This is a genomic window from Actinomadura oligospora ATCC 43269 (genome assembly GCF_000518265.1).
GTDB classification, from domain to species: Bacteria; Actinomycetota; Actinomycetes; order Streptosporangiales; family Streptosporangiaceae; genus Spirillospora; species Spirillospora oligospora.
Genome location: NZ_JADG01000003.1, coordinates 458056 through 687671 on the forward strand (window position 1 = coordinate 458056; position 229616 = coordinate 687671).

Below are 229616 nucleotides of genomic sequence, written 5' to 3' on the forward strand. Positions count from 1 at the left end.
CCGAACGCCACCGCTCCCGCCACCCGCTGTTCCAGGTCATGTTCGACTTCGCCCGCGCCGACGGCGTCGACCAGCCCGACTCTGGCTCGGGGCTCGCCGAGACGATCGACCCGCCGCACACGACCGCCAAGTTCGACATGGAGTTCGCGGTCGCCGACCTCGGCGCCACGGGCCTCGCCGGATCGGTCGAGTACAGCACCGAGCTGTTCGACGAGCCGACCGCCGCCCGCATGGCCGCCCACTTCACCGCCCTCCTGGACGCCGTCGCAGCCGACCCCGACCGCAGGCTCTCCACGATCGTCCTGCCGGGCGGGAACGAGCCCGCCGCCGACGCGCGCGAACTCGTCCTGGACGCCGGGCTGCGTCCCGTCCCGCCCGGCGTCGTCGGCGACCTGTTCATGCGGGCGGCCGAGACCGCGCAGTGGGAGTACGACCGCCCGGACGACGTCGCCGGACGTTTCGTCCCCGACCCGTTCACAGCGGACGGCACGCGCCTGTGCCGCACCGGCGACCGCGCCCGGATCCGTCCCGACGGCCGCATCGAGATCATCGCGCGGACCGCAGGGGGAGCGGCCGACGCCTCAGAGGACGGCCCCGACGGCCGCGTCCTCGTCGCCTACGCCGTCCCCGCCGATCAGGCGGCGGGCCTGCCGCCCGAGGACGAACTCCGCGCGCACCTGCGGACCGTCCTGCCGCGCCAGCTCGTCCCGGCGGCCGTGGTCGAACTGTCCGCGCTGCCCCTCACCCCGAACGGCAAGATCGACCGGGCCGCGCTGCCCGCACCCGGCCGCGCGTCCGGCGCCGACGCCCCGCGCACCCCGACCGAGGAGATCCTCGCCGGGATCTGGTCCGCCGTCCTCGGCACGGACCGGATCGGCGTCCAAGACGACTTCTTCGCGCTCGGCGGCCACTCGCTGCTCGCGACCCGGATCATGGCGCGCGTCCGCTCCGCCTTCGGCGCGGAGATCCCGCTCGCCGCGCTCTTCGAGCACCCGACCGTCGCCGGGCTCGCTCGCCTCGTGGACGCCGCCGCCCACGACGCGGCGGTCCCGCCCGTCGCCCCCGCCGACCGGGATCGTTCGCTGCCGCTCTCCTTCGGCCAGCAGCGGCTCTGGTTCCTTGACCGCCTCGACCCCGACTCCACCGAGTACAACGTGCCGCTGGCGCTGCGGCTGCGCGGCGACCTCAACGTCACGGCCCTCGGCGCGGCCGTGGACACGCTGGTCGCCCGGCACGAATCCCTGCGCACCCGGCTCGTCGCGGGCCCGGACGGCGTCCCAGCGCAGGTCGTCGACCCACCCCGCCAGGCCGTCCTCGCCGTCCTGGACGTCCCGGACGAGGCCCAAGCCCGAGCCTCCGCCGAAGCCCACGCCCGCACCCGGATCGACCTCGCCGAAGGCCCCCTGTTCCGCGCCCGCCTCCTGCGGATCGCCCCCGACGACCACGTCCTCGACCTCGTCGTCCACCACGCCGTCTCCGACGAATGGTCGGTCGCCATCCTCCAGCGCGAACTGTGGACGCTGTACCGGGCCTTCGCGGCGGACGAACCGTCACCGCTCGCGCCGTTGCCCGTCCAGTACGCCGACTTCGCGGTCTGGCAGCGCGAACGCCTGACCGGCGAGGCACTCGACGGTCAGCTCGCCTACTGGCGCGACCGCCTCGCCGGGGCCCCCGCCCTCGAACTGCCGACCGACCACCGCCGTCCGGCCGTCCGGTCCGCGGACGGCGGCGTCGTGGAGTTCGAGATCGGCGCGGACGTCGCCGCGGGCCTGCGCGACGTCGCCCGCGAGTCCGGCGCGACGATGTTCATGACGCTCCTCGCCGCGTTCGCCTCCCTCCTCGGCCGGTACGCGGGCCAGGACGACGTGGTCGTCGGAACACCCGTCGCCAACCGGGACCGCGCCGAGACCGAGGACGTCGTCGGCTTCTTCCTCAACACCCTCGCCCTCCGCGCCGACCTGTCCGGCGACCCGGCCTTCGGCGAACTCGTCGGACGCGTCCGCCGGACGGCCCTCGCCGCCTACGCCCACCAGGACCTCCCGTTCGAGCGCCTGGTCGAGGAGCTGCGCCCGGAACGCGACCGCTCCCGCCACCCCCTGTTCCAGGTCCTCGTCGACTACGCCGCCGCCGACCCGGCCGCCTCCGACTCCGACGAGACCGTCAGCGGCCTGACCGCGACGACGCTGGAGAGCGGCGGCGTCCAGGCCAAGTTCGACCTGCGCCTCATCGTCGCGGACGAGGGCGACCGGCTCGCCGTCGCCCTCGAATACAGCGCCGACCTGTTCGAACACAACACCGCCGCCCGGATGGCGGGCCACCTGTCCACGCTGCTCACAGCCGTGGCGGCGGACCCGTCCGCCCACCTCTCGGAACTGTCACCACTCAGCGCTTCCGAACGCCACCAACTGCTCGCGCAGGCCAACGACACGACCCGTCCGCTACCTGCAGCTCGCAGCACCCACGAACTCTTCGAGGACGCCCCGACCGACGCCCCCGCCGTCGTCCACGGCTCGACCACGCTCACCTTCGGCGAACTCCGCACACGCGCGAACCGCCTGGCGAACCACCTCCGCACTCTCGGCGTCGGCCCCGAAACCATGGTCGGCGTCTGCCTGCCGCACAGCGCCGACCTGGTGGTCGCTTTGCTCGCGGTATGGAAGGCGGGCGGCGCGTACCTGCCGCTCGACCCGGAGCACCCGGCCGAACGCCTCGGCCTCATGCTCACCGACAGCCGGGCCCGCCTGCTCATCACCGACACCACCACAGCGGACGACCTGCCCATCGGACGCGTCCCGCACCTCGTCCTGGACGACCCGGCGACGACCATCGCCCTCACGACATCGTCGCCGGACACCCCGACGACGCCCACGGCACACCCCGACCAGCTCGCCTACGTCATCTACACCTCGGGTTCGACCGGCCGTCCCAAGGGCGTCCAGGTCACCCACCGCGGCCTCCTCAACTACCTGACCTGGGCCGTCGGGGCCTACGGCCCAGCCCTGGGAAGCCCCCTGCACTCCTCCCCGGCGTTCGACCTGACCGTCACGAGCCTGTTCGTCCCCCTGGCCGCCGGAGCCCCGGCCACCATCGCGAACGCCCAGGACACCGGCATCGACGCGCTGGCCGACGTCCTCCGCGAGACCGGCGAATTCGGCCTGGTGAAGCTCACCCCCGGACACCTGTCCCTCCTCCTCGGCCTCCTCCCGCCCGAGAGAATCGCGACCGCCGCCCGACGCCTGGTCGTCGGCGGCGAGGCCCTCCCGGCCGCGACCGTCACCGAATGGCTGGAGCACGCGCCGGACGCCGTGATCGTGAACGAGTACGGCCCGACCGAGACCGTCGTCGGCTGCGTCGTCCAGGAGCTCCGCGCGGGCGACGACCCAGGAGACCCGGTCCCGATCGGCACCCCGATCGCCAACACCCGCGTCTACGTCGTGGACCGCAGCCTCAACCCCGTCCCGGTCGGCGTCCCAGGCGAACTACTCGTCGCCGGTGCCGGAGTCGCGCGCGGCTACGACAACCACCCCGACCTGACCGCCGAACGCTTCGTCCCCGACCCCTTCACCGCCGACGGCTCCCGCCTCTACCGCACAGGCGACCGCGTCCGCTGGCTCGCGTCCGGCCGCCTCGAGTTCCTCGGACGCGTCGACGACCAGGTCAAGGTCCGCGGCTACCGCATAGAACCCGCCGAAGTCGAGGCCGCCCTACTGGCCCTTCCCTCCATCGAGGCCGCCGCCGTGACCGTCCGCGGCGAACGCCTGATCGGCTACGTCGTCGGCACCCTGGACGCCAATACGCGGGCCGCCCTACAGCGCACGCTGCCCGACCACCTCGTCCCGTCCGTCCTGGTCGAACTGGATGACCTGCCCCTGACCCCGAACGGCAAGCTAGACCGCGCCGCCCTACCCGAACCCGCCCACCGCGACCTTCCGTCCGCCCCGACCGCGCCACGCACCCCCGACGAGGAACTGGTCGCACAAGTCTTCGCAGAGACCCTCGGCATCGAGCAGGTCGGCGCCCACGACGGCTTCTTCGAACTCGGCGGACACTCCCTCCTCGTAGCCCGAGCCGTCGCACTCCTCCAAACACGCGGCCGCGAACTGGGCGTGGACGAGTTCTTCGACCGCCCGACCGTAGCCGCAGTAGCCGCCCGCATGCGGCACACGTCCACCACCCCCACCTCCGTGGTCGAACTACGCGGCGGCGACACGAACTCACCCGCGATCTTCTGCGTCCACGCGAGCCTCGGCAGCGTCACCGAATTCGCCGAACTAGCCCGTTCCGTAGGCGAAGGCCACCGCTTCCTCGGCCTACAAGCCCGCGGCCTCGTCGACGATCGGGCCCCCCTGGAGACCATCGAGGAGATGGCAGCCGCCTACCTCGCCGACGCCCGAGCCGTCCAGCCGACCGGCCCCTACGTGTTCGCCGCCTGGTCGATGGGCTGCTACGTCGCCTTCGAAATGGCCCGCCAGGCCACCGCCGCGGGCCTGGACGTAGCGGGCGTCTTCATGGCCGGCCCGCCGAACCACGAGCCCGGACGCTCCGGACGCCGCCCGATCGACCGCGCGACCCGCCGCTTGCTGGACCAACTCGACCGAACCATCCACGCCGAACCCGGCACACCCCTCACGCCGTCCGCCGAAGCCCGCCTCCTGGACGCCTGGGACGCCGACGAACGCACCCTCGCTGCCCTCCGCACAGGTGACAAACAAGCCCTCCGCACCGGCCGCATCGGCCTCCTCAACCACCACGCCGCCCAGCACTACCGCGACACCGTCCTGCCACGTCCCAGCTACGAAGGCCGGGTCGTCCTGTTCCTCCCAGACAACGACCCCGACCCCCTCAACACCGAAGTCCTAGCCCAATGGCTCCCCGCCTTGGCTCGCGAACCCGAAATCCTCCGCGTCCCAGGCGAGCACAAATCCATAATCCGCACCCCCGGAGCCACCGCGATCGGCGCCCACCTAACCACCGAACTAACCCACCTGAAGCAGTAGCGCCACCTGAAGGACGTCAACGAGACCGAGGCGCTGTCGCGCCTGGGCGCCCTCCCGGACACGCTGCGCCCCCGCACGCTGAGAGAGGCATGGAACGCCTACTACTCCTTCGAAGATGGCTACCCGCAGTTCGCATTCGCGCTGAACCTTGGAGCCTGGACGGTGCTGTACGAGCCCGACGGGTGTCAAGGCTCGCTGCCCGAGCCGCTGAAGCTGCTGTCGCGGGGCCCAGGCCGTCGCGGTCCAGCGGAACGAATACGCCGACCACGACTTCCGCCACGCGATCGACGGCACACTCGTCACCGGGTTCGAACCCACCTGACCCCAGCGGCGCTGGGGCAGCGAGCCCGACCGACTCCTCGGGAAGATGCGCGCAGCAGGCCTTGACCCCGAGGCCGACGACGACGATTACCTCGTCCGCCCCTACATCCCGGCCTTCCTGTTGGCAGGACTGCTCACCGGCGTCGTCCCGCACCCGAACGCCCTGACCGGAGAAATCCTCTCCGCTCAGATCGAGCCGTGGTTCTGCGCCACTGCGCCCTCGTCGGCCCATGGCCCAACTGACCCGGCCATGAACGCGGCCCTCGAAGCCGCCCCACCGCATCTGCTCCGCGCGGTCATCGCGGGGGAGACGATGCGTCTAGCCGCCGTCCTCGACCTGACCGACACCCCGGGGCTAACTGAGGCGATCGCCCCGGCCGAGCGCGGGGAGCCGGTCATCGTTCTCCCAGCTCCGAACTCGGCACGCACGTCCGCACCTGGCTGGACCACTCCCGCCGGTCAGCCAGAGCACTCAACGACCGGTCCGCTCACTCCCGGCTGAGCGACCACGAAGACGAAACCGCCGCCATGCGCGGCTGGTTCGCCGAGGCGCTGAAAGCCGCACTGTGGCCCGACCCGCACGCCGCCGCCCGCGCCGTACTCCACCCGCTCACAGAAGGCCCAACAGCTTTCCGCGACCCCGCTCAGGAATCCGCCCTCCTGCGCACCCTCCACGACACCCCAAACCCAACCTGACCCCCCAGGAAGCTGCCGGTGGTGAAGCGGTACGAAGAAGCACCTTCTGCAGCTCACGGCCAACCAGGCCGAGGGCAGACCAGCCTCCGACGAGCCCACCGACGCGGCCGTGTTCCGGGGCGTGGCGAGCGGGAGTTGATCTTGTCTGCGCGGGTGTTTTGGCAGGTCAGTGGGTGGCGCGCCCAGAGGGACTCGAACCCCCGACCGGCAGATTAGAAGTCACCGCCGCCGCTCCCGTGGTGGCTGTGGCCGTGCCGCAACGTGTTGCCCTGTCCAGCGTTGCCCCGTTTTGTGTACCGCCCCGTGGCGCCTGTCACCACGCCGTACCAAAACCACCGAGCGACCATCGAGCGACCGTGGCGACCCGGCATGTGCCGCCCACCCCGTCGATGGGGGTTCGTGTCGGCGGGGGATCAATCCCCGCCCACCGTCGTCCTGTGCCCGACGATGTGCTCTTGGGGAGATGCTCCCTGAGCTGCGCGGCCTGGTCGCTCGGACTGGTAGCCCGACTGGTGGTTCAGCAAACCGATCGTGGCGTGTGGGTAGTGCGGTCGGCTTCCTGGAGATTGGCCGGGTTCGGACACGTTATTGATCTTGCGGGGGTGGTGGTGGTCTCTGAGATTCTGTCCTGCCGTCGCGCGCTCGTGCCGGTGGCGTCACCGTGCGCGGCCTGCAAGGAGACCTTCATGCGCGTGCGCCGCTTTGGCGTTGTTCTCACTGTCACTTCGGTCGGTGTGGGTTCGCTGGCATCCGGTACCGCCCTGGCCTCGCCGGCGCGGTCGGGTGTTGCGACGCAGATCGTGGAGACGGCGGTGAGCACCGACCATCTGGACTACGACCACCGGCAGGTCACGCTGTCGGGAAGGTTGATGCGGCGGCAGGCGGACGGGACGCTGGCGCCGTTGCCGGAGCACACGGTCCGCGTGTTCGCGGGTAACTACTCGCGGGACGAGGCGAGCACCGACGCCGACGGCCGCTTCACCGTCACCATGACCGATCCCGGCTACCGGGTGCTGACCGCCTGCAGCGACGACGACGACACCTACGCCGAGGGCTGCGCCGACTACCAGTTCACGATCACGCCGCGTCCAACACGGCTCAGCCTGAACCCGCTACCCGCAAGCTCCAAGTTGGGCAGTTGGGTGACGGTGTCCGGGCATGCCGAGGTGCTGACGTCCGCCGGATGGGAGCCGATTGCCGCTGTGGTCGGCGTGGCAGCGCTGAACTCGCCCCTCAACAACCTCGTCGCCATGCGGGTCGAGGCCGACGGCGGGTTCTCCGGCAAGATCCAGATTCGGGACGGCGCGAGCTGGGCGGCGACCCTGTACTCCGACGCGTTGGAGTACGACCAGCCGAACTCCACCTCGCCGACGCCGATCCAGGCCGTCCACCCGACGTCGATCTGGCTCGATGCGCCGCAGAGCCGTCCTGTTCCGGGACGGTCGTTCAACTTCCGGGTGTTCACCAATGTCCTGCGCTTCCCGAACGCGCAGTACGACCTCGTCATGCCGTTGTCTCTGCCCGACGAGCCGTTCAAGCTGTACTTCCGTCCCGACTCCGGTGGCCCGGTCCGGTTGATCACCTCCGGCCGGACCGGCCACGACGGTGACGTCTCGATCGCCCACACAGCGAAGGCGGGCGAACGCGGGACATGGTTCGCGCGGATCGACCCGAGCGGCGACCTGGCCGGCTCGGTGTCCGCCAACCTGCACCTGGACGTCCGGTACGCCACGAGGTTGCGGCTGTCCGCCAAACCCGACCCGGTGCGGAAGGGACGCCGACTCACCGCGCGTGGGACGCTGCTCGCGCCCGGCGCCAAGGCCCTCGGCAAGCGCACGGTGAAGATCTACTTCCAGGCGCGCGGATCGAAGAAGTGGGTCGGCATGGCCACCGTCCACACCGACGCCCACGGCGCCTTCACCCGAACCTTCACCGCCAAGCAGGACGGCACCTGGCACGCGGCCTTCGCCGGCGACACCCTCAACCTGCCCGTCAACGCCGCCGACTACATCGACGTCCGCTAACCCACCCGCAAGACGCCTGGATGCGCGCCCACGTGCTGGGCAGGCTCGCCAGGGCAGAAAGACGACGCTGGTACCTCCCTTGAGGGCCTCGGCTGCGTGGAGTGCCGCCTCGTCGAGCCGCCACCAGGCGACAGGGGCGGCGAGGTGGTGCAGGGGCAGCGGCCAGCCGTCGCGGCGAGCGCGACGGCTGGCCGACAATCCGGATGCCTACGTCTCCGGCGGACATGGAGTGTGCCTGGGCCAGACTCAGGAGGTGGGGGTGGTGGTCCACTGCTGGTACCGCCATCGGAGTGCTTCAGGAGCGGGTCGGTGGGGGAGCGCGGTGAGAGTGGGGGTGTGGATCCCCATGTCTTGGAGGGTGGGGCCGGCGGGGAGGGTTTCGATGGTGAGGGTGTCGGGGTTGATGGCGAACAGGCCGGCGTCGAAGGCGCGGTGTAGGGCGGCGTTGAGGACCAGGCCGTTACGCGGGTCGGACGAGCCGCCCTGGCTGTCGGGGATCAGGTGCGCGGCCTCCAGCATCTGGGGAACGGTCACCCCTGATAGCGGGCAGCGGGCGCCGTAGCGGCGCAGCACCTTGAACTTGAACGCCTGCTGGTCGGGCCGGTGCTGGACGGTGCGGCCGACTCGTCGGGAGCGGTTGCCGAACGCGGCGAATGGTTCGTCGTCGCTGTGGTCGTCCCACTGCACCCGGCTGGGGGCGGTCTCGGCGAAGGTGATCAGGAAGGCACGGTTGTCGTCGTCACCGTCGGTGATCCAACCGAGCCGTACCCGCCGCTGCGCCGAGGTGGGAGTGGGGGAGGTGATGACGAACAGCGGCAGTCCCAGCTCGCTGGCCGCCTTCATCGCCGCGATCTCTCGCGCGTCGCGGGCGGGGCCGCGTGCGGTATCGGGGTAGTGGTAGATGACGCCGGACTCGTCCAGGTCCTCGGCGTACCGGGCTCCGGTGTGCAGCACCGCCACCGCCACACCGTTTGGGTCGATCGATTTGGTCCGGTTTAGGTCGATCCAGATTCCCTGCGCGCCCCCATAGACACCCATCGCGCGCAGCGTGGCCGGGGTGAGCAGGCCGTCGACGCTTGTCGCCTGCAGGTGCCGCCAGAGCGCCAGCCGCCAGCGCAGTTCCCCTTCGACAGCGGTGGGCCTGCTGTCGAGGACGGAGAACCCGACGCGTTCCAGGGCCCGGTTGGCCCCGACCACTCCGCCCGAGAATCGGGTGTGCGGCAGCGGTCCGTGTCCTGGGTGCTGGAATCCGATGGCGATACCGGCCAGCGCCTTGGCTGGATACAGCCGGTCCTCGACAACCACCCAATACTGGTCAGGAGGCTTGAATCCGTACTCGGTGAGGAAATCGGCCAGACCGAGCTCGTCATGCCGGGCAGCCGCGGCCCGTACTGCCGCCGGATCGGTCAGCGCGCTCAGCGACAAGGAACGCCCCAGGGAGCTGTCCACAGGCTGCTGTGTCATGCCCGCAGTATCAACGAACCAACCGACAGAATCGCGAGCAGTCATGGGGGGTTCGTGTCGGTGGGGGGATCACTACCGCCCACACATGGCCCACGTGGTGCCCCATCGGCGAACCCCACCTAATCATGGTAGGCGGGTACTCGTGTCAATGGATGCACAGGTCTCCACCCGCTCATGCCAGATCCCCGCGCCACGCACGCACACGGTTGTGGGGAGCGGCGGGCAGCGCGCTTGTTCATTAGGCCAGCTCTACCGAATCCACCGAGTGATCAGATCGGTCCGTAGCTGTTCGCGGCTCCGTGTTCCTTCGGCCCTGCGCAAATGCACCTGTCGAGCTGAGAGCGCGGGGCGGGCGAACTTTGTCGGCCGGGTCGTGCAGGCTGCGCGGAACCGAGCCGTTGGTCGGGCGGGTCTCGCCGCCTAGATCGCGGTCGTTGGCGCAACTGTGCTGACCAGGTGTCGCACGAGCCACGGCCAGCGTTCGGGCGGCAACAGCTGGCCACCACCGCCACACTCTCCGCTGGCAGATCAACTACCGATTCCCCGCAGAACACGGCTGGTACTACCGACTCGCCACCCTCAACATCGCCTCCGGCCCAACCTCAGCCGAGATCTTCCTCCACCCACCCCTCCACCACATCGACGACCGAACACACCTCCTATGACCCCCGCCGCCCCTTCACAGCCATCGGGAAACGATCAGCCGCCCCCCACATCTCAGCAGGTCAAAGCACTCGTGAACACCCCACCAAGGTCAGAGGCCCCTTCCTCGCGTTGAGGAAGGGGCCTCACCCGTTTCTGGAGACGTTCTGCGGCGCCGCCCGGTCCTCGCCGAGAGAAGCTTGTCCGGACACCGGAACGGTCGACGCGACCGAAGTGGCGGCCCGAGCCTCGGCGCTGACTCCCGCCGTCGCCAGGCGCGCGTCCGCCCACTCCCGGAGCCTTCTGTCGGGCGATCATTTCGGACCCGCAGACCCTCTGTATAGGTTCTTACGTCCCATATCACATTTCTTGTGCGAGATATCAAATCATGCAAGGCTAGTGCGTCACGCATTGTCTCTAGACAATTGCATACTGTGACGATCCGTCGGGCGGTCATCGGCGATGACCGTGGGGGAAGGGGTTCGGCGATGTACGACAGGAACCTGGACCGGGTCTATGGCGACAGGACATATGTCAGCATCACGACGGTTCGTCATGAGGGGACCACGGTGGCGTTCGCGATGGACGCGGACCGGCGGATCTACTACAGCGTGCTGAACCTGGACCTGGAGGAACGAGCCAAGGGGCCGCTGGATGTGGCGTATTGGAACGCCGAGCCTGCGCTGTTGCCCTTCCCTGGCGAGATCCTGGAGATAAGACCTCTGAATGCGGGTGCGCCGACGCTGCCGCCGATGACGATGACGATGCCGGTGGTGAAGCGCGGGGGGACGGTCGAGACGATCCCCGACCTGCTGGCACCGGTCGATCGCGATCCGTTCATGTCCACCACCGCGCGGCTGACCGCGGCGGAGCCAATCCGGGTGATCTCGGAGGGCCGGTACATCCTGGTGTTCCGGCAGTCGATCGAGGCCGGGGATCCGAGCGCGGTGTTCCAGCTCGCGGACGGCACGCTGACCGGCGACCAGACCAAGATCACTGGTACGAGGGCGACGGTGGTCGACGGCTCGGTGCTGTGTGACCGGTTCGTGCTGGTGGGCTCGGAGCTCAAGCCGGTGATCGAGCCGCGCTACCGGCGCAGCCGGAGCAAGTTCGTCCCCGCGCCGGGTGGCGACACGCTGGGCACCACCGACATGGAGGGGCGATCGTTCTACGAGCCGACCCTGAAGCTGGGGTTCATGCCTCGGATGCGGCGCGGGGCGTACTGCGTGACGCTGCTGCCCACCGCCGTCTCGGGCGTGTCACGGTGGCAGTTCTTCGCCTACAACGCCGCCACCGACAGGGTCGAGTCCCTCAACCTGCCGGTCGGCGGGGACGGGCTGTTCAGCCTGGCGGGCAAGCAGCTCTACACCAGCCCGGAGCCGAAGTACCAGGCGTCGGTGCTGGAGCGTGAGCCGGGCATCGACTACAACACCAAGCTCCCGCTGATCCCCGTACGACCGACCACCGACCGGGCGGGTACGGCCCTGCGGTTCGACGCGACCAAGAGCAGTTATGTCTCCGGCCCTGCCCTGAGTCAGCCGCCCACACCGACCGGCCTCTACACCGTGGAGGCGTGGATCAGGCCGACCGCCCCGGGTGGCACGTTCGTCTGCTCCTCGGACCAGGCCGGCAACGGGTTCCAGCTGGGGTTGGACGGCCAGGGCAAACTGGTCGGCTCCCGGATCGGCACGCCCTGGTCGGTGATCTCCAACAGCACGATCCCGATGAACGCCTACTCCCACGTCGCGGCCACCTTCGACGGGAGGGGCGTGAACCTGTTCATCAACGGTGTCTCGGTGGGCGGGGGGCCGTCGTCGATCGTTCCGGACTCCTCGTGGGGGGTGACGGTCGGTGCGGGGCGGGACTCCGCAGGTGCGGCGGTTGGGTTCTTCACCGGTGACGTGGACGAGGTGCGCGTCTGGAACTTCGCGCGGTCCGGCTTCGCCGACCGCTCACGGCGGCTGACGGGGATCGAGCAGGGGCTAGCGGTCTACTACCGTTTCGACGACGGACCCGGCAGCACGGCACGTGACACGACCCGTAACGTACGGGATGCCACCTTCTCCGGCAGCCCGACCTGGGTGTCCTCGGACGCGCCGATCGGCGACGGACCGGGAATGGCGCGCGACACCTTCGGCATCACCCGCCAGCGGCTGACCGCCGGGCTGACCGCTGCCCTGTACTTCCAGCAGGAGCCACAGACCGGCGGCTACACCATCGAACCGGCCCTGCACAAGCGGCAGGCGCGACTGCTTCTGGCGTTCCCGGTCGCCGACACCTCCACGTCGGGCCAGCCGCCCCGCCCCAACATCGCCACACTCGACTTCGGCATCACCCGTCACGGACGGATCTCCCAGATCCCGTCGCAGATCAGCCTGACGACCCTCACGCTGCCGGCCCCGACCCCTGAGCAGCAGAAGATCATCGACGCCCAGAACGCCCTGGCCGCCGCCCGCGACGAGCTGAATGCCGACCGGGCGCTGGAAGCGCGTATCCCGGAAACGCAAGGGATGCGGAACGAGGCCGATCGCGAGCTCAACCGCAACAACCTTGTGGGCCTCAATCAAGCTTTCGGCGGCGTGCGTGGCTCACTGGTCGCCTACGAGAAGTGGTTGCGCACCGAGATCGCCTCCCGGGACGCCCAGTTGGCCACGATGCGCGCGGCGCAGCAGCGGCTCGGCAGGGATGAGGCGACGGTCGCTGCCGCGCAGGCGACGTTGGCCACGCTGACACGTGTGCAGCGCGGCGGCAACGAGGTGGTGCTGCCGATGCCACTGGTGAGCACCGACCGCTCGGGGCTGGGCGCCTACGGCGCGCTGCTCGGTTTCGCCTGGACGGCCGAGACCCCCTCGCTCCTGGACAGTTCGACCGGCGATGTCGTGCTGTACTTCCGCGGTGCCGACGGGCAGTTCTTCTCCGCCTACTACGCCACCTCGGTGTCGCGGGCAGTCAAGGGCGTCACCGTCGCCGATGGGAAGCTGGAGATCGTCGCTCGTGACACCTCGGCCGCCCTCGCCGACTTCTCGGTCACCGTCAGTCCCGGGGCCACCCCTGACCAGTGTCAGGTGCAGGTGACCCGCGGCACGGTCACCGAGACCTTCGCGGCGGTGCCGCGCACTGCGGGGACGTTCGCCGCGGTGCTGAACGGTTCCCCGCCCCTGGGCACGCTGCTGGGGACGGCGCTGCCGCCCACGGGGCTGACGGTGCCGCTCACCGCGCCGCTGACGGTCGCCCTCACGGCGGGTACGGCCATCTCGATCGGGGGAGTACGGTGCAGACTGGCCGCTGACGCCGCGTCAGGCTCCAGCACCCTCACTCTGATCGACGAGGGGCGGCCCGTCCCGGGCGGCGGCGAGGTCCGTACCCTCGTCTACGACTACGTCACAAAGGCCACCAGCAACGCCCCGGGAGTATCGCTGGAGAGCGGCTCGCTCATCGTCGGTGTGCGGACCGGAGGGGCCACCGCCCAGGTTTCCGACGGCACGGCCGCCGACGTGGCCCCAGCGCTGAGTCCTCGCTGGCGCGGCGGCAGCCCCGGCCGGGCGCTGTACTTCGACGGCAAGACCAATTACCTCACGCTACCCAGCGGGCTGGCCAACGCGGTCTCCACCGGGGATCTGACCGTGGAGGCATGGGCCAACCCGGCCTTCCTCTCCGAACGGTCCAGAGTCGTGCACGCCTCTCTTCGCGGAACGCAAACCCCCGCCGGGTCCGTTCCCCCGGTGTCGTACACCATGGGGATGGAGAGCGCGTTCCTGAACAGCGCACTGGAATTCAACAGCACCGGAGACAAGGGCGATTACGTCGACTGCGGCAACACCCTGTCGCTGACCGGCACCGACTTCACCATAGAGATGTGGGTCAGGCGCGTGCTCGCGGGCGACCGGCCCGACCCCCTGTTCTCCCAGGGAGACTCGACCAACTCTGGGATGAGCATGGGGTTCCGGGAGGATGGCACCATTGGCATCAACTGGGGCCAGGTAGGCGTCCGGAGCACCGATTCCTACAAGGACCGTGGCTGGCATCACTGGGCCGTTTCGTACGCGGTCAGCAACGGACAGGTCACGATATACCGGGACGGTGCCCAGATCGCTCAGGGCCCCACCGGTCCCTATCCGGTAACCGGCACGACCATCCTGGCAGCGCTCTGGAACCGAGGTGCCCCCGCCTCAGTCGACCTCGACGAGGTCCGGGTGTGGGGACGATGCCGCAGCGCCGAGGGCGTCAAGGCACTGATGAACACCCGGGTCAGCGGTGAGGAGCCTGGCCTGCTGGCCTACTGGAACTTCGAGAACGGCTCCGCGGCCGACCGCACCGGCAACCACCACGACGGCGTGCTGAAAGGCTCGCCTACGCCCATACAGTCCGGTCTGCTTGGCTATGCTCTGGTCGCCGGGGTGGGCGACCAGTTCGTCCGCAGCGCCGACACCTTCCCCGTCGGACAGTGGGGCCACGTCGCGATGTCCTTCCACCAGGACTGGGCCATGCAGCTGGACGGCACCGATTACCTGAGCGCAGGCGGACCTCAGGGCCTCGACCTCCTTGACGACCTGACCATCGAGGCGTTCGTCAAGCTCGACGCCCTCGGCCGGGTCCACGGGCTGGTCAGCAAGGGCGCGATCGGATCCGGCAAGGCGGGCACCGCCGTGCCCTACGCGCTGTACATCGAGGCAGACGGCCAGCTCGCCTTCGCCTGGGAGGAGGGCTCTGGCGGCGCGGGCACCCAGAAGGTCGTCAAGTCGGGCAGTAGTCGGGTCGAGGCCGGTGCGTTCACCAAGGTTGCGGTGATTCGCAAGGGTGCGGACGTCACTCTGCACATCTCGGACAAGAGCGTCGGCACCTCCCGGACCTCGGCCAAGCCGGTGGGCAATGACGATGGCTGCGAGATCGGCCGATATCGGGTGGGCAGCACCACCTTCGGCCTGCGCGGCGCCCTGTCCGAGGTGCGAATCTGGAACACGGCTCGTGAGGTCGGGCAGCTGGGCAAGGCGGTGCCCGTCAAAGCCACCGGGTTGGTCGCCTGGTGGACCTTCCCCGAAGCCCGGGGGGCCACCACCGCGGACCGCTGTGGCTCCTACCCGGCCACGGTGCACGGAGCCGTGCGCGTGCGTACCCCCGACCCCAAGGGCAATCGCATCACCCTCTACCAGAACGGCGCCGTCATCAAGGCAGCCGTTGTCGACAACGGCGATCCGCTGGTCAAGACCGACTACGGGAGCAACCAGTTGACCGTCGGCGGAATTACCAGCTCCAGTGGCATCCTCAACGAGGGCTTCACCGGCGTTTTGGACGAGATCCGGATCTGGCGCACCGAACGCACTCAGGAGCAGATCCTCGACAACCTGTTCTGCCGCCTGCGCGGTGAGCGCCCGGACCTGCTGGCCTACTACCCGCTCGACGCCGACTCCACGATCGCCGGCGCGACCGTCGCTGACCAGGGCCTGCGTGGCAACAACCTGACGCCGTCGGCCGCCAGCCCCGGCATCGTCGTCTCCGAGGCGCCGATCTCCGACGACAGCCCGCAGGTCCGCTCCGCGCTGACCACCGTGCGTACCCCCTTCAGCTCCCTGATCGGCAGCACCCCAACCGCTTCGGAGTACGCCGACATGCAGCGCGACTCCCAGGGCGTCACGATCGGCGTGATGAAGCGCTGCTACTCCTACCTGCGCGCGGGTTCCTGGGTACTGCGCACCGGCTTCAAGGTCGGCGACCTGACCACCACCTGGGTGGCCCAGGCCCAGTTCGCGCCTCAGCTCATCGGCTTCATCGAGGGTGCGCCGCCGGTGCCCTCGGAGAACCTGATCTACGGCACCGCGTCCGACTACAACGACAAGTCCAACATCAGCTTCGTCCAGGCCGACAACGTCACCAACACCCTGGCCGCCACCAGGGCCGAGAGCTTCGACATCTCGGTCAAGGGCAACTTCGAGTTCAATCTGATACAGAGAAAATACGCCGTCACGGCCCCCGGGGGCGTTGGCACCTCCGAACCTGTCAGCACGATGAAGGGTGGCTACAAGGCAGGTTTCGAGCTGAAGTACACCAACGGCTGGAGCAACGAGACCAATGTGTCCCAGGGGGCCGCCACCACCCGCACCAGCGCGGTGTCCCTCGGCGGTTACTGGGAGGACAGCGATCCTGCCAAGCAGGTCAACGCCACCGCCGGACGGCGCTGGGTGCCGACCAACAGCGGCTTCGCCATCGTCCAGTCCGAGACCGCCGACCTCTACGCGCTGAGGCTGGCCCACAGCGGTGCTCTCGTCGCCTACCGGATGACCCCCAACCCCGACATCCCGCCGGACTGGAACATCATCACGTTCAAGATCAACCCTGGTTACACCAAACAGGGCACGCTCGACGGGGTCGTCGGGTTCACCGGTGACAACAAGAACTTCGCCGACCCCGACTACCCCAACGCGGCCGACGGCACCAAGGGCGAGTTCTCCTACTACCGCCCCCGCGAGGCGTACGCTCTCAAGCGCCGCATCCAGCGCGAGGAACTCCAGCTCCAGGCGTTCTACGACTCCACTCTCACCGATCCCAACACCGCCAACCCGGTGACCGCGCAGGCCCAGAAGGTGCTGAACGGCATGTTCGGCGGAACCGGCGCCGGTGTACAGTCCGCCACCGACCGCGACACCACCGGCTCCGCCGACGCCCGTGCCGCCAGCAGATCCGGATCCCGCCGCAACCTGGTCAACACCTACGTCTGGACCGCTTCCGGCGGCCTGTTCTCCGAGACGGTCTCGACCACCGACCAGGTCACCCAGACGACCGCCGGGAACTCCTCCTTCTACGGCAGCTTCACCGTCGGCGGCCAGTTCGAGTACGAGCTGGCGGGCTTCTTCGGCATGAAAGGCGGAATCGACGTCACCTTCGGCGGCGGCTACACCCAGACCCGTACCAAGACCAAGCAGTCCGCCCGCACCTTCAGCCTCAACGTCAACTGCCAGCCCAACCGGGATCTCCAGCAGTACACCGGCGGCAACCCGCAGCTCGACGCCAGTGGCCGGCCCGTCCTGGTTCCCGGCAGGGTGGACGCCTACCGCTTCATGAGCTTCTACCTCGACACCAGCGCCGACAACTACGACGACTTCTTCGGCAAGGTCATCGACCCGCAGTGGCTGCAGAGCTCCGACCCCGGCGCCATCGCACTGCGCCAGGCCCGGCAGGCCGACCGCAAGCCCCCGTGCTGGCGGATCATGCACCGCGTCACCTTCGTCAGCCGGGTCCTGCCGCCTGTCTCCTCCGGACAGCCTTCCCGCCAGCAGGCGATGGCCTCGCTCAACATGGCCAGCGACCATGCCCTCGTCCAGCGCCTGCAGCCCTACCTTCGCGCCGTCTCGGCCACCACCACCGCCACCGACCTCGCCACCGCCACCAGCACGGCCCTCACCGCCAACTTCCCCACCCTCACCGCCTACACCGACGACATCACCGCCATCCTGGCCGCCTACTACGGCATCCCGCTCTGATCCCACCCGGTACCCGAAGACGGTCAACCCAGCGCGGACGCCTTGCGCAGCAGCACAGAGCGTTCGCGCTGGTTGACGCAGAGCCGGGCCGCCAGCTCCAGGCGGCGCGCCTCCGGCCGTCGGCCGAGGCGGGCCAGCAGCTCCCCGCGTACAGTCCCTCGGTGACGGGATGCGGCCGAGGCATGATGTGGCTATGGATGTCCTGGTTCTCGGCGGTACGTGGTTCCTGGGCCGAGAGGTTGTATCGGTGCTGGTGGCTGGCGGGCATCGGGTCTCGACGTTCAACCGTGGTCGGACCGACAGGGATGGCGACGGGGGCCGGGCTATTCGTGGGGACCGTAGGAGTCGATCGGCGCGGTGATCTCGACGAACAGGCCGAGCCGCCCGACCGAGGAACGGCCGAACAGCAGCGGCACGTAGGTGTCGGAGCCGACTTGTTCAAGGGTGTGGCCCAGGTACAGCTCGCCCGGTGTCAGGACCAGACCGCTCGGGCCGATCCGCAGGCACCGGGGTGGGTTGGGCTGGTGAGCGTCGATGACCGATCCGGTGTAGACCATGAGGGTGTCTCCGAGCCGGACGTTGTAGCTGTTGGGGTTGACCTGGGCTGCGGTGAACGGGGTTGATTCGCACCCGCCCGTCTGAGGCGGCGGCGGCGATCTCGGGTCCGGTGAGGATCACAGGACCGCTCCCTCGGCAGACCAGGGCAGCGGGTGACCGAGCAGGACATGCCTTAGCAGGTCGCGAACGTGCACGGGTGACTCGCGCGAGGGCGCGAGGCCGTTCACACCGATGCGGCGGGCCTCCTTCGGGTCGACGTTGTCGGTGTGGATGGGGTTGAGGTGGGTGGCGTTCAGGTACTCGGTGACGGTGGCCGTGTGGTCCGGGGGTGGGAGCGGTTGGGGACGGTAGGTGAGTGGCCCTGCCCGGCGGGTGAGGAGTGCCGCGATTGCCGGTGCGTCGTTGGTCGTCACGCGGGTCAGGGTGTTGCCGAAGGGCTCCCAGGTCAGCAGGTCCCCGGCATGCAGGTCGTGCGCAGCGGGGCTTCACGCAGGCTGGAGTGATTCAGCATCACCACCTGCGCGCCGGTGATGGCGAGCGCGACCGCGGCGAGCAGGTCTAGGACCTCGCGCCGGTCGGGCGTGCGGTCCGCGAAACGCCGATCGAGCGGTCCGAGCACCTCATTCAGCTGCTCCCGCAGCATTGCGGCGGTGGTGACGGCGCGGCTGACGCTCGTCGGTACTTCGCGCAGTAGACCGGTCGCTGTTGTGGGGAAACGCTCGACCGCGCAGCTCCAGCCGTGAGCGCCGGGGCGGGCGAGGGCATATCCGACGGCAAGCTCCGCGCCTCTGACCACCGCGCCGCCCGCCGTCCTGTCCGGGCCAGTGCGGGGATCGTGGCAGTGGCCGGCGAAGATGACGTCGGCGAATGGGCAGGCGTGGGCCAGCGCAAGGTCGTGGGCGAACCCCGCATGGCTGAGCACGATCCAGCAGTCGACCCGCCCCGACCAACGGCGATGCAGTCGCCGCAGCGCGACGGCAGGATCATCGATCTGATGGCCGATCCGGTCGGCGGGTGGTATCGAAGTGAACGCCTCGACACCGAGCACGGCGGTCACTGCGACCCTGCGCTCGCCGATCTCCGCCAGAACCAGCGGCGGCCAGATCGACTCCCCGTCCGGGCCGGTGACGTTGGAGCACACGGTGATCTCCCGCAGCTCCGGGCACCGAACGTGTTGGGCGTAGCCGTGGTTGCCCGGCGCGATCACGTCGTACAAGCCCGCCAGCAGCGCAGCCTCGATGGCGCCTCCCCCGAGCACGTAGTAGCCGCTGCCTTCGAAGAAGTCGCCGCAGTCACGCTGCTCACGCGCGACCACCACGGTGACGGTGGGGCGAAGGCAGGGTGAACGGCAGCCGACCGACGCGGGCGAATTGGGTGAAATGCCTGGTTGTTCACCTGTGGTCCGCCTTGTGGACGGCTCGATCTCGGCACACTGTCGCAGAACCAGCGCGGCGACCGCCGTGCCCTGACTCCGTATCGAACGAGGTCACACCATGTCCGAAGCATTTGTGGGCTCCCGCGTCGACCACGACGACCACAGTTCCAATCCGTCAGAGAACGAGGCGTTCCAGGACGTTCTTGAGCGGCGCCTGACCCGCCGGGGGATCCTGCGAAGCGGTGGCGTCGTCGCGGCCGCGGGCTTCTTCGGTACGGCGATGAACGGCACCGCCGACGCCGCCACCAAGGCCGCCGGCGCGGGAGGCGACCGGGCCGCCAGCGCGGGCAAGCACCGCTCGCTGCTCGGCTTCAAGGCGGTGCCGACCAGCACGGCCGACGCGGTGTCGGTGCCTGAGGGTTACACCGCCCAGGTGCTGATCCCGTGGGGCACACCGCTGCGCTCCGGCGGCCCGGCATGGAAGAAGGACGCCTCCAACACCGCCGCCGAGCAGGAACAGCAGATCGGCATGCACCACGACGGCATGCACTACTTCCCGCTCGGCCACGACGGCAACACCGGGCTGCTGGCCGTCAACCACGAATACGTGGACACCACACTGCTCTACCCCGACGGCAGCGCCACGATGACCCAGGCGAAGGTCGACAAGGGGATGGCCGCGCACGGCGTCAGCGTCATCAAGATCTCCAAGCACGGCGACCGCTGGCAGCCCGCCGACTCCAAGTACAACCGCCGCGTCACCGGCAACACCCCGGTGGACTTCTCCGGCCCGGTCAGGGCCGACCACCCCGCGCTGAAGGCCAAGGGCCCCGCCAAGGGCACCATCAACAACTGCTCCAGCGGCTACACCCCGTGGGGCACGTACGTCACCTGCGAAGAGAACTGGAACAACTACTTCGGCACCACCGACGCCTCCTGGACCCCGGACGCGGAGCAGAAGCGCTACGGCGTGGTGAAGGAGGGCGGCGGCTACAACTACCACCTGGCCGACCCGCGCTTCGACATCGCCGTCAACCCGAACGAGGCCAACCGGTTCGGCTGGGTCGTGGAGATCGACCCGTTCAACCCCAGGTCGACGCCGACGAAGCGCACCGCCCTCGGCCGCTTCAAGCACGAGAGCGCCACCGTCACCGAGTCGCGCGGCCGCGTGGTCGTCTACACCGGCGACGACCAGGACGGCGAGTACGTCTACAAGTACGTCAGCAGCGAGCCGTGGCGCAAGCTGAAGGCGCGCGGCAAGAGCCCCCTCGACCACGGCACGCTCTACGTCGCCAAGTTCAACGACGACGGCTCGGGCACCTGGCTGCCCCTGACCTTCGGCAAGGGCCCGCTCACCGCGGCGAACGGCTGGAAGGACCAGGCGGACGTCCTGCTCCGCACCCGCACCGCCGCCGACGCGCTGGGCGCCACCAAGCTCGACCGGGCCGAGTGGGCGGCGGTCAACCCGACCAACCAGGACGTCTACCTCTCCCTCACCAACGGCGTCGGCAACGGCGGCAAGATCAACCCGCGCAAGCCCAACCGGTACGGCCACATCATCCGCTGGCGCGAGAAGCACGGCGACAACACCGCGCTGACCTTCGACTGGGACATCTTCGTCCTCGCCGGCGACCCGGCCTACGACCCGCAGGTCAAGCTCGGCCCGGACAACATCTTCGGCTCCCCCGACGGCCTCGGCTTCGACAAGGCGGGCCGGCTCTGGATCGAGACCGACATCTCCAACTCCTCGCAGAACATGCCGAGCAAGGGCTACGACCACATCGCCAACTGCGCCCTGCTGGCCGCCGACCCCCGCACCGGCGACATCCGCCGCTTCCTCGTAGGACCCCGAGGCTGCGAGATCACCGGATTCACCATCACACCGGACCAGCGCACACTGTTCATCAACATCCAGCACCCCGGCGAGGCCAGCGCCAGCTGGGGCGCTCCGACCCCGGACAACCCCCGCGCGGTCAGTAACTGGCCCGATTTCGACCCGGCCGGCCGCGCCCGTTCCGCCACCATCGCGATCCGCCGTGAGGACGGCGGCGTCATCGGCACCTGATCCTTCACCGGTGACCGGGAGAACGCTCCCGGTCACCGGCAGTTCATCACGGCGAACGCGTCGAGGAACCCGATCTCAACCTCCCCACCCAGTGTCGACCTCGATGTCCTCGACACCGATCAGCACGACGAAGTCGGCCACCACGCACGTCACCGCCCGCACGGCCTGCACGTAGAGCAGGTGCGCGGAGACCGACGTGATCGGCCCACTGGTAGCCGAGGACTGCCGCATGGCCTGGCCGACCGCCACCAGGAGCCCATGCGACTCCAGCGCGTCCCCGCCACGGGGCCGTCCCATCCAGACGGCGCACCAGCCGGTGGTAGCCGGCCCCCGCGTCCGCTCTGGATCCTTGCTGCCGGCACGCACCCCACACCGCCTTGCGCGGGGCATAAGACGGTGGCGGCTCGGTGGCGAAGGCGCATCGCGTGCGCGCGCAAGTCTTGGACGCTGCCGCAGCCCGCAGAGCTGGGTCGAACACACCACTGATCTCGGTGGCGCGCACTGATGCCGCTGAGCCAGGCGAAGTGCACACGGAGTGACCAGGCCATCCGTGAACCCATTGGCCCGCCGTTTGGACATGACGTCCTGGCGGGGCGACGTGCGTTCATGTGGCCGGACGCGCGGGGCCGCGCGATTTCCGGCACGTCGGAGCCCGGATGACCCCTGCGGGCGCGTTGTGGCGCAGTGCGGCGTGTGGGATGGCGTGGGTCAAGCGGGTGCGGTGGATCGTGGGGTAGCTGCCGAGCGACCACCGAGCGACCACGGCGAACCGGAAATGCCGCCATCCGTCGATGGGGATCCGTGCCGGACGAATCGGGTAACCAGAATCGACCTTCTACCTGCAACTTCTTCCACACCTGAAGTTAGTAGCGCATTAGGCGAGTCCATCGAGCTGGGTGATGGTTCCGTCTCTGGTGGTGGTGACCAGTGTGGTGGGTGACGTCCAGCGGAGTGTGGTGGGGGCTTCGCCCGTGGGGTGGGTGGTGAGGGGGCGTTGGATTTTGCCGGGGAGGCCTCGGCCGGGGCGCCAGAGGGCGAGGGTGCCTTCGGTGCCGGTGGTGGCGAGAAGGCCGCCGGCGCCGGGGTGCCAGGCGATGCCGGTGATGGTGTCATGGGTGCGGAGCACGCGGGGGGTGGTGCCGGCGGGGCCTTTGCCCGCGAAGTCCCAGACGGTGATGTCCGGGGCGCCGTTGGCGGCGAGCCATCGGCCGGTGGGGTCGAAGGCGAGGTGGGTGACTTTCTCGGGGTAACCGTCCATGGTGAGTTCGTGGGCGTCTCGGGTGCGCCAGATGTGGATGCTGGCGTCCTGGTTGCCGGAGCAGATCCAGCGGCCGTTGGGGGTGAGGGCGATGGTGAGGTCGCCGCGGACGGTGCAGCAGATGCAGCCGTTGTTCATCTCGAAGATCTCTTCTTCGGCCTCCAGGACGAGGGCGTCGTCGATGCCGATCTCGCCGAACTCGTTCTCGATGACGGCGATGCGGCGGCCGTGTTCCTCGGTGAGGATCCGGTTGAGCAGGGTGGTCTTGCCCGAGCCGAGGAACCCGGTGAGCACGGTCACCGGTACGCGGGGATCGGTCATGCGGTGGTTCTCCTGAGCAGTAGAGAGATGGTGAACAGAGCGCCGGTGGCAAGGGTGATGGCGCCGCCGGCGGCGATGTCGTGGTGGGCGGACAGGGTGATTCCGGCGAGGCCGGATGCGGCGCCGAGGACGCAGGCAAGGCATGTCATGAGGGGAAGGCGGGCGGTCCAGAGGCGGGCGGTGGCGGCGGGGCCGACCAGGAGGGCGACGGCCAGAATGGTGCCGACGGCGGGGACGGCGATGAGGATGACGGCCTGGACGGCGGCGAGGAACAGCACGTCGGTGCGGGCGGCGCGGAATCCGGCTGCGGCGTACGCGTCGGGGTCGAACGCCTGAAAGGTCAGCTGCCGCCCGGCGGCGTCGGTCAGGACCAGCACCAGCGCGGCGACGAGGGCGGACGCGGTCAGGTCGCGGGAGTCGACGACGAGGATCTGGCCGACGGTGTAGGCCGACGGGTCTTTGGTGAACCCGTCGCGGGCCGACAGCAGGACGACGCCGAGGGCGAACCCGCCGGACAGGACGATCCCGATCGCGGTGCTGGAGTCGTGACCGGGCCTGCGGGTCAGCCAGGCGATCGCGAGGACGAGCAGGACGCCGAAGGCCGCGCCGCCGAGGTAGAGATCGGCTCCCAGCAGCGCGGCGAGGACGACACCGGGAAAGGTCGCGTGGGTCATGGCGAGGGTGAAGAACGCCAGCCGCCGCAGCAGCAGCTGGACGCTGATCAGCCCGCCCGCCGCGCCGACCAGGAGAGCCTCGACGGTGGCCCGCTGAAGCGCCGTCACGACGCCCGCACCGGAGCGCGGCGGCGAAGGGAACGTAGCGCGGGGACGGTCTTGGCGGTGACGAGCGCGACCGCGTAGAACGCGACGAGGGTGAGGACGACCGTTCCACCGGAGGCCAGCCGCAGCCCGTGGTGCAGTGAGGCGTCGTAGCTGATCGCCAGGCCGGCCCAGCCCGCGAGCGCGCCGAGGGCCGCGGCGACGGGGATGATGAGGGCGAGCCGGGCGGACAGGATCCGGGCGGCGGCGGCCGGGACGATCAGCAGTGCGATCACCAGGATCGTCCCGACCGCGCGGACGGACGCGACGACGACGAGCGCCACCAGCAGATTGACGACCAGGTCGAGGACGTCCACCCGGTATCCGGCGGCCCGTGCTCCCTCGGGGTCGAAGGTGGCCGCCAGCAGCGGGCGTCGCAGCACCGCCAGCGTTCCGATCACCAGGGCGGCGACCCAGCCGGTCTGGGCGAGCTGGGCGGGGGCGACGGTGAGGATCCGGCCGAACAGGAACGCCGTCAGGTCGGCGGTGTAGCCGGAGCGCCGGGAGACGATGACGACGCCGAGGGCGAAGAACGTGGTCAGCAGCACGGCCAGGGCGGTGTCGGAGGAGACCGCCCGGTGCCGGGTCAGCGCGGTGAGCAGCACCGCGGTGAGGGCGGCGGCGACCAGCGCGCCCCAGAAGATGCCGTCCTGTCCGGCGAGATCGAATCCGAGGACGACACCAGGGAAGACGGTGTGGGTGAGCGCGTCGGTCATGAACGCCATCCGCCGCAGCAGGACGAGGACCCCGACGGTCCCGGCGAGCGCGCCGAGGATCAGCAGCTCGATGAGCGCGCGCTGCATGAACGGCAGCGTGAACGGTTCGATCACGACGTCACGACCACCTGGTCGCCCCGCAGCTCCAGGGCGTGCCCGCCGTAGGTGGCGCGCAGATTGTCGGGTGTGAGAGTGGCGTCGGTGGGGCCGAAGCCGAACTGGCGCCGATTCAGAAGGCACACCTCATCGCAGGTCAGATGGGCCATGGCGAGGTCGTGGGTGGAGATCACCACGGCGGCGCCGTCGGACTTGAGGGCGGCGATGGCGTCGAGCAGGGCCTGCTCGCTGACGGCGTCGACCCCGTTGAACGGCTCGTCGAGCAGCAGCAGCCGGGGCTCGGCCGCGATGGCGCGGGCGAGCAGGACCCGCTGCCGCTGCCCACCCGACAGCGTCCCGAACCGATCGCGGGCGCGGTCGGCCAGGCCCACCCGCTCCAGCGCCTCCCGCGCGGCCGTCCGGTCGGCGGCCTTGGGGCGGCGCAGCCAGCCGATCCGCCGGTAGCGGCCCATCAGGACGACCTCGCCGACCGAGATGGGGAACTGCGGGTCAAGGGTGTCGGCCTGCGGAACGTAGGCGACGTCGCGGCGGGCCCTGGCGGGGGTGGCTCCGAGCACGGTGATCGTCCCGGCGGCGAGCGGGACGAGCTCGAGGATCGCGCGGATCAGTGTGGACTTCCCCGCGCCGTTGGGGCCGATCAACGCGACGGCCTCGCCCTCCTCCACCCGGCCGTCGATGTGCTCCAGAGCGGGCACGGCACCGTAGGCGACGCTGACCATGTCGAGTTCGAGGACACTCACCGCTCAGCCCTTCAGCGCGGTGACGATGACGGTGGTGTTGTGGCGTTCCATCTCCAGGTAGGTCGCCCCGGCAGAACCCTGCGGGCCGAGGGTGTCGCCGTACAGGGAGTCCTCGCCCGCCTCGACCTTCACCCCGGCCTGCCGCCCGATCGCCTGGGCGGTCTTGGGCGGCAGCGAGGACTCGGAGAAGATCGCCTTCACCCCGGTCTGCTTGATCTTCGCCACCAGGTCGGTGAGGGACCTGGCCGACAGTTCGGCGCTCGTGTCGAAGCTGGGAATGATCGAGCCGACGAAGGAGAGCCTGTACCGGTCGAGGTAGTAGCCGAACGCGTCGTGGTTGGTGACGAGCTTGCGGTCGGCGACCGGGATCGCGTCGATCTGCCCGGCGATCCAGGTGTCGAGCTTGTCCAGCTTGCCGGTGTAGGCGCTCAGGTTCGTCTCGAAGACGGCCCTGTCGGTGGGGTCGGCGGTCTCGAACGCGGTCGCGATGTCCTTCGTCATGATCTTCGCGTTCTGGGGGTTGTGCCAGATGTGCGGGTCGCCGCCCTTCTCCTCCTCGCCGTTGCCCGCCCGCAGCGTGACGCCCCGGCTGGCGTCGACGGTGGTGCCGTGGAACCCGGAGGAGGAGACGGCCTGGTCGAGCCACCGCTCCAGGCCGACTCCGCTCTTCACGACGACGTCCGCGGTCGCCAGGGCCTGGATGTCGGCGGGCGAGGGCTCGTAGTCGTGCGGGTCGACGTTCGGTTTGAGCAGCTGGGTCAGTTCGATCCTGTCGCCGCCGACGTTGCGGGCGAAGTCGGCGACCTGGGTGGTCGTCGCGACGACCTTCAGCTTCTTACCGCTGGACGTGGACGCCGTGGCGTCGTCGGCGCCTCCGCCGCAGGCAGAAGCGGCGAGTACGAGCGAGAGGGCGGCCGCGAGGGTCACGCGGGGGGTCATGAGGGCTCCTATGAGGATGAAAACCGAAATCATCTCCATGTCGGATCCTGGTGGAAATGAAAACGGTTGTCAATCTCGTCCGAGGGCGTTACGGTTCCGGCATGGGTGAGGAGGAGATCGCGGACCGGCTGCGTGCCGCCGGCCTCTCGCCCACCGCGCGCCGTCGGCGGGTGCTGACCGCCCTGGGCGATCGGCGCCGTGCGATCAGCGCGCTCGAACTGCACCGCGAGCTCGCCCCGCCTCGAGCGCACCACCGGGTTCCACCCCGACCCGCACGAGACCGAGGTCCACGGTGTCTGCGCGTCCTGCCTGACCGACTGAACGAACACCCAGGAGTTCTCCCGTGCCTGTTCACGGCTTTCTCGGCCGCGCCCTGGTCGAGCTGGTCCTGATCGGCGGCCTGTGCGGCGCGCTCGGCGTCCAGGTCGTCCTGCGCCGCCTCGCCTTCGGTGCCGAACTGGTCGGCCACGCCGCCTTCCCCGGCGTCGTCGCGGCCTCGGTCGGCGGCGTCGATCCTCGGCTCGGCGCGCTCGCGGGCGCGGCCACCGCCACGGCCCTGCCCACCGGACGCCGCCCGGCCCTCACCGGCGTCGCGATCAGCGCGGGACTCGCGCTCGGGGTCCTGCTCATCTCCGCACGGCCGGGGTTCAGCCGCGACCTGTCGGCGCTGATCGCCGGGTCGCCGCTGACCGTCACGCGGACCGATCTGGAGGTGGCGGCGGGGGTCGCCGCGACCGTGAGCGTCCTCCTGCTCGCACTGCACAAGGAACTGCTGCTCGGCGCGTTCGATCCGGAGGCGATCGCCGCCCAGGGCTACCCGCGCGCCGCCCTCGACCTGACGGTGCGGGCGGCGATCGCGCTGACCGTCGTCACCGCGCTCCCGGCCGTCGGCGTCCTCCTTCCACTGGCGCTGCTGGCCGGACCGGCCGGGGCCGCCGTGCTGTGGATCCGGCGTGTCGGCCCGGCCACGGTCGTCGCCGCCGTGCTGGGCGCGGTCTGTGGAGCGTCCGGACTGTGGGCCTCGACCCGATGGCACCTTGCGACCGCGGCGACCGTCGCCGTCCTGTCCGGTGGGCTGTTCCTCCTCGCCGCCGCCACCTCCGCCGCGGCGAGACGGCTCAGCGACCCCAACCGTTGAAGCGAGCTGGTCGGCCGGAGGTCCCCTCGCCGCTGGGCGGGGGACCTCCGGCCGGCAGTGTGTCAGCAGTCCACGAGCTCGGGGCTCTGGTTGAGTAGCTGCGCCCGTGGGCTGACGAAGCGCCGGTAGGCGTCACCGTCGCCGGTCGGGAAGACCGCGACGCGGTGGCAGTTCTGGAACGCCAACCGGACGCCGAAATGGCGTTCGAGCGCTCCCCTCATCGCGTCGCTGGCCAGGGCCCGCAGGAGCTGGCCGCGCGCGTTCTCATTCGGCGGCGGCACCTGGTTGTCGGCGAAACCGGACTCGGCATCTTGCGCCTCCTCGACCAGGCCGCTGATCAGCGTCCAGGCGTACGGCAGCGAGTCGCGGACGCAGGCGATGAACGCGGCGTCGTCGACCTCTCCGACATGCGCCTGCTCCAGCAGTTCCGGGGGGACGGTCAGGGACATCGTTCGAACTCCTCCAGCCGACGGTAACGACAACTGTTTTCATTCTCGCTTCTCGCGGATGGCAAACCACCGAAACATCCGGTTTCACACCGTGTCGGAGGGCTTGGCACGATGAGGCCTGTGACCGGCCGCCCCCCGGCGTCGAGCTCGACGAAACGCCGCCCCCGACCGATCTGTCCGATGACGAGTGGGCGCTGGTCGCTCCGCTGATCCCGGCCCCGAAAGCACGCGGTCGTCCGAACCCACCTCCGCCATCGCGGCAGAGAGGGGGCATCACACCCGGGCACCAACAGACCCAGGCCTGCCGACGCGGCGGACAGCATCGTGCTCACCGCGAAGGCGGTGCTGCACCTGGAGGCGGCGGCGCCACGGCGTGGCCGTGTGCCGTTGGTGTGCCGGAGCGTTGTGAGCGGGGCCCTGCGATACCGCACCTGCGGAAGCGTGGCAGCGCGGAGGGATCCGGCCTCGCTCACGTGGGGACGGCCAACGAGCTGCGCGAACGCGGTGTGAAGGTCGTGTCCCTGACTGAGAACTTCGACGCGTTCGATTCTCAACATCCGGCCAGAGCGAGGACGGCCCCACAGCGCCAAGATCATTCTCGCCCGATAACTACTGCTCCTGGATTCCCCGGCCCCGATTGTGGTCGCGGATGGAGCCGACGACCGCGGAGAACGTGGCCAGCATCGGTTGGATGCGACGCGGGGACCGCCTCGCGCGTCGTAATGAGTGTGGACGACAATGATCAGCCTGAGGGCTCGCAGGGGACTGAAGGTTCGCCTGGCCCGCACGGGGAGTCCAGGCATGGCGACGGGGGCCCACGGGGCGCGAACGCGGCGGGCCGCCGGCGGGGGCGACGCCGGTACCGGGTGAAGGTTCCCACGCGGGAAGAACTGGACGCGTTGCCGCCTGAGAAGCGGTTGGAGCTGATCAGTCAGGCACGGGTGGCGCGCCATCAGGTGTTCACCACTGCTGGGCTGGTGCTGACCGTGCTGCTGACGGCGATTGGCCTCTACATCACGCAGAAGACCTTGGTCAGTACCCAACAGGGGCAGATCACCGACCGCTACACCAAGGCCGTAGAGCAGTTGGGGTCGGACAAGCGCGAGGTCCGGGCCGCTGCGGTCTACGCCCTGGAGCGTGTCGCGCGCGACTCGGCGCGCGACCGGGCCGCCATCCGTGACGTGCTGGCGGCCTTCGTCCGCGAACACGACCTACCTCCCACGATCAAGGCGAGCGAGTGGATCGTCAATCCCGACATCGACGTCGACGCCGCCCTGACCGTCCTGGCCCGCCGACCCGCCGACCCCAAGGACGCTCCTCAGCTCAACCTGCGTGTCATCCGCGTCCCGGGCATGGTGTTCCCCCCAGGAGCACGTCTGGGGCTGGCGAACCTGGAGCTCGCGGACCTGCATGGCGCGCGCCTGAGCCATGCGGACCTGATCGGCGCGCACTTGATCGGAGCCTGGCTGTCCAACGCAGACCTGGACGAGGCGAACCTCTTTCACGCAAACGTGAGTGGCGCGAAACTGCGGGATGCCCGCATGTCCGGTGTGAACCTGGCCCGGGGAATCATGAGCTCAGCTGTGATGGACCACGTTTTCCTGCAAGAGGCGGACCTGCGCGAGGCGGATATGTGGCGCACGAGCCTCCGCGGGGCGGACTTGGTCCTGGCGGACCTGCGGAAGGCGAACCTGAGGGAAGTGGACCTGCGGGAGGCACGTCTGGGGGAGGCGAACCTTGAGGGTGTGGATCTGCGGGAGGCACGTCTGGAGAAAGCGAGCCTTTTGGGTGTGCACCTGCAAGGCGCTGACCTTCGGGGCGCTGACCTTCGGGGCGCTGACCTGAGAGGTATGAAAGGCGTCACTGCGGAGGTGGTGCGCCGAACGGCCCGGACGGATGCCTCCACGCTCTTCTGATCGAGATAGCGCACACCCGTGCGGGGCAGCGGCGTGTCCACGCGGACGAACGTGGTCATGGCAAGGGTGTGTCGAGAATGACCACCCGTTGGCCCCGACGCTCAACGTACCGGCCCGGGCCAGCGTGTGCTCACGCGCCCGAACTCGCGGGCACGGGCCCAGGGCTGCCGGACCTGCCGGACGGTCCTATGGGCGCGGTGTGGCGCGTCGGGCCACGTGGGGTGGTGCGGGTCGCAAATCCGGTGCGGTCGTTGGATGGCTCCCCGGCGGGCCATCGAGCGACCGTGGCAACCCAGCGTGTGCCGCCACCCTTCGGTGGAGTTTGAGTCGGTGGGGGATCAGGCCCGTTACCCCAACCCCGATCCCCCTACCCGCCGCCGTCCTGCCGTTCCCGACGACGTGACCCCAGCATCATGTGCGGGCGGTTCGTATCGCCGGGGTGTCACCACCGCCTACGCAGGGCCCCGTAGGTGCGTGACCGGCGATCTCAACGACCGCGCCTCCTCGATCGTCGTGACCGGACCGGCCAAGAAGAGCGCGGGAGAATCTGGCGGCCAGCTTGCGAACCGGCGTTGGAACGCGGCGATAGCGGGGGTTGTTGATTCGAGAGTCGGGGCGGCACCCTGGGAGCTCAGGCACGGGTGTGACGAACAAGACCAACACGGCCTCGGTGGCCGGGTCCGGGCCGGGCACACAAGCACAAACCGGCAGGAGAACGTCGGCGTGGCCTCACCTCTGGTGATCACGGCGTTGGTGTTTTGGATCTTTGCCGTCCCGGATGCCCAATCGCTGGCTGGAGCGGTCTTCTGAGCGAGTGGTGGGGATCGGGTGACCGTCTCGGGTCACCCAGCGTGAACAGCACACCGTCCAACCCGCACGATCGAGGCCGAGGCGGCCGCGTCGGACCTCAGGCTCGACGCATGGGTGCCGATGACCGTCTGGTTCCGTTCCGACACCACCGACACCTCGACTGGTACAGCTCAGACACGGGCCGGGGAGCGGCGTGCCCTTGGGCGCTGGTAGCACGGCCCCCGTGCCCGGGGCTTACGACATGGCGGCCGCTATCTGAAGATCGGTGGTCAGCTTTCTTCGGAGGGCTGAGGGGGATTCGCCGAGGTGGTGGCGGAGGGTTCGGGTGAGGTGGGCGTGGTCGGCGAATCCGTGTTCGGCGGCGAGTTCGGCGAGGTGGGCGCCGCGGCCTTGGGCGAGGTCTTCCAGTACCGCGCGCACCCGCAGGTCGTTGCGGTAGGCGGTGATCGTGCGGCCGGTGACGCTGCGGAAGACCCTGCTCAGGTGCTTGGGTGAGGAGCCGACCAGATCGGCGAGCTCCTCCAGGCCGGTCGACAGGTGGCCGGAGTTGAGCGCTTCCTGGACCCTCGACGCGAGGCGGCGGTGCTGTGAGCGCGTCGCCGCCGATCCCTTGGCGTCGCCGCTTCCCACGGGCGGCTGGGCCAGCAGGACGTCCAGCAGCATGTGGACGCGTTCTTCGATCTCCAGCCGGTCCCCACCCGCTCGGCATGCGCCGAGCAGTTCCCGGTGCCGCAGGCCGACGGCGGCGCTCACCGGGAACGCCCAGTCGCAGTCGCGTCTGCGGGCCAGGACGCCCGCGTGGTCGTCGAAGGCGTCCGGTGTGAAGGTGATCGCGGTGAAGACGTAGTTGTTGCCCAGCGGCGAGGCGAAGCGTTCCTGGGTTCCGGCGAGGTTGACGTAGCCGGTGGCGGGATCCAGGAATGACTGCCGCCCGATGGCCTCGCGCAGGAAGCCGCCCCGGTGGAACAGGATGATCCCGTCGATCTCGTCGATGGCGGGCTCGTCCCAACCCGACGGCTCATCGCCGCGGTTGACGACCTGGTCGAGTTTCAGGCCGCTGGAGGATGCCGGAAGCAGACATCTGATCATGGTGGCCACTATCGCCCGGCCCCGCCTCCGCAGGGAAGGCGCGAGCGCGAGCACGATGGGGGCTGACGACGACCTCGCCGGGCGGACGGATGTTGGTGGACACCTTGATCCGACGCCCGGTGAGGCCCCCTTGTCGCCCCGCCACCCCGCAACCTCATACCGGGTTATGCGCAGAACCCCGGAAGCGTGCTAGTTGCGGACTTCCTTGTACTCCACGTACTTGGAGTAGGGGGCGGTCAGCACGAAGCTCTTGTACTTGCCCGTCGCGCAGTTGCTCCAGGTGTAGTGGAGGTTCCCGTACGACTTGAGCTTGCGGAACCCGCGCGACACCACCAGGGTCCTGTGCGGCTTGACCGGAACGGTGTCGCTGACCGACCTGGTGATGCTGCTCTGCTTCTCCAGGCCGCCGCCGACCTTGATGTTCACCTCGGAGAACACCCACGCCTTGAAGGTCACCGAGCCCTCGACGTTGACGTTCCACTTGGTCTGCGCCTGCTTGGTGAGGCTGTAGGTGCGCTGCACGGTCCGGGACGTGCGGTTGATGAGCTCGTCCCGCTCGCCGGTCGACTGCTTGTACTTGACCTTCCGCTGGACCTTGACCGACCAGCCGGGGTCGCAGTGCGGGCCCGCCGCCTGGACGGTGCCGCCCGCCTCGCCGGGCACGGTGCCGGCGGACGCCGGGACGGCCGCGGTGAGGGCCGTCCCCACGCCCAGGGCGGCGGTGAGGACCGTTCTCGACAGGGTCGCTCGCATTGTTCTCCCTACCTCGGTGCGCGACCGGGTGCCGATCGCGTCCGGTTCAGGATGTCGGCGGGGCGTCGTCGGCGGCTTGAACTTTCGTGCTCAGTCCGATGCGCAGCGCGAACGGCCGGCAGGCGGCGGTGGGGCGGGTCAGTCCTGTAGCAGGGCGTCGCGGACGGGGATCCAGGCCAGGGCGGAGCGGATGCCGTCCTCCAGGGACAGTCTCGGGGTCCAGCCCAGGAGTTCGGCGGCGCGGTCGCTCTTGGTGTAGCCGCCCGCGACGTCACCAGGGCGGGGGTCGGTGTCGACGGTTTCCAGGGGTGTGTCGGCGACGCGGTTGAACGCCGCGCACAGCTCCCGGACGGTGGTGCCGGAGCCGCTGCCCAGGTTGATCGCGATCGAGCGGGTGGGGTTCCTGAGGATGGAGTCGAACCGTTCGATCGCCGCGACGTGGGCTGCGGCGAGGTCCCAGACGTGGACGTAGTCCCGGATGCCCGAGCCGTCGCGCGTGGGGTAGTTCGTCCCGGTGATCGGGAACGGACGGCCCTCCTGGTGTGCCTGGAGGATCATGCCCAGGGAGTGGCTGGGCCGCCTGAGCTGGAGGCCGGTGCGCATCTTCGGGTCGGCGCCGATGGGGTTGAAGTAGCGCAGTGACAGGACGCGCGGTCCGGTCACGGCGAGGTCGGCGAACATCTCCTCGCACACGGCCTTGGTGCGGGCGTAGGGGCTCTGCGGCGCCAGTGGCGAGTCCTCGTTGACGGGGGAGCCGTCCTGGGCCTGGTAGATGGAGGCCGAGCTGCTGAAGATGACGCGGTCGCAGCCGTTGCGGTGCAGGTGGCTGACGAAGGCCAGGCTCTTGGCCACGTTGGCCTCGTAGTAGCCGACGGGGTTCGTGACGGACTCGGATACCACGATCAGCGCGGCGCAGTGCACCACGGTGGAGATCTCGGGGTGTTCGGAGAAGATCCGGTCGATCAGGGGGCCGTCGGCGATGTCGCCCTCGTAGAAGGTGCGGCCCTTGGTGAACTCCCGGCGGCCCCGGACGAGGTTGTCGAGGATCACGGGTGTGATGCCCGCCTCCAGGCAGGCTGAGGCGACCGTGCTGCCGATGTAACCGGCTCCACCCGCGATAAGGACCTTCACCATGGCTTTCCCCCGGCCTTGTTCGAATCCCAGTTGGCGATCGACAGCAAGGCTAGCGGGCGACCAGGCAGGGAAGAACGAGGACCCAAGGCGGTCAGGAGTCGTGGACGACGACGGCGCAGTCGCCCACCGCCGGGTGGGCGCGGAGGGCGGCTTCGATCTCGCCCGGTTCGATGCGGACGCCTGAGATTTTCACCTGACGGTCGACGCGGCCGAGGTACTGGAGCGGACCGTCCGGGCCGAGGCGTCGCACCGCGTCGCCCGTCCGGTAGAGCCGTGAGCCGGCGGGGGAGAACGGGTCGCGGAAGAACGCCTCGCGAGTGCGGTCATGGCGGCCGAGGTAGCCGCGTCCGACGCAGGTCCCGCCGACGAACAGTTCGCCGACCTCGCCTGGCTCGGCCGCCCGCCAGCCACCGTCCCCAGCGACCAGGACGTACAGGGACGTGTTGGCCACCGGCGTGCCGATCGGGAGGTGGCGCAGCGCGAGGTCGCCGTGCGTGACGACGTGGTGGGTCACGTCGTCGGAGCACTCGGTCGGTCCGTAGGCGTTCAGGAGGGTGACGCCGGGCAGCTCGTCCAGACAGCGGCGGGCGAGGGCGATCGGAAGCTCCTCGCCGGTCGCGAGCAGGTGCCGCAGCGTGGGCGAGGACGGCTCCGGCGCGTCCAGCATCAGCCGCAGCATCGTCGGGACGAGTTCGAGGATCGTGACGCCCTCGCGCCGGACGAGTCCCGCGAGCGCGACGGCGTCCCGCGCCGTGTCATCGTCCACGACCAGCACCGATCCGCCCGTCAGCAGCGGCGCGAGCAGCTGCCACACCGAGATGTCGAAGCCGAGCGGGCCGGTCTGGGCGAGGACGTCGTCCGGGCCCATGTCCAGGTCGCGGACCTTGCTGAACAGGTGGTTCAGCATCCCGCGCGCCTCGACCACCGCGCCCTTCGGCGCGCCCGTCGAGCCTGAGGTGAACAGCACGTAGCGCGGGGCCGAGGGATCGGCTGGCGCGGCTCCGGACCATCCAGGACGATCCGCGTCGGCAGCGCGCAGCAGCGGCACCTCGGCGAGCGTCGAGCCTTCCACGATGGCGGGGGAGGAGGCCGGGGAGTCGTCCACGGTCAGCAGCGCGACGGCGTGCGTCTGTTCCAGCACGTCCGCGACGCGCCGCGCAGGCCAGGACGGGTCGCACGGCAGGTAGACGGCCCCGAGCAGCTCGATCGCGAGGAACGCCGCGACGACGGCCGCGTTCCGTGCGCCGCCGACCATGACGACCGTGCCCGGTCCGGCCCCGGCGTCCGCGAGCAGGGCGGCGACGCGGCGGGCCTCGGCGGCGAGGTCGGCGTAGGTCAGGGTCCGGTCGCGGTCGCGCACGGCGACCCGGCCGGGGTCCGCCGCGTCCTCGACCCACGCGAACACCGGACGGTCGAGCCGGACCGGCTCCTCACGCGCCATCCGCAGCAACCGGGCACGCCGGAGTTCCGCCTCGGAAATGTCCAGTGCGTCGAGCTGGCCGACGCCGAGCAACTGACTCTCGATTCCCGCGCCTTGGACCACGGTCCGGACGCTAGCCGCTCATTCGAACGGCGAACAGGGAAGGGCACACGCCGCCATTCCCGCCCCATCGGCACTCCATCCGACCGCCATTCACCCGCGCATCGGTGGCGCGGTGGTGGAGCCCCACTGGCGTGCGCTTGCCACCCTGCCCCGGGCCGCGCGAGCGTGGACGGCGAATCGTCTCCGGACAAGGGCGGGCACGATGCGCAGACCGACCCGGCTCGGCCACGTCGAGGTGCTGTCCACCTTTCCGGAGAAACCCGTCGAACGGGCCCCGGTCACCGAGACGACGCCGGTGATCATCCGTGGTTCGGGGACCCTCGGCAAGGTCGCCGGATGGACGCCCGAGCACCTTTCCGGGAAACTCGCCGGCCGTGATCTGGCGATCAGCGTCGCGGACGCCGACGGCGGCTTCCGCTACGACCCCGACACCCCGTCCGGGCTGAGGTACACCGACATCCCGGGCGCCGATCTGGCCCGCGAGTTCCGCGCCGACACGCGCAAGCTCTGCCTCCAGCAGGCGCCGATCGAGTCGGACCTGCCCGAGCTGCTCGACGAGCTGACCGTCCCGCCGTACGTGCCCGCGGACAAGATCAACGACATCAATCTGTGGATGGCCTCGTCGGCGTCCCGGACGCCGCTGCACTTCGACGACATGCACAACGTGTTCGCGCAGGTCGAGGGCCGCAAGCGGTTCCTGCTGTTCAACCCGGCGCAGTTCGACGTCCTCTACCCGGGGCCGATCAACACCCGCACCGAGAGCTTCAGCCGCGTCGACCTGTCCCGTCCCGACTTCCGCCGCTTCCCGAGGCTCGCGGGCGTCGAGTACTGGGAGGCCGTCGTCTGGCCGGGCGACATGCTGTTCATGCCCGCCTACTGGTGGCACCAGGTCTCCTCGCAGGACCTGTCGGTCTCGGTGAACTACTGGTGGCGTCCGGACGTCCGCGACGTCCTGTGCCCGGCGTTCCACCGGCAGCTGCACATGAACATCAACCTCGAGGACGTCCACTCCCTCTTCGAGGGGTTCGACCTGGACGGCCTCGGAGCGGGCGGCGGCACGCCCGCCCTGCTGGCCCTCGCCGACCTCGTCCTCGCGGACGGCGAGCCCGGCGCGGCCCTCCGCGTCTGCGGCGGCGTCGCCGTGGCCGCCCTCCGCGACCGCTGCCGCGCCCTCGGCCTCCCCTCGGACGGCCCGGCCGCCGGGCTGCTCGACGTCCTCGCCGAGAAGGAGGACGTGGCCGGGGAAGACGCCCTCCGGGTGTGCCTGACGCGCGCGCTGGCCGTCCGTCCCGGCCAGTCCGTCCCTGCCGCCGAGGCCGCCGGACTCATCGAACGCCTTCGCGCCGCGCTCTGACCAGGCGTTTCGCTCCTCCCTCGCGCGTTTCGCGATCACGTCGGGTGGAAACTCCGATATGCACATGCTAACTTTCCTTTGCATGTGCGGAGGAGGTGGCGTGACGACCGGGGATGAACTGCTCCGCGCGCTCGCGGCGCTCGACAACCCGCACCGGCTGCGGATCCTCGCCGTGCTCGCGGGCGAGCGCGACTACGTCAGCAACCTCGCGCGCGAGCTGGGCATCAGCCGCCCGCTGCTCCAGGTGCACCTGCGCAAGCTGGAGGCGGCGGGGCTGGTGACCGGCAACGTCGAGGTGTCGCCGGAGGGGAAGGCGATGAAGTTCTACGAGATCGCCCCGTTCCGGCTCGAGCTGACCCCCGAGGCCGTGCGGCGGGCGGTGCGGACGCTGTCCGCACCGGAGGACAGGAAGGTGGACGACTGATGGACGGTCACGATCTCGCGGAGGTGGCCGGCGCGATCGGCATCTTCGCCTTCATCACCACCGTGATCACGGTGATCATCGTGCAGGTGGGGGCGACGATACGGGCGCGCGCGGCGCTGGCCCGCGAGGCGGAGTTCCGCAAGATGGCGGAGACGGGCATCGAAACCCAGCAGCAGATCGAGAAGCAGCTCGCCGAGACGGCCCGGAGCCTGGGCGAGATGGAGAAGAGGATGAGCTCCCTGGAGAAGGTCCTGCTCACCGTCGAGTGAGCGGGCGGAGCACCGAACGGAGCCGGGTCGTCGAGCGGCCACTCGACGACCCGGCGTGAAGAGGCACCACAGCCCGCCCGGGAGACCGGGCGGGCTCTCACAGCAGCACGCCTTCACCCGAAAGGACAGCACTTCATGCTGCCTGAACGCAAACCGATCACCGAGCGCGTCGCGGGGTGGTCGGCACGGCACCGGACGCTCGCCATCACCGGATGGCTCATCCTGGTCGTCGTGGCGATCCTCGGCGCCGGGGCCCTCGGCCTCGACCAGAAGAACAGCACCGACCCCGGCGAGTCCGGCCGCGCCGACCGCGTCCTGGGCGTCGACTCCGGTTACATCCCCCCGCTGGAGAACGTCCTGGTCCAGCGCCGCGACGGCGGGACGGCCCGGTTCCCGGCCGACGCCGGACTCCGCGCCGCCACCCGCGAGCTGGTGACGGCGCTGCGCCCGCACGGGACCGTCCGGTCGCCGCTCGACAATCCCGCCCTGGTGTCGAAGGACGGACGGTCCGGCCTGGTCACCGTGCAGATCGCCGGGCCGCACGAGCAGTTCCGGGCGCACTACGACGGCGTCGTGAAGGCCGTCGCGGACGTGGCGGCGCGGCACCCGGACGTCCGCCTGGCGCAGGCGGGGGACAAGAGCCTCTCGGACGCGGTGACCAGCGGCATCAAGGACGACATGAAGCGGGCCGAGTACTTCTCGCTGCCGCTCACCGTCCTGATCCTGCTGACCGTGTTCGGCTCGCTGGTCGCCGCGGGGATCCCGCTGATCCTCGCGATCACCACGGTCGTCGGGACGTTCGGCCTGCTGCGGCTCGCCGGGCACTGGGTGCCGGTCAACAGCGCCGCGTCCTCGATCGTGCTGCTCGTCGGCATCGCCGTCGGCGTCGACTACTCGCTGTTCTACCTGCGCCGGACGCGCGAGGAGCGCGCGGCGGGACGGACCCCGGCCGAGGCGCTGCGCGTCGCGACCCGCACGTCCGGGCACGTCGTGGTCGTCTCCGGCCTGACCGTCATGCTCTGCCTCGCCGGGCTGCTGTTCACCGGCCTGGACAACTTCAAGGGCCTGACCGCCGGAACCGTCCTGGTCGTCGGCCTCGCCATGGTCGGCTCGGTCACCTTCCTGCCCGCGCTGCTCGCCGCGCTCGGCGCCCGCGTCGACGCCCTGCGCCTGCCGTGGATCGGCCGCCGCCGCACCGTCGCCGCCCCGTCCCGCTTCTGGACGGCCGTCGCCGAACGCGTCGTCCGGCGTCCGCTGGTCTGGGGCGGGCTGGCCACGCTCGCGCTGGTCCTGCTGACCGTGCCCGCGCTCGGCCTGCGCCTCCAGGACGCGGCGGTCACCGACAGCCTGCCCAAGTCCGTCCCCGTGGTGGACGCGGCGCTGCGCATGCAGTCGGCGTTCCCCGGCAGCCCGTCACCCGCGTCCGTCGTCCTGTGGGAGAAGAAGCCCGGCGCGCTGGACGACCCGTCCGTCGCGTCCGCCGTCAAGGGCCTGCGCCCGACCGTCACCGCCCGCGACGGGAACGTCCTGGTCGCGCGGGTTCCGCTCGCGCACTTCGGCACCGGGGCCGAGGCCAACCGCTCGCTTCTCGACCTGCGCCAGCGCAGCGACACCGCGTTCGGCCGCATGGACGGCGTCGGGCACGCCGTCGCGGGCAAGACCGCCTTCGCCTACGACTTCACGCGCGTCATCAAGGACCGGACGGCCGTCGTCGTCGGGGCCGTCCTGGCGCTGGCGTTCGTCCTGCTGGCCGTCGCGTTCCGCTCCCTGGCCGTCCCGCTGGTGTCGATCGCGCTCAACCTGCTGTCGATCGGCGCCGCGATCGGCGTGCTGGCCTGGGGCTTCCAGGACGGCCACCTCGGCGGCGCGCTCGGCTTCACCGCCTACGGCGGGGTGATCGGCTGGCTGCCGCTGTTCATGTTCGTGATCCTGTTCGGCCTCAGCATGGACTACCACATCTTCATCCTGAGCCGGATCCGCGAGCACCGCGCCGAGGGCCTCCCGGCCCGCGCCGCCGTCGTCGCCGGGGTCGGCGCGACCTCGGGCGTCGTCACCAGCGCCGCGGCCATCATGACCTGCGCGTTCAGCGTCTTCGCCGTGCTGACGGCGATCGAGTACAAGATGATGGGCGTCGGCCTGGCCGCCGCGATCCTCATCGACGCCACGCTCGTCCGCGGCGTCCTGCTCCCCGCCGCCCTCGCCGTCCTCGGCGACCGCCTCTGGAAGCCGCCGACGGAACCCGCAGGCCCGAAGGCAGCGGACAAGACGGCCTCCGCGATGCCATCCGTGTGACCTGACCAGCCAGAACTCCCGCCCGGCCCGGTGACGACAGCCGTCACCGGGCCGGGAACAGCAGCACCCGGCTGATCTCGAACCCCCTTCGTCGGCAAGACGACCTGGTGCGCGCCGCCCGTCGGCTCCGCCGCTCACGTCGTCGACACTGAGGGAGCGCCTCTCAGCCGGTGAGACATATGGACATTGTTCATAAATCTGTCACACTGACCCGATCGTGATCGGGAGGTCTGGGTGACGGACGACGCGCGGGCGGCGCTCGAGCTGGTACGGGATCCGGGGCAGTTCAAGTGGTACGTGATACCGCTGCTGCTGGTCGTCCTGTACGTCTACGCCGTGGAGGCCGAGCGGCGGAACTGGAACGTGCTGTTCGCCGGGCTGGCGCTCTGGGGCATGGACTGGTTCAACGAGATCTGGAACGCCCTGGTCTTCCACTTCACCGACCGGGCGCCGGTGTGGGGCGCGCGGGGCGCGACGGCCTACCAGATCCTCATCGGGCTGAACATCGAGATCTGCTTCATGTTCGCGGTCATGGGCGTGGCGGCGGCGAAACTGCTGCCGCCGCGCGAGACCCGCATCCTCGGGCTGCCGAACCGCCCGGTGCTGGTCGCGGTGAACTCGGCGCTGGCGGTCGGGGTGGAGGTCCTGCTCAACCGGGCGGGCGTGCTCACCTGGGACTGGTCCTGGTGGCGCGCCGGTTTCCCCGTGCTGATCCTCCTGGTCGGGTACGCGCCGTTCTTCGTCGCCTGCTTCGCCGTCCACGACATGGCGAAGGTGCGGACGAAGGCGCTCACGGTGGGCGCGATCCTCGGCGTCGACGCCCTCGCCCTCGCCGTCTTCGGCTCCCTGGGATGGCTGTGACGGAACGCCGCGCGGACCGGCCACGGGCTGGACGACCGGCGCTCGAGGCCCCTCAGTCCACGGGGAGCGGACGCCGCACCCTGCGACGAAGGACGCGGGTCAGCTCCCAGCCTCCCCTGGCGAGGAGGCCGAGCACGGCCACGACCATCGCGAGGCCGACGAACGCGCCGAGCGCCGCCACGAACCGGTTGCTGGTCGCGGAGTGGACGCTGGCGTTCGCCGGATCCCCGTCCTTGTAGTGGACGCGGATCCGGTCGCCGGTCTTTGCCCGTCCGACCTCGGAGAACACGTGGGGCGACCCGTCCGCCGAGGTGAAACGCACCTGGATCCGCTCGGTGCGCGCGTCCCGCGAGTCGTGCTCCTGCCAGTGCGCGACGACCGTCCCGTCCGCGCTCGACCGGAGCGACGAGGCGTTCGTCAGGTGGTCGACCCCGGCCGTGATGAGCCCGACCCCGAGGCCGAGTAGGAGGACGCAGAACGCGGCCAGGGCGATCCCGAACAGGACCTGGACGGCGAGGAGGGCCCGCGCTCCGATCCTCTGCCACGGCATCGCGCGTCCACCGGCTCCCATCCGCCCAGTGAAACACGCACGGACCCCCACAGACCAGACAACACGTGATCTCGGCCCGCTCTAGGGTTCGGCGTCCAGGTCGATGACGGTGTCGGCGGACGCGATGACCGCGGGGTCGTGTGTGGCGACCACGGTGACGCAGTCGTGGGCGCGGGTGCGGTCGGAGATGAGCGCGGCGATCGCGTCGGCCTGGGAACGGTCGACGGCGGCGGTCGGCTCGTCCACCAGGAGCAGCCTGGGGCTGAGGAACAGCGCGCGGGCCAGGGCGACGCGCTGGCGCTCTCCGCCCGACAGCTGGTCGGGCCGGTGCCTGAGGCGATCGCCCAAGCCGACCTCCTCCAGGGCCGTGACGGCCCGGGGCCGGTGCCGGCGGGTGCCCTCACCTGCGACGTAGGTCGCGGCCAGCAGTTGCTCGGTCGCCGTCAGAGCGCTGAGCAGGTTGCCCGTCTGGAACATGTAGCCGATCCGCTCGCGGCGGAGGCGGGTGCGTTCACCGTCGCTGAGCCGCGTGATGTCGGCGCCGTCCAGCTCGACGGCGCCGCTGTCGGGGGAGAGCAGGGCGCCCGCCACCGCCAGCAGCGTGGACTTGCCGGACCCGGACGGGCCGACCAGCGCGGTGACCTCGCCGGGGGCGAACGTCGCGGTGAAACCGCGGAGGACGGGGGTGCGGGTCTGACCGTGCCCGCGGGTGACGGTGACGGCCGAGAGAAACAGGCTCATCGCGCGGCTCCGAGCATCGTGAGCGGGTCGGGGGTGGTGACGCGCCGGAGCGTCAGGCAGGTACCCGCCAGGCCGACGAGCGCGACGGCGGCGAGCGTGGCGAGGAGCGTTCCGGCGGGGAGGCTGAACGGCACGGCCGCGCCGAGCAGGAGCCCGGTCGCCAGCGCGAGCGCGCCTCCGGCGACCGTCCCGGCGACGACGACCACGGCCGCCTGCATCACGGTGTACGACAGCAGGCGGCGGCGGGACGCGCCGATGGCGCGCAGCAGCGCCAGCTCGGGCGCGCGCTGGACGGTCCAGACCGCGAAGAACGCGCCGACGAGCAGCGGGGCGATCAAATACAGGAACACCTGGATCGACGACATGGTCACCCGCTCACCCTTGTAGCCGGGAGCCGCCTCCAGGACCTTCGACATGGGCAGCGTCGACGTGCCCAGGGCGCGGTCGGCGGCGGTCAGGTCGGCGCCCGCCTTGACGCGGAGTACCACACCGGACGCGTCCCTGGGCAGCCGGTCGGCCGCGGTCCGTGCGCCGGGCACGCCGAAGCGGATGTCGCGCCAGGTGTCCAGCGGCAGGTACGCCGCCGGGACGTGGCCGTAGGACAGGTCGTCGGTCACACCGGTGACCGGGAGCTTCAGGCCCAGCCGGTCGACCGTGACGGTGTCGCCGACGCGGACGCCGTCGGCGGCGAGCTTCCCGGACACGACCAGCCCAGGCCGGGCGGCGTCCAGGCCGGTTCCGCGCCGCACCGGGGGAGCCGGGAACGTCCCGGGCTCGACGCCGAACGCGGCCATGTCGATCTCCAGGCCGCGGTCGGTCGTCCCGCGCGTGATGGTGACGCCCAGCGGCGCGGCCTCCACGCCGGGGCGCTGCCGCCAGCCGGTGACCGTGGTCTCGTCCACGAGGCTGCGGTTGAACTGGTCGGATCTGGCGCCGGTCGCGAACGCGACGTGGGTCGCGGGGAGCGCGCGCAGGGCGGAGACGGTGTCGTTCCCGAGGCCGGTGGTGAAGCCCGACACGATCCCGACGAGCGCGGCGACCAGCATCACCACCAGGCCCATCAGCAGGAAGCGGCCACGTGCCGCGCGGATCTCGCGCAGGGCGAGGAACAACGGAACCTCCAAAGTTAGAGACGCTGTGTCGCTAACTTAGCGGATGGCGACAGGGTGTCCGCAAACCGGGGACTACGATGAGGACGTGCCGAAGATCTCCGCCGCCACGGTCGCCGACCACCGGGAACAGCAGCGCCGGGCGCTCGTCCAGGCGGCCCGGGAACTGCTGGGGGAGGGCGGCGACGCCGACCGGGTGACCTTCGGTGCGGTCGCCGAGCGCGCCGGGCTGGCCCGCAACAGCGTCTACCGCTACTTCCCCGACAGCGCCGCCCTGTTCGCCGCCGTCGTCGCCGACGCGACCCCACGCTGGACCGCCCACATCACGGCGCGGATGGCCGCCGCGGAGACCCCCGTCGACAGGATCGCGGCCCACGCGCTCGCCCAGCTGGAACTCGTCCGCGACGGCGAGCACCGCATCGCCCGCGCCCTGGCCGCCGGCCGCGACCGCGCCGCCCTCCGCAAGGACGCCGCCCAAGCCCACCAGGGAATCCTCGAACCCCTCGTCCTGGCCCTCACCGAACTGGGCGACAACGACCCAGCCCAAACCGCCGCCCTCCTCCAGGGCCTGGTCAACGCCGCCACCCTTGCCCTGGAGGACGGCGCCGACTTCGCCACCCTGAGCACCAGAACCCAATCCCTGATCAAAGCCTCCCTAACCGCCATCACCCCCGGCCGCCAGTAGGCGGGTCCGGGGGCGGCGGCATGGCTGCGGGGGTGGGTTAGATGTGGACCTCGGTGTGTTGGGGGAGGTCGGTGGAGGAGGGGCCGATCCAGATGGAGCGGTCGCCGGTGCCCAGCGTCCAGGCGTGGCGGGTGGTGTTCCAGTAGCTCAGCTGGCGGTCGTCCACGTCGATGCGGATCCGGCGTGACTCACCGGGGCGCAGGCCGACCTTCTCGTAGCCGCCGAGCGAACGGACTGCCTGGGGCGCGGAGACAGCGGCGGCGGGACCGACATAGAGCTGGGTGACGGCCTCACCGGCTCGGTGCCCGGTGTTGGTCACGGTGACGGTCGCCTGCAGGCCGCCCCGAACGCGCCGCACCTTCAGGTCCCGGTAGGAGAAGGTCGTGTACGACAGGCCGTATCCGAAGGGGAACAGCGGCTTGACGTTCTGCTTGTCGTACCAGCGGTAGCCGACGTAGATGCCCTCGCTGTAGTGCTCCTGCAGGTTCACGCCGGGGAAGCGGCGGGGATCTCCGGCGACCGGGGTCCGGGCCTCGGTGGCGGGGAAGGTCTGGCTCAGCTTCCCCGAGGGGTTCGCGTCGCCGAACAGCAGCCGCGTGGTCGCCTCGGCGCCCCTCTCGCCCGGGTAGTACATGTTCAGGACGGCGGCGGTGCGGTTCAGCCAGGGCATCGTGATGGACGAGCCCGTGTTGAGCACCACCACGGTGCGCGGGTTGGCCGCGGCCACCGCCGAGATCAGGGCGTTCTGGGACCCGGGCAGCGCCAGCGAGGACCGGTCGACGCCCTCGGTGCCCTCGTCGTGGGCGAAGACGACGGCCGTCCTGGCGCGCTTGGCGGCCCGCACCGCGGCGGCGATGTCGTCACGGACGAGCTTTGGGGTGGACCAGGCGAGCCGGACCCGCTGGGCCGCGTCCGCCGGTGCGGCGGCCTTGACGGTCAGGGTGTGCTTTCCGGCGGTCAGGCGGGTGGTGGCCGGCCAGTTGGTCAGTCCGTCGGTGGTCGGGATGACGCTCGCGCCGAAGAATCCGTCGGCGGTGACCAGCTCGGTGCCGTCGAGGGTGAGGGAGCCGGTGCCGCCGGAGATCTGCAGGCCGAGCCGGTAGTCGCCGGTCTCGGGGACGGTGAGGGTGCCGGTGTAGTCGAAGGTCTTCCCGGCGGACACCGTGGTGTCGACGGGGGTGGCGGGGCTGAGCGCCGAGGCCGGGACGGTGACGCCGTCGATGTTGGTGCCGACCGAGTAGCCGACCTTGGCACCGGCTCCGGCCCTGGCCCTGATGGCCTTGAGAGGCGCGGTCGCCGAGTCCGGGATCACGTGGGAGCTGCCGCCGCCGGTGATCAGCGGGACCCGGGCGGTCGGGCCGATCACCGCGATGTCGCGGCCCGCCTGACCGGTGAGGGGGAGCGCGCCGTGCTCGTTGCGCAGCAGCACGGCGCCGGACTCGGCGACCCGCTGGGCTGCGTCGGCACCGCCTGCGGCGTCCCTGGTCGGCCGGTGCCGCCGTCCGTCGAGCAGGCCGAAGCGCTGCATCTGGCCGAGGATCCTGGCCACCGAGTGATCGAGCGTGGCCATCGGGATCCGGCCGCTCGTCAGCGCGTCGCGCAGCGGCTTCTTGAAGTACGCCGGGAAGGTCGGGCCGAAGGAGTCACCGGGCATCTCCTGGTCCAGGCCCTTGGTGATCGCATTGGGGCCGTGGTTGGCGCCCCAGTCAGACATGACCCAGCCGCGGAAGCCCCAGCGCTCCCGCAGGACGGTGTTCAGCAACCGGTCGTTCTGGCAGGCGTAGGCGCCGTTGAGCCGGTTGTAGGAGCACATGACCGCGCCGGCGCCCGCATCGATGGCCGCGTGGAAGCCCTGCAGCTCGATCTCCTGGAGCGTCTGCTCGTCGACGTTGACGTTCACGCCCGGGCTGAAGATGCCGCGGTCGGTCTCCTGGTTGTTCGCCGCGAAGTGCTTGACGGTCGCGATGAGCCCCTGGGACTGGATCCCGCGCACCTCGGCGGCGACCATGCGGGAGGAGAGCAGCGGGTCTTCGCTGAACGTCTCGAAGTTGCGGCCCGCCTGGGGAACCCGGATGGTGTTGACCATGGGGCCCAGCAGGACGTCCTGGCCGAGCGCGCGCCCGTCCCGGCCGATGACCTGGCCGAACCTGCGGGCCAGCCGGTCGTCGAAGGACGAGGCCAGCGCCACCGGGGCGGGCATCGCGGTGGCGTGCTCGGCCACCCGGACCCCGGCCGGGCCGTCGGTCAGCCGCAGCTCGGGGATGCCCAGGCGGGGAACGCCCGGGATGTATCCGGCCTCGCCCCGGTCGTGCGGGTCGCTGGTGCCGCTCACGAAGCCCAGCTTCTCGTCCAGCGTCATCCTGCCGACGAGCGTCCGTACCCGGCCGGACGGGCCCGGTGGACTTTCGGCGACCGCCGTGCCTGAGGTGACCAGCGCGACCGTGGCGGCGAGCGCGCCGACGCGCAGGAATCTGTCAGGGAAACGCATGACAAGGACCTTTCGGAGGATGGGCGGAGATCAGTTCGCGTCCCAGAAGTCACACTGGTGCTGGGCTCGGTACGCGGCGAGGGAGATGGGCGTGCTCCGTCCGCCCGGACGCAGCGACAGCATCGCGCCGGACGGCAGGCCCGGCCATCGGGCCAGGTGGTGCCGCGACGCGTTGGGAGTGGTCCGGCGGACGAACGATCCCCAGTAGTGGCTCATGTCGTCGGCCAGCGTGCGCTGGGCGGCGGTGAAGTACGGGGTGATCGGGGTGCCGTTGTCGAAGCTCGGGAAGAGATACGGCAGCTCGCCCGCGTGCGGCGCGCCCCACTCGTACCCGGGCGGCGTGCCCGGGGTGAGACCGGGGAAGTGCCGGTCGTCGAACTGGTACATGTGGGCGCGGGTGGCGGCGGAGAGCCGCCGTGCCAGCTTGAGGGTCGGGCAGCCTCCGATGTCGGCGATCAGCCCCGAGTCCGTGAGGATCGCGGCGATCGCGTACGTGGGGGCGTAGGGGCCGCTGTAGTCGCTCAGCGGATAGCGCTTGAAGACCTCGGGGGCGCGTGCCCCGAACGTGTCGGTGACGAACTCCCGGTAGGAAGCCGGGGTGCGGTCCCAGTCGAGCGCGAAGGTCCGGCCCTCGTCATGGTTGACGCCGAAGATCATCGGTACCCGCTGGATGCGGCCGGCGGCGACGGCGTCGGCGGGGGCGGTCGGCAGCGGGCCCCCGCCGCTCACGAGACCGAAGTTCGTCTCCGCGCTCGCGTCCAGCAGTTCGGCTGCGGGCTTGGCCCGCAGGCAGGCGACCATGGTCGCCGGGTCAGCGCAGCCGACCGACCGGGCGAAGGCGGCACCGGCGGGCTCGGCCTGGGCCCGCGGGGTCGACGCGCAACTGCCGCTCTGCATGATCGCGGCGCGGAACAGCCCGGCCGAGCCGGGAGCGGCCAGATGCGCGCACACCGAGACGGCCCCGGCCGACTCGCCGCCGACGGTCACCGCGCGCGGGTCACCGCCGAACGCGGCCGCGTTGGCCCCTGTCCATCGCAACGCGGCCTGCTGGTCGAGCAGTGAGTAGTCGCCACCGAGCCCGCCCCTGCCGGAACCGCCGCCGGAACCGCCGCCGGGCCCGGCGAGGGCTAGCAGGCCGAAGGCGTTGAGCCGGTAGTTGGCGGTGACCACGACCACGTGGTTGTCGGCGGCCAGCTTGGCCCCGTCGTACTGCTGGGCTCCGCCGTTCTGCAGGCCACCGCCGTAGATGAAGAACAGCACCGGCAACCGGCCGCGCGCCCCGGCGGGCCGGAAGACATTGGCGTACAGACAGTCCTCGGCGTCCGACCGCGGACCGTTGCCGCTCGCGAGTTGTGCGCAGGCCGGGCCGTAGGACGTGGCCTGCCGGACGCCGTTCCACCGGCGCGCCGGGGCGGGCGCGGCGAAACGGCGGTCTCCCACCGGGGGCGCGGCGAACGGGACGCCGAGGAACTTGTCGACCCCGTCGACGGTGGAGCCTCGCACCACGCCGTGGTCGGTTCGGACGGTCGCGGCCGGGCTGGCGGCCTCGGCCTGTGCCGCGTGGACCACCGACGCCGGCAACGCCAGCGCGACGGCGGCAGCGAGCAGACGGTACCTGACCATGCGCATGCACCTCCTGGGCCGTCCTCGGTACCCCCGCCGGGACGCCGCCTTCTGTAAGCGAACGACAAAATCGGCCAATCGCTTGACCGGATTTCTCCGGTGACGGGACCGAAGCGAATCTGCCTGCGGAGCCTAAAATTCGCTAGTAGGCACGTCAATGAGAATAATGACGGCCTATTTATGAGCACTCTTTGACAAAAGTGACTTACGCAGGATCTGGACATAATGCGGTGGGCCGGGATAGATTCCGCCCGTGCCCGGCCCCACCGCTTCGCGACTGATCCTGGACGAACTCCGCGGCGAGGTACGGCTCACCCGTGCCGAGCTGATCGAGCGGACCGGCCTGTCCCGGTCGTCGGTGTCCGGCGCTGTTGGAGAGTTGCTGTCGGCCGGACTGGTGGCCGAGCACACCATCCAGCCCGCGCCCGACGGCCGCCGTCCCGGCCGTCCGGTGGCAGGGCTGTCGCTCACGCGAGCGGCGGGCCTGGTCGCCGCCGTGGAGTTCGGGCGCGACCACATGTCGGTCGCCGTCGCCGACATGGCGCTGCGAGTGCTGACCGAGCGCACCGTGTCCATCGACGCGGCTGGCGGCAAGGACGTGGCTGGCGGCCGGGACGGGACGGACGGCAGGGACGCAGCAGGTGGCCGGGACGCGGTGTTGCGGGCCGCCGAGGCGCAGATCCTGTCCGCGCTCACCGAGGTGCCCGAACCCCAGGCCCTGCTCGCCGTCGGGATGGGCCTGCCGGCGCCGATCCTGGCCGCGGACGGAAGCGTGGTGAGCGGCCCGGTCCTGCACGGCTGGGCGGGCAGCCGTCCGGCCGCCGAACTCGGCGACCGGCTCGGGCTGCCGGTCGCCATCGACAACGACGCGAACCTCGGCGCCCTGGCCGAGGCCCGGCTCGGCGCGGGCCGCGGTGCGCGGGACATGCTCTATCTCACGATCTCCTCCGGCGTCGGCGCCGGGCTCGTCCTCGACGGGCGCGTGCACCGCGGCAGGCACGGCGTCGCCGGAGAGATCGGCCACGTCCCGGTCGCGGGGGCCGCCGGAACCGGCCGGGCGTGCCGGTGCGGCGGGCTCCGCTGCCTGGAGACGCTGGCCTCGACCACCGCCATCCTGGAGGCGCTCGAGCCGTCCTTCGGACCCCTCACCGTGGCCCGGCTGGTGACCCTGGCGAGTTCGGAGTCGATCGTCCGCCGGGTCCTCACCGACGCCGGGCGGGCCATCGGCACCGTGGTCGGCGACCTCGCCAACACCCTCGACCCGGCCGTGATCGTCCTCGGCGGCCCGCTGACCGAAGCCGCCCGGCCGCTGCTGACCGGACTGCGGGAATCCCTGGACCGCCGTACTCAGCCGGGAGTCGGCGACGCCGTCCGCCTGGTCCCCGCCGCCTTGGGGGAGCGCGCCGGTGTCCTGGGCGCGCTCATCATCGCCGCCGAGACCGCCGCGGTCCTGGAATCCGGTGGAGAGGGAAACGCATGACGTCACATGACGAGCGAGTGCTGAGCCTCATCCCGTACGGCGACGCGACGACCATGAGCGACCTCGTGCGGGCCAGCGGGCTGAGCCGGCCCACGGTGGCCGGTGTCCTCGGACGGCTGCGCGCGGCCGGGTCGGTGGAGGAGGCGGTGGTGGCCACCGGGAGCCTCGGGCGTCCGGCGAAACGATGGCGGCGGCTACCGCAGCACGGGACGTTCGGGGTGATCGCGCTCTCCCGCGACGCCGTGCGGGTACGCGTCGTCGACGGCGATGACCGGAACGTCGCCGAACGGGAGCAGCCGCTCGACGTCAGCCTCGACGCGCAGGGGGCGCTGGCGCACGGCCACCGGTTCCTGCGCGACTGCCTGACCGAGCTGGGCGCTCCCGCCGACGGCCTGTCCAGGGTCGTCCTCGGCCTGCCCTGCCCTGTCGGCGGCCCGGAGGAGCATCCGCAGGTCCGCGGCATCCTCCCGGACTGGGTCGGGATCCGCCCGGCCGAGCGACTGCGCAGCCTGCTGCCCGGCACCGCGATCGTCGTGGAGAACGACGCCAACCTCGGCGCGCTCGGGGAACTCGCGCAGGGCGCCGGCCAGGGCGGGACGGACCTGGTCTACATCAAGCTGGCCCCGGGAGTCGGTGCGGCACTGATCCTCGGCCACCGGCTCTACCGCGGCGCCGCCGGGCTGGCAGGGGAGATCGGCCACGTCCAGATCAATCCCATGGGCCAGCCCTGCGCCTGCGGGGCGCGCGGATGCCTGGCGATCGAGCTCAACATCGCGGCCCGGCACGGAACCGAGTGGCGGCACAGCCTGCCGACGCCCGCCGAGCTGTTCCCGGCGGGCGAGACCAGCGACCCGGCCGCCGACCGCGTCCTCCACCGCATCGGCGCCCTGCTCGGGGAGCAACTCGGTGCGCTGGCCAACGTGCTCGACCCCGAACGTGTCATCGTCAGCACCGACACGATGCCGCCCCCTGCCGTCCTGCTGGACGGGATACGGGACGGTATCCACCGCACGGCACTGCCGGTCGTGAGCGATCTTCCGGTGGTCCCGTCACCGCTGGGCATCAGAGCCGAACTGATCGGCGGCATCGCCCTCGCCCGCTCAGGCGACGGGTAGTGCTGTATGCCCATGCCCGATTCCGCCCGTTCCGCGACCGTCAGGTTCCTCCGATGAATCTGGTGACGACGGCCGCGTACTCCTGCGGATGCGTCACCTGGGGGATGTGTCCCGCCCCTTCGAAGACCTGCCGCTGCGCCTGCGGCATGGCGGTGGCCACCCGGTCGAGCACGCCGGTGAACCACGGCGGGCTCTGCGTGCCGGAGCTGAGCAGCACGGGCGCCGTGCAGGCGGCGAGGCCGTCGAGGTCCACGACGGCCCAGTCCGGGTCGAGCTGTTCGTCCAGCCAGGTCTGGGCGTTGGCGACGAAGACCTCGCGCATGGGGGCGGGCAGCCGGTCCCACATGCCGGGTCCCAGGGCGATCTCTTCCACGAACAGCCGTGCGCCCGCTTCGTCCTCGCCCTTGCGGAGGCGGTCCATCACGGCGTCGATGGAGGTCATCGTCGGCTGAAGCCCTGCCATGAACGCCGGGTCGTCGGCCATCAAGCCCATGAGCGGAGGTTCGTGGACCACGATGCTGCGGAACAGCTCCGGCCGCCGCGCCGCCAGCCCCAAGGTGATCGACGCGCCGAAGGAGTTCCCGGCCACGTGCGCCGGGGCGATCCCGAGTTCGTCGATCAGCGCCGCCAGGTCGTCCTCGTCCTGGCGCCGGGTCCCCTGACCCGGTACCATCTCGCTCCCGCCGTGACCACGGCGGTCGTAGGCGAACACCTGGAAGGACCCGCGCAGATCGGCTTCGATCGCGAGCCGCCAGTTCGCGCGGTCGTTCCACGAGCCGTGCACGAGGACGAGCGGATCCCCGTCCCCGGCGGACTCGTAGGCGAGCCGCACACCGTTGGCGTTCACCTGGGACACGTCACGACTCCTTCGGTCCGGCCGGCGCGGGCCCTGCTGATCGCCCGCCGCAGTACTCCTACCAGCCGGTGCCGAGGCACGACACGAGCCACGCTGAAGCACGTCGCTCGTCCTAAAGGTGCTCGTCAGCGGGGTTGTCTGGCTTCGTCTTCGAGACGTCGGCGCGAGCCTGGAGACGAGGGCGGCCGTGACCCGGTTCGGGCCACGGCCGGTGACGTTCAACGGCTGGACCGCCGTAGAGGACCCTCCGCCTGAGGTGGTCAGGGGTGGGAGAGGAGCGGTTCGGCGTCTTCGGGGGTTCGCTCGGTCTCGGCGTCCTCGGGGACGGCCTGCTGCTGGGGACGCGGCGTGTTCATCAGGACGGCGATGATCAGCGCACCGGTCACGAGGATCCCCGCCGCCCAGGTGCCGGCCGTCACGAAGCCGTCCAGCATCGCCTGCCTGGCGAGGAGCGGGCTCCTGCCCTGCGAGGCGTGCGAGGCCAGGTAGTCCGCCGTCGCGCTGGTGGCGATGGTGTTGAGGAGCGCGGTTCCGATCGAGCTGCTGATCTGCTGCGAGGTGTTGACGCTGGCCGAGGCGACGCCCGCGTCGCGCGGGTCGATGCCGCGCGTGGCGTAGTTGAAGGCCACCGGCATGACCAGGCCCGCCCCGAGGCCGAGCAGGAGCCCCGAGACCAGCACGCCCTGGACGTAGGCGGTGCCGGTCTCCATGGTGCGCAGCCACAGCATGCCGGACGCGATGAGCAGCAGGCCCGGAATGATCAGCGTCCGTGGCGGGAGCTTGGGCAGCAGCCGGGTGGTGAGCGCACTGGCCGACACGAGCACCGCCACGGTCATCGGGAGGAACGCCACGCCCGTCCTGATCGGTGAGTATCCCTTGACGGCCTGCAGGTAGTAGGTCATGAAGAGGAACGCCCCGAACATTCCGATCGTGGCCAGTCCGACGCTCAGGTAGGCGCCGCCACGGGTGCGGTCGGCGATCAGGCGTGGCGGCAGCATGGGCTGCGACACCCGCTTCTCGACCATCGCGAACGCGGCGAGCAGCACCGCGCCCCCGACCAGCAGACCGACGACCTTCGCCGAGCCCCAGCCGTCGGACTCCGCCCGGCCCGTGCCGTACACGACCGCGACCAGCCCGCTGGTCACCAGCAGCACGCCGGGGACGTCCAGCCGGGCCTTCCCCTCACTCCGCGACTCGGTCAGCATCGCGTACCCGCCGATCACCGCGATCAGCGCGATCGGAACGCTGACGTACAGGCACCAGCGCCAGTCCAGGTAGTCGGTCAGCGCCCCGCCCGCGAGCAGCCCGATCGCGCCGCCCACGGCGGTGATCGCGCCCCAGATCCCGAACGCCTTGGCGCGCTCCTTGGGCTGGGTGAACGTCACCGTCAGCAATGACAGCGCGGACGGCCCGAGCAGCGCGGCGAATCCACCCTGCAAGGCACGCGCGCTCAGCAGCAGCTCGAAGGTGCTTGCCGCGCCGCCGAGGGCCGACGCGCCGGCGAAGCCGAGCAGTCCGATCAGGAAGGTCCGTTTGCGGCCGGTGTAGTCGGCGATCCGTCCGCCGAGCAGCAGGAGGCTGCCGAACGCCAGCGTGTAGGCGGTGATGATCCACTGCCGGTCGCCGTCGGAGATCCCCAGATCGCGCTGGAGCGACGGCAGCGCGATGTTCACGACCGTCCCGTCCAGGACGATCATGAGCTGGGCCAGCCCTATGAAGAACAGCGCGGCCCAGCGGCGCGAAGTGGCCGCCGGGGCCTGCGCCTTCGTGGTTGCCATGACTTCGTCCTCACTTGTGGTGGTGCGCGCCGCACGGACCGTTCGCGCGGCGTCCTGACGGCCACAAGACGACGGCGGCCCGACTCCTGTGACGGCGCGGTCGTATGACGTGGGTCACTGCACGCGGGTGTTACAAAGCGGTGGGAAGCGGCGTCTAGTGCGCGTGGCAGGACCAAGGACGAACGTGCAGGAGCCAGGCATGAGCCAGCGCAGCGAACGAACGACGGCCGCGGCCGGACGGCTCGATCGCGCCAAGAGCGTGGACACGGCCACCAAGGTGTTCGTCGAGCATCGCAATCTGCTTTTCACCGTCGCCTACGAGATGCTCGGGTCGGCCGCCGACGCCGAGGACGTCCTGCAGGAGACCTGGCTGCGCTGGGTGGACGTCGACCTGGCCACCGTCCGGGAGCAGCGCGCCTACCTGGTGCGGATCGTCACCCGGCAGGCCCTGGACCGGCTGCGTGCGCTGGGTCGGCGCCGCGAGTCCTACGTCGGGCCGTGGCTGCCCGAACCGCTGCTGACCACCCCTGACGTGGCCGAGGACGTCGAACTGGCCGACAGCGTGTCGATGGCGATGCTGCTGGTCCTGGAGACGCTCGCGCCGATCGAGCGGGCGGTGTTCGTGCTGCGCGAGGTGTTCGACCTGGACTACGACGAGATCGCCGAAGCCGTCGACAGGACCCCGTCGGCCGTCCGGCAGCTCGCGTACCGGGCACGGTCACACGTCGCCGCGCGCCGCCCCCGCGGCGTCGTCTCCCAGGCCGAGACCCGGGCCGCGCTCGGGGCCTTCCTCCTCGCGGTCCAGACCGGCGACCTGCAGCGCCTCCTCGACATCCTGGCGCCGGACGTCGTCGCTCTCAGCGACGGCGGCGGAATCAAGCACGCCCTGCCTCGTCCCATCGTGGGGGCCGACAAGGTGGCCCGCCTGATGTCGGTCGGCTGGTGGAAGCACGACGTCGAGCGGACGGTCGAGCTGGTCCAGATCAACGGCGGCCCGGGGCTGCTCGTCCGGGTCGGCGGGGAGATCGACGGCGTGGTCGCCGTCCGCGTCGAGAACGGCCACATCACCGGCGCGTACCACGTCCGCAACCCCGAGAAGCTCTCGCACATGGACCGAGAGACCACCGTGAGCCGCTGAACCCGTGAACCTCCCTGGGCCTCCGTCCTCGGGATGAGTGAGGACGAGGCGGCGTCCGCACCGGAGCGCGCGTCGGATGTCACAGCGGTGGCCTAGGGTGCACCGGCATGGATGATCATTTTCCCCCGGAGGAAGACCTCCTGGTCCTGCCGGAATCGCTGCGGCGCAACCTGACTCCGCGGCGTGGTGGTGCGCTGCCTTTGGCGACCAGTCTCACCGACAGGGCGGTGGGCGAGATCGCCCCAGGTGACATGGTCGACGCCGGTGCCGCCGACGTCCTCGCGGGGTTGCTTCAGGAGCACCGCGAGCACCTTGAGAAGGTGCTGTCGGCGGGCAAAAGCGATGCGGCGATGGTCGGTCACGCGCGCGCCTACCTCGACGGAGCGGACGACCCGGCCGGGGCGGCGGCGATCCTGCACCTCGCCGAAGGGGTGCACAAAGGGCCCGAGACTCCCCGAATCTTCACCGATGGCTGGGTCGTGGAACGTGGGCCGGCCTTCGCCGCCTGCGCCCTCGCGGAGCTGGCCGGAGTCTCCGGGGCGCCGGGCGCGCTGCGTCCCATCGACACGCTCCGGCAGGTCGACCCCGTGTCCCTCCGACGCGTCCGGGGGCTGCTGGCTTTCGCGGGCGAGGAGGAGTACGAGCAGGCGGTGGAAGGACTGTCGGCCCATCGTCGGACGCGGGCGCAGCGGATGGTTGCCTCGTACCTGGTCCCGACCCGGCACGAGTGGGTCGATGAGTGCTGTGCCGAACCGCCCGCAGACGAATGGGGGAGTCCCCGCGCCTACAGGGACCTGCTGTGGGCCTCGATCGGCACTCCGCGGCATCTGGACCTGCTCGGCGACTGGCGCTTGGAGGACTCCGACTTCGGACCGTTCTCGTTCGGCCTGCGCGCGACGATGGCCGACGGCGTCGGCCCGGCCATCGCGCCCGTCCTCGTCAGCGCATGGGACCGGATCAAGGTCTACAAGCTGTGGCTGGAGGGGCTGGTCGAACTGATCTCGCTGCTGCCCAGTGACGAGGCCTTCGAGCTGCTCCTGGAGCGGTACGACCGCGAGCATGCCGGCAAACACTTCCGCGCGGCGATGGAACGCTTCCCGCGTCGTGCCGTCCGGGTGCTGTCCAAGGTCGCCGCAAGCGACTCGAACCAGGCCCTCCTCGCCGCCGGACTGCTGCACCTGCACCTCCAGGCCCACCCCGAACTGGCGGGACCATCCACCCCGGCCCGCGTTCCGGACGCGCCTGCCGCAGAGATACCGGCCGTGTTGACCGGGCCGGGCAGAGCCGCACGGCTTCCCGACTACGCCGACCCTGACGCCCTGCCGCAGGTGCTGGTCCGGGGCGGTGGTCGCGCCCTGCCCGCCGCCGCGACCAAGCGGCTCGTCGCGCTGGCGAAGAAGCCGGACGAGCGGCTGGAGGCCGTCCGGGACGCCTGTGACCGACGGTCGCTGGCCGACTTCGGCTGGGCGCTGTTCCTGCACGGCGACGCGTGGGCCCTGCCCGCCCTCGGATGGCTCGGCGACGATCGGACGGCTCGCGACCTGGCCGCCCTGCTCCCCGGCTGGGCGGACCGGGGCACCCGCGCCCGCGCGGTGAAGGGGATCGACGCGATCGCGAGGATCGGCACGCCGGGGGCGCATGTACTGCTGACCGAACTCGCCGAGACGAGCCCGCACGACCCCGTCAGGAAGGCGGCCCTGCAGGGAGCGCGGAAACTCGCCCCCTGAGCCGTCCGACCGGTGTCTCAGACGCGGACCAGCGGGGTGTCGACCAGGTGTTCGGCCAGGAACCACGCCTGACGCTCCCCGGCCCTGATCACCTGGGAGACCAGGAGGTCGTTGGTGCCGTCGTCCCCGTTGGCGGCGGCCCGGGCCGCCGCGTCGTGAGCGTCGGCGAGGATGGTCTCGTGCGCCTGGAGGAGCCGCGACAGCATGGCCGGGACCTCCTCCACGCCGTTCGGGGGACGCTGGATCGAGGTGATCTCGGCGGCGTGCCGGACGTCTCCGACGGCGACGCCGCCCAGGGACTGGACGCGCTCGGCGAGCGCGTCGACGATCTCCAACTGCTCGCCCGCGTGCCGGTCCAGCACCAGGTGCAGCTGGTAGAAGGTCGCGCCGCGCATCAGCCAGTGGTGCTTCTTGTAGAGGCCGTGGAGGATCTGGGTGTCCGCGAGGACCTTGTTCAGGCGCTGGCAGGAGTACATCCGCGCCTCGAAGGACAGCGCGACCGGGAACTGCTTGACGGTTCCGAACTCCTGGATCACCTCTCCCTTCTGGTGAAGCCAGGGCTGACTGCCGTGCCGGGCCGGGGTGTCGCTGGTCATGATCCGCCTCCTGCGGTGCCGTGCTGTGCGTACCCCGGCGACGCTAGGCGTCCGGACCGGAGGGGAGTTGACGGGCCGTGCACGCGGTGGTGACCGTGGGCGCACTGTGAACGTCGCGTCATCGTCCTGACAGGACGGAGTGCAGCGCGGAGGCCGTGGCGTCGTCCTTGCGGGGAAGGTGCAGGTCACGGCGTGCGTGAGAAGCGGGCATCGGGTTCAGGCCGCGGCGGGCCGTACCGGACGACGGGGTCCTCCGGGCCGCGTCCTGAACGCCACGCCACTCGCGCGGCGTCATTCCGTAGGCGGCCCGGAACACCCGGCTGAAATGCGCGGCGCTGGCGAAGCCCCACCGGTGCGCCACGGCGGCGATCGTGGCGTTCCCGTGGAGCGCCAGGTCGCGGCGGCACTCCTCGAGGCGGCGCCGCTGGATCCAGCGGCTGACCGTGACGTCCTCGATCTCGAACAGCTTGTGCAGGTAGCGCAGCGAGATGTGATGGGTCTCGGCGATGGCCTGCGGGGTCAGGTCGGGGTCGGCGAGGTGCCGGTCGATGAACGCCTGGATCCGCAGCAGCAGGGCGCGGTTGCCGCCGGGGGACTCCTCCGCCACCCGGCCGAGGATCTCGTCGGTCAGCGTCCCGAGCAGGTCCACGATGTTGCGGGCCATCAGCTCGCCGGCGCGTGGCGAGAGGCCTCCGGCGCCGTCGACGATCCCGGCCACGAAGGGGGACAGCAGGGCGCCGAGGGAGCCCTCGGAGGCGAGCCTGCGGGCGGTGATGTGGGACACGTCGGATTCGCTGAGGCCCAGCACGGCCTTCGGCAGGACGAGGGACTTGGTCCGGAAGGGCTGGGGGAACGTCAGCCGGATGGGGCGCGCCAGGTCATAGACGAAGACGTCCCCGGGGCCCAGGACCGCCTCGCGGCCGTCCTGCTCGAGCCGGGCGACCCCCGCGTCCAGCATCTTGACGACGACGTAGTCGTCCTGGCCGTCCTGCGCGGCGAGGCGGCGCGTGCGCAGGGCGTCCTGGCAGTCGCCCGCCAGGGTGACGGCCCGGAGCCTGCCGATCGGCGCCGTGCGGATCGTCCCGGCGTACACCTCGTCGGGGACGGTGATGTTCACCGCGCCGAACGTCCGGGCCAGGGCTTCACGCCAGTACAACCGCCGGCGCGGCACGGGAAGAGAGTCGGGGATGTCGAAGCCTTCGTGGCCGCTTTCCGCCTGGACATCCGATGCCATGGTTCTCCGCCCTTCGGTTTCGTGTACAGCGACACGCTGCCATCGGGCGTCGGCTCGGCACATCACGTGAACCCGCTAGATCACGCGCCCGGAACGGGCCCGTACCTCATCTGCCCGTGCCTTATCTGCCCGCGCCCCGGGCGGCCCCGGCGGTGACATGACGCTGGGCGATGACGAGCAGCAGGGCGGCCGGGACGGACGCCATGACCGTGGTCGCCATGACGGCGTTCCAGTGGTCGGTGTTCGCGCCGAGGTACTCGTAGACGCCCAGGGTGATCGGCCGGACGGCCGGCGTGGTGGTCAGCGTGAGGGCGAAGAGCAGGTCGCTCCAGGCGAAGAGGAACGTGAAGACCGCGGCGGTGATCAACGCGTTGCGGCTGAGCGGGAGCACCACGGAGCGGAAGACCCGCAGCGCCCCGGCGCCGTCCACGCGGGCGGCCTCGATGATCTCCGGCGGGATGGTCCGCATGAAGGCGTGCAGGATGATGATCGCGAAGGGGATCCCGGCGGTGGAGTCGGCGAGGATCAGGCCGAGGTGGGAGTTCAGGAGTCCGAGATCGGCGTAGGCGCCGTAGACCGCGTCGGCCACGACGATGCCCGGCACCATCTGCGTGACCAGGATCCCGAGGAGCACCAGGTCGGTGCCGCGCAGGGAGAACAGGGCCAGCGCGTACGCGGCGGGCGCGGCGAGCCCGAGGCTGAGCGCCATGCTGCCGAGGGCCACGACGAGGCTGGTGACGAGGTTGCCCGCCTGGTCGCGCAGGGCGAGGGCGTAGCCGCTGAAGTCCGGCGGGACGGGGAACCAGCCGCCCCCCAGAGCGCTGCCGCCGGGCTGGAGCGAGGCGTTCACCATCCAGTAGACGGGAAACAGCATCACCGCCAGCAGGACGATCCCGACGACGGTGGACAGCCGACCCCGGCGCGGTGGGCGCTTCACGTGAGCGCCTGCCCGGCGGCCCGGGCGCGGCGTCCGGCGCGCAGGTGGACGAGGGCGAACACGAACGAGATGACCATGAGGACGTTGCCCAGCACGGCGCCGCGTCCGAACTCGAACTCCTGGAAGGACAGCTTGTAGGCCTGGGTCGCCAGGGTTTCGGTGGACCCCGCCGGTCCGCCGCCCGTCACCGTGAGGATGACGTCCAGGGCCTTGACCGTGTAGGCCACGCCCAGCACCAGCACGACGCTCACCACGGGCCGCAGCAGCGGCCACGTGATGTGGCGGAAAGCGCTCACCGGTCCCGCGCCGTCCAGCCTCGCCGCCTCGTACAGGTGCGGGGGGATCTCCTGGAGGCCGCCGTACAGGATCGCGGTGTTGAAGGGGATCCCGACCCAGACGTTGACGAGGATCACCGACACCAGGGCCTGCGGGGTGCCGGTCAGCCAGGGGACGCCCGACGAGGAGAGGTGCAGTCCGCGCACCACCGCGTTGACGATTCCCGTGTCGGGGTCGAGCATCCACCTCCACGTCGTGCCGGAGGCGACCAGGGGCAGCAACCAGGGCAGCAGCAGGAGCGACCGCAGGACGCCGCCGAGCGGGAAGCGGCGCTGGAAGAACAGCGCCAGGGCCAGGCCGAGGACGAACTGCCCGAGCAGCGAACCCGCGGTGAACAGGATCGTGTGCGCCAGGGCCTCGGAGAACAGGTCCGAGGTGAGGATCGCCGCGTAGTTCCGCAGGCCCGCGAACGGGGCGACGCCCGAGTAGAGGGTCGTGGTCGTGTACTGCTGGAAGCTCAGCTCGACGTTCTTGACGAGCGGGTACCCGAAGAAGACCAGCAGGTAGGCCGCGGCGGGCAGGACGAACCCCCACCGGGCCAGCCGCTCTCGTGCGCGTGCCCTGACCATGCCCCGGTCCGCCGTGTCGACGACGGCGTCGTCCCCGGCGCCCGTCCAGGGCGTCGGGGACGTCCGGTCAGTCACGGGTGGCGGTCCGCTGCGCCTGCCGTAGGGCCTCTTCGGGAGTCTGCCGCCCCGTCAGCGCGGACTGGATCGCGGTGTAGATCGCGGTCGCCGCCCGGGGCCATCTGACGCCGAGTTCCCGGGTGCGGGCGCGCGCTCCTTCCGCGCCCTTGACGAACACGGCCATCGACGGGTTCTGCTCGGCGTACCGGGCCGCGACCGCGCCGCGGGACGGAACCGTGTGGTGCTGGCCTGCCAGGGTGAGCATGGTCGAGGCGCTGTTCAGGCAGTTGAGGACCTCGGCCGCCTTCGCCTGCCGGGCCTTCGAGGCGTTCTGGGGGACCGTCCAGACCTCACCGCCGAGGGGCGCGACCGGCGTCCGGCCAGCCCGGGGGACCGGGATGGGGGCCACGCCCCAGTCCAGGTTCCGGTCCTTCTCCATCGCGGGGATGCGCCACGGACCGTTGATCATCATGGCCGTCCGTCCGGCGGCGAACTGGTCGTGGACGTCCGCCTGCGTCCAGTTCAGCACCGACGTCGACATCGAGCCGCTCTTCACCAGGTCGACCCACAGCCGCAGGGCCTGCGCGGCCTGCGGCGTGTCCAGCTTCTTCTCGTCGCCGCCGTTGGACCACAGGAAGGGCAGGAACTGCCAGGTTCCCTCGAAGGTGGCGTTCGCGTCGACGGCCATGCCGTACCGGCCGGGACGGGTCAGCCGGGCCGCCGCCGCCTTCAGCTCGTCCCAGGTGTCCGGCACGGCGACACCGGCCTCGGCGAGCATCTTCTTGTTGTAGAAGAGGGCGACCGTGCTGACGTACGGGGCCAGCCCGTACACCTTCCCCTGGTAGGTGCCCGCCGAGAGGATGCCCTCGGCGACGTCGCGGGTGTCGACGCCGTACCGGTCCAGCGGGGTCAGAGCACCGGTCTGCGCGATCTGCTGGAGGTCGGCGTTGTCCAGCATCAGCAGGTCGGGGAGCGTCCGCGACGACGCCCGCCGCAGGACGGCCGGGATGAGCGACGCCGGCGGCACGCTCGTCTGCTCGACCCTGACGCCCGCGGTCCTGCCGCACGCGGTGAGCACCTGGTCCCACTGGTCGTGCTCGGACTTCTCGGTGTAGTAGTCGAGCACGGTGATGGAGGTGATCTTGTCCGTGGGGGACCCGGCACGGGCTCCGCCGCCGCACGCGGTGGCGGCCAGGAGCAGCGCCGTGGCCGCGGCCAGGCAGGGGACGATGCGGCGCGTCGGCCGGCCGGCCGGTGAGATCATGCAGAAGCCCTTACCGAAAGAGTGCGTGTGGCTGCGGCGGTGGTGCCGGGGGGCGGCGGTCTCCGGGGCCGTCAGGGCTCGAACCGGTGCCTTCCGCGCAGGTATCTTATGCGCCCGCAGCAGGCCCGCGACCTGCGGGTACGGCGCGGGCGTCGGCCGCCGTCATCGTCGGTGACCTGCGGCTTCCCGGATCATCGCCGCCACGCCGTCGGGCCGTGAGAGCAGGACGGCGTGGGAGCCGTCCAGCACGTGCTCGATGGCGGCCATGCGCTGCGCCATGAAGCGCTGGGCGGTCGGACTGACGACCCGGTCGGCGGTCGCGATGGCGTACCAGGACGGCTTGGACGCCCATGCCGGAGGCCCCGCCCTGTGGGTCAGCGCGGCGCGGGCGAGGGGACGCTGGGTGACCGACAGCACCTCCCCGGCGCTCGACGGCAGGTCGGCGGCGTACACCTGGGGGAACCGCTCCCCGTGGATGTACAGTTCGCCGTCCGGATCGCCGGGAGCCCCGGCGGGAAGCGCGGTGGTGAAGGTCGAATTGGCCACCGGCATCGGGGCGAAGCGGTTCACGACGTCCAGGACGCACTCACCGGCGTCGAGCCCGAAGGCCGCGACGTAACCCAGGGCCACGACGTTGTCGGCGTCGTGGCCGGCCTGGGTGATGACCGCGCCCCCGTAACCGTGCCCGACCAGCACGACAGGGGCGTTCAGGCCGCGCACGACGTTCCTGATGTAGGCGGCGTCCTCGGACAGGCCACGCAGCGGGTTCGCCGGGGCGCGGACGGTCAGCCCGTCGGCGTGCAGCAGGCCGATGACCGCCGCCCACGAGGAGGCGTCGGCGAACGCGTCGTGCACGAGCAAGATGAGCGGCGGTACGGAGTGGGATCCGTCCATGCGGGCGACCTCCGACCGAGTGGGGATCACACACCCAAACGCGCCCGGCCGCGGCATCGCATCGCGTGAACGTACTAGATCGCGTGAACGCGCCCTCCGGCCCGTCAGTCGGCGGCCGGTCAGCCGCCCGGCCCGTCAGTCGTCCGGCAGGGTCATGACCAGGTTGGCGAGCTGAACCCGCGAGTTGATCGACAACTTGCGGAAGGCGGACGTCAGGTGGGTGTTGACCGTGTGCGGGGAGAGGAAGAGCAGGTCGGCGGCCGACCGGTTGGTGTGGCCCTGGGCGATCAGGCGCGCGATCTTCTTCTCCCCGGCCGTGAGGGCCTCCCACCCCTGCACGGGACGCGGAACCGCCGCCGCCCGGCGACGTCCGGCCCCCGCACCGTCCAGGACGCGCTGCACACGTGCCGCCGGAGCCTGAGCGCCGGACTCGGCGAACGCGTCACGGGCCCGCGTCAGCGCGGCCACCGCCGGGTGCTTCGGTCCCGCTGCCAGCAGGGCCCGTCCCAGATCCGCCTGCGCGGCGGCCCGGATCAGCGGACGAGGGCTCGCGTCGAGGAGCTCCACGGAGCGTTCGAGTGTGGGCAGGTCGTCCTTCACGAGCCCGAGGGCCTGCGCCGCGACGCCCGTGGCGGTCGGCACGGCGGGGTTGCGTCCCGCATGGGCCTCGGCCTGGGCGGCCAGGTCCTCGGCGAGTCCCCGCTCCGCTCCGCGCAGCGCCAGGCGCGTGGCGAAGGCGACCCAGTCGCGCAGGAGCCGCCAGCGCATGAAGGGTCCTTGCCGCTGCACCTCCCGGATCCTGTCGACGGCCAGACCGAGGTCCCCGTCGGCCTCGGCGTGGGCCGCCTCCAGGAAACGCACCGCGGCCGTGTTGCCCGGGTTCGGCTTGGCCGCCAGCCGGTCCCGCGCCGCGTCCAGGTGCTCCCGCGCCGAATCCCGGTCGCCGCGCAGCAGGGCGGTCAGCGAGCGCAGCACGCGGCCGTTCACCTGCTGGACCGACAGCTGGACCTCGTCCTCCAGGCGCTCCATGGTCACCAGGCCGGCGTCGGCGTCATCGAGTCGGCCGAGCCCCAGGTCGTGCTGGCTCTGAGCCCACAGCACCATCGTCTGACGCGTCGTCCCGGCGTCCATCGCGCGCAGGAGCAGCCGTCGCGCGGATACGAAGTCGTCCATGTGGAGGCGCGCGACGACCTCCTCGGGCAGGAACGCGGCGTCGAGGGTGCTGAGCGCGGCGAAGCGGTCCAGCGCGACGGCGCTCTCCCCGGCGTTCTGCGCGATCTCGCCCAGCCCGGACAGGGCCAGGATGTGCGCCTCCCGGTCGCCGGCGGTGGTCGCGGCTCCCAGCGCGGCCTCGCCCGCTTCGCGTGCCGCGACCAGGTCATGGTCCCGGGAGAGGGCCAGGGCGCGCAGGGCGCTCAGCCGCGCCGCGATCTCCGGGGAGGCTCCTCCGGTGGCGAGGGCGGCTTCGGCCCTGCCGCGAAGGTCGGCGGCGAGGTCCAGGTTCCACAGCGTCCCGCCCAGCGCGGCCTGCAGCCGGCTGAAGGCGTCCAGGGGAGGACGCTCGGCCAGCAGCCCGTCGCCCATCGCCAGGGCCTCGCGGTTCCTGCCCGCCCGCGTCAGGGACAGGATCGCCTGCTCGCCCACGGCGAACCGCAGGGGGCGGGCCGAGGGCACGAGCTCCAGGGCACGCGTCATCAGATCGGCCGCGAGGTCGGGCGTGACCGGCAGGACGTCGTCGGCCGCGCGCCGCAGCAACGCCACGGCCTCCTCGTCTCCGGGCAGGGCGCCCCGGAGGACGTGCGGCACCGCGTCGACCGGCTGGTGGCCCGCGTCGATCAGGCTCCGGGCGGCCTCGCGATGCAGGGCCTTCCGGGCCGACGGCGGGATGTCGACGTAGACGGCCTGGCGCAGCAGATCATGACGGAAGGCCAGATGATCGCCATCGTCGTCGAGGAGCCCGGCCCGGACGGCCTCCTCGAGCGCCCCGACCAACGCGGCGGGCGACGGTCCGCAGAGCGCGGCGGCGTCGTGGAAGGCGAACCTGCGTCCGAGAACCGCGCCCATCTGCAGGAAACGCAGTGTTTCGGGCTGCAGGGACCTCAATCGTCCGCGCACGCCCACCACGAGCCCCTGGGGCAGGAGGTCGTCCGAGGCGCCGTCGGGCCGGAGACCCGCCAGCATCTCGACGGCCAGGAACGGGTTCCCGCCCGCTCCGTCGAGCAGGTCCCTGACCCGGTCGTCCACGGCCGTCCCGAGGGTGTCACCCGCGATCTGGGCGATGGCGCCGCTGGTCAGGGGGCCCAAGGAGATCCTGGCCAGCGGCAGGCCGCCGTTCGCGGCCGCGGCGATCTCCTCCGCCGGGCCCAGGGGCTCATGCCGTCCGGCCAGGGTCCACAGCACCGGGGAGGTCCGCAGGCGCGCCGGAAGCTGCTGCAGGGCGAACCGGCTCAGCGGATCGGCCCACTGGACGTCGTCCAGGCCGATCAGCACGGGGGTGTCACCGGCTCGGGTCTCGATCATTTCCGCCAGGCGTTCCACGAGCCAGATCCGCTGGTCATGGTTGCGCGCGAGGTCGGTGAAGGCGTCGCCGGACAGCAGCGGCCGATCGCCCTGCAGAAGGCTGGCCGCCAACGAGGAGAGCGGCACCATGTGGTGCAGCTCCTCCGCCTTGCCGACACCCACCGAGAATCCCGCTGCCGCCGCCCTGGAGACCGCCTCGGTCAGCAGTGTGGTCTTGCCGATGCCCGGCTCGCCCTGAATGAGGGCCATCCCGCCGCCTCCGGTGCGGGCCACCGAGGCGATCAGCGCGTCGAGTTCCCCGAGCTCGGCCTCTCGGCCGCGCAGACCCGGCATCCCGGCCCGGCCGTGGCGCACGGGATGACTCACGTTCTCCGTCCGATGGCTGCGAAGCGACTCTGGAGGAAGTGCTGCGTTCTCGGCATTTCTCCCTGAGCGCACATTTTACTTGTCCGTCCGTGCACTCCCGCCGAGGTCGCCCAGGTCGGGAGGCCCGTCGCGGAGCTCTGCCGCGGGGCTCAGCCGCAGCGGCACCCGGGGGCGTCCGCCCTCGGGCACGTCCAGGCAAGAAGCGATGCGCTCGTGAACAACACGGGTCAGATCGTCCGCCATAGCGTGATGCCATCGCGTCGGGGGAATGGCGTAAACGTCGGCCCTGTGCGCACTACGCACACAAAGCAAAAGGAAGAGACATGCCTTACATCACCGTGGGTCAGGAAAACAGCACGAACATCGACCTTTACTACGAGGACCACGGGGCCGGGCAGCCGGTCGTCCTCATCCACGGCTTCCCGCTCGACGGACACTCCTGGGAGCGCCAGAGCGCCGTCCTCCTGGCCGCCGGCTACCGAGTGATCACCTATGACCGCCGCGGCTTCGGGCAGTCGAGCCAGCCGACGACCGGGTACGACTACGACACCTTCGCGGCCGACCTGAACACCGTGCTGGAGACCCTCGACCTGCGTGACGCCGTCCTGGTCGGCTTCTCGATGGGCACCGGCGAGGTCGCCCGGTATGTGTCCGCCTACGGCACCGCCCGCATCGCCAAGGTCGCCTTCCTGGCCTCGCTCGAGCCCTGCCTGCTCAAGACCGACGACAACCCCGACGGGGTCGCCCCGAAGGAGTTCTTCGACGGCATCGTCGGCGCGGTGAAGGCGGACCGCTACGCCTACTACACCGACTTCTACAAGGACTTCTACAACCTGGACGAGAACCTCGGCACCCGGATCAGCGAGGAAGCGGTCCGCAACAGCTGGAACGTGGCGGCCGGCGGCGGCTTCTTCGCGGCGTCCGCGGCGCCGTCCACCTGGTACACCGACTTCCGGAACGACATCCCGGCCGTCGACGTGCCCGCGTTGATCCTGCACGGCACCGCCGACCGCATCCTGCCCATCGACGGCACCGGCCGTCCCTTCCACCGGGCCCTGCCGTCCGCTGACTACGTGGAGATCCAGGGCGCCCCGCACGGGCTGCTGTGGACCCACGCGGACGAGGTCAACGACGCCCTCCTCACCTTCCTGAGGAAGTGACCCGGGCGGAAGGCCCGTCGGGGGGCGGGCCTTCCGAACGCACGACCGCCCGTCGCCAGGCCGACGGGTGCGGCCAGGCCGCCGGTTGACCGGTCCCGGACGGGGCGAGCACGGGGGCGAACGCCTCCTCCGGGAGGCGTTCCAGCTCGACCACCGGACTAACGGGGGACCCGGTAGGTGAGGTGAAGGGCGCGTCGCCCCTGGACGACGGCCGGATCCTCGAGCAGCAGGTGCCCGCCCCCGATCTTCGAGAAGTACGGGACGCCCTCGCCGAACAGCACCGGCACGAGGCTGACGCACACCGCGTCCACCAGGCCGAGGGCGAGCGCCTGCTGCGTCACGTTCGCACTGGCGATCGTGACGTTCCTGTCGCCGGCGATCCGTTTCGCCCGGTCGACCCCCGCCTCGACTCCGTCGACGAACGTCGTCGTCGGCCACCGCTTCTCGGCCTCCGCCGGCGGGTGGTGAGTGACCACGACGACGGGCGCGCCGACCGGGTGCCTGTCGTTCCAGCCCCCGGCGATGTCGAACAGGCGCCGCCCGCTGATGAGCGCGCCGGTGTCCTCGATCAGCTCCCGCAGGTACTCCGCGCTGGCTTCGTCCACCCTGAACGAGACGTCCTCGTTGGGGTTCGGAATCGTCACGTCCCCGGCGCCGTACCAGTCGAACAACTCGCCGGTCATGTCGTCCGGCTGCGCGATGAATCCGTCCAGCGACATCGTCATATGACTGAAGATCTTGCCCATCGACCGGTCCTCCCCGGATATCACTCGGCCCGGCGGCTCCCGGCCCGTGGACCCTGATTCCCAGAGAAAGACCGACCCGGGCAACGGAACTCATCGCACCCGTCCGAACCAAACCGCCCGAAGCGGAGGCGGCGGTTCGGCTGAAGAGGAGAACGAGGGCTGCCGCCGGTTTTCGTCAGGAGGCGTCCGTCGAGGGGAGGGTGAAGCCTTCGGGCGGGGAGCCGTCGACGAAGAGCAGCCCGACTTCTGCCTTGCCGTCCCGGATCGCCCTGGCGCGCCGGTACTCGGGGGAGTCGTACCACTCCCGGACGCGGTCCATGTCGGGGAACTCGATGATCAGGAGCCGGGACGAGGGCCAGGCGCCCTCGGCCGGTTCGGGCACGGGACCCGCGACCAGGTACCGGCCGCCGTGGTCGAGGATCGACCGCTGGGCCACGGGGGCGTAGGCCCAGCCGGCCTCCTCGTCGAGGACGTCGACATTGGCGATGACATAGGCAGGCATGGAAACCCCGTTTCCTTAGGACACACCGTGTACTTTTGACTCGGTGGAGAGTAACGCATCCCTGTAACCTGCTCAAGGTGGGCATCGATGAGGGCGAACGCGCCGGCGGCGCGATGAGCCGCCGCGAGCGGCTGCGGCTGGAGACGAGCCGGGAGATCAGGGTCATCGCGCTGCGGCAGATGGCCGAGGGCGGGCCGGGGGCGATCTCGCTGCGGGGCATCGCCCGCGAGATGGGCATGACCGCGCGCGCGATCTACAGCTACTTCCCCACCCGGGACGACCTGATCACGGCACTGATCGGCGAGATCGCCGCCTCGCTCGCCGAGACGCTGGAGTCCGCCAGCAGCGTGGTGCCCGACACCGACCCCGGCGGCAGGCTGATGGCCTGGGGCCAGGCGCTGAGGGAGTGGGCCCTGGCCAACCCGGAGAGCTTCCGGCTCTTCTACGGCCACCCCGTCCCGGGCTACGAGCCGCCCGAGGACGGGCCGGTCGACCAGACGGCCCGCCGCGTGTGCCGTGATCTCACCCGCCTGGTGGCGGCCGCCTGGCCCCAGGCCCGGCACCTCCAGCCCGAGGACACCTCCTGGTCCGATCTCCACCCGGACCACGTCGCGAAGATCCGGGAGGACCTCCCCGACGTCCCGCCCGCCGCGGCGGCCCTCGCGCTGCGCGTCTGGGGCCGGATGCACGGCCTGGTGGCCCTGGAGGTCGACGGCCACATCCACCCTGTGGCGGGCAACCCGGCCGCCCTGCACCGCGCCGAGATGCTCGACATGGTGAGGTCACTGGGCCTGAGTTGACCGCGTCCCGGGCCGCTTCGCCCCACGGGCCGGGGATGGCCGACGTGTTCGAGGACGGGTGAATCGCAGAGATCCTCCCGCGGCGGCGGCGTTGCACCCACAATGAGGGGACCTTTCCTTGATCGCAGGAGGAGCAGTGCCGCTGACACCCCGCGTTCCCCTCCCACGGCGCGTCCAGCCCGCTCACACCAGGCCTCCCGCTGCGTTCCGTGCGGTGGCCGCGGGGCTGTGCCTGGCATCGGCCGCATGGGCCGCGGCCGGATGCGGCGACGGAAAGGACGCGTCGCCCCGGCAACCGGCCGCATCCGCACCGGCGGCCACGTCGCCGAGCCTCACGCCTTCGGCGTCTCCGACGCAGCCGAGCCTCGGCCTGGTCGGGAAGGACGACTGCCTGGCCAATAAGCCGTTGTGGGCTCCGATCTCCTGCGGTGACGGCCAGGCGGTCGCCAAGGTGGTCGGGCTCGGGCTGGTGACCAACGCCTACGGCACCGGGTCGGCGCTCTCCTCCTGTCCCGCCGAGACCGACGAGATCCTCCAGCGGCCGGACGGCGGCGTCGGCTACTTCTGCCTGCGCATGCTGCGCCCACCGCACCTCGCCCGGCCAGGGCTGGGAGGCGGAATCGTCGTCGTCGGGGACTGCCTGGTCAGGAAGTCCGGCGGCTACGTCGAGACGCCCTGCGCGGGCGGCGGGAAGCGGCCCGAGTACAAGATCGTCGACATCATCGGATGGAAGGAAGGCTCCTGCCCCGAGGGCGGGGGCCGCGTCCAGCTGTCACCCGACAGGCTGGGCCTCACCCACTACTGCGCCAAGCGCATGTAGCCGTGCGTGGCGGAGGATCAGGGATCTGATCCTCCGCCATGGACGGCTAGCTACGTGACTGCTGGCGGTGCCGACCGGGGGCCAGGCCGTACTCCCGTTTGAACGCTTTGGCGAAGGCGAACTCGGAGGTGTATCCGGTGCGCTGTGCGATGGTCTGCAGCGACTTGTCGGTATCGCGCAGCAGGCGTGCCGCGAGGGTCATCCGCCACCAGGTCAGATAGCCCAGCGGCGGTTTGCCGACCAGCGAGGTGAACCGCCGGGAGAAGGCCGCGCGTGACAGTCCGGCTTCCGCGCCCAGCGCTTCGACCGTCCACTGCCTGGCGGGGTCCTGGTGGATGCGGCGCAGCGCCGCGGTGATCGCCGGGTCGCGGAGCGTCGCGGCCCACCCGGTGGCCGGGCCGTCGTCGGCCTGCTCGTCGAGCCATGCCCGCAGGATGTAGAGCAGGAGGATGTCCAGCAGGGCCGACACGACGGCTTCGGTTCCGTGGTCGGGTCCGGCGATCTCGTCGGCGAGCAGGTTGACCGCGGCGTGCAGCGGCCTGCGGTGGCCGAGACGTCCCGGCAGGTGGATGACCTCGGGCAGTTCCTCGAACAGCGGATGCGGCCGGGACTGGTCGAGCGTGTACGCGCCGCACAACAGGACCGTCGTGGCCCCGTCGTCGGTGCTCGGCGCCATCTCCGGCAGGGACGCCACCGGTGCGCTCGTCAGGGGCGTCGAGAGGCTGTCGGCCAGAGCGTGCCCGCAGCCGTGCGGCAGGCACACCACGTCGCCCACGTTCAAGGTGATCGCGGCGCCCTCCGGTGGGATCAGGAAGCACGTCCCCTCCAGCACCACGTGGAAGCCGGCGCCGTGGAACGGCTCGGCCCGCACGCCCCACGGAGCGTGCTTGCGGATCTCAGTGGAATGCGGGCGCCCCGTGCGCATGGCGCCGATCGCGTCGCTGAGCACGTCCATTGCCGGATCGTATCGCCAGGCCGCCGCAGGCGAGACGATCAGACATGAAGGGGAGACGGACGGCCATGGGGGAGCGGCTCCTGGCCTCCATACGCTGAGCGTGCCAAGGAGATCGACCGATCGGTTTACAAGAAGGGCAGGACATGAGCCTGTACACCGCCGTCGCGACCGCGACCGGCCGCGACGGCCGCGCCTTCAGCACGGACGGCAAGCTGGACGTCGGGCTGGCCCTCCAGAAGGAGTTGGGCGGCACCGGCGACGGCACCAACCCCGAGCAGCTCTTCGCGGCGGGCTATGCGGCCTGTTTCGCCACGTCCATGCAGCTGGTGGCGCAGCAGAGGAAGGTCGACGTCTCGGGAATGTCGGTCACCGCCGAGGTCGGCCTCGTCCCCAACGGGACGGGCGGCTTCAAGCTCGAGGTCAGCCTGCGGACGAAGCTGCCGGAGAGCCTGCCCCGGGACGCCGGCCGCGAGCTCATCGAGGCCACCCACCAGGTCTGCCCCTACTCCAACGCCACGCGCGGCAACATCCCAGTCGACCTGCTCGCCGAGTAACCGCGCCCACGCCGCCGACGCCGGACGGGCCTGGACCGAGCACCAGGCCCGCTGACCTCGATCACGACAAGCCCCGCCGCAGACTCTGCGGCGGGGCTTGCCGGTCAGTCCGTGTGGTCGAGGACCGCCGCGATGATGCTGTCGGTGTCGATCCCGTGCGCGCGGTGCACGCTCTCCAGGTCGCCGGACTGGCCGAACGCCGTGACGCCCAGGTGCGTCGCCGGGGTTCCGGTCACCCCGGCCAGGAAGGCCAGGGTGTGCGGGTGGCCGTCCAGCACCGTCACCAGGGGCGCGGCGCGGTCGGCGGGGAAGAGCGTGTCCAGGATCCACGTCGGCGCGTCGTCCAGGCCGCGTCGCGCCTGGACCGCGCGGAAGAGCAGGTCGGGGCTGACGACGCAGAGCACGTCGACGGCCGTGCCGAGCTTCTCCAGGCGCTCCGCGGCTTCGAGGGCCTCGGGGACGAGGGCGCCCACGGCGACGATGGTGGCGTCCGGGGTGCCCGGCGCGCGCCGCAGCGCGTAGCCTCCGGCGACCACCTGCCGCCGTCGACGTTCGCGGGCGGCGGGGTCCGTGGGGATCGCCGCCAGACGCTGATCGACCGGCCGCGTGGACAGCCGCAGGTAGGCCGAGGACCCCCCGGGGCGGCCGAGCCGTCCCAGCGCCGCGAGCAGGACCCACTCGGTCTCCAGGGCGAACGCGGGCTCCCAGGTGGTGCATCCGGGCTGCTCGATGCCGATGGACGGGGTCACGATCGACTGGTGGGCCCCTCCCTCGGGGGCGAGGGTGACGCCCGACGGGGTGCCGACGAGGATCGACTGGCCTCCCGCGTAGATCCCGAACGACCAGGGTTCCAGCGCCCGGGTGACGAAGGGGTCGTACAGCACGCCGATCGGCAGGAGGGGTTCGCCCCAGCGGCTCCAGGTCGCGCCCAGCTCGCCGAGCAGGCCGACCAGGTTGCCCTCGGCGATGCCGAGCTCGATGTGCTGGCCCGCCGGGCCCTCCCGCCAGTGCAGGATCGTCTCGCGGTCGTCGGCGAACCAGTCGAGGTGCTCCTGGGGCGACCAGACGCCGACCTTGTTGACCCAGCCGCCCAGGTTGGTGCTGGAGCTGACGTCCGGAGACACGGTGACGACCCGCGCGCCGGCCTGCGGGGCGGCGCGGTTCAGGTCGAGCAGGGCGCGCCCCAGCGCGGACTGGGTGGTCGCGGTTCCGGACGGAGTGCGGCCGAGATCGGTGGGGACGGCGGGCGGCGTGGCGGGCGGGGTGACCGTGCGGCGCAGCCGTTCGGCGGTGTCGGCGCACAGCGCGGCGGCCTCGCTCCCCGGCGTGAACCGTTGCCACGGCACCTCGGCGGACACCCCGACGCGGGCCGCCAGCTCCTCGATCTGGGGACCGGTCAGCAGCGCCGAGTGGTTCTGGGGGTGGCCCTCGATGGGCAGGCCGTACCCCTTCACGGTGTAGGCGATGATCACGGTCGGACGGGTGTCGTCGATGGCGTGGAACGCCTGCCGCAGCGCGGCGTGGTCGTGCCCGCCGAGGGCGCGGACGACCTCGGCCAGCCGATCGTCGTCGACGCCCGCGAGGAGGCCGCGGATGGCCCCCGCCCCCGGGCCCGTGCCGGGGAGGAGTTCGCGCAGCCGGTCCGGAGTGTGGCGGAGCAGGCGCTGGTACTCCGGGTTGGTCATGGTGTCGATGCGCTCGCGCAGCGCGTCGCCGCCCGGCCGCCGGAACAGCTCCTCCAGCGCCGCGCCGTACTTGACGGTGATGACCTGCCAGCCGGCCGCGGCGAAGAGCGACTCCATGCGTTGCGCGCCCGCGATGGGCACGACCCGGTCCAGGGACTGGCGGTTGAAGTCGACGATCCACACGATCTCGCCGAGCTCGGCGACGCGCGGGTCGAGGATCGCCTCCCAGACCGCGCCCTCGTCGAGTTCGGCGTCCCCGACCAGCGAGTACTGGCGTCCGGACGCCTGGGGGGTGAAGTGGCCGCCGACGTACCGGCGGGAGACGGCGCCCCAGATGGGGGCGGTGGCGCCGATCCCTACAGAGCCGGTGGAGTAGTCGGCCGGAACCGGGTCCTTGGTGCGGGAGGGGTAGCTTTGCAGCCCGCCGAAGGCGCGCAGGGTCGTCAGGTGCCGCTCGTCCAGGGCGCCGAGCAGGTACTCGATGGCGTGCAGGACGGGCGAGGCGTGCGGCTTGACCGACACCCGGTCCTCGGGCCGCAGGTGCTCGAACCACAGCGCCGTCATGACGCTGGTGATGGAGGCGCTGGACGCCTGGTGTCCTCCCACCTTGAGGCCGGTGGGATTGGGGCGGACGCGGTTGGCGTGGTCGACGATCGCGGTGGACAGCCACAGGACGCGCTGTTCCACCTCGCGCAGGACGTCCAGGCTGGTGTCGGTCACGGGTGTGGAGATCTGATCAGTCATGGCGCGGTCCCGGCGGTGACGTTGACGGTGATGGTGCGAGCGGCGTTGAGGCGAGGAGCCGCGGACGCCCCGTGGCTACCCTCGGCCGAGCCGTTCGGCGGCTTCCACAAGGGGACGGTCCGACTCCTGCCGTGTCTCTGGGGTGGCCTGCGCAGGGGCAGCGGTCGCGGAAAAGGATATCGAGTGGCGTGTCGCCAGGGCCCGGTCGAGGTCGGTGATGAGGTCTTCGGCGTCCTCCAGGCCGATGGAGAGCCGGACCAGGCTCGCGGCCGGACGGGCCCGCGGGGCGACGGGCCGGTGGGTCAGCGCCGCGGGGTGCTGGATCAGCGAGTCGACGCCGCCCAGGGAGACCGCGTGGGTGAACAGGCCGGTCGCCGAGGTGACGCGTTCGGCCTGCTCGTAGCCGCCGTGCAGGTCGATGGAGATCATCGCGCCGGTCCCGTCCATCTGGCGTCCGAGCAGCCCCAGCGGGTCTCCGTCGAACCCGGGGTAGTAGACCCGCGCGACGCTCGGGTGGGTCTGCAGCCATGCGGCGATGCGCCGGGCGTTCGCCTGCTGCGCCCGCACCCGGACCGGCAGGGTCGCGAGCCCCCGGTGCAGGAGGTAGGCGCCCAGGGGGTGGAGCAGGCCGCCGGTGACGGCGCGGACCCGGCGCAGGGCGGCCGCCTGCTCCTGGCCGCAGGCGATGACACCGGCGATGACATCGCCGTGCCCGCCCAGGTACTTCGTCGCGCTGTGCAGGACCATCGCGGCGCCGAGGTCGAGGGGATTCTGCAGGATCGGGGTGGCGAAGGTGTTGTCGACGAGGACGGGAGTGCCCTCGGCCGCCTCGACGACGGCGCGGATGTCGACCAGGTCCAGCGTCGGGTTGGCGGGCGTCTCGAGCACGACCAGCGCGGTGTCGGGACGGCGCGCGGCGGCGACCTGCGAGGCCGAGCAGTAGGTCACCTCCGCGCCGAGGAGACCCGAGGCGAGCAGGTGGTCGGTGCCCCCGTACAGGGGACGCACCGCCAGGACATGACGGCGTCCGCCGCTCTCCTTCAGGGTCGCCAGGATCGCCGCGGTCATCGCCGCCATGCCGGAGGAGAACGCCACGGCGGCCTCCGCGTGCTCCAACCGGGCCAGCGCCGACTCGAACCGTGCCACGGTCGGGTTCCAGAGCCGCGCGTAGACCGATCCGCCCTCGGGGTCCGGCGTCCCCCCACCGGCCATGGCCTCGTAGGACAGGCCCCCGGCCTCGATGCTCGAGAGCGGGTTGGTCGTGGAGAGATCGATCGGCGGCGCGTGGACGCCGAGTTCCGCCAGGTCCTCGCGGCCCGCGTGGACGGCGACCGAGTCGAGTTGCAGATGCGACGAAGTCATGGCGGAAGACTGGGCCGTTCCCCAATGATCTGCAAGACTCTCCGTGGAAAAAACGACTATGCGCGCATATTGGTGCAGTTTCCGCAAAAGGAGTGCTCGTGGCCGGGCCGCAGCCGAAGAAACCACAACCCGTTCCGGCCCCCCTCGACGGCACGGACCTGGCGATCCTCGCCGCCCTCGTGGACGACGGGCGGATGACCAACGCCGCGCTCGCGGCCCGGGTGGGCATCGCCGAGTCGACCTGCGCCTACCGCGTGCGCGCCCTGCGGGACGCCGGGGTCGTCACGAGCATCGCCGCCCGGCTCGACCTCGGCGCGCTCGGCCACCCCATTCAGGCCATCATCAAGGTGCGCCTGGGCAGCCACAGCCGCGACCACGTCCACACCCTCTACGACCGGCTGGTCGACGTGCCGGGCGCCCTGACGGTGCTCCACGTCGGCGGCGACGACGACTTCCTCCTCCACGTGGCCGTCGCGAGCCCCCAGGAGCTCCGGGACCTCATCCTCGAACACGTGACCGTCCACCCGATGGTCCGCCAAACGGAGACCCAGCTGGTGTTCGAAGTACGCGACGGCCGCGGCGTCCTCACCCGCTGACCCCAGCCCGATGCGCGTCGGGGACCGACTGTCGAGGTCACCTGGAGCGCTTGTCCTTTCGGGCCTCGCGCCAGGCCAGGACGAGGATCGGGCCGAAGATCATGAGGCAGAGCACGCTGATGACCAGGCCGAAGACCTCGGCGAAGTCCGTCGGGTTCGGGCCCGCGAGGTCGGAGGCGGTACCCCAGATCCCGGCCAGGCAGAAGACGATCAGGATCGAGAGGAGCACGACGAGGACGCGGTCGCCCTGCCTTTCGTTGCGCTCCCGCTGCGCGAGCAGCTCGTCCCGGCGGGCCACCAGCTCGTCGAGTTGCTCGCGGAGCAGTCGTCCGGCCGGATCGTCCGGGGCCACACCGGACAGGCGCGCGCTCATCGAGTCGATCACCGAGTTGAGCGTGGTCAGCTCGGTGGGTCCGCTCGGAACCGAGTAGGGCACCACGCGCTCCATGGTCGCTCTCGCGCGCCGTCCCGGACAGGCCTCTGGACGGTTCCGGTCACGGTCGTCGGTAGACGGCAGAGAGGTCGCCTTGCCGGGCGTGACGACACCGCCGCCGGGGGCGAAGGTCTGCGTCCCTCATCACCGCCGAGAGTGTGATTGGTCCCGGTTGTCCGGGTGGTGGCCGGGGTCCTGGTGTCCGGGATCGGCGGTGTCAGGCGTGGTTTCGCGGGTTTGGAGGCGGAGGGCGGTGGTCAGGCCCAGCGTCATGACGGCGGCCCCGAGTAGGCAGAGCGCGGTCCAGCCGCCCGCCTGGTAGAGCGCGGTGCCGACTCCGGCGCCGACGACGCCGCCCAGCGTGTAGAGGGTCATGTAGACGGAGGCGACCCGCGACCGGGCGCCATCGGCCCGGCCGTAGAGCACGCTCAGGTTCAGCAGATGGACGGCCTGGACCGCAAGGTCCATCGCGACCAGGCCGAGCAGCAGCCAGGACAGCGACGAACCGCCCATCCAGAGCGCCCCGAAGGACGCGATGCCGAGCGCCGGTGCCGTCCTGGTCAGCAGCCGCTCCCGGCCCCGGTCGGCCGCCCTGCCGACGAACCGCGCCGCGAGCGTGCCCGCGGCTCCGGCCAGCGCCAGAAGTCCGATCGTGGTCTGCCCGTAGTGGTACGGCGGCCCCGCGAGCTGGAAGGAGAGGGTGGCCCACAGCGCGCCGAAGGCGGCGAAGGCACAGGCCCCGAGGTACGACCGGCGCCGGAGCAGGGGGTCGCGTGCCGCCAGCCGGACCGTCGCGGCGAGCTGCGCGCGGTATCCGATGGTCGTCTCGGGTGGTGTCGGCGCCATCACCCGGGCCGGCACGACCAGCAGGGCCGCGGTCGCCAGTGCCGCGATCGCGAACAGCGCGCGCCAGCCGAGCGCCTCGGCCACCACCCCCGCGACCGTCCGCGACAGCAGGACGCCGGTCATCCCGCCCGTCAGCATCGTGGCCATCGCCCGGCCGCGTTCGTGCGGGGCGGCGAGTCCGGCGGCGTAGGGCACGAGGACGTTCACGACACCGGCGCTGGTCAACCCGAGGACCGCCCCGGCGATCAGCAGCACCTCGGCCGTCGGCGCGGCGGCGGTGGCGGCCAGCGCGGCGACCTCGGCGCCGAGCAGGACGCCGACCAGCCGCCGGCGTCGCACGATGTCGCCGAGAGGGACGACGAGCACCAGCGCCAGCCCGTACCCGAGCTGGCCCACCGCGGTGAGGTAGCCCGCGGAAGGGCCGAAGGACCGCGCCATCTGCGGCAGGAGCGGCTGGCAGTAGTAGAGGTCGGCGATCGTGACGCCGTAGGTCACGGCCAGGAGCCGGAGGGGTGGAGTGCTCACCCCGCCGACGGTAGGAGGCGAATGGGCCACCGGTAAGATCCACTTTCATGTCGGACGATGGGCCCAATCGGAGCATCGACCTGCTGGTGGACGTCGAGGCCGGGACCGGGCGGCGCGCCGGGCTGGAGGAGGCGCTGCGCACCGCCATACGGATCGGACGGCTCGGGCCGGGCACGCGGCTGCCCGCCTCCCGGGCGCTCGCCGCGGGGTTGGGGATCTCCCGCGGGACCGTCCGGGCCGCCTACGACCAGTTGGTCGCCGAGGGCTACCTGACCGCCCGCCAGGGCTCGGGCACCGTGGTCGCGCTGCGCGCGCAGGCCCCGCCGGAACCCCGGACCGGCGCCCCGTCCGAACCTCGGACCGAGGCCCACGGCGGCGGCGGGCGGTACGACCTGCGACCCGGCAGCCCGGACGCCTCCGCCTTCCCCACCGCGCTCTGGCTGGACGCCTCGCGCCGCGCCCTGACCCGGGCGTCCGCGGAGGCCTTCGGGTACGGCGACCCGCGCGGCCGGATCGAGCTGCGGATCGCGCTCGCCGCCTACCTCGGCCGGACCCGCGGCGTGCTGGCCCGTCCGGAGAACATCCTGATCACCAATGGCCACCTGCAGGGCATCACGCTGCTCGCCCGGGTCGTCGGCGGGACGGTCGCCATGGAGGACCCGGGCGTCCCGTTCCACGCCGAGGGGGTCCGTCGCGGCGGCGCGGCGGTCGTGCCGCTGCCCGTGGACCGCCGCGGCGCCCGCACCGACCTGCTGGCCGGGACGGCGGCGACCGCCGTCGAGGTCACCCCGGCCCACCAGTACCCGACCGGCCGCACATTGCAGCCCGAGCGCCGCCGGACGCTGGTGGAGTGGGCCCGCGACACCGGCGGCCTGATCATCGAGAACGACTACGACGCCGAGTTCCGCTACGACCGCAAGCCGGTGGGCGCGCTGCAGGGCGTCTCACCCGAGGAGGTCGCCTACCTGGGGACGACGTCCAAGACCCTCGGCCCGGCCCTGCGCCTGGGCTGGATGGTGCTGCCGTCCCGCCTGGTCGGCGCCGTCGCCGACGCGAAACTGCACACCGACCATCACACCGAGCACCTCGGCCAGCTCGCCTTGGCCGACCTCATCACCCGGCACGCCTACGACCGCCACATCCGCGCCTCCCGCCAGCGCTACCGCCGCCGCCGCGACCAGCTCCGCACCCGTCTCCAGCCCTACCTGTCCCACGGCCTCACCATCGAGGGCATCGCCGCGGGCCTGCACGTCCTTCTGACCCTCCCACCGGGCGGCCCGACCGAGGCGGACGTCACCGCCGCGGCCACCGCGCGGGAGCTGGCCCTCGGCTACCTGACCGAACGGCGGTTGAGCCCGTCCACCCCCGAGCAGGCGATCATCATCGGCTACGGACGCCCCGCCGACCACGCCTACTCCGCGGCCCTGGACGCCCTGACCAGCACCCTCGACGCCGTCCTCCTCCCACCCGTCCCGGAACTCTGAGCCGTGCGGACGGCCCCGAGTCCTGACACTTCGCGCTCATCCCTGCCGCGCTCGCCGAACGGGCTGAACGGCATGTTGAGGGGTTTCGCTGCGGGAGGGGACGAATCTTGTCGGCGGGTCTGGGGGCGTTTAGTTTGGGCAGACGGTCTCTCACGGTGCGTTAAGGGGCGTTGCCATGGGCTGGGGCGCGCGGCTTGGTCGGGTCGGTGCGGCGCTGCTGCTGGGAGCGTCGGCGATGGGGTCGGGGACGGCGTACGCCGCCGGTGACGCGCCCGGTGCGCCGGGTGGTGGTTCGTCCTGGACCACGGGAGACAAGCCGGCGCTCGGCACCGCCACCAACGCGGCGTCCAAGGTCTGGTTCACCGTGGCCAAGGGCGTGACCTCCGAGGTGTTCTACCCGAGGGCCGACGTGCCCGACGTGCAGGACCTGCAGTACGTGGTGACCGATGGGTCGAGCTTCACCGATCTGGAGCGGGAGGCGACGACGCACACGGTGTCGATGCCGGACGAGAAGTCGCCGGAGTACACCGTGACCAACACCGCGACGAACGGCCGCTACCGGCTGACCGAGACCTACGTGACCGACCCGTCCCGTTCGACCCTGCTGGTCAAGACGCGTTTCCAGTCACTGGACGGCGGGTCGTACCAGCTTCATGCGCTCTTCAATCCCTCGCTGGCCGGGAGTGGTGGCAACGACACCGGCGCGTGGGACGCCTCGAACGGCGCGCTTGTCGCCTCCGACGGCCAGGCGGTGTTCGGTGGGACGGTGGCTTCGGCGTTGAAGTCCTCGGCGGGCTTCACCACGCACACCAGCGGCTACAGCGGGACATCCAGCGACGCCCTCACCGACCTCCGCGCCAACAGGCGCCTGACCGGCCAGTACGACACCGCGAACAGTGCTGGCAACATCGTGCAGGCAGGGCAGGTCCCGGTCGGCGCGGATACGACGTTCACGCTCGCGCTGGGATTCGGCACCGACAGGGCGACGGCGGCGTCGACGGCCAATGCGTCGCTGTCGGCGGGCTTCGCCGCGGCCGAGTCGTCCTATGGCTCTGGCTGGCACGGCTATCTGACCGGTAAGATCGTGCCCGCCAGCGTGTCCGGCAACACGCTGCTGCGCCGCACCTACCTGGTGGGCCTGATGACTTTGCACGGCCTGGAGGACAAGACGTTCCCCGGCGCGAACGTCGCGTCCCTGGCCACGCCCTGGGGTGACAACGTCGACGGCGGTGCGCTGAACGACGGCTACCACCGCGTGTGGGCCCGCGACCTCTACCAGCAGGGGACGGCCCTTCTCGCGGCGGGCGACGCCGGCCAGGCCAAACGCATGGCCCAGTGGTTGTGGAACCACCAGCAGATCACTGCTTGGACTCCGGGCGACGGCGTGACCTACGGGCCCGGGTCCTTCCCCCGCTACTCGCCGGTCGGCGGGGTCAGCGGGGCGACGCCGCAGCAACTCGGTTGCTGCGAGCAGTTGGACCAGGACGCCTTCCCGATCGTCCTGGCCTGGCGGACCGGGCTCACCGACGCCGCCACATGGTCGAAGATCAAGCTGACCGCCGACCACATCGTGGGCTTCGGCCCCGGCACCCCGGGGGAGCGCTGGGAGGAAGAGGGCGGCGTGTCGCCGTCCACCGTCGCGGCCGAGATCGCCGGCCTGGTCTGCGCGGGTGACATCGCCCGCCGCAATGGCGACACCGCGAGCGCCACCACGTACGAGAACACCGCCGACTCGTGGCGGAACTCGCTGGACGGGTGGACGTTCACCACGTCCGGGTACTTCGGCGACCACTCCTACTACGAGCGGATCGAGCACGACACCAACCCCAACGACACCTACGCCCGCGCCTTCGCCGACGGCACCTGGTGGGAGCGCGACATCGTGGACGGCGGCTTCCTGGAACTCGTCCGGCTCGGCGTCCGCCCCGCGTCCTACGGGAACGTGACCGCCTCGCTGCCCGAACTCGACGCGGTCGCCTCGGTCACCGCCCCCAACGGCGATGTGTACTGGCACCGCTACAACCACGACTCCTACGGCGAAAGCCAGGACGACGGCACCGGCTGGCCCGCGGGCCACGGCCACCCGACCGGCCGGGCGTGGCCGCTGCTGTCAGGCGAACGAGGCGAGTACGAACTGGCCGCGGGCCGTCCGGCGACCGCCCAGTTGAAGGTCATGGCCGACAGCGCGAACGACGGCCACCTCATCCCCGAACAGGTGTGGGACAGGACCGACCAGTACGGCTTCACCTTCGGCAAGGCGACAGGCTCGGCCGCGCCGCTCGCCTGGGCCGAGGCCCAGTACGTCCGGCTCGCCCTGTCCATCGACGTCGGACGCCCGGTCGACCGTCCTTCGATCGTCACCTCCCGCTACGGCACGTCCTGAGGGGGACCGGCCGGGTGGTCACAGTTCGTGGAGCGCCTCCTGCAAGGCGGTGATGATCCGGCGCGTGTCGACGTCGCTGGTGCGCCAGTTGCTGAAGGCGGCCCGTAGCGCCGGGACGCCGTCCAGGACGGTCGGCGTGAGGAAGACCACGTCGGCGAGCCGGCCGGTGAGGGCGGCGAGGCGCTCGGCGGTGGGGTTCTCCGCCAGGGTGAAGCAGACGACGTTCAGGTGGACGGGCGCGAGGAGGCGAAGCCCCGGCGTCCCGTCGATGGTGTCGCCCAGGGCGCGGGCGCAGGCGACGCAGCGTTCCACGATCTCGCGGTGGCCGTCGCGCCCGTAGGCGCGCAGGGTGAACCACGCGGCGACGGCCCGCAGGCGGTGGGAGTTCTCCGGGGTGAGGTGGGCCGTGTCGGGGGTCTCGCCGAGCGGGCCGAGGTAGGCGGCCGCGTTCTGGAAGACGGCCGTCTGCAGGTCGCGTCGGCGGGTGAACTGGACCGCGCTGTCGTACGGCACGTTCAGCCACTTGTGCAGGTCGACGCAGACCGAGTCGGCCGCGTCCAGGCCGTCGACCAGGTGCGAGGAGTCCGCGGACAGGGCCGCGAAGGCGCCGAAGGCCGCGTCCACGTGCAGCCAGAAGTCGTGGCGCTCGCGCAACGCGCGGATGGCGCGCAGGTCGTCGAAGTCGGCGGTGTTGACCGTACCGGCGTTGGCGACGACCACGCACGGGCCGTCGGCCTCGTGTTCTCGCAGCGCCCGCTCCAGCGCGGCGATGTCGACGGCCTCCCGGCCGGGGAGGGTGTCCACCGGGACGAGGGCGGCGCGTCCCACACCGAGAATCGACAGCGCCTTGGACACGCTCGAATGCGCGGCCCCGGAAAGGACCCGCACCGGGCCGAGACCGCCGACGCCGTCCTCGGCCGGTGAGACGCCCCTGCGCTCGCCGAGCCACTCGCGGGCGGTCGCGAGGCCGACGGTGGTGGACATGGTGGCGCCGCTGACGAACGTTCCGTGGTGCCGGTCGGACAGCCCGAAGAGGCCGCGCAGCCAGGCGATCGTCTCGCGCTCCAGGTGCTGTCCCGCTCCGTCCAGGGAGGAGAAGGCGTTCTGGTCCCAGGTCGAGGTCAGCCAGTCACCGGCCAGCGCCGCCGGGGTCACGCCCCCTGTGACGAATCCGAGGTACCGCGGCCCCGCGCTCGCCGAGAGCGTCGGTTCCCAACGCTCGGTGAACTCGTCTAGGGCCGCCTTCAGGCCCACGCCCCGCCCGGGCAGCGGTGTGGGCGGAGGAATCGGCACAGAAGGGACGACGTCCCGCTCGTCCAGGCCCGCAAGAAGGGCGGCGGCGTGCCGTTGGACGTCGCTGAGCAGCTTCGGCAACTCCTCGCGGTCCGCCGCAAGTCGCAGGTGCATGAAGGATGTCTCCGTTCGTGTCGGCTGACCACGACCGTAGGCAGCCGTCGACCCGAGGGCATGGTCCAATCATGGGAAACTGGACCAGTGCGGATGGGAGCCGAGCAGCTGGTCCGGGCCCTGGGGCCCTGGCGACGGTCCGACGCGACACTGATCGCGGCGCTGGACCGGGCCGTGCGGGACGCGGTGCTCGACGGCCGCGTACGCGTCGGCAGCGAGCTGCCGGCCGAGCGTCGCCTCGCCGCCGCCCTCGGGGTGAGCCGCGGCACGGTGACGGCCGCGCTGGAGCGTTTGCGTGACAGCGGATGGGTGGCCACCCGGCACGGCAGTGCCAGCACGGTGCGGCTGCCCCCGGCCGCGGCGGAGCGGATCGCCCCCCTCTCGGCGACGGGGGAGGGCGGTGCCGTCACCGACCTGCGCCGGGCCGTGCCCGCCGCGCCGCAGGCGGCCTACCTGGCAGCGACCGGGCGCGCCATGGAACGGGCGGCCCCGCTGCTGGCCGAGCACGGCGAACCGGGGCCGGGCCTGCCCGAACTGCGTGCGTCGATCGCCGCACGGTACACCCGTGAAGGGCTGGCCACCCGGCCCGAGCAGATCCTCGTCACCAGCGGCGCGCGGGCCGCGCTGGCCCTGCTCGCCGCGCACTTCGAGCCCCGGGTGGCCGCCGTCGAGACCCCCACCTTCTTCGACGCGCTCCGCGTGCTGCGCGGCTCCGGGACGAAGCTGGCGGGCGTGAGGGTGAGCAGCGAGGGCTGGGACCCCGACCAGCTCGAGGCCGCCTTCACCGCCGCCCGAGGGCAGCTCGCCTACCTGGTGCCCGACTTCCAGAACCCCACCGGCGCGCTCATGCCGCAGCGAACCCGCCGGGCCGTCGCCGACCTGGCAGACCGGCACCGGGTGACCGTCATCGCGGACGAGACCATGCGCGACCTCGACCTGCGCGACCGTCCGGAGCCCGTGCCCCGGATCCGCGGCGCGGTGCTGATCGGCTCGACCAGCAAGGCGATATGGGCCGGCCTGCGCATCGGCTGGATCCGGGCGGCGACCCCGCTCATCAGGCGACTCCAAAGCCATCCCCTTGCCGGACCGCTGTCCGCGTCGCCCGTGCAGGAGCTCGTCGCCGCCGAACTCCTGGGCGACCTGGAAACGGTGCTCCATAGACGCCGCGTCGAACTCAGGCAGCAGCGCGACCACCTCAGCGGGCTGCTCGGCCACGACACCCGCTGGGACTTCACGGTTCCGCCCGGCGGCCTGGCACTGTGGCTGCGTCTCGCCGCCACTCCCGCCGACACGGTCGTCGAAAGGGCAGGCAGGAGCGGGGTCGAACTCACCTCCGGCCCGCGCTTCGCGGCCGACGCCACCCTCACCCACCACCTGCGCGTCCCGTACACCCCGCCACCCGACGTGCTCGATCGGGTCGCCGCGGCCATCGACGCGGCCTGCTGAAACCAGCCGGGAGCGGTCGTACCTGGTGAGACCAGCCCAGGGCCTCGACGGCGCGGCAACAGGACGGTCTGGCCACCACGTGCACCTACTTGCTTACGTTAAGTAATTGACCTGCCGGTTCGCTGCTTGGAAGGCTTCCCCTTGGGGGCGAGGTCGATTGATGGTGATCGCGCAATCGGCGCCTCGCGCCCGAACGTCAACCGGGGGAGCGAGGGAGTGATGGCGATGAACTCTCGTCCACGAGTGATTCGGATGGCCCATCGTCTGAGCGCGAAGGCCATCGCCTTCGGGGCCGCGGCGGTGTTCGTCACCGTTCCGTCCGCGTCGGCCGCCTCGGACGCCGACGCGTTCGCCGTGCTCTCCGGGTGCGGGGGCAACATGCCCGCGCAGGCCTGGTGGAGCACGGGGCAGGCGAACTGCAGCCACTGGGGTACCCCGGGCGCCCGGGTGACCTACTCGTGGCACAGCCTCAAGGGGGACGGGTACAACGCCGTGCAGGTGCGCGGCTTCGATGGCAAGGGCCGGTCCACCTGGTACGGCTGCGGGTGGGCGGCGTCAGGAAAGTGCACCGTCTCGTGGGGCAACTACATCGCGACGCCCAAGGCTCGCGCCATGAACAAGGTGCACGCCGACCACATCTATTTCAGCGTGAGATGAACCGTGAACGCGGCGGCGGGCGGTCGGGTCGCCCGGCTGGGGGCCCCGACCGCCCGCCGCGTGCTTTCGCGGCAGGTTACCTGGAGGACTCCTCGTACTCCTTCACCTTGGCGTTGTTCTTCGCGCTTCGGGAGCTCTTGGCGCCGGAGTCGCGCTTGGCCTTCTGGCCGCTCCCGGCGTCCTCCGCCTTCAGCGCCTCCTCGTGGGTCCTGACGACCTCGCTGTCGCGGATCTCGCCGCGCCAGCCCTCGATCTCGTCCCGGTGGGTGAGCGACCGGGTCATCACGTGACGGCGGAAGTGCTTGAGCTCCAGCCGGACGCGACGGCCCTGCGCGCGCCAGATGTTGCCGGTCCGCTCGAACAGGCCCTGCGGGTGGTACTCGAGGACGACCAGGACGCGGGTGAGGTTCGGCGTCAGCTCGTGGAAGCTGATGGTGCCGTCCACGTGGCCCTTCGCGCCCTTGGAGCGCCAGACGATGTGCTCGTCCGGGACCTGCTCGACGATCGTGGCCTCCCAGGTCCGCTTGGACCAGAAGATCCTCGCCTGCCAGTTCAGCTTCGCGTCGTCCGCCTGGTCGACGCTGATGACCTTCTTCATGAAGGACGGGAACTCCTGGAACTGGGTGAACTGGTCGTAGACGAGGCGGCGCGGCGCGCCCACGTCGGTGTGCTCGACGATGCTGGTGAGCTTCACCTTCTTGCCGTCGCCGCCCTTGCCGCCGCCCCTCTTCAGCAGGCCGCCCACGGTGTCCTTGAGGCGGCCGAAGAGCCCCTTCGGCTTCTCGGCGGGCTTCGCGGAGTCGGCCTCGGCCTTCTCCGCCTCGGGAGCAGTGGTGTCCTGCTCGGGCTCGTCGTCCCGGCCGTTGCGGTGGCCGAGCGCCCGGCGGGCCGCGACCGCGGCTCCGGCGCCGAGCAGGACGCCGCCGGTCGCGCCGAGCGCCTTGCCGCGGGGGAGTCCGCCCGGCAGCCTCCGGACGACGCCGCCCAGCCCGCCGTGCTTGTGGCCGCCGACTGGCAGCCGCTTGGTGATCTTGCCGACGGGCACGGGGCCCGCCTTCGTTCCGCTTCTCATGGTGCGTTCCTCCCGCACATGTCGGTTCCGGGTTCTGGTCAGGAGGTCCGGACGACCTCGCCGTCATGGATCTCGCCGCGCCAGCCCCCGACCTCGCCGGGAGCGGTCAGCGCGCGGGTCATCACGTGACGGCGGAAGTGCTTCAGTTCCAGCCGGACGCGGCGGCCCTGCGCGCGCCACAGGTTGCCCGTCCGCTCGAACATCCCGCCGGGGCGGTAGTCCAGGACGAGCAGGACGCGGGTCAGGTCCGGGGTCAGTTCGTGGAAGCTGACCGTGCCGTCGACGCGTCCCTTGGCGGCCGTCGACCGCCAGACGATGTGCCGGTCGGGAACCTGCTCGACGATGGTCGAGCGCCACGTCCGGGTGGACCAGAAGATCCGGGCCTTCCAGCTCAGCTTCTCGTCGGTCTCCTGGGTGACGGCCACCACCTTCTTCATGAAGGCGGGGAAGTCCTCGAACCGGGTCCACCGGTCGTAGACCAGGCGGCAGGGGGCTCCGACGTCGATCTGCTCGACGATGGTGGTCGGCCCGCCACGCCGGCCGCCGCCGAAGATCCGCTTGAGCGTCTCCTTCAGGGCCGTCCACCCGGCGCTGAGCAGCGCCCGGGCCGGGGACCTCCCCTCATGGAGGGCGCGCGCGGCGGCGAGCGCGGCCTTGACCGCCGGGCCGCCGTGCTCGGCCTCGGCGGCCAGCCGCCGGACGGAGCGCTCCAGTTTCGCCTCGTACCGGGCGACGATCCGGCGCGTGATCCTGTGGACGGCGCGGCCGGCGGCGAACGCGGCCAGGGAGCCGCCCGCGCCGACGGCCAGTCCCGTCCGGAAGTCCATGTCTCTCGTCACCTCGCCGTCCCATCGGAGTCGGCGAGCGGGCTACCCGCATAAGGCGGGGCAAAACAGGCCCCAGGCCAGGCCAGACCCGCCGATGTGCGGGGTGGTGGTCCGGATTCGGCCGTGGATCGTGTCGCCGTCTGGGACGGACGGTCGTGGGCGGATGATGGGGCATGGACATCAACTGCGTGATCGTGGACGCCGCCGATCCGGAGAAGCTGGCGGCCTTCTGGAGCGGGCTCCTCGGCCGTCCGGTGGTCGGACGCGTCGGGCCGTACGTGTGGCTCGAACGCAGGAACGGCCTGGGCGTGGGATTCCAGCGAACCGACCGGGCCAAGGCGGGCAAGAACCGGTTGCACCTGGACCTGGAGTCGGCGGACCCGGCCGCCGAGCAGGCCAGAGTGGAGGCGCTGGGCGGACGACGCCTCACCGAGTACGACCCCGGCGGGTTCCTCGTCATGGCCGACCCCGAGGGGAACGAGTTCTGCGTCATCCCCAAGGGCTCGTTCGAGGTCGACGACGAGGGACGCGCCGACTACCTGACCGGTGGCCGCTGAGGATTCACGGGCCACCGGTCATGACGTCGAGTTCGGGGCGGCCGGACGAAGTCCGCCCCGCCCGCGAGACCTCAGACGGCGGCGTCGAGCTCGGCGCGCAGCTCCGGAGGGAGGACGAGGGCGGCGCCGGTCATGGCCTCGTCCAGCTGGGCCACGCTGCTCACGCCGACGATCGGCGTGACGGGCGGGGCACCGCCGGTCAGCCAGGCGAGGACGACCTCGTTGCGGGTGACGCCGAGGTCGTCGGCGGCCTTCGCCAGCGCCGCCAGCCGGCGGGTGGTGCCCGGGTGGTCGTACGCCTCGGACAGCGGACGGTCGTCGCGGGTGTAGGCGCCGCTCAGCAGCGGGGTGTAGGCCCACACGGCCAGGTCCCGCTCGGCCCCCACGTAGTCCAGGGTCTCGTCGGTCACCCATCCGAGGCGGTGGTTGTGGTCGGGGACCGGCGCGCCGGGACGCGGCCTGAGATACGAGTGCCGCAACTGCAGGGCGGTGTAGCCCGTCCACCCGTTGGCCTCGGCGATGCGGCGAGACCGTTCCACCCGCCACAGGGCGAGGTTGGACGCGCCGAGGCGTCCCACGGTCGTGGACTCGGCCAGCTCGGCCAGCGCCTGAACCGTCTCGTCCAGCGGCACCGACCGGTCGTCCATATGCGTCCAGAGCAGGTCGACGTGGTCGATCCCCAGCCGCCGCAGGCTGCCCTCCACCGCCGACTTGACCGCCGGAGCCGACAGGCCCTCGCGGTTGCCCGGCCACTCGCCGTCGCCGACCGGCTGGGAGCCCAGCTTGGTGGAGATCAGGACCCGGTCGCGGACGCCCGGACGCCTGGCCAGCCACGCTCCGATGACGCGCTCGCTGTGCCCGCCCTCGCGCTCCGGGTTCGTCCAGAACGCGTAGCAGTTCGCGGTGTCGATGAGGGTGCCGCCCGCGTCGACGAACCGGTCCAGGATCTCGAACGAGGTCCGCTCGTCCGTCTCGCTGCCGAAGCGCATCGCGCCGAGAGCGAGGTTCAGCTCTGCCATCTGCTCCTCCTTGGTCGGGACGGCAGAAGTCTCTGACCTGGAGCGCGCTCCAGGTCAACCGTCAGGTGTCCGCGTGGCCGTCCCGGCCGTTGTGACTACGATGAGTGATCACACTGGTACGCAACGCTATGAAGGCGGTTTTCGATGCGGTCGATCCGACTGACCACGGCAGCCCTGCTCCTGACCGCCGGGACGGGTCTCGTCCACGTGCCCTCCGCGGCCTCGGCGAGCGGCCCGACCGGCCTGGAGCGGTCAGCCGCGCCTGCCGTCGTCCGCTCCTGGGACGACTGCCCGCAGGGCCGGATGTGTGTCTGGCGTCTCCCGAACGGCCACGGCTCGCGAGGGTCTTTCGCCAAAGTCGCACGTGACCTCAACGAGCTCGGCGGCGGTCTCAACGACCACGTCATGTCGTTCTGGAACCGCACCGGCAGGACCTGGTGCATGTTCGCCGAGGCCCACTTCGGGGGTGAGCATCGCAAGTACCCGCACGAACCCCTCCTCGGCGCCAAGGGCAACACCGGCCGGTTCGGCTACCAGGTCAGCTCGCTCCACCCCACCTTCCTCGGCCTCTGCTGAACCTGGACCGGTGACGGGCGGCGCAGGTGAGCCGGGCCCGCCGATGCTGGTCCGAAGACGATCGCCGTAGCGCCTCCGGCGTGAAGAGCGTGGCCCAAATCCGTATGAACCTTCGCCCGGAATGGGGGGCGGAGGCCCGGGGTAAGCAAGCAGTGGGGGGAAAGATGCCGTTCGTTCTGGATGCCGTGGTGAGCAGCCTGCCCTATTACCTCGGGGCCGGTCACTGGGGCGTGATCGTGATCGGTCTGATCGTGGTGGTGGCGGTACTCGTCGCCCTGCGGATCGTGATGGTCCGGCGCCACCACCGAGGCGGTCACCGCCACTGAGACTCGTGTCCGGAAGTGACGGGTCGGCGCGCGGCAGAGGTGGACCAGCGCGCGCCGGAGGCGAGCGTGGTGGCGCGTCGACCACCTGCTCCGCCGCTACGGGACGCTCGCGGCCGAACTGCTCGAACTGATCGACGAGCGACCGCGGCTCGGCGAACCCTGGCGGGAGCGGAGTCGTATCTCAACGCCGAGATCTACTACGCGGTCCTCACGAGGGCGCCCTGCACTTCGACGACCGCGCCGCCGACGCCGTCCGCAGCGAGGCCACCGCCAGCTGAGCGTTCCACCCCTGGGCGACCGGGATCGAGGGCGACCGCGCATCCCACGCGGTCGCCCTCGGTGATTCCGGGGGCTTTTGCTGTTCGGTCGATTCGTGCAGCTCAGGAGGTCTGGCTCAGGGGTTGGGTGAGGGTGTGGAGGCGGGCGTGTGAAGGGGTGCCGGGCTCGGCGCTGTAGGTGACGAGGGCGCGGATGCCGGGGTCGGCGGGCAGGGCGAGGAACTCGTAGTCCAGGTGCAGGTCGCCGACCTGGGGATGGTGCAGGTGGTAGCGACCGAAGGCCAGGTCGGCGACGTCGTGGCTGTCCCACATGTACCGGAACTGCTCGCTGGCGTCCTTCACGGTCGCGACGACCGCCTGCAGTTCCCGGTCGTGGGGGCGGGCGCTGGCGCGTAGCCGGAGGTAGGTGACGACCGTCCGGGCGATCCGCGGCCAGCTCGGCGCGGTGACCTGCCGGACGGCCTCGTTCAGGAAGACCAGATGGGCCCAGGTGCGCTCGGTCTCGGGGACGGCGTCGAAGTCGACGGCGAACACGGTGGTGGCGGCGCGGTTCCAGGCCACGATGTTGGTGTGGTGCCCGACCAGGTACGCGGGGGCGGGGTCGATGACGTCCAGCAGTTGCCGCAGCCCGGGGCGCAGGCGCGGGGCGGGGGAGGGGGCCGCGGCCAGGGGCGGACGGGCCAGGTTGTGCAGGTGGGCGCGCTCGTCCCGGTCCAGCCGCAGCGCCGTGGCCACGGCGTCGATCACCGCGTCGGAGACGCCGTCGAGGCGCCCGCGCTCGAACCGGATGTAGTAGTCCACGCTGATCCCCGCCAGCTGCGCCAGCTCCTCGCGTCGCAGGCCCGGAACCCGGCGCCGGGCCCCGTAGGTGGTCAGCCCGACCTGCTCGGGGCGCAGCCGGGCCCGCCGAGACCGAAGAAATGCTGCTATCTGCGAGGTTTCTCCCACGATCGCCCATCTTAAAGGGGGTCTGACAGACCCCGGTTCCGCCGAACCCCGGGGTGAACACGGCCCTGGGCAGGGTTCCGCCCCTGGACGAAGCTGAAGATCACGGCCGCGCCACAGCTGACGCGGACCGCGTGACCCCCCCGTGAGCCTCGTGGAAGGACGACCCCGAATGAACCGCGCCCTGATCGTGATCGACGTGCAGAACGAGTACGTGACCGGCAACCTGCCGATCGCCTACCCGCCGCTGGACGTGAGCCTCGCCAACATCGGCGCGGCGATGGACGCCGCGACACGGGCCGCGATCCCCGTGGTGGTGGTCCAGCACGTCGCCCCCGCCGACTCCCCGCTCTTCGCCCGGGACAGCGTGGGCTTCGAACTGCACCCCACGGTGGCCGGGCGGCCGTACGACCTGCTGATGGAGAAGACCCTGCCGTCCAGTTTCACCGGCACCGGCCTCGCCGAGTGGCTCACCGAGCGCGGCGTGGACACCCTGGTCATCGCCGGTTACATGACGCAGAACTGCAACGAGTCCACCGCGCGGGACGCCGTCCACCGGGGCTTCGCCGTGGAGTTCCTGTCCGACGCCGCCGGGACGCTGAAGCTGTCCAACCAGGCCGGCAGCGTCGAGGCCAAGGAGCTGCACGAGGCCGTCCTGGTGGCGATGCAGTCCCGCTTCGCCGCGGTGGCCACCACCAACGAGTGGATCGCGGCCGTCGAGGGCGGGCCGGAACTGGAGCGCTCGGGGATCTACGGCAGCACCGCCGCCGCCCGTCCATGACCGGCGGCGCCCTCCCGCACATCCCGGCAGGGCTCGACCTGTCGGCGGTGGCGGTCGGGGCCGCCGCGGGCGCGGCCTCGGCCGCCCGCCGCGCCGCCGCCGAACGCATCGACGTCATCGGGGTGGCGATCGTCGGGATCGTCACCGGGCTGGGTGGCAGCATGCTGCGCGACGTGCTGCTCGGACAGGTCCCGGCGGCGCTCCGCGGCGACCGCTACCTTCTCGTCGCCCTGTCCGCCGCCGCGGCCGGGATGGCGTTCGCGCACCTGGTCACCCGCGCCGCCGCCGTGATCACCGTCCTGGACGCGGCGTCGATCGGGCTGTACCTGTCCCTCGGCATCAGCAAGGCCGGGAACGCCGGACTGTCGACCACCGCGGCGGTGCTGGTCGGGATCGTGGCCTGCTCCGGCGGCGGCGTGCTCCGCGACCTGCTGCTGGGCGACTCCGTCGCGATCGTCCGCGTGGGCTCGTGGTACGTCACCTCGGCCCTGCTCGCCGCCGGGGTCTTCCTGGCCGTCCGGCAGTCCGCGGGGCTGGGCGGCGCGACCACCGTGACCACGATGACGGCGTTCACGCTGCGCGTCCTGGCTTGGCGGCGGGCCTGGACGAGCCCCGCCGCCAAGCCGCTGAACATCGGCATCGCGCAGCACGTCCGGAAGGTTCCACAGAGGTCCGGGAGGCGTTCACGGAACGGAACGCAGGTCGGGCCGGGCACGTGCGCGCGTGCCCGGCCCGACCTGGCGGACGTCGTCAGCCGACGACGCTGTTGATCCAGCTGAAGTTGGGACCGGTGCCGGTGTAGATGTCCGGGCCGCCGCCGCAGATGTCGCTCACGCCCCGGCTGTCGACGCCCTCGACCTGCCAGTGACGAAGCGCACCGGCCCGAGTGACGGCTACGCGTCCGCGGGCACCGTCGCTGACGGCACCACGGTCACCGTCAGCTGCACCGGAACCGGCACCTCGCACACCGGCCGCTGGGGTGCCACCACCCTGGACCGCCTCTCCGACGGAACTTGGATCCCCGACGCCTTCCTCTACACCGGCGTCAACGGCGCGATCAAGCCCGCCTGCTGACCCCTTCCACCGCACCGCCCCGACCGAGCCCGGTCGCGGATCCGGCACGGCTCACTCCGCAGTGCCCGGTGTCCAGCGAAGCGTCATGTCGGGCAGGTTCTCCATGTTGCGATCACCGTCGTTGGTGTCGAGGACGGTGAAGCCGTGGCGCTCGTAGAACGCGCGGGCCTCGGTGTTCTGCTGGAAGACGCGCAGGGACAGCCCGTCCGGGCTGTGCCGCCTGACCTCATCGAGAAGCAGCGTCCCGATCCCCTGACGGCGGACGTCCGGGAGCAGGTACAGGTGTTCGAGCAGGTCGCCGTCGAGGGCCGCATATCCGACGACCTCCGCATCACGCATTGCGACCCAGGAACGACACTCCTTGAGCACGACATCCCGGATCCAGTGCCTCACCTGCTCGTCGCTGAACTCCTGCGGAGGCAGATAGGGCATGGTCGCCGACCGAGAGGTCATGTGGATGCGCGTGATCGCGGCGGCATCCGCGTCCTCCGCGCGCCGGATCCGGGTCCTGCCGTCATCACTCACGCCGGGGAACTTACATGGCCGACGCTATCCGCTGCGCGCCCCTCAGCGGCCGGGGAGTTCCCGGCCGGTCCCTGACGCGGGTGCCGAGCAGGGCCGCGAGCGCGGAGGCGCCGACCGCCGTGAGGGCGACGGTCGCGCCCGTGGGGCCGAGGTCGAAGAGCCGTCCGACCACCAGGTCGGCGGCGAACGCGAACACACCGGCGGCGGACTGGAGGACGCCGTAGTAGGAGCCGAAGCGGCCAGGGCCCGCGTAGAGGGCGGTGCGCTGGAAGACCGTCGGCTGGATCAGCCCGTTGGCGATGCCGTTCAGGACGGCCGCGAGCATCAGCGCACCCGTCTGCGTTCCGTCCAGCGGCGCCAGCACGAAGAACGCCGCAGCCGCGCACGACAGGCCGACGCGCAGCACCCACGGACGCTCGCCGCGGTGACCGTTGGCGACGAACGGCTGCACGGCGGCGGCGACCGCGGCGAGGAGACAGAAAGAGACGGTCGCCGCGCCGGAGGCGAAACCGAGAAGCGGGACGGCGGTCATGATGTGATTCGCGAGCAGGGTCGTCGGGACGGCCGTCAACGCGAAAAGCAAGAAGGCGCGGTTCCCGAGGACCGTCCGCGCACTGGCGCCGATGTCGCGAAAGCCCCTGGCCACGGGCGCGGTGACGCCCTCGGGCAACAACAGGAACAGAACACCGGCGACCGCCCACAGGACGGCGGCCGTCCCGGCCACGAGAGAGAACCGTCCCAGCGACAGCAGCGCGAGCCCCGCGAGGGGACCGGCGATCGTGGCGATGTGCTGGGCGGCGACGAAAGCGGCGAATCCGCGGGAACGGCGAGCGGAGTCGACACCGGCCAGCAGGCTTTGGGCCGCCGGGTTGTAGAGCGCGCCGCCCACGGCCTGGACGACGGCCGCGAGCACGAGCGTCCCGACATCGTCGGCGACGACGAGCAGGCCAAGGCCCGAAGCCCGCACCACACAGGCGATCACCCCGGTGCGGCGCGCACCGATCAGGTCGGTGAGCGCGCCGACCGGAAGCAACAACGCGCATTGAAGGCCGACCTGCGTGCCCAGGACCAGCCCGACGGCGCTCGCCGCCAGTCCCAGGTCGTTCCGCAGATGCGCGACGAGATGCGCCATGACGGCGAACGCGCCCAGGCAGACGGCGAACTGAGCCGCGACGACCGTCACGACCAACCGACGGTCGAACGCCGCACCCACGAAATGCGGGCCCGAAGCGTGCGCGGTCACCGGACGGAACAGCCCGCGTGCTCCGGCCGCATCCCTGTCTCGGTCACTGGGCGGTTTCCGGGTGGGAGCAGTCGGTCAGCGCGGCCGCGGTCAGAGTGAGGTGCTGTGCCAGCGCCTCGGCCGCCGCGTCGGCGTCGCGGGCCAGCGCGGTCTCCTCCAGGCGGCGGTGCTCGGCGTCGCCGTCCCGGCCGGGGGCGCGGTGCGCCGACCAGCGGCGGGCCAGCTCGCTGGCGGTCCACATCCGGTCGAAGGTGTCCATCAGGACGGGGTTGCCGCACCCGTCCAGCAGCGTGCGGTGGAAGAGGCGGTGGGCCTCGGCCCAGGCCGCGGTGTAGTTCTCGCCCTCCTCCGGCGCGTACGCCGGGGTCCGGGCCAGGCGGTGGTGGGCGGCCCGGACGCGGGCCTCCCAGTCGACGTCGCCGCGTTCGATGGACATGCGCAGCATGACCGGTTCGATCGTCCGGCGGGCCTCGGCGATCTCCTGCCACCGGCGGTCGGAGAAGGCCGGAACGGCGAAGCCGCGGTTGTGCAGCCGGTCGGCGAGGCCCTCGCCGACCGCCCGCACGAGCGCCTCGCGCATGACGGCCAGGCTCACCCCCAGCTCCCTGGCCAGATCCTGCGGTTTGAGCGCGTCGCCGGGGGCGTGGTCACCCCGCATGATCGCGTCCCGCAGGTGGACGAAGGCCTGCTCGGAGAGCATCTGCTTCCCCGACGCCGGAGGGGTGTGAGCCGTCTGAGTCATGGCCGTCATCATAGACGATTTGACAAATAATCGATTATTGCTGCTATGGTCGATCATGTTGGCGGCAAGGGCGGTGCCGGACGCTCCGCCCCGGCCACACGTCAGGCCCAACGCCGCCACCCCCACAGCACCGCGCGAAAGGAACGACAGGATGAGCGTCAACGACCCCTTCGCCCGCCTTCCCGAGGCGGCCTCCTTCACCGTCACCAGCGCCACCGTCGCCGACGGCTCCGCCTGGGCCCCCGAGCAGCACTCCTCAGGCGTCCCCGGCGGGAAGGACGTGTCCCCGCACCTGACCTGGACCGGCGCACCCGAAGGCACCAAGAGCTACGCCGTCACCGTCTACGACCCCGACGCCCCCACGGGATCCGGCTTCTGGCACTGGGCGGTCGCCGACATCCCCGCCACCGTCACCGACCTGCCCGAAGGTGCCGGCGACGCGACCGGCTCGGGTCTGCCCGAAGGTGCCTTCCAGCTGCCCAACGACGCCCGCGTGGCCTGCTACCTGGGCGCCGCACCGCCGGCCGGTCACGGCCCGCACCGCTACTTCGTCGTGGTGCACGCACTGGACGTCGCGTCCATCGGCGTCCCGCAGGACGCCACCCCGGCCTTCCTCGGCTTCACCATGTCCGGCCACATCCTCGGCCGCGCCGTCCTCACCGCCACAGCCGAAACCCCCGCCTGACCGACCACGCGCCCTGTGGCGGATCCACGGAGGCGACGGTCGAAAACGAGTTGATTCCCAGGGGTGCGTCGGAGAGGCTGCCCGCCGAGTGTTCAGGCCGGGCAACGGACGTCCGGCCGCGAACGGGGGAAGGCCGTGTCGTACCCGAAGATCCCGCAGCGGTTCGGCGACGGACCGCTGCCCGGCGGGAGCTGGGTCGCCGAGGAGAAAGTGCACGGCGCACAACTCGTCCTGCTCAGCGACGGCCGCACCACACGAGCGGCAAGCCGACGCGGCCCGCTGGACGAGGATCAGCTCGAGACGTTCTTCGGAGCGGTACGACTGTGGCCGGTACTGGCGACAGCCGCCGCAGCAGTAGCCCGAGCTGCCGGGCAGGACGTGACCCTGTACGGCGAACTGGCAGGCGGCGGCTATCCCCACCCGCGCACACCGCCCGTCCAAAACATCACTCCGGTGCAGACCGGCGTCTGGTACAGCCCTGACCTGGTCTGGCTGGCGTTCGACGGCGCCGTCAGCACACCGTCGGGACCGCACTGGATGAGCCGCGCCGAGCTGGCCGACCTCCTCGCCGCCGTGGGCCTGGAATGCGTCCCGCTGGTGGCGCAAGGCCCTCGGCAGAAGCTGAGGGAGCTGCCGGTCGACTTTCCGACGCTGGTGCCCGGCCGCTTCGGCCTTCCGGAGCTGCCGGGCAACCGCGCCGAAGGCTACGTCCTCAAGCCCGCCGGACCCTGGAACACGAGTGAGCGCGGACCGCGACCGGTGTTGAAGGTCAAGCATCCCGACTTCGCCGAGGACGCCCGCTACAACGGTGCCCGGCCGTTCGTGCCGCCACCGGGCGGTGTGACGGGCGTGCCTGCCTGGTTGCTGTCGGCCGCGGTGGAGCGGCTCACCCCGCCACGAGTGGACGCGGCCCGCAGCAAGCTCGGCCCGTCCGCCGACCCCGCCGCATTGGCCGCCGAAGTGGTGACCGACCTGCTGGCCGACCTCGCCGACGACCTGGGCGGCCTACCCGAGCCCGACCGCCAACGCCTGACCACGACCCTCACCCCGGCAGCCCGCAACCTGGCAACGCTCCACGGCTCCTGAGCCGCGGCTCATCCGGGGTGGAGATCAGGGCTGCCCCAGTAGCCGGTCGACCAGTCCGGCGATGTAGTCCGGGGTGAGGGGGCCCGCGCCGAACAGGACGCGGATGTACATCGGGGCCATGACGTGGTCGAGCACGCCCAGCGCGTCGGGTGGGCGCTCGCCGCGTTCCTCGGCGCGGTCGAGCATGGCCTGGATGAACCGGGTGCGTTCGGCGAGGAAGTCGTCACGCACCCGCAGACCCCGCTCGCCCCTGTTCGACAGGGCGACGGTCAGGCGCAGCACCGCCAGGCCGTCGGGTCCGGTGATCTCGCGCGCCACCTGGGCCGCGTAGGCGTGCAGGTCACCGGCCAGGCTTCCGGTGTCGGGCATCGGCGACTGCGCGTTCAGGCGCGTGAGCACCACGTCGGCGAGCAGGGCCTCCAGGGTGCCCCACCGGCGGTAGACGCTGGTGTCGGCCACGCCCGCGCGGGCCGCGACGTCGCCGACCGTGAACTCGCCGTAGCCGCGCTCGCCGACCAGGTCCGTGACGGCCTGGTGCACCGCCGCCCGGACACGGGCGCTGCGCCCGCCGGGCCGCCGGACCGGCTCTCGTTCCTCCATGCCCCACACCTTAGCGCAGCTCGCAGTTGCGTTTAGCGTGCGCACTGTGTAACTTCCTAAAGCAGTAGATGACTGCTTTAGGGAGGGCGATGAAGTCTGCACCGCAGATGGCCGTGCCGAACAGGGCGGCGTTGCTCACGGTGACCTGCCTGGGGCAGTTCATGGTGCTGCTCGACAACACGATCGTCGGCGCCGCGCTGCCCGACATGCAGGAGCGGCTGCACACCCAGTTGACCGGGCTGCAATGGATCGTCGACGCCTACGTGCTCCTGGTCGCCATGCTGTTGCTGTCCGGCGGCGTCTTCGCCGACCGCTTCGGCCGCAAGAGGTTGTTCCTGGCCGGTGTCGTGGTGTTCACCGCCGCGTCCGTCGTGTGCTCCGCCGCGCCCTCGATCGGCTGGCTGATCGCCGGACGCGTGCTGCAGGGCATCGGGGCCGCGGCGCTGAGTCCCGCCTCGCTGTCACTGCTCGTCGCCGCGTACCCGGTTCCGCAGGAGCGCGTCAGGGCGATCGGGCTGTGGGCCGGACTCAGCGGAATCGGCCTGGCCGCCGGACCGCTGGCCGGTGGCGTTCTGGTCGAGGCCTTCGGCTGGCCCGCCATCTTCCTCGTCAACGTGCCCGTCGGCGCGGCCCTGCTGGTTGCCGGCCTGCGCGCGCTGGACGAGTCCCGCAACCCGAGCGCCCCGGCGATCGACGTCCCGGGAACGGTCCTGTCCATCCTGGGCGTGGGGGCGCTCACCTACGGGCTGATCGAGGGCGGCGCCCGTGGCTGGACCTCGCCTGTGATCCTGGGCAGCTTCGCCGCCGCGGCCGTGGTCCTCGCCGCCTTCGTGGTGGTCGAAGGGCGGGTTCCGGCGCCGATGCTTCCCTTGCGACTCTTCCGTCAACGGCTGTTCACGGTCTCCAACACGGCCATGATCGTGGTCGGTTTCGCGCTCATGGGCTCGTCGTTCTTCTTCTCCCAGTTCTTCGTCTACGTCCAGGGCAGCTCGATCCTGCGAGCCGGGCTGCAGACCCTGCCCGCCACGCTCGCGATGGTCGTCGTCAGCCCGTTCGCGGGCCGGCTCGCCGCCCGGCACGGCTTCCGGATCATGGTCACCACCGGCCTGACGCTGGCCGGGCTGGGACTGCTGGCCCTGGGCTTCGTGCACGCCGACACCGGCTACGCGAACGTGTGGTGGCGGCTGGCCGTCGTCGGCATCGGTTTCGCGCTGACCATGTCCCCGCTGACCGGCGCCGCCATCCAGGCGGTCAGCCCGCAGGAGGGCGGCCTGGCGTCGGGCGTCAGCAGCACCACCCGGCAGATCGGCGCGGTCCTCGGCGTGGCCGTGCTCGGAGCCGTCGTCCGCACCCGGGAGTCCAGTGGCGCCTCCTTCGAGGACGGGCTCAACAGCGCCTTCGTGGTGGCCGGTGTCGTCACCTTGGCCACCGCCGTGTTCACGGGAGTGTGGCTGGTCAGGAGCGCCGAGTCGTCACGACAGGCGAGCCCGGCCCCGCGCGTTCCCGAGAACACCACGGCTCACTGACGGGAGTGATCGCGCGACGCGTGCGGAAGTGGCGGTCAGGAGGCGGGCGCAGGTGGTAGCACTGTGTGACCGTCCCTGTGCTGGTCGCCGCGCCTCTGTTCGGGAGCCGGATGCTTCGTCTCTCTTGCCTGCTCAGGCGGGTGGTGCGGCGGTCGTGGGGGAGCGGGGGCCGGGCCCGGCCGGTTTGGGGGCGTCCGGGGAGTTGGGTAGCGTGCGGTGATCGAGTCGTGATGGTGCGGGTTTGCGGGGTCTCATGGGGTGTTGTGGTAGCGTGCCGCCAATCTTCAGCCAGGGCGGGAGGACGGCGTGAGGGGACGTGAGACCGCCTCCCGGCGTGGACGGATTCTCGGGGTCGGGATGGCGCTGGCGGTCGTCGCGCTGGCGATACCGACCTCGGGGGCGTCGGCCGCTCCCGAGAGCCCGAAGGACGACAAGGCCGAGTTCGCCAAGCTGAAGAAGCGCGCCGACTCCCTCTCCAAGGAGTACCGGGGCGAGCTGGTCTCCCTGGACGCGGCGAAGAAGGCCGCCCTGAAGGCGGGGACGAACGCCGACCGGCTCTCGCGCGACTACGAGGTCGCGCGCGGCGCGGTGGGACGGCTCGCCGCCTCGTCCTACATGTCCGGCCAGCTCGACACCGTGCCGATGGTGACGGCCGTGGACACCGACCAGGCCGTCCACGACGCGGCGGTCGTCGAGCACCTGGCGCGCAACAACGGCCGCAAGCTCGAGAACCTGCGGACGCTGACCGACCAGGCCAACCAGGCGCGCGAGGACGCGAAGGCCAAGCTCGCCGAGGTGCGCAAGGAGATCGACGACCTGGAGGGGCAGCGCGCCCGGATGCGCAAGCTGCTCGCCAAGTACAAGCCGGAGAAGCCCGTCCAGTCCGGGAGGCCGGACGGCACGAGCGGCGGCAGCAAGTCGCCCATCATGGGCAACACCATGACGCCCCGGATGCGGGCGGTCATGCAGGAGATCGACTCGAAGTTCGGGCCGTTCCCCGCGATCGGCTGCGCCCGCCCCGGCGACCCCCAGGACCACGGGTCCGGCACCGCCTGCGACTTCATGGAGAGCACCGCCGGGCAGATGCCCAGCGCGTCCGCGCAGGCGCACGGCGACCAGGTCGCCCAGTACGTCATCACCAACGCCTCGCGCCTCGGCATCAAGTACGTCATCTGGAAGCAGCGCATCTACGACATGCGCAGCGGCAGCGGCTGGAAGCAGATGGAGAACCGGGGCGGCATCACCCAGAACCACTTCGACCACGTCCACGTGTCGGTCCTCTAGGTCGCCGGTGACCGACCTGCTTCGCCTCGATCTGGACGATCCGGCGGTGCTGGCGCGGGTGTGGGGGATCCAGCGGGCCGCCTACGCGGTGGAGGCCGAGCTGATCGGGTTCGACGGCATCCCGGCGCTCCACGAATCCCCGGACGACCTGCGCACATGCGGGGAGGAGTTCCTCGGCGCCGAGGACGGCGGTGAGCTGCTCGCGGCGATCTCCTGGACCGTCCTGGAAGACGGCACGGTCGACATCTGCAGGCTTGTCGTGCACCCGTCCGCGCACCGTCGCGGGCTCGCCTCCGCCCTGCTCGACGCGCTGGACGCCGAGGTGCCCACGCCTCGGACGGTGGTCTCCACGGCAACGGACAACCATCCGGCCCTCGCGCTCTACCGCCTCCGGGGCTTCAAGGAGACCGGGCGACGCACGGTAGGCGACGTCCTGAGCCTCACTTTGCTGGAACGCGGCCCTTCCTCCGTTTCCGCCACCGCGCAGTCGCCACAAGCCGCGACCTCGTAAAGCACAGCCTGCGACACGCAGGCGCTTCCTCCTGACGCTTGGGTGCTCCGAGCGCGCCCAAGGGTGTGCCGCCTCACGTCGCCCACTTCTATACGGCTGCGTATAGGCGCGCTAGGTTCGATTTATACGCATCCGTATAGATCGGAGTTCCGCCCATGAGACTGCCTCGATCCGCCCACACCGACCGCCCCTGGCGGATCCACGAGATCGCCGACGACTTCACGGTGGAGGATGTCTGGGCGGTGCCGACCCCGGGCGGACCGGGCGACCTCAAGTGGCTGGTCCGCCAGACCGCCGAGGGCATCAGCGGCGGTGTGAAGGGGGAGGACGCCTGCTCCCGGGTCCTGTTCGCCGTCCGCTGGAAGCTCGGAGCCCTCCTCGGCTGGGACCGGCCGGAGACCGGCATCGGCGGGCGCGTCCCCTCCCTGCGCGACCGGTTGCCAGAGGATCTCCGCGCAGGAGACCAGGGCCCCGACCTCGGCGCGTCCCCGTTCCGCTCCCTCTACCAAACGGAAGACGAGTGGGCGGCCGAACTCGGCAACAAGACCGTCCACGCGGTCATGCACATCGGCTGGGTCCCGGACGGAACCGGCGGCTACCGCGGCCAGATGGCCGTCCTGGTGAAGCCCAACGGACTCTTCGGCACCCTGTACATGGCAGGCATCAAACCCTTCCGCTACCTCGGCGTCTACTCCGCGCTGATGCGCAGCATCGGCCGCACCTGGCAGGAGACGGAGAGCGAACGAACCCGCGCCCAAGCACCCTCTCCGAGCCAACAGTGATCGAAGGTGTGCCCTGGCCGTACTCGAACGCGCCCAGCAGACCAGGGACGCCGAGGGCTTCCTGGCGCTGCGCCACCCCGACGCGCTGTGGACGAGCGCCCACCGCAAGGTCCTGATCGGCCTGGACGCCATCGCCGAGTTCACCCGCGCGGTGCTCCCCAACGCCGACTGGACGGAGCGGTCACCTACGAGGTCGTCCACACGCGAACCAGAACACCCAGTCCTCACCGATCGACCACCTCCGCGCCGCCCCGAACGCCGGGCCCACACCACGGCCCGCCCCTCACCTTCCCTCGGCGGGCCCCGGTGACAACGGCTCGACCCAGCGTGGCCCGGTCTGCCGTCCGGGCCACGCTGGACGAGAGCGGGTTCGGGCGGGGCGGCTGGTCAGAGGAGTCGGATCGACCAGACGCCCTCCGCGCGGACCTGAACGTAGGTCGGGCCCTTGAGTTCGGCTTCGATGGCGGTGTCGCCCCTGCCTGACAGCAGTTGCTCGCCCTGCTCAAAGGCGGGTGTGAGGGTGGTCAGGGAGAACGCGCCGGGTGTCGTGTGACGCATCCTGATCTGCGCCGGGCCGCCGTCGTAGCGGAACACGAACCCGCCTTCCGCTCCTAGACGGTCGAGAAGGACAGGGGCCGTATCGACGGGCTGGAGCCACGCCCACCAGCCGCCGCTCGCCGTCTTGAGCGCGAGGTGGACCTCGGGTTCCTCACTTGCGGGCAGCGGAACCACAACCCGCCGCAGCCGCTTGGAGCGCAGCAACGTCCTGCGCCGGTCCGGTGGGCCGATCTCAACGTGGTTGTAGCGGTCCTCATACCGGATGCGGACCACCAAGAGAAGTGGCTGGTCGGGGGAGGGGCGCTGCAGGGTCGTCTCCGCGTTGCCGAATTCTCCTTGTGCCCGTTGCCGCTTGTCGGTGCCCTGCGGCCACATCTTGAACGGGGGCGGCGGTTTGGGCTGCCCGACGGGCTTCGGTGACTGCGTCGGAGGGTGCCTCGGCTGATTCCTGGTGGGCTTCGGCGGGCGGACGGGTCGAGCGGCGGACTGCGGCGTCGGGGCCGTGGCGATCGGTGGCTGGCCCTCAGCGAGGCGGATCGCGTCGGCGGCGCAGACGTCGATCTGCCGGGCCGCACCTCCGGGGGGAGTCCAGCGGACCTGATCGGTGGAGACGCCGTGGCGAGGGTCGAAGAAGCACAGCGGGCGGCGTTGCGGTGGAGCCTCGCCCGCGAGGCGCGCGTCCACGCAGGCGAGGGCGTGCCCGCCCTCGTCCAACGCGCGCAGCACGTCGACGGCGTCGCGCCGGTCGCGGTCGCCGACGAAGGCGCGCTTGGCCTCTTCATAGGCGTTCAGGGCACGTTCGTAGTCGGCGAGCAGATCCGGGTCTCCGCCATGGACGGACGGGACGAACGAATGCCGCGTCAGCGCCTCGCCGAACGCGGTGATCTCGGCGTCGATCTCGGCGAGTTCGTCGTCGCGCCGCCGCCGGAACAGCCTTCCCATGAATCCCACGGATGCCGTTATATCCGAAAAACCCCAGCCCTCTGATCAGCGCACAGCCCACCTCCGCCCTGTTCGCCAGGTGAGGGGACGGCATCACGTCCGCTGTCCGACCCTGCTCCTAGGCTCTGCGTCGCACACGACCAGAGCGGATCACGGAGGCAGGGCACATGGTGGACGGCTCGCCAGAGCGGGACAGCGGCAACCGGCCGGAGGCGCACCGCGCGGCGTTCGAGGCGTTCGCCGAACAGATGCGGAAGGGCGACCACCGGACGGCCCTGGCCGCCGCGCGCGCCGTCCACGACCAGGTGCTCGCCGCAGGCGACCCGGACCTGCGCGGCGTGGCGCTGAACTGCGTTGGCCTCGCCCAGTTCGAGCTCGGCGAGTTCGCCGACGCCGCAGAGTCCCACCAACAGGCCAAGGGTCTCGGCCAGCGCTCTGACGTGCGCGCCTTCGCCTCCATGCGAGCCAACCTCGCCAAAATCGCGGCCGGTGAGTCCGTCGCCTACCCGGAGGTCTGGGAGGCCGACTCCGCGCCCGGTCAACTGGCCGCGCTCGCCCGGAGCGAGCACCCGTACCTGGCCGCGGCGGCCGGTGTCGAGCTCGGACGGCTGCTGCGCGGCGAGCGGCACTTCCTGGCGGCGATCCGCGCCTACCAGGCCGTGGTCGACTCGGGTCACCCCTGGTTCCGGACGCGGGCCGCCGTGCCGCTCGCCGAGCTGCTGCGCGAAGCCGGGGACCACACCGCCGCCGCACGCGTTCTCGAACACGCCGACCCGGAGTCCGACGCCCCCGACATGGTCGACCTGGCGCTGGCCGCGCTGGACGACCCGGACGCACCGTCCTTCTGGCTGGCCCCCGTCCGTCCCGGCCTCGCCCACTACCGCGCCGGCGACCTGGACGCCGCCCGCGCCGAGCTGCGTTCCGTCGCCGCCGGCGACTGGCAGCATGCCGCACATCAGGCGGCCACCGTCCTCGCGGGCATCGAACTGCGGCACGGCGACCCCGCCACCGCCCACCGGATCCTGAACGACCTCGCCGAGTCCGCCGACTTCACCTACGGCCCGCGCGCGGCCGTTGCCCTGGTCGTCCTGAACGCCGCCGAGGACACCGAGGCCGCTGCCACAGCCGTCGCCCCGGCCAGCGCGCTCGCCCGCTACCTGACCCGCGACCAAGGGGCGGCAGCCGAACTGGAAGCGCTCGCCCACAGCGAGCACCCCTTGGCCGGGGCGTTCGCGGCCCTGCTCGCAGACCTGCTGGACGACGGCCGTCCGGGAGCATCCGACCGGCGGGCCACGGCCGCGCGGTCCGGGGACAGGCTGGCGTCCGGCTACACCGCCTACCTGAACGCCATCGACCTGACGACATGGGACGACACCGAGCGCGTCAGCGAAGCGCTCACCCAAGCCTACGAATCCGCGTCCGCCGTCCTGCCCTGGGCCGCCCTCCGGCTCGGCGAAGTGGGACTGACCGACTTCATCGGAATCGGCGACAGCCAGTTCTGCTTCCACGCCGTGCTCGAGACCGGCCACCGCGCGCTCATGCCCCGCGCCGCGGCCGGGTTGTTCGACTCGTCCCCGGCGGACAGCTGGGTGGCGGAGGAGCGATACAAGCTCGCCGGGGAACTCCTGGCCACCGACCTGCCGCCCGAAGCGGTTCCGCCCCTCGCCTGGCTGACGGCCGAGAACCTGATCAGCTACGAGGACGACCTGGACGCCGGACAGCAGGCGCTGGAGCGGATTCCCGAGTCCGATCCCCGGTTCGGCGCCCCGGCGCAGGCCGCGCGCCTGCTCCTGGACGACGACGCCGAAGGCATGCGTTCGGTGTTCGAGCGCCTCACCCGGTGGGACGAGCAGTCGCTCGAGCTGGCCTCCGAGTGCTGCATGTCCGTGCTCTGGAAGCTGCCCGACGAGTCGTCCGTCACCCGGCAGGCCCTCCACGTGCTGGCCGACCTCGGCGACAAGACCGCACCGCTCTCCTCGAAAGTCCTGGAACGTCTGGCCAGGGTCTGCCGGATCCAGAACGCCCTGGACGGCGAACTGGCCGCGAAGGAGGCGTCGTACCTGCGCCGCCAGGACGGCCATCCCGGCGGAGGAGTGCTGGAGGTCGCCCGCCGCCACCACCTCGCCGGTGACCTCGACCAGGCGATCGAGCTGTACCGGCGGGTCAACACCCCGGAGTTCCCGCAGGCGCGCCGCAAGGCGGCCGTCGCCCTCGGCGTCCTGTTCCGGCACCAGGGACGCCACGAGGAGGCCGACGGGTTGCCGCCGCTCGACGTCCCCCCGCAGTACTGCTTCACGCTGGGCACCGACCTGGAAAGCGCGGGACGGACCGGCGAGGCCGTCCTCGCCTGGAAGCTGATCGCGCGTACCAGCGACGTCACCTGGGCGGTCCGTGCCAACTTCCACCTGGGCCAGGCGCACGCGAAACTCGGGGAGACCGACGATGCGATCGCCGCCTACAAGCGGGCCGGCTCGACCGAGGACTCCTTCTTCCGCGGCATGGCCTGGCACGAACTCGGCTGCCTGTACCAGGACCAGGGAGATCTCGAGCTGGCCAAGGAGTTCCAGCAGCGCGGCGCCGACGTCGGGGCGAGGCTGGGAAAGGACGACGGCGAGACGGTCATCGGCGCATGCAAACTGCGGTTGGCCCAGCTCGCGACACTGGCCGGCGACACCGAGGAGGCCCGCCGTCTCGCCCTGGACATGGTCGAGACCGGCGATCGGGGCACGGGCGCGATGGGCGCGATGCTGCTGGGCGGCGTGGCCAAGGAGCGCCGGGACGTCCCCGAGGCACGGCGCTGGTACCAGTGGGTGATCGACTCCGGTGACCGGTTCCAGCGGGAACTCGCACTGGCCCACCTCGGCGAGCTGTACCACCGGGTCGGCGACCGGGACCAGGCGCGCGAGTTCTACCAGCTCACCCTCGACTCCACCCGGAGCACCCCTGAACTGGTCGCCGAGGCCGCCTACCGGATGGGGGAGATGGCCGAACAGAACGGCGACGCCGACCAGGCCGCGCGCTACCTGGAGCAGGCGCGGGACACCGGGGACACCACCTTCGGCCCCCAAGCCGAGCTGCTCCTGAGCCGTCTGACGGGAGGCCGATAACCTGCGCAGACCGTCAAGAAGTGCCTAATTCGCGTCCATTTCGAAGGGTGGACGCTGGGCCGCGGACGGCCCGGATGCGATTCTCAGGCCATGGGCTACGACATCACCGAACCCTACGGACCGCTCATCGAGACCACGGCACGCGTCGCGGTCTGGAACGTGTGGGCGCGGTTCGGCCCCTGGCGCGAGCGTGAGCAGGCGATCCTCGCGGTGCTCGCCGGGGCCGACGCCGACGTCGTCGTGCTCATCGAAGCATGGGAGGACGCCGGGGAGTCACAAGCCGACCGCCTGGGCGCACGGCTGAACCTGCCGCACCGGGTCTTCCGCGGCGTCCCCGACGAGATGGCCGCCGCCGACGCGCTCTCAGGCGTCGCCGTCCTCTCGCGATGGCCGCTCACCCGGCTCGGAGAGCAGCGCCTCGGCGACCAGGACGGCTGGGACGGCGGATTCGCCGTGTTCGCCCACGCGGAGGGCCCGCGCGGCCCGCTCCAGGTGTTCGGCGTGACGCTCGGCTGGAAACCCGGACACAGCACCCAGCGCCAGCAGCAGGTCCGGGACCTCGGCGCGTTCGTCCGGAAGGAGGCCGACACACAGGCCCCCGTGGTCGTCGCCGGAGACCTGAACGCCGTCCCGGACAGCGACGAGATCAGGATGCTGACCGGCCGCACCGCAGTGGCGGCGCCCGGCCTGGTCTTCTACGACGCGTGGGAGACGGCCGGGGACGGGACGTCCGGCCACACCTGGTCCAACGCCAACCCCTGGGCCCGCCCGGTGCTGTGGCCCGACCGCAGAATCGACTACGTCCTGACCGCCTGGCCACGCGGCGGGGGAGCGGGCCACCCCGTCCGCTGCGACCTGCTCGGAACCTCCCCGGTGGACGGCGTCATGGCGTCCGACCACTACGGCGTCGTCGCCGACCTCCGCTACTGACCCCATCCTCAGACGGAGTGAGTAAAATCAACATCGCCGCCTTGATACATTAAGAAAATCAAGTGACAGCTGAACGACGAGCCAGACAGGGGCCGCGGGTGGACTGGCAGGAACTGACGGACCTCACACAGGGACGGCCGTTCACGGTCGAGCGGGTTCGCCTCGCCGACAGCGACGTCGTGATCGAAGGACGGTTCGAACCGCCGCAACTGGCCAGGCTCAGCGCCGACGACCAGGTGTTCGTCGCCGCGTTCGTCCGCTCCCACGGCTCCATCAAGGAGATGGAACGCGTCTTCGGCGTGAGCTACCCGACCGTGAAGTCCCGGCTGAACCGGATCTCCGAGCAACTCGACTTCGTCGACACCGACCCCGAACCCACCGGCGCCGACGTCATCGACCGCCTGCGCCGCGGCGAGATCAGCGCCGAGGAGGCGCTGACCGAACTGGAGAAGACCCGATGATCCCCCAACTGGTGACGGTCGGCTACCGCCGATCCAACGGCCGCCGACGGAGGCTGTTCCTCCCCGTCCTCCCGCTGGTCCTGCTGGTCTCGCCGCTACTGCTGTTCGCCGTCCTGGCCGGACTGGTCGCGTGCCTCATCTTCCGAGTGAGCCCGACGGCCGCGCTGCTCGGCATCGGCCGCGTGCTGTGGGCACTGCCCGGCGCCAGCTTCGAACTCGAGGAGGGCACGACGGCCTTCCTGGTCAGCGTCCGATGAGCCGAGGAGAAGCACGACGATGAACGACCAGGGCCGCCAGATCCTGCAGATGCTGTCCGAAGGCAAGATCACCGCGTCCGAGGCCGAACGCCTCCTCGACGCCCTGGGACGGCAGCACCCCGACCCGACGCCAAGCGCCCCACCTCGCACGAAGACTCGCCCCAAATACCTGCGCGTAGTGGTGAACTCCACCGACGACCCCGGCGGGCCAACCTCCGTCAACATCCGAGTCCCCCTACAACTCCTCCGCGCCGGCGTCCGGCTGGCATCCCTCATCCCCCCACAGGCCCTCACCAAGGTCAACGCCGGCCTCGAACAGTCAGGCGTTCCGATCGACCTGACCCAACTCAAGCCCCAAGACCTCGAAGCCCTCATCGACCACCTGGACGACGTCACCGTCGACATCAACGACCCCACCAGCAAAGTCCAGATCACCTGCGAATAACCCACCCCTCCCCCCAAAGCGACCTGGCTGACAGGGTTGCGAACCCTCGTAGGGGACTGTCGGCTGTTCTGTCCTGCTGCTCGCCGGGGCCTGGGCGGGGTTCGCTTTTTTGGGTGAGTTAGCGTGCGTGGGGTGGGCGGGGGCGGTGGCCGCTGAGCCAGAAGCCGCCCTGGTCCCAGTAGCCGGGGCCGGGGCCGAGGGGTGTGGAGCCGCTGCTCAGCATTGCGTGGAGTGCTTCCCGTTCTTCGCGGTAGGGCTCGTGCGTCTGCCACCACTGGCGGGTCTGGGCGTCGTGGTCGGTCTCGTAGGAGTGCGCGCCCCAGTGGTTCTGGAACCACATGCAGAACACTTCGTCCGTCTCGCCCTCGGCGGGGGGAATCTCGGCCGGGCAGCTGGGGCGCAGCTCCAGCACCGGGTCGCGGGGGTGGGCACCGTCGTCCATGGAGTTGCTGGGCCGGTCGCCGTCCTCCCAGCGGAGCCACACCTGGCCGTCGGGGTAGTGGTCGGCGACGTCGATGGCATGCGGGCCCGGATGTCCTGCTGGCAACTCGCACAGCTGGTCAGGATGACGGAGGTCGTAGATGTGTGCGTCGGGGAAGCGTTCCTTGATCTTGTCTCGCTCGCGGAGGCGCAGCTTGGTGACGGCGGAACACGCCCGGACCAGCTCAGGTCCCTCTTCGGACTCGACTGTGGGTGCGTCGGGGTCGCTCATGTCGGCACCGTAGAGCTTTTCCGCGACGCATCGGAGTGATTTGGTGACACCTGGTCTACCCCGGCCGCGAGCCCGCGTCCCCGTGGTCGTGATCCACCACGCACAGGCTCCGGGCTTGGCGACCGTCGTGAATACAGCTTGGTCGCGAGATGGGACTTCATGAGTTCTCGGCGGTCGCTCGCCGGGCCTGGCGGTGCCAGCGGTTGAGGACGCGCACGACGGTCTTCGTCCCGCTTGGTTCGTGCTGCCGTCCGGGTGGTTAGTGGTTCGGTGGTGGGGCCTTGCCGGGGGGCATGGTCAGCAGGTTTTTCGGTAGGGGGCGTCGGGGATGTTGGTTTTCCATTCTGATTTCGTTAGGGCGCCGCTTGTTGCGCAGAGTTCGGCCTCTAGGCGTTTCGGGGCGACTGAGTGGGTGCGGAAGCCGCCGGTGGAGTCGACGCTGACCAGGGATTGGCCGTCTGGGGTGAACGCCATGGCCAGTACCGTGCGGCGGTGGCCGGTGAGCGGGATGCCCAGTGGGGTGCGGGTGCGCAGGTCCCACAGCTTGATCTCGCCGTCGGAGTCGGACTCGCCGTAGGCGACGGCCAGGACGCGGTCCCGGGCGTCGTGGGCCGGCAGGGAGGCGCGGCCGGTCGGGGTGAGGTCTCCGGTGCGGAGGACATACCCCGTGCGGGCGAGCGTGGACGGGTCGTAGAAGGAGACGCTGCCGCGGAGTTCGGACGGGCCGTCGAAGATCATCTTGCCGTCCGTGCTGAACCGGCCCGCCGTCAGGCCCGTGGAGCCGCGCCGCAGCACCTTTCCGGACGGGAACTCCACGAGCGTGTGGCCGGAGAGCACCGCGCCGCCGTCCGGGCGGAACGCCACCGCTCCCCATCCCCACGGCTCCCCGCGCATCTCCCGGATCTGGCGCATCGGGGAGAGATTCCAGAAGGACAGGGACCTGCCCGCGTCGTCGGGACGGTTCCGGACGAGTGTCCGTCCGTCCGGCGCGAAGTCCACGTTCTCGACGACCGGGTCCGAGTACTGGGTGACGGCGCCGGGGAGGGAACCGATGCGGGTTCGCTTCGACAGGTCCCAGATGTCGATTTTTCCGTCGCCCATGCCGGTCTTGACCGCCAGCATCCGGCCGTTCGGGCTGAGCTTGAGACCCGATCCCGTGCTGAACTGCTCCTTCGGCAGCTCGAACCGTTTGGCGAGCGGGCTGGTCGACCAGATCTCGACGGCCTCGTCGTCCCTGAGCACCGCCATCGTGGAGCCGTCGCGGCTGGAGGTCGCCTGGTTGTACTCGCTGGATCGGCTCTCGGGTTGCCGGGTGTAGCGCGTGATGTCGAGGGAGAACAGGACGCCGTCGCCGCTCGTGCACCGCAGTTCGGTGTCGCGCGCGGTGAACCGGAAGGTCCCGGGGGCGCACTCGTCCATCGTGGTCGGGTAGCGCATGACCACGCCGTCGTCGGGCGAGATGCGCCACAGGTTCAGCTGGGTCGCCATGAACTCGCCCGAGTGGCTGAAGGTCTGGTCCGCCCGCGTGACGTCCTCGGGGCCCTTCACCTCCTGGACGGTGTTGGTGTCGATCGACACCAGGCGCACGCCGTCCCTGCCCGGGAGTGCCGCGGTCCGGCCGTCCGGGCTGAAACGGACGGCCTGGAAGCTGGGCTCGTTGCCGATGTGGAAGTCGGGTGTGGGGAGCTTCCTGCGGGTTCGCAGGTCGGTCCAGGTGACCGTTTTGAGGGACTTGATCGACAGCACCGTCTCCTGCGGGGAGAACGACACGAAGCCGGTGATGCGCGGATCGTGGAACGCCTGTCGGCCGGTGCGCGTGTCCCAGACGGTGATCCCGTTGCGGTAGGCACCGGTCTCGGACGCCGCCAGGTAGGTGCCTGCCGGGCTGAGCTGGAGCTCGGCCGCGTTGACCAGGCCCTGGTCCTTGTAGCGGATCACGTTGCGGACGCTGAGGCCGGGGACGGACAGGATGGCGATCGTCCCGTCCAGGACGCGGACGGCGAGGGTCTTGCCGTCGTCGGACAGGTCGACGCCGCCGACTCCGGCGGCGGTCCGGAAGGAGCCGACCTTGCGTCCGCTGTCGGCGTCCCACACCCCGGCCTGGTTCCCGCCTGCCGCCGCCAGCAGCCGTCCTGAGCCGTCCAGGTCGGACCAGATCGCGTCGAAGTCGGGCAGCCGGACGGACCTGCGCTCCACCTGGTTCCGGAGCGCGAACAGCGCCGACCACGACTCGGGGGTGTCGGCGATCGACCCGGCCGCGACGGCGAGCCTGCGCGCCAGGTCCGGACGGGTGCGGCGCAGCGACTGCGCCAGCCCCGCGACCTGCGCGGACGCGGCGCGGTCGCGCTGTCCGACGACGGTCCGCCGCTGGTCGATCGCGACGGCGGCCGCGCCGATCGCGATGACCAGCAGGACCGACAGGCCGATGCTGACCAGCGCCCGCAGCCGTCCCCGGCGCAGCGACAGGGCGGCGGCGGCGTCCAGGAAGCCGCGCTCGACCAGGCTGAGGGTCAGGTGACGGCGGCCGGTCGCGGCCCACGACTGGGCGCGCTCCAGGGCCGTCCCCTGGTAGAGGTCGCTGCGTTTGCGGCCGTGGCCGTGCCAGAGCCGGGAGGCGTCCACGAGGTCCTGGTGGACGCCCAGTCCCGCGCGCTCGCCGTCGGCCCATTCGCGCAGCCTCGGCCACGCGCGGATGAGCGCGGCGCTGGACAGCGTGACGGTGTCGTCCGTCCAGACCAGGACGCCCGCGCCGGTGAAGTCGCGCAGCACGCGGTCGACGACCTGGTCGTCGACCTGGCCGTCGGCGAACTCGTCCCGGCGCGCCGAGCGCAGCGTGTCCTCGGCGCGCTCGCCGGGCGCGACCAGCCGCAGCAGCAGTTGCGGCACGGCCTCCTGTTCGCGGACGCCCAGGCCGGTGAACACGACCTCCGCGAGTTCGGCGCGGGACGGCTCGGGCGGTTCGGGCGGCCGGTCGTCGGGGACGGCGCGGCGCGTGGCCTCCTTCAGGTCGATCGCGCCGACCAGGCCGAGCAGCAGGTCCTCGGCGTCGGGACGGTCGGCCGGGTCCTTCGCCAGCGACGCCGTCACCAGCGCGCGCAGCGGTTCGTCCAGCATGGAGGTGTCGGGGTGGTGGGTCTCCACCCGGCGTGCGATCACGGGGGCGGTGTCGCCGGTGAAGGCGTGCCGTCCGGTCGCGGCGAACAGGACGACCGCGCCCCATCCCCACACGTCCACCTTGGCGTCGCCGTGCTCGCCCCGGTACCGCTCCGGGGGCATGTAGCGCAGGGTGCCCTTGAGCAGGCCGGTCGTGGTGGGCTGCTCCTCGATCCGGGCGATCCCGAAGTCGATGAGGCGCGGCCCGTCCGGGGCCAGCAGGATGTTCTCGGGCTTCAGGTCGCGGTGCACGACCCGCGCGCGGTGGACGCCCACCAGCGCGGTGGCGAGGCCGATCGCCAGACGGCGCAGCTCGTCCGGCCCGTACGGCCCGCCGCGCGTGACGGCCTGCCGGAGGTTCGGCCCGGCGACGTGCTCGCTGACGACGAACGGGATCGGGCCGTCGAGGTCGGCGTACAGGACCTTGGCGGTGCAGTAGGCGGCGACCTTCCGCCAGGCCCAGGTCTCCTTGCGGAGCGTCTCGCGGTCACGGTCGAGGACGCCGTGCAGGGCCTTGACGGCGACCCGTTCGCCGCCCGGCCCGTAGCCCTCGTAGACGACACCCTGGCCTCCCGCGCCGAGCCGTCCGTCCAGGTAGAAGGAGCCGAGCTGGCGGGGGTCGCCGGGGTGGAGCGGTTCGGCCATGGGTCTCCTCGCGCTGCCGGTGGAACCCGGTGATCATCTCAGAAAGACGCTCATGTCTGACTGTTTGTTCGGCACCGGCGCCGTGGAAGACCTCGTCCCGCCCGCACACCGCGCCTGCAGGGCGTGGTCCCGTACCCAGCGCGTCCTTGCTGACCAGCGCGCCCGCCGTGACCCGGCGACCGCCGCGCACTCGGCACAGGCCGTCTCCAACCGTGCCGCCATGGAAGCGCGCGAGACGGGGGAGACCCTCCCCGGACGCCCGCTCGGCTTGCCCGACCTGCCGGACAGGGACGTGTGGGCGGAGCATCCGCGTGTCGGGGCGAGACTTTCGGCGCGCGTCGGTTGCAGGTGCGTCGCGTAGTCGGACGGCATCGCGGGCCCACCTGCGACGGCCCAGTGACCTGCGCGGGCGACTGGGCCGTTCCGCGGGGCTACCAGTTCGCGGTGCAGTTGGTGCCGTTGTCGCCGGGGCCGCACGCGAACAGCTGCATTCTGGACTCGTTGGAGTAAGCGTGGAATGCGCAGAGGCAAGCCTGAGACTCTGAACGGTGTTGCGCCACGCGTTTTCACTGTGGTGAAAATGCGTGGCGGCTTGGAGGCTTTCCGGCCAGCAGGCACTTGAGGCGATCGTGCGGATCGACGGCGAAGGGTGGGGACGAGCTGGGCTGTGGCGCGCCCATGACGGCAAGAGCCCGCCGCCTGGGTGTCCGCTGGGGGCTCCAGGTGGAAACGGCCGATGGGGTTTTGGTGGGAGGCGGTTCGAGATGACAGTTGGTCCTGGTGGAGGGCAACAAGTGGTCGGCCAGTCAGAGACGATTCGACGGCTGGTGATGGGCCCGGAAGGTTTACAGGCTCTGCTGGGGTGGCTTGCGCTGCAGATCAACGGCTATGTGTTGCTGGCGGACGCGAGTGGAACACCTCTTCAAGTCTCTTCCCGGTGGCCGGCGGAGCTTTCAGCGCTGGCGGAGGAGGGGATCCGGCGCGTCTGTGCGGGGAAGGCCGGGTCGGCGGCCATGGACGCCACGGCACATACCGTGTGGGTCTCGGCGATCGGTGGCGAGGACCCTCAGATCACTTTGATCGTCGCCTGCGAAAAACCGTTCTCTCCCCGACGACGAAAGTTGGTCTCCGAAGCGTCGGGCTATTTATGGCTGCGGTGGCGGCTGGAGGAACTCGAGCGACACCGTGACCAGGTGGAACTGGCGAACATGCAGAGTCACGAAGCGGCCTTGCACCTTCTGCTGGTCGGCAATGTCGTTGCTGCCCGGCGCGTCACCGAAGCCCTTGGTTCACACCTGCCCGACGTCACGCGCGTCCACATCATCGAGTGTCCCCCGCGGCTCAGGGACGAATGCCTTCATGAGTGTGAGCGGGCCATACGCGGCCACGTGTGGCTGATCCGCTGCCCTGTGTACACCCGGCATCTCATCATCCTGGCTCCGGCAGGCCCCGACGACGCGGACGCGCCGTTGGAGCATGCGTTGCAGACCCTCGCGGCGAACCGGCGGCACTGTTACGTCGGGACCGGCCAAGCGGTGCCGCTGGGTGACATCGCGACAGGATACGAACAGGCGTTCCATGCGCTCGCGGTCGCCAGGAACACCGCCGCACGGTGCGCGGCGTTCAGCCCCCGCGATGAACTGGCGGCCCTGATCGGCCCGGCCGGCGTCCGGTGGGCGACCACGCGCGTCCAGCCGCTGCTCGATCACCGTCCCCGCCGCCCCCAGGATCCGGACGCCGCTGAGCTTCAGGCGACTCTCGCCTCGTGGCTGGCCTTCTCCACGCGGGCGGCCCGGCAGTTGAAGATCCACCGCAACACCCTGACCGCCCGGCTGCGACTCATCGCCGACCTCCTCGACTGCGACCTCAGCGACCTCGCCACCCAGGCCGAACTCCACCTCGCGCACCGCCTCCTCGGCCAGCCCTGGCGGGCCGGGGAATCCGACGAGCCCGACAACGTGATCCTTGACCGGCTTCTCGCCACGCCGCACGTCATCCAATGGGCCCAGAACCGCCTGTCCGAAATCGGCAATGATGATCCGCGCCTATCGCACACCCTGCGGATCTGGCTGAGCAGTAACGGACACCTGCCCAGCACCGCGGATTCACTGCGACTCTCGGTCCCGGCCACGCGTAAACGGATCCTCCGCATCGAGCGGATCCTTCAACGTTCCCTGCTCAACGCGCCGTCCGCGCTATACGAGATGCAGCTCGCCGTCCGGATCGTCGATCGCCACACCGATGAAGGATGACCGAAACCCGCCTTCTCGCCCTGCGTCTATTCCCTCCTCGGTCGCCAAAAGGGAACCGGCGGCGCTGATCACAGTGCAAACACAACCTGGCGAGGTGTTCCCCGAGGCGGCAGAGTTCCTCATGTCCCACCACAGAACAGCCCCAGCGCACAGGACTTCGGAAGACGACACCGGCTCCCCAGCCCCCAAGGCACTCGCCCGCCCACAATCATTTTCGGCGCCAACGGCCGTCCGTAGGTTCGCCCACCCAGAAGTACGACGCCAGCCGGGTGGCTGCGTCGCACTGAGGTGACGGCCTCCGACGGAGTCGCCGTCAAACCCTGACATCAGGGCACCACAAGCTCCCTTTCGCGGGTTCGAGTGCGACGAGGCCGGATGGCCTGGTTCGGCGATGAAGCCGACGGGCTTCGCCTGAATCAGATCGAGGAGTCCGGCGGTCGAGGCGTCCAGCGGTGACAGCCGTTGAGGTTCGCGGGGCTCGGTGTCACGGGGGTTGCGAATGCTGAGGATCCATTTCACCGGTGATGACCTGCCACGGACGCGGCTGGCGGAGGGTCCGGACGCGATGTGGGAGGGGCTGCTCAGCCTGTACCGGTTACGGCGACCGCATGGTGCGGCGGTGTTCGGGCCGTGGCGGCGCCGGGTCGGACCGAAGGTCCCTGAATCGACCCGCATGCTGACCGACCTGGTGCCGTCCACCGGGTACGCCGTCGACTTCCTCACCCCCACCACCACCTCGGGAACGTTGCGGGACGGAGTGGAGGCCTTGCGCGGCACCCGCAGCACCCGGCTGCGCGGTGACCTGGCCGAGTTGGCCGCGCGGCACCCCGGACGTCCCCTCCCCGGGTGGTTCGCGGGGTTGGCCGAGGGACGAACGGAAACGCTCGGCAGGGTGGCCGACGCCATGACCGACTACGCGAAGACATGCCTGACACCCGACTGGGACCGGATCAGCACCGAGGTCCGGCATGACCTGGCGCTGCGGAACAAGGCGCACGCCGAAGGCGGCTGGCCCGAGGTGCTCGGCGGACTCCACCCCTCGGCGAGGTGGAGCTATCCCGTGCTGGAACTGAACTACCCCGCCGATCACGACGTCGTCCTGGACGGGCGCGGACTGGTCCTGCAGCCGTCCGTCTTCTGCTGGGGCGCGCCGGTCACCCTGCTCGACCCCGAGCTCCCGCCGGTGCTGACGTTCCCGGTCGCCCATGAGACCCGATGGTCGGCGGCTGCGGGCGGCCAGGCGTCCACTGGCCGGAGCCGGGCGATCATCGCGTTACTCGGCCGGACCAGGACCCACGTGCTGGAGACGATCGCCCTCGGCGCCTGCAACACCACCCAACTCGCCAGACGCACCGCGATCCCGGTCCCCACCGCCAGCCACCAGACGAAGGTGCTTCGCGAGGCCGGGCTCATCGCCAGCGAACGCGAGAGCAACCAGGTCCGTCACACACTCACCCCGCTGGGAGCCGCCCTGCTGAACGGCAGCCTCCTCCGGCCGGAGGCGGGCGGAGACCACCGCTGATTCAATGCCCGACCGCCTCGCCAAATCTATCCACGTCCTACAGCTCCACGAAACCCAGACTCAGTGTGTATGCCGTCAGTCCGCAACGGACCCATGCCCCTGACAGGCGAACCGCCCGCCGACACGTGGTCGACGGGCGGTTCGGCCGGCGAGATCAAGGGGTGTAGATCCAGATCTGCGCCTTGGCGTTCCCCCTCGGGGAGTGGTAGGGCAATATCGCGGCCCACACCTTGTCGTGATGTCCCGACTTCCAGCCCGTGCAGGTCTTGTGCTTCGCACCTCAATAGCGCTGGGACCACATGAGCACCTTGTGCGGGAATGGAGCGCCTACCTTGCGCACAAATTCCAGAACATACCCCTGAGACAGGCGACTGCCTGTTACGTAGAAGCACATTTGGACCTTGCCGTGGGACCGGACGCTGCTGGTCCACTGTGGACTCTGGTAGGTGTAGATCCATTTTCCGCTGATGCCACTCGCCCTGACGTCGTTAGTCCAGTCCTTCAGGCCCACGCCGGATCAATGACCGCCGCGCCGACCGACCGGCGTCGGGCGAGTTCGGATGCGTTGAGATCGCCGGTACGGGCCCCGGCCTGGCCGGCGGCATCATCGAGCAGATCGACCTCGACCGACCGGTCACACTTCTGGTCGCAGACCTGGCGCACCGCTCTCCGGCCCATGGTCGGCGTGTGAGAGGGTTGATCATGCCCTTGAGTGCGTTTCAGGTCAGGACGTCGATCGCTGTTTCCGATATTCGGGAGGCGGTCGCGTTCTACGAAGGCAAGCTGGGTCTGCGGCCGTTGTGGTCCGGGCCCAGCGCCCATATCGCCGATGGAAGCCGGGTCTATGGTTCTGGCGGTGGTCCGGCGCTGAACGTGTACCAGTCGGTCACCGCTGGGAAGACGCCCGCGACGCTGGCGACGTGGTACGTCGACGACATCGACCGGATCGTCGACGAACTCACGTCCTCCGGCGTCGAGTTCATGCGTTACGACCAGCTCGAACACGACGACAAGGGCATCACGCCCCGGGCCGGTGGCGGACGTATCGCGTGGTTCCAGGACCCGGACGGCAACACCTTCGCCATCGAAGCCGACGACTGACCGTCAGCTAGGTCAAGGCGTGTGGCCGGGCGATGGGCTTGCGGTCATGAGACCTGCCTCGTAGGCGGCGATGACGAGTTGCGCGCGGTCGCGGGCCGCGAGCTTCATCAGCAGTTTCCCCATGTGCGCCTTCACCGTCGCGACCGTCACGTAAAGCTCGGCGGCGATCTCGGTGTTGGACAGGCCGCGTGCCACTTGCACCAGCACCTCGCGTTCGCGGACGGTGAGGTCCGCGAGCCGCTCCGCGGCCTCCACCGCCACCGTCGGACGCTTGGCGAACTCCGCGACCAGCCGCCGGGTCACCCGTGGCGACAGCAGGGCGTCGCCCGCGGCGACGACCTCGATCGCCGTCAGCAGGTCGGTCGGCGGGGTGTCCTTGAGCAGGAAGCCGCTCGCGCCTGCCTGGAGGGCCGCGAACACGTAGCGGTCCAGGTCGAACGTCGTCAGGATCAGCACCCGGACCGGTACCGGGTCCTCGCCGCCGAGCACGCGCCGCGTCGCCTCGATCCCGTCCATCCCCGGCATCTGGATGTCCATCAGCGCCACGTCCGGACGGGTGCGCCGGATCAGCTCCACCGCCTCGGCGCCGTTCCCGGCCTCGCCGACGACCTCCAAGCCCTCGGTGGTGTCGATCAGGACCCGGAACCCGGCCCGCACCAGCACCTGGTCATCGCAGACCACGACCCGCAGCGTCACGGCAGCTCGCAGGTCGGGATCCGCGCCCACACCCGGAATCCGCCCACCGGCAACGGGCCCGCCGTGAACTCGCCCCCGTACAGCGCGGCCCGCTCGCGCATGCCGATCAGCCCGTGCCCGGTCGCCGGGGGCGTCCCGGGTGACCCGCGGCCGTCATCGGTCACCTCGATCTCCACCTCGTCCGTCCCGTAGATGACGCGGGCGCGGGCGCAGTCCGTCGCTGCGTGCTTGACCACGTTCGTCAGCGCCTCCTGGACGATGCGGTACCCGGCGAGGTCGACCCCGCGCGGCAGCCTGCGCGGTTCACCCTGGACGTGCAGTTCCACGCGCAGCCCGGCCTGTTCCGTCCGGTTCGCCAGGGCGTCCAGGTCGGCCAGTCCGGGCGTCGACTCGAACCCGGCGTCCTGTGACGGCGGCGCCTCCTCCCGCAGCACGCCGAGCAGGACGCGCATCTCGCGCAACGTCGCGCGGCTGGTGGTCTCGATCGCGGCCAGCGCCTTGGCGGCCTCGGCGGGATGGCGCGCGATCACGTGGTTCCCGACGCCCGCCTGGACCGCGATCACGCTCATGCTGTGGGCGACGACGTCGTGCAGTTCGCGGGCGATCCGCAGCCGCTCCTGCGTGACGGTCCGGTGCGCCTCGTCGATCGTGGCCCGCGCCCGCCGTTCGGCCTGCTCGTGCAGGCCCTCGTCGTAGTGCCTCCTGGCCTGCACCATCTGCCCCGCCGCCCAGAACCCGGTCAGCAGGATGCCGTGACCCGCCCACAGGTCGAGGGTGGAACCGTCGGTGAGCTCGCGCTCCGGTTCGGCCAGCGCGATGCCCGCGCTCAGCCCGGTCAGCGCCACGGTGAGGGCCGCGAAGGCGGCCTGCCGTTGCAGTGCGACGCCCACCGTGTACAGCACGAGGGCGATCTCCAGGGTGGGGGACTTGTCGAAGCCGTAGGACGCCGCGCCGAGGAATCCCGCGACCGACAGGCCGAGACCCGCCCATGGCCAGAGCCGCCGGATCGCCACCGCACCGGCAAGCAGCGTCGCCAGCGCGTACCAGCCCGCCGTGGGCAGCCCGGCGCGGTCGAGCTGCTGGCCGGTGGGTCGTTCCAGGACGAGCAGCAGTCCGGCGATCACGACGTCGACGGCGACGAGTTGCGCGAAGGTCAGCCGCTTGAGCAGCGGCGGCCGAGGGTCCACAGCCCCAAAGTACTGGCCGATTCCTCCGCGGCCGTCCGTCCAGGGGTGGAACGCGGGATTGGTCCATGGGCTGATGCGCTCGTCACGCCTGCGTCCTCGGCCGCGTCCGCGAGTGTGGTCCGCGGTCCGATTCGCGGCGACCCCGACCCTCGGCAGCGTGGACCCGGCATCGGAAAGGAGCCACGATGACGAATCCACCACCGGCCGCCCGAGCTCGCGGCCTGGTCAAGACCTACGGCAGGGACGCGGCGCGCGTCACCGCGCTCGACGCGGTCGACATCGACATCTCACGCGGTCGGCTGACCGCCATCATGGGCCCGTCGGGCTCGGGCAAGTCCACGCTCATGCACTGCCTCGCCGGACTGGACGAGGCCGACGCGGGTGGCGTCTGGCTCGGCGACGCCGAGCTCACCACGCTGCGCGAACGCGACCTGACCCGGTTGCGCCGCGACCGGATCGGCTTCGTCTTCCAGGCGTTCAACCTGGTGCCGACGCTGACCGCGCTGGAGAACGTCACCCTCCCGCTGGACCTCGCCGGCCGCCGTCCCGACCGGGCCTGGCTGAACCAGGTCCTGGTCGCGGTGGGCTTGGAGGACCGCCTCGGCCATCGCCCGGCGGAGTTGTCGGGCGGGCAGCAGCAGCGGGTTGCGTGCGCCCGCGCGCTGGCGGGCCGCCCCGAGATCGTCTTCGCGGACGAGCCGACCGGCAACCTCGACTCGCGCTCGGGCGCGGACGTGCTGCGCCTGTTGCGCCGCAGCGTGGACGTGATGGACCAGACGGTGGTGATGGTCACCCACGATCCGGTGGCCGCCGCCTACGCCGATCGCGTCGTGTTCCTGGCCGACGGACGGATCGCCGGTGACCTGGACTCGCCCACCGCCGAGGCCGTCCTGGACCGCATGGGGGCGCGCTGATGCTGAAGGTGACGCTGCGCGGCCTGCTCGCGCACAAGAGCCGACTGGCGATGTCGTTCCTGGCGGTGCTGCTGTCGGTGGCGTTCGTGACCGGTTCGGTGATCCTCACCGAGACGCTCTCCGGCACCTACGGCGACGGAGGACGGGCCCCCGACGCGACGGTCAGCGCGGAAGGGGGCGCCGGAGCCGTTTCCGAGACTCTGCTGCCGAAGGTCCGCGCCGTGCCGGGAGTCCGCGCGGCCGATCCGGATGTGACCGTGGACGACGTCGCCGTCATCGACGCCCACGGCACCAAGGTCGACGTGGGCGCGCGCCTTTCGGGACTCGGCTTCAAAGCGGCGATCCCCGTCCTGGCGGGTAACTGGGACGTCTCCTCGCGGTCTCCGGCCCGCATCGGGACGGGCCGTCCGCCCGCCGCGCCCGGCGAGGTGGCCCTCGACCGTGTGTCGGCGGAACAGGCGCACGTGCGCGTGGGGGACACGCTCAGGATCGTCGCGGTTCCCGGCACGTTCCAGGCCACCGTGACCGGCCTGGCCGACTTCAAGGGCGTCAACCCGGGCAACACGCGGATCTGGCTCGACCTGGCCACCGCGCAGCGACGGCTGATGGCCGAGCCGGGCACGCTGACCTCGATCCGCGTGACCCGCGACCCCGCCGTGCCGCGCAAGGTCCTGGCCGAGCGGCTGACGGCCGCCCTGGGCGGCGCCGCGCAGGCCCGGCCCGAAAGCGGCGGCGTCGGTCCCGCCGGGATGGGCGACTCGGTCGGGTTCGCGGCCACGGCGCTGCTGGGCTTCGCGGGTCTCGCGGTCCTGGTGGGCGGCTTCCTCATCTTCAACACGTTCTCGATGCTGACCGCCGCGCGGACCCGCGAACTCGGCCTGCTGCGCGCGATCGGCGCCAGCAGCCGTCAGGCGGAGCGCTCGGTCCTGGTGGAGGCTTCGCTGCTGGCACTGAGCGGCTCCACGCTCGGCCTGCCGTCCGGAATCGCCCTGGCCCTGGCCGCGAAAGCGGCGCTGGCCGAGTACGCCCCGAGCCTGAAGCACACCCCGTTGACGATCTCGGTCACCGCACCGGCGGTCGCGTACGCCGTCGGCCTGGCGGTGACGCTGCTCGCGGCGCTGGCGCCCGCGCGGCGGGCGAGCCGAGTGCCGCCGCTCGCCGCCCTGCGCGAGGCCGCCGTGCCGCCCCCGCCCGCGCGGCGTCGCCGGATCGTCGTCGGCGCGCTCCTCGGGGCGGCGGGCGCGGCGCTGCTGGTTCTCGGGAGTCCGGCGGCGGTGCTGGGAATGGTGCTGACGCTGCTGGCGGCGGTGGTCCTGGGACCGGTGCTGCTCCGCCTGGCCGTGCCGAGCCTGCCGGGCCCGATCGGCAGGCTCGGCCGCGAGAACGTTCTGCGCGCTCCCCGCCGGACGGCGGCCACAGCGGGCGCGCTGGTGATCGGCATCGCGGTGGCCACGTCGCTGGCGGTCTCGGCGGCCTCGGCCACCACGTCGGCGTCCCATCGCGTCGACCGCATGCTCGGCGCGGACTTCATGGTGGCCGGGCGGCGGGGCGCGGCGCACTTCGGCGCGGAGGTGTCGGCCGCCGCGCGCCGCGTGCCGGGTGTGGGCGGCGTGGTCAGGGAGAAGATCGTCCGGGCCACGCTGACCTCCGGTGGCAGACGGGCCGAGCTCAGGCTCTACGGCGACGAGCCGTCCTTCCCCAGGATGATGCGCGAGGTCTACACGGCGGGCTCGGCCCCGGACGCCCTGACCGGCGGCCGGATCATCCTGGTGGACGAGGTCGCCGCGACTCTCGGCGTGAAGGTGGGCGACCAGGTGCGCGTCCAGGCGTCCGGCGGGCCGCCGTCGACGCTCACCGTCGGCGCGATCCAGAAACAGGAACCGGCCGGGATGAGCATCGGCCGTTACCGGACCGCGGCGACCGTGGGCCTGGACACCCTGGCGAGGCTGTCCCCGGGCGCTGCGGACACGGCGCTCTACATCGCGCTGGCGCCGGGCGCGGACCCCGCGAAGGTCGGAACGGCCCTGAAGGCGGCCCTCGCCACCCAGCCGCAGGTGACGGTGCAGGACCGGACGGCGTACAAGGCGTTCGTCCGGAGCCAGGTGGGCGGACTGCTGGCCACGGTGTACGTGCTGCTGGCGATGGCGATCGGCATCGCGGTGCTCGGGGTGGCGAACACCCTCGCCCTGTCGGTCACCGAACGCACCAGGGAACTCGGCCTGCTCCGCGCGGTGGGCGCCGGACGCTCGCAGATCCGCCGGCTGGTCGCCCTCGAATCGGTCCTGATCGCGTTCGTGGGCGCGGCCGAGGGACTGCTCCTGGGCCTGGCCTGGGGCGCGGCGCTTCAGAGGGGCCCGGAGAAGGTCCTGGCGATCCCCTGGCCGACCATCGTCGGCATCGTCGCCATGGTCGGGCTCGCGGGCCTGGCGGCGGCGCTGGTCCCCGCCGTGCGAGCGTCCAGGCTGAACGTCCTGGACGCCATCGCGGCCGACTGAGTCCGGTCTCCACGTCCCAAGGGAAGGCCAAGGTCACAGGCCCGCGGGCGTGCCGATGTCCTGTGGGACGGCCGTATTTCGGTTGACTGCGGGAACGGGCTCGGGTGAGGCTGAGCGCGATGTACCGAGCGTAGATGCACCTCGATCTCCTGCAGGGGACGGCCCGGAGCCCGAAGGCCCGGTTGGGAGCGTCCTCCTGCTGGTGCTGCCTGTCGCGGCGGCGTCGCGGATCGCCGGACGCCGCCGACCCGAGTTGGCGACGAGGGGTCCGAGAACGCGGATCCCTGTGATCGAGGTGGGCGTCGAGGACGCCAGAGGGGCCGAACATGGAACTTCACGAATACGCGCGGTACGACGCGATCGGGCTGCGGAGGCTGATCAGGGCGGGGGAGGTCACCGCCGAAGAAGTAGAAGGCGCGGCGCGCGAGGCGCTGACCGTGGCGAACGACAAGGTGAACGGCCTGGCGCTGCCGGTGTTCGGCCCGGCGCTCGAGCACGCTGAGAACGGGCCCTTCTCCGGGGTGCCGTTCCTCATCAAGGACCACGGGCCGGTGGCGAAGGGCGTCCCGTTCACCCTCGGGAGCCGGGCCCTCCAGGGTGTCGTCGCACAGCACGACACCGATCTGATGGCCCGGTTCCGCGCCGCCGGCCTGGTCACCCTGGGCCTCACCACCGTGCCGGAGATGGCGATCAGCTTCTCCACCGAATCGGTCAGGTACGGGCCGACGCGCAATCCGTGGGATCTGGATCGGGGCGTCGGCGGGTCGAGCGGTGGCGCGGCTGCGCTGGTCGCCGCCGGTGCCGTCCCGATCGCCCATGGCAGCGACGCCGGGGGATCCATCCGGGTCCCGGCCGCCTGCTGCGGTCTCGTCGGGCTCAAGCCGAGCCGGGGACGTGTTCCGTGCGGGCCCGACATGGGGGAGTTGATGCTCGGGATGGCCTACGAGTTCGCACTGACACGAACCGTCCGGGATGCCGCTCACCTCCTGGTCGCCGTCCAGGGGCCGGGCGTCGGCGACAAGTACACCGCGCCGCCTCCACGACGCGCCTACGCCGACGACCTGGGAACCGAACCAGCGCCGTTGCGCGTGGCGGTGACCACGGCGGCGTGGTCGGGTGCGCGCGTGGATCCCGAGGTGGCAGCGGCGGCGGTCCGGGTGGGACGGATGCTGGAGGACATGGGGCATGGCGTCGTCGAGGACCGTCCGGTCCTTGACTGGGACGACGTCATGCAGTGCGCGACGGCGACGGTCGTGGCCATCGCCTCGACAATGCTCATGAGTCCCCGGCAGCCCGACCCGGCCAAGTTGGAGGCGGTCTCCCGGGAGGCCCTGGAAGTCGCGAGGGAGTACCCCGCGCTGGACATGCTGGCCGCCTTCGGCGCGCAGAACCGTGTGACCCGGTCGGCGGGCGCGTTCCTCACCGAGTACGACCTGCTCGTCACGCCCACCATGGGACGGCTCCCGGCGCCTCACGGCACCCTGCGCTACGACGACCCCGGCCACACCCTGACGAGCTGGCTACAGTCGATCTTCGACTACGGCCCGTTCACCATGGTGTTCAACATCTCCGGACAGCCCGCGATGAGCCTGCCGCTCGGCCAGGGCGACGGCGGACTCCCGATCGGAGTGCAGATCGTCGCGCCCTACGGCCGTGAAGACCTGCTCTTCCAGATCGCGGCCCAGCTGGAACAGGCGATGCCCTGGGACCGGCGCATCCCTCAATCCGGCATCAGGAGGCGCTGAACGGCGGCGGTAACGGACGGGAGCGGTGGCCTCAGCGGCCGGGGGCGTGGGGCTCGACGACCTCGTTGTCGGCGGCGGAGCGGAGGGCGGCCTCGATGACGTCCAGGCCCGCGATGGCGTCCTTCAGGGCGACCGGAGGCGGGGACCCGCCTCGCAGCGTGCGGACGACACCGGCGTAGAAGTCCTGGTAGGAGCCCGGGTCGGTGGGCTCGCGGTGCGCCTTGTCAGGGGTGCCGAGCAGTCCGTACGACTCCGGCGGGGCCTGGCCCCAGCCGTCCTCCTCCGGGGTGTGGCCGTCGCGGAGGGCGTCCTCCTGGCCGTCCATGCCGTGGACGGTGTAGGCGGCGCGCTCGCCCAGGACGCGGAAACGGGGGCCGAGCCGGGCGGCGGTCGCGCTCATCCACAGGTGGGAGCGGACGCCGCCGGGGTGGGCGAGGGCCACGAAGGCGTCGTCCACGCTCTCGGCCCCCGGGCGGCGGATGTCCAGTTCGGCGTAGACCCTCTCCGGACGTCCGAAAAGGGCGATGGCCTGGTCGATGAGGTGGGAGCCGAGGTCGTAGAGGATGCCGCCGGCGTCCCGCGGGTCCGAGCTCTCCTTCCAGCCCGGCTTCACCTGCGGACGCCACCGCTCGAACCGCGACTCGAAGCGCTGGACGCCGCCGAGCGCGCCCGCCCCGACCAGCCGCCGGACGGTCTGGAAGTCGCCGTCCCAGCGTCGGTTGTGGAACGGGATCACCGGCAGCCCGCGCACCGCGGCGAGGGCGGCCAGCGACCGCGCGTCGGCGGCGGTCGCCGCGACCGGCTTGTCCAGCACCACCGGCAGGCCCGTGGTCAGCGCCGTCCGGGCGAGCGGGACGTGCATCCGGTTCGGCGCGGTCACCACGACCAGGTCGAACTCGCCGTTGGTCTCCCACACCCGGTCCGGGCTGTCCAGGACCCGGGTGTCCGGGTACCGGTCGCGGACGTCCGCCCGCCGCCCGGGGTTGCCGGTGACGACGGCCGACAGTTCCAGGCCGGGCACGGAGGAGATCAGCGGGGCGTGGAACACCGCGCCCCCGGTGCCGTATCCGATCAGGGCCACGCGTAGGGACATATTCCGATCATCCCGGATGGCTTCCCGCAGGTCAAAGCCGGGGTGACGCTCCGCGCCCGAGCGTGTGCGGGAGATCCGGCCGAGATCCGGCCGCGCCCGCCCGCCCCGGGTGGGCGCGGGACGAAACGGAGATCACCGGCGTCGTACGCTTATGAGCGATACGGGCGGACCGGAGGGAAGTCGAGCGTGGCCAAACCAGTGATCGTGACGGTGGACGACGATCCGGGCGTGTCCCGGGCCGTGGCGCGGGACCTGCGCCGCCGGTACGCCGAGTCCTACCGGGTGCTGCGGGCCGAGTCGGGGCCGCAGGCGCTGGACGCGCTGCGCGAGCTGAAGCTGCGCGGCGACGACACCGCGGTGCTCGTCGCCGACCACCGGATGCCCGAGATGACCGGGGTGGAGTTCCTCGAGGAGGCGATGGACCTCTACCCGTTCGCCCGGCGCGTCCTGCTGACCGCCTACGCCGACACCGACGCCGCGATCCGCGCGATCAACGTCGTCGACCTCGACCACTACCTGCTCAAGCCGTGGGACCCGCCGGAGGAGAAGTTCTACCCGGTGATCGACGCGCAGCTGGAGGCGTGGCGGCGCACCGACCGGCGGCGTCCGGGCGAGCTGCGGGTCGTGGGACACCGCTGGTCGGCGCGGTCTTATGAGGTGCGCGACTTCCTCGCCCGCAACCAGGTGCCCTACACCTGGCTGCTGGACACCGCGCCCGAGGCCGCCGAGCTGCTCAAGGCGGCGGGCGACCCCGAGCTGCCGCTGGTCGTGACCGCCGACGGCACCCTGCTCAGCGCCCCCACCGACACCGAGCTCGCCGCCGTGGTCGGGCTGACCACCGCGCCCGGCGCGGACTTCTACGACCTGATCGTGGTCGGCGGCGGCCCGGCCGGGCTCGGCGCCGCGGTGTACGGGGCGTCCGAGGGGCTCAACACCGTGCTGATCGAGCGGCACGCGTCCGGCGGGCAGGCCGGGCAGAGCTCCCGGATCGAGAACTACCTCGGCTTCCCGGACGGCGTGTCCGGGGCGCAGCTCGCCGACCGCGCCCGCCGCCAGGCCGTCCGGTTCGGCGCCGAGCTGATCACCACCGGCGAGGTCACCGGGATCGCCGCGCACGGCCGGGCCCGCGTCGTCACGCAGGCCGACGGCACGACCGTCGCCGCGCACGCGGTCATCCTCGCCACCGGCGTCTCCTACCGCCGCCTGGCCGCGCCGGGCCTGGAGGACCTGGTCGGACGCGGCGTCTACTACGGCGCGGCGATGGCCGAGACGCCCAGCTGCGAGGGCGAGGAGGTGTACGTCGTCGGCGGCGCGAACTCGGCCGGGCAGGCGGCGGTGAACCTCTCCAAGGTCGCCAGGAGGGTGCACATCCTGATCCGCGGCGAGAGCCTGGAGAAGTCGATGTCGCACTACCTCATCGAGCAGATCGCCGAGATCGGCACCATCGAGGTCCACCCGGGGACGGTCGTCACCGAGGGACGCGGCCAGGACCGGCTCGAGCGGCTCGTCCTGACCGGCCCGGACGGCGAGCGGACCGTCCACTCCCACTGGCTGTTCGTGTTCATCGGCGCCGAGCCGGGCACGGAGTGGCTGAGCGGCGCCGTCGAACGCGACGAGGACGGCTTCATCGTCACCGGCCCCGACCTGGTCGCGGACGGACGCCGTCCGGCCGACTGGGAGCCGAACCGGCAGCCCTACCACCTGGAGACCAGCCTGCCCGGAGTGTTCGCCGCCGGGGACGTCCGCTCCGGCTCGATCAAACGCGTCGCCTCGGCCGTCGGCGACGGCGCGATGGCCGTCGCCCTCGTCCACCGCTACCTCGAGCAGGCATAGTCACCACTCCTGCCCTGGCCTGCCACGCGCCGGGCGACTCGATCGCATCCTCGGCCGCCCGCGCGGACGGTGAGGGCCACGACTGCGGTCGCCGCCGCCGCGCACACCGGTTCCGGCCTGCGCTGATACAGGCGCGCAAAAACTCTTCGAGAAAAAGTCCGGCGGGATGTCGATCCGGCGGAGGTCTGTGCGACGCGTCAGTGCAAGGCCGACGAGAACACCGCACAGAAGGACCACCGCCATGACCGCACAGACCCTCCCCACCGCCCAGACCGCACAGACCCTCCCCACCGCCCAGACCGTCACCCCGGCCGCGTCCCGGAGCGCGCTGGCCTGCGCAATGGCCGCGGGTCCGCTGTTCCTGGCGGCAGGGGTGATCCAGGGGCTGCTCCGCGACGGGTACGACTTCCGCCGCAACGCCATCAGCCAGCTCAGCCTCGGTGACCTGGGCTGGATCCAGGAGACCAGCTTCGTGCTCACCGGAGTGCTGATCATCATCGGCGCGGTCGGCGTGCGCCGAGCGCTGCACGGTGGGCCCGGCGGCACCTGGGCGCCCAGGCTCATCGCCGTGTTCGGGGCCTCGACCCTGGTCAGCGCGGTGTTCGCCGCCGACCCCGGCGCCGGCTTCCCCGCCGGGACCCCCGAAGGCCAGGCCGCCTCGCTCAGCACGCACGGCACCGTCCACATGGTCGTCGGCATGGTCGGCTTCGCGGCGCTGTGCGCGTCGTTCGTTGTACTGGCCCGGCGGTTCTCGGTTCAGGGCCGACGCGGCTGGGCGACGGCCTGCCGGATCGTTCCGGTGGCGGTCCTGGCCGGTTTCGTGGGCTCTGCCGCCAGCGTGTTGTCCTTCACGGCGGGGGCGGGGCTGGGCCTGGTGTGGCTCACCGCGACGACCGCGCGGCTCGCCACCGCGCCGTCGGCCGAACGGTGAGCGCCGGAGCGCCGGCCGCCCTGGCGGGATGTGGCTGGCCGGCCGCTACGCCGTCGTCACCTACGACCAGCGCGGCCTGTCCCGCAGCATCCTGACCGAGCGGCTCGGCATCACGCAGCTGGGGGCCGCGACGGCGCGCGCGTCGACGTCGCCGAGGTGCCGTAGCGCGTCCGGGTCGGAACGGATGCGGGTCGCGGCGGCGTCGGTGAACAGGTCCATCTGCTCGAGCCACAGGGCACGCAGGTCCTCGTCGGCGCCCCAGCCCTCCACGATCGCCCTGCCGTCCGAAAGCCTCTCCCGCCTGGACAAGGCCACCGGCTTCGCGCTCGGATTCCCGGGCGACTTCATCGCCCAGGCGTCCCCGTGGGCCTTCGGCGCCGCACTCGTCGACCCGTCCTGAACGACCGCCGCTCCAGGCACGTCATGCCCGGCCTCGGTCGCTACTCGCAGCCCTCGAACTGGGGGACGGCGACGACGGACATGTCCAGGCCGGAGCCGCCGAACCAGTGGCGCATGGACTTCGCCATCGTGCCGTCCTGGTACATCTGGGTGACCGCCTTGTTGACGGCCTCGCAGCCGTCCGTGTCGCCGGGGCGCATGCCGATGCCGGTGCGCTGTTCCCCGAACCGCGCGCCGAGCAGCCGGAACGGCGCGCCCTGCTGGTTGCGCAGCCCGGCCAGGATGGTGTCGTTCGTGGTGATCGCGTCGATCCGGCCGTCCCGGAGCATCGCGGTGCACTGCGCGTACCCGTCGGTCTGCACCGGCCGGGCCGGGACGCGCAGCCCCTTGATGACCAGGTCGGCCGCGCCCGCGCCCTTGACCGCGCAGATCGGACGTCCGGCGAGGTCGTGGACGTTCCGGATACGCTGCTCGCTCGAGCGGACCAGGATGTCCTGATAGGTCGGCACGTACGGCCCGGCGAAGGCGATCCGCGTCTTCCAGTCGGCCCTCACCCAGTACGTGAGGATCATGTCGACGCTCTTCTCCTTCAGCAGGAGGCGTTCGCGGTCGGCCGCCGGAGTCGGGACGATCCGGACGCGTTTCCCGAGCGCCTTCGCGACGTAGGCGGCGACGTCCACGTCCAGGCCCTCGAACGTGCCGTCCTGCTTGCGCATGCCGATCCCCGGCAGATCCGGCCGCACCCCGGCGACCAGGGTCCCCTTCGCGAGCAGACCGGACTGGGCCCGCGCGTAGGGCAGGCAACCGGTCACGGCGGTGCTCGCCGCCAGCCACGCCGCGAGGCCCGGCGTGATCATTCTCCGCATGGCGCGCACGCTAGCAACGCCGTCCGGTTTCCGCTGGGAGAACGACCACAAACGGCCGTCGGACGCCCGCTCCGGACGAAGTTATTTCAGATAGCCGAAGAGGTGCGTTCCCGACCAGCTCTGGTGGGTGATGCGGTAGTGGTGCGCGGCCTCGCTGTCGAGGTGGTTCGGACCGACGTCGACGGTGTCGGCGTGGGACCAGCCGCCGTCGACCCGCTGCTCGACGAAGTAACTGAACTCGTTGAAGTCCAGCTCCGAGGACACGAACGTGTTGGTGATGGTGAGACTGCGGCGCCCCAGCGTGAGCGTGTGAGGCAGCAGGACGGTCTGGTCCCTCCAGCCGTGAGGTCCTTCGTGCAGGGGTTGCCACACCGCGGCCAGGGCCCCGTCCACGGCGACCGTCGCGGTCTGCATCGCGACGCCGGCGTCCAGACGGCGGATCAGCCGGACCCCGGTGTTGGCGGCGTCGATGGTCACGGTGAAACGGCTTGATCCGCCCCACGTGAACGCGCGGCCGTCGTCGGTGACGAGACGTGGGGGAGGCGGGCCGGTGCCGATGAGCGCGAAGAGGCCGAGGGCGGTGAGCAGTCCCGCCGCGGCGGCGAGCCCGGCCCAGACGCCGGTGCGGCGCCACGCGAACCCACGGCGGCGGCCCGGTGGGGCGACGACCGCCTGTTCGGTCTCCTGACCTGCCGGTGCGTCGTCGTCCTCGGGGCCGCCCGGAGAGCGTTCGGAGAGCGGCTCGTCACGTTCCGGGGTGGAGGCGGGCGCGGTGGAGAGCTGGGCGATCTTCGCCCGTTCCCAGGCCCGTTCCCAGTCGGGGAGCTGGTCCTCGGGCACGTGACAGGCCCGCAGGAACGCCAGCATGACCGCCTTCTTGGGGATTCTGCGCCCGGCGAGCATGTCCGCGCACGTGGCCCGCGCCAGCCGGGTCCCTCCCGCCCTGTTCGCCCGCAGTTCGAGCTCCCGCAGCGACGCGTCGGCCCGGGCGTACTGCTCGACCAGCAGCTTCGCCAGGTCCTGCGAGGACGTCACCGAGTCCAGCTCGGACCGGCGCACGGCCGGAGAGGCCGCCGGGTCATCACTTGTCGTCACGCCTGGTCCTTCTGCGCTCGAGCCCTCCGTTGTCGCGCCACCGATTATCCCATCCGAGAGCGTCCGAGAGTGTCTGACCGGTGACCCTCTGCGTCCGGTGGTGTCCGGTATTGGCGTCCGTCCCTCCCGAAGGGGTGACAGAGAACCGCGACCACGGCGCCCGGGACGTCGCCCCCTGGTGAGGAGCGGCGCCGCGCTCGAAGTGGCGCGCCGTCCTCGGTCTCGACGGTCAAGAACACGATCAGCCCTGCTCCGGCCACTGTTCGGACCGGGCGCGGACGAGTCTGTCCGGGCCTGTCCGCCGCCCTGTTGGACACCTTCACGACCGGGCTTTCCTGGGTCCCGAGGCGCCGGCGGGGCCAAGGGTCGCCCGGCGCCACGGGAATCCAAGCGAAGGAGACAGGCACCATGCCTCAGTTCACGCCAACGGCAGGAGCCCGCACCGCCGAGCAGATCCAGAAGGCCGTCGGCCTCGCCCGGCAGATGGACGCGCTGATCGGCAGGCTCACCTACGACCGGAAGTTCGCCACGGACCTGGCGAACAACCCACGGGAGACCCTCGCCGCCGCGCGGCTCCTGCTCGACAGGGAGGCGGTCGAGACCCTCATCACGGTCGACCCCGAACGCTTCGACAAGGCCTGTGAAGCGCTCTTCGACCTCGTCGACTCCGACTTCCTCCACAAGATCGTGATGCCGAGCTGCGACAGCGCGCACACGCGGCGGAGGTCGCCGTACCAGCACGAGGCCACGGTCTGACCCTGCACCGCCGACGACACCGGGCTCCAGGAGGCCACGCATGACACCGGGACACGACCAGGGATCGACCCATCTCGAGGAGAGCCTGGCCCACCTGGAGCGCTGGTGCGAGGAACAGCGGATCGCCCGCTCGTCCGTCGCTCGCGTCATCGAAGGCGTGCGGATCAGCGGCCGGCCGGGGGGTGGCGAGCAGAGTCCGGGTCAGCGGGCTTCGGTCGCCATCCCCGGCCTCTCCGCCGCTCCCTGGTGGGACAGCGAGCGCTTCGCCTGGATACCTCGGCTGGAGGCCACCGCCCAGGCCGTCACCGAGGAGTACATCGCCGCGGCCGGCGGGCCGAGTGTCCTCGCCCGGTCCGAGCAGACCGCCCTCGCGGTCAGCGGGAGGTGGAAGACGCTCTACCTCTACTGCATCGGCAAGGCGTGCACGAAGAACATCGACGCGTGCCCGAGGACGATCGCGGCGCTGGACGCGATACCCGAGGCGACGGGCGCGAGCGGTGGCATGTGCTACTTCTCGATCATGGACCCGGGCACCCATGTGGCGGCCCACACCGGCTACACCAACGCCCACCTGCGGTGCCATCTGGCGCTCGTCGCACCGGACGGCGCCCGGCTCCGCGTCCACGACGAGACGAGGGCCTGGACGCCGGGCGAGGTCCTCGTCTTCGACGACTCCTACGAACACGAGGCATGGAACGCGTCCGACTCCGAACGCGTGGTGCTGCTGTTCGACATCTGGCATCCGGACCTGAACGACGACGAGGTGCGCGCTCTCACGTTCCTGATGGGGCTGTGGCGCAGGCTCGTCGCCCGGCGTTTCTGGTCCAGCGAGATCCTGTCCCGCTGACCGGCGCGGACCTCGATCACCGCGTTCTCAAGGAGGTGAACCCGGATGGCCCGCGTCGCGCTCGTCAACCTGGCCAGTCTTCCCATGCCCGGGAACGAGCCCATCTTCCCGATCGGGCTGCGATGTGTTCAGGACGCTCTGGACCGCGCGGACCACGACACCCGGCTCATCGATTTCGTGGCGGATCCGAGCGCCCTCCGGGACCTCTCATGGGCGGCCGAGCCCTGGGACGTCATCGGCTTCACGATCCGCAACATCGACCCCATCGACATGGCCTGCGACGGCCACGTCGACGACTATCAGGACTTCGTCGACAGGGTCAGGGCGGCGGCGGGGCCGAACACGCCGCTCCTGGTCGGCGGCGGCCCCGGGTACAGCCTGTTCGCCGACGCGTTGCTGGCGCGGCTGGGCTTCGATGTCGGCGTCGTCGGGCCCGGCGAGAAGGCGATGCTCGACATCGTCGCGGCCCCGGAGCGGTGGCGCGGCGCGGGCCGGAACCTGGGCGGGGAACGCCATCCGGGCTTCCTGCGGGACCCGCTCCAGCACCCCCGGGCCCTGCTGACGTCCTATGCCCGGCTGGAGGGCGCGACGATCGGCGTGGAGACACGACGCAAGACCTGCTACCAGGGCTGTGTCTACTGCCCGTACGCCTACATCTCCGGCGACAACAAGGGCGATGTGAAACCGCTGGAACTGCTCGCCACGGAACTGCGGGACATCTACGACGCCGGAATCCGCCGGGTGTTCTTCACCGACAGCATCTTCAACGCCGAGCTCCGGTACGCCAAGCAGGTCGTCCGCATGCTCATCGAGCAGGATCTGCCCGGACTGACCTGGTCCGCGTACTTCACTCCGAAACCGTTCGACGACGAGTTCGCCGCCATGCTCGCGCCCAGCGACGTGGAGACGGTGGTCGTGTCCCCGGACAGCCTCGACGACCGCATGATGAGGACGCTGGGCAAGAGCTTCGACACCCGCCACGTCACCAGGTTCCTCGAGCGGTGCAGGCGCCACGATCTCACCGTCCGGGTCAACATCGTGTTCGGCGGGCCGGGCGAGGACCGGGAGAGCGTCCGCACCAGCGCCGAGTACGCGAACTCCAGGCTCGCCCAGGACGAGCTGGTGATGAGCGTCGGCTACCGGATCCTGCCGGGCACGGCGCTCGCCCGGCAGGTCTCCCTCGACGGGGACGACCTGCTGACCCCGACGTTCTATCCGCTGCCCCCGGACCTCTTCGACTGGGTCATGACGGACTTCGACAGCCGGTTCGTCTCCACGCGCTGCCTGCTGAACCTCATGGCGGGACGGGCCTCGAGCAGGCGGATGACCAGGTTGCCGCTCCAGCCGGGCACGGCCCAGGAGGCGAGCGGCCTTCCCTACCTCGCCCTGAAACGCCAGGACGCCGTCCACCCCCGGCACGCTCTGGGCGGAGGGGCGTGAGCGCCGCCACCATCCGCAGGCTCACTCCCGACGACGTCGAGGAGATCCTCCGGATGGACGTGTTCAGCGGCTTGAGCGGCGCTCGGCTGGCCGCCGAGACGGCCGCGGGCGACGACTACCTCTGGTTGGGCATGGCCGGATCCTCGGGCAGGCTGTTCGCCGCGCATCGCGGCATGAGGTGGGGTCGGCACCTGCTGCTGAAGGGCGTCTTCGTGGAGGAGGCGGAGCGCGGTTCCGGCGCGGCGCCACAGCTGGCGTTCGCGCTGCGAAGCGAGGCGCGCGCCCACGGATTCGCCGGCATCGCGGCATGGGTCGAACCGCATATGGCGGAGGCCGCGTTGGCGGGCATACTGCGCCTGCGCCAGACGGGCCCGTACCTGCACCGCTACGAGATACCACTGCACGGGCCGCGAGACGCCGCCGGAGGCCGTCCCGCGAACGCGGGCACGATCGCGATGGGGCCCGCAGGCGAGGCATCGTTCGCACCGGGAGTCGAGGACCTTTTCGCCTGGGGCGAGACGTACGCGAACGGCGAGCAGGTCACGCACTGGGTGATGGACGGACCGCGCTTCGTGCTGAGCGCCTGTCCCAGCCCGGCCACGACCGAACTCCCAAGGCTGACGGCGCATGTGAGCCCGCTCGCGCGAGCGCAGGGCGCGCAAACCCTCGAAGTGCCCGTCCAGGCGACCGACCTTGTGGCCGCGCTCTCCTTGACGAACACCGGCGCCCGCCGCCTGAGCCGGACCCCTGTGCGGCTCGGCCGCTTCGACTTCGCGCCCCGTCCCGCCAACGCAACCAACGCACCCAACGCAACCAACGCAGTCGACGCAGGGAGGCGCTCACGATGAGGCCGCACGAGGCGCGCGCGCTGTGCCTGGACGGCGACGTCGGATCGGCGTGCCGCAGGCTGCGGCGCATGGGCATGGACGCCGCGGCGCTCCGAGACCTGCTGGGCCGACGCGACGACTCCGGCTGGACGTCCTGGTCGGGGAACGTCGAGGTGGACGACGGCCACGGGGGCCTCGCACAGGTCGCGGTGCGCGTACCGGCACCAGGCCGCCATCCCCGGCTCGGCGCCCTCATCCTGCTGCACGGTGCGGGAGGCAGCGGCGAGGAAGTGCTGCCCGGCTTCGCGGCGCTCGGAGACGCGCTTTCGATGGCCATCATCTGCCCGACGGCGCGGCACCGCTCCCAGGGGGCGAGCGCACGCGACTTCGCCGGGATCTTCGGCCGCAGGTTCCAGCGCCCGCACTGGGACCTGAGCGGACAGGACTCCCCGCTCGCTGCGCTGCGCTGGGCCAGGGCGGCGCTCGAGGTGGACCCGGACCGCTGCGTCGTGGCGGGCGTCTCGATGGGCGGGATCGCGACCTGGAACCTGGCCATGAGGTTCTGGCAGAGCTTCGCGGCGGCCGTCCCGATCAACGGCGCCCTGTCGGCGTGGGAGTTGTTCGGCACGGACGCCCGGACCAGGGCCCTGCTCCCGAACGTCCTGCCGCTGCCGGTGTTCGCCGTGCACGGGGGAAGGGACCGGCAGATCCCGCCCGACTTCGACCGCGGGTCGTTCGCCACCTTGCGCGAGGACGGCCACAAGGACATCGAATACGTCGAGGTCCCGGACGGCGAGCACCCCCTGCCGACCCTGGGACTGGACGAGGGGAGCCCGTTGCTCGAACGGCTCGCGGCCTGGCTGGGGGACAGGCGACGGCGGTGCCGACCGGTCGAGATCAACCACCGGGCGATCGACGACCGGCACGGACGGGCCCACTGGGTTCGCGTCGGCGGCGTCCGGCCGGGCGAGGTCGCTCGCGTCCACGCCCGTCAGGTGGAGCCCGACCGGATGGACATCGAGGTCAGTGGCGCGGACCGGGTGACGCTCTACGCGAGCGGCGACCGGCTCGCGCCGGGGGACGCCGTCACCGTGCTGGTCAACGGCGCCGCCACATCGGTGCGGTTCGAGCCGGATCTCGCGACGGTCGTCGAGACCTACCGCGAGGAAGCGGATCCGGCGCTGGCCGCCGAACAGGTCATCCGCCTCGACGTCCCCCGATCCGCCGTTCCCTTTCCGAACGACTCCGGACGGAGGCATTCCCATGCTGACGAGAACTGAGGTGCGACGCCTTCTCCACGCGCGCGGCGCCGAGCAGGACGAGCTCTTCGCCGAGGCCCGCCGGGCGCTCGGCGCGCACCTCGGCCCGGACATCCTGCTGCGCGGCGTGGTCGAGGTCACCAACGTCTGCCGGGTCAACTGCGAGTACTGCCCGATGAGGCGGGACAACACCCGGGACAACGAGCGCTACTTCCTGAGCGGCGACGAGATCGTGGAGTGCGCCGAGCAGATCCGGGACGCGGGCATCGACATCGTCCTGCTCCAGGGAGGCGAGACGCCGCGCACGCTCGCCGCCGTCGAGGACGCCATACCGCGCATCCGGGCCGTGTACGGCGGACGCGTGGAGATCCTGCTCAACCTGGGGAACATGACGCGGGCCCAGTACGAACGCCTGCGCGAGGCGGGCGCCACCAGCTACATCATCAAGCACGAGACGAGCGACCCCCGCCTGCACGAGGCCATGCGGCACGAGAGCCTGGACGAGCGGCTGCGCTGCGTCCGGGACCTGCTCGACCTCGGCTACAAGGTCGGGATCGGCCTGATCTCCGGACTGCCCGGCCAGACCCTGGACAGCATCGTCGACGACATCGAACTGGCGGGGGAGCTCGGTGTCCACATGTGCAGCGTGAGCCCTTTCGTGCCCGCGCCGAACACGCCTCTGCAGCTCTCGCCGCAAGGGTCGGTCGACCTCGCGCTCAACGTCCTGGCGTGCCTCCGCATCCGCCATCCGGAACTGCTCATCCCGTCGGTCAGCGCGCTGGAGAAGACCAGCGCGGGCGGGCAGTCGCGGGGGCTGGCGGCGGGCGCGAACGTGATGACGGTGAACTTCAGCCGGGCGTCCGACCGGCAGAAGTACCTGATCTACGGCAAGGACCGATTCGTGGTGCGGCTGCGGCACGTGGAGGATCTGGTCCGGGCCGCCGATCTCCGGACCCGCGGCTCGGTGTTCCTGGGCGTGAACGCGTGAACGGCGGCCGTCCGGGACTGGTGGCCCGCATCCGGGAGCGAAAGGCGTCCGTCGGCGGCACGCGGATGGGGACGCCGTCCCTCTCCCCGTTCCACGACGGGCTGGCCGCGGCGGGGACACGGCCCGGCGACGTCGTGCTGTTGAGCGGCCTGCGGGGCGACGACATCCTGCTGGCGGCCATGGCGTCCTGGATGCTGGACGCGGTCCCGATGCCCGTGGCGGCCGACGTCGCGCTGCCGCCCGGCCTCGGCGACGCCTGCCGGATCAGCGCCGGGCCGACGGTGATCCCCGGACGTGGCTCCGGCCGGGTCGAGGGGCTGGAACGCACCGCGGTGCTGCACCTGTCCTCGGGGAGCACCGACCGTCCCAAGATCGCCAAACGCGGTGTCGAGAGCCTGCTTCGGGAGGCGGAGGGGTACGCCGCGGGGCTGCCCCTGGTGCCCGGGGAGCGGGTGGCCGTTCCCGTCCCGCTCGTCCACTCGCTGGGCTGGGGGGTCGCCATGAGCGCGCTCCTGAACGGCTGCGACGTGGACGCGGCGGCCTTCGCGGGAGCCGCAGCGGCGGCCCGCGAGATCGACAGCGGGGCCGTGTCCGTGGTCGCGCTGACTCCGCCCCTGGCGCGGCTGCTCGCCGGGACCCGGCGGACGGGCCGTCCGCGACTCCGGGCCGCGCTGGTGGGCGCGGGCCAAGTCGGCGACGACCTCGACGAGGCGTTCAGGAAACGCTTCGGCCCGCCCCTGCTGCGCGGATACGGATCCACGGAGACGGGCGCCACGTTCCTGGGGGAGACCGGGATGGGACGGCCGATGGCGGGGGTCGAGGTGGTCGAGCCGCGTCCCGGTGCCCGGGGAGAACTGGTCCTCAGCCTTGCCGCCCCCGCCGAGGGGTACCTCGGCTCGGAGGGGCCCGTGAAGGAATGGCGCACGGGCGACATGGTCCGTCACGATCCGGACGGAACCGTGCACTTCGTCGAAAGGCTGCGCGGGCCGCTCCGGCTGAACGGCAGGTTCGTCGACGCGGGCGCCGTCGACAGGGCGCTGAGGGACGTGCCCGGCGTCAAGGACGTCGTCCTGCTCGTGGAGCCGCGGCCCGGCCTCCCCGAGTTCGAGGACTTCTACGCGCTCGTCGAGACCGACGACACGAGTGACGAGCCCCTGCCGACGCCCTTCGGCGGGACTCCCGCTCCCCACGTCGTCAAATGCCGCCGCCTGCCAAGGAACACGATCGGCAAGCCGGACAGGGACGCGATGCTCGAGCTGGTCAGGGGTCGGCCTCACCTGTCCGCCACGTGTGACCTGCTCGTCGCCGTGCTCGTGGCGCGGACGCTGGCCGATCGCGGTGGCGGTGGTCCGAGCGCGGAGCGGTTGGCGTCCGATCCCGAACTGAGACGCACGGACTTCGCCCGGCTCGGCCTGGGCTCCCTGGACTGGCTCTCCCTGGCGGTGAGGCTGGAGAACGAGACCGGGGTGGAGGTCCCCGAGCAGGCCCTGCTGCAGCCCGAATCCCGATGTGTGGAGGGCTGGTCACAAGTTCTCGCCGAACGGGCGTGACACCACCGGACGACCAGTGAAGGAAGAGGAGAAGAACATGAGAGTCGCGCAACGCGGCAGACGTTTCCTGGTCATCGACGACTTCCTGGACGAGGCGGCCCTCGTCGCCACGCGGGGCATGGTCGATCGCGCGGACTACACCAAGGTCGACAGCGTCATCGCCCCCGATGACGACGGCCCCGCCTACCGCTCCAGGGGAACGCAGTTCACCGAGGAACTGGGCGGGGCGGACGTCCCGGGACGTCCGCGCGTGTACCGAGAGGTGACGCGCACGGTCCGATCACACCCGGAGCTGTACGGCGTGGGTGGCACGGACTGGAACCGCGTCGGGTTCACCTTCTGGAAGTACCCCGCCGGGAGCCGCCTGGGCTGGCACAACGACGAGGGCGGCGGACGCCGCGGCGAGTTCATCCTCTTCCTCCACCAGAGGTGGCGTCCGTCGTGGGGCGGCGAACTGCTGCTCCTCGACGAGGACCCGGAGCCGCTCCTCGGATCCGTTCCGGCCCACCCGGATCCGTCCGTGCTGATGGAGCGCCTGCTCGACAGGTGTCCGACCAGCCCGGTGGCCGTCCTGCCGAGACCGAATCGGCTCGTTCTCGTGAAGGCGGGCACGGTCCACCAGATCCACCGGGTGGACCGCACCGCCGGGGACGCCGTCCGCCGGACGCTCACCGGGTTCGTCTCCCAGGACGACCAATCCCGCCGGGCGGCACGCGAGACGTTCGCCTCCACCCTCGGACGCTGGGACGACTCCCTCCACGCGGGAGCGCGCGGTCGATGACGCGACGACTGCTGCGAGCCATGAACCTCGACGAGCTGGCGGGCCGCCAGGAGCGGCTCCTCGCGCTCGGCCTGGCGATCCTGCACGTCGGCACCGGGATCTCCTACTCCGTCCTCGCCCTCTACCTGCTCCGGCACGTCCACCTCAGCGCCGCCGCCTACGGCGCGGGGATGAGCCTCGCCGCCTTCCTCGGGATCGCGTCCGGGCCGGTCGCGGGTTACCTGGCGGACCGGTTCGACGCGTTCCGGCTGTACGCCGTCCTGATGTGGACCATGTGCGCAGGCACCGTGGCGATCATCTTCGCCGCCCCCTGGACGGCACTGGTCCTGCTGTGTGTGCTGATGGTCTGCGGACGGGGCAGCGCGACGGTGATGTCCGTCCTGGTCGGCCGGACGATCGCGGTGGACCGCCGGGTGCGCTACCGCGCGGTCGTCAAGACGATGAGCAACTCGGCGATGCTCGCCGGTCTGGGGCTCGGCGCGCTCCTGGTCTCGGACGGGTCGAAACGCGTCTTCGAGGTCGGCTTCGCCGTCGAGGCGCTGATGTTCGTCGCCGCGAGCGTGCTCGTCCACCTCGCCAGATCCCAGGCCACCGAGACGCCCGCCTCCGCCGAGAGCACGGATCGTACGGAGAGCGCGGCGAGCGGGTGCGAGGACCGCTCTCCAGCCGGGCGACAGCGGTTCGGGGTCCTTCGCGACAGGCGGCTCCTTGCCCTGACGGTCGCGAGCGGCGTTCTCACGCTGCCGGTCTCCGTGCCGACGGTCGCCCTCCCTCTCTGGGTCTCCTCCCATCGGCACTGGCCGTTGTGGCTGGTGCCGCTGGTCACCACGATCAGCACGTTCGGGGTCGTCCTGCTGCAGATACCGGCCTCGCGCAGGGTCACCGACGTGCCGACCTCCGCGCGGGCGGCGCGCAAAGGGGGAGTCCTGTACGCCGTGGCCGTCGCGCTGCTTCCGCTCTCGGCCCTCACGGACCACACCGTGGCGGCGGTCGTCATCGTGGTCACCATGGCGGCCGTGCTGGTGGTCGGGGAGATCTATTCGGCGGCGGGCACCTGGGGGCTCGTCTACGGTCTCGCCCCGGAGAGCGCGCTCGGTCAGTACCAGGGCGTGTTCAGGCTGGGCGGCGATGTGAGCATGGTGGCGGCGCCGACGTTGTTCGCCTGGCTGGTGGACGACGCGAGCCTGCTCGGCTGGGCGGGGCTGGCCGGGGTGCTCCTGGTCGCCGCGGTCCTGCTGGTTCCGATCAGCCGGTACGAGCCGTCCCGGGGCGGACCGTCCTCCACCCTGTCAGGCCGCCGCGAGACCTGGGACATGGGCGGAGGCGCATGACGCGTCGTGGACTCCCGGCTCACTGACTGGACGCCGGTAGCCGGAGGCGGCCGTCGTGGACCTCGGCGACCTGGTCGACGGCGGTGAGGTGGGTGCGGTCGTGGGTGACCAGGACCGTGGCGGTGGACCGCTGGTGGGTGAGGCCGGTGATCAGGTCGATGACGGCGGCGCCGCGTTCGTGGTCGAGGGCGCTGGTCGGTTCGTCCACCAGCAGGACGGTGGGGTCGTTCATCAGGGCCCGGGCGATGTTGACGCGCTGGCGCTGGCCGCCGGAGAGCTGGTGGGGACGGCGGTCGGCCTTGTCGGTCAGGCCGACCGCGTCCAGGAGCTCCATCGCCCGGCCCCGGGCCGCGTGGGCGCTGCGCCCGGCGATCCGGGCCATGACCTGCAACTGCTCGGCCGCGGTGAGCGAGGGCAGCAGGTTGGGCTGCTGGAAGACGATCCCGATCTTGTGGCGGCGCAGCTCGGCCAGCTCGCGCCGGGTCAGGCCGGTGGTGGAGGCGCCGTCGACGGTGACGGTGCCGGAGTCGGGGGCGATCAGGGTGGCCGCGACGGCGAGCAGGCTGGACTTGCCGGACCCGGAGGGGCCGACCACGGCGGTCAGGCTGCCCTCGGGGACCTGGAGGCTGACCTGGTCGAGGGCGGTCAGGCGGGTGTCGCCGTCGGGGTAGGTGAGAGTGATGTCGGTCAGGACCAGGCTCATCGGACGCTCCCCAGGGCGGTCAGAGGGTCGACGGAGGTGATGCGGCGGATGGACAGGGCGGCTCCGAGGGCGCCCAGCAGGATGATCACGGCGGCCGGGATGAGGATCGTGCCGGGTGTGAGCAGGAAGGGCACGGCGGAGCCGACCACCAGCGCTCCCAGGGCGGCGGCGATGCCGGTGCCGATCAGGGTGCCGGCGGTGAGCAGGACGAGGGCCTGGCCGAGGGCGTCCTTGAGCAGGTCGGCGGTGGAGGCGCCCAGGGCCTTGAGGACGGCGACGTCGCCGCTGCGCTGGATGGTCCACACCGTGAAGAAGGCCCCGATGACCAGGGCGGAGATGGCGAACAGGAAGCCGCGCATCAGCTGCAGCGAGCCGTTCTCGGAGGTGTAGGAGCCGATCGCCGACAGCGAGTCCCGGGTGGAGACCGTCTTTGTCCCGGCCTGCTTGTCGATGGCCGCCGTGTCGGCCCCGGACGTGGTGCTGAGGGCGATGACGGTGGCGGTCGGGCCGTCGCCGCTTCCGGTGGGCGGCGCGATCTTCTGCCAGGTGGCCAGGCTGGTCCAGATCACCGGGGTGTGGCTGAAGGAGGCGTCGCCCCGCACGGCGGCGACCTTCAGCCGCCGCCCCGCGACGGTGAGGGAGCCGCCCGGCTGCACGCCGAGATCATCGGCGGCGGCGGTCGACAGCACGACCGCGCCGTCGCTGATCTTGTCGCTGTCCGGGGCGAGGTGGGAGCCGGGCTGGACGCCGAACGCGGAGACGGCCGTGCTGCGGTTCCCGGCGGTGGCCTTGGTCGTGGTGATCCCCAGGGGATCGGCGCTCCGCACGCCGGGAGCCCCGCTCCACCGCTGCCACTGTGCCCGGGTGACGGTGGAGTCGGAGTAGGACGGGCCCTGGCCGCCGCTCGGAGCCTGGAACGCGATCTTGTCGGCGGGCAGTCCCGTGATCGCGGAGATGTTCTGGCGGCCCAGGCCCGCCGTCAGCCCCGACAGCAGCCCGACCAGCAGGGTGATCAGGACGATGACGGCTCCCATCAGGGCGAAGCGCCCCTTGGCGAACCTCAGATCTCTCCAGGCGACGAACACGGCCTCGGCCTGTCCTTTCCGGTGGGTGGAAGCGGTACGACTCCACTCTCGCCGCCGGGGAACCAGCGCACATCTGGCCCAGGACCGCACTTGGCGGGCCGAAGGACGTGACGCGGTCTCTAACTTTCGATGGAGGCCGCTGGACGCCCGGCCTCGTAGCCTGGGAGGCACTGTGAAGACCGCCGCTCCCGACCTGACCCCGACCACCCGTGCCCTGGCCTGGTGCCTGCACCTGCTGGTCGTCGGCCTGCTCGTCCTGGCCGTCGGCCGGGCCGTCGCCGACGACCGGGCGCACGCCGGATGGATCGCCGTCGCCGCGGCGGCGTGCGCGCTGGTGTACGCCGCCGGGCCGCTGCTGCCCCGCGTCCGGCTGTCCCGGCGGGCCGCCGCCTGGTGGCTGGCCGCCGTGGGCGCCGCGTGGCTGGCGCTGCTGGCCCTGTCGCCGGAGGCGGTCTGGTTGGCCTTCCCGCTGTACTTCCTCCAGCTCCACCTGCTGCCGCGTCGCGCCGGCCTGGTCGCCGTGATCGCGACCGCCGCGGCGGCGGGCGCCGGGTTCGCCGGTCATACGGGCTCCTTCAGCCCGCCCTTCCTGATCGGTCCCGGGCTCGGCGCCGCCGTCGCCGTCGCGGTGGTGTGGGGATACCAGGCGCTGTACCGGGAGAGCGAGCGGCGCAGGCGGCTGATCGAGGAGCTCACCGCCACCCGCGCCGACCTGGCCCGGGCCGAGCACACCGCCGGTGTCCTCGCCGAGCGCGAGCGGCTGGCCCGCGAGATCCACGACACCCTCGCCCAGGGCCTGTCCAGCATCCAGCTGCTGCTGCGCGCCGCCGAACGCGCCCTCCCCGGCAAGCCCGACGCCGCCGCCCGTCACGTCGAGGCGGCCCGTCAGGCCGCCGTGGACAACCTCACCGAGGCCCGGCGCTTCGTCGCCGCCCTCACCCCGCCCGCCCTGGACGACACCACCCTGGCGGGCGCCCTGGAACGCCTGTGCGCCACGACGTCCACCCGGCACCGGCTCACCGCGCGCTTCCGTCTCATCGGCGACCCCGCCCCGCTGGCGACCGCGCACGAGGTCGCGCTGCTGCGCATCGCCCAGTCCGCCCTGGCCAACACCGTCCGCCACGCCGAGGCCACCACCGCCGACATCACGCTCGGCTACCTCGGTGACCGGGTCACCCTGGACGTCGTCGACGACGGGCGCGGCTTCGACCCCGCCCACCCGCCCGTCCCCGACCCCGAGACCGGCGGGTTCGGGCTGCCCGCCATGCGCGCCCGCGCCCAGGCCCTCGGAGGCGTCCTGACCGTCGACTCGGCCCCCGGCCACGGCACCACCCTGACCGCCTGTGTGCCCCTCGTCGCACCGGCCGAGACCGAACGTGAGGCCCGCCGATGACCGACACGCCCATCCGCCTGCTGCTGGCCGACGACCACCCCGTCGTGCGGGCCGGGCTGCGCGCGGTGCTGGAGACCGAGCCCGGCCTGGTCGTGGTGGCCGAGGCCGCCACCGCCGAGGACGCCGTCACCCGCGCCGCCGAGGGCGACATCGACGTGGTGCTGATGGACCTGCAGTTCGGCAAGGGGATGGGCGGGGCCGACGCCACCGCCCAGATCACCGCGCGGCCGGGAGCGCCCCGCGTGCTGATCGTCACCACCTACGACTCCGACGCCGACACCCTGCCCGCCATCGAGGCCGGAGCCACCGGCTACCTCCTCAAGGACGCCCCGCCCGAGGACCTGGCCGCCGCCGTGCGCACCGCGGCCGCCGGACGCACCACGCTGGCACCCACGGTCGCCGACCGCCTGATGAACCGGCTGCGCACACCGGCCGTCACCCTGACCCGGCGCGAGACCGAGGTGCTCGCCCTGGTCGCCGGCGGCCTGTCCAACCAGGCCATCGGCGACCGGCTCCACCTGACCGAGGGCACCGTCAAGTCCCATCTGGCCCGGGTCTACGCCAAGCTCGGCGTCGACTCGCGCACCGCCGCCGTCGCCACCGCCACCGACCTCGGCCTCATCCGCCGCTGACCTCGCGGGTCGCGTCGGCGGGTGAACCGGCTGGCCGTGGCGCGCGACCCTTCGGCTTCAGCGTGTGCGGCGTAGCGCCGTGTACTGGAGGGCTCCGAAACCGGCGACGACGACGGCCTGGAGCACCGCCCACACGGCCCCGACGGTGCTCAGCGAGAACCAGCCTGCGACCACGGTGATGACACTGAGCGCCGTCCACAGCGCGTTCGCCTCGATCACGGCCGTCACGGCGCCCCGCCGGGGCCGGGCGGACATCGAGATGACCCACACGGCGGCGGCGTACAGCAGGAGGAACGCGCCCAGTGCCCGTCCGGTGCCGGTGTCGAGTCCGAGCAGGTCCTGGAGTGGAGCGGCCAGGGCGAGGTAGAGCAGGCCGTTGGCGCCGGTCACGATCGCGTCCAAGCGCAGTGCCAGCCGCAGCAGGCGGCTGCCGTCGGCGAACAGGCCGGTCGAGCGGCGGGTCGTGGCTGTCGTGGTCATCGGCGTCCCCTTGTTCGACGTTGTTTCCTCGATGTCCACGACGTTAGGGAACGTCCGATAGCCGGAGCGATTACCTGGGACGTAGCCGTGGCCGGGAATCGCGCCCACCGGTCACCGATTCGGCCGCCAGGCGGACGCACGGCTTCCATGTAGTTGGCGTAACCATCTTGACCACCTACAGGTCCGACTTCTAGCGTAGGCGGCATGACGGTTAATGACACCTACACGATGCTCGACACGGCCCGGCGCCTCCATGTGCTCGGCGACTGGGACCATGCCGCCGCGCTGCTGGACGCGGAGGAGAGCGCCGAGGCTCTCGAACTGAAGGCCGAGATCCTGTACGAGCGGTTCCTGTTCCGGCTCGACGGCATCGAGGCCGCGGCCGACGCGATAGCGGCCCTCGATCCGGAGTCGACGCAAGGCCGTCTGCTCGCCGCCCGGCTGGCCTACACCCGGCTGCTCTTCCAGCTGGACCCGCTGCCGGGGGACTACGAGACCGCGGAGGCCGGGTACCGCTTCGCCTCCGCCGACCCGAAGGCGCACGGATGGGCCGAGTTCCACTGGGGCGCGCTCGTGGACAACGTCCGTGAAGACGGTGTCGCCGCGAAGGCGCACTACGCCAGGGCTCTCGAAGCCTCCCAACGGGAGGGCGACCCGATTCTCGAGTCCATCGTGCTCCGCCACCTGGCCTGGCACGTGATCGAGGGCGGCGATCGCGAAGAGGGGGTGCGGATGCTGCGACGCTCGCTCCATCTGCGTTCCGCGGTCGGCCTGCGTCCGCAGATCGCCGCCGCCCAACTGCTGCTCGCCGCCGAGTTGCCCGCGGACGATCCCGAGCGCGCCACCCTCGTCGAGACCGCCCGGACCATGGCCGACGAACTGGGCCTCAGCTGGGTTCGGACCGGCCTCGAGAAACTGGCCGCGTAGGAGCCGCCGACAGGCGGCGGCTGCGCCGAGAGGCCCTGAAGGTCCGCGCCGCCACCGTGCCGGGTGGCTTCACTCGCCGGACGTTTCCGAGGCCACTCGGCGCGCTTCCAGGGCGACGAACGCGACGAGGGCCAGGACGGCGGCCGTCTCCAGGCCGAGCGCCAGCCAGACGGCGGCTCGGTAGCCGTACTCGTGGAAGCCGAAGAGGGTGGCCTGCTCGCTGACGAGCAGGCCGATGATCGTGCCGACGAGGAACACGATGGCGGCGAGCGCGACGAGCACGTGCGGGGCCCGTCCGACGAGCGGCACCGACCGGACGATCGGCAAGGACCGCAGAAAGCGCAGGGACGTCGGCGGCGCGGCCAGGACGAGCCCCAGCACGACCGCACTCACGACGTTGGCCGCGAACAGACCGCCGATGGTCGGGATGACGCGGTAGTGGTCGGCGACGTACTCGTACAGGTGGACGGCGCCGACCCCGAACAGCAGCAGCACGGCCAGATACCGCAGCAGGGCCGGAACGAGCGCGCCCGCGCCGGTCGCCGCGCCGCGTTCAGCGTTGGACGCGGCCATGCGCACTCCCTGTGGCCTGGATCTGTCCCTGAGGGCTGACGGCGAACCACGGCGCGCCGAACTGGGTGATGCCCTGGCCGTGGGTGTCGCCGCGTCCGGTGTCGGCCTGGTAGTAGTACAGCGGATGCCCGGCGTAGACGAGCTGGCGCGGACCGTCCGGACGGGCGATCGTGGTCAGCAGGCCCGCCTGAGCCCCGCCGGACGCTCCGGGCCGTCCCTGGGTGGTGGCCGGAGGCCAGATGCTCGCGCACGCGCCGAAGCAGCTGGACCGGTTCGGCGGGTCGGCGACGAACAGGTACAGCGTGCGGCCCTTGTCGTCCACGATGATGCGCCCGAGCGGCGGCACGGCCGCCGTCGAGAGTCGCTGGTGGCCGGGATGCCGCGAATTGGTCGCGAAGGAACAAGCAGCGGCCAGCAGCACCCCGGCCACGACAGCGGACCACCTCCGCCATGCGGGGGTGGCCCGACGGCGCGGCGGGTCAGTAACCACCGCCACCGCCACCGCCGTGATCACCACCCTGCTCGACCTTCTTGCCGGCGGGGGACACCACGTACCAGCCGCCACCGAACTGGTTGAGGCCCTGGCCCTTGGCGCTGCCCTTCATGCCGGCGTCCGGCGTGTAGTAGTAGAGCGGATGCCCGCCGTAGGTCACCTGCGTCTTGCCGCCGCTCCTGCTGGTGGTGCCGAGCATCGACGCCTTCGCGCCCGAGCCGGCCTGCGGCTTGCCCGTGGTGATGACCGGCGGCCACACCGCCGCGCACGCACCGGAGCAGGACGACGTGGTGCCGTGGTCCTTCTCGAACAGGTACACGGTCCTGCCCTTGCCGTCGACCAGCACCTTGCCCAGGTTGCCCACCGTCGCCGCCGCGACCGTCCCCCCGGCCCTGGCGACAGGTGGGGACGTGGGCGTGGAGGTGGGGGGCGTGATGGTCATGGCGGGACTGTGCGATTCGGTGCTGTTCGACTTGGACGAGTTGCCGGACGAGCCGCAGGCGGATCCCGCGATCGCCAGCGCCGCCACGAGAACCGTCGCGCTCACGACGCGGCCTCGCCACGGCCGGCACGTCGGAGCGGGTGATCGCACGGTGTCGCACAGGTTTGTTCGGGACATCACAGAGCGTCCTTCCCTGGAGATGTCGGCCTCGGCTCCCCGACGCCGTCCCTATCCGGCTTGGACCAGTACCCCCGGAAGCGGCCCGAGAACTGGACTTTTCCAGACGCTGACCTGGTCTTTCCGAGCCGACTATCCCCTCGGGAAGCCTCACCTGCCGAGGCCCTCCCGGGGAACCTTCGACTACGCTGCTCTGGTTTCGAGAAACGAGCAGTGGATCATGGATGGCCGAGGAGGAAGCATGACCGCCGTCGAGCCAGCCGAGCTGCGCCGCCTGTTCCTGTTCGAGGACCTGGACGACGAGAAGCTGAAGTGGCTGGCGACCTACGGCTGCGAGCGGACCTACGCCGCGGGCGAGACCATCTGCGCGCAGGGCGACCCGGCCGAGTTCTTCTACGTCCTGCTGGACGGCCAGGTCGCGATGACGCAGCAGGTCCGCGACCATCCCGTGGAGATGACCCGGTCCGGGACGCCCGGGGTCTACGGCGGCGCGGTGCAGGCCTACATCGGCGAGCGGATCGAGCAGCGGTACGCGCACACGCTGCGCGCCCTGCGCCCGTCCCGGATGTTCGAGCTGCCCGCCCGCAAGTTCGGCAAGGCCGTCCGCTCGTGGTTCCCGATGGCGACGCACCTGCTCGAGGGCGTGTTCTTCGGGATGAACAACGCCCGGCGCCTGGTGGACCAGCGGGAGCGGCTGACCGCGCTCGGCACCATCACCGCCGGGCTCACCCATGAGCTGAACAACCCTGCCGCGGCGGCGGCGCGCGCGGCGGCCGAGCTGGGGGACCGGCTCGTCGGCGCGCAGAAGCGCCTGGTCGAGCTGGCCTCGGGCGGCGTGGACTGCGAGCACATCGCCCGCCTCGTCGCGCTCCACGACCGCCTGGTCGGCGACGGGCACTCCCAGCCGTCCCGCGACCCGATCGCGGTCAGCGACGCCGAGGACGAGCTCGGCGACTGGCTGGACGAGCACGGCGTCGACGACGCCTGGGACCTCGCGCCCGCCCTGGTCGCCGCCGGGATCGGCGTGGACGACGCGGAGCGGGTCGCCGAGATCGCCGGGGACCGGATCGGCACCGCGATGGCCTGGCTCACCGAGACGCTGGAGGTCGCGCAGCTCCAGGCGGAGATCTCCGAGGCGACCACCCGGATCACCGGCCTGCTCGACTCGGCCCGCCAGTACTCCCAGCTCGACCGCGCCGACCACCAGAGCGTCGACCTGCGCACCCTGCTCGACAGCACCCTCACCATGCTGAAGCGCAAGGTCCCGCCGGACGTGCGGGTCCGCACCGACTACGCGTCCGACCTGCCGCCCGTCCCGGTGTACGCCGCCGAACTGAACCAGGTCTGGACGAACCTGATCGTCAACGCCCTGGACGCCATGGACGGCTCGGGGACCCTCACCGTCCGGACGTTCCGCGAGAACGGCCAGGCCGTGGTCGAGATCGCCGACACGGGCGGCGGCATCCCGGAGGAGAACCTCGACCGCATCTTCACGCCGTTCTTCACGACCAAGCCCGTCGGCCGCGGCACCGGCCTCGGCCTGGACATCTCCTGGCGCATCGTGGTCGGACGGCACGGCGGCGACATCCAGGTCGCCTCGACGCCGGGCGACACCCGCTTCCAGGTCCGCCTGCCCCTCACCGCCCCCACCCGCGCGCCCGACTCCGACGAGGAGTGACGAGCGCGGGCGAGGACGATCGGACCGGTCCTCAAACGCAGAAGAGCAGGGACGGCAGCGCCTCGTCGACCCAGTCCCAGAAGGGCGTCCCAGGGGGCTCGGAGTCGCCGTTGATGCCCGACAGCGCGACCCGGGGGCTCCCGTCCGGGTCGCGATCGGTCATGTCGAGGAAGTAGGCCTCGGCGGCGGAGTCGCAGGTGCAGAACCGGACATGACGGTCGAACTCGCCGTTCGTCGCGCGGACGAACTCGTCGTCCTCGTCGTAGTCGGCGGGATCCTCGCCCGCGTGGTTCTCGATGATCGACGCGCCGAGCGTGGTGGTGAAGCGGTCGAGCCGCTGGACGAAGTCGAAGGACGTGAGGGAGGCGTGGACCGCCGCGAGGTCGCGGACGGGGGCGGGGAGCGGCTCGTCCAGCAGGGGGACGATGTCCGCGGGGCCGAGGCGGGCCGGTGCCGCGCCCCACAGGATCTCCAGCTTGCCGTGCTCCGAACCCGGCAGGTCCGCCAGGGTGCGCGGCAGGTCTTGCGAGCGGTCGGCGAGATACAGGTACCCGAGCAGGTGTTCGCCGTCCAGGGCGACCAGCGCCATGCCCAGCACTTCCGCGCGCAGCGCCGCGAGGAAACGCGGGCAGCGACCGGCGACGGGAGCCCAGACGTGCTCCAGGGCCTCGGCGAGGTTCGCGCCGGGCGGCACACCCCACGGGGAGTCCGCGGCGAACGGGATGTCGTCGTCGCCGCCCAGCAGCAGGAGCCCGCGCAGCTCCGCCGTGTCGCTCGACCGCAGCCGCTCGTCGCGCTGGAGCAGGCCCGCGCGTGCCGAACTGTGCCGCAGCAGCCGCGCGATGACGTGCGGGTCGCGGTCGGCCAGGGCGAGCCGCCACGCGTCGCCGATCTCCTCGAGGTTCATGATCATGACGGTAGTCAGCGGCGCGGTGGCGCGCGGGAGGAACGCGAGTTCCCGTGGACGACCCCGGATCTCCGGCGTCAGTCGTCGCGGCCGAAGGCGAGGGCGTAGCCGGGGCCGGAGTCGCGGTACACGTCGCCGTGGCCCCAGCTCAGCACCTCGAACCGGACGTGGACGGACTCGGCGCGCATCCCGGTCAGCTCCGCCATCATCTCCTCGGACAGGTCGACGATGGCGGGGACGTCGTGCTGCGCGATCGCCCAGTCGGCGGGTCCGAAGTCCTCCACGACGCCGGTGACGCGGTGCCCGCGGTAGACGATCCGGACGCGGGTGCCGAGCGGCCAGTAGGGGCTGGCGACCGTCCGGTGGGACATGCGCGCGCCACGGGCGGTGGCCGGGTCCCAGAAGGACGTGGCGGTCGCCGTCCCGGACGGTAAGCGCGACCGTCGCCGAGACGCCGACGCAGAAGGGGACGCCGACGCGGGGGAGGGGGCTGATCGGGACGGGTGGGGTTTCCGTCTCGGCGCTCGCGCGGTGTCGGCCGAGGCTGCCGCCGACTCGGCCGTCCGCCTGTGGCTCGTGGGCGGCGGGGCCTTCTCGGGGGACGGCGCGCGGGACGACACCGGTGACTGGAGGGCGAACGCGGCGGCGGCCCCGCCGATGAGGACCGTCCCGGTGATCGGGATGATCAGCAGCGCCGCGATCCGGCCGTGCCCCGCGGACTTCGGGCCGGTCGCGGGGGCGAGCCGTTCGCCGCGCGTCTCGGGCAGCGCGAACTCGGCCAGCAGCGTCGCGAGGTGCTGCTCCATCGCGCGTTCGGAGATGTCGAGCAGCTCGGCGAGCAGGGCGTTGCAGTGGCCCGCGACGATGAGACCGAAGACCTCCGTCTCGCGCGCGGTCAGCGTGGCCTGGTTGTGCCGCAGGATGCGGGTCGCGCCGTCGTCCGGCTCGGGGACGGCGGGCTCCCCGGCCCGCAGGATGAGCCTGGTGAGCCGCACCAGCTGGTCCGCCGCCTCCCGGGCCGGTTCGTTCACGCGTCCTCACGCTCCCCGAAATCCCACAATTCGGATACTGAGAGTAATCAACTATCGACACTGCGGAGTGTAGGGTCTTCGCGTGGGTAACGGAAGGTCTGGCAGAGGCAAAGAGTGACGGGAGTGACTGCTGAGGCCGGGCCGCCTCACACCGGTCCGGGGGCGTCCGGGCGGCGGTGGCAGAATCGGGCCGTGAGCGACGCGAGCGAAGACGCGAGGACGGCGGACGAGGCGTCCGGCACGGCGGCCTGGCACACCCGGATCGAGCATGTGCGCGGCGACGCGCTGACCGGCGACACCGCGCAGACCTCGGGCATGCGGCGGCTGGAGGCGATCTCCGGCCGGACGGTCGGCTCCGAACGGCTGTGGATGGGCCGCACGCACGTCGGCCCGGAGACGAACTCCGGCGACCACCACCACGGCGAGGCCGAGACCGCGATCTACGTGGTGTCCGGGCACCCGGTGTTCGTGTTCGCCGAGGGCGACCGCGAGGTGCGCGTCGAGACCTCGCCGGGCGACTACGTGTTCGTCCCGCCGTACGTCCCGCACCGCGAGGAGAACCCGTCCGCGGACGAGGAGGCGGTCGTGGTCATCGCCCGCAGCACCCAGGAGGGCGTCGTCGTCAACCTGCCCAGCCTCTGGGCCGACGTCGACCGCCCCGGCCGCGAATGAGCGCCCGCCTAGGGCGCGGACGCGATGGGGAGTGTTCGGATCAGCTCGCGGTGAACCCGTAGGAGGGTGACGGACAGGACGACGAGGATGGCGTCCAGGAGCAGGACCGAGACCAGCGGCGGCGGCCACCCGGCCGCGATTCCGGCGGCGGCGCAGGCGGCGCACGCGAGCAGCCGGGGCCTCCAGGCGCGCTTGGTGGTGACGTGGTACCACCACGCCTGCGTGAGCAGGTACAGGATCGGGCCGCCGAACAGGAGCAGGCCCAGCCGGGCGCCGCCGGGGCCGGTGGGGGGGCGATCAGCAGCTCGGCCCCGACCGCCAGGAGCACCAGGCCCGCGAGGGTGCCGTACTTGCCGTTCACCGCGCGGCGGACGGGCAGCAGCGGGTCGGCCGTGGTCGCGACCCGGCGCGTCACGACCTCCTCGCCGCCGCCGAAGAAGGTCGCCCACAGGCAGACCAGGGCGACGAACACGCCGAGCGCGGCGGCCACCGTCGGCGGGGCGACCGGCGCGGCGGAGTCGGTGATCGGCGGACGAGGGGGAGGCGCGCGTGCCGTCCCGCAGGGTGTCCGGAATGGTGGTTTTGGGGAGTGAGGGGCGATGGCCTGGTGGTGGCCTTGTCGGCCCTTGGTGTGGTCATGGGGGAAGCGACGGAAGAATCGGTTCGGGACGGTACTTATCGGACCCGCCTTGCGTTGCCGCCGAACGCAGAGGGCGCAAAGAAGGGAAGGGATGGGCATGGCTGTCTCCAGCACCCCGATCGGCCTCACCCGGGCCGCCCACGTCGGCATCTCGGTCTCGGACCTGGACGTGTCGATCGCGTTCTACAAGGCCCTCACCGGAACCGACCCCGTCGTCGCGGACGAGACCATGAACAGCGTCCCGTTCGGCGGCTCCCAGGGGCTGCCCACCGCGAAACTGCGGTACGCCACGTTCAACCTGGACAACGTCGGCATCGACCTCATCCAGTTCCAGGAACCGGTCGGGCAGCGGACCAACGGCGTCGCGAACCGTCCGGGCTCCATGCACCTGTGCTTCAAGGTCGACGACTTCGACGCGGTGCACCGGCGCATGAAGGACGCCGGATACGACTTCCTCGGCGACGACTACACCTTCCTCGCGGGCGAGGTCACCCCCGAGGCGGCGCTCGGCACCAAGGTCGCCTACTTCAACGACCCGGACGGCACCAACCTGGAGATCATCCAGCCCGAGGGCGGCTTCGCCAACTGACGAAGGCGAGGACGTCCCGACGGCGAGGCGTGTGGCGCGGACCACGCGCACGCGGTCTGAGACGCGGGACCCGCTGGAAGGGAGCCGGCCATGGAGGCCACGGCCAGGACCGTTGCCGAGCGCGCGATCGAGGCCGCGATCTGGGCGCCGTCGGTGTACAACACCCAGCCGTGGAAGTTCGGCGTCGAGGACGACCGGCGGATCGCGCTGCGCGCCGATCCCGACCGGCGGATCGTGGTCGCCGACCCCAGCGGACGGGAGATGATGATCAGTTGCGGGGCCGCGCTGTACACCCTCCGCCTGGCGATCCGGCACCTGGGACATGAGCCGGACGTGCTCCTGCTGCCCGATCCGGACCGGCCGTACCTGCTGGCGACCGTGGTGATCGGCGCCGGCACCGGGGAGGACGCCGCCACCGACCCCGACCAGGGCCGGCTGTACGAGGAGATCTTCCGGCGGCGGACCCACCGCGGGGCGTTCCGCGGCGATCCCGTCGCCTCCTCGGTGCTGGAGACGCTCGAGCGGGAGGCCGAGTCCGGGGGCGCCCGGTTCCTCGTGGCGGCCGATGAGCACGTCCAGGGCGCGCTGGCCGGGCTGACCCAGGCCGCCGACCACCTGGAGCGCGCCACCATCGAGTACCGGCAGGAGGTCGCCGGGTGGGCGCCCCGGCCGGGCAGCACCCGCCGGGAGGGCCTGCTGGACGACGCCTACCGGAGCGAGGACGTCTCCACCGAGCCGCACTTCCCGGCCCGGGACTTCGCCCGCGGGCAGGGATGGGGCGTCACCGAAAGCGAAAGCGAAAGCGAAAGCGAAGGCGGAGGCGGCGACGGTGAGGGTGGCGGCGGGCGCGAGCCTGCGGGCGACCTGTCCACCGGCCTGGTGGCGCTGCTGGTGACCAGTGACGACACGGCGCGCGCATGGCTGCGGGCAGGGGAGGCCCTGCAGCGGGTGCTGCTGCGCGCCGGGGTGGACGCCGGGCTGTCGGCGGCCTTCCACACCCAGGCGCTGGAGATTCCGGAGCTGCGCGCGTTCATCGGCGAGCGGTTCTGCTCCGGCGCCCATCCCCAGATGCTGATGCGGCTCGGCGTTCCGGCGGGTGAGCAGATGGCGTCCGTCCGGAGGGCGGCCGAGGACGTCACGCGGCGCGAACCCACGTCCGCCTGGTGAGGCGGGCGGGGACGCGCACGGTGGTCCCCGGAGCGTGGGCTGGCGTGGGGGCCCTCAAGCCCGGCGTGCGACTCTGGGGTGAGGCGCGCGACGGGAGGGACTGAGCGGAAGGACGGCATGATGAGCTGGGGTTCCTCCATCCTCGTCGGCTATGACGCCACGCCCGACGGCGAACGCGCCCTGCGCTGGGCCGCGGCCGAGGCCAAGCTGCGGAGACTGGCGCTGAACGTCTGCCACGCGTGGCGCTGGCCCTATTCGGTCAAGTACATCGACAACGAGGGCGCGGCGATCGTTCGGCGCATGGGGCAGAACCTGCTCGACCAGGGCGTCCTGCGCGTCAGGGACGTCGCCCCGGCCGTCCCGGTGAAGGGGTACCTGGCGGACGGCCCGGCCGACGCGGCGCTGATCCACCTGTCCGGCGAGGCCGAGATGATCGTGGTCGGGGGCCACGACCCGGCCGAGATGGCGCTCGGGTCGACCTCGATGCGGCTGCCCGCCCGCGCCCCGCGTCCCGTCGTCGTGGTGCGGCCCGGGGGCGGCGGCGAGCACCGGCGCGTCGTGGCGGGCTTCGACGGCTCGTCCGGGTCGGACGCGGCGCTGGCGTTCGCGTACGAGGAGGCGGCGGTGCGCGGGTGGACGCTGCGCGTGGTGTACGGCTGCTGGGAGCCGAGCGCCGCCTCGGCCGACGAGCTGTCCCTGTTCGCCGACCGGGAGCGGCTGCGGCAGGTGCGCGGCGCCGAGCTGGAGCAGTCGGTGGCGTCCTGGAGCACCAAGTATCCGCAGGTGGACGTCCAGACGGCGCTGACCGTCACCTCGCCGCGCGAGGCGCTGTTCGAGGCCGCGGAGACCGCCGACCTGCTCGTGGTGGGAAGGCGCGGCGCGGGCGGCATCGACCGGCTCCGCGTCGGCTCCACGACCGGCGCCATGCTCGTGCAGGCTCCGTGCGCGGTCGTGGTCGTCCCGCCCGCCGGATCGTGAGGCGCCGCGGGCCCGGCGGTCAGCCCTCGGTGTGCGACGGGGTGTCGGCGAGGACGAAGTAGTGCTCCTCCTCCTGCGTGAAGTGCAGGCGCAGGACGGCGGCCAGGTCCCCGATGGCGCGGCGCAGCTCGGCGCGCGTTTCGGCGCGGCCGGGCCCGTCTTCGTCCGCGTGCCCGGTGCGGCCGTGGTTCTCCTTCAGCTCGTCCCGGAGCAGGTCGATGCGGCGGGACTGCTCGGCGATCTCGGCGTGCGCGCGGCTCATCGCGCCCGTCGGGTCGGATCCGCCGAGCGCGGACGCGACGGCCGGGTAGAGCAGCGTCTCGTCGCGGCGCTCGTGCTCGGCCAGGTCGTGGAGGAACGAGGTGAGCTCGGCGTCGGCGGCCTCGCGGGCGGCGGCGTCGGGACCGGTCAGGGCGTCCGCCAGGGCGGGCAGCCCCTCGATGCGCGGCCACAGCCCACGGTGCTCCTGGTCCAGGTCCCGGACGAGCTCGGCGGCGTCGCCGCGCAGCCGGGGCCAGCGGTCGCGGCCGGGGCCGAGGGCCCGCAGCGCGGCGAAGATGGCCGCCAGGTCGACGACCTCCTGGACGACGGCGCCGAGCGCGGGGGTGAGCAGCCCGAACGCCGCGACGACCATCGCCGCCAGCGACAGGCCCATCCCGCCCACGACGCTCTCCCGGGCGATCCGCTGGGTGCGGCGCGCGATGGCGAGGCTCTCGGCGAGCCGCTCGAACCGGTCGACGGTGATCACCACGTCGGCCGCCTCGGACGACGCGGTCGCGCCCCGGGCCCCGAGCGCCACGCCGACCCCGGCGGACGCGAGGGCCGGGGCGTCGTTGACGCCGTCCCCGGCCATCACGGTCGCGGCGTGCTCGGTCTCGGCGCGGACGATCGCGACCTTCCCGGCCGGGGTCTGCTCGGCGTGGACCTCGTCCGCCCCGACCAGGTCCGCGATCGGGCGCGCGACGGCCTCCCGGTCCCCGGTCACCATCACGGCCCGTTCGATCCCGGTGTGCCGGAGCATCTGGAACGTGCGCGCCGCGTCGGGACGGATCCGGTCGCGCAGCAGCAGCGTCCCCGCCAGCCGGTCGTCGAGGCCCACGAACACCGTGATGGCGCCGCGCGCCGCGGCCCGGGACCGGACGCGGCCGAGCCACGCGGCGTCACCGGGCTCCGAGCCCGCCCAGGCGGCCTTGCCGACCGCCACGGGACGCGCGCCGACCAGGCCGCGCACGCCCTGCCCGGCCTCCTCGGAGACCTCGGCGGGCAGGCTCAGCGGCAGGTCGCGGTCGCGGGCGCCCCGCACGATCGCGGTGGCCAGCACGTGCGGCGACACCTGGTCCAGGGACGCGGCGGCGGCCAGGACCTCGCCGGGGTCGACGCCGTCGCGCGTCACGACGTCGAACAGCTCGGGCCGTCCGGTGGTGACGGTGCCGGTCTTGTCGAATAGCAGGACGCGGGCGCGGGCGAGCCGCTCCAGCGCGCCGCCGCCCTTGACGACCACGCCGCGCCGGGCGCAGCGCGACAGCCCGGAGACGTAGGCGATCGGCGCGGCGAGGATCAGCGGGCACGGCGTCGCGACGACCAGCACCGCGACCGCCCGGACCGGGTCCCGGGCCGCCGCCCACGCCACGCCCGCCAGGACGAGCGTCACCGGCAGGAACAGCCCGGCGTACCGGTCGGCGAGCCGGACGAACGGGGCGGACCCGGCCGCGGCCTCCCGCGCCAGCCGGACGACCCCGGCATAGGCGCTGGACGACGCGTCCGTGGTGGCCCGCAGCGGGAACGGCCCGCCCGCGTTGACGGTCCCGCCTTGCGCCTCCTCGCCCGTGTGCCGCTCGACCGGCAGCGGCTCCCCGGTGAGCGTCGACTCGTCCAGGACGGCGGGACCCTCCTCGACCCGCCCGTCCACCGGGACGACCTCGCCCGCCCGGACCTGCAGCCGGTCGCCGGGACGCACCTCGGCGACGTCGACGGTCGTGACGCTCCCGGCGTCCTCGCGGTGCGCGACGCGCGGGGCCAGCGAGAGCAGCGCCCCGAGGTCCCGCTGCGCGCGCCGTCCGGCCCGGCGCTCCAGGGCCTGCCCGCCGGTGAGCATCACGCCGATCACCGCGCCCGCCAGGTACTCGGCCGTGGCGAGGGCCCCGGCCAGGGCCAGCACCGCGATCACGTCGCTGCCGACACTGTGCCGCCGCAGCCCTTCCACGACCCACCACACGGCCGGGACGAGCACCGCCGCCGTCACGATCGTCCAGAGGACGTCCGCGACGCCCCGCGCGCCCGCCCACCAGGCCACGCCTCCCGCGACCAGCCCGCCCAGCGTCAGGACCAGCGACACCTCGTACCGCAGGTCCCACAGCCTGCGGAGAGCGGTCCGCCGCGGTGTCCCCATGGCCCGTCCCCTTCCGGCCGCCCGCCTCCCCTCCGTGAGAACATCATCGCCCACAGTGATCCAGCGAGTGCGGGCGGGCATGGACGCCCGCGAGGTCGCACGGCGGGTTCTGCTTCGGGACCGGGCCGCGACCCCGCCGCGTGACCGGGATGCTGCGAAACGCCACGGTTCGACCGGAAGATCACTAACCTTCCGGGGATGAGCGATGCCTTTCCGCAGCACGTCCTGTGCGTCCTCGGCACCGGCCTGGACCTCGCCGAGGTCGAACGCGTCGCCGCCGGGTTCGGCGGGTTCGTGCTCGACCACGAGTACTCCGCGTCCGAACCCGACGACCGGATGCCGGAGGCGTTCGCGGCGAGCGGCGCGGCGGTGTCCTTCGAGGACGCCGACCGGGCCGCGGTCGAATCCCACGACACGGTCGCCTACCTGCTGTCCGCGCCGATGATGCGCGAGCTCGCGGCCGACACCTCGCGGCGGCTCCTGGCGGCGACGGCCGCGCTGCTGCGGTCCGGCGCCACGGCGGTGAAGCACGAGGGCAGCCGCCTCACGCACGGGCGCGAGCGCTGGCTGGGCATCGCCGACGACGCGTCCGAGGCCACGGGGGAGGCCCTGGCCCTCGCGCTCGTCGAGGCGTGGGTGAAGCGTCCGGTCCGGGACGGCGAGGTGTCCCGGACCTGCGGCATGCACCTGCTGGGCGCGCCCGAGGTGGAGATCGAGATCCACGAGGACATGTCGGCGCGCGAGCGGCGCGTCCACCTGGACGCCCTCGCCCTCTACCTGCTCACCGACCCGCGCGGCGAGGAGATCGAGGACGGCGAGGGCTTCCGCCTGACCGAGGACGCGCCCCGCTGGATCCTCCGCACCGGCGACTGCCACTTCGAGGACCCCGACGACCTCTCCTTCAACCCCTACGGCTACGTCCGCCTGACCCGTCCCTGACCGGACGGCCCGCCTCCCCGGCGGCCAGGACGCGCAGCCCGCCGACGTCGATGAGGTCGAGCCGCTCGACCTCGACCCACACGTCGCCCGAGCCGTGGTCGAGCGCGCACGTGAGGGTCAGCGGCGCCAGGCGGGCATGACGTTGAAGAGGTCGGCGGTCTTGGCGGGGTCGCGTTCGACGAGGTCGCCGAGCGTCTCGTCGATGCGCTTCAGCAGGTCGTCCGGGAGGCGGACGCCCGCGGCGGCGGCGTTCTCGGCGACCTGCTCGGGACGGGACGCGCCGATGATGGCGCCCGCCACGTTCGGGTTCTGCAGCGTCCAGGCGACGGCGAGCTGCGCCATGCTCAGGCCCGCCTCGTCCGCGACGGGACGCAGGAGCTGGACCTTCTCCAGGACGGCGTCCGCCATGTACCGGCCGACGAAGCGGGAGCCCCGGTCGTCGGTCGCCCGCGACCCTTCGGGAGCCTGGCCGCCCGGCGCGTACTTGCCGGTCAGGACGCCCTGGGCGACGGGGGAGAAGACGAGCTGGCCCAGCCCGAGCCGCTGCGACGCTGGGACCACCTCCGCCTCGATGACGCGCCAGAGCATCGAGTACTGCGGCTGGTTGGAGATGAGCGGGACGCGCATCTCGGCCGCGAGGGCGTGCCCCCGGGCGATCTGCCCGGCCGTCCACTCCGACACGCCGACGTAGAGGACCTTGCCCTGGCGGACCAGGTCGGCGAACGCCCGCATGGTCTCCTCGAGCGGGGTGTCCTCGTCGAAGCGGTGCGCCTGGTACAGGTCGACGTAGTCGGTGCCCAGCCGCCGCAGGGACGTGTGGCAGCTCTCCAGGATGTGCTTGCGGGACAGGCCGCGGTCGTTGGCGCCCTCCCCGACCGGCAGGCAGACCTTCGTGGCGATCTCCACCGAGGACCGGCGCACGTCGCGCAGCGCCCGGCCGAGGACCTCCTCGGCGAGGCCGCCGGAGTAGACGTCGGCCGTGTCGAACGTGGTGATCCCGGCGTCCAGCGCCGCCTGGACGCAGGCGACCTGCGCGTCCTGGTCGATCTGCCCGTCCATCGTGAGCCAGTTGCCGAAGACGATCTCACTGACGCGCAGCCCGCTGGTTCCGACCCGTCGAAATTCCATGATCGTCACCATAGACCCGTGACGGCCCGGCGGATCGTCAGTAGTACTCGCGCATGAGCTCGGTGGCCCAGTCCGGCTGCGTGGTCCCGCCCTGCGGGCCGAACTCGGCCATGTACGGCTTGATGTCGAGGACGGGGGTGCCGTCGACGGCGTCCAGGCCCGCCACCGCCTCCGGACCGAACCGCCCCGCGTCCAGGCGGACGATCGCGGTCTCGCGGCCCCAGTCGTCGTCGCGGACCTCCGCCCGGCCGCCGACGACCCGTCCGACCGGCACCGAGACCACGGCGTCCGGAGTGTCGTTCTCGGGCATGTCGGCACCTTCCACTCGGGGGGAGGCCGGAACCGCGAGGCCACGGCAGGGCCGCCCCGAAAGATGCCGCTCCGTCCTCGCCGCTCCGGGCCTCAGGGCTTGCGGCCGACCGCTCCGTACATCCAGATGTCCTCGGCGTCGGACGGCACGGGGGAGTCGGGACGCCACCGCGGGACGGGCACCAGGCCGGGCTCGGCGAGGTCGAAGTCGCCGAAGAACCCGGCGATCTGCTCGACCGTCCGGAGCGTGGCGGGGTTGCGGGTGTTCCGGTACGCGGCGGCGGCCCCCGCCGACGACTGCGGCCGGGTGTCGCCGGTGACGTGGGAGACCAGCAGGTGACCACCGGACGGCAGGACCTCGCGGTACCCCGCGACGAGCTCGTGCGGCCGGTCGGAGTCCGGGACGAAGTGCAGGACGGCCGCCATGAGCAGCGCGAACGGCCGGGACAGGTCGAGCAGTTCGGACGCGGAGCCCAGCACGGCATCCGGATCGCGCAGGTCCGCCGTGACGACCTTGGTCGCCGAGTTGCTGCTCAGCAGCGCGCGGGCGTGCACCAGGACGATCGGGTCGTTGTCCACGTACACCACCCGCGCCGCCGGGTCGTGCGCCTGCGCGATCTGGTGCACGTTGCCCTGCGTGGGCAGGCCCGTCCCGATGTCGAGGAACTGCGTGACGCCCTGCTCGGCCAGGTACCGGACGCCGCGCTGCAGGAACCGCCGGTTCTCCAGCGCGATCGGCCGCACCTCGGGCGCCGCGGACAGCACCCGCTCCGCCGCGTCGCGGTCGACCGCGAAGTTGTCCTTGCCGCCGAGGTAGTAGTCGTACATCCGCGCGGCCGTGGCCACGGAGGTGTCGATCCCGGGAGGTGGCTGCTCCGCCATGTGCGCCGTCCTTCGGCCGTCGGTGACCCGGGGGGACCGGATCCGGTGGGCGGATCCGATGGACACGGATCCGGTGACACGGGTCGCCTGCGATGACCACACCCGATCCGCGGCCTGCCGGCACGCCGTTCGACATGGTTGGACATCCCCGGTCATCGTCGGTGGTTACACAACTACAGCATCCGGCGGACAAGATCACCCGATCCGGCGAATCCGCCTATAGTCGCCGTGCCCGCCCGCCCATCGGCTCCCGAGGTGTCCCTTGACCGACGCGTACTCGCCGATCCCCGAACTGAACCTGCTCAAGCGGTTCGCCGACCAGTGCACCGACTTCTTCGCCCCCGGCTTCGAACTGCGTGAATACGGCAGGGGCGTGGCCTGGTCGGACGAGGAGACCCCGGAATTCGACGCCCGCGTCATCACGTTCGCGCGGGCGACGGCGTCGGGTTCGACCTATGCGTTGTGGCGCTATGACGACGACGCCGACCTCGCCGCCCTGCCCGTCATCTTCTTCGGCGACGAAGGCGACCTCTACATCACCGCGCACGGCCTGCGGGACCTTTTCCACGCCCTCGCCGAGGACGACGACGGCGACACCGCCCCCACCCGCGAGTCGTACTTCGAGAACCGCCGCGCTTACGTCGCCTGGGTGACGAGCACCTTCGGCCCGCCGCCGGAGTACGAACGCGGCCCGATGGCCGAGTACGGCTGGAGGTTCGTCGACTGGCTGCTGGAGGTGGGGATGGAGGACGCCGCCGAGATCATGACCGACAACCTCGAGATCATGGGCGTCGCCCGTCCCTGACGCGTCGGGGCCGCCTGTCGGTCTTGATCACTATGGTGTGGCCGCATGACCGATCTGTACATCGTCTCCTTCGACGAATGCGACGACCGAACCGTGACCGGACGCGTGCATCTCTACAACCCCGATGCCGCGTACTTTCCCGAGAGAAGGGAGTTCCCGGCCGAGCTGATCATGGAAGCCTGGTGGATGATGCTGAACGGTTACTCGTTCGAGCAGGCGCCGTTCGGCCGGGACGAAGGCGTCACCCTCGCCTCGGAGGCGTCCGCCACGGCTCAGATGAACGAGATGCACGAACTCTATTTCGGCCGGAAGATCTGGGTGGACGCGGGCGGTTACCTCCTCGAAGAAGGAAGCAGGAAGCCGCAGGAGCCCCGGGTCAAGGCGTCCGAGGTCTATAAGGACGAACTCCACCCGCACGGCGGGCAGGGAATCGACGGCGGCCGTCATTACCTGATGCTCAGGCCGAAGTCGGGTGAGTTCCGCCGCAGGACCGACGGCATGATCCTGTCGTACGACCTGGGCCGTCCGGGCAACGTCCCGAACGGACGGCCGGTCGAGCGCCTGGACGAGGACGCGGTCTACGAGCTGCTCGACAGGCCCTTCGAGGAGCGTCCGTTCGCGCCGTTCATCGTGAAGGTGACCTCCGCCCGCTACCTGGAGCCGCTGGCCGGCGGGATGCGCTGGCGCACGGCCCACACCGGGCACCTTCCCGACTTCTAGCCTGGCGCGTCTTCACGTGTCGCACAGCTTCCGGTGACCCGGTCCCGGGGAGGCTCCTGATCGCTTCGGCCGCCGCGCGAAGGTCGGCGGCCCGATCACGGGGGAGTCGACGTGCTTCACGACCACACCGCGCTTCACGACCACGCCGCCAAGGCCCTGGCCGCGGCTCTCGGCGCCGCGACGCTCGTGACCGCGTCCTGGCCCGGCCCGGCGCGGGCCGAGACGAGGGCGGGGTCGCGCGGGTCCTGCCAGGCGTCCAGCCTCGACCCCGCGACGGCCAGGCCCGACCCGCGCTGCACGCCCGGCGCGCTCAACCCGGACGTCACGCAGGCCAACATCCATCGGACGGTCTGCGTCGCGGGCTACACCAGGAGGATCCGTCCACCCGTGTCGTACACCGGCGCGCTGAAGAGACGGCAGATCCGCGAGTACGGCTACCGCGACACCAGCCCGTCGTCCTACGAGGAGGACCATTTCATCCCGCTCAGCCTCGGCGGCGCGCCACGCGACCCGAAGAACCTGTGGCCCGAGCCGGGCGGCAGTCCCAACCCCAAGGACCAGGTCGAGTTCAAGCTCTACAAGGCCGTGTGCGCCGGGCAGGTCACCCTCGCCGCCGCGCAGCACGCCATCGTCAAGGACTGGACGACCGCGGGCGGCATCGTGCCCTGAGAAGGGCGCGGCCGACTCTTGTTGGCAAGGTGGACAACAAGATATTGTCCACCTTGCCAACAGGGAGGGGTCATGACCGGACGACGCAGGCGGACGCCCGAGCAGGCGCGGGAGGAGATCCTCGACGCCGCGACCGACCTCATCGCGCGCCACGGCCCGGACGGCGTCGGCCTGCGCCGCGTCGCGGAGGCGGTCGGCGTGACGCACGGCCTGGTCACGCACTACTTCGGCACCTACCGGGCGCTGGTGCGGGCCGTCCTGGAACGCGAGAACGAACGCAAGCGCGACCTGGTGCGCGAGCGCATGCGCGCCGACGGGGGAGTCCCCTACGCGCGCGGGATGACCGAGGTGCTCTTCGACATCCTCGCGGACGAGCGCTACGTGCGGCTCTGGACCTGGTCCCAGCTCCACGACTGGGACGTCGAACGGTCCACGGTCAGCCTCGCGAAGCTGGTCGACGCGATCGAGGACGGCGTCCGCAGCGTCCTCCCCGGACCGGACGGCCCGGACCGCGAACGCATCGAGATGGTCGTCCTGCTGTCCATGTCCGGCGCCTACGGCTACGCGATCGGCCGCCGCTACTGGCTCACCGACCTCGGCCACGACCCCGACGACCCAGGCCGGGACCAGGCGTACCGCGCCGCGCTGTCCGCCGTGCTCTCCGCCCACCTTGAGGGAAGGACGAAGTGACCGAGAACCCCGAACCCCCCGTCCCCGCCGCGCGCCGGGAGATCCTCGCCTCGGACGAGGACCGCACCCGCGCCGAGCTCCGCCTCCGCGCCGCCGTCGAGAGCGGGCGCCTGCCGCTGGACGAGCTCGACCCCCGCCTGGACGAGGTCTTCCGGGCGCGCACCCAGGGCGAACTGGAGGTCGCCACGCGCGGCCTTCCCGAGCCGGGCCCCAGGGACGCGCTCGTCGTCGACCGCGCCCCGACCTCGCGAAGCCTCCTCGTCGGGATCTTCGGCGGCTTCGAGCGCCGGGGCGAGTGGGTCGTCCCGCCGAAGATGACTCTCTGGACGATGTGGGGCGGCGGCGTCCTGGACTTCTCCGAGGCGCGCTTCAGCAGCCAGGAGACCGAGATCCGCGCGCTCTCCCTCTGGGGCGGCACCCGCATCCTGTTCCCGGACGACATCGAGGTGGACGTCAAGGGCCTCGGCCTGTTCGGCGTCTTCGACAAGAGCGCCACCCGGAGGATCGGCAGGCCCGGCACGCCGCGCGTCGCCGTCCGGGGCCTGGCCCTCTTCGGCGCGATCGTCACCAAGACCAAGGCCCTCCGCCGCCGCTGAACCCGGCCCGCTGGGCCCGGCGCGTCACGCCTCGGCGATCAGCTCCCGCGCGCCCTGGGCGATGAGCTCCCCTCCCACCACCTCCCCGAGCCGCTCCGCCCCGGAGACCGGCGCGACCCGGGACGCCGAGATCGCGCGGCGGCCGTCGCCGGAGAACACGGCCGCCCGCAGCTCCAACTCGTCCCCGGACAGCCGGGCGTGCCCGGCGATGGGCGTGTGGCAGTGCCCGCGCAGCACCGACAGCAACGTCCGCTCGGCGGTCAGCCGCCACCGCGTCGGCGCATGGTCGAGCAAGGCCACCGGCTCGACCATCGCGCCGTCCCCGGCCCGGCACTCCACCACCAGCACCCCGGCCCCGATCGCCGGGACGATGTCCAGCCGCTCATGCGGACGCTCGATCCCCAGCCGCCGCAACCCGACCCGCGCCAGGACGATCGCCGCGTAGTCGCCGCGGTCGAGCTTGGCGAGCCGGGTGTCCACGTTCCCGCGCACCGGCTCGATCCTGAGCCCGGGATACCGCTGGACGAGCTGCGCGTGCCGCCGCACCGACGACGTCCCCACCCGGGCCCCCGCCCCCAACCCGTCCAGCCCCCGCACGCCGCCGTCCTCGGTGAACAGCGCGATGTCGCTGACGTCCTCGCGTTCCAGGCAGGCCGCGATGACCGATCCCTCCGGACGCGGCACGTCTCCGGGAAGGTCCTTGGCGCAGTGCACGGCCGCGTCGATCTCGCCGTCCATCAGGGCCCGGTCGATCTCCTTGGCGAACGCGCCCTTGCCTCCGAGCGCGACCAGGTCGCCGACGCCCTGATGCAGGTCGCCGCTGGTGGCGATCGGCACGATCTCGACCCGCAGGCCGTCGTCCACCCGCTCCAACTCCCGTGCGATCGTCCGCGCCTGCGTCATGGCGAGTGGGGACGGGCGCGTGCCCAGTCTCATCGTTGTCACGGTGTGGTCACTTCCATCCGAGTCGGCTGAAGGTGGCGCCGTCGCGCAGCGCTTCGAAGACCCGCACGGCATGCGGGACGGTCGGATCGGGCAGCTGTGACGGCGACGCCCACATCAGGCCCGAGCACCGGTCCGGCTCCTTCACCTTCGGCTCACCGGTGACCTCGCACCAGAAGTAGAAGTCGAGGATGGTGCCGAACGGCCCGGGCGGCTGGTCGTTGCTGCGGTGCATGACGTGGGCCGGGACGAGCTTCTCCGGGTCCGCGCGAAGGCCCGTCTCCTCGGCCAGCTCGCGCACGACGCACGAGGCGACGTCCTCCCCAGGCGCGAGCTTGCCCGCGGGCGGATGCCACCACCCGTCCCGGTATCCGGTGCCGGACCTCTGCAACAGCAGCACCTCGCCCCGGGCGTTCCGGACGAGCGCGTGGCACGCCACTCACGCGCCCCACCACCCATGGGACACCCCGTCCGCGAACTGCCCGATCAGGTCGTCCGGCACGTCGGACGAGGGTTCGTGCATCGCAGCCTCCCAGCGGAACGACGCCCGGCGGCGTCGTCACGGCAACGCTACTCACGTCCGGGGCCTCCACCCACGAAAGGCGCGCACACGTCCACGAGCGTGGTTACTCCCAGGGAGTGCAGCCCGGAGGCCGCCACTTCCCCGAGAACCGGTCGAAATGCGTGCAGGGATAAGCGGACGCGTGGACCGGGACGGCGGCCACCGAACCGGTCAGCAAGCCGACTCCGAGCAGGGCCACTGCGATGATGCGCATCGGACGCGCTCCTCTCTGGCGCACCGGACGGCGCAGCGCATGGCCCGCCGCCCTGTGTAGTGCTCCATATACATAGAGTGCCTGATCTGCGGTCGAACTCGCGGCCCGTGGGAAGGCCGGACGCCAGGCTTCCGCGAGGGGCTAGGTTGTCCCGCATGTCCGATGATGCTCCGCTGGTTGACCTGATCCAGGAGGGCCGTCCGAGCCCCGCGGTGCCGGCGCGGGTCGGTCGGCACGATGTGCTGGTGGAGCAGGGGTTCATCGGGGTCTTCGTGTACCAGATCCGGGGTGACCGGGTGCTGGTCGTCCATGCGAACAAGGGGCATCGGGACGACGTCGTCGCCGCGCTGCTGGACGCCGTGGACGACATCGCGGACGCAGGCGACCTCGGTTCGATCGTCCGGCTGCGTCCGATCGAGGTCCCCGGGTTCGCGCTGGACCGGGCCGCGCTGCTCGGCCCGGGGCACACCGACTTCTTCCGGGACGGGCCGCTGGCGGATCGCGGGATGCAGGTCATCCCGGTGCACCGTTCGGAGGTCGTCGACGGAGAGGAGTACGAGGCCTGCCGGCCGGGCATCGTCGGCAAGAACCTGTCCATCCGGCACTACGACTGGACGCGCGAGCCGTCGCCCAGGGTCGATGTGCGGCGGCTGGACGACGGCAAGGGCGGCCCGTTCCGGCGCACCCGCGACAGCCGCAGGAGCTCGAAACCCGGGCTCATGCGCGCGCAGCTGGTGTTCGCGCACCACCTGCCCGTCCTGCCGGACGGCGTCAGGGTGTCGGCGATGGACACGCGGGGCCACGACCTGCGCCTGCACCGCGAATGGGACCGGCTGCGCGGCACACTCCAGATCCCCGGCCGAGCCGAGCCCGTCGACGTGGACGTCCCCCGGCTCGCGGTCGGGGAGGTGTTCGGCCCGCTGTTCGGCGGCGCCGACTTCGACCCCGCCGCGCTGGAGGCCGCGCCGCCGCCCGAGCACATGCTGATGATGCGGGTGAACGACCGCGAGCGCCGCCGTTCCGACGCCGACGACCACCCGGCCTCCCTGGACGAGTGCCTGCGCTGGCTGGACGCGCTCGCCCCCACTGACGGCAACCACCTGGTCTTCTCCGGACGGTCGGACGGCGTCGTCCAGATGAGATGGGAGGGGCCCGGCGAGCCGAAGCTCTGGCTGGAGACGCCCGAACCCGCCCACCTCCGCTCCCGCGGCCGCCACGTCACGCGCGACGAGGCCGAGACCATGATCCGGATCCTGGCCCGCGAGGACCGCGTGGCCGTGGACGATCTGGGCGGCCTGGAGACCGTCCCCTGGGGCGAGCCCACCGCCTGACCTGGGGGACCGCCACTCCGACACGGCACCGAGTGCCGTGGTGAAACTGGCCGGGGCCGACCTCACGCGGCAGGATCACCAGGGACGATCCCCACCGCGCACGGAAGGCCCGACGATGAACGAGGCGACGCTCGACCTGCTGCTCGACGTGGTCGCACGCCTCGAACGCAACATCACCGCCCGGCGGTGCCCGGCGATCTGCGGCCTGGTCGGGGACCGCCACCTCACGCTGTCCGACTACGCCTACCTGCGCGACGACGCCGCCGCGGGCGCCTTCGAACGGCGCGCCGCCGCGCAGGTGCGGCGGATCCGCGCGATCCGCTGGGTCATCGCCGTCCCCATGATCATCGCCATGGGCCCCGGAGCCGTGCTGAACGGGCGTCCGGTGTCCAACCGGGCCCTGCGCGACGGCGAGCAGGAGGCCATCGTCTGGACGGCCTTCGACCGCGGCGACGGCGTCGACTACGGCATCGTCGCCTACACCCGCCGTCCTGGAGGCCAGCCGGTCTACCACGACCCCGAGATCTTCACCGCGCCGCTCACCAGCACCGCGACGGCCCCCGGCTCCACCCTCCGCCGGACGCTGTTCGACGGCGCCGACTGAACCCGCGGCCCTCCGGCCGTCAGAGTTCGAGCAGCAGCGCCCGGTGGTCGGACACCTCCGGCTCGGCGAGGACCTCGAACCGCCGGACGGCCGAGGGGTCGGAGACCAGCAGGTAGCTCGCGTGCCGCAGCGGCTTGGGGTAGCGGGACGTCCGGGTGTCGGACTCGCGGACGAGGTCGACCAGCCCGATCCCGGCGAGCACCTCGAAGGTCTCGCTGCCGGGCAGCAGGTTGAGGTCGCCGCAGACGACGGTCAGGTCGCCGTCCTCGCGCGCGTCGGCGACCAGGTCGGCGAGCCGCTTGGCCTGGGCCAGCCGGGCGGGGGTGTCGCCCTTGCCCGCCGGGTCGCGCAGGCCGTGCAGCTGGACGACCGTGACGAACCGCCCGGACGCGCGGTCGAAGACCCGCACTGCCTGCGCCGCCCGGGGACGGTCGCCGGCGGGCCACTCGTCCGGGTGCTCGGCGTACTCGCCGTGGACGAACGCCGTCCGCGTCCCGACCAGCGGCAGCGTCTCGGCGACGAAGGTCGCCACCCCGAAGTCCTGCCGGTGCACGAGCCCGTCGTCGTCGCGGACGGGACCGGCGTCGCTCGCGGTGAACACGGCGTGGTGGCCGGGGAGCAGGGACCGGACGTCGTCCAGCAGGTCCGCGCGCTGCGGCAGTGACCGCTCGGCGTCGTCGAACCGCGTCCACCCGCCGAGCGCGGCGGTGTGAGTCATTTCTTGGAGACAGAGGACGTCGGCGCCGTTGGCGCCGAGCCAGGGGGCGAGGGCGTCGAACATCGCGCCGCCCCAGGCGTTCAGAGAGATGATCCGCACGGGACCATGATCCTAGGGCCTGTCCGGGGGCGGTGCTCCCACCGGGGCCTACGGCGCGGGCTTGGTGAAACGTGCGATGAGGTCGTGGAGGTACTCGCGGAAGCGGGCGATGGCGGGTGGCTCGTCGCTGCCGTGGCCGCGACCGTCCTGGCCGATGAAGCCGAACTGGACGAATCCGTGGACGCACCAGATGATGTTCCAGATCGCCAGCTCCAGGTCCACGTCCGGCAGCACGCCGGGCGACATGACCTTGTACATCGTGGACAGGACGGGCTTGGCGAACGGCGTCTCGACGTCGAGGTCGGCGGCGTCCCCGGCCCAGCGGTGCATCCACATCCCGACGAACGCGCGGTGGGTGAGGCAGAAGTCCAGGAAGGCGTCGCCGATCCGCTGGACGCCGCGCGTGTCCGGGGTGAACGCCTCGAGCGCCCCCGCGAGCGCCTCCTGCTCCTGCCGGTGGAGCCAGGTGAACACGCCGAGGTAGAGGGTGGGCTTGTCCCCTCCGATCTCGGTGAGCTCGGAGGTCGGGAGGCCCGCCGCGTCCGCGATCAGCTTCAGGTCGACCGCGTCGTATCCGAGGTCGGCGAACAACCGGCTGGCGGTCTCGTAGACCTGCTCGAGACCCTTGCTCACCTGGGGCATCTCCACCATGACTCCACGTTAGGCGCGCGGCGCCGACCGGCGGAACGCGCCGCGCCGCGTCGCGGCGCCGACGTTTCAGCCGGACGCGGCCGATCCGGCGGTCTCGGCGATCTCGGCGAACTCGGTGAGGAGGGGGTTGCGGCGGGCGGCGTCCCAGGCGAGGTTCACCGGTGTGGGGGCCAGGTTCTCGACGACGGCGTAGGTGATGTCGGGGCGGGTGTAGAACGTCGCGACCGACAGCGGCAGGATCACCAGGCCCCGGCCCGCCGCGACGTGCTCGAGCTTCTCCTCGACGCTGTGGAAGACGGGCGCCGCCGGACGGTTCCGCGCGCGCATCTCGACGCCGATGTCCCGCCACTCCGGGACGGCGTCGAGGTTCTGGAGCAGGTGCTCGCCCGCGAGGTCGGCCCCCGTGACGGCGTCCTCGCCCGCCAGCCGGTGGTCGGCCGGGAGGACGGCGACGCGCGGCTCGGTGAACAGCGGACGGACCGTCAGGCCCCTCTGGTCGACCGGCGGGCGGATGTAGCTGACGTCGACGCGTCCGTCGCGGACGACGTCGACCTGGTCGTCCCAGGTCGTCCGGACGAGGTCGACCGACAGCCCGGGATGCCGGGCGCCGAGCTCGCGCACGGCGGCGGTGACGATGAGGCCCGGCATGAAACCGACGGTGAACGTCCGGGGGCCGCGCGCGGCGCGCCGGACGCGGCGGCGTAGCGCCTCGGCCCCCGCCAGCAGGGACGGCGCGTCGGCGAGCAGCTGTCGTCCTGCGGGGGTGAGCGCGGTCGAACGCCGGTCCCGGTCGAACAGCGTCACCTTCAGCTCGTCCTCCAGCGCCCGGATCTGCCGGGACAGCACCGGCTGGGCGATGTGCAGGGACGCGGCGGCGCGGCCGAAGTGCAGGTGCTCGGCGACCGCCACGAAGTACCGCAGCTTGCGCAGGTCGACGTCGGTCATGATGCCCTGAGGGTATTACAGCGCCGGACGAGGGTCTTGGACGCGGCGGCGGCCCGGCCCGCATCGTTGGGGGACGGAAGACCGGAAAGGAACTTTGAGATGTCCCCCTTCGACAAGCTCGCGGGTCAGCGCGTGGTGGTGCTCGGCGGAACGTCCGGGATCGGGCTCGCGGTCGCGGAGGCCGCAGCGGCGGCGGGCGCGGTCGTGACGGTCGCGTCCAGCCGGAAGGAGAACGTCGAGCGCGCGCTCGACCGCCTTCCCGCGGGCGCCGCCGGTGAGGTCGCCGACCTCACCGACCCCGCGCGCGTGCGGGAACTGTTCGACCGGCTCGGCGAGATCGACCACCTCGTCTACACCGCGGGCGACCCGCTCCTGCTCGCGCCGGTGACCGAGCTCGACCTCGACGCCGCCCGCGACTTCTTCGCCCTGCGCTACTTCGGGGTGCTCGCGGCCGTCCAGGCGGCCGTGCCGAGGCTGCGCGAGGGCGGCTCGATCACGCTGACGACCGGCACCGCCGGGCCGCGTCCGATGCCGGGCACGGCGGTCACCTCCAGCATCTGCGCCGCGATGGAGGGGCTCACACGCGCGCTCGCCGTCGAGCTCGCGCCGATCCGCGTGAACGCCGTCATGCCGGGCGTCGTCCGGTCGAACCTGTGGGCGCCGCTGCCGGACGACATGCGCGAGCGGCTGTACGCCGACACCGCCGCCGCGACCCCGCTGAACCGCGTCGGCGAGGTGGACGACATCGCCGAGGCGTACCTGTTCACCATGACGCAACGCCACGCGACCGGGACCGTCATGGTCCTGGACGGCGGCGCCGTCCTGGCCTGACGTCCGCCGGGCCGACGGGGCCGCCAAAGGCGAGGACCGTCCGGAAGCACACGCTTCCGGACGGTCCTCGCGGTTTCTGTTCCCGTCGTCCGAACGGAGGTCGGCCTCGGCGCGGCGGGTCAAGCGGGCTGGACGTCGCCCTGGAGCTGCTCGACGGCCTGGACCAGCGGCGCGAGCGCGGGCTCGGTGGCCGCCTGGTCGAGGGCCTCGCGCAGGGCGGTGTTGTGGGTGGGACGGGCCTGCTCCAGCAGGCGCGCGCCCTCCTCGGTGACGTCGGTGTAGATGCCGCGCCGGTCGGTGGGGCACAGGTAGCGCCCGAGCAGCCCGCGCTCCTCGAGCCGGGTCACCAGCCGGGTGGTGGCGCTCTGGCTGAGGACGACGGAGTCGGCGACCTGCCGCATCTGCAGGTGCCCGCCCTCGCCGTCGTGCTGGCGGCTCAGCACGTCCAGGAGGGAGTACTCGCGCGCGCTCAGCCGGTGCTCGCTCTGGAGCGCGCGCTCGACGCGGTTCTCGATGCGCGCGTGCAGCAGCGAGAGCGCCGACCAGCCGTGCGCGAGCGCGGTCATCGCCGGGTCGGTGGCGGTCATGGGCAGCTCCCTCGGTCGGGGGTCGTGCGGGCGGACACGGGCGGGGGATCCGCCGCGATGTCGCTGACCTCACTATACCCGCGTTTGCCAATAGCCCGCGTCTGCAATTATTGTGGACGCGTGTAAGGCGCTTGCGCATCTCATTCCCCGTCTGGCAAAGGACCCTCGTCATGCCGCTCGCACTGCTGGCCCTGGCCATGGGGGCCTTCGGAATCGGCACCACGGAATTCGTGATCATGGGGCTGCTGCCCCAGGTCGGCGCGGATCTCGGCGTGTCGGTGCCGACGGCCGGCCTCCTGGTGACCGGCTACGCCCTCGGCGTCATGCTCGGCGCGCCGATCATGACCGTCCTCGGCACCAAGGTCTCCCGCAAGAGGATGCTCATGCTGCTCATGGGCCTGTTCATCCTCGGCAACCTCATCTCGGCCGTCGCGCCGGTCTTCGCCGTCATGCTGATCGGCCGGGTGGTGGCCTCGCTGGCCCACGGCGCCTTCTTCGGCATCGGCTCCGTCGTCGCCGCCGAGCTGGTGGCCCCGCAGAAGAAGGCCGGGGCCATCGCGATGATGTTCACCGGCCTCACCGTGGCCAACGTCGTCGGCGTCCCGCTCGGCACGCTCGTCGGCCAGACCGCGGGCTGGCGGGTGACCTTCCTCATCGTCGCCGCCCTCGGCGTCGTCGGCCTGGCGGGGGTCGCCAAGCTCGTTCCGGACGTGCCCAAGCCCGAGGGGGTCCGGCTGCGGGACGAGGTCGCCGCGTTCAGGAACACCCAGGTCGTCCTCGCCATGGCCATGACGGTCCTCGGCTTCGGCGGCGTGTTCGCGGCGATCACCTACATCGCGCCGATGATGACCGAGGTCGCCGGCTTCGCCGAGTCCTCCGTGACCTGGCTGATGGTGGTCTTCGGGGTCGGCATGGTGGTCGGCAACCTGGTCGGCGGGCGCTTCGCGGACCGCAGGCTCATGCCGATGCTCTACACCGCCCTCGGCGGCCTGGCGCTGGTCCTGCTGCTGTTCACCTTCCTGGCCTCGGTCAAGGTCGCGGCCGTCGTCGCGGTGTTCCTCGTCGGGGCCCTCGGCTTCGCCACGGTCCCGCCGCTCCAGAAGCGCGTCCTGGACCACGCCCAAGGCGCGCCGACCCTGGCCTCGGCCGCCAACATCGGCGCCTTCAACCTGGGCAACGCCCTGTCCGCCTGGCTCGGCGGCCTGGTGATCTCCGGCGGCCTCGGCTACGCCGCGCCCAACGCCGTCGGGGCCGTCCTGGCCGCCGCCGCGCTGGCGCTGGCCGTCGTCTCGCACCGGCTCGAGCTGCGGCCCGCGCGCACCGCGCGCACCGCAGCCTCCGTCCCGGCGGCCCACGCCCCTGACCTGGCGGCCCACGCCCCTGTCGCGGCGGCCCACGAGCCTGTTGCGGCCGCCCACCACGACGTCGCCCGGAACACCGTCCGGGCGCTCTGATCCGCCTCGTCCGCGGACGGGCGGCGACCTGCCCGACGGCAGACCGCCCGCCCCGTCCCGGACATGGCGGTACCGAAGAAAGGACCCTTGAAATGATCTCCGTGCCGAACGTGACGCTCAACAACGGCGTGACCATGCCCCAGCTGGGCTTCGGCGTCTTCCAGGTCCCCGACCAGGAGACCACCGCGGCCGTCACCGCCGCCCTGGAGGCCGGCTACCGCAGCATCGACACCGCCGCGATCTACGGCAACGAGCGCGGCGTGGGCCAGGCCCTCGCCGCCTCCGGCATCGCGCGCGACGAGCTGTTCGTCACGACCAAGCTGTGGAACGAGGACCAGGGCCACGACCGGACCCTGGCCGCCTTCGACGCCTCCCTGGACAGGCTCGGCCTCGACCACGTGGACCTCTACCTCGTCCACTGGCCCACCCCGGCCCGGGACCTGTACGTCGAGACCTACCGGGCGCTGGAGAAGATCCTCGCCGACGGGCGGGCCCGCGCCATCGGCGTCTCGAACTTCCAGGTCCCCCACCTGCGGCGGCTCACGGACCACACCGGCGTCACCCCGGCCGTCAACCAGGTGGAGCTGCACCCCGGCCTCCAGCAGGCCGGGCTGCGCGCCTTCCACGCCGAGCACGGCATCGCCACGGAGGCCTGGAGCCCCCTGGCCCAGGGCGCGGTCCTCGGGGACGAGGCGGTCGTGCGGATCGCCGGGGCCCACGGCGTGAGCCCGGCGCAGGTCGTGCTGCGCTGGCACCTGCAGGTCGGCAACGTCGTGATCCCCAAGTCCGTGACGCCCGCCCGCATCCGGCAGAACCTCGACGTCTTCGGCTTCGAGCTCGGCGACGCCGACATGGCCGCCCTCGCCGGTCTCGACCGCGGCCTGCGCACCGGCCCGGACCCCGACACCCTCAACTGACCGGGGACGCCCGGGCCGTCCGGGGCGTCAGTCCGTGTACTTCTTGCTGTAGAGCGTGATCTGCGTGCCGGACGAGACGCGGGCGCCCGCGGTGGGGGACTGGCGGACGACCACCCAGTTCCGGTCGATGAGCAGCTTGCGGTTGCGGCCCGTGGCGTCGCGCTCGGCGAGGTTGCGCAGGCCACGGGACTGCATGAGGTTCTGCGCCTTCTGGTGGTTCATGCCGACGACGCTCGGCACCGTGACCGATCCGGAGACACGCCGGTAGGTGGTGTGGCGGCGGTGCCCGGCATGGGTTCCGCAGCCCGCGACCGTGACCGTGGCGGCCGTGGCGAGGACGACCGGAGCGACGAGCAAGCGAGAGGACAACGCGTCTCCTGGGGCTTGGGGGGAAAACGAGACGAGTTGGACGTGGCGGGGCGTCCCCGGGTTCCCCTCGTCCTCAGTTTTCCTGGACGGCCGGACGCCAGGGCGAGTCCGGCCTGGTCGGGCGCGCGTCGGCGGCGACCCGGAGCGCGTAGCCGGGGGTGCCCGGCGACTCCGGGAGCGGGCCCAGGTAGTGGTGGCCGGTGAGGTGGCACCATGCGGGCAGGTCGATCGGCGCGGCCGGGTCGGACGCCAGCAGGTGGACGACCGTGCCCGGCGCGAGGCCGGCCAGGTGGGCGCGGAGTTCGAGCAGGAGGCGCACGCAGGCTTTGTCGCCACCGTCGATGACGATCGGTTCTTCCGGACGGCTGGTCACAGGACTGCTCTCACGACGTGGAATGCGAGGGATGCTCCTTATTACCGTGCCGTGGCCGCTTTGGCCAGCGCGGGCAGCGGCGAGCCGGACGTCCTCGAGGGTGCTCCAGCGGCGGGCCGGGCGGCCGGGCGGGCGTCGGTCATGCTTCGGCTTCCGTGGTGATCGGCAGGCCGGAGCGGCGCCAGTCGGGCAGGCCGCCGTCCAGCATGTGGGCGGTGAACCCGTGATCGCGCAGCAGCCGGACGGCGTCCGGGGCGAACACGCAGTACCGGCCGCGGCAGTAGGCCACGATCTCGGTGTCCGCGGGCAGATCGGAGAGCCGGGCGGCGAGCAGGTCGTGCGGGACGTTGACCGCCCCCGGGATGTGCCCGGCGGCGTACTCGGCCTCGGGCCGGACGTCCAGCACCAGCACCCGGCCGTCGCGCAGGCGGCGGGCCAGCTCGTCGTGCGCGACCGGGTGCAGGGCGTCCACGTCGCCCAGGTAGTCGCGGGCGGCGCGCTCGACCTCGGCGAGCCGGGCGGCGGCGAACTCCTGCACCCGTCCGACGAACTCCTCGACCCGCTCGTCGGCGAGCCGGTAGAAGATCCGCACGCCGTCGCGGCGGGAGTCGACCAGCCCGGCCTGGGCCAGCGCGCGCAGCTGGGCGGAGGTGTTGGACACCTTCATCCGGGCCGCCTCGGCCAGCTCCTCCACGCTCCGTTCGCCCTGGGCCAGCAGGTCCAGCAGCTCGAGCCGGGCGGGGTTGGACAGCGCCTTGCCCACCCGGGCGAACTGCCCGTACAGGTTCATCTTCCGCGTATGGTCATCCACCAGCATATTCCAATCCCTTTTGGAGTATTGTAGTACGTGACGGAGGGGGATAGAACACCTACCGGCCGTGTTTCATCGCTAGTGGGGGGTATTCCGTGGGCTTCGCCCGAAACCATCTGATCCGGCTCACCGACGAGGGGCTCGGCAACTCGGCCTACCTGGTCGACCTCGGCGACGGCCGGGCGCTGGCCGTGGACGCCTCCCGCGACCTGCGCGCGCTGCGCCGGGCGGCCGAGGGGCGCGGACTGCGGGTCGCCCTCGCCGCCGACACCCACCTGCACGCCGACTTCCTGACCGGCGCGCTGCGCCTCGCCGCCGAGGACGGCGCGCGGGTCCTCGCGTCCGCGGCCGGGGACCGCGCCTACGCCCATCGGGCGCTCGCAGAGGGCGACGAGGTCGATCTCGGCGGCCTCACCCTGCGCGCGCTCGCAACCCCCGGCCACACCCGCGAGCACCTCTCCTACCTGCTGCTGGACGGCCCGACCCCGGTCGGCGTGTTCACCGGCGGCTCGCTGATCGTCGGCTCGGCCGCCCGCACCGACCTGGTCGACCCGGCGCTGACGCTCGAGCTGGCCCATGCCCAGTACGCCTCGCTGCACCGCCTGGCCGAACTGCCGGACGCCACCCCGGTCTGGCCCACGCACGGCGCCGGGTCGTTCTGCTCCGCGCCGTCCGGGCAGGACAGGACGACCACCATCGGCGCGCAGAAGCTGGCGAACCCGCTGCTCGCCGCGCCCGACGCCGACGCCTTCGCCGATCTGCTGATCTCCGGCCTCGGCACCTACCCGCCGTACTTCGACCGCCTCGGCGAGGTCAACCGCGCCGGTCCCGAGCCGCTGTCCGGCGAGCCCCGGGTGCCCGAACTCGACTCCGGGCGGGCCCGCCGGATGCTGGCCGACGGCGTCCTCGCCGTGGACGTCCGGCCGGTCGACCGGTTCGCCGCCGGGCACGTCCCCGGGGCGCTGTCGAACGCGCTGCGCCCGTCCTTCGCCACCTGGCTCGGCTGGATCGTCGCCGACCCCGCCACCCCGTGGATCGCCGTCACCGAGCCCGGCCAGGACGTCGCGGAGGCCGCCTGGCAGGCCCTCAAGATCGGTCACCGCCCGCCCGACGGTCATCTCCCGGCCGCCGCCTGGGACGGCCCGCTGACGACCATCCCGCGCCTGACCGCCGACCGGATCGAGGGCCGCACCGTACTGGACGTCCGGCAGGACGACGAGTTCACCTCCGGGCACATCCCGTCCGCCCGGCACATCGAGCTGGGCGCGCTCGCCCGGACGGCCGCCGCGACCGGCCCCGGCCCGGGCGAGCCGACCGTCGTGATGTGCGGTCACGGAGAGCGCGCCGCGACCGGGGCCAGCCTGCTGCTGCGGCGCGGCGCCCGCGACGTCGCGGTGCTGCACGGCGGCCCCGGCGACTGGGCGGCGCTGACCGGCCGCGCCCTGCAGGAGGGGGAGTGACCCCCACCGTTCCCCGCCGCCCGCCCGCGCTGGGGCTGCGCGCCAACCTGGCGCAGTTCCTGCTGCTCGTCGCGGTGAACGCGCTGGTCGGGGGCATGCTCGGCCAGGAGCGCACGGTCCTGCCGCTGCTCGCCCGCGACACCTTCCACCTTTCGGCGTACACGGCCGCGCTCACCTACATCGTCGCGTTCGGCGCGACCAAGGCGATCGCGAACTTCTTCGCCGGGACGCTGTCGGACCGGTTCGGACGCAAGCCCGTCCTGGTCGCCGGATGGCTGGTCGCCGTGCCGGTGCCGCTGCTGCTGATCTGGGCCCCGTCCTGGGGCTGGATCGTGGCCGCCAACGTCCTGCTGGGCGTCAGCCAGGGCCTCACCTGGTCGACGACCGTGATCATGAAGATCGACCTGGTCGGGCCCGCCAGCCGCGGCCTGGCCATGGGCTTCAACGAGGCCGCCGGGTACCTCGCGGTCGCCGTCACCGCGCTGGCGACCGGCGCGATCGCCGCGCACGCCGGGCTGCGGCCCGGCCCGTTCCTGCTCGGCGCGGCCTACGCGGCCCTGGCGCTCGGCCTGTCGACGCTGGCCGTCCGGGAGACCCGCGGGCACGCCCGGCTCGAGGCCGAACGGCACGCCTCGGCGGGCCACGACCCGCACGCCGGGCTGTCCACCGGGCAGATCGTCCGCCGGACGAGCGTCGGCGACCGGGCGCTGTCGGCCGCCAGCCAGGCCGGGATGGTCAACAACCTGAACGACGCGCTCGCCTGGGGCGTCTTCCCGATCCTGTTCGCCGCCCACCACGTGCCGCTCGCCCAGATCGGCCTGCTGGCCGCGCTGTACCCGGCGGTGTGGGGCGTCGGCCAGCTCGTCACCGGCTGGTGGTCCGACCGCGTCGGACGCAAGCACCTCATCACCGCGGGCATGCTCATCCAGGCCGCCGCGATCGGGCTGGTCGCGCTCGGGACGACCGTCCCGGTCTGGGCCGCCGCGCAGATCCTGCTCGGCGTCGGCACCGCGCTGGTGTACCCGACGCTGCTCGCGGTCGTCGGCGACATCGCCCACCCGGCCTGGCGCGCCCGCGCCGTCGGCGTCTACCGCCTCTGGCGGGACGGCGGGTTCGCCGTCGGGGCCCTCCTCGCGGGGGCCGTCGCCGACGCCTACGGCCTCACCGCCGCGATCTGGGCTGTGGCCGCCCTGACCGCCGCGTCCGGGCTGGTCGTCGCCGTCCGCATGTACGAATCCCATCCCGTCCGGGTTCGCCGGGAAGCCCCCGCGGAGGATCTGCCCGTCGGCTGACCCAGGCCCATCGGGCGACGCCGCCGGGCGGCGCGGCTCAGACCTGGATGACGGTGACGCCCGCGGCCTCCAGCCGTTCCAGTTCGTCGCGGGGCGCGGACGCGTCGGTGACGACCGCGTCCAGGTCGGTGACCGGGCAGACGAAGCCGAGGCCGGTGCGCCCGAACTTCGACCCGTCGCAGACCGCGATCCGGCGCTGGGCGGCGGCGATCGCGGCCCGCTTCACCGGCACCTCGGCCAGGTCGTGCGCGGTCAGCCCGTGCTCGGCCGACAGGCCGCAGACCGCGACGACGGCGGTGTCCACGCGCAGGGCCCCGAGGGACGCCTCGGTCAGGTGGCCCGCCAGCAGCCAGGTGCCCGGGATCATCTGCCCGCCGGGCACGAGCAGCCGGACGTCCTGGGCGGTGCTGAGCGCGTTGAGCGAGTAGAGGTCCAGCGGGATCGCGGTGATCCGGCGGTTCGCCAGCAGCCGGGCGACCCCCAGCGTGGTCGTGCCGCTGTCGATGATGACCGACTCGCCGTCGCTGATCATCGCGTCCATCTTCTCGGCGATGGCCCGCTTGGCGTCCACGGCCTCGTGCTCGCGCAGCGCGAACGGAGGGTTCTCGCCGCGCAGCAGCAGGCTCACCGCGCCGCCGCGGACGCGCCGGAGCACGCCCTGCTCGGCGAGCAGGTCCAGGTCGCGGCGGATCGTCATCTCCGAGCAGCCGGTCTCCGCGGCCAGCTCCGCCACGGTCACCCGCTCGCTCGTCCGCAACCGTTCGATGATCTCAACATGCCGGTTCAAACCTTCCATATGTGCAATCACACGTGATACGTGTTTATAAGTCAAGTTTCGACGCGCGATTCGAGAGCGAGACACCAACGTGGGCAGTGTGGGCACCAGCGTGGGCAGTGGCGTGGACCGGACCGTGGACTGGGTCGTCTTCGACTACGGCGGCGTGATCTGCAGGCCGCCGTCACCCGCTGCCGGGCGGCGGCTGGCGGACGCGGCGGGCGTCGAACCCGCCGAGTTCTGGTCGGCCTTCTGGCACCACCGCGCCGACTACGACCTCGGCGCCGTGGACGCCGCCGCGTACTGGCGCAACGTGTTCGTCCGGCTCGGACGCCCTGGCGCCGAGGTCGAGGTCGAGCGGCTGGTAGCCCTCGACCTGAGCGCCTGGCTGGACCTGGACGCCGGGACGCTCGAGGTCGTCGACATGCTGGCGGCGCGCGGCGCGCGGCTCGCCCTGCTGTCCAACGCCCCGGCCGAGATGGCGAGGCTGATCGACGGTGAGGGCTGGTCGGCCGCGTTCCGGCACCGGCTGTACAGCGCCGACCTGCGCATGGCGAAGCCGGACGCGCAGATCTACCACCGGATGTGCGCGATCCTCGGCACCCGTCCCGACCAGGTCGTGTTCATCGACGACCGGCTGGAGAACGTGGACGCGGCCGAGGGCGTCGGCATGCGGGCGCTGCTGTTCCAGGACGCCGCGAAGCTCTGGAGCGACCTGTCCTTCCTGCTGCCCGCGTCCCTGGCCCGTCCCCGATGACCACGTCGCCTCCGGGCGTGACAGGGGCGCCTCCGGCCGCGTCGCGGGCCGCGCGGGCGCGCGACCGGGGCCCGACGTCGTTCGGCCGCACGGCGATGGCCGGGATGTGCGTGTCCTTCGTGGTGATCGGCGTGCTCCAGGCGCTGTACGGCCCGGCGGCGCCCGCGATGCGCGAGCGCTTCGGCCTGTCGTCCGGAGCCGTGGGACTCGCGCTGTCGGTGCACTTCGTCGGCGCGCTGCTCGGCGTCCTCGGCACCCCGCGCCTGCGCCGGATCGGCAACCGGTCCTTCCTGGCGGCGGCCCTGACCACGATCGCGCTCGGCTGCGCTGGGTTCGCGCTGGCGCCCACGTGGCCGGTCGCGCTGGTCGCGGCGTTCGTCGCCGGGGTCGGCTTCGGCTGGATCGACGTCGGCGTGAACGAGATGTTCATCGAGTACCACGCCACGAGCGGCCGCAGCAGCACGGGCATGCTGAACCTGCTCCACGGCACCTTCGGGGTCGGCGCCGTCCTCGCGCCGCTGCTCGTGGGCGCGCTGCCGGGACGCATGTACCCGTGGGCCTTCGCGATGTGCGCGCTGCTGTCCCTGTCCGTGCTCGCCACCCTGAAGGGCGTCGAGGGCGGCCCGCGCCGGACGACGGCGTCGGCGAGCGTGCCCTGGGCGGCGGCCGGACGCATGACCGTCCTGTTCACGGTCTTCTTCGCACTGCACGTCGGCGTCGAGGCCGGGACCGGCGGCTGGGAGACGACCCACCTGGTCGGCCTCGGCTGGACGCCCGGCCCGGCCGCGATGGCCACGTCCACGTTCTGGCTGGCCATGACCGGTGTGCGGTTCGCGGTCAGCCCGATCGCCCGTTACTTCACGGCCGAGCGGATCATGCTGGCGTGCCTCGCGGTGATGCTGCTCGGCCTGCTGCTGGCCCACGTCGGCCCGGTCGCCCCGGCCGGATACGTCCTGGCCGGGCTCGGCGTCGGGCCGCTCTTCCCGACCGGCCTGGTCTGGCTGACCGAGAAGGCGCCGGGCGTCGGCGGCGTCACGTCCTACGTGATCGCGGGATCGATGCTCGGCGGACTGCTGCCGAGCGCCATCGGCGGCGCGGCCGGACGGTGGGGATCCGGCGTGGTCCCCACCGTGCTGGCGGCCACGGCCGCCGCGGCGCTCGCGGTCGCGGTGACGATCCGGGCGCTCCCCGCGACCCGGACGACGGCCACGGCCGCGCGACCCGAACCCGTTCGGGAACCACGGCCGTGACGGCTCGCCCCCCGCTGGTCGACCAATCGCGCGTCGGCGACCGCGGTCAGCGGCGCACGCCGCGGAACGCGGTCAGCAGACGGCTGCGCCCTCGGTCGGACAGACCGTCCGGCCCGGCGCCGTCCGGCATGGCGGCGATCTGCTGAAGGTCCGGGACCGCCTGCCGCAGGGCGGCGCGTCCCGCGTGAAGCAGGACGAGGTGGTCCGACGGGGTGATCCCGAGCAGCCACGCGGCCTCGTCCTCGTCGCAGCCCTCCGCGTCGGCGAGCAGCAGCGGGAGCCGGAACCGCATCGGCAGCGCCGCGAGTGCGGGCTGGAGCGCCTCCAGCGCGGACGCGCAGAGCGGGACGCCCGGGACGGCCTCGCCGCCCGCCGCGGCGTCCTCGGGCTGCACGGCCACCTCGAGCGGCCAGCGCGTCCGGGCCGCCTCGACGACCGCGCGCAGCAGCCGGAGGCGCGCGGACGGGCCGCCCGCCGGGGAGGCGTCCCGGGCGACGCCGAGCAGCGCCTCGCGCGCCAGCGTCTCGGCGCGTCCCGGCGCGGGACCGGCGATCTCGCGGGCGAGCCGGACGAGCCGTCCGCCATAGGAGTCCACCAGCTGCAGGAACGACGTCTCGTCACCGGCGCGGGCCTGCTCCAGCACGACGTCGTCCGAAGGACGGTCGGATGCGAGCTCCACCGGTCCTCCTTCCGTTTTCGACCGATGGGCACCGTACATCACCTATACCACCGTGAGCATCCGAGGCCCTCCGCTCCGTCAGACCCGCACGTCCGGGCACCCGCGCCGGGGCCGTCCGGGGGACGCGTGCCGACGCGGCGGGCGACGGCGCGCCGCCGCAGGAAATATGATCATTTACCGCACGATCGAAGGCTGTTCGGTAACGTGATCGGCCGAGGTTCATGACGGAAGAGGGGCACGATGGAACGCAGGGCGCGACAGGACGGCCGGCCCGCCGTTCCCACCCAGGTGCCGCTGGGGCAGCCCACCGCCGCCCGGATGTACGACGAGGCGCTCGGCGGCAAGGACCACTACGCCATCGACCGCGAGGCCAACTCCCGGCTCTACACCGCCATCGGCGAGGAGCGGGTGCGCAACACCGCGATGGAGAACCGCCGGTTCCTCGGCCGCGCCGTGGAGTACCTGTCGCGCGAGTGCGGCGTCCGCCAGTTCCTGGACGTCGGGTCCGGCCTGCCGACGGTGCGCAACACGCACCAGATCGCCAAGGAGGCCGACCCGGGCTCCCGCGTGGTCTACGTCGACATCGACCCGATCGTCGCCGTGCACGGGCGCGCCCTGCTCGCCGACGACAACACCCGGATCGTCACGGCCGACATGCGCGAGCCGGAGACCATCCTGGACGACCCGGAGCTCAACGACCTGCTCGACTTCGACGAGCCGGTCGCGGTCCTGTTCGTGGCGGTGTTCCACTTCATCACCGACAAGGACGACCCGGCCCGGATCGTCGGCGCGTTCCGCGAGCGCCAGGCGCCCGGCTCCTACGTGACCATCTCCCACCTGTGCGCCGACGGCATGTCCGAGCCCGAGCGGCAGGGCTGGTACTCGGGGTTCTCCGGGGCGACCGTCCCGATGGTGCTGCGCACCGAGCCCGAGATCCGGCGGCTGTTCGACGGATACGAGCTGGCCGAGCCGGGGCTCGTCCGGCCGTGGCGGTGGCGTCCGTCCGACGACGGCTCGCCGCAGACCGACTCGCTCCTCGGAGGCGTCGGCCGGCTCGGCTGACCGTCTGTCCAAGATCTTTCCGGGGCCGCCCGCGGGGCGGCCCGCCGGAGGAGATTCGGGGGCATCGGGACGGGGCGGTGCGATCGCTCAGGAGGGGACCGCCCCGTCCGACGGGGTTCAGCCCCGCGACGTGCGTCAGAGGTGGACGGACGGGTCCAGGAACTCGTTGGTCACCAGGTCGTCCGCCTTCAGCCCGGCCGGGACGGCCTTGCCGTTCCGCGCCTCCAGCGGACGCAGCAGCCCGATCACCTTGGCCACCCGGGACGTGTCGAACGAGCCGAGCACCCCGTTGGTCCCGTTGCGGACGATGCCGTACTTCGCGAGCGCGTCGTGCGCGAACGCGGCGTGCTCGGCGGTGTAGGCGGCGGTGGTGTTGAACCGCTTGACCGCGTCCACGACCATCGCGTTCGTGGAGGACGGGTCGCGCATGTACTCGGCGGTCGCGCGCTGGAAGATCGGCACGAGCCGCTTCAGGCACGGCGCGAGCTTCGCCCTGTCGGCGGGCCGGACCGCCACCGACTCCGGATAGATCGCGTACCCGGTGTCGTGGACGAGCTGGAACGCCACCGGCTTGCGCCAGGCGGTCACCTCGTGCTCGTAGGCGTACGGCTCGTTGGTGACGTACCCCTGCTGCGCGATCTTGCCGCCGGACGCGGCGAACCGCGCCGGGGAGCCGTCGTACGAGCCGTCCAGCTGGGACTTGCGGAGCTGCCCCGAGCTGGTCAGGTAGTCCATGAAGCTGACGCCGTTCGCGTACAGGACGGTCGCGCCGCCGCGTCCGACGTCGGCGATGGTCTTCCAGTCCGGGTGCGCCTGCGGCGACCACATGATGATCTGCGGGTTCACGTCCATCGGCGAGAACACGGCCTGCAGCCGGTGCGCCCCGGCCTGCGCGACCTGCTCGTCGGTGGCGACCACGCCCAGCGTGATGGACGGGTCGGACGCCATCAGCGTCGACACCGGCTGGAACCCGGTGACGGGCCCGCCCGACCGGATCTGGAACTTCACCCCGGTGTCGTGCCCGTCGACCGTCAGCGGCGCCGTGAGCGTCTTGCGGCTCGTGTCCACCTTCGGGGACGACCCGAGCAGGTGGTACAGCCCGCCGTGCTCGGCCTGCGGGTACCAGTTCATCTGCAGCGTGACCGTCGCCGGGCACACACTGCGCAGATCGTCCTTACCGGTCGCGGCGGGCAGCGACGCGGCGGCCTTGCCACCGTCGCCGCCACCGTCCGAGCACGCCGCGAGCGCGGCCAGCAGCACGGCCGCCAGTCCGGCCGCGATCGGCCCGGCCGTCCGCCTTCGTCGCGTGCTTCGCTTGGTTCGCATGTTCTCCACCCTGTTCGTTCCGGTCACCGCCGAGTTCAGCCGCGGTCGCCGTCCGTGCCGTGCCGGCGCGCCGCCCAGTGGGCGAGCAGCCCGAAGAACCAGAACACGACCAGCCCGAGCAGGCTCGCGAGCAGCACCGCCGCGAACATCCGCTCCGACTCCAGCCGCGCCCGGTAGACGTTGATGAGGATGCCGAGACCCGGCTGTCCCTGCTGGTAGAAGTAGTCGCCGACGACCGCGCCGACCACGCTCAGCCCGGCCGAGACGCGCAGCCCGGTCACCATCGCCGGGACGGCCGCGGGCAGCCGCAGCTTCAGCAGCCGCCGGATCCGCCCGGCGCGGGCCAGCCGGAACACGTCCTCGAGCGTCCCGTCCGTCGAGCGGAGCCCGAACAGCGTGTTCGCGATCACCGGGAAGATCGCGACCAGCACGCACACCAGCACGCGGCTGGCCATGCCGAACCCGAACCAGAACCCGAGCAGCGGCACCAGCGCCAGCACCGGGACGGTCTGGAGCACCACCGCGTACGGGTACAGCGACCGCTCGATCCAGCGCGCCTGGCCCATCAGGACGGCCAGCCCGACGCCGATCACCGTCGCCAGCAGCAGGCCGATCCCGGCGACCTCGGCCGTCCGGCCGAGCGCCGCGAGCAGCTCGGCGCGGTTCTCGCCGTCGAGGAACCCGACGCGGACGACCGCGTCCGGCGGCGGCAGCAGGAACCGGCGCTCGGGGCTGAGCAGCCAGTCGCTCACCCCGTACCAGGCGCCGATCGCCAGCACCAGCACGACCAGCGGCGGAAGCCACCCGCGCACACGGAAACGGTCTCGACGGCGCGCGGTGGAACGTTCCCGCGGGGACGCGTCAGCGCTGCGGGAAAGCGTGGTGTCGGCGGCGCGGGAGGGGGCGTCAGCGGTGTCGCGGGCGTTCGTCCCGCCGTCGTCGAGCGGCATGTCAGGCGGCCTCCGCCATGCCCCGGTACAGGTGCCCGGTCACGTCCGCGACGACCTCGGCGAACTCCGGCGTCGAGCGCAGCGACCGCTCGCGCGGGCCCGGGAACGGGATCTCCACCCGCGCGACGACCCGTCCCGGACGCGCCGACATCACCAGCACCGTGGACGCCAGGAACACCGCCTCGGCGACCGAGTGCGTCACCAGCACCGCCGGACGGGGCCGCGCCGCGAGGAGCGCGGCCAGCTCGTCCCCGAGCCCGGCCCGGGTGATCTCGTCGAGCGCGCCGAACGGCTCGTCCAGCAGCAGCGCGTCCGGCTCGTCGGCGAGCGTCCGCGCGAGCGACACCCGCATGCGCATCCCGCCCGACAGCGCGCCCGGCCGGTGCCGCGCGAACGCCGTCAGCCCGACCAGGTCCAGGGCCCGCCCGGCCCGCTCCCGCCGCTCGGCGCGCGGCGTCCCGCGCAGCTCCATGAGCAGCTCGACGTTGGCCCGCACGCTCCGCCACGGCAGCAGCGCGGCGTCCTGGAAGACGTAGCCGATCCTGTCGGCGGTGCTCCGGACGGTCCCGGAGGTCGGCTCGTCGAGCCCGGCGGCGATCCGCAGCAGCGTGCTCTTGCCGCACCCGGACGGCCCGACGATTGCGACCAGCTCCCCGTCGCCGACCCCGAAGCCGACCTCCGCCAGCGCCTCGGTGCCGTCCTCGTACACCTTGGACACCCCGGCCAGGTCGAGGCGGGGCCCGCCCCGGACGGCGGTCGCGTTCAGTTCGGTCATATCTGGACGAAGGGGAGGAGGTGGAGCACGCATGGGAGCGTACCGCCTCCCCGGCCTCACCCGGCGCGCGCCATCACGACCACACCGGCGGCCGTGACTCACTGGACGCGGCCGTCGCTCAGACGACGCGACCGTGGCTCAGTGGATGGGGGAGTGGTCGTCCGCCTCGAGGACGTAGCCGCGACCCCAGGCGGTGCGGATGGTGAGCCCGAGCGGGCGCACCCGCCGCCGGATCCGCTTGATGTGCAGGTCGAGCGCGTTGCGGCTGGCCTCGTGACCGTCCTCCGACAGGTGCGCGCGCAGTTCCTCGCGCGCCGCGATCCCGCCGAACCGCTTGATCAGCAGGTGCAGCAGCCGCGCCTCGCTGGGCGAGACCGCGACGCTGCGGCGGCCGTTGCGCAGGATGCCGTCCTGGTCCAGGTGCGGGCGGGTCCCGGCGCCGCCGCGGGCGCGCAGCGCCGCGATCCGGGCCTGGAAGTCCCGGTTGGTGGCGGGCACCCGGATCCAGTCCTCGCGGACGTCCGCGCAGACCGGCGGGTCCTGGTCGCGCTCGACCACCAGGAGCCGCAGCAGTCCGTGCTCCCGGCACAGCTCACGCCGCTCGGACTCGGCGGGCCAGCGCAGGATGTTGACATCGCGGCGGAGTGAGAGCCGCTGCATGTCCACCGTCACCGGGGGGAGCGGACGATCGGGGAGTAAAGGGCGGATTTCTTCTCGTGTCGTGCGTGGCGGGGGGTGCACGGGTCCGCGCCGACCTCCTCACTGAACAGCGACCACAGCGACCAGACGTATGGAAACCCAAGATCGTGTAGCCCGCAAGGCGCGGCGAGATGTGATGTGGATCACGTGACCATGACACGGTCGGGGCGCCGTTCTGACGACGCTGTCAACCGGCCCACCCGGACGCCGCCGCCCTTTCTGCGGCGCGCCCTCCCCGAGAACGAAGGCGTCAGGACGCGCCGGGCGCGCCGGCCGCGCCGAGCGCGTTGAGGAGGCGGTTCACCGGGCTCGCCAGGTTCCAGGTGTCGGCCAGCTCGAGCAGCGCCTCCGGATCGCGCGGCGTCGCGGGCAGGCGGTCGTCCAGCCCGGTCAGCGCGGGCGCGTCGATGTCGGTGACGACCTGGACGACCGACGGCGCGGTGGCCAGGTAGTCGCGGGCGGCCTCCAGCCGCCGCCGGGACCCGGCCGGGAAGCCCTCGTCCGAGCCGGAGTCGAGCGCCGCGAGGATGCCCGCCACCGAGCCGAACCGGGTGACCAGCGCGGCGGCGGTCTTGTCGCCGACGCCGGGCACGCCGGACAGGCCGTCGCTCGGGTCGCCGCGCAGCGTCGCGTACTCGCCGTAGCCACGCCCCGGGATGCCGTACTTCGCCGCGACCGCCGCCTCGTCCATCACCTGGAGGTTGCGGATGCCGCGCGCGGTGTACAGCACCGCGACCGGGGCGCGGTCGTCCACCAGCTGGAACAGGTCGCGGTCGCCGGTGACGATGTCGACCGGGCCCTTCTCCGCGCCGCGCACCGCGAGCGTGCCGATCACGTCGTCGGCCTCGTAGCCGGGGACCCCGGCGCGGGCCAGCCCGACCGCGTCGAGCACCGCGTCGATCAGCGGGAGCTGCTCGGCCAGGCCGTCCGGCACCTGGTCGCCGCCGTCCTCGGCCACCCGGTGCGCCTTGTAGGACGGCAGCGCCCGCACCCGGAACTCGGGCCGCCAGTCGGCGTCGAAGGTGCACACCAGCCGCTCGGGCGACCGGTCCCGGACGAGCGAGGCGATCATGTCGACGAGCCCGCGCACCGCGTTCACCGACGTCCCGTCCGGGGCCTTGACGCTCTCCGGCACGCCGAAGAAGGCGCGGAAGTACAACGACGGCGTGTCCAGCAGCATCAGCCCGCTCATGCCCGACATCGTGCCACGCCCGTCGGACGGTTCAGGCGACCCGCACCGCCAGCAGGCAGGTGTCGTCGTTCGGGTTGGCGGCGCCGAGCGCGGTCAGCACGTGCTCGATCAGCTCGTCCGGGCCCGCGTCCGGACGCTGCTGGACGGCCTCCCGCAGCAGCCCGAACCCCTCGGTCAGGTCCCGGTCGCGGCGCTCCACCAGCCCGTCGGTGTAGAGCAGCAGGACGTCCCCGGGCTCCATCTCCAGCGTCGCCAGCCCGAGCGGCGGGTCGTCGAGCGCGCCGAGCAGGACGCCGTCCGGGCCGTCCAGCAGCCGCGCCCGCCCGTCGCGCAGCAGGACCGGCGGCGGATGTCCGGCCCGCGCCCACAGCAGCGTGCGCGTGTCCGGCCGGAACCGGGCCGCGATGACGCTCGCCGTCAGCGACCGGCGGCGGTGCATCACCAGCCGGTTCAGCCAGGTCAGCAGCTCGTCCGGCGGGGCGCCCGTGCAGGCCAGGCCGGACAGCGCGTTCCGCAGCCGCGCCATCGCCGCCGCGGCGGCGAGGCCGTGCCCCGACACGTCCCCGACCGCGAGGAACACCTCGTCGTCCGACAGCGCCGTCGCCTCGTACCAGTCGCCGCCGACCCGGGTCTGGGACTGCGCGGGCAGGTACCGGACGGCGACCCGCAGCCCCGGCAGCGTCCGCGGGCCGCGCGGCAGCGGCAGGATCGCGCGCTGCAGCTCGATCGCGATGTGCCGCTCCTCGGCGATCCGCTGCCGCTCGCGCTGCAGCTGCTGGCGGGTCACGGCGAGCATCTCGTCCGAGCGGCGGCGCTGCGACACGTCCTGGAACACCGTGTGCAGCGCTACCGGGCCGCCGAGCGGGTCCAGGATCGGCTCGGCCATCACCCGCAGGTGCCGGACGTCGGCCCCGACGCGGACCCGCAGCTCCACGTCGGCGGGCTCGCGGCGGCCGAGCAGCGTCCGCATCAGGTGCTCGGCGCGCGGCAGATCCTCCCGGACGACGCACTCGTCGAGCCGCGCGGGCGGCAGCGGGCCCGCCGCCCGGGACCGGCCGAAGATCGTGTACAGCTGGTCCGACCAGCGCACCTCGCCGGTCGTCAGGTCCCACCGCGACCAGCCGAGGTTCCCGAGGCGCTGCGCCTGCGCGAGCTGCGCGGCCAGGTCGGCGGACTCCCCGTCGAACTGCCACGACACCAGCACCCCGCCGCCGACCCGGCAGGCCCGCACGGTCAGCGTCGCCGGGACCCGGCGTCCGCCGCCGTTCAGGCTCGTGTAGGGACGAGGCCCGGCGCGCAGCGGCACGCCGCTCTCCAGCACCCGGACGTAGTCGGCGAAAAGCCCCGCGACGGCCAGCCCCGGATAGGTCTCCAGCAGCCGCGCCCCGACGATCTCCGCCGGACCGCGCCCGGACAGGTCGGTCGCCTCCGAGTTCACCGCGTCGACCTGGAAGTCCAGCACCCGGCCGGACGCGTCGCGCACCGGCGACATCAGCGCGGACGGCGTCTGGATCGCGTCCAGCAGCGCGCGCAGCCACGGCGCGCCCGCCGCGGCGCCCGACTCCGGCGCCAGCTCGGCCAGCCGCCGCGCGCACGCCGTCAGCACCGACCGGACGTAGCGGCGCGCCCCGTCGTCCAGGACGGTCCCGGCGGTCCAGCCGATCTCGGCCGCGCCGACGACGCGTCCGCCCACCGACAGCGGCAGGCACGAGTGCGAACCCGGCCGCCGCGCCGCCGCGCCCACCAGCGTCAGCGCCGATGGGTCCGCCGACCACAGCGGCACACCACCGCATACCGTGCGAACTAGGCCGATGTCGCCGAGCGGTGGGATCCGCGCCCACGCGCTCACCACGTGGGCGTCCAGGCCGTGCGCCCCCACGATGCGCAATGCGCCGTCCGGCTCCAGCGAGGTGACCAGGACCGACTCCGCGCCCAGCCATCCGAGCGCCTCCTCGGCCACGCGCCGCGCCAACTCGTCCCCGGTGCGGGCCTCGGCGACCGCCACCCCCGCCAACTGCCGTGCCGCCGCCAGACCTGCGGGCAACAACTCTGGCCCGGGCAGCCCGGCGATCGGCCGCACGCCGCCGTCCGCGCCGTCCACGGGAGCCGCGCCGTCCGGTGCTGCGTCGTGCACCGGGGCGGCGGCGTCCGGCTCACGCGGGGCGGGAGCGCCGGCCGTCTGGTCGTCCTGGACGGCGTCGCCGGACGTGCTCGCCGGTGACGGAGTGAGGTAGGTGGCCGGGTCGAACACCGCTCCGCCCGGACGATCCGGAACGCCGCCGTCGGGTTCGTCCGCTTTGGTCTCGTCCACGCTGGTGCCGAGGAGGATCGCGGCGGCCACAGGCGGGTCGACATCGGCTTCGGCGGCCAGACGCAGGAGGTGCTCGTGGGCGGCCTCCACGTCGCAGCCGAGGCGCTCGGCCAGCATCCCCTTCGCCTGTTCGACCACCGCGCGGGCCCGCTGTTCGCGGGCCTGCGCGTCCAACTCGGCGCGCAGGCGTTCGACGACCACGATCAGCTCCGCGCCCGGTGCGGGGCTGGGCGGATGCTCGGGGACGCCCGCGAGGGCGCCGTCCGCGCGGGACGGCGGGACGGCCGGCGCGCCGGGACGGCCCGGGCCGTGCGGGTCCGCGCTCTGAGGCTGGGACGTCACGGGATCTCCCGTCGCGGTCAGACCCGGCGGTGCGGGTAGGCCAGGGGCAGGGCGGCGCGACGGCGCGCCCGGAAGCCTGCGATCCTGGTTCGGTATCCGGACATGGCGTGCCAGTGTCGGAGCATGTACAGAATGTAACAGGGTCGGTTTTCAGGGGAGGAGGAAGCGGGGTCCTCCGTGCCGCACCCGCGCGCACGAGACCCGGCTACCAGCATGGACACGGATGTGACAAGGGCGTTGTATCCGCGCGAGCGCGTCGCGACGGTGCAGGAGGCGACGGCGAAGGCGGGCCTCGCGGCGCTGCTGCTGACGCCCGGCCCGGACCTGCGGTACGTCAGCGGGTACGACGCGCACGCGCTGGAACGGCTGACCTGCCTGGCGGTGCCCGCCGACGGCGAGCCGTTCCTGGTGGTGCCGCGCCTGGAGCTGCCCGCCGCGCAGGCGTCCCCGGCGGGCTCGCTCGGCCTGGAGTTGGTGCCGTGGGACGAGACCGACGACCCGTACGCGCTGGTCGCGCGGCGGCTCGGCGCGTCCGGCGGGAAGGTCGGGCTCGCCGACCGGATGTGGGCGATGATGACGCTGCGGTTCCGGGACGCGATGCCCGGCGTCGAGCAGGTCCTCGCCGGGACGGTGCTGCGCGAGCTGCGGATGCGCAAGAGCCCGGCCGAGGTCGCCGCGCTGCGCGAGGCGGGCGAGGCGATCGACCGCGTGCACCGCCGGGTGCCGGAGTTCCTGAGGGCGGGACGCACCGAGCGGGAGGTCGGCCGCGACATCCACGACGCGATCCTGGAGGAGGGCCACACCACGGTCGACTTCGTGATCGTCGGGTCTGGCCCGAACGGCGCGAACCCGCACGCCGAGCTGTCCGACCGGGTCATCCGGGCGGGCGAGCCGGTCGTGGTGGACATCGGCGGGCAGATGCCGAGCGGCTACTGCTCCGACTCGACCCGCAACTACTGCGTCGGCGAACCGCCCGCCGACTACCGCGCGTACTACGCGGTGCTGCAGGAGGCGCAGCGCGTGTCGTGCGAGGCCGTCCGCCCGGGCGTCACGCCGGAGGCCGTCGATGCCGCCGGGCGCGACGTGATCGCCGCCGCCGGGTACGGCGAGCACTTCATCCACCGCACCGGGCACGGCATCGGCATCGAGACGCACGAGGAGCCGTACATCGTCTCGGGCAACCTCGAACCGCTCGAGCCGGGCATGGCGTTCTCGGTCGAGCCCGGTATTTACCCCGGTCAGCATGGTGCGCGCATCGAGGACATCGTGGTGTGCACCGAGGACGGTTACGAGGCGATGAACAAGACCGAACACGGCCTGGTCGTCATCGGCTGACAAAGCATTTCCAGGTCGAAGGCGGGTCCGCATTGCGCGGGCCCGCCTTCGCGCGTCTCGGGTCATATAACGATCTCCATACCAAAGCGATCCGCACGCGGTCCGGCTGTTGCGCGGGCCTGGCGTCCCCCTGTACCTCCTAGGAGCATCCGGCCGGGTTTACATCGGAGTAACACCAATCGCCGGGCCGTTCCGGCCCGCAGAGGAGGAGGGACCGTGGCAGAGGTCGCCCTGCGGGGGGTCGGGAAGGTGTACGCCGACGGAACCCGTGCCGTGACCGACCTGAACCTCGGCATCGCCGACGGCGAGTTCCTCGTGCTGGTCGGGCCGTCCGGGTGCGGCAAGACCACCGCGCTGCGCATGCTGGCGGGCCTGGAGGAGATCTCCGAGGGGGAGATCGCGATCGGGGAACGCGTCGTGAACCGGGTGCCCGCGCGGGACCGCGACGTCGCGATGGTGTTCCAGAGTTACGCGCTCTACCCGCACCTTTCGGTGCGCGACAACATCGGCTTCGGGTTGTCGCTGCGCAAGGTGCCGAAAGCCGAGATCAGACGGCAGGTGGACCATGCCGCGCAGATTCTCGGACTGACCGAGTACCTCGACAAGAAGCCGCGGAATCTGTCCGGCGGGCAGCGGCAGCGCGTCGCGATGGGACGCGCGATCGTCCGGGAGCCGCAGGCGTTCCTGATGGACGAGCCGCTGTCCAATCTGGATGCCAAACTGCGCGTTCAGATGCGCGCCGAGATCGCGCGCATCCAGCGCGACCTGGGCGTCACCACCGTCTATGTCACCCACGACCAGACCGAGGCGATGACGCTCGGGGACCGGGTCGCGGTGATGAAGAAGGGCGTGCTCCAGCAGGTCGCGCCGCCGCAGGAGCTGTACGACCGGCCCGCGAACCTGTTCGTCGCCGGGTTCATCGGCTCGCCGGCGATGAACCTGCTGCAGGGCTCGCTGGCGGGCGACGCGTCCTCGGCGCGGCTCACCGTCGGCGGGCAGACCCTCGAGCTGCCCGCGTCGGTGTTCGAGACCCGTCCCGCGCTGCGCGACTTCCTGGGCAGGGACGTCGTCGTCGGGATCCGGCCCGAGGACATGGAGGACGCCGCCCTCGTCCCCGCCGCGGGGGACGCGCCCGGCGGCACGCTGACCTCCACCGCCGAGCTGGTGGAGGCGATGGGGTCGGACGTGCTCGTGCACTTCACCGTCCAAGCGGCCCAGGTGGTCACCGAGGACACCCGCGAGCTCGCGCGGGACGCGGGCACCGACGTGCTGGGCAAGCTCGAGGGCCCGCACACCGGTCTCGTCGCGCGGTTCAGCCCGCGCACCACGATCAGGGCGGGCGACCCGGTGACGGTACACGTCGACACCGGACGCCTGCACTTCTTCGATATCGAGTCCGGCTCCGCGATCTGGGGCGGGGACGCCGGTTCGTCCAGGGAGGATGAGGAATGAGGACTGGCAGGCGGGTCATCGGCGCAGCCGTCGCCGTGGGGCTGGCGCTCTCGGCGGCCGCGTGCGGAGGTGGCGACGACAAGAAGAAGGACGACGGCGGCTCGGCGCAGGGCACCGAGCTCAAGGGCGTCAAGATCGAGGTCGCGGCCAAGTGGACGGGCGCGGAGGAGCAGAACTTCCGGCAGGTCCTGAAGGCGTTCGAGAAGCAGACCGGCGCGACGGTGTCCTACGCGTCCACCGGTGAGAACACCGACGCGTTCCTCGGCCCGCGCATCGCGGCCAAGAACCCGCCGGACGTGGCGATCCTGCCGCAGCCGGGCCTGCTCCAGCAGTACGCGGCCAAGGGGAGCCTGAAGCCGCTGACGCCGGAGGTCGTCGGCGAGATCGACAAGAACTTCTCCCCGTACTGGAAGAACCTCGCCTCGGCGAAGGGCCAGACCTACGGCGTGCTCGCCAAGGCCGCCTACAAGTCGATCCTCTGGTACCGGCCGAAGGTGCTGCAGGACGCGGGCGTGAACCCGCCGCAGTCCTTCGACGAGCTGGTCAAGGCCGCCGGGACGCTGCAGGACGCGGGCCAGACCCCGTTCACGATCGCGGGCGCGTCGTCGGACTCCTGGACGCTGACCGACTGGTTCGAGAACGTCTACCTGTCGCAGGCCGGACCGGACAACTACGACAAGCTGGCCAAGCACGAGATCAAGTGGACCGATCCGTCGGTCGCGACGGCCCTCCAGACGCTCGCGAAGGTCTGGGGCAAGCCGGAGTGGATGGCGGGCGGCCTGGCCACCGCGACCAAGACCAAGTTCGACGAGTCGGTCACGCAGGTGTTCGGCCAGGAGAAGGCCGCGATGGTCTACGGCGGCGACTTCGCGGCGGCGAACATCGCCACCACCAAGTCCAAGGTCGGCACCGACGCGCAGGTCTTCCCGTTCCCGAAGGCGGGGAACACCGCCCCGGCCGTCCTCGGCGGTGACGTCGCCGTCGCGCTGAAGGACAGCAAGGGCGCGATGGCGCTGATGAAGTACCTGGCGTCCCCGGACGCGGGCAAGACCTGGGCCGGGCTCGGCGGCTACCTGTCGCCGAACAAGAACGTCGGCCCGGACGCCTACTCCGACCCGATCGCCAAGCAGCTGGTCGACGCCATGCAGAAGGCCGGGGACTCCGCCCGGTACGACATGTCCGACCTGGCCCCGGCCGCGTTCGGCGGGACGCCCGGATCCGGCGAGTGGGAGGCCCTGCGCGGCTTCCTGCAGAAGCCGTCCGACGTCAAGGGCGCCCAGGACAAGCTCGAGTCCGAGGCCGCGAAGGCATTCAAGAGCTAGGACGGTTCCGGCATGACGGCTCCGAAGGACCAGGCGCCCGGCGAGGACGGGACGCCCCCCGGGGACGGGACGCCGCAGGGACGGGAGTCGTCGCCCGAGGCCGCGGACACCACCGCGGCCTCGGGCGGCGCCCCCGCCGCCGTCGCCCCCGGGACGAACGCGGACGGGACGGCGGCCACCGCGACGGCGAGGACCGCGAAGAGCACGCGGGGGCTGACGCCGCCGTCGTGGCTCTCGCTGACCTTCCTGCTGCCCGCGCTGCTGCTGCTCGGGTTCCTCGTGATGTACCCGATCGTCTTCTCGGTCGTGCGCAGCTTCTTCGGCGCGGACGGCCACTCGTTCGCCGGGGTGGACAACTACACCGGCATCTTCAAGGGTCACGACAACCTCGTGACCGTCCGCAACACCGCGATCTGGGTGGTGGTCGCGCCGACGCTGGTCACCGTCCTCGGCCTGATCTTCGCGGTGCTCACGGAGCGGATCCGCTGGTCCACCGCGTTCAAGCTGGTGGTGTTCATGCCGATGGCGGTGTCCTTCCTCGCCTCCGGCGTGATCTTCCGGCTGGTGTACGAGCAGGACCCGAACATGGGCGTGGCGAACGCGGCGGTGGTCGCGGTGCACGACACGTTCCAGCCCGGCGCGGGCTACCCCGGCGCGGGACCGCGCACGGGGAACGACGCCCTCGGCACGCAGCAGGGCGACGGCACCATCGTCAGCTCCCGGCAGTACGCGCCAGGGCAGTCCGCGCTGCTGCCGCTGCTGCGGATCAAGCCGGAGGACCTGCCGACGAAGCCGGTCCAGGCCGTCCAGCCGCCGGCGGCCAAGCCGGGCGAGCTGACCGGCGCGGTCTGGTTCGACTTCACCAAGGGCGGCGGCGGGAACCCGAACCAGCCGAACGCGGGGGAGTCCGGGCTGCCGCGCATCAAGGTCGAGGCCGTCCGGGACGGCAAGGTCGTCGGCAAGGCCACCACCCGCGACGACGGCACGTTCACCATGAAGAAGGTGAAGGGCGACGGGCCGGTCACGCTGCGGCTGCCGAAGTCGAACTTCACCGCCTCCTACGGCGGCGCGCAGTGGCTCGGCAACACCCTCATCACCCCGGCGATCATCGGGTCGTACCTGTGGGTGTGGTCGGGCTTCGCGATGGTCCTCATCGCGGCCGGGCTCGCCGCGATTCCGCGCGACGCCCTGGAGGCGGCGCGGGTGGACGGCGCGACCGAGTGGCAGGTGTTCCGGCGGGTGACGATCCCGCTGCTCGCGCCGGTGCTGACGGTCGTGCTGGTCACGATGGTCATCAACGTGCTGAAGGTCTTCGACCTGGTCTTCATCATCGGCGGAGGCGACCCGCACGCCAGCGTGCTCGCCCTCCAGATGTGGGTCGAGTCGTTCGGCGGCGGGAACGATCCGGGGAAGGGCAGCGCGATCGCGGTGCTGCTGTTCCTGCTGGTCGTCCCGGCCATGCTGTTCAACATCCGGCGGATGCGGCGGGAGCGGGCATGAGCACGACCGAAACCGGGACGGCGGCGGCCGGGGCCCCGGGCGGCGGACCGAGCGGTGGGCCGGGCGACGGGGCGGGTGCTCCGCGCCGGGGGATCGCCGCGCGGATCGTCGGCAGGGTCGGCGGCGGCGTCGCGCAGTTCCTCCTGATCGTGGTCGCGGTGGTGTGGCTGGTCCCGACGTTCGGGCTGCTGGTCGCGTCGCTGCGGTCGACGTCCGACAACGGCGCGTCCGGCTGGTGGAAGGTGTTCTCCAAGCCGGGTCAGCTGACCTTCTCGGCCTACTCCGACCTGCTCGGCAAGGGCGACTTCGTCGACTCGTTCTGGAACACCGTGCTGATCACCGTCCCGGCGACCCTGCTGGTGGTGGTGATCGCGTCGCTGGCCGCGTACGCGTTCGCGTGGATGGAGTTCCCCGGACGGGACTGGCTGTTCCTCGTGGTCGTCGGGCTGCTGGTCGTTCCCGTCCAGGTCGCGCTGCTGCCCGTCGCCAAGCTGTACGGCTCGGTGCGGATCGGGAGCTTCCACCTGTTCGGCTCGATCACCGGCGTGGTGCTGTTCCACGTGGCGTTCGGACTGCCGTTCGCCATCTTCCTGCTGCGCAACTTCTTCGCCGCCATCCCCAGGGACCTGCTGGAGGCGGCGCGGATGGACGGCGGCTCGGAGTGGACGATCTTCCGGCGGGTGATCTTCCCGCTGGGCGGTCCCGCGATCGCGTCGCTGGCGATCTTCCAGTTCCTCTGGGTCTGGAACGACCTGCTGGTGGCGCTGGTGTTCGCCGACACCGGCAGCCAGCCGATGACCAAGTGGCTCCAGTCGCAGATGCGCCAGTTCACCGGCAACATCGACATCCTGGCGCCGGGCGCGTTCCTGTCGCTGATCGTGCCGCTGGCGGTGTTCTTCGCCTTCCAGCGCTACTTCGTCCAGGGCGTCCTCGCCGGTTCGGTGAAGTGATCCTCGAACACTGACGGCATCCGGCACGCGAGAGGCCCTGCGCGATGGACGGCGCAGGGCCTCTCGCATGCCCGATGGCCTGGTGCCTGACCAGTTGTGGCTGGTGCGCGGGAGGTAAACGCGAGGTTAGGGCCGGAGAGCGGTTACTCAGCGTGTCCGAAGGGCGGTTCTGAGGGGGCTCGGCGCATGTCGTCAGTCGCCAGGGAGTGACCGGGACGTCGGCGGACGTCGACTGTGCGCCCATGGTCGGGGCCGCGCAACGGGCCGGACGAGGCCATCGGGTTTTCCCTGGGTTCACGAGGTGTTCATCGATGGTGGGCGGTCCTTGTGGGCGCGAGGGGGCGGGTTCAGCATTACGGCTGTTTCGTCCCATCAGGCATGGGTTATCCCTATTCGTCCGAAAGGACCCTGCCGTGCCTCGTCCCCCACACCGTCGTTCCCCGCGCCCCCGAGTCGGCCTGGCCGTGCTCACCGCGGCACTCGCGGCCCTGACCGCGCTGTCCGCCCCCGCCTCCGCGCACGCCGCCCCCGCCCAGCCGCCGCGCCCGCCCCGCCAGTCGGCCGACTCGGGCCCCGCGGTCCGCCATGACGTCTCGCCGCCGCTGCGGTCGATCCGTCCCGTCCCGCCCAAGTCCACGCGCCGCGCCGAGCCGGACGACGAGCCCCGCCTCCCGACCCCGCCCGCCGCGAAGATCCCCGACCCGGTGCGGCAGCGCTCCGGCGGAACCACCCACACCGCGGCGACCGCGAGCAACTTCGACGGCGTCGGCCAGGGCTTCACCGGCCCGCAGGGCACCTACTCGGTGACGGGCGTGCCGCCGGACCCCAACGCCGCGGTCGGCTCGACCCAGGTCGTCGAGGTCGTCAACACCGCCTACGCGGTGTTCAACAAGTCCACCGGCACCGCGGCCTACGGCCCCGTCGACACCAGCACCATCTTCTCGGGGTTCGGCGGCTCCTGCCAGAGCACCAACGACGGCGACGCGACGGTGCGGTGGGATACGCTCGCCAGCCGCTGGATCGTCACCCAGTTCGCCAACGTGTCGTCCGCGAGCGGCCCGTACTACGAGTGCGTGGCGGTCTCCACCAGCGCCGACGCGACCGGGTCCTACAACCGGTACAGCTACCAGTTCTCCAGCTTCCCGGACTACCCCAAGATCTCGGTGTGGCCGGACGCGTACTACATCACCTACAACCTGTTCAACGGGAACACCTTCGTCGGCGCCGAGGCCTGCGCCATGGACCGCTCGAAGATGCTGACCGGGGCCGCGGCCACCCAGCAGTGCTTCACCACCAGCTCGTCCTACGGCGGACTCCTCGCCGGTGACCTGGACGGCTCCACCGCGCCGCCCTCCGGGGAGAACGAGCTGCTGGTCGGGCTCGGCACGACCAACACCTCGCTGGCCTACTGGAAGTTCCACGTCGACTGGACGACGCCCGCCAACTCCACCTTCACCGGGCCGTCCAGCATGACCGTGGCGTCCTACACGACCGCCTGCGGCAGCACCGGCACCTGTGTCCCGCAGAGCGGCACGACCAACCAGCTCGACTCGCTGTCGGACCGCGTCATGTACCGGCTGGCGTACCGCAACTACGGCGACCACGAGGCGTTCGTGACCAACCACGCCGTGACCGTCGGCAGCTCGGTCGGGACGCGCTGGTACGAGCTGCGGCTGTCGGGCGGCAACCCGACCGTCTACCAGCAGGGCACCTACGCGCCCGACGCCACCTACCGGTGGATGGGTTCGATCGCGATGGACCACGTCGGCAACATCGCGCTCGGCTACTCCCAGTCGTCCTCGTCAGTCCACCCGTCGATCCGGTTCACCGGCCGCGCGCCCGGCGACCCGCTCGGGACGATGACCCAGGCGGAGACCACCACGATCACCGGCGCGGGCTCGCAGACGGGCTACAGCCGGTGGGGCGACTACACCTCGATGGCCGTCGACCCGAGCGACGACTGCACCTTCTGGTACACCAACGAGTACGAGCCGGCCAACGGCAGCTTCAACTGGCACACCCGGCTGACGTCGTTCACCCTGCCGGGCTGCGCGAGCACCCCGACCAACGACTTCTCGATCTCCGCCAGCCCCACGTCCGGCAGCGTGACCGCCGGCGGCTCGACCACCACCACGGTGTCCACGGCCGTCACGTCCGGGTCGGCGCAGACCGTCACGCTGGCGGCCTCGGGCCTGCCCACGGGCGCGACCGCGACCTTCAGCCCGGCCTCGGTGACCGCGGGAGGCTCCAGCACCGCGACCATCACCACCGGCTCGTCCACCCCGGCGGGCACCTACACCGTCACCATCACGGGAACCGGGACGTCGGCGACCCACAGCACCGGCTACACCCTGACCGTCAACCCGGTCGGCGGGGGCGGGATCGCCAACGGCGGCTTCGAGACCGGCAGCCTGTCGGGCTGGACGGCGAGCGGCCCGGCGGCCGGCGTCACCACCACCGGCCCGCACGGCGGCGTCTACGCGGCGCTGATGGGCAGTCTCAGCACCCCGACCAACGGGGACTCGTCCATCGTCCAGACCTTCACCGCGCCCACGGGCAGCACCAAGGTGTCCTTCTACTACAACGTCACCTGTCCCGACACCGTCACCTACGACTGGGCGACCGCCACGCTGAAGGACAACACCACCAACACCACCACGACGGTCCTCGCCAAGACCTGCGTCTCCAGCTCCGGCTGGAAGCCGGTCACCGCGACGGTCACCGCCGGGCACTCCTACACCCTCACCCTCACCAGCCATGACGACAACTACACCGGCGACCCCACCGCCGCCGCCTTCGACGACGTCACCGTGAGCTGACGCCGGTGTGCCCGCCGTCCACCCTCGGACGGCGGGCACACGCACGTAGACTCGACTTCCGGGACCCCGTCCTGCGAGGAGGCCCCGACCATGCGGTCCCTGACGGTGCTCGTCCTGCTCTTCTGCGCTGCCTGCGCGAGCGACGATCCTCCGAGACCGGCACGGTGCGGGTCCGGGGACGTGTCCGTCACCGCGCGCCGGGGCGGGACGCCCCCGCCGCTCTGCCTGACGGTCGGCGCGGTGCTCCGGGTGACCGCCGAGCCGTCCCCGCGCCAGCCCTGGTCACCTCTCACCACCACCGACGAGCAGGTCCTGACCTGCGACTCGCGACCCGGCCCCCGGGGCACGACCATCGCCACCTGCACCGCGAAGCGCCCCGGCCGGGCGACCATAACCACGGTCACCACCCCCTTCGCCGGAGACCCCCACGGCCCGGCCCAGTTCCGCTGGTCCCAACAGATCGACGTCGTCGTCCCGCAAAAGCACTAGGGCCTGTCGGGTTTGTCTTGCGTTGTCGTGGGCGCAGGATGCCGGCATTGCCGGCAAGCCTGCAGCAGCAACGGTGATCGACCCGTTGGGTTCGTCAAGACGATCTACAAGCGCGGGGACGAAGCGGAGAGGGCGATCATCGTCCTCAGGATCCGCGGGCGTTGACTGATGGCTTTATTCCTTTGATTCGGGGCTAGAAGTCGAAGATGGTGCCTTGGGTTGGCTTTGACGGGGGCCGTGCTGGTCGATTGACGACCAGGTCGGGGTGCTGCTCCTGCAAGGTCTTCAGAGCCGGGCCGACTGGCGGGACCCGAAGTTCGGCCAACAGGTCGCGGGTGGCCTGGTTCGTGGAGTAGAGGACGACTCCCTCTTTGCCGCGGCTGGCGAGGACCCTGTAGATGTTGGGGATCAAGACGTTGCGTTGGTTGCCCCAGGTCAGGTGATCCTTGTTGTTCACCGCCGTCCAACGCGCACCGTGCCAGGTGTAGTCGTAGCCCATGATGACTCCGGCGTAGTCCCAGTCGAAGCTCTGGGCGGTGTAAACGCAACCGATCTGCTCGAATCCACCGGGATGTGTGGCCCAGTGCTTGTGACTGGGGATGTTCTGCTGTGCGTTGGGCTTGCGAGCGTTCCAGGGACGCGCCCAGTCGCCAATGGACACTTCTAGAGGCAGCTGGTCGCTCGCGGGCTTTTTGTGCCACTCCCAGCAGAAGCCTGCGGTGATACGTGCTGAGTGTCCAAGGATGATCTGGGCCCGCAGGTAGTCCTCCATCTGCTGCGGGTTGTCGGCGCGTAGCAGATGGAACGCACCTGAGTGGGTCCAGGGGCGGGGGGCTTTACCGTATCCGAGTAGATCTTCCAGCCAATCGATGTACTCAGGGCAGGTACTGTGCCGGAACTGGCGCTCCAGTGTGATGCGGTGGATGTTCTGGTCAGGGATCTGCAGCTCCCGGGCGGCCTGATGGATCGCCTCCGGTGTTCCGATCTCGTTGTTGCGGATCACCTGACGGGGATCAAGGAGGAACACCGGTACCCGTGCGGCCTGGATCAGCTCATGGATCTGGGGGGTTTCGGAGCGGGCGCCGGCCTTCTCGAACCTGGTGTTGGAGCTCTTGCGCAATCGATGAGCCTCATCGCAGATGAGCACGTTCAGGTGGTTGGGTGCGCGATTTCGATGCTGGTTGAAGTAGGTGAACAGGTCGTCGATGCTTCCGTGGCGCCCTTTCACATGGTTGCGCAGCGTTTCGGAGAACGCTGAACTGCCCGAGGCGTGCACGGCTGAGCTGCTGAGGCCGTTGAGGATTCCCAGAAGTTCCAACGCAAGGACGGTCTTGCCGGTTCCGGGACCACCGCTGATGATGAACACCTGTTTGGAGTTGGCCTCGAAACCGTCGGTGACATGGGCGACGATCCTGTCGACCACTTCCCGTTGCCGGTCGAGCAGCGGGAAGATCGACCGGCCTCGGACCGCTTGGTAAGCGGCACGCATGACGTCCTCGGTGGGACGGACGTGCGCACGGTCGAGACGGCTGACTTGTTCGTCGGCGTTCGTGGGACTCAGTACCTGCCTCAGGAACTCGCCGAACCGCCGCCGGTGCTCGGGACTGGATCCGAAGATGCGTATGCGGTTGGCATCGACCTCCGGGCGCCACCTGCAAGCAGGTGGCTGAAGCTTGCTGATGTCAACGTCCGATGCCTCGTGGAGGTTGACCACCCCCCACAGCGACTGACGGAGCATCGGCAGGTTCCGCTCCAGCGCCCTGCAGTAGTCCCAGACCTGCTCGGCCGGATGTTGCATGTCTGTCCGCCCGGCTTTGGGGACGGTGATCCGGCGAGTGCTCAAGTCGACATCGAGCGCCGACCACTGCTTGTTCTCGATCGCCACTGCGGCGAGTTCCCCGTCGCGAGGGCGAGTGCCGACCAGGAGCATGTCGATCCGCGAGTTGCTGACCAGCGTGCTCATTTCCAGCAGCACACGCACGTCACCGAGTCCAACGTCCAGCAGGACCTCGGTGACGGTCCTGATGCTGTGCCTCCAGGACCGGCGCTCAGCATCGGTGACCGAGACCTGGTACTTCAATTCTGTGCCCCGCACCAAGCGGCGGACGAGATCTTCGGTGTCCATGGCGTGCAGGTCGGCGGCCCTGCGGCCTAGCAGGTAGCGCGGTTTCAACCTCATGGTTCCTTGGCAGGGGTGTGCTCGAGGAGGTCAGGACGGGAGGCGGTACTCGAATTTGGTTGCCCTCAAGTCCGTGTCTTCCGGGTGCCAGTCAGTCAGGAGCGTTATGGTGCCCCCGCTGGTGGCGAATTGGGGGCTGGTGCCTGTGACCGTGATGTCGCTGACCACGAACAAGTCCATGGTCGGGAACTCGCGGGCATGCCGTACTTCGTTCGCGGTGAGTTCCACCGAAGTGGGGGAGCCGGTGGTTCCCTTGACTTCAACGCGCCGTTCGCTGCCTGGCTTGGTGAGCCGCAGGTCAAAGGGTTTGCCGAGTTCCTCGATCTCCCAGCCTTGTTTGCCGTAGTGCTGTCTGGCCAACTCGACGGCGTGCTGTTCGACGGCGATTCGCTTGGCGGGATCCATCTGTCGGCCCGCACCAGAGCCGGCTCTGCTGGTCTGGCGGTGAGCCTTCGGGGCGACCATGACGGGTGCCGTCTGGTTGAGTGGCGGTCGCGGAACTCCCTCACTGTCTGGCGTGAGGGGGAGGCCCATCCACTCGAACAGGCGGGACACGTCCGTGGTCGCCATCCGGCCGTAACCGCGATGGGTCCCGGATCGGCGCAAGGCATCACTGGCTTCTGGTGACAGTGGACCGTTGGATCCGAGCGGTACGTCTTCCAGCACGCCCAGGGGCTCGATCCCGATCCGGGTCAGCCACTTGACCGTGCCCTCGGCAACCTCGTCAGGCATGTGAGGCGCGGTGGCGATGTACGGGCGGGTTCCGGCTTGGCACACGTAGAGCGTTGCGCGCTTGTCGAGCCACTCCTTCAGCGGCACCCGTGGGCTGGCACCGACACCGAAGACCACGTACTGGTACTGCGGATAGGTGAGGTGCCCGGGAAAGCCCCAGGTCTGGGTTTCCAGGCCCACCTCAAGGTTCAGGAGCGCAGCCGATGTCTGCGGAACATGTACCAGCATTGTCGGTACCTCGATGATGCTGCGCCCGTCTGGCTCGCCGGACTCGAGAGTCGACGGCACGGGGGTGGGCACGGCCAGGTCGGCCGCCAAACGGCTTGCATCATGCAAGCCATAGCCGTGCACCAGGAGCCGCAGCCGGATGCGCCGGGTTGTGTTGCCGGCTCCAACCGCCCCAGGTGTCTGTCCGACGCGGCTCTGCGCCGTGCCCAAGCGCTTGCGCAGCGCCTCCACGTCATCCACTTGCGCAAGGTGGATCGGGGTATGGAACAAACGTCGTTCCGCCTCGGGCAGCGAAGCTGTTTTCCGGGAGTCGACCAAGCCTTCCATCAGGATCGCACCGCGCTGCTGCAGCCGTGTCAGGAGCAGATGCAGCGCCGGCCGGTAGTCAGGGTTGCGAGGGACGCGGTCGGTCGAGGCCCGCGAGCCGGAACCGCTCTCCAGCACCAGGGACAGCAGGCTACTGCCGGGCTCGGCTTCCACGGTGAAGTCCGCGTCGAGAACTCGGCCTTCTTCGGTTACCACGCGCATAGAGACATATCCTGACATGCGCCGCTGACAGTCGTGTTCGTTGTTGAGGAGTGGCACCAGCGCATGCGCCAGTGACATGCGGGTGCTCGGCGTGTCGTCGTCGGCTGACACCCTTCCCACTCACTCGCTTGACTACGCCTTCCCGTAGTAGCCGGAGGCCTTGCCTCTGGCCGCATTGCGCCCTCCCTGCACTAGCGCGTGGCTCGTACTGGAAGATCGGGCCTCAAATCCTGGGTCAGCTTCAGAAACCGCAGCAGGTAGGGGCTATGAAGACAGAACCTGGACCTTGGGCCCGGCAGAAGCTGTGGCGGGCTCAGAGCTCTGGGCTCACGTTCCCAAGAGGAACGGCGCCCGGGGGCGGGGTGCCCCGGACGCCGTTCTTTTTCAGGTTTGGGTCAGCGGGCGTCGAAGCGGTCGAGGTCCATGACCTTGGCCCACGCCTTGACGAAGTCCGCCACGAACTTCTCCTTGGCGTCGTCGCTGGCGTACACCTCGGCGACGGCGCGCAGCTCGGAGTTCGAGCCGAACACCAGGTCGACGCGGCTGCCCGTCCAGCGGACCTTGCCGGTCTGCGCGTCGCGGCCCTCGAACAGGTTCTCGTCGCCGGTGGACTTCCACTCGGTGCCCATGTCGAGCAGGTTGACGAAGAAGTCGTTCGTCAGCGTGCCGGGCGCCTCGGTGAGGACGCCGAGCTGCGCGTCCTTGAAGTTCGCGCCCAGCACCCGCAGGCCGCCGACCAGGACGGTCATCTCCGGCGCGCTCAGCGTCAGCAGGTTCGCGCGGTCGAGCAGCAGGTACTCGGCGGGGAGCCGCAGGCCCTTGCCGAGGTAGTTGCGGAACCCGTCCGCCGGCGGCTCCAGGTTCACGAACGACTCGACGTCGGTCTGCTCCTGGGAGGCGTCGGTGCGGCCCGGGGTGAACGGCACCTCGACCTCGACCCCGGCGTCCTTGGCGGCCTTCTCCACGCCCGCCGCGCCAGCGAGGACGATCAGGTCGGCCAGCGAGACCTTCTTGCCGTCCGCCCGGCCGGAGTTGAACGACTCCTGGACGCCCTCCAGCGCGCCCAGCACCGGGGTGAGCTTGTCGGGCTCGTTGACCTCCCAGCCGACCTGCGGCTGGAGCCGGATACGGGCGCCGTTCGCGCCGCCGCGCTTGTCGCTGCCGCGGAAGGACGAGGCCGACGCCCACGCCGTCGACACCAGCTGCGGGACGGTCAGCCCGGACGCGAGGATCCGCGCCTTGAGGTCGCGCGCGTCCGCGTCGTCGATCAGCTCGTGGTCACGGGCCGGGACCGGGTCCTGCCAGATGAGCTCCTCGTCCGGCACCTCCGGGCCGAGGTAGCGGACGGCCGGGCCCATGTCGCGGTGGGTGAGCTTGTACCAGGCGCGCGCGAACGCGTCGGCGAGCTCATCCGGGTGGTCCAGCCACCGGCGGGTGATCTGCTCGTACACCGGGTCGACGCGCAGCGACAGGTCGGTGGTGAGCATCGTCGGCGCGACCCGCTTGTCCGGGTCGAACGCGTCGGGCACGGTGCCCGCGCCGCCGCCGTCCTTCGGCCGCCACTGCTGGGCGCCCGCGGGGCTGGTGAACAGCTCCCACTCGTACCCGTAGAGGATCTCCAGGAAGGAGTTGTCCCACTGGGTCGGGGTGTTCGTCCAGATGCCCTCGAGGCCGCTTGTGATGGCGTCGGCGCCCACGCCGGTGCCGTGGGTGCTCTTCCAGCCGAGGCCCTGCTGCTCGATCGGCGCGGCCTCGGGCGCGGGGCCGACGTGGTCGGCGTGGCCCGCGCCGTGGGTCTTGCCGAAGGTGTGGCCGCCGACGATCAGCGCGGCGGTCTCCTCGTCGTTCATCGCCATCCGGTGGAACGTCTCGCGGATGTCGCGGGCCGCGGCGAGGGGGTCGGGGTTGCCGTTGGGACCCTCCGGGTTGACGTAGATCAGGCCCATCTGGACGGCGCCCAGCGGGTCCTCGAGCTCACGGTCGCCGGTGTAGCGCTCGTCGCCGAGCCAGGTGGTCTCCGGGCCCCAGTAGACGTCCTCGTCGGCCTCCCACGCGTCGATGCGTCCGCCGCCGAAGCCGAAGGTCTGGAAGCCCATCGACTCGAGCGCGACGTTGCCGGTGAGGATCATCAGGTCGGCCCAGGAGATGGCGCTGCCGTACTTCTTCTTCACCGGCCACAGCAGCCGCCGCGCCTTGTCGAGGCTGGCGTTGTCGGGCCAGCTGTTGATGGGCGCGAAGCGCTGCTGCCCCGAGCCCGCGCCGCCGCGTCCGTCGTGGATCCGGTAGGTGCCGGCGCTGTGCCAGGCCATCCGGATCATGAACGGGCCGTAGTGGCCGAAGTCGGCGGGCCACCAGTCCTGGGAGGTGGTCAGCACCTCGGCGATGTCGCGCTTGACCTCGGCGAGGTCGAGCGTCCCGAACGCCTCGGCGTAGTCGAAGTCGTCGCCGAGGGGATTGGCGACGGCGGGGTCCTTCGCGAGGATCTTCAGGTTGAGCCGCTCCGGCCACCACTGGCGGTTGCCACCGCCCTGGGTCGGGTGCGCCGCGCGGGTGTGCGCGACGGGGCATTCTCCGCTGGTGTTCTGATTCTCAGCCATGATGGCCGCCCTTCGGGATCTGGACCGATGAGGAACTCTGAGCGGGGGAGCATGAGGGGCAGGTGCCCCAGAAGGTGACCTCGGCCTCGTCGATGGCGAAGCCGTGGCCGTCGGAGGGGGCGAGACACGGCGCGGGCCCGACGGCGCAGTCGACGTCGGCGACGGCGCCGCACGTGCGGCACACGACGTGGTGGTGGTTGTCGCCGACGCGTCCCTCGAACCGCGCCGGGTGCCCGGCGGGTTCGATCCGCCGGACGAGCCCGGCGGCGGCGAGCGCGTGCAGCGCTTCGTAGACGGCTTGGAGGGAGATGTGCCCGACCCGGTCGCGGACCCCGGAGGCGAGCGCCTCGACTCCGAGGTGGTCACCGGTGCGGACGGTCTCGAGCAGCGCGACGCGCGCGGCCGTCACCCGGAGGCCGGCGCCGCGCAGGTCTTCGGCGGTCGTCCGAGGCTGCGGTGCGCTCATACCGGACAACCTACGCGCACAAACCTGAACAGTTCAAGACAATGAGGCGGACAAGCACGAGAACTTTGCCCTCCCTGGGTTGTTTCAGGAGAGTTCGGCGATCATCCCGAGGGAGCTGCGCAGGTAGGCGCGCAGGATCTCGGGGTCGTCGAAGTCGTAGGGCCCCTGGATCAGGACGATCGACAGGGTGATCCGGAACAGGGCGTCGGTGAGCAGCGTGACGTCCACGGGCGGGATGCGTCCCGCCTCGACGTGCTTGCCGACGATCGGCTCGGCCAGTTCGGCGATGCGCCGGATCGGGCCCGCGGCGTTCAGGGTGAACTCGGGCAGGACGATCTCGGGCACGTCGCGCAGGGCGGCGTTCAGCAGGGTGTGCCCGCGGGCGTAGCCGACCACGAAGGCCAGCAGGTCGGTGGCGTAGTCGGCGGACCAGGTCATGGCCTCCAGCCGGGGGGCCAGCGCGTCCAGGAACCGGGTCAGCTCGCGCTGCACCAGGGCGTGCCGGATGTCCTCGACAGTCCCGCCGTACTTGTAGAGCGTCGGACGCGAGATCCCCGCCTTGCGGGCGATCGCCGACAGGATGCGCCCCGAGGCGAACCCGCCCTCGATCAGGCAGTCGGCGGCGGCGTCCAGGATCCGCTGCCGCATGTCGGCGGCCGTCGGCCGCACCCCGTCGGATGCCCGCCTCGTCGTCTCGGACGCCGTCTCGGGCGTCGCCTCGGACGCCTCGCCGTGCGGCCCGCGCACCCGGTCTCCCCTCGCTCCGTCCGCCCGGTCCGAGTGTCCCACATCACCGCGCTCGGACGATCTTCCTCTCTTGACCTGCAAGTGATCGGGTACTTACAGTCGACCCACGAACTGTAAACGAGATCGGGGGGACGGAGGCGGTCATGGCGACGATCGATCAGGACCACACCCATCGGCACGACATCGACCCGGAGTACGGGGACACCCTGCGCGTCCTGTCGGAGGGCTCGGTGGCGCGCCGCTTCGACCCCTACCTCGACATCGACTGGGACGCCCCGGAGTTCCGGATCGACCCGGACGACCCGCGCTGGATCCTCCCCGACTGCGACCCGCTCGGCGCGCACCCCTGGTACAAGGCGCAGCCGGAGCGGCGGCGGATCGAGATCGGGATGTGGCGGGTCGCCAACATCCAGAAGGTCGGGCTCCAGTTCGAGAGCGTCCTGATCCGCGGGATGATGCAGTACGCGATGCGGCTGCCGAACGGGACGCCCGAGTTCCGCTACTGCCTCCACGAGATGACCGAGGAGTGCAACCACATCCAGATGTTCCAGGAGCTGGTCAACCGGACCGGCCTCGCGGTCCCCGGGATGCGCGCCGACTACCGCGTGACCTCGCACTTCTGGCATCTGGCCGCCTACCTGCCGGTCCTGTTCTTCATCGGCATCCTGGCGGGCGAGGAGCCGATCGACCACTTCCAGAAGGAGGCCGTCCTGCGCGGCGAGGACGACCTGCCCCCGGCGGTGCTCCGCACGATGGAGATCCACATCGCCGAGGAGGCGCGGCACATCTCGTTCGCGCACCGCTTCCTGCACGACAAGGTGAAGCGGCAGGGACGGGTCGGGAAGGGCGCGACGTCCCTGGTCTACCCGGTGGTCATGCGCTGGCTGGCCGGTGCGATCATGTCTCCGCCGCGCGACCTGGAGAAGCGGTTCGGCATCCCGCGCTCCGTCATGAAGGAGGCGTTCTGGGACAGCCCGGCCTCCCGCGAGATCATGCGCGGCTACTTCGGCGACGTCCGGATGCTGGCGGACGAACTCGGCCTGATGAACCCGGTCGCCACCCGGGTGTGGAAGGCCCTGAAGATCGACGGACGGCCGTCCCGGCACCGCGGCGAGCCGCACCGCCCCGCCCGCACCGCCGCCTGACCCTGCCTTCCTGCCTGACCGCCGCCTGATCGGAAAAGAACTCCTCCATGCCCCACGTGGTCACGCAGTCCTGCTGCAACGACGCCTCGTGCGTCCACGCCTGCCCGGTGAACTGCATCCATCCCACCCCGGACGAACCCGACTTCGCCACCGCGGAAATGCTCTACATCGACCCCGTGGCCTGCGTGGACTGCGGGGCCTGCGTGACCGCGTGCCCCGTCGAGGCGATCAGGCCGCACACCAGGCTGGACGAGACCCAGCTGCCGTTCCTCGAGATCAACGCCGACTTCTACAAGGACGGACGCCGGCGCCGGACCATCCTCGCCCCGCACGAGAAGCCCCTGGAGGTGACCGTCCGCGAGCCGCTGCGCGTGGCGATCGTGGGGTCCGGGCCGTCCGCGATGTACGCCGCCGACGAGATCCTCACGATCCCGGGCGCGCGCGTGGACGTCTACGAGCGCCTGACCACGCCCTACGGCCTGGCCCGCATGGGCGTCGCCCCGGACCACGCCAAGACCCGCCAGGTCACCGAGGTCTTCGACCGGATCTCCCGCGAGGACGGCTTCCACCTGCACCTGGGCGTGGCGGTCGGCGACCGGGTCACCCACGCCGACCTGCTCCGTGACCACCACGCGGTCGTCTACGCGACGGGCGCGTCGTCCGACCGCCGCCTGGACGTCCCCGGCGCGTCCGGCGTCGCGACCGCGACCGAGTTCGTGGCCTGGTACAACGGCCACCCCGACCACGCCCACCACCGGTTCGACCTCTCGCACCGCCGGGCCGTCGTCGTCGGCAACGGCAACGTGGCGCTCGACGTGGCCCGCATCCTCACGACACCGCCGGACGCCCTGCTCGGGACGACGATCTCCCGCGCCGCCCTGGACGTCCTGCGGACCAGCGCGATCGAGGAGGTCGTGGTCGTCGGCCGCCGCGGCCCCGCCCACTCGGCGTTCACCCTGGCCGAACTGGTCGGGCTCGGCTCGGCCGTGGACGTGGTCGTTCCTCCAGGCGATCTCGTCGGCCTGGACGACGCGTCCCCGAAGCACCGGACGATCCGCGCGCTCGGCCACGAGCCGACCGCCGGGAAGCGCGTCATCCTCCGCTACCTGCTGAGCCCCGCCGAGATCACCGGCACGGGCGTCACGTTCACCCGCAACGACCTGCGCGGCGAGGAGGCCGTCCCGACAGGCGAGACCGAGCACCTCGAAGCGGGACTGGTGCTCTCCTCGATCGGCTACCGCGCCCGGCCGCTGCCGGACCTGCCGTTCGACGAGCGGCGCGCGATCGTCCCGAACGACAAGGGCCGGGTCGTCGATCCCTGCACCGGCGCCGCCGTCCCCGGCGTCTATGTGACGGGGTGGATCAAGCGCGGCCCGACCGGCTTCATCGGCACCAACAAGACCTGCGCGCGGGAGACCGTCCGGCAGCTCGTGGCCGACCACAACGCCGGGCGCCTTCCGGCGCGCGCTGCCATGGCACACCCCGCCTGACGAAGGGGCCGCCGGACGTCCGGCGGGCGGCCGACGTCGGTCAGGAGCGGGCGGCGGGGAACACCGGGCGCGGAAGGGCGGGCCCGCCGCGGCTCTTCCACTCGCGCGGGTAGCCCACCGAAACCTCCTCGAACCGGACGCCGTCGTACACGGTCGTCCGGGGGATGTGCAGGTGGCCGTACACGACGGCGGCCGCGTCGTACTTCAGGTGCCAGTCGGCCGTCCGGTCCGTCCCGCACCACTGCGCGAACTCGGGGTAGCGCAGCACCCGCGTGGGCTCCCGGACGAGCGGCCAGTGGTTGATGAGCACGGTCGGCAGGTCGCTGCCGCGGGCGGCGAGGCGTTCCTCGGAGTAGGCGAGCCGGGCCCGGCACCAGTCGTCCCGCGTCGGGTACGGGTCGGGGTGCAGCAGGTACTCGTCGGTGCAGATGATCCCGGACCGGTAGGCGATCTCGAGCGCCTCGTCCTTGGTGGACGCGCCGTCCGGGCGGAAGCTGTAGTCGTACAGCAGGAACAGCGGCACCAGCTGCACCGGGCCGCCCTCGCCCCGCCACACCGGGTACGGGTCCTCGGGCGTGTGGACGCCGAGCCTCCGGCAGACGTCCACCAGGTGCAGGTAGCGTTCCTCGCCGCGCCGCTGGTCGGGATCGTTCCGGGGCGTCCACAGTTCGTGGTTGCCGGGAGCCCACACCACGGTCGCGTACCGCTCGGCGAGCGTGCCGAGCGCCCACTCGACGTCGTCCGCGCGCTCGGCGACGTCACCCGCGACGATCAGCCAGTCCTCGGGGTCGTCGGGGGTGAGCGCCGTCAGGTGCTCGCGGTTCGCGGCGTGTCCGACGTGCAGGTCACTGATGGCGAGCAGGGTGCCGGGCACGGGCCGCCTTCCTGTCCGGGACCTGGTGATCAATCCCTCCATCCTTGGTGGTCGCGGCGGCCCGCGCAAGTGGGGCGCGGGCGGACGGGGTGACATCGGGGCCGTGGACGCCGACGACGCCGGGACGTCCGGACGGACGGTCCGGGCCTCCGAGAGGACCTGATGTCAACTCTCACCAGACGACCCTCTTCGCGGGTTCGCGCTGGTCACGGCCCCTGCCAACGGCTTCCGCGATGGCGGACGCGGCTGGTGCGGCATACCCGCCGCGCGGGCGGACACGGTGCCCGCGCCCCGGCGGTTCCGGTGTGGTGGCCCACTTCGAACGTGCGCGAAAGCACCGTTCGTCCGCGCGGTCACCGGTCACCGCACCCTGGACAGAAGCGAACGGCCGTCCGCCTCCCCGGGAAGGGAAGCGGACGGCCGTTCGGGGCCTCGGAAGGGTCAGGCGGGGACGTCGTCCTCGACCTCGGTGTCCGCGGCGACGTTCTTCGCGGACTCGTGGCCGATGGCCAGGCCGCTCGCCGGGTCGAAGAAGTGCAGGCGGGTCGTGTCGATCGCGAGCTCGACGGTCTGGCCGGGCCGGACGTGCGAGCGGGAGTTCACCCGGGCCGTCCAGAGGGCCTTGTTGTCGGTCAGCGGGATCGCGCCGTCGCCCTCGCCGTCGGCGGCGTCCTCGGCCAGGTCGGCGGTGTCCTTGTGCTCGACCGGCGGGGCGTCGATGGTGAAGATGACGTTGATCTCGCTGCCCAGCTCCTCGGTGACGGTGCTGGTGACGGTGATCGAGGCCCAGTCCTCCTTGGCGTGCCCGGAGTCCTCGAAGTCCGACGGGCGGATGCCGAGGATGACCTTCTCGCCGAAGTAGGACTCCAGCCCCTCGCGCCCGGAGAGCAGCTCAGCGGGCACGGGCAGGGAGAACCCGGCGAACCGCACCTGCGCGCCGCCGTCGCCGCGGACGAGCTCGGCCTCCACGAAGTTCATCGCGGGGGAGCCGATGAACCCCGCGACGAACAGGTTCACGGGGTGGTCGAACAGCCGCTGCGGGGTGTCGACCTGCTGCAGCTTGCCCTCGCGCAGCACGCAGACGCGGGTGCCGAGGGTCATCGCCTCGACCTGGTCGTGGGTGACGTACACGGTGGTGACGCCGAGGCTGGCGTGCAGCTGGCTCAGCGAGGCGCGCATGGACACGCGCAGCTTGGCGTCCAGGTTCGACAGCGGCTCGTCCATGAGGAACGCCTGCGGCTGCCGGACGATCGCGCGGCCCATCGCGACGCGCTGGCGCTGGCCGCCGGACAGGGCGGCGGGCTTGCGGTCGAGGAACTGCTCGAGGCCGAGCATCTTGGCGGCCTCGAGCACCTTCTTGCGCCGCTCCTCCTTGGACACGCCGCGCAGCTTCAGGCCGAACGCGAGGTTCTGCTCGACCGTCATGTGCGGGTAGAGGGCGTAGTTCTGGAAGACCATCGCGATGTCGCGGTCCTTCGGCGCGAGGTCGTTGACCACGCGCTCGCCGATCGACACCGTGCCGCCGCTGATCTCCTCGAGGCCCGCGATCATGCGCAGCGCGGTGGACTTCCCGCAGCCGGACGGGCCGACCAGCACCATGAACTCGCCGTCGGCGATCTCCAGGTCGAGTCCGTCGACGGCCTTGACGCCGCCCGCGTACACCTTGTCGACGCCCTCGAGCGCGATCCTGGCCATCCCGGCCCCCTTCGTTGGAAACGTTTCCAGTGACCCTTCGCCACCTGGGCTTTCAGGGCTGGAACCGGATTCAACATCATGGAAACGTTTCCAGAAAAGGGTCGTTCGTGGCAGCATGGGGCGAGCCGGGCGGACGGGACCCCTCCGGCGGGGAGGGGAGCGTGGTGGCGGCGACGATCAAGGACGTGGCGGCGGCGGCCGGGGTCGGCATCGCGACCGTCTCGCGCGTGTTCTCCGGCACCGGCGCGGTCGGCGCCGCGACCCGCGAGCGCGTGCTCGCCGCCGCGCGCGACCTCGACTACCACCCGAGCGCCGTCGGCCGCAGCCTCAAGACCCGCCGCACCGGCGGCGTCGGCCTCGCCGTCCCGGACGTGACCGACCCGTTCTGCGCCGACGTCGTCGCGGGCGTCCTCGACTGCGCCCGCACCCTCGGCCAGCACGTCCTGCTGGACGCGACGCTCGGCGACCCCGCCCGCGAGGCCGAGATCGCCGACCGGTTCGCCGAGCAGCGCGTGGACGGCGTGATCGCGGTGCCGTCCGGGATCGGCGACCCGTGGAGCGGGTTCGTCCGCACGGGGGTGCCGCTGGTGTACGTCGGCCGCGTGCCGTCCTGCCGGGACGGCGGCGGGACGGTCCCCGCCGTGCTCGCCGACGACGCCGCCGGGATCCGCTCGGCCGTGGAGTACCTGGTCGGGCTCGGGCACCGGCGCGTCGGGTTCCTCGGCGCGCCCGCGCCCGGCACCCCGCCGGACGTCCGCGAGGACGCCTTCCGCGCCGCGCTCTCCGCCCTCGGCGTCCCGGTCGACGACGACCTCGTCGCCCGCGCCCGCCCGACCCGCGACAGCGCCTACGCCGCGGCGGCCGGGCTCCTGCAGCGCCGCTCGGACCTGACGGCCGTCCTCGCCTCCGGGCACCTGCCGGGGGAGGCGGCCGTCCTCGTCGCCCGCGAGCTGGACCTGCGCGTCCCGGCCGACCTGTCGATCGCGATGGTGGACGACATCGCCTGGGCCGAGCTGGCCGACCCGCCGCTGACCGCCGTGAACCGTCCCGCCCGCGACATCGGCCACCGCGCCTGCGAGCTCGCCGCGCGCGGCACCGTCCGGCGCGGCCCGTCCGGTCCGGTGCTGCTGCCGACCGAGCTGATCGTCCGCGGCTCCTGCGGCCCGGCCCCGTCCCGCCGCGACCGCGCCCGGCACTGAGAACCCCCCCCACGGGGGCCGTTGTGGAGGCCCCGCTGGCCCGGACCTTCCCGGATGGACCGTTCCGGAGGGGTATCGGATCGCGCGGCGGTGAGCGGGCGCGCTAGATTCGTCCGGTGGAGGATATCGATCGCCAGATCCTCGGCCTGCTGGCCGACGACGGCCGGATGAGCTTCACCGACCTGGCCAAGGAGACCGGGCTGTCGGTGTCGGCGGTGCACCAGAGGGTGCGCCGGCTGGAGCGCCGCGGCGCGATCCGCGGTTTCACCGTGCAGCTCGACCACGAGCAGGCCGGACTGCCGATGACCGCGTTCATCTCCATCAAGCCGATCGACCCCGCGGCCCCCGACGACGCGCCCGACCGGCTGGCCCACCTGTCGGCGATCGAGGCGTGCCACTCGGTGGCGGGTGACGAGAGTTACATCCTGAAGGTCCGGGTGGCCTCGCCGAACGAGCTGGAGGACCTCCTCCAGAAGATCCGCGCCGCGGCGAACGTCGCGACGCGCACCACCGTCTGCCTCAGCACCCCCTGGGAAGGCCGCCGCCCCTCCCTGTGACGCCCCCGGAGCGGCCGTCGAACCCGATGTGACGCAGGACACATCGGGTTCTGTCACATCGGGACGCGGTCGCCCGTCCTGTTGCCATCAGACGGAGCGGCCCGGACGATCCCGGGCCGCGGGCACACAGGAGCGATCATGCGAGTTCTCGTCGCCGGAGCCACGGGGGTCATCGGCAGCAGGCTCGTCCCCGTGCTGGGCGCGGTGGGACACGACGTCATCGGGCTGGCCCGGTCCGCCGAGGCGGGCCGTCCGCTGCGGGCCGCCGGAGCCGAGGTCGCGACGGCCGACGCGCTGGACCGGGACGGCCTGATCCGGGCCGTCCGCGACGCCCGGCCCGACGCGGTCGTCAACATGCTCACCGCGATCCCCGCGGACCTCAACCCCCGCCGGCTGGCCGCGGACTTCGCGCTCACCAACCGGCTGCGCACCGAGGGCGCCCGCAACCTGGTCGACGCGGCCCGGGCGGCCGGGGCCGACCGGATCATCGCCCAGGGCCTGGCCTACGCCTACCAGCCCGGCGAGGGCGCGGCCGACGAGGACGCGCCGCTGTGGGCCGAGCACACCCCGAAGCAGTTCGTGCCGGTGCTGGACGCGCTGCGCGAGCTCGAGCGCGTCACCGTGGGCGCGGGCGGCCTGGTGCTGCGCCTCGGCCACCTCTACGGACCCGGTTCGGTCTTCGCCTCGGACGGTTCGCTCGTCCGGCAGGTGCGCGCGGGCAAGATGCCGGTCGTCGGCGGCGGCGGTGCGGTGTTCTCCTTCACCCACGCGGGCGACGTGGCCACCGCGGTCACCGCCGCCCTGGACAAGGACGTCACCGGCGTCCTCAACGTCGTCGACGACGAGCCCGCCCCGGTCGCCGAGTGGCTGCCCGGCCTCGCCCGGATCCTGGGCGCCCCCGCCCCCGGGAAGGCCCCGGCCGCGCTCGCCAGGCTCGCCGTCGGCGGCTGGGGCGTGGCCTACATGACCCGGCTGCGCGGCGCCGACAACACCCGCGCCCGCCTTCGGCTGGACTGGCGTCCCCGGCACCCCTCCTGGCGGGACGGCTTCGCCGCCGAACTGCGCGACGTCCCTGTGGCGGCGTGACGGCCACGGTTCTCGCGGGCATGCCCGCGAAGACCTCACGGAAGGACCGCAGCCCCCTACACTCGCGACGATCTTGGAAAGGGGTCCGGGCGTGCCGGATGAGACCGACGTGTTCGAACAGTACCGCCCGCTTCTCCTCGGGCTCGGATACCGGCTGCTGGGCAGCATGTGGGACGCCGAGGACATCGTGCAGGACGCCTACGTCCGCTGGACGGGCGTCGCCGACACCGCCACCGTCGAGGAGCCGCGCGCCTTCCTCGTCACCGTGGTGACCCGGCTCGCCCTCGACCAGCTGCGGTCGGCCCGGGTCACCCGCGAGGCCTACGTCGGCCCGTGGCTGCCCGAGCCGGTCGCGGCGGCGGGGCTCGGCCCGCTCGACACCGCCGAGCTCCGCGACACCCTGTCGTACGCGACCCTGCACATGATGGAGCGGCTCAGCCCGCCCGAACGGGCCGTCTTCGTCCTGCGGGAGGGCTTCGACCTCCCCTACGACGAGATCGCCCGCATCCTCGACGTCCCGGTGGCCGCCTGCCGCCAGCACCACCACCGCGCCACAGGCAAGCTGGCCGGCGGCCGCGACCGGTTCCATCCGTCCGGCGCCGACCACGCCGAACTGGTCGGCCGCTTCCTCGAGGCGGCCCAGAGCGGCGACCTGAGCGTCCTCACCGACCTGCTCGCCGAGGACGTCACGGCCTGGAACGACGGCGGCGGCAAGGTCCGCGCGGCGCTCAGGCCCATCGTCGGCTTCGACAACGTGCTGGCCTTCATCGCCGGCCTCGTCGAGCGCTATCCCCTCGAGGAGGCGCGCGTCGTGGAGGCCAACGGCGAACCGGCCCTGCGGGCCGAAATGGGCGGCCAGCACCAGATCATCACCTTCGACGTCCGCGACGGCCGCATCCACGGCATCTTCGCGGTGCTCAACCCCGACAAACTCTCGAGAATCTCCTGAGACCGGGTCTCCCGGCCATCCCCCCCGAAGGAACACCCATGCCCATCGAGAAGATCACTTTCACCAGCGGCGGATTCCGCCTGAGCGGCGACCTGCACCTGCCGGAGGGCGAAGGCCCCTGGCCCGCGGTGGTGCTGACCGGGCCGTTCGCCGGCGTCAAGGAGCAGGTGACCGGGCTGTACGCGGCGAAGTTCGCCGAGCGGGGCCTCGCGGCGCTCGCCTTCGACCACCGGAACTGGGGTGAGAGCGAGGGCGAGCCGCGTCAGCACGAGGACGCCACCGCCAAGGTCGACGACCTGCGCGACGCGGTCGGCTTCCTGGCCGCGCGGGACGACGTCGACGCCGGGCGCGTCGCGGTCTGCGGGGTCTGCCTGGGCGGCATCTACGCGACCCAGCTGACCGCGTTCGACCCGCGGGTCGGGGCGCTGGCGCTCATCGCCGCCGCGTACAACAACCCCAAGGTCATCCGCGACCGGTTCGGCGCCGACAACTTCGCCGGGCTCATGGGCGAGTTCGCCCGGATCGCGCAGCGGCAGTCCGAGACGGGCGAGCTCGAGTACTGGCCCGCGATCAACCCCGAGGGCATGCCCGCCGGCAACCCGGGCCCCGAGCCGTTCGAGTACTACGGCACCGAGCGCGGAGCCCGGCCCGGCTGGGAGAACCGCTGCACCGCCCTGTCGGTGCTGCAGGAGCTGACCCTCGACGTCGACGCCTACCTGCCGCTCGTCACCACCCCCACGCTCGTGGTGCACGGCAAGGGCGACCAGGCGATCCCCGTCACCGACGCCGAGGCCGCCCACGGGGCGCTCCCCGGTCCGAAGGACCTCGTCGTCCTCGACACCGGCAACCACATCGACCTCTACGACGACGCCCGGTACGTCGACCCCGCCATCGACCGCGCCGTCGCCTTCTTCCAGGCTCACCTCGGCGACTGACCGCCCGCCCCGCAGCGGACATCTGCGGTGCGGTCAGGGCGTGGACGCCATCCGGCCGCACCGCGCGGCGGGCACGAAGAGCACGGGTCAGGGATTCGGGGCGAAGGCCTCGAGGGCCTCCCGGGCGCGGTCCATGGACGCGGCCGGGTCGGCGTCCGGGCCGGTGAGGGAGGCGTCGAAGTTGAGGTCGACGAACAGTTCGGTGACGCCCTGCCCGGCGAGCCGTCCGAAGTCGTCGCGGACCTGGTCGAGGGTGCCGGTGAGCGGCGGACGGTCCGGGCCGGACGCGGCGTCCGGACGGATCCGCACCGCGCCCCGGCAGACGAAGCGCAGCTCGCCGGGGTCGCGTCCGGCCTTCTCGGCGGCCTCGCGGACGATCCCGATGGAACGGCCGAGGTCGCCGAGGTCGGCGCGGCTCGAGCTGACCCAGCCCGCGGCGAGCCGTCCGGCACGGCGCAGCGCGGCCTCGGCTCCGCCGCCCAGCAGCACCGGCGGGCCCGGCTTCTGGACGGGCTTGGGCTCCATGACCACGGGCGGGAAGTCGTAGAACTCGCCGTGGAACTCGCTGACCTCGTCGGTCCAGAGGGTGCGCAGGACCGCGAGGAACTCCTCGGCGCGGGCGCCACGGCGGGCCATCGGGGTTCCGGCGGCGGCGAACTCGGCGGGCATCCAGCCGGTGCCGAGGCCGAGGTCGAGGCGTCCGCCGGAGACGTGGTCGAGCGTGGCGGCCTGCTTGGCCAGCAGCGGGGGAGCGACGAACGGCAGGTTGACGATCGCGACGCCGAGCCGGATCCGCTCGGTCAGCCCGGCCAGGTAGGCGAGCGTCACCAGCGGGTCCGAGACGTTCCGGTAGGTCCGGTCGGGGGAGTCGGCGGGGTTGAGCAGCCGCTGGAGCGTCCAGAGGGAGTGGTAGCCGAGGTCCTCGGCGCGCCTGGCGACCTCCACCTGGTTGGCGGGCGTGGCCCAGGCGCCCGAAACCGGCACGGCGAACCCGATCCGCATGGCGTTCTCCTCCTGCTGTCGGAGGGACGGCCCGTTCCGGCCGTCCCGGTGCGAACCTTACAACGTCAAGGCGCGCGGCCAAGGGGCCGCCACCTCCCGGGATCATCGCGAACCTTCCCGCGCCCACATGGCCCCCGCGCGAGATCCGCCCCGATGTGCCACGATTCACTCCCAGGCGTCCGACACAGAAACCTACGGTGGCGTAGGTTATGAAACCTACGGTTCCGTAACCACAACCCGGGAGGCCCGCCGGACGATCCGGCGGCGGGCGCCGGGACATCGAGGGAGGGTGCGATGCGTCGTGCGGCCGAGATCGCCGGAGCGGTCAAGCCGAAGCTGCGCGGTTGGCTGCACGCGGGAACGTTCCCGCTGGCCCTGCTCGCGGGGATCGCGTTGGTCGCGCTCGGTCCCACGCTGCCGGCCCGATTGTGCGCGGCGGTCTACACGCTGACCTCGACGCTGCTGTTCGGCGTCTCCGCGGCCTACCACCGGGGCCGCTGGTCCGAGCGGGTGCAGGACGTCCTGCGCCGCTTCGACCACGCCAACATCTACCTCATCATCGCGGGCACCTACACGCCGTTCGCGTACCTGATCCTGCACGGCGCGGTCCGTGCGCTGGTGCTGTCGGTGGTGTGGGCGGGCGCGGTGGCGGGCGTGCTGTTCCGGGTGCTGTGGGTGCGCGCGCCGCGCTGGCTCTACACGGCGCTGTACATCGGCCTGGGATGGGTCGCGGCGTTCTTCGTGCCGCAGTTCATCAGGGGCACCGGTGTGGGCGTGGCGGTCCTGGTGGCGCTCGGCGGCGTCCTGTACAGCGTGGGCGGCCTGGTCTACGGGCTGCGCCGTCCGGACCCGTCGCCGCGCTGGTTCGGGTTCCACGAGGTGTTCCACGCCTTCACGGTGGCCGCGTACGTGCTGCAGTACATCGCGGTGTCGTTCGTGGTCTACCGCGCCGGCACCGTCTGACCGGGCCTCGCCCGACCCAGGCACCGTCCGAAGCGGGCGCCCCCGACACAGGGGCCGCCCGCTTCGGCGCTTTCCGGGACGGACGGGTGTCAGGCGATCCCGCGCCCGCCCATGCGATGCCCGCCCGTGCGACGCCCGCCCGTGCGATGCCCGGTCATGCGATGCCCGGTCATGCGACAGGCCCAACGGGCGAGCCGTTGGGCCTGGAACGCTTCCCTGGTCAGATCAGGGACGCTCGCATCGCCGGCGGCGGCCCTGTGCGGGCCGCCGGCTCGGCGAGGGTTCCGTCACCAGTCCCAGTAGTGGTGGTGGTGACCGTGGTGACCGTGGTAGCCGCCGTAGTCGTAGTCGTTGTTGAAGCTGTCCTCGATGTACGTGTCGCAGTCGTTCTGGTTGAAGTTGAGGAGAGCGAGACCCAGCAGGCCGTTGCCCTCGGTGTTGTCGCAGGTGCCTCGGCCGGCGCCGGCCTGGCTGGTGGCAGGAGCCGCCTGGGCTGGGGCAGCCAGAAGGGCGCTGAAGATGGCGGTGGCCGCGCCAGCGGTCAGGATCGTGGCCTTGAGCATGACAGAAAGCTCCCCGTTCTGCACTCGGTCCCCCCTTGGGACCGCTCTCCCGACAGATACCCGGCAACCTCATAATGTAACCAGCGCATCACTAATTGTAGTCCCAAGGTTCGTCGGCGGTGGAAAAGAGCATGGAAGGGGACCGCGGGGTGCGGGGGAGAAGGGGTGACAACCCTCCACGCCCGAAGACGAGGCAACAGATGAAGGAACCCCCTGTGGCCGCCCCTCCCCACGCGCCGCCCCAGGTCCCGCCCGACGTGTTCCCCGAGGTCCGGGCCGGGCTCGGGAGGGACGACGGCGCGGTGATCCGGCGGTCCTGGAACGAGCCCGAGCGGTTCGGCGAGATCTTCGACGCCTACTTCGCCGAGATCCACCGGTACGTCGCGCGGCGGCTCGACACCGACGCCGCCGACGACATCGCGTCCGAGACCTTCCATGCCGCGTTCCGCCGCCGGACGTCCTTCGAGGTGTCCCGGGACAGCGCGCGCCCCTGGTTGTACGGCATCGCGAGCAACCTGGTCGCCAAGCACCGGCGCGCCGAGGCCAGGAAGTTCCGGGCCCTCGGCCGGCTCGGCGACGACGGCGTCGCCGACGGGCACGAGGACCGCGTCGCCGCCCAGGTCAGCGCCGAGCGGGTGCGAGGACGGCTGGCGCGGGCCATCGGCGACCTGTCGGCCGACCACCGGGACGTGCTGCTGCTGGTCGTCCTCGCCGGTCTCGGCTACGACGAGGTCGCGCAGGCCCTCGACATCCCGTACGGCACCGTTTGTTCCCGGTTCAGCAGGGCGCGCAGGAAGGTGCGCGAGGCGCTGGGCGGGGTCGACCCCATGCTTGTTCAGGAAGGACCCCGCAATGGATGAACTGCAGTCGGTCCGCGAGCTGTTCGACGAGCCCGCGCCGCCCTCGGCCCGCGTCGTCGCCCGGGCCCGCCAGCGGGCGACCGGCGGTTCGCGCCGCCGCCTTCCCCGGGGACGCTGGGCGTTCTCCGGTCTTGGCCTCGGCCTGGCCGCCGCCGCGACGGCGGTCACCCTCGTCGTGGTCGACCAGGGTGAGGGGTCCGGTCCGTCCGGGCCCTCCGGGAAGGCTCCGGCGTCGGCCCGGCAGGTCCTGCTGGCCGCCGCCGACTCGTCCGCCCGGACCCCCGGGCCCGCGGGGGCGCCCGGGACGTCCGGGAAGCAGAGCGCCTTCTGGCTGACCCAGGTCAAGTACGGGAACCGGGTCCAGGTCACCGGCAAGGCCGGTCCGTACGTCGTCGAGGAGCTCTCGGAGATCAGGGACTGGACGAACGCCCGCAGCCCGCGCCGGACGGACGCGCAGACCAAGGCCGGTCGCGGAGGCACCACGACGCACTACTCGGCGGACCGGAGGCTCGGCGCGCGCCCGGCCGAGGCCAAGGACGTCGAGGCGTGGAAGCGCGACGGGTCCCCGTCGCGGTGGCGCGCCGACAAACGCGACCTGGACACCCGGACGACCCCCTGGCAGACCCACCAGGAGGAGACCGCGTTCAACGCGGCCTTCCCGGACGGGTCGCTCGAGCAGGTGCGGAAGCTCCCGGCCGACCCCGAGGGGCTCCGCCGGTACCTTCTGGCACACCCGGACGCCAACATGCGGAACCGGCAGGACTGGGAGAGCGACTCCCAGTACCTGCTGAACACCGTCGGCCGGATGCTGGTGGTCGAGCCGGTCAGCGCGCAGGTCCGCGCGGCGGCCTACCGGATGCTCGCCGCGCTGCCGGACGCCCGGATGGTCGGGCAGGTGAAGGACCCGCTGGGGCGTCCCGGCGTGGAGGTCACGGTCGAGGGTCCCGGGCCCAAGCCCAGGTCCGGGGCGCTGGGGCCGACGCCGGGACGGATGGAGAGCGGGATCGTCTTCGACCCGTCCACGGGCCGGCTGCTCGCCACGCTCGACATCTCCACCGGCGGGCGCGCCCCGCTCCCGAAGGGGACCGTCATGAGCTGGTCGGCGATCGTCCAGACCGGGTGGACCGACAAGGCGCCCACGGGCGCCACGAAGTTGCCCGGCTGATCGGATAGGCGGCTCGGTTAGGCGGTCGTCAGGGCCGTTCGTCCCGGCGGCGGGTCAGGGGAGGGCGACGATGAAGTTGAGGTTGCCGAACCCGATCTCGTCGCCGGGACGGACGCGGGCGGGCCCGGTGAGACGCCAGCCGTTGATCCGGGTGCCGTTCATCGAGCCGAGGTCGGACACCATCCAGCCCTCCCCGGCGCGGTACAGCTCGGCGTGGAAGCGGGACACCGTCAGGTCGGCCAGGACGAACTGGCAGCCCGGCGCGCGTCCGATGACGATGCGGGTGAGGCCCCCGTCGGGGAGGGTGAAGCGCGGCAGCCGGGGCGCCCGCCAGGCCGCCTCGATCCGCGCGGTCACCTGCGACACGGTGGAGACCAGGCCGGTGATGCGGCCGACCACGCGGCTGGTGGGCGGCAGGTCGCGCACGGCGTCGTCCAGTTCGGCGCGGCTGCGCGCCTGGAGGACCTGCTCGACGCGGCGCTCGAAGGTGTCCTGGGACATCCGTCCCTCGGCCAGCCGGTCACCGAGCGCGCGCAGGACCTGGTCGCGGTCTGTGTCCGACGCCCGCACCGGAAACGAGGGCTGACCGTCCATGGCTGTGAGTATCCAGGTCCTTCTCTCGGCTGTCCAGAAGCGGGCGGAGCGCCCCCGATCGTCCCCGGCCGACCCCCGCGCCGCCTCTGGTGACGTGTGTGACGCCGCGGGACGGCGCGAGGTTCGGGCTCTTGATCAACTTTCTTCGGGAATGTTCCCGGACGGTGGCGGCCAGTGCTCCGCGCATGCCGCGCGCAGGCGTTCCCGGGCCGCGTCGAGGTCGTCCGGGCCGTCCGGTCCGGACGCGTCGGCGGCGAGTTCGGACAAAGCGAGCAGGCCCGCGCCGAGGACGGGCGGGGCGTCCGCGACGACGAGCTCGGCGTGCGGGGCGCTCTCGGCGAAGCGGCGCTCGACGCCCTCCATGAGCGGCGGGCGGCGGGCGCTGAGGACGCCGCCGCCGAGCACCACCTCGGCCGGACGGTCCAGCAGGCCGAGGCGGCGCAGCGCGACCGTGCCGAGCACCGCCACCTCCTCGGCCTGCCGGTCCACCACCGCCAGCGCGACGGGGTCGCCCGCCTCCGCGACGTCCATCAGGACCGGGGTGAGGGACAGGACCAGGTCGCGGTGGATGTCGCCGACGTGCAGCGCGACGCCGACGTCCAGGGCGGTCGCGGCGCCGAAGTGCGCGGCGACGGCGGCGCTGAGGGCGGTGGCGGGGCCGCGTCCGTCCTCGGCGCGGACGGCGTGCCAGAGCGCCGCCTCGCCGAGCGTCCCGCCGCCGCCCCAGTCGCCGGTGTGCGCGCCGAGCGACGGGAACCGGGTGCTCGCGCCGTCCGGGGCGACGCCCGCGCAGTTGATGCCCGCGCCGCACACGACGGCGACGCCCCAGCCGCGCCGCGCCCCCGTGTGGAGCAGCGCGAAGGTGTCGTTGCCGACGGTGACGCGGTCGGTCCAGCCGCGGTCGCGCAGGGCCTTGACGAGGGCGCGCTCCTCGTCGGGCAGGTCCACGTTGGCCATGTACGCCGACACGACCGCGACCGGGGGAGCGGACGCGTCGGCCAGGGCCCGCCCCACGAGGGCGGCGACGCCGTCGACGGCGCGGTCGAAGCCGCTCTCGTGGGGCCGGTAGCCGGGGCCGCGGACGGCGGACAGGACGGTGCCGTCGGTGCCCGCGACCAGCACGTCGGTCTTGCTGTTCCCGCCGTCCACCGCGACGAGGGCGCGGCTCACCGCGCCGCCCAGGGCAGGTGGGCGCGGTTGGCGGCGACCAGGTCGGCCGCGAGCCGGTCGGCCGGGCCGTCCTGCCCGACGAGCGGGTGGGCGAGCAGGGCCGTGCGGACGCGTTCGACGCCGCCGTGCAGGGCGGCGTCCAGCGCGAGTTCCTCGTAGGCCGACACGTGCGCGACGAGCCCGGCGTAGAGGGGTTCCAGCGGCGGGACGGGCAGCGGCAGCGGACCCTTGGAGGTGATCCGCGCCGGGACCTCGATCACCGCGTGGTCGGGCAGGAACGGGAGGGTCCCGTTGTTGCGGACGTTCGCGACCTGCACGTCCGGGATCTCGGCGGTTCCGGGCGTGCCGAGCAGGGCGGCGAGCAGATGGACGGCGGCCTCCGAGTAGAACGCCCCGCCGCGCTCGGACAGCTGCGCGGGCCGGGTGTCGTTGGACGGGTCGGCGTACAGCTCGAGCAGTTCCCGTTCGACGGCCGCGACCTGCTCGGCCCGCGGCGTGCCGTTGCGCTGCCGTTCCACGATCCGGTCGTGCTCGTAGTAGTAGCTGAGGTAGTAGGACGGCAGGGCGCGCAGGTGGTGCAGCAGATCGCCCGGCAGGTTGGAGATGTCGGTCAGCGCGGGCAGGTTCCCGTCGAGCAGCTCGGGGAGGCGGTCGGCGCCGTCCACGAACGCGGAGCGCACCCAGGTGAGGTGGTTCAGCCCGGCGTGCCCGAGTTCGACCGCGTTCGGCGGGACGTCCAGGAGCGCCGCGAGCCGCCGCTGGACGTGGATCGCGACGTTGCACAGCCCGACCGCGCGGTGCCCCGCGTCCAGGAGGGCGCGCGTGACGATCCCGACCGGGTTGGTGAAGTCCACGATCCAGGCGTCCGGGGCGTGCTCGGCGATCGTCCCGGCCAGGTCGAGGACGACCGGGACGGTGCGCAGCGCCTTGGCGAGCCCGCCGACGCCGGTCGTCTCCTGGCCGACGCAGCCGCAGGCGAGCGGGAGCGTCTCGTCCACCCTGCGGGCGGCCTGCCCCCCGATCCGCAGCTGGATCACGACCGCGTCCGCGCCCGCGACCCCGGCGGCGGTGTCGGCGGTGGTGACGACCCGGGCGGGGTGCCCGGCGCGGGCCAGCATCCGCCGGGACATCGCGCCGACCGGGACGAGCCGGTCCTCGTCCGGGTCGACCAGGACCAGTTCGGTGACCGGGAGCGCGTCGCGGAGACGCGCCAGCCCGTCCACCAGCTCGGGGGTGTAGGTGGACCCGCCCCCGACGACCGTCAGTTTCAACCCTTCGCTCCCGTCAGTTTCACCCTTTGACTCCCGTCAGGGTCACGCCCTGCACGAACACCCGCTGGGCGAGGAAGAACACGATGACGACCGGCAGGATCGTCAGCAGCGTCGCCGCCATCGTCAGGTTCCACTCCACGTGGTGCGCGGCGCGGAACGAGGCGACGCCGACCGCCAGCGTCCAGTGGTCGGGGTTGGCGTACACCAGGGGCCCGAAGTAGTCGTTCCAGCAGTAGAAGAACTGGAACAGCGCGACGGCCGCGAGCGCGGGCCGCGCCATCGGCAGGACGACCCGGAGCATCGTCCGCAGCTCCCCGCAGCCGTCCACACGGGCCGCGTCGGCGTACTCGCCCGGGATCGACACCAGGAACTGGCGCAGCAGGAAGATGGAGAACGCGTCGCCGAACAGGCCCGGCAGCATCAGCGGCCACAGCGTCCCGGTGAGGTGGAACCGCGACCACACGATGTACAGCGGCACCATCGTGACCTGCGGCGGCAGCATCATCGTCGCGATGACGACGACCAGCGCGGCCGACCGGCCCCGGAACCGGAACCGGGCGAGCGCGTAGGCGACCGGGACGCTGGACGCCAGCACGAACAGCGTGGACAGGCCCGCGTACATGACGCTGTTGAGCGTCCAGCGGACCATGTCGCCGCTGAACGCGCGGCGGAAGTTGTCCCAGTTCCACGTGTGCGGCCAGAACGAGCTGCTGAGCGCCTGCCGGTCGGTCATCACGGCGGTGAGCAGCATGAACACCAGGGGCGCGAGGAACATGACGGCGAGCGCGATCGCCACCGAGTGGACGGCGATCCAGTACAGCGTCCGGCGGGTCCGGGTGCCGCGGGACGGCCGGTGGACGCGCCGGGGCGCGGGACGCGTCCCGGCGGCGGGCGTCGCGGTCGCGGTCATCGGGCCTCCTCGCTGGCGAAGGCGCGGAACCGGCGCAGCAGGAACAGGGTGAACAGCATCCCGACGCCGAACATCACCAGGGCGAGCACGCACGCGTATCCCATGTTGAACTGCCGGAACCCCTCGTCGTAGAGCCACTGCGGGAAGGTCACCGTGGAGCCGTCCGGGTAGCCGGGCGCGAACTGCGTCCCGGCCGTGTCGGCCTGCCCGGACGCGACCTTCGCCGCGACCAGCGCCTGCGTGAAGTACTGCAGGGTCTGGATGACGCCGGTGACCGCGCAGAACGCCAGGACGGGCGAGATCGACGGGAGCGTCACGTACCGGAACCGCTGCCAGGCGTTCGCGCCGTCCAGCACGGCCGCCTCGTAGAGCGAGCGCGGCACGTCCAGCAGCGCGGCCAGCAGCAGGATCATCAGGTCGCCGACCGCCCATAGCCCCATGAGGGTCAGGCCGGGCCGGGACCAGGACGGGTCGTTGAAGAAGTCCGGCAGCGAGAACCCCAGGTGCCGGGTGAGCGCGGGGAACGGCCCGGTGCCGGGGTTGGTGACGAACACGAACGCGACCGTCGCCGACACCGGCGGGATCAGGTACGGCAGGTAGAACACCGACCGCAGGACGCTCCCGCCGCGCTTGATCTGGGTGAGCAGCTGCGCGATCCCGAGCCCGAACAGCAGCCGGAGCGGCACCATCACCACGACCAGCCACATCGTGTTCTTCATCGCGCGCCACGCGTCGGCGTCGTGGGCGAGGAACCGGTAGTTGTCGAACCCGACGTACTTCAGGGTGAACAGGTCGTACCGGGTGAAGGAGAAGTAGACGGTCGCGGCCAGCGGGTAGCCGAAGAACAGTCCGAGGCCGACCAGCCAGGGCGACAGGAACGCCAGCACGCGCAGCCGGTTGCGGCGGCGTGCCCGCGTTCCCGCGCCCGCGGCGGCCCTCGGGGCGGTGAGGGCGGTCATGGATCAGCCGCCGTTCAGCTTGATCGCCTGGTCGACCCGGGTGTCGAGGTCCTTCAGGGAGGCGTCCAGGTTGGTCACCCGGCCGGGCTCCCACTGGTCCTGGACGAACGCCTGGAACTTCACCACGTAGTCGTTGCCGTTCGGCGTCGGCGGGGTGGTGGCGCTGTGGGGGCTCTTGAACACGTCCAGGAACGTCTGGAACTGCGGCGGCATCTTCAGCTCGGGCGACGCGAGCGCGGGCAGCGTGCTCGGGACGTTCCCGAGGCCGTTGGCGAAGGTGACCAGCGCGTGCGTGTCGGTCGTCAGGTACTTCACGAACTCCCAGGCGGCCTGCGGGTGCTTGGCGCCGCGCGGGATCCCGATGACGGTGCCGGTGATGAACCCGCCGCCGTACCGGGCGGCCTGGTCGTCGGGGACGGGCGCGGGCGCGGTGCCGTAGTCGACCTTGGGCGCCTCGTCCTGCAGGAACTTGGTGCGCCACTCACCGTCGACCGCCATCGCGACCTTGCCCTGCTCGAAGGGGTTGGACGCCTCGAACTCCTGCCCGACCGACTTCAGGAACTTCTTGACGTTGGCGTAGCCGTACCAGTCGATCAGGCTCTTGTTCCACTGCAGGTACGCCTTGACGTTCGGGTCGGCCGCGAGGTTCGACTTCCCGTCGCCCGTGAGCCAGGTGGCGCCGAACTCGGTCGCCAGGTGCTGCACCTGGTGCTCGTAGTACTGCGCGGACGGCATGAACCCGGCGACCTTGATCGTCCCGTCCGGGTTCCGGACGGTCAGCTTCTTGGCCAGGGCCGTCAGCTCGCCGATGGTCTTCGGCGGCTGGTTCCCCTTCATCAGGGCCTTGTTGTAGTAGAGGCCGTAGGCGTCGGCGAGCAGCGGCATCGCGCAGCGCCGCCCCTTGTACTGCGTGTACTCCCGGACGGCCTGCGGGAACAGGTTGAGGTCGACCTTGGACTTGGTGAGGTAGGGCGTGAGGTCCTGCCAGGCGCCCGACTGGCACCACGATCCGACCGAGTCGGTGGTGAACGACGACACCACGTCCGGCGGGTTCCCGCCGCGGATCGCGTTGGTGATGCGGTCGTCGGTCTGGTCCTTGACGAGCTTGACGGTGATGTTCGGGTGCAGTCTCTGGAACCCGGCGACGGCGTCGTCGAACGCCTTCACCTCGTGGTCGGCGGACCAGCCGTGCCAGACCTCGATGGTCTGTCTCGCGTCCGCCTTCGGGCCCGAGTCCGACCCGCCGGAGCTTCCGGCGGTACAGGCGGAGGCGAGCAGCAGCCCGGATGCGGCGAGGGCCGCCGCGGACAGGCGCCGGGCGCGCCGGGGGGTGAGGAACACTCCTGGTCTCCTTCGGAAAGGACGGCCGGACGGGCCGTTGGGGGGTGTGAGGAGTGGCCCGGGCCGATGAGACCCGGATCTCGGGTGTGCCGTGGTGTCGGGTGTGTCGTGGTGTTGGGGGCCCGCGATTCAGGTGGTCGCGGCCCGGGTGCTGGAGAACACCTCCTCCCGGCATCCGCGCAGCGCCTGGTCCAGTGCCCCGGCCAGGACGACGTTGCCCGCCACCGCGCTCAGCCGCACCGGCGGGCGGGGGATCGTCAGGCTGTGCAGTTCCTGTTCGACCAGCGCGCGCAGCGCCTCGCCCCCCGCACGGGGCACCTCGCCGGTCAGCACGATGAGCTCGGGGTCGAGGATGCCGACCACGTTCGCCAGCGTCGCCGCCAGCCGCTCCGCCAACTCCCCGAGCGCCGCCTCCGCCGCCTCCCTCCGCCCCCCGGCCGCCCCCTGCGCACCGGATGTCCTCGTTCGCGGGGCTGATTCGAGGGCCTGGGTGGCGCGGGTGATGGCGGTGCGGACGTCGCGGCCGTGGAAGCCGTGGCGGCGCAGCAGCGCCAGGACGGCCCCGCTTCCGATCCGGGTCTGGACGCCGCCGGTGTGGGCGAGCCGCGCGCCGCGCACGAGCGGCGCGCCGACGGCGGGCATGTAGCCGATCTCGCCCGCGCCGCCGGTCGCGCCCCGGTGCGGACGGCCGTCCAGCACGACGGCCATGCCGATGCCGTCGCCGACCCACAGCAGCGCGAAGTCGCGGACGTCGGCGGCCTGCCCGGACGCCATCTCGGCGAGCGCGCCGAGGTTGACGTCGTTCTCGATCTCCACCGGCACGCCGAGCCCGGCGGTGAGGTGCGCGGTGATGCCGGGGACGTGCCAGCCGGGCAGGTGCGCGGCGTAGCCGACGCGTCCGGTCGCGGGGTTCACCGCGCCAGGGATCCCGACGACGACCCGGTTGAGCCGGGCGCGGGTGAGGCCCGCCGCGGCGGCCGCTCCGTCCACGGCCGCGGCGGCCCGCGCGGCCGGGTCCACGTTCGCGCGGCCCGGCGTCGCCAGGACGTGCTCGCCGACGACCGCCCCGGTGAGGTCGGCGACGGCGGCGATGATCCGGCGGGGCGTGACGTCCAGCCCGGCGACGTGCGCCGCGGACGGCACGATCCGGTACAGCTCGGCGGTGCGTCCGGGGGTGCCCTCACGCACCCCGTCCCGCATGACCAGCCCGGTCTCCTCGAGCCGGGCGAGCAGCTGGGACGCGGTGGGCTTGGAGATCCCGGTCAGCCGGGACAGCTCGGGCCGGGACAGCGTCCCGTGCGCGAGCAGCGCCTCCAGCGCGGCGCGGTCGTTGATGGCGCGCAGCAGGCTCGGGGTGCCCGGCGTGGGCGCGGACGCGTCGGACGGCACGGTGTACTCCCGGCGGCCTCTCGAAGTTAGGAAACTTTCCTAACGTGGCCCCGAAAGTAAGGACTCCTTCCGAACTCGTCAACCCCTCGTCACCGTTTCGTTGCGTTTCCCTCCTGCTCACGGACCAGCGGCACCGGGTCGGTGGTGAAACGGGCGCTGCGCGGGTCGCGCTCGTCGCCGAAGCGCCGGGTGAGGATCCCGTACAGTTCCGGACGGCGTCCCTGGATCCAGCGCCGTCCGGTGGACAGCGGCAGCAGGTCCAGGTCCAGGTCGGCGGTGACCATGGCGTCCTCGGCGACCCACGTCTCGGCGAGGACGCGGCCGTAGGGGTCCAGGATCATCGCGTTGCCGGTGCGGATCTCGTCGTCGTCGACGCCCACGCCGTTGCTGAACACCACGAACATCCCGTTGTCGTGGGCGCGGGCGGGCAGCCAGCGCATCAGCCACCCGCGGCCGTGCGGTCCGCGGAAGGCCGCCTCGATCGCGGCGGGGTCGGTGTGCCGCCGCGCCCACAGCTCGGCCGGGACGGGACGCATGCCGTGCGGGCTGCGGGAGTGGGTCCCGCCGGTCTGGTGCGGCGCCAGCAGCACCGACGCGCCGAGCAGTGCGGTCGCGCGGGGGTTCTCGACCAGGTTGTTGTCCCAGCAGATCAGCACGCCCATCCGCACGCCCCAGGGGGTGGGGAAGACCGTGTAGCTCCGCCCGCTGGAGATGGCGGGGTGCTCGAAGGCGTGCAGCTTGCGGTGCCGGTGGACCTTCCCGTCCGGCAGGCAGACGGCGTAGCTGTTGAAGAGGTCGCCGTTCTCGCCCGCCTCCAGGAAGCCGACGCCGATGGCCAGGCCGTGCTCGATCGCCAGATCCCGGACGGTCGCGACCGACGGCCCGTCGAGCGGTTCGGCC

General features: G+C 71.7%; 207 protein-coding genes and 1 pseudogene (2 of these 208 only partly in view). 105 read left to right on the forward strand and 103 right to left on the reverse strand.

Annotated elements, in window-relative coordinates:
- From P696_RS42585 to P696_RS0101790, 3 genes are all read left to right on the forward strand, one after another.
- Nucleotides 1-4997: the 3' end of a non-ribosomal peptide synthase/polyketide synthase gene (locus P696_RS42585; RefSeq protein WP_034482717.1), read on the forward strand. It extends 17221 nt beyond the left edge of the window; only the last 4997 of its 22218 coding nucleotides appear in the window; its start codon lies beyond the left edge, outside the window; it ends in the stop codon at nucleotides 4995-4997.
- 367 nt (nucleotides 4998-5364) lie between these two features.
- Nucleotides 5365-5820 carry a hypothetical protein gene (locus P696_RS0101780; RefSeq protein ID WP_026410983.1) on the forward strand — a complete coding sequence of 152 codons (456 nt, stop codon included), beginning with the start codon at nucleotides 5365-5367 and terminating at the stop codon, nucleotides 5818-5820.
- Between the two features lie 1006 nt (nucleotides 5821-6826).
- A complete protein-coding gene (locus P696_RS0101790) occupies nucleotides 6827-8038 on the forward strand; it encodes a hypothetical protein (protein WP_026410984.1) in 1212 nt (403 codons plus the stop codon).
- A gap of 246 nt (nucleotides 8039-8284) precedes the next feature.
- Here the strand turns inward: P696_RS0101790 and P696_RS0101795 are convergent, their stop codons facing one another.
- Nucleotides 8285-9547, reverse strand: a complete 1263-nt coding sequence (locus P696_RS0101795) for an HNH endonuclease (protein WP_211245578.1) — start codon at nucleotides 9545-9547, stop codon at nucleotides 8285-8287.
- A gap of 1085 nt (nucleotides 9548-10632) precedes the next feature.
- Here P696_RS0101795 and P696_RS58630 point away from each other — a divergent pair.
- On the forward strand, nucleotides 10633-17619 hold the full coding sequence (locus tag P696_RS58630) for a LamG-like jellyroll fold domain-containing protein (protein WP_026410986.1): 6987 nt from the start codon (nucleotides 10633-10635) through the stop codon (nucleotides 17617-17619).
- 323 nt (nucleotides 17620-17942) lie between these two features.
- On the opposite strand, the pseudogene P696_RS57210 reads toward P696_RS58630, so the two are convergent.
- From P696_RS57210 to P696_RS42595, 3 genes and pseudogenes are all read right to left on the reverse strand, one after another.
- Nucleotides 17943-18233 (reverse strand): annotated as a pseudogene (locus P696_RS57210) (dCTP deaminase); the annotation flags it as partial.
- Between the two features lie 60 nt (nucleotides 18234-18293).
- Nucleotides 18294-18590 (reverse strand): hypothetical protein, encoded by a 297-nt coding sequence (locus P696_RS51910; protein WP_051466580.1) that lies wholly within the window; start codon nucleotides 18588-18590, stop codon nucleotides 18294-18296.
- Nucleotides 18591-18622: 32 nt separating this feature from the next.
- Nucleotides 18623-19492, reverse strand: a complete 870-nt coding sequence (locus P696_RS42595; RefSeq protein ID WP_157429462.1) for a bifunctional UDP-sugar hydrolase/5'-nucleotidase — start codon at nucleotides 19490-19492, stop codon at nucleotides 18623-18625.
- 178 nt (nucleotides 19493-19670) lie between these two features.
- Between P696_RS42595 and P696_RS0101815 the strand changes: the two genes are divergently transcribed.
- Nucleotides 19671-21617 (forward strand): PhoX family protein, encoded by a 1947-nt coding sequence (locus P696_RS0101815; RefSeq protein WP_026410987.1) that lies wholly within the window; start codon nucleotides 19671-19673, stop codon nucleotides 21615-21617.
- 75 nt (nucleotides 21618-21692) lie between these two features.
- On the opposite strand, the gene P696_RS0101820 is transcribed toward P696_RS0101815, so the two are convergent.
- The 6 genes from P696_RS0101820 to P696_RS0101845 form a co-directional block, all read right to left on the reverse strand.
- Nucleotides 21693-21914 (reverse strand): hypothetical protein, encoded by a 222-nt coding sequence (locus P696_RS0101820; protein WP_026410988.1) that lies wholly within the window; start codon nucleotides 21912-21914, stop codon nucleotides 21693-21695.
- Nucleotides 21915-22491: 577 nt separating this feature from the next.
- Complete coding sequence (locus tag P696_RS42600) at nucleotides 22492-23196, reverse strand: GTP-binding protein (protein ID WP_026410989.1); 705 nt, start codon at nucleotides 23194-23196, stop codon at nucleotides 22492-22494.
- Nucleotides 23193-23978 (reverse strand): metal ABC transporter permease, encoded by a 786-nt coding sequence (locus tag P696_RS0101830; protein ID WP_026410990.1) that lies wholly within the window; start codon nucleotides 23976-23978, stop codon nucleotides 23193-23195. The genes P696_RS42600 and P696_RS0101830 overlap by 4 nt, the downstream gene beginning before the upstream one ends.
- Nucleotides 23975-24844: a metal ABC transporter permease gene (locus P696_RS42605; protein WP_245627466.1), complete on the reverse strand. Its 870-nt coding sequence runs from the start codon at nucleotides 24842-24844 to the stop codon at nucleotides 23975-23977. The genes P696_RS0101830 and P696_RS42605 overlap by 4 nt, the downstream gene beginning before the upstream one ends.
- Nucleotides 24841-25587: a metal ABC transporter ATP-binding protein gene (locus P696_RS0101840; protein ID WP_026410991.1), complete on the reverse strand. Its 747-nt coding sequence runs from the start codon at nucleotides 25585-25587 to the stop codon at nucleotides 24841-24843. The genes P696_RS42605 and P696_RS0101840 overlap by 4 nt, the downstream gene beginning before the upstream one ends.
- Before the next feature lie 3 nt (nucleotides 25588-25590).
- Complete coding sequence (locus tag P696_RS0101845; RefSeq protein WP_026410992.1) at nucleotides 25591-26526, reverse strand: metal ABC transporter substrate-binding protein; 936 nt, start codon at nucleotides 26524-26526, stop codon at nucleotides 25591-25593.
- A 198-nt stretch (nucleotides 26527-26724) separates the two neighbouring features.
- Here P696_RS0101845 and P696_RS58635 point away from each other — a divergent pair, with 198 nt between their 5' ends.
- A complete protein-coding gene (locus tag P696_RS58635; protein ID WP_281174901.1) occupies nucleotides 26725-26847 on the forward strand; it encodes a hypothetical protein in 123 nt (40 codons plus the stop codon).
- Nucleotides 26848-26869: 22 nt separating this feature from the next.
- Entirely contained in the window at nucleotides 26870-27664 is a 795-nt protein-coding gene (locus P696_RS42610; protein ID WP_051466583.1) for a metal ABC transporter permease, read from the forward strand.
- A 62-nt stretch (nucleotides 27665-27726) separates the two neighbouring features.
- Here P696_RS42610 and P696_RS0101860 read toward each other — a convergent pair whose 3' ends face one another.
- Complete coding sequence (locus P696_RS0101860) at nucleotides 27727-28113, reverse strand: SCO5389 family protein (protein ID WP_026410994.1); 387 nt, start codon at nucleotides 28111-28113, stop codon at nucleotides 27727-27729.
- A gap of 866 nt (nucleotides 28114-28979) precedes the next feature.
- Here P696_RS0101860 and P696_RS42615 point away from each other — a divergent pair.
- Nucleotides 28980-30029 carry a pentapeptide repeat-containing protein gene (locus tag P696_RS42615; protein ID WP_051466585.1) on the forward strand — a complete coding sequence of 350 codons (1050 nt, stop codon included), beginning with the start codon at nucleotides 28980-28982 and terminating at the stop codon, nucleotides 30027-30029.
- 474 nt (nucleotides 30030-30503) lie between these two features.
- The gene (locus tag P696_RS55560) at nucleotides 30504-30839 is read left to right on the forward strand and encodes a hypothetical protein (RefSeq protein ID WP_157429464.1); all 336 of its coding nucleotides are present in this window, start codon (nucleotides 30504-30506) and stop codon (nucleotides 30837-30839) included.
- Nucleotides 30840-31073: 234 nt separating this feature from the next.
- On the opposite strand, the gene P696_RS51915 is transcribed toward P696_RS55560, so the two are convergent.
- The 4 genes from P696_RS51915 to P696_RS0101885 form a co-directional block, all read right to left on the reverse strand.
- Nucleotides 31074-31928, reverse strand: a complete 855-nt coding sequence (locus P696_RS51915) for an AraC family transcriptional regulator (RefSeq protein WP_157429465.1) — start codon at nucleotides 31926-31928, stop codon at nucleotides 31074-31076.
- Nucleotides 31929-32117: 189 nt separating this feature from the next.
- Complete coding sequence (locus tag P696_RS0101875; RefSeq protein WP_026410995.1) at nucleotides 32118-32681, reverse strand: hypothetical protein; 564 nt, start codon at nucleotides 32679-32681, stop codon at nucleotides 32118-32120.
- A gap of 138 nt (nucleotides 32682-32819) precedes the next feature.
- Nucleotides 32820-33815: a UDP-glucose 4-epimerase GalE gene (gene galE, locus P696_RS0101880; RefSeq protein ID WP_211245580.1), complete on the reverse strand. Its 996-nt coding sequence runs from the start codon at nucleotides 33813-33815 to the stop codon at nucleotides 32820-32822.
- Nucleotides 33816-33906: 91 nt separating this feature from the next.
- Complete coding sequence (locus P696_RS0101885) at nucleotides 33907-35358, reverse strand: amino acid adenylation domain-containing protein (RefSeq protein WP_026410997.1); 1452 nt, start codon at nucleotides 35356-35358, stop codon at nucleotides 33907-33909.
- 202 nt (nucleotides 35359-35560) lie between these two features.
- Between P696_RS0101885 and P696_RS51920 the strand changes: the two genes are divergently transcribed.
- The 5 genes from P696_RS51920 (at nucleotide 35561) to P696_RS0101910 (ending at nucleotide 40558) form a co-directional block, all read left to right on the forward strand.
- The gene (locus P696_RS51920; protein ID WP_051466589.1) at nucleotides 35561-36712 is read left to right on the forward strand and encodes a cupin-like domain-containing protein; all 1152 of its coding nucleotides are present in this window, start codon (nucleotides 35561-35563) and stop codon (nucleotides 36710-36712) included.
- A 100-nt stretch (nucleotides 36713-36812) separates the two neighbouring features.
- On the forward strand, nucleotides 36813-37136 hold the full coding sequence (locus P696_RS0101895) for an ArsR/SmtB family transcription factor (protein WP_245627467.1): 324 nt from the start codon (nucleotides 36813-36815) through the stop codon (nucleotides 37134-37136).
- Complete coding sequence (locus tag P696_RS0101900; protein ID WP_026410999.1) at nucleotides 37136-37405, forward strand: hypothetical protein; 270 nt, start codon at nucleotides 37136-37138, stop codon at nucleotides 37403-37405. The genes P696_RS0101895 and P696_RS0101900 overlap by 1 nt, the downstream gene beginning before the upstream one ends.
- A 135-nt stretch (nucleotides 37406-37540) precedes the next feature.
- Nucleotides 37541-39697, forward strand: coding sequence for an MMPL family transporter (locus P696_RS0101905; RefSeq protein WP_026411000.1), 2157 nt, complete (start codon nucleotides 37541-37543; stop codon nucleotides 39695-39697).
- 234 nt (nucleotides 39698-39931) lie between these two features.
- Nucleotides 39932-40558: a hypothetical protein gene (locus P696_RS0101910; protein ID WP_026411001.1), complete on the forward strand. Its 627-nt coding sequence runs from the start codon at nucleotides 39932-39934 to the stop codon at nucleotides 40556-40558.
- A gap of 52 nt (nucleotides 40559-40610) precedes the next feature.
- Here the strand turns inward: P696_RS0101910 and P696_RS0101915 are convergent, their stop codons facing one another.
- From P696_RS0101915 to P696_RS0101925, 3 genes are read right to left on the reverse strand one after another with little or no spacing between them, the layout of a single operon-like run.
- A complete protein-coding gene (locus P696_RS0101915; RefSeq protein WP_084336659.1) occupies nucleotides 40611-41129 on the reverse strand; it encodes a DUF3592 domain-containing protein in 519 nt (172 codons plus the stop codon).
- 60 nt (nucleotides 41130-41189) lie between these two features.
- Nucleotides 41190-41849, reverse strand: a complete 660-nt coding sequence (locus tag P696_RS0101920; RefSeq protein ID WP_026411003.1) for an ABC transporter ATP-binding protein — start codon at nucleotides 41847-41849, stop codon at nucleotides 41190-41192.
- Nucleotides 41846-42973 carry an ABC transporter permease gene (locus P696_RS0101925; RefSeq protein ID WP_245627468.1) on the reverse strand — a complete coding sequence of 376 codons (1128 nt, stop codon included), beginning with the start codon at nucleotides 42971-42973 and terminating at the stop codon, nucleotides 41846-41848. The genes P696_RS0101920 and P696_RS0101925 overlap by 4 nt, the downstream gene beginning before the upstream one ends.
- Nucleotides 42974-43046: 73 nt before the next feature.
- Here P696_RS0101925 and P696_RS0101930 point away from each other — a divergent pair, with 73 nt between their 5' ends.
- The gene (locus tag P696_RS0101930) at nucleotides 43047-43643 is read left to right on the forward strand and encodes a TetR/AcrR family transcriptional regulator (RefSeq protein WP_026411005.1); all 597 of its coding nucleotides are present in this window, start codon (nucleotides 43047-43049) and stop codon (nucleotides 43641-43643) included.
- Nucleotides 43644-43680: 37 nt separating this feature from the next.
- Here P696_RS0101930 and P696_RS0101935 read toward each other — a convergent pair whose 3' ends face one another.
- On the reverse strand, nucleotides 43681-46131 hold the full coding sequence (locus P696_RS0101935) for a glycoside hydrolase family 3 C-terminal domain-containing protein (protein ID WP_026411006.1): 2451 nt from the start codon (nucleotides 46129-46131) through the stop codon (nucleotides 43681-43683).
- Between the two features lie 30 nt (nucleotides 46132-46161).
- A complete protein-coding gene (locus tag P696_RS42630) occupies nucleotides 46162-47754 on the reverse strand; it encodes a carboxylesterase/lipase family protein (RefSeq protein WP_051466591.1) in 1593 nt (530 codons plus the stop codon).
- Between the two features lie 253 nt (nucleotides 47755-48007).
- Here P696_RS42630 and P696_RS0101945 point away from each other — a divergent pair, with 253 nt between their 5' ends.
- Together P696_RS0101945 and P696_RS0101950 are read left to right on the forward strand one after the other, a co-directional pair.
- On the forward strand, nucleotides 48008-49234 hold the full coding sequence (locus P696_RS0101945) for an ROK family transcriptional regulator (RefSeq protein WP_026411007.1): 1227 nt from the start codon (nucleotides 48008-48010) through the stop codon (nucleotides 49232-49234).
- Complete coding sequence (locus P696_RS0101950; RefSeq protein WP_084336661.1) at nucleotides 49231-50349, forward strand: ROK family transcriptional regulator; 1119 nt, start codon at nucleotides 49231-49233, stop codon at nucleotides 50347-50349. The genes P696_RS0101945 and P696_RS0101950 overlap by 4 nt, the downstream gene beginning before the upstream one ends.
- Before the next feature lie 40 nt (nucleotides 50350-50389).
- Here the strand turns inward: P696_RS0101950 and P696_RS42635 are convergent, their stop codons facing one another.
- Together P696_RS42635 and P696_RS42640 are read right to left on the reverse strand one after the other, a co-directional pair.
- Entirely contained in the window at nucleotides 50390-51205 is an 816-nt protein-coding gene (locus P696_RS42635; RefSeq protein WP_034482724.1) for an alpha/beta fold hydrolase, read from the reverse strand.
- A 260-nt stretch (nucleotides 51206-51465) separates the two neighbouring features.
- Entirely contained in the window at nucleotides 51466-52983 is a 1518-nt protein-coding gene (locus tag P696_RS42640; protein ID WP_051466593.1) for an MFS transporter, read from the reverse strand.
- A 199-nt stretch (nucleotides 52984-53182) separates the two neighbouring features.
- Between P696_RS42640 and P696_RS0101965 the strand changes: the two genes are divergently transcribed.
- Entirely contained in the window at nucleotides 53183-54121 is a 939-nt protein-coding gene (locus tag P696_RS0101965) for an RNA polymerase sigma-70 factor (protein WP_026411009.1), read from the forward strand.
- A 107-nt stretch (nucleotides 54122-54228) separates the two neighbouring features.
- Nucleotides 54229-55848, forward strand: a complete 1620-nt coding sequence (locus P696_RS0101970) for a hypothetical protein (RefSeq protein WP_157429466.1) — start codon at nucleotides 54229-54231, stop codon at nucleotides 55846-55848.
- Between the two features lie 17 nt (nucleotides 55849-55865).
- Here P696_RS0101970 and P696_RS0101975 read toward each other — a convergent pair whose 3' ends face one another.
- The 8 genes from P696_RS0101975 to P696_RS55565 form a co-directional block, all read right to left on the reverse strand.
- Nucleotides 55866-56444 (reverse strand): Dps family protein, encoded by a 579-nt coding sequence (locus tag P696_RS0101975; RefSeq protein WP_026411011.1) that lies wholly within the window; start codon nucleotides 56442-56444, stop codon nucleotides 55866-55868.
- Between the two features lie 118 nt (nucleotides 56445-56562).
- Nucleotides 56563-57678, reverse strand: coding sequence for an AraC-like ligand-binding domain-containing protein (locus tag P696_RS42645; protein WP_084336663.1), 1116 nt, complete (start codon nucleotides 57676-57678; stop codon nucleotides 56563-56565).
- 121 nt (nucleotides 57679-57799) lie between these two features.
- Nucleotides 57800-58615, reverse strand: coding sequence for a carbohydrate ABC transporter permease (locus P696_RS0101985; RefSeq protein WP_026411012.1), 816 nt, complete (start codon nucleotides 58613-58615; stop codon nucleotides 57800-57802).
- Entirely contained in the window at nucleotides 58612-59595 is a 984-nt protein-coding gene (locus P696_RS0101990; protein WP_245627469.1) for a carbohydrate ABC transporter permease, read from the reverse strand. Before P696_RS0101990 ends, P696_RS0101985 begins: the two co-directional genes overlap by 4 nt.
- The gene (locus tag P696_RS0101995; protein ID WP_051466595.1) at nucleotides 59588-60841 is read right to left on the reverse strand and encodes a sugar ABC transporter substrate-binding protein; all 1254 of its coding nucleotides are present in this window, start codon (nucleotides 60839-60841) and stop codon (nucleotides 59588-59590) included. The genes P696_RS0101990 and P696_RS0101995 overlap by 8 nt, the downstream gene beginning before the upstream one ends.
- A 162-nt stretch (nucleotides 60842-61003) precedes the next feature.
- Nucleotides 61004-61735, reverse strand: coding sequence for an alpha/beta fold hydrolase (locus P696_RS0102000; protein WP_211245581.1), 732 nt, complete (start codon nucleotides 61733-61735; stop codon nucleotides 61004-61006).
- Nucleotides 61736-61870: 135 nt separating this feature from the next.
- The gene (locus P696_RS0102005; protein ID WP_211245582.1) at nucleotides 61871-64621 is read right to left on the reverse strand and encodes a helix-turn-helix transcriptional regulator; all 2751 of its coding nucleotides are present in this window, start codon (nucleotides 64619-64621) and stop codon (nucleotides 61871-61873) included.
- 75 nt (nucleotides 64622-64696) lie between these two features.
- Complete coding sequence (locus P696_RS55565; protein ID WP_157429467.1) at nucleotides 64697-64864, reverse strand: hypothetical protein; 168 nt, start codon at nucleotides 64862-64864, stop codon at nucleotides 64697-64699.
- Nucleotides 64865-64944: 80 nt separating this feature from the next.
- Here P696_RS55565 and P696_RS0102010 point away from each other — a divergent pair, with 80 nt between their 5' ends.
- Complete coding sequence (locus tag P696_RS0102010; RefSeq protein WP_026411017.1) at nucleotides 64945-65781, forward strand: alpha/beta fold hydrolase; 837 nt, start codon at nucleotides 64945-64947, stop codon at nucleotides 65779-65781.
- Between the two features lie 158 nt (nucleotides 65782-65939).
- On the opposite strand, the gene P696_RS0102015 is transcribed toward P696_RS0102010, so the two are convergent.
- Nucleotides 65940-66527, reverse strand: a complete 588-nt coding sequence (locus tag P696_RS0102015; RefSeq protein ID WP_026411018.1) for a dihydrofolate reductase family protein — start codon at nucleotides 66525-66527, stop codon at nucleotides 65940-65942.
- Nucleotides 66528-66702: 175 nt separating this feature from the next.
- Nucleotides 66703-67029: a DUF1330 domain-containing protein gene (locus P696_RS0102020; RefSeq protein WP_026411019.1), complete on the reverse strand. Its 327-nt coding sequence runs from the start codon at nucleotides 67027-67029 to the stop codon at nucleotides 66703-66705.
- Nucleotides 67030-67106: 77 nt separating this feature from the next.
- On the opposite strand from P696_RS0102020, the gene P696_RS0102025 reads away from it, so the two are divergent.
- Together P696_RS0102025 and P696_RS42650 are read left to right on the forward strand one after the other, a co-directional pair.
- Nucleotides 67107-67829: a TetR/AcrR family transcriptional regulator gene (locus P696_RS0102025; protein WP_245627470.1), complete on the forward strand. Its 723-nt coding sequence runs from the start codon at nucleotides 67107-67109 to the stop codon at nucleotides 67827-67829.
- Nucleotides 67830-68235: 406 nt separating this feature from the next.
- Nucleotides 68236-68649, forward strand: a complete 414-nt coding sequence (locus P696_RS42650) for a hypothetical protein (RefSeq protein ID WP_051466597.1) — start codon at nucleotides 68236-68238, stop codon at nucleotides 68647-68649.
- A gap of 46 nt (nucleotides 68650-68695) precedes the next feature.
- Here the strand turns inward: P696_RS42650 and P696_RS0102035 are convergent, their stop codons facing one another.
- Nucleotides 68696-69604, reverse strand: coding sequence for an AraC family transcriptional regulator (locus P696_RS0102035; RefSeq protein WP_026411021.1), 909 nt, complete (start codon nucleotides 69602-69604; stop codon nucleotides 68696-68698).
- Between the two features lie 143 nt (nucleotides 69605-69747).
- Here P696_RS0102035 and P696_RS0102040 point away from each other — a divergent pair, with 143 nt between their 5' ends.
- Nucleotides 69748-70158 (forward strand): organic hydroperoxide resistance protein, encoded by a 411-nt coding sequence (locus P696_RS0102040; protein WP_026411022.1) that lies wholly within the window; start codon nucleotides 69748-69750, stop codon nucleotides 70156-70158.
- A 104-nt stretch (nucleotides 70159-70262) separates the two neighbouring features.
- Here P696_RS0102040 and P696_RS0102045 read toward each other — a convergent pair whose 3' ends face one another.
- Nucleotides 70263-72587 carry a transketolase-like TK C-terminal-containing protein gene (locus P696_RS0102045; RefSeq protein WP_051466599.1) on the reverse strand — a complete coding sequence of 775 codons (2325 nt, stop codon included), beginning with the start codon at nucleotides 72585-72587 and terminating at the stop codon, nucleotides 70263-70265.
- Nucleotides 72588-72662: 75 nt separating this feature from the next.
- Complete coding sequence (locus P696_RS42655; RefSeq protein WP_084336665.1) at nucleotides 72663-73949, reverse strand: trans-sulfuration enzyme family protein; 1287 nt, start codon at nucleotides 73947-73949, stop codon at nucleotides 72663-72665.
- A gap of 98 nt (nucleotides 73950-74047) precedes the next feature.
- On the opposite strand from P696_RS42655, the gene P696_RS0102055 reads away from it, so the two are divergent.
- Nucleotides 74048-74545, forward strand: a complete 498-nt coding sequence (locus P696_RS0102055; protein WP_026411024.1) for an Lrp/AsnC family transcriptional regulator — start codon at nucleotides 74048-74050, stop codon at nucleotides 74543-74545.
- Nucleotides 74546-74582: 37 nt separating this feature from the next.
- Here the strand turns inward: P696_RS0102055 and P696_RS0102060 are convergent, their stop codons facing one another.
- The gene (locus P696_RS0102060; protein WP_157429468.1) at nucleotides 74583-74981 is read right to left on the reverse strand and encodes a hypothetical protein; all 399 of its coding nucleotides are present in this window, start codon (nucleotides 74979-74981) and stop codon (nucleotides 74583-74585) included.
- A 141-nt stretch (nucleotides 74982-75122) separates the two neighbouring features.
- A complete protein-coding gene (locus tag P696_RS42660; protein ID WP_170026291.1) occupies nucleotides 75123-76349 on the reverse strand; it encodes an MFS transporter in 1227 nt (408 codons plus the stop codon).
- A gap of 47 nt (nucleotides 76350-76396) precedes the next feature.
- Here P696_RS42660 and pdxR point away from each other — a divergent pair, with 47 nt between their 5' ends.
- Together pdxR and P696_RS0102075 are read left to right on the forward strand one after the other, a co-directional pair.
- Nucleotides 76397-77833: a MocR-like pyridoxine biosynthesis transcription factor PdxR gene (pdxR, locus tag P696_RS0102070; RefSeq protein ID WP_026411026.1), complete on the forward strand. Its 1437-nt coding sequence runs from the start codon at nucleotides 76397-76399 to the stop codon at nucleotides 77831-77833.
- Between the two features lie 175 nt (nucleotides 77834-78008).
- Complete coding sequence (locus P696_RS0102075; RefSeq protein WP_026411027.1) at nucleotides 78009-80216, forward strand: glycoside hydrolase family 15 protein; 2208 nt, start codon at nucleotides 78009-78011, stop codon at nucleotides 80214-80216.
- A gap of 18 nt (nucleotides 80217-80234) precedes the next feature.
- Here the strand turns inward: P696_RS0102075 and P696_RS0102080 are convergent, their stop codons facing one another.
- Nucleotides 80235-81623, reverse strand: a complete 1389-nt coding sequence (locus tag P696_RS0102080) for a pyridoxal phosphate-dependent decarboxylase family protein (protein WP_026411028.1) — start codon at nucleotides 81621-81623, stop codon at nucleotides 80235-80237.
- Nucleotides 81624-81716: 93 nt separating this feature from the next.
- Here P696_RS0102080 and P696_RS42665 point away from each other — a divergent pair, with 93 nt between their 5' ends.
- Complete coding sequence (locus P696_RS42665; protein WP_051466603.1) at nucleotides 81717-83069, forward strand: aminotransferase-like domain-containing protein; 1353 nt, start codon at nucleotides 81717-81719, stop codon at nucleotides 83067-83069.
- A 252-nt stretch (nucleotides 83070-83321) separates the two neighbouring features.
- Complete coding sequence (locus tag P696_RS0102090) at nucleotides 83322-83726, forward strand: hypothetical protein (protein WP_026411029.1); 405 nt, start codon at nucleotides 83322-83324, stop codon at nucleotides 83724-83726.
- A gap of 76 nt (nucleotides 83727-83802) precedes the next feature.
- On the opposite strand, the gene P696_RS53875 is transcribed toward P696_RS0102090, so the two are convergent.
- Both P696_RS53875 and P696_RS42675 read right to left on the reverse strand, forming a co-directional pair.
- Nucleotides 83803-84798, reverse strand: a complete 996-nt coding sequence (locus tag P696_RS53875) for an SRPBCC family protein (RefSeq protein WP_084336669.1) — start codon at nucleotides 84796-84798, stop codon at nucleotides 83803-83805.
- Nucleotides 84799-84836: 38 nt separating this feature from the next.
- A complete protein-coding gene (locus tag P696_RS42675) occupies nucleotides 84837-85625 on the reverse strand; it encodes an SRPBCC family protein (protein ID WP_051466605.1) in 789 nt (262 codons plus the stop codon).
- A 173-nt stretch (nucleotides 85626-85798) separates the two neighbouring features.
- On the opposite strand from P696_RS42675, the gene P696_RS0102105 reads away from it, so the two are divergent.
- Nucleotides 85799-86182 carry a VOC family protein gene (locus P696_RS0102105; RefSeq protein ID WP_026411030.1) on the forward strand — a complete coding sequence of 128 codons (384 nt, stop codon included), beginning with the start codon at nucleotides 85799-85801 and terminating at the stop codon, nucleotides 86180-86182.
- Nucleotides 86183-86253: 71 nt separating this feature from the next.
- On the opposite strand, the gene P696_RS0102110 is transcribed toward P696_RS0102105, so the two are convergent.
- Nucleotides 86254-87201 (reverse strand): aldo/keto reductase, encoded by a 948-nt coding sequence (locus tag P696_RS0102110; RefSeq protein ID WP_026411031.1) that lies wholly within the window; start codon nucleotides 87199-87201, stop codon nucleotides 86254-86256.
- Between the two features lie 144 nt (nucleotides 87202-87345).
- On the opposite strand from P696_RS0102110, the gene P696_RS0102115 reads away from it, so the two are divergent.
- On the forward strand, nucleotides 87346-87777 hold the full coding sequence (locus P696_RS0102115; RefSeq protein ID WP_026411032.1) for a peptidase inhibitor family I36 protein: 432 nt from the start codon (nucleotides 87346-87348) through the stop codon (nucleotides 87775-87777).
- A gap of 164 nt (nucleotides 87778-87941) precedes the next feature.
- Nucleotides 87942-88103, forward strand: coding sequence for a hypothetical protein (locus P696_RS55570; RefSeq protein ID WP_157429469.1), 162 nt, complete (start codon nucleotides 87942-87944; stop codon nucleotides 88101-88103).
- 380 nt (nucleotides 88104-88483) lie between these two features.
- Here the strand turns inward: P696_RS55570 and P696_RS0102125 are convergent, their stop codons facing one another.
- Complete coding sequence (locus P696_RS0102125) at nucleotides 88484-89329, reverse strand: helix-turn-helix transcriptional regulator (RefSeq protein ID WP_034482730.1); 846 nt, start codon at nucleotides 89327-89329, stop codon at nucleotides 88484-88486.
- Between the two features lie 169 nt (nucleotides 89330-89498).
- On the opposite strand from P696_RS0102125, the gene P696_RS0102130 reads away from it, so the two are divergent.
- From P696_RS0102130 to P696_RS0102145, 3 genes are all read left to right on the forward strand, one after another.
- A complete protein-coding gene (locus P696_RS0102130; protein WP_026411034.1) occupies nucleotides 89499-90107 on the forward strand; it encodes a cysteine hydrolase family protein in 609 nt (202 codons plus the stop codon).
- Nucleotides 90104-90877, forward strand: coding sequence for a trimeric intracellular cation channel family protein (locus P696_RS42680; protein ID WP_051466607.1), 774 nt, complete (start codon nucleotides 90104-90106; stop codon nucleotides 90875-90877). Before P696_RS0102130 ends, P696_RS42680 begins: the two co-directional genes overlap by 4 nt.
- Nucleotides 90878-90971: 94 nt before the next feature.
- A complete protein-coding gene (locus P696_RS0102145; protein ID WP_026411035.1) occupies nucleotides 90972-91181 on the forward strand; it encodes a hypothetical protein in 210 nt (69 codons plus the stop codon).
- A gap of 51 nt (nucleotides 91182-91232) precedes the next feature.
- Here P696_RS0102145 and P696_RS0102150 read toward each other — a convergent pair whose 3' ends face one another.
- From P696_RS0102150 to P696_RS0102160, 3 genes are all read right to left on the reverse strand, one after another.
- Nucleotides 91233-91706 (reverse strand): GNAT family N-acetyltransferase, encoded by a 474-nt coding sequence (locus tag P696_RS0102150; RefSeq protein ID WP_026411036.1) that lies wholly within the window; start codon nucleotides 91704-91706, stop codon nucleotides 91233-91235.
- 10 nt (nucleotides 91707-91716) lie between these two features.
- Nucleotides 91717-92889 (reverse strand): MFS transporter, encoded by a 1173-nt coding sequence (locus tag P696_RS0102155; RefSeq protein ID WP_157429470.1) that lies wholly within the window; start codon nucleotides 92887-92889, stop codon nucleotides 91717-91719.
- Between the two features lie 103 nt (nucleotides 92890-92992).
- Entirely contained in the window at nucleotides 92993-93691 is a 699-nt protein-coding gene (locus P696_RS0102160; protein WP_026411038.1) for a GntR family transcriptional regulator, read from the reverse strand.
- 151 nt (nucleotides 93692-93842) lie between these two features.
- Between P696_RS0102160 and P696_RS0102165 the strand changes: the two genes are divergently transcribed.
- Together P696_RS0102165 and P696_RS0102170 are read left to right on the forward strand one after the other, a co-directional pair.
- Nucleotides 93843-94376, forward strand: coding sequence for a YbhB/YbcL family Raf kinase inhibitor-like protein (locus P696_RS0102165; RefSeq protein ID WP_026411039.1), 534 nt, complete (start codon nucleotides 93843-93845; stop codon nucleotides 94374-94376).
- A 135-nt stretch (nucleotides 94377-94511) separates the two neighbouring features.
- Entirely contained in the window at nucleotides 94512-95462 is a 951-nt protein-coding gene (locus P696_RS0102170; protein ID WP_026411040.1) for an RNA ligase family protein, read from the forward strand.
- Between the two features lie 24 nt (nucleotides 95463-95486).
- Here P696_RS0102170 and P696_RS0102175 read toward each other — a convergent pair whose 3' ends face one another.
- Nucleotides 95487-96062, reverse strand: a complete 576-nt coding sequence (locus tag P696_RS0102175; RefSeq protein WP_026411041.1) for a TetR/AcrR family transcriptional regulator — start codon at nucleotides 96060-96062, stop codon at nucleotides 95487-95489.
- 89 nt (nucleotides 96063-96151) lie between these two features.
- Between P696_RS0102175 and P696_RS0102180 the strand changes: the two genes are divergently transcribed.
- From P696_RS0102180 to P696_RS0102195, 4 genes are all read left to right on the forward strand, one after another.
- Nucleotides 96152-97588, forward strand: a complete 1437-nt coding sequence (locus P696_RS0102180; protein WP_051466609.1) for an MFS transporter — start codon at nucleotides 96152-96154, stop codon at nucleotides 97586-97588.
- A gap of 306 nt (nucleotides 97589-97894) precedes the next feature.
- Nucleotides 97895-98872, forward strand: coding sequence for a coiled-coil domain-containing protein (locus P696_RS0102185; RefSeq protein ID WP_026411043.1), 978 nt, complete (start codon nucleotides 97895-97897; stop codon nucleotides 98870-98872).
- 7 nt (nucleotides 98873-98879) lie between these two features.
- Nucleotides 98880-99383 (forward strand): GNAT family N-acetyltransferase, encoded by a 504-nt coding sequence (locus P696_RS42685; RefSeq protein ID WP_051466611.1) that lies wholly within the window; start codon nucleotides 98880-98882, stop codon nucleotides 99381-99383.
- 155 nt (nucleotides 99384-99538) lie between these two features.
- On the forward strand, nucleotides 99539-100165 hold the full coding sequence (locus P696_RS0102195) for a DUF2867 domain-containing protein (RefSeq protein ID WP_026411044.1): 627 nt from the start codon (nucleotides 99539-99541) through the stop codon (nucleotides 100163-100165).
- Nucleotides 100166-100552: 387 nt separating this feature from the next.
- On the opposite strand, the gene P696_RS51925 is transcribed toward P696_RS0102195, so the two are convergent.
- Nucleotides 100553-101674, reverse strand: a complete 1122-nt coding sequence (locus tag P696_RS51925) for a hypothetical protein (RefSeq protein WP_157429471.1) — start codon at nucleotides 101672-101674, stop codon at nucleotides 100553-100555.
- Nucleotides 101675-101832: 158 nt separating this feature from the next.
- Between P696_RS51925 and P696_RS0102205 the strand changes: the two genes are divergently transcribed.
- From P696_RS0102205 to P696_RS0102225, 5 genes are all read left to right on the forward strand, one after another.
- Nucleotides 101833-104772, forward strand: a complete 2940-nt coding sequence (locus P696_RS0102205) for a tetratricopeptide repeat protein (protein WP_026411046.1) — start codon at nucleotides 101833-101835, stop codon at nucleotides 104770-104772.
- Nucleotides 104773-104862: 90 nt separating this feature from the next.
- The gene (locus tag P696_RS0102210) at nucleotides 104863-105702 is read left to right on the forward strand and encodes an endonuclease/exonuclease/phosphatase family protein (RefSeq protein WP_026411047.1); all 840 of its coding nucleotides are present in this window, start codon (nucleotides 104863-104865) and stop codon (nucleotides 105700-105702) included.
- 98 nt (nucleotides 105703-105800) lie between these two features.
- Entirely contained in the window at nucleotides 105801-106163 is a 363-nt protein-coding gene (locus P696_RS0102215) for a DUF2089 domain-containing protein (RefSeq protein WP_026411048.1), read from the forward strand.
- Nucleotides 106160-106420 (forward strand): hypothetical protein, encoded by a 261-nt coding sequence (locus P696_RS0102220; RefSeq protein WP_026411049.1) that lies wholly within the window; start codon nucleotides 106160-106162, stop codon nucleotides 106418-106420. The genes P696_RS0102215 and P696_RS0102220 overlap by 4 nt, the downstream gene beginning before the upstream one ends.
- 19 nt (nucleotides 106421-106439) lie before the next feature.
- Nucleotides 106440-106865: an SHOCT-like domain-containing protein gene (locus tag P696_RS0102225; RefSeq protein ID WP_026411050.1), complete on the forward strand. Its 426-nt coding sequence runs from the start codon at nucleotides 106440-106442 to the stop codon at nucleotides 106863-106865.
- Nucleotides 106866-106983: 118 nt separating this feature from the next.
- Here P696_RS0102225 and P696_RS0102230 read toward each other — a convergent pair whose 3' ends face one another.
- Together P696_RS0102230 and P696_RS51930 are read right to left on the reverse strand one after the other, a co-directional pair.
- Complete coding sequence (locus P696_RS0102230; RefSeq protein WP_026411051.1) at nucleotides 106984-107577, reverse strand: hypothetical protein; 594 nt, start codon at nucleotides 107575-107577, stop codon at nucleotides 106984-106986.
- A gap of 297 nt (nucleotides 107578-107874) precedes the next feature.
- Nucleotides 107875-111375 carry a WD40 repeat domain-containing serine/threonine-protein kinase gene (locus P696_RS51930; protein ID WP_051466613.1) on the reverse strand — a complete coding sequence of 1167 codons (3501 nt, stop codon included), beginning with the start codon at nucleotides 111373-111375 and terminating at the stop codon, nucleotides 107875-107877.
- A gap of 794 nt (nucleotides 111376-112169) precedes the next feature.
- On the opposite strand from P696_RS51930, the gene P696_RS0102250 reads away from it, so the two are divergent.
- Together P696_RS0102250 and P696_RS42700 are read left to right on the forward strand one after the other, a co-directional pair.
- A complete protein-coding gene (locus P696_RS0102250; protein WP_026411053.1) occupies nucleotides 112170-113627 on the forward strand; it encodes a helix-turn-helix domain-containing protein in 1458 nt (485 codons plus the stop codon).
- Nucleotides 113628-114126: 499 nt separating this feature from the next.
- On the forward strand, nucleotides 114127-115149 hold the full coding sequence (locus tag P696_RS42700) for an ArsR/SmtB family transcription factor (protein ID WP_051466615.1): 1023 nt from the start codon (nucleotides 114127-114129) through the stop codon (nucleotides 115147-115149).
- Nucleotides 115150-115650: 501 nt separating this feature from the next.
- Here P696_RS42700 and P696_RS55575 read toward each other — a convergent pair.
- On the reverse strand, nucleotides 115651-115812 hold the full coding sequence (locus P696_RS55575) for a hypothetical protein (RefSeq protein ID WP_157429472.1): 162 nt from the start codon (nucleotides 115810-115812) through the stop codon (nucleotides 115651-115653).
- A gap of 24 nt (nucleotides 115813-115836) precedes the next feature.
- On the opposite strand from P696_RS55575, the gene P696_RS0102265 reads away from it, so the two are divergent.
- Nucleotides 115837-116250: a VOC family protein gene (locus P696_RS0102265; protein ID WP_211245584.1), complete on the forward strand. Its 414-nt coding sequence runs from the start codon at nucleotides 115837-115839 to the stop codon at nucleotides 116248-116250.
- A 12-nt stretch (nucleotides 116251-116262) separates the two neighbouring features.
- Here P696_RS0102265 and P696_RS0102270 read toward each other — a convergent pair whose 3' ends face one another.
- Together P696_RS0102270 and P696_RS0102275 are read right to left on the reverse strand one after the other, a co-directional pair.
- Nucleotides 116263-116946, reverse strand: coding sequence for a response regulator transcription factor (locus P696_RS0102270; protein WP_026411055.1), 684 nt, complete (start codon nucleotides 116944-116946; stop codon nucleotides 116263-116265).
- Nucleotides 116943-118133, reverse strand: coding sequence for a sensor histidine kinase (locus P696_RS0102275; protein ID WP_051466617.1), 1191 nt, complete (start codon nucleotides 118131-118133; stop codon nucleotides 116943-116945). Before P696_RS0102275 ends, P696_RS0102270 begins: the two co-directional genes overlap by 4 nt.
- Nucleotides 118134-118318: 185 nt before the next feature.
- Between P696_RS0102275 and P696_RS42705 the strand changes: the two genes are divergently transcribed.
- The 3 genes from P696_RS42705 to P696_RS0102290 all read left to right on the forward strand — a co-directional run bounded on the left by P696_RS42705 (nucleotide 118319) and on the right by P696_RS0102290 (nucleotide 123287).
- Nucleotides 118319-119047 carry an ABC transporter ATP-binding protein gene (locus P696_RS42705; RefSeq protein ID WP_034482737.1) on the forward strand — a complete coding sequence of 243 codons (729 nt, stop codon included), beginning with the start codon at nucleotides 118319-118321 and terminating at the stop codon, nucleotides 119045-119047.
- Nucleotides 119047-121542 carry an ABC transporter permease gene (locus P696_RS0102285; RefSeq protein WP_026411057.1) on the forward strand — a complete coding sequence of 832 codons (2496 nt, stop codon included), beginning with the start codon at nucleotides 119047-119049 and terminating at the stop codon, nucleotides 121540-121542. Before P696_RS42705 ends, P696_RS0102285 begins: the two co-directional genes overlap by 1 nt.
- A 326-nt stretch (nucleotides 121543-121868) precedes the next feature.
- Nucleotides 121869-123287 carry an amidase gene (locus P696_RS0102290; protein ID WP_026411058.1) on the forward strand — a complete coding sequence of 473 codons (1419 nt, stop codon included), beginning with the start codon at nucleotides 121869-121871 and terminating at the stop codon, nucleotides 123285-123287.
- Nucleotides 123288-123318: 31 nt separating this feature from the next.
- Here P696_RS0102290 and P696_RS0102295 read toward each other — a convergent pair whose 3' ends face one another.
- Nucleotides 123319-124380 carry a Gfo/Idh/MocA family oxidoreductase gene (locus tag P696_RS0102295; RefSeq protein WP_026411059.1) on the reverse strand — a complete coding sequence of 354 codons (1062 nt, stop codon included), beginning with the start codon at nucleotides 124378-124380 and terminating at the stop codon, nucleotides 123319-123321.
- Between the two features lie 186 nt (nucleotides 124381-124566).
- Between P696_RS0102295 and P696_RS0102300 the strand changes: the two genes are divergently transcribed.
- From P696_RS0102300 to P696_RS0102310, 3 genes are all read left to right on the forward strand, one after another.
- Nucleotides 124567-126213: an NAD(P)/FAD-dependent oxidoreductase gene (locus P696_RS0102300; protein WP_026411060.1), complete on the forward strand. Its 1647-nt coding sequence runs from the start codon at nucleotides 124567-124569 to the stop codon at nucleotides 126211-126213.
- A gap of 241 nt (nucleotides 126214-126454) precedes the next feature.
- Nucleotides 126455-127144 (forward strand): DUF998 domain-containing protein, encoded by a 690-nt coding sequence (locus P696_RS0102305; protein ID WP_026411061.1) that lies wholly within the window; start codon nucleotides 126455-126457, stop codon nucleotides 127142-127144.
- Nucleotides 127145-127172: 28 nt separating this feature from the next.
- Nucleotides 127173-127544 (forward strand): hypothetical protein, encoded by a 372-nt coding sequence (locus P696_RS0102310; RefSeq protein ID WP_026411062.1) that lies wholly within the window; start codon nucleotides 127173-127175, stop codon nucleotides 127542-127544.
- A gap of 40 nt (nucleotides 127545-127584) precedes the next feature.
- Here P696_RS0102310 and P696_RS0102315 read toward each other — a convergent pair whose 3' ends face one another.
- Nucleotides 127585-128409: a transporter substrate-binding domain-containing protein gene (locus P696_RS0102315; RefSeq protein WP_026411063.1), complete on the reverse strand. Its 825-nt coding sequence runs from the start codon at nucleotides 128407-128409 to the stop codon at nucleotides 127585-127587.
- Between the two features lie 81 nt (nucleotides 128410-128490).
- Complete coding sequence (locus P696_RS0102320) at nucleotides 128491-129504, reverse strand: hypothetical protein (protein ID WP_157429473.1); 1014 nt, start codon at nucleotides 129502-129504, stop codon at nucleotides 128491-128493.
- A 408-nt stretch (nucleotides 129505-129912) separates the two neighbouring features.
- On the opposite strand from P696_RS0102320, the gene P696_RS0102325 reads away from it, so the two are divergent.
- From P696_RS0102325 to P696_RS0102360, 9 genes are read left to right on the forward strand one after another with little or no spacing between them, the layout of a single operon-like run.
- A complete protein-coding gene (locus P696_RS0102325) occupies nucleotides 129913-130260 on the forward strand; it encodes a hypothetical protein (RefSeq protein ID WP_026411065.1) in 348 nt (115 codons plus the stop codon).
- Nucleotides 130261-130300: 40 nt separating this feature from the next.
- Complete coding sequence (locus P696_RS51935) at nucleotides 130301-131107, forward strand: aspartyl/asparaginyl beta-hydroxylase domain-containing protein (protein WP_026411066.1); 807 nt, start codon at nucleotides 130301-130303, stop codon at nucleotides 131105-131107.
- A 45-nt stretch (nucleotides 131108-131152) separates the two neighbouring features.
- The gene (locus P696_RS0102335; RefSeq protein WP_026411067.1) at nucleotides 131153-132547 is read left to right on the forward strand and encodes a B12-binding domain-containing radical SAM protein; all 1395 of its coding nucleotides are present in this window, start codon (nucleotides 131153-131155) and stop codon (nucleotides 132545-132547) included.
- Nucleotides 132544-133395 (forward strand): GNAT family N-acetyltransferase, encoded by an 852-nt coding sequence (locus tag P696_RS0102340; protein WP_026411068.1) that lies wholly within the window; start codon nucleotides 132544-132546, stop codon nucleotides 133393-133395. Before P696_RS0102335 ends, P696_RS0102340 begins: the two co-directional genes overlap by 4 nt.
- Complete coding sequence (locus P696_RS55580; RefSeq protein ID WP_051466621.1) at nucleotides 133392-134654, forward strand: alpha/beta hydrolase family protein; 1263 nt, start codon at nucleotides 133392-133394, stop codon at nucleotides 134652-134654. The genes P696_RS0102340 and P696_RS55580 overlap by 4 nt, the downstream gene beginning before the upstream one ends.
- Complete coding sequence (locus P696_RS42715) at nucleotides 134638-135621, forward strand: biotin synthase BioB (protein ID WP_064743844.1); 984 nt, start codon at nucleotides 134638-134640, stop codon at nucleotides 135619-135621. The genes P696_RS55580 and P696_RS42715 overlap by 17 nt, the downstream gene beginning before the upstream one ends.
- Nucleotides 135618-137171, forward strand: a complete 1554-nt coding sequence (locus P696_RS0102350; protein WP_026411069.1) for a non-ribosomal peptide synthetase — start codon at nucleotides 135618-135620, stop codon at nucleotides 137169-137171. Before P696_RS42715 ends, P696_RS0102350 begins: the two co-directional genes overlap by 4 nt.
- 37 nt (nucleotides 137172-137208) lie before the next feature.
- A complete protein-coding gene (locus tag P696_RS51945) occupies nucleotides 137209-137952 on the forward strand; it encodes a 2OG-Fe(II) oxygenase (RefSeq protein ID WP_157429474.1) in 744 nt (247 codons plus the stop codon).
- On the forward strand, nucleotides 137949-139283 hold the full coding sequence (locus P696_RS0102360; protein WP_084336675.1) for an MFS transporter: 1335 nt from the start codon (nucleotides 137949-137951) through the stop codon (nucleotides 139281-139283). The genes P696_RS51945 and P696_RS0102360 overlap by 4 nt, the downstream gene beginning before the upstream one ends.
- Before the next feature lie 19 nt (nucleotides 139284-139302).
- On the opposite strand, the gene P696_RS0102365 is transcribed toward P696_RS0102360, so the two are convergent.
- The gene (locus P696_RS0102365) at nucleotides 139303-139986 is read right to left on the reverse strand and encodes an ABC transporter ATP-binding protein (protein ID WP_026411071.1); all 684 of its coding nucleotides are present in this window, start codon (nucleotides 139984-139986) and stop codon (nucleotides 139303-139305) included.
- A complete protein-coding gene (locus tag P696_RS0102370; protein WP_026411072.1) occupies nucleotides 139983-141071 on the reverse strand; it encodes an ABC transporter permease in 1089 nt (362 codons plus the stop codon). Before P696_RS0102370 ends, P696_RS0102365 begins: the two co-directional genes overlap by 4 nt.
- A gap of 172 nt (nucleotides 141072-141243) precedes the next feature.
- Between P696_RS0102370 and P696_RS58645 the strand changes: the two genes are divergently transcribed.
- Together P696_RS58645 and P696_RS0102380 are read left to right on the forward strand one after the other, a co-directional pair.
- Nucleotides 141244-142464 (forward strand): sensor histidine kinase, encoded by a 1221-nt coding sequence (locus P696_RS58645; RefSeq protein WP_026411073.1) that lies wholly within the window; start codon nucleotides 141244-141246, stop codon nucleotides 142462-142464.
- Nucleotides 142461-143096 carry a response regulator gene (locus P696_RS0102380; RefSeq protein WP_026411074.1) on the forward strand — a complete coding sequence of 212 codons (636 nt, stop codon included), beginning with the start codon at nucleotides 142461-142463 and terminating at the stop codon, nucleotides 143094-143096. Before P696_RS58645 ends, P696_RS0102380 begins: the two co-directional genes overlap by 4 nt.
- Before the next feature lie 57 nt (nucleotides 143097-143153).
- Here the strand turns inward: P696_RS0102380 and P696_RS0102385 are convergent, their stop codons facing one another.
- Nucleotides 143154-143576, reverse strand: coding sequence for a hypothetical protein (locus tag P696_RS0102385; protein WP_026411075.1), 423 nt, complete (start codon nucleotides 143574-143576; stop codon nucleotides 143154-143156).
- A gap of 204 nt (nucleotides 143577-143780) precedes the next feature.
- Here P696_RS0102385 and P696_RS0102390 point away from each other — a divergent pair, with 204 nt between their 5' ends.
- Nucleotides 143781-144503: a hypothetical protein gene (locus tag P696_RS0102390; RefSeq protein WP_026411076.1), complete on the forward strand. Its 723-nt coding sequence runs from the start codon at nucleotides 143781-143783 to the stop codon at nucleotides 144501-144503.
- 69 nt (nucleotides 144504-144572) lie between these two features.
- On the opposite strand, the gene P696_RS0102395 is transcribed toward P696_RS0102390, so the two are convergent.
- From P696_RS0102395 to P696_RS53560, 3 genes are read right to left on the reverse strand one after another with little or no spacing between them, the layout of a single operon-like run.
- The gene (locus tag P696_RS0102395) at nucleotides 144573-145076 is read right to left on the reverse strand and encodes a hypothetical protein (RefSeq protein WP_026411077.1); all 504 of its coding nucleotides are present in this window, start codon (nucleotides 145074-145076) and stop codon (nucleotides 144573-144575) included.
- A complete protein-coding gene (locus P696_RS42725; RefSeq protein WP_211245586.1) occupies nucleotides 145057-145506 on the reverse strand; it encodes a COG4315 family predicted lipoprotein in 450 nt (149 codons plus the stop codon). Before P696_RS42725 ends, P696_RS0102395 begins: the two co-directional genes overlap by 20 nt.
- Before the next feature lie 49 nt (nucleotides 145507-145555).
- Nucleotides 145556-146116 (reverse strand): COG4315 family predicted lipoprotein, encoded by a 561-nt coding sequence (locus tag P696_RS53560; protein ID WP_026411079.1) that lies wholly within the window; start codon nucleotides 146114-146116, stop codon nucleotides 145556-145558.
- A gap of 313 nt (nucleotides 146117-146429) precedes the next feature.
- Between P696_RS53560 and P696_RS0102410 the strand changes: the two genes are divergently transcribed.
- A complete protein-coding gene (locus P696_RS0102410; RefSeq protein WP_026411080.1) occupies nucleotides 146430-147866 on the forward strand; it encodes an ATP-binding protein in 1437 nt (478 codons plus the stop codon).
- Nucleotides 147867-147897: 31 nt separating this feature from the next.
- On the opposite strand, the gene P696_RS0102415 is transcribed toward P696_RS0102410, so the two are convergent.
- Entirely contained in the window at nucleotides 147898-148773 is an 876-nt protein-coding gene (locus tag P696_RS0102415) for a hypothetical protein (protein WP_026411081.1), read from the reverse strand.
- 77 nt (nucleotides 148774-148850) lie between these two features.
- The gene (locus P696_RS51950) at nucleotides 148851-149804 is read right to left on the reverse strand and encodes a LuxR C-terminal-related transcriptional regulator (RefSeq protein WP_026411082.1); all 954 of its coding nucleotides are present in this window, start codon (nucleotides 149802-149804) and stop codon (nucleotides 148851-148853) included.
- Nucleotides 149805-149996: 192 nt separating this feature from the next.
- On the opposite strand from P696_RS51950, the gene P696_RS0102425 reads away from it, so the two are divergent.
- Nucleotides 149997-150476 (forward strand): cupin domain-containing protein, encoded by a 480-nt coding sequence (locus P696_RS0102425; protein ID WP_034482745.1) that lies wholly within the window; start codon nucleotides 149997-149999, stop codon nucleotides 150474-150476.
- Nucleotides 150477-150516: 40 nt separating this feature from the next.
- Here P696_RS0102425 and P696_RS59005 read toward each other — a convergent pair whose 3' ends face one another.
- A complete protein-coding gene (locus P696_RS59005) occupies nucleotides 150517-150966 on the reverse strand; it encodes a hypothetical protein (RefSeq protein ID WP_170026293.1) in 450 nt (149 codons plus the stop codon).
- Nucleotides 150967-151213: 247 nt separating this feature from the next.
- Here P696_RS59005 and P696_RS0102435 point away from each other — a divergent pair, with 247 nt between their 5' ends.
- The 3 genes from P696_RS0102435 to P696_RS0102445 all read left to right on the forward strand — a co-directional run bounded on the left by P696_RS0102435 (nucleotide 151214) and on the right by P696_RS0102445 (nucleotide 153850).
- Nucleotides 151214-151705, forward strand: a complete 492-nt coding sequence (locus P696_RS0102435) for a VOC family protein (RefSeq protein WP_051466814.1) — start codon at nucleotides 151214-151216, stop codon at nucleotides 151703-151705.
- A gap of 90 nt (nucleotides 151706-151795) precedes the next feature.
- On the forward strand, nucleotides 151796-152872 hold the full coding sequence (locus tag P696_RS0102440) for an Acg family FMN-binding oxidoreductase (RefSeq protein ID WP_026411086.1): 1077 nt from the start codon (nucleotides 151796-151798) through the stop codon (nucleotides 152870-152872).
- A gap of 120 nt (nucleotides 152873-152992) precedes the next feature.
- Nucleotides 152993-153850: a universal stress protein gene (locus tag P696_RS0102445; RefSeq protein ID WP_084336791.1), complete on the forward strand. Its 858-nt coding sequence runs from the start codon at nucleotides 152993-152995 to the stop codon at nucleotides 153848-153850.
- Between the two features lie 19 nt (nucleotides 153851-153869).
- Here the strand turns inward: P696_RS0102445 and P696_RS0102450 are convergent, their stop codons facing one another.
- Nucleotides 153870-156239 carry a heavy metal translocating P-type ATPase gene (locus P696_RS0102450; RefSeq protein ID WP_026411088.1) on the reverse strand — a complete coding sequence of 790 codons (2370 nt, stop codon included), beginning with the start codon at nucleotides 156237-156239 and terminating at the stop codon, nucleotides 153870-153872.
- A gap of 198 nt (nucleotides 156240-156437) precedes the next feature.
- On the opposite strand from P696_RS0102450, the gene P696_RS0102455 reads away from it, so the two are divergent.
- The gene (locus tag P696_RS0102455; protein WP_026411089.1) at nucleotides 156438-157178 is read left to right on the forward strand and encodes a hypothetical protein; all 741 of its coding nucleotides are present in this window, start codon (nucleotides 156438-156440) and stop codon (nucleotides 157176-157178) included.
- Between the two features lie 117 nt (nucleotides 157179-157295).
- On the opposite strand, the gene P696_RS0102460 is transcribed toward P696_RS0102455, so the two are convergent.
- The 3 genes from P696_RS0102460 to P696_RS0102470 form a co-directional block, all read right to left on the reverse strand.
- The gene (locus P696_RS0102460; protein ID WP_026411090.1) at nucleotides 157296-158306 is read right to left on the reverse strand and encodes an aldo/keto reductase family protein; all 1011 of its coding nucleotides are present in this window, start codon (nucleotides 158304-158306) and stop codon (nucleotides 157296-157298) included.
- Between the two features lie 37 nt (nucleotides 158307-158343).
- The gene (locus P696_RS0102465; RefSeq protein WP_034482746.1) at nucleotides 158344-158616 is read right to left on the reverse strand and encodes a TrmO family methyltransferase domain-containing protein; all 273 of its coding nucleotides are present in this window, start codon (nucleotides 158614-158616) and stop codon (nucleotides 158344-158346) included.
- A 92-nt stretch (nucleotides 158617-158708) separates the two neighbouring features.
- Nucleotides 158709-159497 (reverse strand): SAM-dependent methyltransferase, encoded by a 789-nt coding sequence (locus tag P696_RS0102470; protein ID WP_026411092.1) that lies wholly within the window; start codon nucleotides 159495-159497, stop codon nucleotides 158709-158711.
- A gap of 262 nt (nucleotides 159498-159759) precedes the next feature.
- Between P696_RS0102470 and P696_RS42740 the strand changes: the two genes are divergently transcribed.
- The 5 genes from P696_RS42740 (at nucleotide 159760) to P696_RS0102495 (ending at nucleotide 162977) form a co-directional block, all read left to right on the forward strand.
- Nucleotides 159760-160302, forward strand: coding sequence for a hypothetical protein (locus P696_RS42740; protein ID WP_034482749.1), 543 nt, complete (start codon nucleotides 159760-159762; stop codon nucleotides 160300-160302).
- A 45-nt stretch (nucleotides 160303-160347) separates the two neighbouring features.
- Nucleotides 160348-161022, forward strand: coding sequence for a hypothetical protein (locus tag P696_RS0102480; protein WP_026411093.1), 675 nt, complete (start codon nucleotides 160348-160350; stop codon nucleotides 161020-161022).
- 111 nt (nucleotides 161023-161133) lie between these two features.
- Nucleotides 161134-161691, forward strand: a complete 558-nt coding sequence (locus tag P696_RS0102485; RefSeq protein ID WP_026411094.1) for a hypothetical protein — start codon at nucleotides 161134-161136, stop codon at nucleotides 161689-161691.
- 72 nt (nucleotides 161692-161763) lie between these two features.
- Nucleotides 161764-162381, forward strand: a complete 618-nt coding sequence (locus P696_RS0102490; RefSeq protein WP_026411095.1) for a TetR/AcrR family transcriptional regulator — start codon at nucleotides 161764-161766, stop codon at nucleotides 162379-162381.
- Entirely contained in the window at nucleotides 162378-162977 is a 600-nt protein-coding gene (locus tag P696_RS0102495; protein WP_026411096.1) for a DUF1707 SHOCT-like domain-containing protein, read from the forward strand. The genes P696_RS0102490 and P696_RS0102495 overlap by 4 nt, the downstream gene beginning before the upstream one ends.
- A 24-nt stretch (nucleotides 162978-163001) precedes the next feature.
- Here P696_RS0102495 and hemC read toward each other — a convergent pair whose 3' ends face one another.
- From hemC to P696_RS55590, 3 genes are all read right to left on the reverse strand, one after another.
- Nucleotides 163002-163913 carry a hydroxymethylbilane synthase gene (hemC, locus tag P696_RS0102500; protein WP_026411097.1) on the reverse strand — a complete coding sequence of 304 codons (912 nt, stop codon included), beginning with the start codon at nucleotides 163911-163913 and terminating at the stop codon, nucleotides 163002-163004.
- A 16-nt stretch (nucleotides 163914-163929) separates the two neighbouring features.
- Complete coding sequence (locus P696_RS0102505; protein ID WP_026411098.1) at nucleotides 163930-164358, reverse strand: NUDIX domain-containing protein; 429 nt, start codon at nucleotides 164356-164358, stop codon at nucleotides 163930-163932.
- Nucleotides 164359-164545: 187 nt separating this feature from the next.
- Nucleotides 164546-164695 carry a hypothetical protein gene (locus P696_RS55590; protein ID WP_157429476.1) on the reverse strand — a complete coding sequence of 50 codons (150 nt, stop codon included), beginning with the start codon at nucleotides 164693-164695 and terminating at the stop codon, nucleotides 164546-164548.
- A 155-nt stretch (nucleotides 164696-164850) separates the two neighbouring features.
- On the opposite strand from P696_RS55590, the gene P696_RS0102515 reads away from it, so the two are divergent.
- The gene (locus P696_RS0102515; protein WP_026411099.1) at nucleotides 164851-166026 is read left to right on the forward strand and encodes a hypothetical protein; all 1176 of its coding nucleotides are present in this window, start codon (nucleotides 164851-164853) and stop codon (nucleotides 166024-166026) included.
- A gap of 115 nt (nucleotides 166027-166141) precedes the next feature.
- Complete coding sequence (locus P696_RS0102520; protein WP_026411100.1) at nucleotides 166142-166630, forward strand: hypothetical protein; 489 nt, start codon at nucleotides 166142-166144, stop codon at nucleotides 166628-166630.
- A 19-nt stretch (nucleotides 166631-166649) separates the two neighbouring features.
- Here the strand turns inward: P696_RS0102520 and P696_RS0102525 are convergent, their stop codons facing one another.
- The 3 genes from P696_RS0102525 to P696_RS0102535 all read right to left on the reverse strand — a co-directional run bounded on the left by P696_RS0102525 (nucleotide 166650) and on the right by P696_RS0102535 (nucleotide 169043).
- Nucleotides 166650-167447, reverse strand: a complete 798-nt coding sequence (locus P696_RS0102525) for an endonuclease/exonuclease/phosphatase family protein (RefSeq protein ID WP_026411101.1) — start codon at nucleotides 167445-167447, stop codon at nucleotides 166650-166652.
- A 48-nt stretch (nucleotides 167448-167495) separates the two neighbouring features.
- Nucleotides 167496-168098: a TetR/AcrR family transcriptional regulator gene (locus P696_RS42745; RefSeq protein ID WP_051466628.1), complete on the reverse strand. Its 603-nt coding sequence runs from the start codon at nucleotides 168096-168098 to the stop codon at nucleotides 167496-167498.
- A gap of 66 nt (nucleotides 168099-168164) precedes the next feature.
- On the reverse strand, nucleotides 168165-169043 hold the full coding sequence (locus tag P696_RS0102535; protein ID WP_034482751.1) for a LysR family transcriptional regulator: 879 nt from the start codon (nucleotides 169041-169043) through the stop codon (nucleotides 168165-168167).
- A gap of 99 nt (nucleotides 169044-169142) precedes the next feature.
- Between P696_RS0102535 and P696_RS0102540 the strand changes: the two genes are divergently transcribed.
- Nucleotides 169143-169874: an SDR family oxidoreductase gene (locus tag P696_RS0102540; protein ID WP_026411103.1), complete on the forward strand. Its 732-nt coding sequence runs from the start codon at nucleotides 169143-169145 to the stop codon at nucleotides 169872-169874.
- Between the two features lie 119 nt (nucleotides 169875-169993).
- Here P696_RS0102540 and P696_RS0102545 read toward each other — a convergent pair whose 3' ends face one another.
- On the reverse strand, nucleotides 169994-170461 hold the full coding sequence (locus tag P696_RS0102545; protein WP_026411104.1) for a MarR family winged helix-turn-helix transcriptional regulator: 468 nt from the start codon (nucleotides 170459-170461) through the stop codon (nucleotides 169994-169996).
- A 170-nt stretch (nucleotides 170462-170631) separates the two neighbouring features.
- Between P696_RS0102545 and P696_RS42750 the strand changes: the two genes are divergently transcribed.
- Nucleotides 170632-171915 carry an MFS transporter gene (locus tag P696_RS42750; RefSeq protein ID WP_051466630.1) on the forward strand — a complete coding sequence of 428 codons (1284 nt, stop codon included), beginning with the start codon at nucleotides 170632-170634 and terminating at the stop codon, nucleotides 171913-171915.
- Nucleotides 171916-172007: 92 nt separating this feature from the next.
- Nucleotides 172008-172832 (forward strand): aldo/keto reductase, encoded by an 825-nt coding sequence (locus P696_RS0102555; protein WP_026411105.1) that lies wholly within the window; start codon nucleotides 172008-172010, stop codon nucleotides 172830-172832.
- 27 nt (nucleotides 172833-172859) lie between these two features.
- Here P696_RS0102555 and P696_RS57215 read toward each other — a convergent pair whose 3' ends face one another.
- The 3 genes from P696_RS57215 to P696_RS0102570 form a co-directional block, all read right to left on the reverse strand.
- Nucleotides 172860-173201, reverse strand: coding sequence for a PASTA domain-containing protein (locus P696_RS57215; RefSeq protein WP_211245587.1), 342 nt, complete (start codon nucleotides 173199-173201; stop codon nucleotides 172860-172862).
- A gap of 73 nt (nucleotides 173202-173274) precedes the next feature.
- A complete protein-coding gene (locus P696_RS0102565) occupies nucleotides 173275-173574 on the reverse strand; it encodes a sulfurtransferase TusA family protein (protein ID WP_026411107.1) in 300 nt (99 codons plus the stop codon).
- Between the two features lie 139 nt (nucleotides 173575-173713).
- A complete protein-coding gene (locus tag P696_RS0102570; protein ID WP_245627471.1) occupies nucleotides 173714-174385 on the reverse strand; it encodes an ArsR/SmtB family transcription factor in 672 nt (223 codons plus the stop codon).
- Nucleotides 174386-174480: 95 nt separating this feature from the next.
- Between P696_RS0102570 and P696_RS0102575 the strand changes: the two genes are divergently transcribed.
- On the forward strand, nucleotides 174481-175845 hold the full coding sequence (locus P696_RS0102575) for an MBL fold metallo-hydrolase (RefSeq protein WP_026411109.1): 1365 nt from the start codon (nucleotides 174481-174483) through the stop codon (nucleotides 175843-175845).
- On the forward strand, nucleotides 175842-177137 hold the full coding sequence (locus tag P696_RS0102580; RefSeq protein WP_026411110.1) for an MFS transporter: 1296 nt from the start codon (nucleotides 175842-175844) through the stop codon (nucleotides 177135-177137). Before P696_RS0102575 ends, P696_RS0102580 begins: the two co-directional genes overlap by 4 nt.
- Before the next feature lie 37 nt (nucleotides 177138-177174).
- On the opposite strand, the gene P696_RS0102585 is transcribed toward P696_RS0102580, so the two are convergent.
- Nucleotides 177175-177933 carry a DeoR/GlpR family DNA-binding transcription regulator gene (locus P696_RS0102585; RefSeq protein WP_026411111.1) on the reverse strand — a complete coding sequence of 253 codons (759 nt, stop codon included), beginning with the start codon at nucleotides 177931-177933 and terminating at the stop codon, nucleotides 177175-177177.
- Nucleotides 177934-178012: 79 nt separating this feature from the next.
- Between P696_RS0102585 and P696_RS42755 the strand changes: the two genes are divergently transcribed.
- Together P696_RS42755 and P696_RS42760 are read left to right on the forward strand one after the other, a co-directional pair.
- On the forward strand, nucleotides 178013-178669 hold the full coding sequence (locus P696_RS42755) for an HAD family hydrolase (RefSeq protein WP_157429477.1): 657 nt from the start codon (nucleotides 178013-178015) through the stop codon (nucleotides 178667-178669).
- A gap of 17 nt (nucleotides 178670-178686) precedes the next feature.
- Nucleotides 178687-179919 carry an MFS transporter gene (locus P696_RS42760; protein ID WP_170026295.1) on the forward strand — a complete coding sequence of 411 codons (1233 nt, stop codon included), beginning with the start codon at nucleotides 178687-178689 and terminating at the stop codon, nucleotides 179917-179919.
- A gap of 46 nt (nucleotides 179920-179965) precedes the next feature.
- On the opposite strand, the gene P696_RS0102600 is transcribed toward P696_RS42760, so the two are convergent.
- Nucleotides 179966-180598 (reverse strand): RNA polymerase sigma factor, encoded by a 633-nt coding sequence (locus tag P696_RS0102600; RefSeq protein ID WP_026411112.1) that lies wholly within the window; start codon nucleotides 180596-180598, stop codon nucleotides 179966-179968.
- Between the two features lie 240 nt (nucleotides 180599-180838).
- On the opposite strand from P696_RS0102600, the gene P696_RS0102605 reads away from it, so the two are divergent.
- The gene (locus P696_RS0102605) at nucleotides 180839-181660 is read left to right on the forward strand and encodes an SAM-dependent methyltransferase (protein WP_084336685.1); all 822 of its coding nucleotides are present in this window, start codon (nucleotides 180839-180841) and stop codon (nucleotides 181658-181660) included.
- Nucleotides 181661-181795: 135 nt separating this feature from the next.
- On the opposite strand, the gene P696_RS0102610 is transcribed toward P696_RS0102605, so the two are convergent.
- From P696_RS0102610 to P696_RS42770, 6 genes are all read right to left on the reverse strand, one after another.
- Nucleotides 181796-182986: a hypothetical protein gene (locus P696_RS0102610; protein WP_026411114.1), complete on the reverse strand. Its 1191-nt coding sequence runs from the start codon at nucleotides 182984-182986 to the stop codon at nucleotides 181796-181798.
- A 35-nt stretch (nucleotides 182987-183021) separates the two neighbouring features.
- Entirely contained in the window at nucleotides 183022-183798 is a 777-nt protein-coding gene (locus P696_RS42765; protein WP_051466819.1) for an ABC transporter permease, read from the reverse strand.
- A gap of 139 nt (nucleotides 183799-183937) precedes the next feature.
- The gene (locus P696_RS0102620; protein WP_026411115.1) at nucleotides 183938-184711 is read right to left on the reverse strand and encodes an ABC transporter ATP-binding protein; all 774 of its coding nucleotides are present in this window, start codon (nucleotides 184709-184711) and stop codon (nucleotides 183938-183940) included.
- A gap of 138 nt (nucleotides 184712-184849) precedes the next feature.
- Entirely contained in the window at nucleotides 184850-185383 is a 534-nt protein-coding gene (locus P696_RS0102625; protein ID WP_026411116.1) for a helix-turn-helix domain-containing protein, read from the reverse strand.
- 277 nt (nucleotides 185384-185660) lie between these two features.
- Nucleotides 185661-186602 carry a 5'-3' exonuclease gene (locus P696_RS0102630; RefSeq protein WP_026411117.1) on the reverse strand — a complete coding sequence of 314 codons (942 nt, stop codon included), beginning with the start codon at nucleotides 186600-186602 and terminating at the stop codon, nucleotides 185661-185663.
- Between the two features lie 31 nt (nucleotides 186603-186633).
- A complete protein-coding gene (locus P696_RS42770; RefSeq protein ID WP_051466637.1) occupies nucleotides 186634-189255 on the reverse strand; it encodes a SpoIIE family protein phosphatase in 2622 nt (873 codons plus the stop codon).
- 225 nt (nucleotides 189256-189480) lie between these two features.
- Here P696_RS42770 and P696_RS0102640 point away from each other — a divergent pair, with 225 nt between their 5' ends.
- From P696_RS0102640 to P696_RS0102670, 7 genes are all read left to right on the forward strand, one after another.
- The gene (locus P696_RS0102640; protein ID WP_026411118.1) at nucleotides 189481-190590 is read left to right on the forward strand and encodes a M24 family metallopeptidase; all 1110 of its coding nucleotides are present in this window, start codon (nucleotides 189481-189483) and stop codon (nucleotides 190588-190590) included.
- Nucleotides 190591-190806: 216 nt separating this feature from the next.
- A complete protein-coding gene (locus tag P696_RS0102645; RefSeq protein ID WP_026411119.1) occupies nucleotides 190807-192042 on the forward strand; it encodes an ABC transporter ATP-binding protein in 1236 nt (411 codons plus the stop codon).
- The gene (locus P696_RS0102650) at nucleotides 192039-193364 is read left to right on the forward strand and encodes an ABC transporter substrate-binding protein (RefSeq protein ID WP_026411120.1); all 1326 of its coding nucleotides are present in this window, start codon (nucleotides 192039-192041) and stop codon (nucleotides 193362-193364) included. The genes P696_RS0102645 and P696_RS0102650 overlap by 4 nt, the downstream gene beginning before the upstream one ends.
- A gap of 12 nt (nucleotides 193365-193376) precedes the next feature.
- Nucleotides 193377-194864 carry a carbohydrate ABC transporter permease gene (locus tag P696_RS42775; protein WP_084336691.1) on the forward strand — a complete coding sequence of 496 codons (1488 nt, stop codon included), beginning with the start codon at nucleotides 193377-193379 and terminating at the stop codon, nucleotides 194862-194864.
- Nucleotides 194861-195814, forward strand: coding sequence for a carbohydrate ABC transporter permease (locus P696_RS0102660; protein ID WP_026411121.1), 954 nt, complete (start codon nucleotides 194861-194863; stop codon nucleotides 195812-195814). Before P696_RS42775 ends, P696_RS0102660 begins: the two co-directional genes overlap by 4 nt.
- Before the next feature lie 413 nt (nucleotides 195815-196227).
- Entirely contained in the window at nucleotides 196228-198633 is a 2406-nt protein-coding gene (locus tag P696_RS51955) for a hypothetical protein (protein ID WP_211245588.1), read from the forward strand.
- A gap of 90 nt (nucleotides 198634-198723) precedes the next feature.
- Nucleotides 198724-199122 (forward strand): hypothetical protein, encoded by a 399-nt coding sequence (locus tag P696_RS0102670; protein WP_026411122.1) that lies wholly within the window; start codon nucleotides 198724-198726, stop codon nucleotides 199120-199122.
- Between the two features lie 193 nt (nucleotides 199123-199315).
- Here P696_RS0102670 and P696_RS42785 read toward each other — a convergent pair whose 3' ends face one another.
- The 5 genes from P696_RS42785 to P696_RS51960 form a co-directional block, all read right to left on the reverse strand.
- Nucleotides 199316-201301 (reverse strand): DNA/RNA helicase domain-containing protein, encoded by a 1986-nt coding sequence (locus P696_RS42785; RefSeq protein ID WP_051466640.1) that lies wholly within the window; start codon nucleotides 201299-201301, stop codon nucleotides 199316-199318.
- Between the two features lie 30 nt (nucleotides 201302-201331).
- Nucleotides 201332-202900, reverse strand: coding sequence for a protein NO VEIN domain-containing protein (locus P696_RS53885; RefSeq protein WP_084336693.1), 1569 nt, complete (start codon nucleotides 202898-202900; stop codon nucleotides 201332-201334).
- A 284-nt stretch (nucleotides 202901-203184) separates the two neighbouring features.
- Nucleotides 203185-205386: a catalase/peroxidase HPI gene (katG, locus tag P696_RS0102685; protein WP_034482758.1), complete on the reverse strand. Its 2202-nt coding sequence runs from the start codon at nucleotides 205384-205386 to the stop codon at nucleotides 203185-203187.
- On the reverse strand, nucleotides 205379-205852 hold the full coding sequence (locus tag P696_RS0102690; RefSeq protein WP_026411125.1) for a Fur family transcriptional regulator: 474 nt from the start codon (nucleotides 205850-205852) through the stop codon (nucleotides 205379-205381). Before P696_RS0102690 ends, katG begins: the two co-directional genes overlap by 8 nt.
- Before the next feature lie 84 nt (nucleotides 205853-205936).
- Nucleotides 205937-206599: a TetR/AcrR family transcriptional regulator gene (locus P696_RS51960; protein WP_051466644.1), complete on the reverse strand. Its 663-nt coding sequence runs from the start codon at nucleotides 206597-206599 to the stop codon at nucleotides 205937-205939.
- Nucleotides 206600-206742: 143 nt separating this feature from the next.
- Between P696_RS51960 and P696_RS0102700 the strand changes: the two genes are divergently transcribed.
- Complete coding sequence (locus P696_RS0102700; RefSeq protein ID WP_051466646.1) at nucleotides 206743-207744, forward strand: AurF N-oxygenase family protein; 1002 nt, start codon at nucleotides 206743-206745, stop codon at nucleotides 207742-207744.
- 47 nt (nucleotides 207745-207791) lie between these two features.
- Nucleotides 207792-209234: an FAD-dependent oxidoreductase gene (locus P696_RS42795; RefSeq protein ID WP_034482759.1), complete on the forward strand. Its 1443-nt coding sequence runs from the start codon at nucleotides 207792-207794 to the stop codon at nucleotides 209232-209234.
- A gap of 40 nt (nucleotides 209235-209274) precedes the next feature.
- On the opposite strand, the gene P696_RS0102710 is transcribed toward P696_RS42795, so the two are convergent.
- Nucleotides 209275-210108, reverse strand: coding sequence for a metallophosphoesterase family protein (locus P696_RS0102710; RefSeq protein ID WP_026411127.1), 834 nt, complete (start codon nucleotides 210106-210108; stop codon nucleotides 209275-209277).
- Between the two features lie 25 nt (nucleotides 210109-210133).
- Between P696_RS0102710 and P696_RS55595 the strand changes: the two genes are divergently transcribed.
- Entirely contained in the window at nucleotides 210134-210271 is a 138-nt protein-coding gene (locus tag P696_RS55595; RefSeq protein ID WP_157429478.1) for a hypothetical protein, read from the forward strand.
- Nucleotides 210272-210549: 278 nt separating this feature from the next.
- Here the strand turns inward: P696_RS55595 and P696_RS42800 are convergent, their stop codons facing one another.
- Nucleotides 210550-211803, reverse strand: coding sequence for an ABC transporter ATP-binding protein (locus P696_RS42800; RefSeq protein ID WP_051466650.1), 1254 nt, complete (start codon nucleotides 211801-211803; stop codon nucleotides 210550-210552).
- Nucleotides 211804-211910: 107 nt separating this feature from the next.
- On the opposite strand from P696_RS42800, the gene P696_RS0102720 reads away from it, so the two are divergent.
- From P696_RS0102720 to P696_RS42805, 5 genes are all read left to right on the forward strand, one after another.
- Nucleotides 211911-213002, forward strand: a complete 1092-nt coding sequence (locus P696_RS0102720) for a LacI family DNA-binding transcriptional regulator (protein WP_245627472.1) — start codon at nucleotides 211911-211913, stop codon at nucleotides 213000-213002.
- Between the two features lie 116 nt (nucleotides 213003-213118).
- Complete coding sequence (locus tag P696_RS0102725; RefSeq protein ID WP_026411129.1) at nucleotides 213119-213559, forward strand: Lrp/AsnC family transcriptional regulator; 441 nt, start codon at nucleotides 213119-213121, stop codon at nucleotides 213557-213559.
- Between the two features lie 138 nt (nucleotides 213560-213697).
- Nucleotides 213698-214645 (forward strand): NAD-dependent epimerase/dehydratase family protein, encoded by a 948-nt coding sequence (locus P696_RS0102730; RefSeq protein ID WP_026411130.1) that lies wholly within the window; start codon nucleotides 213698-213700, stop codon nucleotides 214643-214645.
- A gap of 91 nt (nucleotides 214646-214736) precedes the next feature.
- Nucleotides 214737-215594 (forward strand): RNA polymerase sigma-70 factor, encoded by an 858-nt coding sequence (locus P696_RS0102735; protein WP_026411131.1) that lies wholly within the window; start codon nucleotides 214737-214739, stop codon nucleotides 215592-215594.
- A gap of 38 nt (nucleotides 215595-215632) precedes the next feature.
- Nucleotides 215633-216529, forward strand: coding sequence for an alpha/beta hydrolase (locus P696_RS42805; protein WP_051466651.1), 897 nt, complete (start codon nucleotides 215633-215635; stop codon nucleotides 216527-216529).
- 87 nt (nucleotides 216530-216616) lie between these two features.
- Here P696_RS42805 and P696_RS0102745 read toward each other — a convergent pair whose 3' ends face one another.
- Nucleotides 216617-217531 carry a TIGR03619 family F420-dependent LLM class oxidoreductase gene (locus P696_RS0102745; RefSeq protein WP_026411132.1) on the reverse strand — a complete coding sequence of 305 codons (915 nt, stop codon included), beginning with the start codon at nucleotides 217529-217531 and terminating at the stop codon, nucleotides 216617-216619.
- A gap of 294 nt (nucleotides 217532-217825) precedes the next feature.
- On the opposite strand from P696_RS0102745, the gene trhA reads away from it, so the two are divergent.
- Nucleotides 217826-218494 carry a PAQR family membrane homeostasis protein TrhA gene (trhA, locus tag P696_RS0102750; RefSeq protein WP_026411133.1) on the forward strand — a complete coding sequence of 223 codons (669 nt, stop codon included), beginning with the start codon at nucleotides 217826-217828 and terminating at the stop codon, nucleotides 218492-218494.
- 287 nt (nucleotides 218495-218781) lie between these two features.
- Here the strand turns inward: trhA and P696_RS0102755 are convergent, their stop codons facing one another.
- Nucleotides 218782-219081 carry a hypothetical protein gene (locus P696_RS0102755; protein WP_157429479.1) on the reverse strand — a complete coding sequence of 100 codons (300 nt, stop codon included), beginning with the start codon at nucleotides 219079-219081 and terminating at the stop codon, nucleotides 218782-218784.
- 191 nt (nucleotides 219082-219272) lie between these two features.
- Between P696_RS0102755 and P696_RS0102760 the strand changes: the two genes are divergently transcribed.
- Nucleotides 219273-219917 (forward strand): RNA polymerase sigma factor, encoded by a 645-nt coding sequence (locus tag P696_RS0102760; protein WP_245627473.1) that lies wholly within the window; start codon nucleotides 219273-219275, stop codon nucleotides 219915-219917.
- Nucleotides 219910-221082 (forward strand): CU044_5270 family protein, encoded by a 1173-nt coding sequence (locus P696_RS0102765; RefSeq protein WP_026411136.1) that lies wholly within the window; start codon nucleotides 219910-219912, stop codon nucleotides 221080-221082. Before P696_RS0102760 ends, P696_RS0102765 begins: the two co-directional genes overlap by 8 nt.
- Nucleotides 221083-221136: 54 nt before the next feature.
- On the opposite strand, the gene P696_RS0102770 is transcribed toward P696_RS0102765, so the two are convergent.
- The 8 genes from P696_RS0102770 to P696_RS42815 form a co-directional block, all read right to left on the reverse strand.
- The gene (locus P696_RS0102770) at nucleotides 221137-221676 is read right to left on the reverse strand and encodes an FHA domain-containing protein (RefSeq protein ID WP_026411137.1); all 540 of its coding nucleotides are present in this window, start codon (nucleotides 221674-221676) and stop codon (nucleotides 221137-221139) included.
- 135 nt (nucleotides 221677-221811) lie between these two features.
- Nucleotides 221812-222846, reverse strand: a complete 1035-nt coding sequence (locus P696_RS42810; RefSeq protein ID WP_051466656.1) for an N-acetylglucosamine kinase — start codon at nucleotides 222844-222846, stop codon at nucleotides 221812-221814.
- Nucleotides 222843-224117, reverse strand: a complete 1275-nt coding sequence (locus P696_RS0102780) for a family 4 glycosyl hydrolase (protein ID WP_026411138.1) — start codon at nucleotides 224115-224117, stop codon at nucleotides 222843-222845. Before P696_RS0102780 ends, P696_RS42810 begins: the two co-directional genes overlap by 4 nt.
- Nucleotides 224118-224136: 19 nt before the next feature.
- Complete coding sequence (locus tag P696_RS0102785) at nucleotides 224137-225027, reverse strand: carbohydrate ABC transporter permease (RefSeq protein WP_026411139.1); 891 nt, start codon at nucleotides 225025-225027, stop codon at nucleotides 224137-224139.
- On the reverse strand, nucleotides 225024-225986 hold the full coding sequence (locus P696_RS0102790) for a carbohydrate ABC transporter permease (RefSeq protein WP_026411140.1): 963 nt from the start codon (nucleotides 225984-225986) through the stop codon (nucleotides 225024-225026). Before P696_RS0102790 ends, P696_RS0102785 begins: the two co-directional genes overlap by 4 nt.
- A gap of 3 nt (nucleotides 225987-225989) precedes the next feature.
- Entirely contained in the window at nucleotides 225990-227327 is a 1338-nt protein-coding gene (locus P696_RS0102795) for an ABC transporter substrate-binding protein (protein WP_064743846.1), read from the reverse strand.
- A gap of 129 nt (nucleotides 227328-227456) precedes the next feature.
- A complete protein-coding gene (locus tag P696_RS0102800) occupies nucleotides 227457-228716 on the reverse strand; it encodes an ROK family transcriptional regulator (RefSeq protein ID WP_026411142.1) in 1260 nt (419 codons plus the stop codon).
- 89 nt (nucleotides 228717-228805) lie between these two features.
- Nucleotides 228806-229616, reverse strand: partial view of a nitrilase family protein gene (locus P696_RS42815; RefSeq protein WP_034482761.1) — the 3' portion only. 212 nt of this gene lie beyond the right edge of the window; the window shows 811 of its 1023 coding nt (coding positions 213-1023); its start codon lies off the right edge, out of view; it ends in the stop codon at nucleotides 228806-228808.

What these genes read in the sequence shown, in the direction of transcription:
- P696_RS42750 (WP_051466630.1), top strand. Translation starts at nt 170,632, where the DNA reads ATGCCGCTCGCACTGCTGGCCCTGGCCATGGGGGCCTTCGGAATCGGC.
- P696_RS42675 (WP_051466605.1), bottom strand. Translation starts at nt 85,625, where the DNA reads ATGGACTTCCGGACGGGACTGGCCGTCGGCGCGGGCGGCTCCCTGGCC.
- P696_RS0101995 (WP_051466595.1), bottom strand. Translation starts at nt 60,841, where the DNA reads ATGATCTCACCGGCCGGCCGGCCGACGCGCCGCATCGTCCCCTGCCTG.
- P696_RS55565 (WP_157429467.1), bottom strand. Translation starts at nt 64,864, where the DNA reads ATGGCGGACGATCTGACCCGTGTTGTTCACGAGCGCATCGCTTCTTGC.
- P696_RS0101860 (WP_026410994.1), bottom strand. Translation starts at nt 28,113, where the DNA reads ATGTCCCTGACCGTCCCCCCGGAACTGCTGGAGCAGGCGCATGTCGGA.
- P696_RS0102035 (WP_026411021.1), bottom strand. Translation starts at nt 69,604, where the DNA reads ATGGACGTGCTCAGCGACGCGATCGGCGCCATGCGCACGGGGCGCCCG.
- P696_RS0101950 (WP_084336661.1), top strand. Translation starts at nt 49,231, where the DNA reads ATGACGTCACATGACGAGCGAGTGCTGAGCCTCATCCCGTACGGCGAC.
- P696_RS55570 (WP_157429469.1), top strand. Translation starts at nt 87,942, where the DNA reads ATGCCGTTCGTTCTGGATGCCGTGGTGAGCAGCCTGCCCTATTACCTC.
- P696_RS0102175 (WP_026411041.1), bottom strand. Translation starts at nt 96,062, where the DNA reads ATGGAGGAACGAGAGCCGGTCCGGCGGCCCGGCGGGCGCAGCGCCCGT.
- P696_RS0101780 (WP_026410983.1), top strand. Translation starts at nt 5,365, where the DNA reads ATGCGCGCAGCAGGCCTTGACCCCGAGGCCGACGACGACGATTACCTC.
- P696_RS0102785 (WP_026411139.1), bottom strand. Translation starts at nt 225,027, where the DNA reads ATGACCGCGACCGCGACGCCCGCCGCCGGGACGCGTCCCGCGCCCCGG.
- P696_RS0102220 (WP_026411049.1), top strand. Translation starts at nt 106,160, where the DNA reads ATGATCCCCCAACTGGTGACGGTCGGCTACCGCCGATCCAACGGCCGC.
- P696_RS42640 (WP_051466593.1), bottom strand. Translation starts at nt 52,983, where the DNA reads ATGGCAACCACGAAGGCGCAGGCCCCGGCGGCCACTTCGCGCCGCTGG.
- P696_RS0102210 (WP_026411047.1), top strand. Translation starts at nt 104,863, where the DNA reads ATGGGCTACGACATCACCGAACCCTACGGACCGCTCATCGAGACCACG.
- P696_RS0101875 (WP_026410995.1), bottom strand. Translation starts at nt 32,681, where the DNA reads ATGCGAGCGACCCTGTCGAGAACGGTCCTCACCGCCGCCCTGGGCGTG.
- P696_RS42700 (WP_051466615.1), top strand. Translation starts at nt 114,127, where the DNA reads ATGCTGAGGATCCATTTCACCGGTGATGACCTGCCACGGACGCGGCTG.
- P696_RS0102325 (WP_026411065.1), top strand. Translation starts at nt 129,913, where the DNA reads ATGCCTCAGTTCACGCCAACGGCAGGAGCCCGCACCGCCGAGCAGATC.
- P696_RS42680 (WP_051466607.1), top strand. Translation starts at nt 90,104, where the DNA reads ATGACCGGCGGCGCCCTCCCGCACATCCCGGCAGGGCTCGACCTGTCG.
- P696_RS0102630 (WP_026411117.1), bottom strand. Translation starts at nt 186,602, where the DNA reads ATGAGCGGGCTGATGCTGCTGGACACGCCGTCGTTGTACTTCCGCGCC.
- P696_RS0102165 (WP_026411039.1), top strand. Translation starts at nt 93,843, where the DNA reads ATGAGCGTCAACGACCCCTTCGCCCGCCTTCCCGAGGCGGCCTCCTTC.
- P696_RS0102415 (WP_026411081.1), bottom strand. Translation starts at nt 148,773, where the DNA reads ATGAACCTCGAGGAGATCGGCGACGCGTGGCGGCTCGCCCTGGCCGAC.
- P696_RS42655 (WP_084336665.1), bottom strand. Translation starts at nt 73,949, where the DNA reads ATGACTTCGTCGCATCTGCAACTCGACTCGGTCGCCGTCCACGCGGGC.
- P696_RS0101920 (WP_026411003.1), bottom strand. Translation starts at nt 41,849, where the DNA reads ATGAGCCTGTTTCTCTCGGCCGTCACCGTCACCCGCGGGCACGGTCAG.
- galE (WP_211245580.1), bottom strand. Translation starts at nt 33,815, where the DNA reads ATGGTGAAGGTCCTTATCGCGGGTGGAGCCGGTTACATCGGCAGCACG.
- P696_RS0102470 (WP_026411092.1), bottom strand. Translation starts at nt 159,497, where the DNA reads ATGGCGGAGCAGCCACCTCCCGGGATCGACACCTCCGTGGCCACGGCC.
- P696_RS0102015 (WP_026411018.1), bottom strand. Translation starts at nt 66,527, where the DNA reads ATGGGCAAGATCTTCAGTCATATGACGATGTCGCTGGACGGATTCATC.
- P696_RS0102090 (WP_026411029.1), top strand. Translation starts at nt 83,322, where the DNA reads ATGGCCCATCGTCTGAGCGCGAAGGCCATCGCCTTCGGGGCCGCGGCG.
- trhA (WP_026411133.1), top strand. Translation starts at nt 217,826, where the DNA reads ATGCGTCGTGCGGCCGAGATCGCCGGAGCGGTCAAGCCGAAGCTGCGC.
- P696_RS0102690 (WP_026411125.1), bottom strand. Translation starts at nt 205,852, where the DNA reads ATGAGCGCACCGCAGCCTCGGACGACCGCCGAAGACCTGCGCGGCGCC.
- P696_RS0102450 (WP_026411088.1), bottom strand. Translation starts at nt 156,239, where the DNA reads ATGGGGACACCGCGGCGGACCGCTCTCCGCAGGCTGTGGGACCTGCGG.
- P696_RS0102310 (WP_026411062.1), top strand. Translation starts at nt 127,173, where the DNA reads ATGTGGCTGGCCGGCCGCTACGCCGTCGTCACCTACGACCAGCGCGGC.
- P696_RS51920 (WP_051466589.1), top strand. Translation starts at nt 35,561, where the DNA reads ATGCGCAGACCGACCCGGCTCGGCCACGTCGAGGTGCTGTCCACCTTT.
- P696_RS0102745 (WP_026411132.1), bottom strand. Translation starts at nt 217,531, where the DNA reads ATGCGGATCGGGTTCGCCGTGCCGGTTTCGGGCGCCTGGGCCACGCCC.
- P696_RS42715 (WP_064743844.1), top strand. Translation starts at nt 134,638, where the DNA reads ATGCTGACGAGAACTGAGGTGCGACGCCTTCTCCACGCGCGCGGCGCC.
- P696_RS0102440 (WP_026411086.1), top strand. Translation starts at nt 151,796, where the DNA reads ATGGAGGCCACGGCCAGGACCGTTGCCGAGCGCGCGATCGAGGCCGCG.
- P696_RS0101900 (WP_026410999.1), top strand. Translation starts at nt 37,136, where the DNA reads ATGGACGGTCACGATCTCGCGGAGGTGGCCGGCGCGATCGGCATCTTC.
- P696_RS0102130 (WP_026411034.1), top strand. Translation starts at nt 89,499, where the DNA reads ATGAACCGCGCCCTGATCGTGATCGACGTGCAGAACGAGTACGTGACC.
- P696_RS0102730 (WP_026411130.1), top strand. Translation starts at nt 213,698, where the DNA reads ATGCGAGTTCTCGTCGCCGGAGCCACGGGGGTCATCGGCAGCAGGCTC.
- P696_RS0102000 (WP_211245581.1), bottom strand. Translation starts at nt 61,735, where the DNA reads ATGGACGGATCCCACTCCGTACCGCCGCTCATCTTGCTCGTGCACGAC.
- P696_RS0102390 (WP_026411076.1), top strand. Translation starts at nt 143,781, where the DNA reads ATGACGGTTAATGACACCTACACGATGCTCGACACGGCCCGGCGCCTC.
- P696_RS0102535 (WP_034482751.1), bottom strand. Translation starts at nt 169,043, where the DNA reads ATGACCGACGTCGACCTGCGCAAGCTGCGGTACTTCGTGGCGGTCGCC.
- P696_RS0102490 (WP_026411095.1), top strand. Translation starts at nt 161,764, where the DNA reads ATGACCGGACGACGCAGGCGGACGCCCGAGCAGGCGCGGGAGGAGATC.
- P696_RS0102020 (WP_026411019.1), bottom strand. Translation starts at nt 67,029, where the DNA reads ATGCCTGCCTATGTCATCGCCAATGTCGACGTCCTCGACGAGGAGGCC.
- P696_RS0102410 (WP_026411080.1), top strand. Translation starts at nt 146,430, where the DNA reads ATGACCGCCGTCGAGCCAGCCGAGCTGCGCCGCCTGTTCCTGTTCGAG.
- P696_RS0101905 (WP_026411000.1), top strand. Translation starts at nt 37,541, where the DNA reads ATGCTGCCTGAACGCAAACCGATCACCGAGCGCGTCGCGGGGTGGTCG.
- P696_RS0102045 (WP_051466599.1), bottom strand. Translation starts at nt 72,587, where the DNA reads ATGACTGATCAGATCTCCACACCCGTGACCGACACCAGCCTGGACGTC.
- P696_RS0101845 (WP_026410992.1), bottom strand. Translation starts at nt 26,526, where the DNA reads ATGACCCCCCGCGTGACCCTCGCGGCCGCCCTCTCGCTCGTACTCGCC.
- P696_RS0102180 (WP_051466609.1), top strand. Translation starts at nt 96,152, where the DNA reads ATGAAGTCTGCACCGCAGATGGCCGTGCCGAACAGGGCGGCGTTGCTC.
- P696_RS0102225 (WP_026411050.1), top strand. Translation starts at nt 106,440, where the DNA reads ATGAACGACCAGGGCCGCCAGATCCTGCAGATGCTGTCCGAAGGCAAG.
- P696_RS0101965 (WP_026411009.1), top strand. Translation starts at nt 53,183, where the DNA reads ATGAGCCAGCGCAGCGAACGAACGACGGCCGCGGCCGGACGGCTCGAT.
- pdxR (WP_026411026.1), top strand. Translation starts at nt 76,397, where the DNA reads ATGTCGGACGATGGGCCCAATCGGAGCATCGACCTGCTGGTGGACGTC.
- P696_RS0102080 (WP_026411028.1), bottom strand. Translation starts at nt 81,623, where the DNA reads ATGCACCTGCGACTTGCGGCGGACCGCGAGGAGTTGCCGAAGCTGCTC.
- P696_RS0102365 (WP_026411071.1), bottom strand. Translation starts at nt 139,986, where the DNA reads ATGAGCCTGGTCCTGACCGACATCACTCTCACCTACCCCGACGGCGAC.
- P696_RS0102395 (WP_026411077.1), bottom strand. Translation starts at nt 145,076, where the DNA reads ATGGCCGCGTCCAACGCTGAACGCGGCGCGGCGACCGGCGCGGGCGCG.
- P696_RS0102460 (WP_026411090.1), bottom strand. Translation starts at nt 158,306, where the DNA reads ATGGAATTTCGACGGGTCGGAACCAGCGGGCTGCGCGTCAGTGAGATC.
- P696_RS0101795 (WP_211245578.1), bottom strand. Translation starts at nt 9,547, where the DNA reads ATGACTGCTCGCGATTCTGTCGGTTGGTTCGTTGATACTGCGGGCATG.
- P696_RS0102230 (WP_026411051.1), bottom strand. Translation starts at nt 107,577, where the DNA reads ATGAGCGACCCCGACGCACCCACAGTCGAGTCCGAAGAGGGACCTGAG.
- P696_RS42665 (WP_051466603.1), top strand. Translation starts at nt 81,717, where the DNA reads ATGGGAGCCGAGCAGCTGGTCCGGGCCCTGGGGCCCTGGCGACGGTCC.
- P696_RS0102620 (WP_026411115.1), bottom strand. Translation starts at nt 184,711, where the DNA reads ATGACCGAACTGAACGCGACCGCCGTCCGGGGCGGGCCCCGCCTCGAC.
- P696_RS53875 (WP_084336669.1), bottom strand. Translation starts at nt 84,798, where the DNA reads ATGAGAAGCGGAACGAAGGCGGGCCCCGTGCCCGTCGGCAAGATCACC.
- P696_RS42785 (WP_051466640.1), bottom strand. Translation starts at nt 201,301, where the DNA reads ATGAGGTTGAAACCGCGCTACCTGCTAGGCCGCAGGGCCGCCGACCTG.
- P696_RS0102555 (WP_026411105.1), top strand. Translation starts at nt 172,008, where the DNA reads ATGATCTCCGTGCCGAACGTGACGCTCAACAACGGCGTGACCATGCCC.
- P696_RS0102790 (WP_026411140.1), bottom strand. Translation starts at nt 225,986, where the DNA reads ATGACCGCCCTCACCGCCCCGAGGGCCGCCGCGGGCGCGGGAACGCGG.
- P696_RS0102305 (WP_026411061.1), top strand. Translation starts at nt 126,455, where the DNA reads ATGACCGCACAGACCCTCCCCACCGCCCAGACCGCACAGACCCTCCCC.
- P696_RS0102520 (WP_026411100.1), top strand. Translation starts at nt 166,142, where the DNA reads ATGAACGAGGCGACGCTCGACCTGCTGCTCGACGTGGTCGCACGCCTC.
- P696_RS0102455 (WP_026411089.1), top strand. Translation starts at nt 156,438, where the DNA reads ATGAGCGATGCCTTTCCGCAGCACGTCCTGTGCGTCCTCGGCACCGGC.
- P696_RS42600 (WP_026410989.1), bottom strand. Translation starts at nt 23,196, where the DNA reads ATGACCGATCCCCGCGTACCGGTGACCGTGCTCACCGGGTTCCTCGGC.
- P696_RS0102670 (WP_026411122.1), top strand. Translation starts at nt 198,724, where the DNA reads ATGCGGTCCCTGACGGTGCTCGTCCTGCTCTTCTGCGCTGCCTGCGCG.
- P696_RS0102465 (WP_034482746.1), bottom strand. Translation starts at nt 158,616, where the DNA reads ATGCCCGAGAACGACACTCCGGACGCCGTGGTCTCGGTGCCGGTCGGA.
- P696_RS0102445 (WP_084336791.1), top strand. Translation starts at nt 152,993, where the DNA reads ATGAGCTGGGGTTCCTCCATCCTCGTCGGCTATGACGCCACGCCCGAC.
- P696_RS51930 (WP_051466613.1), bottom strand. Translation starts at nt 111,375, where the DNA reads ATGGCCGAACCGCTCCACCCCGGCGACCCCCGCCAGCTCGGCTCCTTC.
- katG (WP_034482758.1), bottom strand. Translation starts at nt 205,386, where the DNA reads ATGGCTGAGAATCAGAACACCAGCGGAGAATGCCCCGTCGCGCACACC.
- P696_RS0102010 (WP_026411017.1), top strand. Translation starts at nt 64,945, where the DNA reads ATGCCTTACATCACCGTGGGTCAGGAAAACAGCACGAACATCGACCTT.
- P696_RS42800 (WP_051466650.1), bottom strand. Translation starts at nt 211,803, where the DNA reads ATGGCCAGGATCGCGCTCGAGGGCGTCGACAAGGTGTACGCGGGCGGC.
- P696_RS0102610 (WP_026411114.1), bottom strand. Translation starts at nt 182,986, where the DNA reads ATGCGAACCAAGCGAAGCACGCGACGAAGGCGGACGGCCGGGCCGATC.
- P696_RS0102360 (WP_084336675.1), top strand. Translation starts at nt 137,949, where the DNA reads ATGACGCGACGACTGCTGCGAGCCATGAACCTCGACGAGCTGGCGGGC.
- P696_RS42630 (WP_051466591.1), bottom strand. Translation starts at nt 47,754, where the DNA reads ATGGTCAGGTACCGTCTGCTCGCTGCCGCCGTCGCGCTGGCGTTGCCG.
- P696_RS0102660 (WP_026411121.1), top strand. Translation starts at nt 194,861, where the DNA reads ATGAGCACGACCGAAACCGGGACGGCGGCGGCCGGGGCCCCGGGCGGC.
- hemC (WP_026411097.1), bottom strand. Translation starts at nt 163,913, where the DNA reads ATGAGACTGGGCACGCGCCCGTCCCCACTCGCCATGACGCAGGCGCGG.
- P696_RS51915 (WP_157429465.1), bottom strand. Translation starts at nt 31,928, where the DNA reads ATGATCAGATGTCTGCTTCCGGCATCCTCCAGCGGCCTGAAACTCGAC.
- P696_RS0102295 (WP_026411059.1), bottom strand. Translation starts at nt 124,380, where the DNA reads ATGTCCCTACGCGTGGCCCTGATCGGATACGGCACCGGGGGCGCGGTG.
- P696_RS0101975 (WP_026411011.1), bottom strand. Translation starts at nt 56,444, where the DNA reads ATGACCAGCGACACCCCGGCCCGGCACGGCAGTCAGCCCTGGCTTCAC.
- P696_RS0102160 (WP_026411038.1), bottom strand. Translation starts at nt 93,691, where the DNA reads ATGACTCAGACGGCTCACACCCCTCCGGCGTCGGGGAAGCAGATGCTC.
- P696_RS42795 (WP_034482759.1), top strand. Translation starts at nt 207,792, where the DNA reads ATGCCCCACGTGGTCACGCAGTCCTGCTGCAACGACGCCTCGTGCGTC.
- P696_RS0101915 (WP_084336659.1), bottom strand. Translation starts at nt 41,129, where the DNA reads ATGGGAGCCGGTGGACGCGCGATGCCGTGGCAGAGGATCGGAGCGCGG.
- P696_RS0102105 (WP_026411030.1), top strand. Translation starts at nt 85,799, where the DNA reads ATGGACATCAACTGCGTGATCGTGGACGCCGCCGATCCGGAGAAGCTG.
- P696_RS51935 (WP_026411066.1), top strand. Translation starts at nt 130,301, where the DNA reads ATGACACCGGGACACGACCAGGGATCGACCCATCTCGAGGAGAGCCTG.
- P696_RS0102650 (WP_026411120.1), top strand. Translation starts at nt 192,039, where the DNA reads ATGAGGACTGGCAGGCGGGTCATCGGCGCAGCCGTCGCCGTGGGGCTG.
- P696_RS0102195 (WP_026411044.1), top strand. Translation starts at nt 99,539, where the DNA reads ATGAGACTGCCTCGATCCGCCCACACCGACCGCCCCTGGCGGATCCAC.
- P696_RS0102315 (WP_026411063.1), bottom strand. Translation starts at nt 128,409, where the DNA reads ATGCGGAGAATGATCACGCCGGGCCTCGCGGCGTGGCTGGCGGCGAGC.
- P696_RS0102585 (WP_026411111.1), bottom strand. Translation starts at nt 177,933, where the DNA reads ATGGAAGGTTTGAACCGGCATGTTGAGATCATCGAACGGTTGCGGACG.
- P696_RS42705 (WP_034482737.1), top strand. Translation starts at nt 118,319, where the DNA reads ATGACGAATCCACCACCGGCCGCCCGAGCTCGCGGCCTGGTCAAGACC.
- P696_RS0102380 (WP_026411074.1), top strand. Translation starts at nt 142,461, where the DNA reads ATGACCGACACGCCCATCCGCCTGCTGCTGGCCGACGACCACCCCGTC.
- P696_RS0102540 (WP_026411103.1), top strand. Translation starts at nt 169,143, where the DNA reads ATGTCCCCCTTCGACAAGCTCGCGGGTCAGCGCGTGGTGGTGCTCGGC.
- P696_RS42805 (WP_051466651.1), top strand. Translation starts at nt 215,633, where the DNA reads ATGCCCATCGAGAAGATCACTTTCACCAGCGGCGGATTCCGCCTGAGC.
- P696_RS51945 (WP_157429474.1), top strand. Translation starts at nt 137,209, where the DNA reads ATGAGAGTCGCGCAACGCGGCAGACGTTTCCTGGTCATCGACGACTTC.
- P696_RS0102480 (WP_026411093.1), top strand. Translation starts at nt 160,348, where the DNA reads ATGACCGATCTGTACATCGTCTCCTTCGACGAATGCGACGACCGAACC.
- P696_RS55580 (WP_051466621.1), top strand. Translation starts at nt 133,392, where the DNA reads ATGAGGCCGCACGAGGCGCGCGCGCTGTGCCTGGACGGCGACGTCGGA.
- P696_RS0102545 (WP_026411104.1), bottom strand. Translation starts at nt 170,461, where the DNA reads ATGACCGCCACCGACCCGGCGATGACCGCGCTCGCGCACGGCTGGTCG.
- P696_RS0102075 (WP_026411027.1), top strand. Translation starts at nt 78,009, where the DNA reads ATGGGCTGGGGCGCGCGGCTTGGTCGGGTCGGTGCGGCGCTGCTGCTG.
- P696_RS0101820 (WP_026410988.1), bottom strand. Translation starts at nt 21,914, where the DNA reads ATGGGACGGCCCCGTGGCGGGGACGCGCTGGAGTCGCATGGGCTCCTG.
- P696_RS42645 (WP_084336663.1), bottom strand. Translation starts at nt 57,678, where the DNA reads ATGGCATCGGATGTCCAGGCGGAAAGCGGCCACGAAGGCTTCGACATC.
- P696_RS0102765 (WP_026411136.1), top strand. Translation starts at nt 219,910, where the DNA reads ATGGATGAACTGCAGTCGGTCCGCGAGCTGTTCGACGAGCCCGCGCCG.
- P696_RS0102285 (WP_026411057.1), top strand. Translation starts at nt 119,047, where the DNA reads ATGCTGAAGGTGACGCTGCGCGGCCTGCTCGCGCACAAGAGCCGACTG.
- P696_RS58630 (WP_026410986.1), top strand. Translation starts at nt 10,633, where the DNA reads ATGTACGACAGGAACCTGGACCGGGTCTATGGCGACAGGACATATGTC.
- P696_RS42745 (WP_051466628.1), bottom strand. Translation starts at nt 168,098, where the DNA reads ATGGTGGAGATGCCCCAGGTGAGCAAGGGTCTCGAGCAGGTCTACGAG.
- P696_RS0102290 (WP_026411058.1), top strand. Translation starts at nt 121,869, where the DNA reads ATGGAACTTCACGAATACGCGCGGTACGACGCGATCGGGCTGCGGAGG.
- P696_RS55590 (WP_157429476.1), bottom strand. Translation starts at nt 164,695, where the DNA reads ATGCGCATCATCGCAGTGGCCCTGCTCGGAGTCGGCTTGCTGACCGGT.
- P696_RS0102605 (WP_084336685.1), top strand. Translation starts at nt 180,839, where the DNA reads ATGGAACGCAGGGCGCGACAGGACGGCCGGCCCGCCGTTCCCACCCAG.
- P696_RS0102205 (WP_026411046.1), top strand. Translation starts at nt 101,833, where the DNA reads ATGGTGGACGGCTCGCCAGAGCGGGACAGCGGCAACCGGCCGGAGGCG.
- P696_RS0101815 (WP_026410987.1), top strand. Translation starts at nt 19,671, where the DNA reads ATGTCCGAAGCATTTGTGGGCTCCCGCGTCGACCACGACGACCACAGT.
- P696_RS0102040 (WP_026411022.1), top strand. Translation starts at nt 69,748, where the DNA reads ATGAGCCTGTACACCGCCGTCGCGACCGCGACCGGCCGCGACGGCCGC.
- P696_RS0102515 (WP_026411099.1), top strand. Translation starts at nt 164,851, where the DNA reads ATGTCCGATGATGCTCCGCTGGTTGACCTGATCCAGGAGGGCCGTCCG.
- P696_RS0101970 (WP_157429466.1), top strand. Translation starts at nt 54,229, where the DNA reads ATGGATGATCATTTTCCCCCGGAGGAAGACCTCCTGGTCCTGCCGGAA.
- P696_RS0102115 (WP_026411032.1), top strand. Translation starts at nt 87,346, where the DNA reads ATGCGGTCGATCCGACTGACCACGGCAGCCCTGCTCCTGACCGCCGGG.
- P696_RS0101935 (WP_026411006.1), bottom strand. Translation starts at nt 46,131, where the DNA reads ATGCGTTTCCCTGACAGATTCCTGCGCGTCGGCGCGCTCGCCGCCACG.
- P696_RS0102110 (WP_026411031.1), bottom strand. Translation starts at nt 87,201, where the DNA reads ATGGCAGAGCTGAACCTCGCTCTCGGCGCGATGCGCTTCGGCAGCGAG.
- P696_RS0102435 (WP_051466814.1), top strand. Translation starts at nt 151,214, where the DNA reads ATGGCTGTCTCCAGCACCCCGATCGGCCTCACCCGGGCCGCCCACGTC.
- P696_RS0102770 (WP_026411137.1), bottom strand. Translation starts at nt 221,676, where the DNA reads ATGGACGGTCAGCCCTCGTTTCCGGTGCGGGCGTCGGACACAGACCGC.
- P696_RS0102385 (WP_026411075.1), bottom strand. Translation starts at nt 143,576, where the DNA reads ATGACCACGACAGCCACGACCCGCCGCTCGACCGGCCTGTTCGCCGAC.
- P696_RS0102335 (WP_026411067.1), top strand. Translation starts at nt 131,153, where the DNA reads ATGGCCCGCGTCGCGCTCGTCAACCTGGCCAGTCTTCCCATGCCCGGG.
- P696_RS0102700 (WP_051466646.1), top strand. Translation starts at nt 206,743, where the DNA reads ATGGCGACGATCGATCAGGACCACACCCATCGGCACGACATCGACCCG.
- P696_RS42775 (WP_084336691.1), top strand. Translation starts at nt 193,377, where the DNA reads ATGACGGCTCCGAAGGACCAGGCGCCCGGCGAGGACGGGACGCCCCCC.